Consider the following 230,686-nt stretch of genomic DNA (forward strand, 5'->3'; position numbering starts at 1 on the left):
TATATATCATTCTGAATGAAAGAAAGTGGGTTCTCTAAAGCTACATTGAATCATATGAAATAAAATATCAAATCAGTAAATCCTTTTGGTTTGAAGAAATCTGTTATCAAATTGATAAAATGTATAGTCTACTATAATGCAAAATATCAAATTAACTATAGTCGAAATAAACTATCTTCATGGAGGCCAATAGACCAGAAGTACACATTTGAATTAAAAAATGAATCCACTATGCCTTCCCTAATTCGGCAACATCTGTAAAAATAGATGTTTTCATCAAATTTATCTATCTTTTATTGACTGTATGCCATTAAATCACAGATTTAATGGGAGTACTAGATTTTAAATCTGGAACAAAAACACCCATCCCTTTGTATTTTTTAGCCATAACCACACTGGAAACTTCTTATAAAAATGATAATGTATTCAGTGGAAACTAGAGGAACGAGTTTCTACAGACCTCCCTTTGATGATAATTAAATGTGGCCGAATATGAAAAAGAAGATATAATAACTCCGTTGTGGAGTTTATTTGCATATTAATAACTAAATTTGTTCATTTTAGTATAATTCCACTTCTATAGTTCCACTATATAAATGATATGAGCCCTCTGCGATTTTATACCCATCAGCATCCTACATGTATACAGTATGAACATTTACTGTTTCCATATTACGTAAACCTTTTACCATTCCTTTTGTAATTTGTTCAAGTTCATAGGAATATATCGGACTGTACATGTAACAGCATGCAAAATTATTGGGGTCGATGTAAACACCTGCTGAATACCCATATTCTGCTAATATACCTTCCATTTCTTTTTCAAAGGTATTAATTTCTTTTTCTTGCAAGCGTTCCTTCTCTGCTTGTTTAGCTTCCTCTTCAGCCCTTTGGGCTTCCTCTTCTTTTTCTTCTGCTAATACCTGTGCCTCGTTTGTTGCAATTTCATCATCTGATTCGGTTACTATGTCTACACATCCATAAGCAATTAAACTGAACAAGACCAATATTATAATCCAGTTATCCCTCATATTCTTTCTTCGCTGACTATCATTGGGAGGGTCGGATTTTGATTCGTCGTTTAATTTCTGCATTCGTTCTTTTAGTGTTAATTTATCGGTTATATTATCCCATCCTATCAAGATGATTTATTTCATTTTATATATGGTAACTTTTATACAGATATCTTCTGCTTCTTCTTTTGTAATCCCATATTTATCAGCAACTTTTTGATAAATAACATCTTCATCAACAATTGCATATGGGTCACTTAAGTCAATTTTGTCCCATTCGGCATCAGAACACTCAGAATAATAATCATCGATTTCAAATTCTAAATCTGTAGGCCGTTCTATATTTTCATTCCCAACTTTGTCTTTAATTCTGAAAACATATTCATAGGTTGTTCTATCATTTGTTTTTGCAATTTCTGATGTGACATCACCCCAATTACCATTAGGGCACCAATCTACAGTTCCAAAAGTGTAAGCTCCATTTACATCTTCTTTCCTGTCATATGCAAAAATACAGATTGCGTCAATGTTGTTGTTTTCAGATGTTTCATCCACAATGATCTGAATCAAAGTGGATTTTAGTTCTTCTTTTGTAATATTTGAAGGAATTATGACTCTATATTGTTTCCTAATAGCGTCTCCCCATGGATCATCAGTTGTCTCTATGATTTCGTAATTTCTAACCAGATCGCGATTATATTCAGGTGGTTTGTCTGCTACAGATGTTACTTCCTCTATGGTATCATCTGTATTTTCTGAGTCTGTGCATCCAATAGTTAAAAATATTAATAAAATAATACCAACAAATTTCAACCAATTATTCATAATTTACCCTCTGATTAAGACAATATTCTTTGTTAATATTTATTTCTATTTATTGAGTTTATTTAAAAATGTTCCCTCTATTTTGAACAAAGAACTTAGATTACGGATTGATAGTAATCTGCAGCTAATTGAAAAAGTTTCAACACGAAAAAAGAAAGAATGTAAATAAATGAGGGCAATAAAATACAGGGATCAAGTCAAAGTAAAATCTGCACCACAACTGAATTTTTGGTTTATCCTCAACCCATTTTTCTTTTGTGTTCTTTATTGGAAGAACGGATAGGTAAATCTCTCATTTCTGTTTGTGATAGACAAAGATACATATGAATAGAAGAAGTTTGTTGATTTCTTTTCCTGACTACTTACTACATAATTTTCTTTAAAGAAGTCTATTTTCTCATCACATGGTCATTTGTAAAATCGATAACAGATTCATACATCTTTCCTATTTCATGATCGAAAAATATTCATAGATAAAGATGATTTCGTTTAACTGAGTGAGTTCATTCAAATCCAGTTTTTTGAGATTACGACATATTGATTTTTCATATATTGTTTCTTGATAGTGTTTTGAGTAGAATGAATTGGATTTCTTTCAATTGCCATACAGATACCATAATGAAAAACATCCTTGCACTTAAGTGAACTATTGATCTAGATATCAATATTATTCAGAATATTTTTTAAATAGGAGATAGAAGGTCTTTTGTTTTTAAGAATATGTTTGGCTGATTTCGGGAACTACATATTGAGAATGACATACGGTGGTATTTTCAATACATATGTAACTATCAGAAAAGTCACAAGAAATTAAGATTCGAAAATTCGGGAAGTGCTGATATTGTGTATTTACACAATCAATATTTGCCTAGAACTATTTCCATCACCTTCTTAATCATTTCATCATCCGTTTTCAGAGTTTCTTTATTTTCAATAACCTCCTGGGTGATTTCTTCAATTTCCGATTTTGATAGTTTATTCGATTTTCTGTTTGCTTGTTCTTCATTTCGTTGTTTTATCTTTGTATCATGGTAATCCTGAATTGAATCAGATAGTTCCTCATCAATTTCCCTTATAATAGGAACAACAGTATCATATTTTGATTCTGCAACCTGATCGAATAATTCATGCATCTTTATGGCTTTTGTTTCCAGTTCAACTTTTTTTTGCACAAAAATTCTCTCATTCTTCCGTGGTTTACTCCAATAGGGTGATTTACATTTGGGGCAGACGTTTGGTTCTCTTGGAAAAGAAGATGTCCATTCGTAATCGCAACGATAACAGTGGTTACCTTTTATCCAGACTCTATATCCCTTTTCACTCAGTTTTATGAAGTCAACATTGCTCATGCTACTATATCGGATTTGAACATATATACCATTTGCGAATAGGTTGTTTGTAAAAGAGGCCTTAGGCATTTATTTTGATTTAATACATATCATAATGGTTTGAGAAGTAAAACTTATATGCGATTAATGTAAAATATACATATACCAAATTGGTATATAATGTACTTGAAAGGAGTGTATTGAACGATCTATGGATTAAGTTGGCACACAATGCATGTACGTGATTGCATAGGAGACAAATATGATTGATAAAGACAAATCAAAAAACCGAGTAACAAAAAATGAAAACGATATTGTAATAGATCCATTAGAGTCTATGAAAAGTAACCTTGGGAATATAGTTGAAGAATGTATTGAATGTTATATTGAACCTGGTTCACAGTACACTTCAGAGCTTATTGAAAAACATGAAAGATTCGACGGAAAGCAAAAGAATACATCCATACAAAGGTCTATTGACCAAAGAAGAAAAATTAAAGGACTCTTAATCGCAAAAAAGAAGAATGTAAGTAAATCAAATTCAGATTGGATTGTTAAAGGTAGTCATGGAGCCAAACATTTGGTTACAGTTAATTCTGAAGGGGAGTATCTATGCGACTGTGAAGATTTTCGACATAGGCATTATATCTGCAAACACATACACGCTGTAAATGCAATAGAAAGCGGTCTTACTCTCCCATCAGTCCATGTATTGGAAAATAGGTTAAAGGAACTACGACCACACATAAAAAAATGCACACAAAACTGGAGTGCGTATAACAAAGCACAAAAAAAAGAAGAAGAACTCCTTTACGTAATACTGAATAAAATATGTTCGATGATTATAGAGTACCCTGAAGCAAAAAGGGGTCGACCAACCGTTCCTATTAAAGATGCTATTTTTGCAATGGTATGTAAGGTATATAGCATGAAATCAGGGAGGCGAGCAGCACATAATATAAACCTAGCTTATGAAAAAGAATACATAAGTAGACAAGTACCACCGACTACGATATCAGATTACATGAGAATGTCTGATATTACGCCTATATTAACGGGATTGATTGAACTTGTAAGTACTCCATTTATCGACATTGAAAGAGTATTTGCCATGGATTCTTCAGGATTTTCAACAAGCACATACGAAAGCTGGTACAACTTTAAGTATGGCATGGAGTCCAAGAAACACAAATGGTTGAAAGCGCATATCAATGTGGGTGTGAAAACAAATATAATCACGGCGGTGAAAATAACCAATAAGGATGAACCAGATCAAAATAAGTTTGAACATCTTTTCAAAGCCACATTGAAGAATTTTCAAATTGATGAACAACTGGCAGATGGAGCATACTGCAATCGTGAAATTTTCAAATTGATTGATGATAGTGGTGCCAAACCATTCATACCATTTTCAGATAATTCAAGTAGTAAACCTCGTGGTGTATGGATATGGAAAGAAATGTACGACCTCTTTCAAGAGAACAAATTAGAGTATCTCAAACATTATGACAAGCGTAACAATGTTGAAACTACATTCCATATGTTGAAGACTAAGTTCAATGGAACACTGAAAAGTAGATCAGAAAATGGACAGGTCAATGAAATCCTGTGTAAGATTCTGTGTCACAATATTTCTGTATTGATACACGAAATATATCAGTTAAATGTATCAGTAGATAACCTTTTTCAAGCGAAAAAGCAAAATATGCCATTGATGCATGTTGTTCATAATAATGGCATTCATGTGAACTATTCCTGCGCACAAAGTTACTAAAATGAATCACCTTTCGAGTGATTCATTGATATTCTCTTTTTACCTTATATATTACAACAAGTAGTGGGCTGATATATCTATCATTTTTATTGAGGCTTTGTAGAAATCCTCATGAGAATACAAATGTAACCACATCGAACACAATGTTCAAAGAAGATCTTCGCTTTCTCTGTGTTCTTTGTGATTTATGCCTGAAGTATAGATTTTCTACAATGTCCATTTTTGTAACTACTTATAACTAAGAAAATGAGTCAAATCTGTTGGTATTTCTGTGCTGACCGAATATTCCTATCTTTGACCGAAAATTCATGTATATGGCCGAAAATAGCCTATTTGTCGGACAAAGCGTCAAAACTATATTATAGAAAATCTCTTATGCTATATTTATTGAGCTAATGATGGCCTTTAGAATTATGTAAGTATGAATACTGCAGTAAGGCCTAAAAAAAACAAATTAATTTAAAAATTACAAAAAAAGAGATAAAAAACTGGACTTAGTATGTCCAGTTCTTTGCTGCTTCGATCATTGCCTGAAGGTTCTGGGTAGGAGTCTTGCTCACAATACCGCAACCCGGTGCGAGAAGCTGTACTCCTGCATCGAGAACTCTCTTGGATTCTTCCTTTACACCTTCGACATTGTCTTCGCCCTGGTTCCATAGAACACTTACAGGGTCGAGGTTACCTAAGATGAGGGCCTTGTCCACATTCTCAACTGCTGCTACAGGGTCGACATTCTGGTCTACACTGATTGCATCTACGCCGCAGGTTTCCATGATCGCAAGTCCGTTAGTTGTGTCTCCGCAGATGTGGAGGATGGATGGTATACCTTTCTCGTGGAGTGCTTCAACAATCTTCTGGTGGAATGGAACTACGAAAGTCTTGTAGAAGTCAGCACCAATAAGCTGGTAGCTGGCTGTTGGATCAATGATTGCAAAGGTGTCGGCACCGTTCTCGACCTGCTTGAGGGCGTACTGTGTGCAGAACTCAGTGGTGAATTCCATGAGTTTGAGGCCAAATTCCTGGTCTGTCATGATGTTCATGAACCAGGAGTCACCATTAAGGTGCTGTGCGAGGGAGAATGGTCCGATCATACTGCCGATGATTGGAAGTTCGTCGCCGTATTTGTCTGCGAGGATCTTGACTGCCTGACATACGTTTCCGATCCTGCCGTCTTCGATGTTGTAACCTTCGAATTGTTCGAGGTCTTCGGCCTTGCTGACAACGTGGCTGATAACGGATGGCTGCTGTTCCTTGGTACTTGGCTTGATTCCGCATCCGAAAAATTCTGCTTCTGCTGTGATGTCGAAAGGAACACGTACTGCTTCAAATCCTACAACTGTGTGGCCTGCTTCTGCCAGTGCTGCCATTTTTACAGGGTCTTCGTGAGCTTCTGGCCAGTAAGCATCTACTGCATCCATCTGTTCTACTGTTCCTGTCTGGGTGGCACAGATAGCAGGCATCCTGTCTACTTCTTCACCTGCAAATACGCGTGCTAATCTCTCTTTGGGTGTATATTCAACCATAACCTTTACTCCTTAAAACTTATTTTTATTCTAAAAGGTAATCTGGCTACGCATTTAGCATATATATATCTTTTCATGTTCAGTTTCTCATGAAAAAAGCGCTATCAATATACTTGTTTTGCTCTTGAGATCTCTCTACTTTACATTACCGCGTAAAGCATTGAAGCCACGCCAATCATCAGAGGTTCCATTACTAGATCGATTTCGTTCCTTTCCCCGATGTCTTCAGGCAAGCCACAGGGAATTCCCGGTGTGGACACGAGGCATCTTTCTGCGACCATGCCTTCGGAGATCGTATTGGGATTTGGTGTAGCTTCCAGGACCATGGAGAACTTGTGTTCTTCTTCGGGATCATAGGGTATGATGCCCAGTTCTTTGCGGGCCTTTTCCATAGTTTCCCTGTCGGGGTCATAGGCATACACATCGAAATCCCTTTTTACGAGATGTTGTGCTCCGGCATAACCCACTCTTCCCAGGCCGATTACAAGTATATCTTTTGAGTCGGCATATTTGTAACGGGAGGCGATTTCAGCATAAACCACTCCGGTGCATACATGATTGGTTGCAATTTTGCCGTTTTTCATATTGTGTGCAATAAAAATGTGGTCATCTGCCATCAGTATTATGTCGGCATCACTGGAAACAGCTTCATAGTACCCGGTAACGTCAGGATGCTCGGTTACAGCACCATCAAGGCCGAAATATTCGGTTATCGTAAGCAGGGATGACGAAAAGTTGGTAATGATACCGTTGCCGGAAGTTATAGGCACAATACCTACCTTTTCTCCGTCAAGAGTTGTGCCGTATATTTGTTTGCATATGTCAGCAATGTCCATTCCGGTTGCTTTTTTGATAGTATTGTTATTGCACTCAAGCTGTTTTGTGAGTCCTTCCAGATCTTGTGGTGTAAGTAGTGCCATATTAATCCTCCTTTTACTGCTTCATATCGGATTTGATGAGCTGAATTGCTTTTTTTCTTTTATCAAACATTTCATGCCATGTCGTGCCGCTGGATATCAGGGTATAGATTGGTTTTTTCCCCTTGCATTTGAATATTTCCAACCCCTTTGATTCATGGAACTGTCGGTAGTCATCACCGCCTGAAAGCACATGTTCTCCAACAGGGATAAGTTTTCCATCAGATGCCATCAAGTGCTCGTAGTTACATTGTTTGCCAACAGGAAGAAGTTTGTTTTCCCTTATTTTTCCTGCAAAAGTTCCCATTAGCCATTCAAGCAGGTTCACACCACTACTGTGATATACTACGGTAGGTGTCTGGCTGGGAAACCGTGCATCGATCTCAATTACCCGGATTCCTTCGGGGGAGAGTATTGCTTCCACATCCATGATTCCTTTAAGGGACAGATTGCTGGCCAGCCGGTGTGTGATTTCCCTGAAATTCACATCTGTTTCCATCGGTGTGACGCGGTGGCAATCATGTCCCTGGTCAATATGGACCTGTGTCTGCTGACCGATCATGAAATTGTTCCCGTCACCCACCACTTCCAGTGAAACTACCGGTCCGGGTACATATTCTTCAACGACCATCGAATCATCAATGTCTGCCAGTTCACTTTCATTGTCAATTATGCGCGCTCCCTTACTGCTGCTCATGCATGGGGGTTTAACAAAATAAGGAGGATTTTTGGGATTTTCCGAGGGAATAGGTATATCGATCGATTTGAAATATTTTCTTGAACGCTTTTTGTCCATGCTGGTATGATAGGCGGTAAAATCAAAAAGAAGAGGGCAACGTAGTTCTGGTTCTATTTTTTTCAAAAAGAGAAGGGTGTCAAGGTTTTCATTTGTCGGGATTATAGCATCTGAGTGGCGGGATAATTCTATGAGCCTTTCTGGTCTTTCTGTAATATCAAAGCAAAAATGCTTATCCACACTATTACGTATCAGAGGCTTGTTTTTCCTGTCGATCAGATGTACCTGTATCCCGGATTTCCTGGCAAGATAAGCCACCTCGAAGCCCTGTAGCTTGCCCCCAATCAGACATATCGTTTTCATTCTACCTTCCCAGTATCTGATTGAAATCTTCCTGCTTTCCCGGTTCCATTCCCATGCTCTGAAGCTTTCCCACCACACTCCATGCATCACGGTTACGTTCTGTCAGTTCCCTGTCATAGTTAACCACGCCTTCCAGTGCAGATCCGGAAGGAATGATGGATGTCACAACGTTTGCTCCTGCATCCAGGCGGTAAACCATACCTTCCATGCCTTCAAGGTCAAGGGAAGCAGGAATCAACCTGTCGGGGAACATGAGTCTTAGAATAGATATTATTTTTAGTTCTGATTTGCTGCTTCCGGGTTCTCGGCTTGCCAGAGGTGTGCCTTCCTGGGGTACAAATGTCATTACACGTACCATATTGGGATTTGACTTACGCAGGCCTTTGAGGGATATCAGAGTTGATTCAGCTTCTGGTTCGATTTCGGTAAGGATTCCGTCCTCTACACAATAACCAATATCTTTTGCATCCTGGCGGCAGTTTATTCTCTGGTCGTATACCTGGCCTACCCTGAGATTTTTGTATAATTTTTGGTCATAGGTTTCCTGGTAAAGTGCCAGGAAATCGGCTCCGTTATCATACATCTGTTTGAGGGTCTCTTTTCCCACAACTCCCGGGGAGATCATTATCGGAAGGCCAAGTTTGTCCTTAACTTTCCGCACAGCACTGACAAGTCTTTCAGGATGGTCATGATAATAAGGGTCCTCTCCCATTGTCAGGTCTATCATGTGGACAGGATCATTTTCAAGCGCCTCGCATACCGTTCCGATCTCATCGGGAGTAAGCCTGTAGCGGTGGATATTGTTCTTACAGTTATAGTAGCAAAAAGAACACTGATTCTTACAGTATGTTGAAAAATAAACAAAACTGTACAGGAACACCTTATTTCCAAAAAAGTTATCACGGACCATGCGTGCCACATGGAACAACTTCTGCATCTCTTCTTCATCCTTTATGGCCAGCAGGTCTCTTATCTCCTGGTCCCTGAGCTGGTATCCTTCATTTATTGAGGATGCAAATTTGTCCAGCTGTTCATTGTCCATGTTTTCAAACAAATTATTCACCTGAGATTGGTTGTAATTCCGTTATAGTATGATATAGACCTGCTTGAACGCTTGATGTTTGTGTATTTGTGCTTAACCTTGAGTAATCTTTCAAGTCCCATTCCTGCGCCCATCCACGGTTTGGTCACTCCCCAGTCAAGGTCCTGTGGAATGGGTCCCACAACGGCTGAAGATATTTCCATGTCTCCATGCATTATGTCAATGGTATCTCCATACACCATGCAATTATCCGAGATTACCTCGTAATCGATTTTCAGATATTTGAGCAGGTCATCAATAATTTTCAGCAGATTTTCTCTTGTGCATCCCGAACCCATCTGGCAAAAATTAATCATTGTAAACTCTTCAAGATGCTCCTTGCCGTCGGATTCCTTCCTGTAGCAGGTACCTATCTCGAATATCCTGAGGGGGTCGGGCATTATGTTATCAAAATTGTGCAGGTAATTGTATAATCCCGGGGCAAGCATGGGCCGCAGGCATGTATTCTCATCCACCCGGAATATCTGCCTGTAGAGAGGATCTTCTTCAGTGATTCCCATTCTTTCAATGAATTTAGCCGGGATCATGACTGAAGTGCGTACTTCCATGAACCCCTTTTCTATTAAAAACAGGGAAATATCCCTTTCAAGCTGGGCCAGCTGATGTCTGCGATCCTTCTCATACATATGGCGCAGGTCTTGCTTTCTCTTTTTGACAAGTTCTGTCTCCAGCTCCTTGAAGGGTGGGAGTTCTTTTACTGAACTAAGGTCATCTGCAGGGCTAAGCAGCGTTGTAATTCTTTTTTTCTGGGCAGGTGTGTAATCCGGTTTTACAACCTTTTCTTTTTTTGCCTCTTTTGCAACAGGTGGCATTTCATTTGTCTTGCTGGAAACGGCTTTGACCACTGCTGCCTTTGGAGGTTTGTTGTTTTTTGTTTTTGAAGCTGTGACAACACGTGCCTGGCTTCCCCTGCCAAAATCTTTTGTTACAAAACGAGTAATACGCTCATCGGAAAGTTTGCAGTTTTTGCATGCTTTGCGATATTTATTGTTGCGTAGCGCCCTTGCAGAGCGACTTCTTCTGGAATTACGTACTGTAAAGCGGCTTCCGCAGTCAGTAGTGATATGAATATGGTTCCTCGACACCTCGAAGTTCTTTACACCATGGAGTAACCCGTTCCTTGAGAGCCACACTCCGTTGGTGTCTATAAGTAAATCTAGTGGTTTCCTTTCCATAGGGGATTGCTCCGGCTATAGGGGCGACTTCTGATATCTACATTTGCTGAGGCGTCTAATTTTGCAACATATCCAGACCGTCACTTTCTATTTTACTGGCGGAAACCCCGGGAATCTAACCCGGCTGAATGGATCTAGAGTCCATTTGATCTACCTGATCAGGTTTCCACAGGATAGTCTGCTTTATTTCTTTGAATTTGTATTTAACTCTATGGGTGTGTGATGGGAAATAACAGTTTCCTATCATAAATTATATTAATAATAAGTTCGCTGCTAAAAATTGCTTTATATAACTTCATGCATCTTGAAAAACACCAATAAAAGCCGGCAGATGATAATCATATGCTCCCCTTCAAAGAAAATATACTTGAGTTAATTCCTTCAACCCATGGCGGACTTATCCGGAAGACCTCACAGCAGTATTCCATTCCTCTCTCCGATATAGTGGATTTTAGTGCCAGTTTGAATCCTCTGGGCAGCCCTTTTGATAATCCTGAATGGGATATGGACCTGCAGGATTTGTTTGCCACATCTTTTGAAAAAATGGGCCAATATCCTGATAATCGCTATCTTGAATACAGAGCTGCAGCTGCCTTTTTTGTAGGAGGGGGTGCAGGTGCTGTTAACATTGTCCCCGGTAATGGTTCATCGGAAATCATCAGGCTTGTCGCCGGTTGTATTCTCAATGAAGGGGATGAGGTAATGATTCCCCAACCCACCTTTGCTGAATATGAGCAGCAATGCAGGGTGGCAGGGGCAAAGATTGTGTATTATCCGGTAGAATCCCTGCTTTCCATATCTGAGGATGCTCTGGAATCGGCACGTATCCTTTTTGTTTGCAATCCCAACAATCCTACAGGTAAGTTGCTGGCAAGGGAAGATATCCTGCGCCTTGCAGGGCTTTGTGCAGAAACAGATACTCTGCTTTTTGTTGATGAAGCTTTTATTGAACTATCCGATATATCAAGTACTGTCGTTGATGTTGCCGTCTCTAACGATAATATTTTCGTAATGAGGTCACTTACCAAATCATTTGCACTGCCGGGTATACGTATGGGATTTGGTGTCGCATCTGAGGTAATGGCTGAAAAATTGAATACTGCCCGTCTGCCCTGGAATATGGGCTCTCTTGCTGAAGAGGTGGGATGTTCCCTGATGGGTATGGAGGGTGGTATGGAATCAACATACCTGAATGTGTCCCGCCAGAAGATAACAGAATACAGGGATTATCTTATAGATCGGCTGAGTGATATCTACGGTTTCCATCCTCATTCAAGTTCTGTAAATTATATACTTGTGGATATCTCCGAGCTCCTTATGGACTCTGTAGAACTCACGAAAAGGCTTGCAATACATGGTGTACTTATAAGGGATTGCAGTTCTTTCCCGCTGATGGAAAACGATTTTATCCGTCTTGCCGTGCGGCCTCCTGAAGAAACGGATATACTGATCCATACTATCGGAGAGGTCCTTACAGAATCCGGTAAGGATTATGCTGAGGAAAAACTGAAAGAAACCATAAAAGGCGTCTCTTCCGGCTGTTCTTCAAGCCGCAATACCTGTGAATACTATCCCTGTCATTTCGAAGGTCAGGACTGTACTTTTTGTTTCTGTCCCTTCTACCCATGTGAAGATACGCGCACTGGGGGTAAATGGATAGATAGCACTACAGGTAGCAGGGTCTGGAGCTGTGAAGACTGTGTGCTTGTCCATAATTCGGATGTTGTACACAGGATGCTTAACATTCTCATGGAGGATGGGGGTACTGACATCAGCCTCAAAAAAGCCTGGGATGAAGTGATAGGTGTCAGTTTATAATTTATACCATCACTATTTATCAATTCGTAGTTGGTTTATCCGGGATCGTAAAGGTAAATGTACTTCCCTTACCAACCTCACTTTTCAGTTCGACCTGTCCATCGTGCATTTCCACCAGTTCCCTGACAAGGGAAAGTCCCAGTCCGGTGCCCTTATGTTCACTGGATTTGGAGGATTTGACCTGCTGGAAAGGTTCAAAAATTGTAGTCTGCTCGCTCTCGGGTATGCCTATGCCGGTGTCAGAGACTGCAACTTTCAATTTGTCCTTTTTTTGATTGGCAATAATTGTAATTGTTCCTTTAGCCGGGGTAAACTTGGTTGCATTGCTCAGCAGATTGTACATAATCTGTTTGAACTTTTTCCTGTCAGCATAAACCCTAATTTCTTCAGACGGTAAATCCATTTGCAGGTCTATCCTCTTTTTGGACGTGAGAGGTTTGATGAGTATGCTGATTTCATCCAATACTTCATGCAGCTCAAAACTACTGTATTCAAGTTGTTCTTGTCCGGCTTCGATCTTTGAAATATCTAGAATATCATCTATCAAACTTAACAGGTGATTGCCGCTTTTGGCAATATTGGAAACATATTTCTTCTGAGGATCATTGAGTTCGCCCCTTACTTCTTTTGATAGTATGTCGGAAAACCCAATGATTGAGTTCAAAGGAGTCCTCAATTCATGACTCATATTTGCCAGAAATTCACTCTTGGCCTGGTTCGCTTTTTCTGCAGTTCTTTTAGCCTTGATGGCATTTTCTTCGGCAGTCTTACGTTCTGAAATATCCTGAAACAGTTCCAGAATGTATGTATCTCCTTTTATGGAAATTTCCTGTGCATTTTTCAATATAGGTTTTTTTCTTCCGTTTTTGCACTTTATTGTGGTGTCCATCCCTCTGAATCCTTCCTTTCCGTCTTCCCATATGGGGCACTGTTTTGAGGCTGAGCCCTTGGGGCAAACGATGTCACATAGTTGTCCGACGAGTTCTTCCCCTTTATAACCTGTAATCTCACATGTACGGTAGTTTACATCTTTTATGATGTAGTCCTGATCTATCATCAGGACCCCGCCGGGCATGTTTTCATATATAGTCTTTAACTTTTCTTCAGCTTCGACCCTTTGTGTAATGTCATTCCCAATGGCAAGAAGGCCAGTGACTTCTCCATTCTCATTTTTTAATGCCGTGTCGAACCACTCGACAGTGACCTCATTGCCTTTTCTTGTGACAATAGGGTTGATATTACCCTCTGTAGGATGGCCGGCAATTGCTTTTTTGAATACAGACCTGGTCCTTTCCTTTTCTCTGCCGGGTATGAATCTGGAAAACCAATCTTCTCCCTTCACTTCCTTAAGTTCGTAGCCGGAGATCCTTTCCATATGGGGGTTGCAATATACGATCTTTCCCTGCCTGTCAAGAACAGTCACAATCACTCTGGCAGTGCCGATTAGGCCGGTTAATAGGTCGATTTCTTTTACCAAACTGTCTTCATTCTTTTTTTCTTCAGTGATGTCCCTCATTATTCCCAGGTATCCGTATATTCTGGATTTTTCTGTAAAAAGAGGGGATATTTTAATCTGGCAGTAAAACGTACTTCCATCCTTGCATTTCCTGATTCCTTCAATCTCATGAGGTTTTCCGGAATAGAGGTCTGAGAACATTTCTTTTTTCTGTTCCGAGGTCAGTTCTTGCTCATGGAGGATTGTTATTGGTTTGCCCTTTATTTCAGGCAAAGTCCATCCGAACATCTCTTCTGCAGTTCGGTTCACAAAATTGATGGTAAAATCAGGATTAGTATATATTATGGCATCTGTGGACTGCTGGATCATGTCTTCAAATACTTTTGATTTGTTCACAGGTGCATTAAATTCTAAATTATCCACATCAACCACATTGTACATTATAGTATTTCAAATATTTTTATAATGCTAATTTGCATAAACATCCGAGTTATGGTGGATAAGGGAACTCTTTTTATTTATTCTTTGCGTATATTTTATTGATGTGATACAGCAATTTACGTTGCATGTCTGTTCTCGTTCACAAAAGATACCAATCATTATCGTTTTCTGAAAACTCGGGATCAATACCCACAACCCTTCTTTCAATCCCCAATTTATCGGTGATTGCATCGGAGAGATCCTGAAGATATCCTTTCTGGCTCAAGCTTCCATAAATGAATCTCTTGTTGGGGCGGATATGCTCTTCCATTGTTTTTTGTCGGGGTGCGATATCGACTTCAATATCCGTCTTCTCAAGACCTTTGAGCATTGCCTTCCTGAAGTCACCTGTGCAGTAGGCTATCCTGTGGCTATAGTTGTCACGGGTCTTCTCGAGGTATGTTGCAAGTCTTTTGCTTTCCATACTTATAAAATCCCGCTTGATCTTTGCCACATTGCATTTTCCCATCATGAATTTATAATCTGTAAAAGGGTACTCATTATCAATTTCCCGGGGAGTTACGCCACAGGTTCCAAAAACTACTATATGGACATCTTCGGGCTTTAGCAGGTCAAAAATGATCCTGTCATACATCCTGTGGGATGGACTCGTATGATAGGGTTTTCTCATAGAACAGGGGACGAATATGCAGAATTTGCGTGTAGGTGCCTCATATTCATTGAGGACCCATTCATTGGCACGTATCATGTCCGGATGATAGATTAATCGCTCTGTATCAAGTGGTTCATCGGACCTTTCGTTTTCTGGTATTATAGTGGGCACTTGACTACCGTTGCTGAAAAACTATATATATAATTAACGATTTGATTAGTATGGTTTTGTACAATCTGTGCAACTTTGTTTATAGGGCTTCAGGTGAGTTTTAATATGACGGGTTCTATTTCGGAAATGCTGAAAGCTAATTGTGAATGCGATGATGTTGCCAAGTGTATTCTGGGCTTAAAAGACCTGGATCTAAAGGCCTATAAAATACTCCTTTCCAATGGCCCACTGACAGCTGAAAGACTAGGGAAGCATCTGGGTCGTGAGCGCAGTACCGCTTATCGTTCTCTCCAGAACCTGATCTCATGTGGACTTGTTTACAGGGAAACACATACCATTGATGTAGGTGGCTATTTTTATGAATATGTGGCTGTAAATCCTGCAGAGGTCAGACGAATGCTTCAGGAAAGTGTTGACCAGTGGTATGATAAAGTAAGTCTTCTTATTAATAAAATTGATACGGAACTTGTAGGGAATGAAATGGCCTAAACATTCGTACATGAATGGAGTAAGTTTATTTTTTACAAAAGAAGTTGCTTTTTCCTGATATGTCCAAAGTTGCCTGGTGAATCAGGTGATGCTGGAAATTTTACCCTGTTATTTTGAGTTTTTCTTCATATGCTTTGCATGATGTCCCATTCATTTATTTATGCGAAGAACTATTTCGCAACTGTGGCTATTGCCTCTGGTATTTGGTGTGAACTATGAAATTCGGGAAAAGTCATCTGCTGCTGCTTTGTATCACTGCCTTTTTTGCCATGGCAGGCGGTGCAATCCTTGCTCCTGTTTTGCCTGATATGGTGGCGCCTCTTGATACAACATCCCATGAAATAGGGCTTGTTATTTCAGTTTATACCATCTCTACCGCAATTTTCACTCTTGTAATTGGCCATTTTGTAGACCGGCTGGATCGGAAAAAAGTACTGGTGCCCTGCCTTTTAATATATGGTTTAATGGGTCTGGCAAGTTTTTTTGCCACTAATTTGCAAACCCTTCTGATCCTGAGACTTTTGCAGGGTACGGGAGTGGCCGGAATGATGTCGCTTGCAATGTTGATTATCGGAGAAGCTTATTCTGGTAGTGAACGTTTACACGCAATGGGTCGGGTCAGTACGACGATAGCGATTGGTATAATTGCGGCTCCTCTTATTGGAGGAGGTCTGGCAATTGCCGGATGGAATTATCCATTCCTGTTCTATGCTCTTTCCCTGCCCTTTGCATTAATTATGTTCTTTCATCTTCCCGAAACCAGGCCCCAAAATCTGGAAATCAATAAAAGAGGTTTACTGGATGCATTTGGTGCAATGAGGGATTTCCGTGTGGCCTACACAATATTTCTGGTGTTTGTGACATTTTTCCTGCTGTATTCAGTAGTAGTTTATGTGCCGTTTATGCTTAAGGAATATTTCGGATATACTGCAGATAAATCCGGAATTGTACTCGCTTTTCAGGGAATTGCCGTTATTATTGTGGCTTCAAATGTACGCAAGATAGCTGCAAGGTTTGAGATGATTTCAATGATAGGTATTGGCTTTTTCCTTGTAAGTGTTGCTATATTGTTGTTGACACAGGTGGACTCTGTACTCTCTGTCATTGCCCTTATGTTTATTTTTGGCTGCGGGTATGGCCTTTCCCAGACGGTTATAGACGGGATGATCGTTCACATATCCCCTCCTCAGGTAAGAGGGGGCGTACTTTCCATTCATAATTCCACAAAATATGTGGGAATGAGTTTGTCTCCTGCATTGATGGGGATGGTTTATTTTTATTTTGGACTGCAGACTGTTTTCTTGCTTGCAGGTTTATTGGCTTTGTTGGCCGGGATTTCTGTTTATATGGTGAAGGGATGGTTTGTTGATGTCTGAATTAAGTTAGGTTTGACAGTACAAACGGATATAAGCTCGTTATATTTATCAATTCAGTGGATTATTTATTAGATCGATGTGCTCTGTATTTTGCACTATCTTTTGGGGAATATTAATGGAGGCCGATACAGCACAGAAGAAACTGGCAGTACTTATCGATGCTGATAATGCACAACCTTCCATAGTGGAGGGACTTTTTTCGGAAATAGCCAAATACGGGATTGCAAGCGTAAAACGGATTTATGGTGACTGGACGCGTCCCAACCTTAAAAACTGGAAGGACAGTCTCCTGGAACACTCAATCCAGCCGATACAGCAATTCAGCTATACTTACGGGAAAAATGCTACCGATAGTTCCCTTATTATCGATGCGATGGACCTGCTTTATTCCGAATCCCTGGATGGTTTCTGTATTGTTTCTAGTGACAGCGATTTCACACGCCTTTCATCCCGGATCAGGGAATCGGGTCGCAAGGTATATGGTTTCGGAGAAATCAAGACTCCAAAACCCTTTATTGCGGCTTGTGACAAGTTCATATATACGGAAAACCTGCGTAAAGAGGAAGATGTAGTAGGCACAGTATCTGAGTCACCAATGCAGGCCCCGGGAAAATGGGATACCAACCGTCTCAAAGGCGACAGCAAGCTAGTTAAAATGCTAAGGGATGCTGTAGAAGATTCAGCTGAAGAAAGTGGCTGGGCTTTCCTGGGCAATGTGGGCAGCAATCTTGTGCAGAAACAGCCGGATTTTGATCCTCGCAATTATGGTTACAAGAAAATGTGGGACATTTTCCGGGCAATAGACCTTTTTGATATCGATGAAGTCCGGGCGGATAATTCCAGCAATAACCGGTTGATTTACGTGAAGGATAAGAAAAGTGATGGGAAGTGATTTTCCTTCACAATTGGTTTCCGGAATTGGCTTTAGATGTTTGATATGAATGTCTCGATTCTCTCAAGAGCTTCCTTAATGTCTTCTCTGGAGGCTGCATATGCACATCTTAGGTATCCATTTCCTGCCCTGCCGAATACATCACCGGGTATGGTAACAACCTGTTGCTGTTCAAGCAGTCTTTCAGCAAATTGTTCCGATGTCAGGCCTGTGGACGCAACTGATGGAAATGCGTAAAAAGCCCCGCCCGGATTGAAGCATTCCAGGCCTATATTATTGAATCCTTTGACAATAAGTCTGCGACGCCGGTTATATTCATTGACCATTTTCTCTACTTCTTCTTCACCATTCTTGAGGGCCTCTATAGCTCCTACCTGTGCGGTTATGGGGGCACAAAGCATGCTGTACTGGTGTATGCGCATCATGGCTGCTAACACCGGTGCAGGGGCAAGTGCATAGGCCATTCTAAAACCGGTCATCGAATATGCCTTGGAAAACCCATTGAGGACTATGGTGCGTTGCCTCATGCCATCCAGGGAGGCAAAACACGTATGCTGTGTGTCATAGGTCATCCTTTCATAGACTTCATCCGAGATGACCATTATATCATGTTCTTCCACAATGTCTGCGATGGGTTCCAGTTCCTTTTTATCCATCACGGCTCCGGTGGGATTGTTTGGATAATTGAGCAGGATGGCTTTGGTTTTCGGAGTGATTGCTTTTTTCAGATTTTCCGAAGTAAGCTTGAACTCGTCTTCCCTGCATGTTTGTACGGCAACCGGGTTTCCGCCTGCAAAAATGATTGCAGGTGCATAGGCAACGTAAGAGGGCTCCACAATTATGATCTCATCACCCGGGTCGGTAATGGCACGCACAGCCAAATCCAGTGCTTCACTTACTCCCGATGTCACCAGTATTTCGGATGTAGGGTCGTAGTATAATCCTTGCTTCTGGGTGTACATCCTGGATATTTCGTCCCTGAGTTCTACAAGTCCATAGTTGGATGTATAGGACGTTTCTCCCTGTTCCAGTGAATGAATGCAGGCTTCCCGGATGTGCCAGGGAGTAATATAATCGGGCTCTCCAACTCCGAGGGATATAATGTCCTCATTGTCGGAGACCATGTCAAAAAAGCGGCGGATCCCCGAAGGGGGTACTCTGTCCAGATAACTGGCTACAAAGCGTGAAGTGTCTGTCAGTTCTCATACCTCCTTTAGGGGGAAACCGGCAGACGTTTTACATGTTCGGGCTCTTCCATAATCAACCCGTCTTCTTTGTAGGTCTTGAGTACGAAATGGGTGGCGGTGTTATGCACCTGTTCCAGAGTGGCTATCTTTTCTGCAACAAAAAAAGCGACCTGCTTCATGGATTTGCCACGGACCGTAAGGGCTATGTCATGTTCTCCTGAAAGAAGTCTGACAGAACGCACTTCGGGGAAACGGTACAGCCTTTCTGCGATACCCTGGTATCCCTGTTTGCGTTCCAGTGTTACCTTCAGTTCAATGATCGCATAGACATAATCTTCCCCGGCAAGTTCCCAGTCAATCACTGTTTTATATTTGCGGATTATCTTTGCTTTTTCAAGCTGATGGATTCGCTTCTGGACTTCTTCCGGGGTCATGTCAACAAGGGCGGAGATGTCCTCATAGCTTGATCTGGCATCATTTTCCAGTATCTCCAATATGTCCCTTGTTTGCCTGTCCATGCTCTTTGAGCCACCTGTATTTTTGTTTATTTTGTAAGAATTGCGTTGACAACGCCATCCTGGCCCGGACGACTGGTGATCCTGGCATCTCCAAGTTCGGTCTTGATGATGCTTCCCTTTGTTAGTATGTTACGCCTGACGTAGTGCTCGTTGGCTTCATTGTCGGTAACATTCTCTATTGTGACTGCTGCTGTCTTGCCGGTAGAGGGATCGGTGACATTGGCAATTTTTTCCTGAAGGAGTTTTACTTTGTGGCAGCCGCCCCTTGTCTTTACGGATTTCCTTCTTGTTTCTGCGACATGTGTTTCTGCAGGTTCACTGCCGATTTCATATTTCCTCTTTCCGCGTGCTGTTTTTCTCTTGGCAGCTGTGGCCGTTCTCTTTGATCTTCCCTGGGATATCATGATTGGAACCTCTGTTTTGTGATTTAAGTATAATACTAAGCTTTGCTATTAGGAGAGTTCATTAATTGTAATATTGTATATGAACCTTTCGAATATAGACTTCTCACGGGTTTGGATAATCATAAATAATGCTTTTACTTATGATATTTATTATGCTTCGTGTAGTGTTCCTTGGTACCGGGGGAGCTCTCCCAACTGTGAACAGGAATCCCTCTTCCATTCTGGTCAACAGGGAGGGGGAGTTGCTCCTTTTTGATTGCGGGGAGGGGACCCAGCAGCAAATGATGCGTGCCAGGACTGGCATGATGTCCCTCTCTTCTATATTCATTACACATTTTCATGCAGATCATGTGCTGGGAATTCCTGGCCTTTTGCAAACTCTTTCTTTCCACGGCAGGGATGCTCCACTGACTATATATGGTCCTGCCTGGGTGGAACAATTTGTAAAATTGGTATCACTACTTGGCTACTGCCGATTGAATTTTGAGATTAAAGCAGTACCTCTCGAAGCCGGGGACACTGTCCAACGGGAAGGTTATGTGATTAATGCAATTGCAAGTGAGCACAGTGTTCCTTCTCTTGCCTATTCTCTTGTGGAAAATGACCGCCCGGGCAAATTTGACCGCCGTCATGCTGAAGAGCTGGGTGTACCCGTAGGCCCCCTTTTTTCCCGTCTCCAGAAAGGTGAATCTGTAGAAGTAAATGGCAGGGTCATCTATCCCAATGAAGTAATAGGTCCTTCCCGTAAGGGGCGCAAACTCATCTATACCGGTGATACTCGCCCGTGTGAGGCAATTATTAAAGCAAGTAAAAACGCTGATGTCTTAATTCATGATGGGACACTTGCACAGGAAAAAGCAGATTGGGCCTGTGAATCACTGCATTCTACAGCAAAAGAGGCCGCAGACGTGGCACAAAAAGCAGAGGTACAGCGGCTCATCCTGACCCATATCAGCTCGAGGTATACTGACGATTCTTCAGTACTTCTGGAGGAGGCAAAAGAAGTTTTCGAAAATACCTGTGTGGCAGATGACCTGATGGAATTTGAAGTTCCCTATGGGAAACAATGAGTGAAGCACTCACGTGCCTTTAAATGAAGGTCCAATCGATTTTCTCATCATTTTTGTTGTAAAGGGTAACTTCGGCCTGCATCTCTTCCATCTGGCTGGGTAATTCCCTGACTCCCAGGTAGAGGGTATCCCCGGGTTTCAAATCCCTCTTAGGATCAGTGCGGGCAAAATAAACATTCCCTCCACTTTTTATCTCTTTGACCATCACTCCTTTCCATTTCAGGTTGTTTATTATGTTGACAACTTTGCACTCGAACCTGTCTGATTCTTCTATTTCTGTCACTTTGTCACCTCTTTTCAGGCGTAAAGGTGGGTATTTGTTTCCTTTTTCTGCAACCCGGATGCAGCTTTTTCAAAATAATGTGCTTCAACTTTTTCCATGTCGTCCATTATTGCATGGTGAAGGGCACTTTTGAGGACTTTTTCCACAATGTCTCTTCCTGAAAGGCCGTTGGTCAGTTTTGCAAGTTCACCTACGTTAGCTTCAGCTTTTATGGGGAATGTCTGTAGATTGAGTTCGATTATTTCTTTTCTTTCCTCTTTGCCAGGAAGTACAAACTCGATCTCCTCTTCAAAACGGCTTCTTACTGCGCCGTCAAGTACTGCTGTCCTGTTTGTGGCACAGATGGTGCACACTCCATCTCTCTGGCTGATACCGTCCATTTCGGTTAGCAGGGCGTTGACGATTTCGGCTACATCGCCCCTGAGTTCCTGGTATCGCCTATCAAGGGCAATGGCATCCAGTTCGTCTATGAAAATAATGCTGGGTGCAAGTTCGCCGGCTCTTTCATACAGCTGATGTATCTGGCGGGAGCCTTCTCCTACAAATTCTCCTATAAGTTGTGTGGCTTTGACCGGGAGGAATGCCACATCAGTTTTATTTGCAAGGGCTTTTGCGACCATGGTTTTCCCTGTACCTGATGGTCCATGGAACAGGATGTTGCGAGGTGCCCATTTGCCAAATCTTTCCGGCTCTTCCAAATATCTCTCGATGAGCTTGCATTTGCGTTTTGCTTTAACCTGTCCGACGATATCATCAAATGCAACTTCCACGGGATATTCAATATCCGTTTTTTCCTTCTCTTCCTGATTCACTACAATTGTTGTGGACTGGCCTATTATTGTAGCTTCGGGCCTTACTTCCTGGATTCTGTACGCAAAATCAGGGAACATTCTGTGATCAAAGAGGTAATCGTTTTTTCGGGCAATGTAACCATTCCATTGCATTCTCGCATAACATTCGAAAAGTTCGGGTTCTTCGATGCGTGGATATTCTTCAATAATTCCACAGAGGGGGTAACCAATAGGTTGCAAAATTACAATTTCTGCAGTAGATTCTTTTGCCTCGATTGCTTCCTGGGGTATTTTTTTCAGACTGGGACGTTGTGCGGATCTTGCCATATTTTCTCCTTTAGGTCATATGGGTCGTGTTGCAGTATTAAAGTTTATCCATAAGATTTTACTGTAAAATTAAATTTTAGATGGTCGGTTGAAGAAAGTAATAACTTTCTGCCACTTTCGGATGTATTATTACTGCTTTATATTGATTAGATGGATGAACTTATATGTATTCTCTTTCTTTGTATACTAATTTATTTGGTTATATTTATATCAGATAATTTTTCTATATATTCATCCATGAAACCCATATCCAGGTATCTATGTATGTCAGTCGCCGTATTATTTATTATTTTGACTTGCAGTATTGTAGTTTCTGCTTCCGGCGACCCTCTCAGGATAGGAGTGCTTGCAAACAGGGGAGATGAAGCTGCAATGGAGAGGTGGGGTCCTACTATAGATTATCTGGATGCTGGTTTTCCGGAAAAGGATGTAGTGCTTGTCCCTATGGATTTTGAACAGATGACTTCTGAAGTAGCTAATGAACAAATTGATTTCCTTATCACAAACCCTTTGGTATATGTTGAGCTGGAAGTCGATCACAATGTACAGAGAATAGCAACTTTGAAAGAATCCTGGGGAGGCCGCTCATACACTGTCTTTGGTTCAGTCATCTTCACTAAAAACGACAGGATCAATGTGAATTCTCTTAATGACGTTGAAAGTTTATCGGTAATGGCAGTTAACGAACATTCCTTTGGGGGTTGGTGGATGGCTGCGAGAGAATTTAATGATGCAGGATTGGATATAGATGCCATGGATGTCACTTATGGGGGTACAGAGGACAAAGTGGTAGAAGCAGTGCTTTCTGGGGGGGTTGATGTGGGGATCGTTAGTACCGGGATCCTTGAATCGATGAAAAAGGAAGGCAAGATTTCTTTTGTTGATATCAAGTGCTTGAACGTGGATCATTCTCCTGGTTTACATGAGGGAGATAATTTTGATTCTTCTTTCTTACAGAAGCACAGCACCCGTCTATATCCACAGTGGGCTTTTTCCCGCAGTTCTCATGTATCTGAGGATGTAGCCGAAAAAATGCTTGCGAACCTGCTTCAATTGCCTCGTTTTTCGGAAGCTACCATAAAAGGTGGATATGCAGGCTGGACTGTTCCTCTGGATTATGGCTCGGTCCATGACTCTATGAAAGAATTAAAATTAGGGCCATATGAAAACTATGGTGAAGTCGCTCTTTCCGATGTGATTTACCAGTATTGGTATGTCTTTCTTTTGATGGGTATCACAATAGTTACTCTTGGTGGGGCCAGTCAGGCTATTAACAGTAAGAACCATAATTTACAGGTGGAAATCTATCAGAGAGATCGTGCAGAAAAAGAAAAACAGGAACGTGATAAACAACTTGAATTGATCATATCTAATTTTCCCAATGGAATAGTTGTCCTGCATGACAGTGATTTGAGATATATTTCAATAGGGGGTAAAATGATTGATAGATTCAAGTTCGATAAAGATAATTTCGTAGGTAAGTTGCCTGAAGACGTATTGCCTGCAGATATGGTTGAAACTCTTCGTCCTCATTTATATGCTGCTCTGGATGGGGAAACTCGCAATTTTGAATTCACTATAGAAGGCTACCGGGTCGAAGAAACCCTTCTCCCCCTTGAAAAATCCAATGGGGATCTTGTAATTGTGGGTGTAATCTATAATATGACAGAGCGAAAAAATATCGAAGAAGCTCTCAACAATGCAAAAATGGCTGCAGAACAGGCTAATCGGTCCAAGAGTGAATTTCTGGCAAATATGAGTCATGAATTGAGAACTCCTTTAAATTCAGTGATTGGATTTTCCGATATCCTGCTGGAAGAAGTAAGGGGTGAACTCAATGATCCCCAGAAGAAATATGTTTCCAACATTGCCAAAAGTGGCAAACATCTCTTAAACTTGATCAATGACATTCTCGATCTTTCAAAAGTGGAAGCCGGTAAGATGGAGCTTGAATGTGAGGTTTTCTCTTTAAATGAGGCTTCCAGAGAAGTGGTGGAACTTGTTATGCCTCTTGGAAATAAGAAATCCCTTTCTCTTTCAGTTGAACATAATTATACTGAAGAGATATGTGCTGATAAGGGAAAATTCAAGCAGGTACTTTACAATCTCCTCAGCAATGCAATAAAATTTACACCCGAAGGGGGAAAGGTGCGTTTATTTTCCCATGTGGAAAACGATTTGTTGCATGTTTCGGTATCAGATACTGGTGTAGGAATCTCTGAAAAAGCTCAAGGTACTTTATTCGATGCCTTTACCCAGGAAGACACATCTTCTTCACGTAATTATGAAGGGACAGGTCTTGGTTTATCTCTTGTAAAAAGATTTGTGAATATGCATGGTGGTGATGTATGGGTGAAAAGCAAAAAGGGAGAAGGCAGTACTTTTACTTTTACGATTCCTTTAAACCAAGTTTCCTGTGAAGCTAATCATGAAGAAACCGGTGAATCAGACGAAGACCAATATGTTATTGATTCTAGTACAAATACCTCTGAAAACACCGATATTGATCCATTTCCGCTTTTGGAAAAACCTCTGAATTCGAGCAATAAGGAACCTATTGTAATGGTAGTTGAGGACGACTATTCATCACGGAATTTGCTTGTTTCAACTGTTGTCAATGCCGGTTACAGGGCATTGCCCCTCTCTCGTGGGTATCTTGTATCCCGCTATGTGGAGGTTGTAAAACCTTTCGCGATATTGCTTGATATCATGATGCCGGGGATGAATGGGTGGGACGTTTTGGGCAAACTGAAAAAAAGTTCTGATACTGCCGGTATTCCGGTAATTATAGTTTCTGTCCTTAATGCCAATGCAATTAAAAAAGAGTATGCCATATCCGCTTATATTTCCAAACCCATTGACAGGGAACGGTTATTGACGGTACTGGATGGTCTTGAAAGTTCCTCGAGCTCTCCTTCCTCAATACTTGTTGTGGACGATGATCCATCTGCAGTAGAAATGCTCAAATCTTCCCTTGACATTGAGGGGTATAATGTGATACGTGCCTATGGTGGCCAGGAGGCTATCGATAAAACATTTTCTTATTCTCCTGATCTAATTATCCTGGATTTGATGATGCCAATTACAAGTGGATTTGACGTTATGGCAGCTTTGAGGGAAAACAGTGATACTGCAGACCTCCCTATAATTATTCATACAGCCAAAGATCTTGAAAAGAAAGCTGTTTTTGAAGGCAATGTAGTTTCAATTCTCCAGAAAGGCGCCTTTACTCGCAATCATCTGATCGAAATAATAAACCACCTTGATTCAAAGAAAAGTCATGGCGAGTCTGCTAGCAATGATTAATTTGGCTTATGGGTTTGTATGAATCAATCCTGAATTTCTATATAATGAGTTGTATTAAAAAATTCAGGGTTTATAAGTTGTATGCCTATTACTATATATATATGGAAACATACTAGACAATAGCTTTTCAATTTAAGTTGTGATCAAATCAGTCAGGTATTTTCCGGGAAAGGGAAATATATCGATATTTATAAAATCATATTTGGAGGTATTAAAGAATGGCCACAATTCTGGTAGTTGAAGACAACCCAATGAACATGGAACTTACAGTGGACTTGCTTGAGTCTTACGGATATGAAGTAATGCAGGCAGAAGACGGTTCAAAGGCTCTTGATGTTGTAGAAAATAATATTTTTGATCTCATCTTACTTGATATGCAGCTGCCCAAAATGGATGGGCTTGAAGTTCTGGAAAAATTCAGAGAGATTGAAAACGCAAAAGATACTCCTGTAGTTGCATTGACAGCACATGCAATGAGGGGCGATGATAAGAAATTTATTAATGCAGGATGTGCGGGTTATATATCCAAACCAATCGACATACATGATTTCCAACAAACTATTTCATCGTATGTCGAAAATTAATTATAACTATTCCTGAATTTCATTGGCGGATTAAAAAAGTTTTCTGCAAGGGCCTGACTCTTGCATTCATTACAATATAATTTCTGCATATAATCTCTTCTAATAGATATCTGGCACTTTTTGCCAGGATATTTTATTATATTTCATACACAGTGGTCTTGTTTTTTCTGTATCCCAATAGTTTTAATATATATGTGGCCTATCAAATGAGAGAATTAGCAGCATTTGAGGCAGGATCCATGGAACTTGATGAGAGAATTATTACCCGAGCGATAGTTGAAGAATTTACCAATGTTTTTCTGGACTATACTGATGTTGATGTGGCCCTTGTAGGTGGAGGCCCGGCAAACCTTGTTGCTGCACGTTATCTTGCAGAAGCAGGATTAAAGACTGTGCTTTTTGAGAAGAAACTATCTGTAGGAGGCGGTATGTGGGGCGGTGGCATGATGTTCCCGCGTATTGTGGTCCAGGAAGAAGCGCGCAGGATACTTGATGATTTTGATGTGCCTTATCATGAGTATGAAGAAGGTTACTATGTGGCAAACTCGGTTGGTACTGTAGGTAAACTCATAAGTGCAGCGGTTTCTGCCGGAGTTGAAATATTCAATCTGGTAAGTTTTGAAGATGTTATGATACGGGATAATGATGAGGTATGCGGGCTTGTTATTAACTGGACAGCAGTTGAAATAGGCCGGCTTCATGTTGATCCTCTCACAATCCGTTCTCGCTTGGTACTTGACGGAACCGGCCATGAGGCTACTGTCTGCAATACTGTGCAGCGCAAAATTCCCGGAGCTTTTGGTGGCAAGGAGGTAGTGGGTGAAAAACCAATGTGGGCTGATAATGGTGAGCGTCTTGTAATGGAAAATACCCGGGAGGTTTATCCTGGTTTGATAGTTACAGGAATGGCTGCCAATGCAGTTGCAGGTTCTCCCCGGATGGGTCCGGTTTTTGGAGGTATGCTTCTCTCAGGTGAAAAGGCCGCACAGCTTGCAATTTCCCTTCTGAAAGATTGATCTGGAGAAAAGTTTATTTAAGAGAAATACATGTATAGGATGCCCTCGCGTAGGGCATTCTCAATATGCCGGGGTAGGGTAGCGGTTATCCTGTAGCCCTGTGGAGGCTACGATCTGAGTTCGATTCTCGGTCCCGGCCCCATTTTCTTTAATTTTCGCAGGATTTTTTAATGTTTTTAAATGCATTAATTGTTTATTTCGAATTCAGGATAGATTTCAGAATTATCCATTAATTCTTCGTAAGCATCGTGCCTGGGGCTTATTATTACAATATGGGCTGGTGGATGTATCTTCCTCAGTTTGTTTATCGCAGAGCCGGCATTATTTTCCAGACCCACAAGTGCTGCAAACTTACAATTTGAACGCAAGGGTACTCCCACGACCTTTACAAGAAGAGTATCTGCATAGTTTGGTTCGATACGTTTTGGACAGGAACTGAATTTCATGCTCCCGTATTGCTGCAAATCGTGCAGCGCAATCCTGACTTTGTTTTTGTCTTCTCCCCTGATTACCGCAAAGGATTTCATACAAACCCCCCGTTGAAGGCTTTGTAATTAATTAAATCATACAACTATATCAATTTTTGTATCGTTTCAGGAAAGGTAGGGGAATTATTTCCCCATTTCACGGGAGCGTTTTGCAGAAGCCATCACTGCATCTGTGAAAGCCGCCCTTACTCCGTTTTTCTCAAGTGCATGAACACCATGAATGGTTGTCCCTGCAGGAGAGGTCACCATGTCCTTGAGCTCTGCTGGATGTTTTTTTGTTTCAAGGACCATCTTTGCTGCGCCTAGTACTGTCTGAGCTGCCAGTTTTTGTGCACTTTCCCTGTCAAGTCCTTCAAGCACACCACCGTCTGCCATGGCCTCGATTATTGGGAAAATATATGCGGGACCACTCCCGGAAACTCCTGTAACCGCATCCATGAGATGTTCATGAACAAGGGCAGCAGAACCCATGCTTGAAAATATTTCCATTGCAACTTCAGCATCTTCTGCGGATGCATTTTTCCCCGCACTGACTGCAGAGGCCGCTTCACCGACGGTTGCTGCAATGTTTGGCATCACACGAATTACTCTTGTATCTTCATGCAACTCCTCTTCAATAGTGGATGCAGGAACTCCTGCTGCAATTGAAATTATGAGTTTGTTTTCATTGATATGGTCTGCAAAACCTCTCAGTACATTGCGCAGTATCTGGGGCTTGACCGCAAGAATGATGAGGTCTGAATTATCCACTGTGTCAAAATTGTCTGTTGATACGTTAATTCCAAGTTCACTTTTAAGTGCCTGCAGTGCAGGTTCATAAACATCGCTGGCATAGATATTTGCAGGCTTTGCTTTTCCTGCACGTATTATGCCTCTAAGCAGGCTTTGCCCCATCTTGCCGGTCCCTATTATGCCGACTTTCTTATTTTCGAGGTGCATCATATCACTTCATTTTTTCTTGATGGTTACTATATCGCCAAGAGTAGTGCCCCTGTTCAGGGTATTTGTATCCCAGTCGTCTTCTCCCACTTTCTCGGTGAGTTCGATATCAAGGGCATGTTCAAGCTTTGTACGTACCGAATCTTCAGGTACGATGTCTCCCTTCTCGATCTTTTTGATCAGGGATGCTTTTTCCTTTATCTTGGAAGCAAGCTCTTCCTGGGTAAGGCCCTTTGCTTCCCTGGCCTCTCTTATGGTTTGTTCGTATTCGTCTATGAGTTCTTCTGTAGGAGCAGTTACCGGGTTCTTTTTGGGTTTTGAACTCTTTTTGATCCCCTGCCGCACAGGAGCATTCTTTCTGGATACCGGTTTCCGGGTGCTTACTGATGTTCCGTATTGTGAACATCGGTTGCAGGCGTTGAGTTCGCTTCCCTCGACATTTATCTTAAAAGGCTCCCCTTTTATCTCTGCACCACATATTTCACACTGCATAAAAAATCATCTCTTACATGGAAGCTGCCATGCCTCTTTTCGAAAGTGCTATATACCTATGGACTTAAATATTATTCGGAGCTATATGAACGAAACCAGTGATGATACGGTAAATCAGGGGAATTACGGATTTAAAAATATGTCCGATGTAGAATATGATTATATGAGTTCTGAAGGAGACGAAGACTTTTCAAAGTACCTTCTGGACAGGATGAAACAACTTGAATCCCGCAACAGCAAACTTAAAGAACAGTGCGATCAGATTGAATCTGAAAAAAAGTATGTCGAATCCCAGAAAGTGAAGTATGAACGAGAAGTTCGCAAACTTCGCTCCGAGATTAACCGGCTTAAAACTGTTCCTTTGATCGTGGCAAATATAATTGATGTCATTGATTCCAATAAAGTATTGATACGCAGCAGTTCGGGACCCCAGTTCATGGTAGGGGTTTCCCAGTATATAGATGAGTCCAAATTGGTTGCCGGTGTCAGGGTTGCCCTGAACCAGCAGACCCTTTCTATTGTGGACGTTCTCCCTTCGACAGAAGAACCGGAAGTCTCAGCAATGGAAGTCTTGGAATCCCAGGATATAAGCTATGAAGATATCGGTGGATTGGATAATCAGATCCAGGATATTATCGAATGTGTCGAACTACCGCTCATTAAACCCGAGTCTTTTGAACGTGTGGGTGTGGAACCTCCTAAAGGTGTGCTCCTGCACGGCCCGCCGGGTACAGGTAAAACAATGATGGCAAAAGCGGTTGCCCATCGTACTGACGCAACTTTCATCCGTGTTGTGGGCTCGGAACTTGTGCAAAAGTACATTGGTGAAGGTTCCCGGCTGGTCAGGGAAGTTTTCGATATGGCAAGAAAGAAAGCTCCCAGCATTATTTTCATAGACGAGCTGGATGCCATTGCAGCAACCCGGCTGAGTGACACCAATGGTGCTGACAGGGAAGTACAGCGCACTCTCATGCAACTTCTTGCAGAGATGGATGGATTTGAGAACCGGGGCGATATTCGTATAATTGCAGCCACCAACCGGGTTGATATCCTGGATCCTGCCATTATCCGTCCGGGTCGTTTTGACAGGATGGTCGAGGTCCCGATGCCGGATAAAGAATCGCGTAGTTTGATTCTCCAAATTCATTCCAGAGGGCTTTCCCTTGCCCGGGATGTGGACTTTGATAAACTTGCCACCCTTACAGAAAATACAAGTGGTGCGGATCTGCATGCACTGACTACCGAGGCCGGTATGTTTGCTGTGCGCAATGATCGTGATAGTGTGACAATGGCTGACTTTATGGATGCCATCGATAAGGTCTTAAAGCCCCGGCAACCTCAAGTCAATGAGCATCCGGGTGCAATGTTTGTTTAAAGGGGGTATACCCTTTTCTCTTTTTCATATAAAACCGGAAATAAGGATCCTGGGTATTGATGATTCAGCTCTGGTAAGTGACCGTATACTTGTGGTCGGGACTTTTTTCAGAGGGGGAATGTGGCTTGATGGAGTATTATCCACCTACATTACCAGGGATGGTATGGATGCTACCGATTCATTAATAAGGATGATCTCAGCCAGCAAACACAGGAATCAGGCTCGTGTGATAATGCTGGATGGAGTCACATACGGGGGTTTCAATCCGATTGACATTGTGCGCTTAAATGAATCCACAGGAATGGGTGTGATTGTGCTGATGCGCTCGCTGCCTAATTTTGAGAATATAAAAAATGCTCTCTATCATCTGGAATGCCCCGATGAAAGATTTGCTATAATAAAAAAAGCAGGCAGTATATCCCGGGTGGTAACTTCTCACTCCCCTACGCCCGTTTATATCCAGTGTGCAGGCATCGATGAAATTTCCGCCACCCGGATAGTCCAGTTAAGTGCTACCCATAGCAATATCCCTGAACCCCTGAGGGTTGCACATCTTATTGCCACCGGTATTATTTGCGGGGAATCCTGCGGCAAACCCTGATTTTTAATCCTGAATTGAATCCAGTACTATTTTTTCCCCTCTTTCCAGCAGTTCGTTTGCCTTTTGCTCAGTTTTGGCTTCGGCAAAGATCCTGACAATTGGTTCGGTGCCTGAAGGGCGTATCAGTAGCCACCCGTCTTCATACCATATCTTGAAACCATCAGTGGTATCAATCTCAATTCCTTCTTCCTGTATACGGCTGGCTACGTTTTCAAGTGTCTTTTTCAGATTGCCACATTTCACTTTTGTTTTTGCATTGTGATATTCCGGAACATCTGCAGCCATCTTTGAAGGTTTCACTCCAGTTGCCATTATGTCAAGTAATTTGGCACATGCCATGGCTCCATCCCTGCAATACTGGTGTTCGGGGAAAATAAGCCCTCCATTACCTTCTCCGCCAAAAACAGCGTCTATTTCCATCATCCTGCGTGCTACATTAATGGATCCTACAGCTGTCCAGTGAAGTTCCACACACGCTTTTTCTGCAATGTCCAGCATACGCCGGGATGAACTTACCGGCGTTACGATTGGGCCTTTTTTACCCGATATCACATATTTTGCCATCATGGAAAGCAGTATTTCTTCATCAATAAATGTACCATTTTCATCAAAGAAGACTGCCCTGTCTGCATCACCGTCCTGGGCAACTCCCAAGTCAGCATCGTAGTTTTTGACAATATCCCTGAGTTCTCCCAGTACATCAGGGGTTGGCTCGGGATTTCTCCAGGGGAAAGTACCATCCGGCTGGGCGTTGATAGTAATAACATCACATCCCAGTTTACGCAATAAGAAGGGTAGTGTAAGAGAACCTGCACCACATCCTGTATCTATGGCCACCCGGAATCGTTTTGCGCTGATTTTTGTTGAATCGACCGATGAAATTATTCCATTGATGTAGTAATCATTGGCATTATAATCCTTGTTCAGTTCACCTGTCAGGTTCCAGTTAGCAGTGTGGAACTCGCCGGTATTGTAGATATTTTCGACCTTTTTCTCCCCTTCCCTGGAAAACTCGGTACCATCTGCGTCTATAAGTTTTATGCCGTTGTATTCCCGGGGGTTGTGGGATGCAGTAATAACAATCCCTGCATCTGCATATTCGCGCACATAATACTGGACAGATGGGGTTGGGCAGGTTCCAATATCGATTACTTTTATACCTGCTGAAAGTAAACCGGATATTGCAGCTGCTTTTAGCATCTCTCCTGAGATGCGTGTATCTCTTCCGATAGCTACGGTCTTACCTTCTCCCAGATAGGTCCCCAGACTTCTGGAAAGATCGATTGCAAATTTAGGTGTGATGAATTCGTTAGCTATACCACGTACTCCGTTGGTTCCGAACAGGCCCATTTGTAAACTCTCCTACTTGCTATACTAGATGCCACTTTACTATTTTAGGTTTATCAGGAGGTTGGTCTATCACCAAGAATTATATTTAATGAATTCCAATCTATGGATCATGCTAATGAAAGACGAAGGCAGGCTTGTAATCTGGCCGGCTTCCATAGATCGTTCCAAAAGCAGGAATGAAGGAAGGATTATATCTCGCAAAAGTTCAGTAAAGGAGCCGAGTCTGGAAGAGATGGAAAAGGCAGCTGCGTCCCTGGATCTTAATCCCGAGGTTCAAAAAGACAAAGCTTATCCACGTTCCTGGTGGGAGAAAAGCGGACGTATCATGGTGGATAAGAACGAATCCAGATCTACCACGGCAAGACAGATATCTAAAACGATAAAAAAATATAGACAGGGCTGAATGCCCTTTTTCTTTTTAATGATTTTAATTTTATGGCCAGGTACCATAACTGGCACTTAATAGAATGACGGCAAATCCACAAAGCAATCCAAAGACTATAACTGCTTTGGGGTCCAGGTGGATTGCCCTTTTGTCCTCTTCATAATATCTCATAAGACCGGCAGAAGACATCAATCCGTTGTTACTCTGTTTCTTTTTTCCCATATTCTTCCAGCTCTTTCCTTTTGTTTACTTGTTCCCTGATTGTATTTTATACTTTAAAAGCTTGCGCTCTCAGGTTCTTACTTCATCTATCAGGAATGGTGGCCTGAAGATTCCTTTTTCTGTAATTATCGCCTCAATATATTCCATCGGCGTGCTGTCAAAAGCAGGATTGATCACCGGTACATCTTCGGGTGCTATCTGTACTCCCTGCATGTAGCGCAATTCATCAGGATCCCGCTCTTCTATCTTCACGCTGCCTTCCCAGCCTTTGAAATCAAAGGTTGAGGCAGGAGCTGCCACATAAAAAGGAATTTCGTGTTCCATGGCCACTATCGCATGGTTGTAGGTTCCGATCTTGTTGAATACAGCATCTTCTGTAACGCGGTCTGCTCCGACTATCACCTTGTCCACAAGCTCGTGGCGCATTACATAGCCACTCATGGAGTCCGAGATTAGTTTGACCGGGATGTTGTCCTGCATCAGTTCCCAGGTCGTAAGCCGCCCTCCCTGGTTCAAAGGCCGGGTCTCACATGCGATCACATTGATGTCTTTTCCCTGTTCCACGGCGGAGCGTACGACTCCCAGGGCTGTGCCCCAGTCCACGCAGGCCAGTCTGCCGGCATTACAGTGGGTCATTACGGTATCCCCGTCTTCCAGCAGGGAAGCACCATGTTTGCCGAGAGTTTTGTTGATCTGTACATCTTCATCTGCAATGGCCTGTGCTTCGCTGAGAGCTATATCCCGTATGCCTGCGGTGTCGTAGGCCTCTGAGACCGCTTTGATCACCCGGTGTACTCCCCATCCCAGGTTTATAGCTGTGGGTCGGGTGGCCAAGATGATCCGTGCGGCATTTTTGAGATCTTCCAGGAGGCTTTCCATGTCATTTGCACTGCTGAGTTTGCTGGCAAGGGCAATACCATAGGCACCTGCTGCTGCCAATGCGGGTGCTCCCCTGACACGCAATGATTTGATTGCCTCACACAGCTGGGCCAGATTTTCACATTCGATTTCCCTGTATTCGACAGGCAACAGGGTCTGATCGATCATTCTCACGGTAGAATTCTCAGCATTCCATTGAATTGTTCTCATTATGTTTCACTCTGATGATAATTAATTTAGTCTGGTTGAGATATTTTACACCTTTATATATATCTTCCACCTAAATACACATCCATGGTCAGTTCAAGGGCTATTCATGATCCTGTGCATAAAACTATCCTGTTGAATCCTCTCCAAAAGGAACTGGTGGAAACTCCTCAGGTGCAGAGGTTACGTTCCATCCAGCAGCTCGGTCTTGTTGATATCGTTTATCCGGGTGCAAAGCACAGCAGGTTTGAACATAGCCTGGGTACCATGCATATGGCATCCCTGATGGCCGATGCCCTGTCTCTGCCGCAAGAGGATAAAGTGAAAGTAGAGGTTGCAGGTCTTTTGCACGATGTAGGTCACTCTGCATATTCTCATGCCGTGGAAGATGTCCTAAAACGCAATCCCGATATTAAGCCACAATACGGTGGTATAATTAGGGAAAATCACGAAGCTTTCAGTGAATATGTCATAAGGAATTGTTTTGCAAACAACGGTAATATTGCAAGAGTCGTTGAAGATGAGCTGGGTCAGGATCCTGTTGATTTTTTCGATCAAATCGCCCTCATGGCAACAGGTAAATCTTCTTTTCTGGAAAAGCCCTATCTGGGACAGTTAATATCCGGTGATATAGATGCGGATCGAATAGATTTTTTGCTTCGTGATTCCTATCACACGGGCATATCCCTGGGATTGATAGACGTGGATCAGATAATACAGAACCTGAGCATCCGCAATGGCAATATCGTACTGGGTAAAAAGGATGGCTGCAGTTATGATGAAGATATGACTTTGACGGTTGCTGAATCAATGCTCATAGCCCGTGCACATCACTATAATGCTATAGTGCATCATCCTCATACCCAGTCTGCAAGAATTATGTTATTGAGGGCTCTTGAAAATGCTCTGGCTGTGTTTGGGGAAAAGAGGGATGCAGAATCTGTGAATAATGAGGTGGGTTTGTTTTTCACGCAATATAATGATGCGGACTTGATCTATTTTATAAAAACATATGGCAGCGATCAAGCACAACAGCTTATCAGTTCAGTCCTTGCGGGAAATATCTGTGACCCAATTGTACGATTTAACCAGAAAACCCTCAACCCGGCAACCCGCATGGCCCTGTCTACAATCGCCCGGCATGGTGTGGCCAAGAAGATGTTCGAGGAGCAGCTTGAAAAGAGAATTGGGGACGTTTTTGTAGATTTGAGTGTTGCCAGCGGTGTGCCTCGCAGTACAAGGGTTGTTGTGAACGGTGAGGATAGTTTCTTTTACGATGAATCTGCCCTTGCAAACGGTCTGGTCAGGGCAATTTCCAGGCAACTATCACTGGTTGTTTTTTCTCCTGTTGATGGTGTAGGATGCCCAGAAGCTGCACAGCTCAAGGATGTTGTAGGCCATACTGTTGATACTCTTTCCCCCCAGTTGCTGAGATTTATACGTCAGGAAAATTACCTGCCCATAGAGGGGCTGATTTTGTTGTTCTATACCGTTAATTCCATTTTCTGGAAAGAGGAAGATGGCTTTGTCTCAATTCCTCGTTTACGTAATATAACCTGGATATATCGCATGGTCCAGCGGTTCAGTGAAGATGTCAGCCTTCGTAACCTCTTTGACTATAAATTCCATCGGGACTATGGTTTTCCTTACAGCAACAGGGTTTTTGAAGACATCCAGTTGCTCGTGGCAATGGGTATAGTGGACGAAGACCTGCGTTATTATGAAAAAGACAACAGGTTCCACCAGCGCTATGAGTATGTCCTGACGATGCACGGAGTTAAATATGGAAAACAACTTTCAGAAGCCTACGGCCGTGAATTCAGGGAGCTTACAAAGATACTCCGGCAGGATAAACACTCAATCCCCCGGGATATTGTAACAATTCCTGCACGCCGTTATCAACAACCCTGAGGTGGATGTATGAAAGAAAATGAAACGGTGCTTTTGCGCACCCGTCATAAAGACAAATTCCGGGAATACCTGACCACAGTTTCGGGTAAACAGTTCCACTGTGAATTTGGTATTGTTGAAACGGCTGATTTGCTGGATATAAAACCCGGCGGCACCATTGTGTCCCATATGGGTCAGCAATTCTCTGTCATCAGGCCCAGGGCTCCGGATATGTTCAGACTTGCAAAACGCACGGGGGCACCGATCATGCCCAAGGATGTGGGCCAGATTATTTCCCATGCAGGTATAAATTCTTCTGACAGGGTCCTCGAAGCCGGTACTGGCAGCGGTGTGCTTGCCATTTATCTGGGTTCTGTAGCAAAGGAAGTGATCAGCTATGAGATTCGTGAGGATTTTGTGGAGAATGCCCGGGCCAATTTGTCCATGGCCGGCCTTTCCAATGTGGAAGTTCGCTGCGGGGATATTGTGGATGTGATGAAGCAGGGCAGTGATTTTTTCGATGTTATAGTACTTGATATTAAAGATTCGGCAGAATCTGTCAAGTATGCCTGTTCTAGTCTGATTGCCGGAGGTTTCCTTGTTGTTTATTCACCTTTCATTGAACAGGCAAAAGCGGTATATCTGGAAGCAGTGAAGGCAGGATTTTACAGTGTACATACTCTTGAATGTCTGGAAAGGGAATTATCTGTATCCGAAAGAGGCACAAGACCCGCACCTGCACGGGTGGGCCACACCGGTTATCTGACCTTTGCCAGAAAATGATCAAGGGTAGCTTTACCTTTTTTATTTTTACATGATGTTTCAGGACTAATGATTCTGGAGCATAGGAAACTCAATTTGATTAATTTAATATAGGTTCTATTCATTAGTTCATTTCGATTAACGTGTCTGATAATGGATTATGGAAAAAGAATGTTGAATCAATCAGGAAACCTTTAGAAGATGGGCGCAGGATTGCTCTGGAAAAAGGTATTAGTGAAACAGCTATAATTGATTTTAGTTCAACATCCAATCCTCTGGGCAGTCCCTTTAATTATCCGGATTGCAAACTCTGCCTGGAGGATATTTTTTCCCGTGTGGAATCCATGTATTCATACTTTCCTGATAATGAATATTCAGAATTAAGGTCAATTGCTGCCAAATATTTTGGAAATAATATTGCTGCTGATAATATTTTTCCTGCTCTGGGGGTTGAAGATGTAATACGCATGGTATTTTCCTCGGTAATTGAAAAAGGTGATACCGTTCTTCTGAACAGGTCTCAGAATCCGGCCGATGAAAAACATTGTATAATCAGTGGTGGGGAAGTGAACTATGTTTGTGAGGAAAATTTAAGAAACATATCTTCAGGTTTGCTGAGCAAGGCCAAACTAATCCTGCTTACCAATCCGGACAATCTTTTCGGCCATCTTTATTCAAAAAGCGATTTAATTTCTCTTCTGCAACGCTGTAATGACCATTCTACTCTGCTGGTGGTTGATGAAAGTCTGATAGACTTTGCGGCTGAATCCGTCACAATGGTTGATGAAGTATCTCATAATACCAACCTGTTGGTTATACGTTCCCTGAAAGACACATTTTCGCTTCCCGGAGCAGGGATTGCTTTTGGTATTACTAATGAGAATTTTGCAGCAATTTTGAACAGGGTACGCAATCTCTTCAACCTGGGTTTGCTGGAAGAGGCAACGGCTCTTTCCTTGCTGGATGTGCAGGAAGAACTGATTAATACCTATTTGCCTGCTTCCAGACAATTCGTCCGGGAAAACCGCCGCTACCTTATGGAGCGCCTGAGTAAGGTGCGCAAATTCAAAACACATGAAAGCGATACATCCTTTGTCCTTGTTGATGTAAGCGCTGCAAGTCTGGATTCAGTCGAACTGACTCGCAGACTCGCTGAAAAAGGTCTTCTTGTAAGGAATTGTTCCGAATTTTATTCCATGGACCGTAATTTTATCAGGGTCTCGGTGAGGCCGAAAGAGGATACTGATAGACTTGTAGAGGCTATAGGGACAGTTGTAGTTGACAGTGCCCGGGATAGTGCCATGGAGAATCTTAACCAGATACTGGACGAAGAACCTGTCAGGCCTCTTGGTGCAAACAGGGCATGTCCCTATTATCCCTGCCATTTCAAAGGGCAGGATTGCACTTTCTGCTTCTGTCCCTTTTATCCCTGTGGGGATGAGCGCACAGGAGGCAGGTGGGTCTGTCGCTCAAGCGGAGGTAAGGTGTGGAGTTGTGAAAAATGTGGCCTGGTTCACCAAAAACCAACTGTCCAGAAACTCCTTGATGTCCTCAAATGTGAGGGGGAGATGGAATACAAACTCAAAAAAGCCTGGGATGAGGTAATGGAGCCCCTATTATGATGGATTTTATTTTTGCCGGTTATATGCATATGATTTATGTGCTTTTATTTGCTGTGTTAATTGATCTTGCAGTTGGGGAACCTCCGGCTCGTCTGCACCCGGTGGTCTGGATCGGGACACTGATTGGCATTTTCAAAAAGCACATTCCTTCATCGGGAAGAAAAGCCTACGGTGTTTTCATGGGTCTTTCATGCATTCTTTTTGCATCCTTTATTGCCTATATTGTACTTTTAGTGTCGAGTCAATCCGTGGTGCCTGAACTTGTGGGTATAGTTATTGAAGCCTATTTCCTCAAAAGTACTTTTGCTATCCGCAGATTGTTATTTGCCGGAGAAGAAGTTGCATCATCTCTGGAAGTTGGGGCCCTGGAAGAGGCCAGAAAACAACTTTCTATGTATGTAAGCAGGGATACCTCAAAACTTAGTGGCTCCCATGTATCTTCTGCTGCCATAGAAACCGTTTCCGAGAATTACGTAGATTCTATTCTCTCTCCCCTGCTCTATTATTCTGTAGCAGGTCCCTTCGGTCTGATAGCAGCTTATGCCTTTAAAGCTGTAAGTACCCTTGATTCCATGGTTGGCTACCGGGATGAGGCACACAGGGAAGTTGGGTTCTTCTCGGCAAAACTGGATGATGTACTTAATTGGATTCCTGCCCGGATCTCCCTGTTTTTCATCTGGGTAGCTGCATTTTTCCTGAACATCCTGCCAAAAAATATGTCTTTTGATCCTTCGGGCGCATACTACTGTTCAAATAAAGATTGCAAGGTTCCGGATTCTCCAAATTCAGGATATCCAATGGCAGCAGTGGCAGGGGCTGTAGGTGTCAAACTGGAAAAACCGGGAGTTTATGTACTGGGAGAGGGACTTGCATCCCCGGGTGCGGAATCTATTAAAAGGGCAAACCGGCTTGTAGAAGGAGCCGCTCTTATATCTATAGCGTGCTTTTCGCTTGTAATTTATGTATTTACAAACTTTATATGGAAATTAATATAATCTGGTCAAAGTGATACTATGAAACTGTCTGATGTAGAATCCAGGAATACAAAAGGAGAACAGCCCGAAGAAGCTGATACCGGTTATACTTATGATATTATGGATATCCTGAAGGAAGAGGGTATTACTGAAGAGGCACTTGTGGAAGCTTCAATGGGACTTTACACACCTCACCCCGGAATTGAGACACGTGAAAAAGCAGAAGCCCTTTTTATAAGGGAACTTCGTCTTGCTATTTCCGATCCCAACCTTTGCATGCTGATCTATTCCGGTATCCTGCTTGAAAGAGAGGGTCGCAATGGGACACTGCCTAACATAAGTCGTGATTCCTATGAAAGGGACCTGACCTTCCTGATAGCCGATGAGGTACTGGGGATGAGCATTTCCAAATATATCAGTGGTGACAAGGGAATGTTTGAGTTTGTCAGGTTCGACAAACAAAAACCGGGTATACTTGTAGAACTCGGTCCTTTCATGGATGATGTCATCGGTGGACTTATCGGAGGAGTTTCTGCCAATATGTATACCAGGGGAATGGCAGAGATTGACAACTCCAAAAAAGAAGATGATGAAAAACTCGGCGGTGGTGTGATAGCCGGATGAGCGGATTTCTACTCGCAGTCAGGACGGGTTTTGGTTTCTTATCGACAATTCCCGTGGGAATAACCATGGAAGGCCTTGATGAACTGGTTAAACGAAGTTACCTGTTTGTCTTTACGGGTATTATACTGGGTCTTTTGATTGGCATGTTTACAGGAATTGTGGAGTATGTATTCCCCGCCAATATTTCCGCAGCCCTGGTTATTGTTTTTATTTACTATCTAACAGGTCTCAATCATCTGGACGGGTTGTCTGATTTTGGTGACGGGTGTACGGCTCACGGTTCCCTTGAAAAGAAGATCAAGGCCCTTAAGGATATGTCACTGGGTATAGGGGGGGTGGCATATTGTGTCATAGGCCTGATTTTGCTCTATGCCAGTATTTCCTCTCTTCAGCAGCAGATATACATGACAGGTGCCATATCATCGCTGCCACATTGGGCACTTTTGCCCCTCTGCCTGCTTGTGGCGGAGATCGGTGCCAAACAGGGTATGCTTACAATAGCAGCTTTTGGCAAATCGATCCATGAAGGCCTGGGTTCCATGGTGATAGACAAAACGGATGGAGGTAAATATCTGGCTGGCCTGATAATGGGTGGTATTGTATCGGTTCTCGGGCTGGGTTTAATCGGTCTGATAGGTTTTGTGGCAGCCATATTGGGGGCCTTCGGAGTTCTCAATGTTTCCAACAGGCATTTTGGTGGTGTCAACGGGGATTGTATTGGTACCGCCAATGAAATTGCCAGGCTTACTTCTTTAATCGCCATTACTCTGGCGCTATTTGCCATCAATGCAGGCTATGGAGGTCTTTCATGGATGCTTTTATAATGGCTGGTGGACAGGGTTTGCGTCTGGGTATGGGTGAGAAACCCTGTGTAGATCTACTGGGTAAGCCCATGATATGTTATGTTGTGGATGCTCTGGAGGAGTCAGAAAGCATAGGTGATGTTTATGTGACGGTGTCTCCTTTTACACCTCACACCGAAAAAGTTGTACAAAATTGTTATGAGGGTAAAGTCGAAACCATTGATACTGCAGGCGATAATTATGTTGGCGATATGGTTTATGCTGTGGAACAGGCAAAAGTTGCAGAGCCCCTGATGGTAATCATGTCTGACCTGCCCCTGATAACAGCCAGTCTTATTGATTCCATTGTGGAGGAATATTACAGGTGTGGAAAACCTTCAATGTCGGTATTTATACCCCTTTCCCTGTGTAAAGAGATAGGTTTGCGTCCGGATACTGTTTTCAACTGGAGTGGTAATCTCATAGTCCCCACCGGAATAAATATCCTTGACGGAAGCAAAATCCGGGAGGAACAGGAATATTATAATTATCTTCTGGAAGACCCTGAAGTAGCCCTGAATGTCAATACTGCAGAGGATCTGCAGCGCTGCACTGATGTTCTTGAAAAAAGACATAATAAATAATTCGGGGTTATCTATGACAAATTGTGTCAATATTAAAGGCAAGGATTATTCTCTGGATACATTAGGGCTGATTGTGGGTACGCAGAACCTGGATATCACAAATTCTTTCGCTGAAGAATATCTCTTATTGTGTGAAGTTGTGGACAATCCTTTTATTCTTCCATTTTTCCTGGAGAAATTCTATACTATGGACATAAAGGACCCTGAAAATTTCCGGCTGGCATTGTGGAGGGTACAGGTTGATTCTGACTTGCGTCTCGGGGAGGATATAAGTAAACATCAGCAACGCAGCTATATCACACGTACACTGGAAAAATTACTTTTCAGTGAGGTGTTGCTAGAAGTTGTCGAAGAACCGGATACGTCTGATGAAAGCGATTTTTTGTTAAATTCCGGGGAAGATACATGAATTTTTATATCAGGAATCCCTTATTTTATATGTAAATAAATTCCATTGTGGTTTATCACAGGTGGATATTTTTGCTATTATGTTCTAATTACATTGTGAGATATTTATAAGGTGTTTCAAATGGAAGAAACCACAATTCCTGAAAGGATTAGTACTGGTATTAAGGGACTGGATGAGATGCTCAAAGGCGGGTACTTTAAAGGTACTGCAAACGTTGTTTCCGGGAAATCAGGTACCGGTAAAACAATTTTTGGATCTCAGTTCATTTATGAGGGGGCAAAGAACGGGGAGAAGGTGATGTGTATAATCACATCGGAAGAATCCAAATCCATTGTTCGGGAAATGAAAGCATCCTTTGACTGGGATTTTAAGAAACTTGAGGATGATGGCTTACTTTCTTTTGTCGATATAACCGATCCGGGGCTTCGTCTCCAGAAAAGTGTGGAAATCGCACCCTCAGAGCTTATAAAGAGTTTCAAAAAGCTAATTGAAAGCAAAATAGATGATGTGCAGCCTCAGAGGGTATTCATTGATTCAATAGAGGCCCTTTTCCTTGCAATAGATTCAAATTACAAACTTAGGACCCTCATAGATGATGTGTTTGGTGTCCTGCGCAGCCGCGATGTAACTTCTGTTATTTCAGTAGGCAAGATGTTTGGCCTTGATGAGATGGTGGAATATGGTGCCGATTCAGTTGTCAAACTGGAACGTGTCAGGGTGGGCAATAATCTCCAGCGTACCATCTTTGTTATGAAATTGAGGGGCTCGAGCACAATCAATGAGGTGCGTGTACTTAATATTTCGGATAATGGGATGTCGGTGCTTGCCCAATCTCCGTATCTGGAGTGAATATTCTTATTTTACTCCAGCCCTTCTTCGGTAATTATGAATTCCCTGCTCAATCCTTCCGGACGGGAGCGATGTTTGAGCAGGTTGGCTTTTCTTTTATTCTCGCCTGTACGCTCAAGCTGAATTATGGTTTTTGACATATGTTCGACCGTACTGCCACCCACAGGTTTCAGTTTGCCGCTTCCTATGTCTGAGTATACCTGATTTGTGATAACAACTACAATTCCTCTTTTGCGGGCCAGGCCGTGCAGATAGCCAATCTGATTGGCAAGTTCCCTGCGAGTGCGGATACTTTTCTCTTCATCTTCAAGGCCAAAGCGGTAATAAGCAGTTGCTGAATCCACAATTATAAGTCCGATGTTCTGGGCACTTATTTTTTCTATCTCATGGATTGCAGAATATTGTTCTTCAAAACTGTGGGGTTCATAGATGATTATGTTCTGGGCAATTTCCCTGGCATTTTCACCTGCTATCTGACTGAAACGTTCTGGTGAGATTGCCTCAGTATCAACAAGAATTGCTTTTTTTTCACCCTTTACGCAATGGACTGCAAGCTGGAGGCAGAGGTTTGTCTTTCCGCTTCCGGATTCTCCATATATCTGGGTCACAACTCCTGCTTCGAATCCACCTCCAAGCAGTTCATCTATGGGTTTGCACCCTGATGTAAGTAAGTCGGTTATATTGTACACCTCAATTGGTTCAAGTTACTGCTATTATTGGTGTTTAGGTTATACATCTTTTGGAAACGTTCTTTTTTGTTTGTTATCAGACCTGATAATGCAATAAATTCAAAAAAATTAGGCTATTTATTTGTATACCACATTTGTTACCAAGCGTATTTCAGTGTATCCAGACATAGGGTGAAAAAGCATTATAAATGAATGAATCCTATTTCGTATCTACTTACTGCGGGAAGTCAGTCGTTTAGGGGAAATCGGAATCTTATTCATGGTTGTTGATTCCTTTCTATCTTCTTTGGCTCTCCTGATGGTGTTTATTGTTACAAGGATGGAGTATCATGTCTGAAATTATTATCTATACCACCGATGTCTGCCCGAAATGTGCCCGTCTGAAAGCGACGCTAAAAGAGAATAATGTACAGTTTGAAGAAGCAGATATGACATCTGCAGAAGCACTTACAGAACTGCGCATAAATGGTGTCTTTACAAGTGAAGCACCTGTATTGCAGATAGGGGATGATTTCCTTACATCTGACAGTATATTCAAAGGCAGTGATGTGGATATGGATGTCCTTCAGGATTTGCTAAATTAAATGGGGGCTTAATATGGATTCTATGGCAGAAGAAATTGAAAAGAAAGTAAAAAATACCGATATAAGCGGTGTCCCTGAGGACACCATCCCTTCGTCCAATATTGTTGAAACTACTTCCGAATCATCTCCAAGACAGCAGACTCTTGACGGTAGTTTTGTTTCAATAATGCCTAAAGTCAGGACCACTGACGGACACATGGTTGAATGGGATCGCAATATCGTTGTAAACCAGCTGCTAAAAGAAACCTCTCTCAGTGAACGTTTCCATGGGATCCCGGCTATCACCCGGGATGAGGCCCTTGGTATAGCAAAGGAAACGGAAAAAAGAATTCGTAGTATGAATCTCAGATTCCTCTCCGGCCCGCTAATCAGGGAAGTTGTTAATATGGTCCTGATTGAGCGCAATGATGTGGAATGGCGTAATATTTCCACCAGGGTAGGTACTCCTGTTTATGATGCCTGCGAGATCGATATGGGTACCGGCTTTGAAGCCAAGGAAAATGCCAATCTCCAGGAGAATGCGGAAACCTCCCACAAGAAAAAGGCCGACAAAATCTCCAAGGAACAGTATCTTCTACTTCTGCCACCCAAACTTTCCGACCTTCACCTGAATGGTGATCTGCATATCCATGATCTGGAATACATGGGAACCCGGGCTTTCTGTCAGGACTGGGATTTGAGATATTTCTTCTATTATGGACTCATGCCGGATGGTTCCGGTGCCAAGGCAAGTGTTGCCGGTCCTGCAATGAAAGCCGAAGTTGCAGTTCTTCATGCGGTAAAAGCCCTGGGTAGTGCCCAGACGAATTTTGCCGGAGGTCAGGGATTCTATAATTTCCTTACGTTCCTTGCGCCCTTTTTAGAGGGTAAGTCCTACAAGGAGATCGAACAGCTGATGCAGATGTTCGTTTATGAGATGACTCAGATGATGGTAGCCCGGGGAGGACAGCTTGTCTTTTCCTCCGTACAGCTTTCTCCCGGGGTTCCAAAACTCTGGAGAGATAAACCTGTAGTCTATCGCGGACGTGTCTGGGATGGTTCAGATGGTAGTGATGTGAGGGTCTATGGTGAGTATGAAAGGGAGGTACGTCTTGGTTTCCAGGCGCTTATGAATGTCATGCTTGAAGGTGATTACTGGGGTAAACCCTTTAATTTCCCCAAACCTGAGATCTCCATTGAACCTGATTTCATGGAAGAGGACGAGATGTTCAATCGTGCCCATCCAGAACTTCCGACCTATGATGATCTTTATAACCTGACATTCGAACTTACCGCCAAGTTTGGCACTCCTTACTTTGATAACCAGCTTCCTCCTTACAGGGGTGCAGGTGAAGGAATTTCCTGTTACCAGTGCTGTGCCTATCAGTTTTCTGCAAATGCAGAAGATGATGATGAATTTGATGAAAAGCTCAACTTCACGGACGGAAAACACTTTTCCATGGGTTCCTGGCAGGTTGTTTCCCTGAATTGCCCAAGGGCTGCCTACGAGGCACAGGGTAATGATGAGGAACTATTCTCAAAGCTTAAGGGTTTGATGGACAGGGCAATTGAGGTGTTCCATACCAAACTCAAATGGATGACCCCGATCATTGAATCCGGCAGGATGCCCTTTGCCACCCAGCAGCCCAAGGACCCAGTTACCGGTAAGAAAGGTGCTGTTGCTGTTGATATGGATAGTCTTGTGTTTACCATAGGTGTGGTGGGTATCAATGAGATGGTCCAGTACCATACAGGTTCCCAGATGCATGAGTCAAAAGAGGCTTTCAAGATTGCAGTCAGGGCAATGACAGAAATGGAAATGCATGCCCGCAAGATTTCACAGGAACATGGAATTGAGATAGCTCTTGCACGGACGCCTGCTGAAACCACCTGTCAGAGATTCGGTGTTTCAGACCTGCTTCATGATGAGTACAGGGAAAAGGCTGCTTCGGTTCTCAAGGGAGATGTGGAATCCTCGGTTTCCAGACTCAAGGAAACACACGATTTGCCTGTGTATTACACCAATGGTACACATGCACCACCGGGAGCAGACCTATCCCTGATGGAGAGGATCAATGTGGAGCATGTATTCTTCCCTATTGTCGATGGGGGTAATATCATGCACATCTGGCTTGGTGAAGGTTCTCCCGATGCAAAGGGACTGAAAGACTTTACCATGCATCTTGCACGCAACACCCAGACCGGCTACTTTGCTTTTACAAAAGATATGACTGTCTGTATGAATGATTTCCATATGATGTCCGGATTACAGGACTGTTGTGAGAATTGTAAATCAGATAATGTGGAGCACCTTTCCAGGGTTACCGGTTATATCCAGTCTGTAGGCGGATGGAATGCTGCCAAGAAACAGGAACTTGCGGACAGGATGAGATATGGCTCCCCGGACATGCGTTAAAGATTTCGAGGTAAATTTCGGGGACTATGTCCCCCTTTCTACCCTCGATTGGCCGGGCAAGGCCTCTGTAGTTTTCTTTTTAAGGGATTGTCCTTTCAGGTGTCCCTACTGCCAGAACTATTCTATTTTGAATGGTTATGAGCTGGTCGAAAGTTCCCAGATAAAACAGTTAATGGAAACTTCCCGTCCCTTTGTGAGTTCTGTGGTAATCTCCGGTGGTGAACCCCTGCAACAGGAGCAGGCAGTTTCTGGAATCGCTCAAATGGCCAGGGATATGGGGCTTCTGGTCGGGCTACATACCAATGGTGTACACACCGATGTTCTGGAAGATCTTATTGAAAATGAATTGGTTGATGGTGTTTTTATCGATGTCAAAGCCTCTCTTGAAAATGCCGAGGATTATGGCAGGATGATTGGTTATGGCTCCTATCCTGCTGTGACAATTTCACCGGCAGATGCTGTGAATAATGTGCAACGTTCTATTATAATGGCTGCGGAGAACAAACTCTTGCAGGAATTGAGGACAACCGTGCTGCCAGGTTTTATGGATAAACCCGAGGATATTGAATCCATTGCTTCTTCTATTGTTAAATGTGCTGGAAGGGATATTCCTTATTTTATCCAGCAGGGCGAAACGGAACACTCAATGGACAGGAACTTGAGGGATCTCTCTCCCCTGGGTCGGGATGAACTTTTATCCCTGGGTAATGCTGCAACTCCTTTCCTGAATAATGTCTCTATACGTACAGGCAAAAACGGCACTGAAAAAATAACTTCAAACCAGTCTGTAGTTTAAGTAAGTTCTTTATATGTGCCAGCAGTACCTTTTGTAAGATATAGTTATGAGAAGCATACCTGCTGAATTATTGCCTGTCCTGCAGGTAGTTGATCTGCAGGTGTGCTTTCTGGCTTTTTCCGATGCCTTCTGATTTGATAAACCAGAACATTCGTATTGCTGATATGATGCGCAGATAGGCATTGGATATTTCGGAGGTTTCGATGGTATCAACGATAAAGGATATTGATGAACGTGCGTTTATCGCACAGCTGGCTTCAGTTTTTGGCAAGGGAAAAGATGAATTAAAGGTACCTGCCGGGGATGATGACTGTGCGGTCCTTGAATTTGGCGGGGAGTACCTTGTAGTTACTACGGACATGTTGCACCAGAAGACTGATTTTCCCGATACGATGACTCCCTGGCAGATCGGCTGGATGTCTGCTGCGGTGAATTTCAGTGATATTGCTTCAATGGGCGGCCATCCCCTGGGTTTGCTTGCAGCGGTGGGCTATCCCAAAAACATGTCTATGGAAGACGCCGGGGAAATTGCCCGGGGAATGCGGGATTGTGCAGAATTCTGCGAAACTTCTGTAATTGGAGGGGATGTGGATTCCCATGAGGAACTTACCATCACAGGAACTGCCCTGGGCAGGGTTTCCAAAGAAGAACTTCTCACCCGCAAAGGGGCAAAACCGGGAGATCTGGTATGTGTTACCGGCCCCCTTGGGGCAGCCGGGGCAGCCCTGGAAGCCTATCTGAAAAATATTGATTTTGATGACGATTTCATGAAACCCCTTCTGGAACCCGTACCCAGGATTGCCGAGGGCAGGATGCTTGCAAAAAGCGGTGCTGTGACCTCTGCCATGGATACCAGTGACGGGCTGGCACTGTCGCTGTATGATCTTGCATCTGTTAATGACGTGGGTTTTGTCCTGAGGGAAGAATTGCTGCCAGTAGACAGGCGTGTTTTTGATATTGCTTCAAGTGAAAAAGAAGCCCTGGATATGGCGCTGTATTCAGGCGGGGATTTCGAGTTATTGGTAACGGTTTCAAGGGAGATGTTCGATGCGTTACAGGCCGAATCCTATTTAACTGTTGTAGGAGAAATTGTTGACATTGATGCGGGTATTATTTTGATTGGCAAAGATGGGGCAAACTTTGCTATTAATCGAAAAGGTTATTTACATATAGGGACATCTGAACAGATATGATTATACAAAGGAGATTATGGTATGAAAACCGGATTTAAAATTTTATTGATAGGATTGATGATTATTGGAATGTTTTCAGGGGTTGCGATTGGTTCACCTTCTATAATAGATAGTAATCCCTCTAGTAGTACGTCCAGTGAATATGGTGATTCAATACAATTTGATGTGACTTTGAATGAAACTGCAAATGTAACTTGGCAAATTGATGGCACAAATCTTACACCAATCAACGAAAGTGTCATGTCTGCTTCATATACCAATTCAACTGCATCAGTAGGAAACTATACAGTAACTGCAATTGCTGAAAATATGAATGGTTCTGATTCAGTTTCATGGACTTGGAAGGTTTCGAACACACCATCACTTGAAGACCGCACCCCTTCCAATAATGATGTGGATACTACCACCGGTGATTCAGAAACATTTTCTGTTAAAATCGATCAGACTGTAAATGTAACTTGGCAAATTGATGGTACAAATCTTACGCCAATCAACGAAAGTGTCACATCTGCTTCATATACCAATTCAACTGCGTCTGCTGGTACTTATATTGTTACTGCATTTTTTGAAAATGTAAATGGTTCTAATTCAACCTCATGGACTTGGGAAGTTTCTGATCCTCCGGCACCATCACTTGAAAGTCGTACTCCTTCCAGTAATGATGTGGATACTACCACCGGTGATTCAGAAACATTTTCTGTTGACATCGATCAGACTGTGAATGTAACTTGGCAAATCGATGGCACAAATATAACGCCGATCAACGAAAGTGTCATGTCTGCTTTATATACCAATTCAACTGCGTCTGCTGGTACTTATATTGTTACTGCATTTTTTGAAAATGTAAATGGTTCTAATTCAACCTCATGGACTTGGGAAGTTTCCAATCCTCCTGCACCATCACTTGAAGACCGCACTCCTTCCAATAATGATGTGGATACTAGCACCGGTGATTCAGAGACATTTTCTGTTGACATCGATCAGACTGTGAATGTAACTTGGCAAATCGATGGCACAAATATAACGCCGATCAACGAAAGTGTCACATCTGCTTCATATACCAATTCAACTGCATCTGCTGGTAATTATACTGTTACTGCATTTTTTGAAAATGTAAATGGTTCTAATTCAACTTCATGGAATTGGGAAGTTCATTCCGCCACTTATGAATGGGGCAACCGTATCTGGGATGAAGATGCAGACCAGTCCAATATATACACATGGGATGGCCGTAGTTTCTCCGGCTTCTACTATGACCTTGATACAGGTGACACTTCAGAGACCATGGAAATAACTATCGATGTTGGTAATAGTGAAATAAAGAACGGTAACCTTAATTATACCACGAACCCAATCCCCAAAGATTTTGAACAAGATCGTTGGGGAAGTTATCAGATTATAGGTTTCATGGCAGAGAGATATTTTGCCGGCTACAAAGATACATCATCCTCCATCGTAGATAACGACCTTAGCCTGATGTCAGATGGCATCCTATCAAAGGTTCTTCTGGATACAGACGATGACGAATCCATCTACTCCGGATCATCTCTGACTCTTGAGGAAGGTTACAACCTAAATATTCAGCAGGTGGATGTTAATGGAGACAGTGTATGGATAAGCCTTACTCAGAATGGAGATGAGGTAGATGATGCAATCCTTTCCTCCGATGAAACCTATGTTTATGAAAAGGATCTTGGAGGCGTGGATGATGTCCCCGTAATTGCAGTGCATATTGATGATGTATTCAGTGGTACTGAGACAAATGCTGTCTTTATTGACGGTATTTTCCAGATTTCCGATGATTATGTGGAAATCGATGAAGGGGATGACTTTGGTGAGATGGAAATTGACAACGTTGGTGCTAATGAAATCAAGATGTTAAATGAAGATGACATTGATCTTGAAGAAGGTGATATTATTGACATCATGGGTAAACTCAAGTTCATAGTTGCAGATGATGAAGATGGTACTCTGAGATTTGCTCCCTTTGTCGATATGTCCGAACCCGGTACCTATGAACTCAGGGGTACCATTGCTGAAGATCAGGAATTTACCTGGACTCCCTTGAACTTCGAAGGTTTCTATTATAACATAGATGAAGGACTGAGCAGTGAATCTCTCAAAGTGGAAGATGATGACGGATCAATTGATGAAGGAAAGTTGATTTATGAAGCCAAACCAGTATCTGTAGAATTTGAATACGATAACAGTGGCTGGGGCGAATATCATGTAATCGGTTTCATGGCCGAGAAATATTTCGCCGGGTATAATGGCAGTAACTTTGCAGGTGAAAACTATAATTCTGATCTTATGTCCGAAGGCCAGCTATCGAAAGTTCTTATAGACGATGACGATGAGAAATCGGTCTATACAGGCTCTTCCCTGATTTTGGAAGAAGGTTATGCCCTTAACATTCAGGAAGTTGATGTCAATGGTGAAAGGGTAATGATTGAACTAACTCAGGACGGAGACGAAGTCGACTCAGGTATAATATCTTCCAACGATGAATATGTTTATGAGAAAGATCTTGGCGATGAAGATGATGTACCGATAATCGTTGTCCATTTCAATGAGGTATTCAGTGGTACCGAAACCAGTGCTGTGTTTGTTGAAGGTATCTTCCAGATATCCGAGGATTACTTGGAAGTCGAAGATGGAGACGACTTTGGTGTAATGACAGTTGATAGTACAACTGGAAGCATTATCCTTGAAAATGAAGATGAGGTCGATCTTGATGAAGGAGACACCATCGACATCATGGGTGAGGTCAAATTCAAGGTTGCCGATGACGGTGATTATGTCCGTTACTATCCATTCGTTGAAGTAGAAACCGAACCCGCTGAATCTCTGGACATCGATATCGAACCAACCACGGTTGTCGAAGGTGAGGAAATCACTTTCACAGTAACCTCTCGTGGGGCTTCTATCAGGGATGCATCGATACTGATTGATGGTGACAGGGTTGGAACCACCTCTGATGAAGGTGTTTTCGAGTATGATACTGATGATGCCGGTAAATTCACTGCAACAGCTGAAAAGGAAGGCTATGTATCATCAAAAGGTAACTTTGAAGTAATATCTCCTGATGATGAAAGCAAAAAGATCAGTATCGAAGTTTCCCCGGAGGAAGTCTTTGAGGGTACACCGATAACCATCTCTGTGGTCAAGGCGATCGGCTCTGAACCACTGGAGGATGCCGAGGTATTCTTTGACGGCACATCCCTGGGTGAGACTGATGAGGACGGCACGATAACCTACAATCCCAAAGAGCCCGGTACTCACAAGCTGGAAGCCAAGGCGGATGGATACCTTGATGCAGAATTGAACATCAAGGTCAATGAACTGGCAGCAAACTTCGAATTCAGTAATCTGAGGATTGATCCGCTTCCTGCCACTGCCGGTGAGGAATTCACGGTAATGGTTGACTCGATCAACACGGGTAATGCAGAGGGCAGTTATACTGTCGAGTTATCGATCAACGACAATGTGACAGACAGCCAGGAAATAACCCTCGGACAGAACAATTCCACAACCATTGAATTCACCTCTACTGCAGGTGAACCGGGTACCTATCTTGTCAAGGCAGGCGGCCTGTCAACGACCATGGACGTGGAAGAGGGAACCAGTATAGTATGGTATGTCCTTGGTGGCCTTCTCCTTGTAGTTGGTGGAGGTGCAGCCTACATATTTGCCACAGGCGGAACTGCCAAATTCGCTGAGATCGCAGAATCCCTGCGTTCCATGCTTGGTAGGTAAAACCAGAATAAGAGCGCTTACAAAAGCGCTCTCCTCTTCTTTTTTTATTCCATTTCCATTTTTCGTGCCACATTCTCGATTGCTTCGAGAAGACTGTCTTTTGGCATAATTGTAGATACGGGTATTTTGATAATTTTTTCCACCGTAGGACTTACGATAGGTGCACAAACAAGTGCCCTTGCTCCTTCCCTTTCAGCTCGCACAGCCGCAATGATTGCTTCTTCCATGGAGGTGGCCGCATACTCTCGTATTGTGCACAGGTTCCCGTGAATTTTCCTTTTTGTCTCTTTAATATTATCCAGTACCGGACGGGATGCTATTACGGCTATGAATTCACCGCCCTCATAGCCTTCGAGTTTCTTTATGGTTTTCACGATCTGGCGCATTGTACGTAAATTGGGTTCCCGGTTGCCGGACATAAGTTTGTAAAGGGTACTTGGTGGAATGGAGGAATGCTCGGAAAATTCTATCGCTGTAAGACCCAGGTCCTCCTTGATGACCTTCAATAAAGTATGCTGGAACGCTTCATCGGATTCAAATGCTGATTCGATAACTTTGTCTGCAATACTCATTTTTCCACCTACTGAAAATAAATGTCTTTTAAAGGCTATAAATCCTCTCTTATTAATACTTTTAGGATATTATCTTGTGAAAAAAGGCAAGTTATAAATAAGGTTCTTTGTCAATCTACTATATTGGCTATATAGTAATATTGTCACTGAAAATATAATATGGAGGTTACTTATGAAAAGAATCAATACAATACTGATATTAATGCTTATGGTAACAGGCGGAGTCTTTCTCGCAGGTTGCACTTCTCAGGAAGACACCGAAGAAGTGCCTGATGTGAGCACTCTCAATATAGGATACCAGCCGAGTACACATCAGCTTGCCTATATGACCGCCAAGGAAAAGGGATGGTGGGAAGAGGATCTTGCTCCCTATGGTGTGGAAAATGTGAGAGAATATGAATTCCCGACCGGCGCTCCTGAAATGCAATCCATGCTTGCAGGAGATCTGGATGTGGCCTATGTAGGGGCGGCTCCTTTTGTGGCAACTCTGGCCAGTGACCTTGATGCCAAAATAGTAGCAGCTGCGAATTCCCAGGGGTCCGATCTTGTCCTGCGTCCTGATATTGCCTATGAAGGTCCTGATGATCTCAAAGGCTTAGACATTGCAACCTTCCCACCGGGCACAATTCAGGATACGATCCTGCGTAACTGGCTGAAAGATAATGGTATTGATCCGGATAATGACGTTGACATAAAAGCAATGGGTCCCGGTGATGCAATCTCTGCGATATCTGCAGGACAGGTAGATGCAGTATTCCTTCCACACCCAGCTCCTACTCTGATTGCAGAGGAGGGTAATGGCAGGTCCGTTGTATATTCCGGTGAAATGCTTCCCGACCATGTTTGCTGTGTGGTTGTTGTAAGCGGAGACCTGATACGCAATCATCCCGATCTGGTGACTGAGATTGTAAAGACCCATATAAAGGGTACAGAATACAGTAACGAAAACCAGGATGAAGTTGCACAGCTCTATGCAGACAGGCAGGGATGGGATGTTGATGTAATCCGTGCTTCCCTGGAAGATTGGGATGGTCAATTGATTGCTGATCCTACTATTATTGCAGAATCCACTGTGGACTATGCACAGATCCAGTATGAACTTGGCTATGTAAATGAAGAATTCACCCGGGCAGACATGTTTGACATGAGCTTCTACGAGCAGGCTACAGCTGAATAAAAACAGTAAACTTTTTAAGGACCTGTTGATTATAGGTCGCCGGAAGTGGGGATTTCTATCTCCACACATTTTTCGGAGGAATTATGAAAACCAAACCGGTTTCAAAAAAAGGTATTGAAATTGTTTCCCTGATTGCTGTCATCGTTATATGGCAACTGATAGCTGATTTTGTTATAGGGAACACATTTATTCTTCCGAGTTTTACCGATGTAGTTTATTCCTTTATCACCATAGTTGAAAGGGGTGTTCTGTTTACAGATATTGGTATAAGCCTGTTGCATTTTGGAATAGGTATAATATCAGCACTAATAGTGGGTATCCCCATAGGTATTGCAATGGGATGGTTCCAAACAGTGGACAGGATTACTGACCCCTTAATCGAGATTGTACGTCCTATTCCTCCTCTTGCATGGATTCCCTTTGCAATTGTGTGGTTCGGTCTGACCCACCAATCTGCCGGATTTGTTGTTTTTGTGGGCGCAGTTTTCCCTATAATAATTAATACAGTAGCGGGTTTTAAGAGTGTATCAAGGGTTTATGTGGAAGCTGGCAAGGTACTTGGTTGCATGAAGAGCACCTCACTTATCAGGCATGTTGCTCTGCCCTATTCTCTTCCTTCCATAGCCTCTGGAATACGAATCGCAATGGGTGTTGGCTGGATGTGTCTGGTAGCAGCTGAGATGTTCGGTGTCAGTAAAAACGGTCTGGGATACAAGATTTGGTGGCATTATTATCTGCACCAGATGGATTTCGTGCTGGTCTATATGCTTATTCTGGGCTTTTTGGGATTGTTGATAGATCGTATTTTCCGCTGGTATGTGGACGGGAAATTGCTCAAATGGAGAAAAGGAGTCGTTGTTTAAATGGGCCGACTTGTGATTGAGAATGTAGGGCAGAGTTTTGAAAAGGATAAAGGTGAGACTACCGATGCCCTCAAGGATGTGAACTTTGAGGTTAAGGATGGTGAATTTGTCTGTATCATTGGTCCATCAGGTTGTGGAAAAACCACTTTATTGAGAATTGTTGCTGGCCTGGACAGGGCTGATTCGGGCAGTATCCTGCTGGATGGCGAAACAATAACCTCTCCCGATCCACGCAGGGGTATGGTCTTTCAGGAATATTCCCTGTTCCCATGGCGTACAGTCATGGATAATGTGACCTTCGGCCTGGATATGGGTGGTATGGATAGGAAAGAATCCAGGAAGATTGCTGAAGAATATCTGAGGCTTGTAGGCCTTGAGCAGTTCCGTGACAGTTATCCTTACGAACTTTCAGGAGGAATGAGACAAAGGATTGCTATTGTCAGAGCCCTTGCAAATGATCCGGCGGTTTTACTTATGGATGAGCCTTTTGGATCCCTGGATGCCCAGACACGCAATAAACTCCAGCAGGAACTGCTACAAATATGGGAATCTAAAAAGATAACAATTCTTTTTGTAACGCACAGTGTGGATGAAGCAGTTTTTCTCTCCGACAGGATTGCTGTTATGACTTCCCGACCCGGGCGAATAAAGGAAATGGTTGATGTTGATCTGCCCCGGCCCAGGGACAGGACAAGTACCTCTGCAAATAAACTGCGTAACCGTCTGCTGAATATGCTGGCTGAAGAAAATAAATAATTCATTCAGAATGTATGATTACTTTCGTACCTGATTCTATACTTTCAACATTGACTTTACCAACAAGTTCCAGTTCTTTTTTTGCCCTTACAAACTTTATATTGCAACCAGGCCTAACCTTCATCCATCCATCTGTAGTGGCGTGGCCACTGATTGTACAACGATCAAGCAGGGTCGCATTCCTGCTTGCATGAATATCCCCGTCAACCCTGCAATCAGGGCCCAGTATCACTTCTTCTGCATGGAGGCTTCCCCTGATAACTGTACCCTTGCCCAGTTCTACGTTGCCGGCAACTTTCAGGTTTTTCCAGAAATTAGTATCTGGTCCTGTAATGAGATTTCCGTCCAGGCTTACATTTTGCTCAAAATAGGATTTTTTCCGGAGAATGTAGGTATTGCTCTGTGGATGGAATTTCATGTTGTTCTCATGGTCTTCGTTCATGTTTTCAATATTATAGATGGCTTGTATTTTAGCCCTTCTGTTTTAAGCATTGATATACAGAGCAAGAGTAATCAATGACTGTGCAGTAGCAGTAATATCTCCGTTATTTTTGCCCCAGCTACCGTTATCATTTTGTTCTTTTAGTAACCAACGTATAGATTGGTCTATTTCTTCTGAGCGACCGGCCATTATAAGTGCCTGCATAACAAGATTGCTGGTCGCTATGAACTTCCAGCCACCATTTTCCTGCATCCTGTACAGTAACCAGTCGGATTTTTCCCGGGTAAAATCAGTGTGGTCGGTTCCTGTCAGTTCTGATTGTTTCATAAGGCAAATTATTATCAATGCAATTGTACCGGGGTGTTCCCATGTACTATCAAAATCCTTTATGATTCTCTGGCATTCATCGGGACAGGACACTTCAAGATCTGCAAGAGTTATCAGGGAATAAGTTCTATCATATATATCTTCTAAATTGCCACCTTTCTGTTTGGTTTTGATATAATGAGTAACTTCAGGATAGTAAATCCCCATTGTGGCAAGGGCTGATACACCTCTGCAAATTTCCCTGAAAGATTGTGGCCTGTGAATTTCTTTTATGAGGGCGGCTGTACGGGTATATCCCCTGCCCCAGAGGTAGCTGGCTGTTGTGCTTCTGGCATATTCCTTGAGGCTCACAGGCTGATTTTCATCCAGCCAATCAAGTCCTCTTCTTGCTGCATCGTTATATTTAGTTTCCTTTGCCTGAATATTACAATCCCCTGGCTTTCTTGATAGGCTTTTCATAGAGTTTTTCAAGATGCTTGACTATATCTTCAAGAATTGGGCCTGGAATTCCCACAAGCATTTCGTCCCTGCCTATATCGGTTGTCCTGCGACATCCGAAACATCCCATGGAAAAATTTACATCTCCGGTCTGGATGGGAATTATAGTTGAATCCACACAGGTGGCCTGGAACGGTGCTGTGCTCAGGGTTACCCTTCCTCCCTTTTCAAAAGTAAACGCTGGTACAATCCAGTAAAGGGTTTCCGGAAGATCGATCAGGACTACTACATCGGGCTTAAAGTCAGCCTTTTCAAGAGGACAAACTACTGTTGCCTGCATGGAACACTCTTCGAATTCTGCCCTTTCCTCTATCATCTTAGCAGCTGCTTCATGTGTATCGAACATGCCGATTTTGGAGTGGAATTCTCCGCTTCTTACATTGTCAGGTGTTTCTAAAAGTCCCAGACTGGAACCGCCTACTACACATGCATGTTTATCTGCCGGAATCAAAAGACATTCGCCAGTCCTTGCTTTCATGATAGACTGGCAATGGCGGGTTTTCTTCTCGGGTTGGTTAAAGTCTGCAGGAATATCTTCGCTCTTTTTAACCAATTTCACGGCTACTGGTTCGTATCTTAGTTGCAGTATTTCCTTGAGTTTGTCACTTATCACTTTATTTTCCATAAAAATCCCCTTGCCCTTAAAAATAGAATGGAAGATTAGTTGAACTTTTCTTCCACAGAATTAACGATTAAATCGAACTTTTCTTTCCATATGGATTTATCATCATTGACATATACATCTCCTTTGTCTCCTGATGATGAAACATCGGGTTCGATAGGCAATGTGGCAAGTATAGGAGTGTTGAAATCTTTTGCAGCCTTTTCTACAGATTCGCCGCCAAAGACCTGTATTTCTTCATTGCAGTGCGGGCATATTACACCGCTCATGTTTTCGACCATTCCAATAACAGGTACTTCCAGCATTTCTGTAAATTTCAGGGATTTCCTTACACTTGTAAGTGCTACATCCTGGGGAGTTGTGACTACGATGGCACCGTCAACTTTGCCCAGCAACTGTACTATACTCAATGGTTCATCTCCTGTGCCCGGAGGCAGGTCTATGATCAGGTAGTCCAGCACTCCCCAATCAACTTCTTCAAGGAATTGTTTTATGGCTCCCATCTTGGCAGGCCCTCTCCAGACCACAGGGGAATCCTGATCGTCCAGCAGTAAACCTATGGACATAACCTTGAGGTTATCGGCAACCTGTACAGGCAGGATTCCCTTTTCTCCTACTTCAGGTCTCTTGTCAGCAATTCCAAACATTGTTGGAATACTTGGTCCATGAATATCGCTGTCAAGCAGCCCGACCCTTTTCCCGCGTCTGGCAAGGGCTGCAGCGAGATTTGCGGAAACGGTACTCTTTCCTACCCCGCCTTTGCCACTCATTACCATGAGCTTGTTTTTTATTCCGCGCAGATTCGATACGAGTTTTGGCTCTTCAACTTTGGAATTTACCAGACTTTCAGCTGACTGTATGTTTTGACTCATTTTAATGACTCCATTTATTCAGTAGTGTAATTTCCGCCTTTGATATCTATGGCCTGCCCTTCAACAAGAGCTCTGGCGACTTTTTTTCTCGCATTTTTCAGTTCTTCCCAGAAAGCCCTTCTGGAAATTCCCATCTCAAGGGCTGCTTCTTCCTGTGTCAGCTCATCCACATCCACAAGCCGGATGGCCTCCAGTTCCTCAAATGCGAGTTCTATTACCTCAACTTCAGACCTTGGTATGCCGCAGGGTTTAAAGCACATAATATTGGGCTCTGCCCTTATCCTACGGGGGCATTTTGGTCTTCCTCTCCTGCATTTCATAAGTTAACCAATCACCCATAGGTGAGCAAATATATAAAGGATTCCAAATTGCCCTGCAAAAAAGCTATTATATTTACAGGGGAATTTTATACTAGGTTTAGGAGTCAGGATATGAAAAATAATATGCTTCTCTGGGATGAGACAATTTTCAGAGACCCCATCGTACTGGAGCTGGATTATCTTCCCGAACAATTTATGCACCGGGATTCTCAGTTACAATCTCTCATCTATAGCTTAAAGCCTGCAGTAAAAGGTATGAGACCTATTAATTGTCTTGTTTATGGTCCACCCGGTACCGGAAAAACCAGTGCTGTATTGAAGGTTTTTGAAGAAATAGAAGCACATACCTCGGATGTGGTCCTGGTTAAGATAAATTGCCAGATGGATTCCACTCGCTTTGCTGTTGTTTCACGCATATATCGTAAACTTTTCAATATAGACCCGCCGTCTTCAGGAGTAGCCTTCAGGAAACTTTTTGAAAAGATTGTCCTGAAACTTATCGAAAAGGACAGGGCAATGGTGGTGTGTCTGGATGACATCAATTATTTGTTCCACGGCGGACATGCCGATGAGATCATGTATTCCATACTACGGGCCCATGAACAGTATCCCGGTGTGAAAATGGGTGTGATTGCGATTGTAAGTGATACGGGGAAACTTTACAGGTTTGATCCAAAGGTGAGTTCTGTATTCCTGCCTGAAGAGATTGAATTTCCTCCTTATTCTTATGACGAAATAGGAGACATCATTTCTTCCCGAATCCAGCTGGCTTTTTATCCGGAAGTAGTTCCGGATCAAGTCAGAGAAAAAATAGTGAATTATGTCGATGTGACCGGTGATCTGCGTGTTGGTATCGATTTACTCAAGAGATCGGGCCTGAATGCAGAAAAAAGGGCAAGCAAAAACATTTCAGAGGATGATGTGGATAAGGCCTATGAATCATCACGTCTTTTGCATTTGAGGCGTAACATATCATCCCTTTCAGAAAATGAAAAAGAGATCTTGCGGCTTGTGGCGGAAAATGATGAAATCAAAGCAGGCGAACTTTACGAACTTTTCAATGGCAATAATGAATTGGGATATACCCGGTTTTATGGGTTGGTGAATAAATTAAAAGATTCACATTATCTGGATGTTTCGTTTTCAGGTGAAGGTATGCGGGGCAGAACCCGTATTATTCGTCTGAACTATCCTGCAGATGATGTAATAAAATGCATTAGGGGTTGATATTCTGGAAACCCGTACAAAAGTATGGCTGACACATGAAGGCAAACCTGTGATTGGTGCCGGTAAGGTACGTCTCCTGAAAGCTATAGATGAAGAAAAATCCCTGAAAAAAGCCTGTGAAAAACTCCATATCTCTTACAAACATGCCTGGAACATATTGAAGAAGATGAATTTGAGAATCGGACATGATGTTGTAAGGACTGTAAGGGGGGGTAAGGAGCAGGGTACTTTTCTTACAGAGTATGGAAGGGATCTGATAAATCAATATGAGCTGAATCGGGATTATGTTGACAGGATGGTGGAGGAGGAATTATCCTCTGAAAATGTGGGTGAGATCAACAATATTCCCTGTAAGGTCAGTAAAGTAAAATCTTTTGATGGAATTTCCAGAATCCAGATTGAATTTGAGTCTGCAGTATTAACTTCTATAATGGGAGAAAAGGATTTGGAAGATCTGGATATCGATGAAGGGGATGAAGTAATAGCTACTATTCGGGCTGTCGATATAGGTATTTCTCCTGCAAAAAATGAGGGGGAATAAATCTGCGACTGCTTTCCTGGAATGTCAATGGTTTGCGGGCAGTTGCTAAAAAAGGATTTCTGGAATGGTTTGATTCTGAGTCACCTGATATCCTGTGTTTGCAGGAGACAAAAGCCCGCCCTTCCCAGCTGCCGCCGAATGTCAGGCGCATAGATGGTTATTACAGTTATTTCAGTGCTGCTGAAAGGAAAGGTTATAGCGGGGTTGCCCTTTACAGTAAGGTCCAGCCACAAGAGGTTCGTTATGGTTTTGGTATAAACCGCTTCGACCATGAAGGTAGGATTTTAATCGCTTTTTATGATGATTTTGTACTTTTTAATATTTACTTTCCCAATGGTAATTCTTCGGCTGAAAGACTTCAGTATAAAATGGATTTCTATGAGTCTTTCCTGGATTATGCACAGGGCTTAAAAGACAAGGGATATTCCATAGTTGTATGTGGGGATTTGAATACGGCTCATAAACCGGTTGATATTGCAAGACCAAAGCAAAATGAAAACCGTTCCGGTTTTCTCCCAATTGAAAGGGAATGGATTGACAAGTTTCTTTCCCATGGTTTCCTTGACACTTTCAGGCTTTTCAATAATGAAGGAGGCAATTATACCTGGTGGGATTTGAAAACCAAAGCACGGGATCGTAATGTGGGATGGAGGCTGGACTATTTCTTTGTAAGTGATGATATGGAGCTGAATGTAACCGAGGCTTCTATTTTAAGGGAAGTGACTGGTTCGGATCATTGTCCTGTTGGAATTACGCTTCAATTTTAAGGGACAACAATGAAGAGGGAATTCTTCTCTGTCATCTTGTTGAGGGTCTGTTTTTGCAGTTCTGGTTTTTCAGAAAGTTATTTTTCAGGGACTCCAGTTGTTAATCAAAGTGATTAATATTAATCATTCAGATAAAGTTGTGTTGAAAAAAATAATATATACCATCACGTCGAATGAGAATTTGCAATGTGGAGTTCCGATGAATGTTAACCAACCAGAACTCCACATTGGCCCAAAGGCAGGCTCAAGTTTGATGTTTACAGTATATAAGCGTAGCTTTGCCTCGGGGTAAATTGAACAAATGAGGTAAATAAAATGAAAAGTAAAGGAATTAAAATTGGGTCACTACTCATGGCACTCCTGCTTGTGAGCGTGTTATTTGTTTCATTTGCTAGTGCAAATGAGATTTCCCAGAATGATTTAGAGATAAAGAATGCAGAATCATTAGTTACCGACAAAAGTACTGCATCTGGATTCGTAATGTTTTCAGATAAATCATCTACTAGGTCAGGAGTCACTTATGATCTAGACGTCACCATAACTGGAGTAAAATCATCTGGAAGTTACTGGTATACTCTCTATGGTGATTCTACTGCAACTGCATCTGAAAACATTGATTATATTCAAGCTTCTGGAACACTTATGGGTCCAACACTTACTGCCAACTATGGGCCAGCAGGCCGCTACAATGATGATTCAACAGTTGCATCTGGAACATTAACTGATTATTATTTCTGGCAAACAACATATCAAAATCAAGGACATGGAATGTATCGAATAAATGGAGTAAATTATTATCTCGATTCGACTGCATCTATTACGACATAAAGTCAATTGCTGATGATGAACAGAAGAAGGTGTAGAGTAAATGAGTAAAAAAGAATTAGTCATTCTTCCTTTTTTTATTTTTTTTGTGATTACTATTTGCTTATATGGTTTTTTTGCAGATGAACAATCGAAAGTAAATCTGAATAATATTTCAGCTAAAGAAAGTCTTCTCAATGGAAATAGTATTTACGGCTATGAAACAGGATATGCTAATAAAAATTTAAAAACCATATCCTCAAATTCTATGGATGAAAGTCAACCGGAAATCCTAGAAATTGATAAATTAAAAGTTCCAGGTACAATTGCAATGGCAACATCAGATTCATATCCCTTCAAAAAAAATGAGGTTTGGAATAAGTCATATATTAAAGAAGGCGAATCTATCAAAAGCTATGTCCTTCTAGCAAATTACAAAAATAAATCGCATGATTTTTTGGTATTTAACTTAGTTAATTACACGCAGAAACCAAGTTCTTTGGGAGGGAATTCATCTACAACTCATCATCTAACTTTGGAAAAAGATAGTTATACCGTTTTTACATTAGAAACACAACCTTTCGAACAAGTCGGAGAGTATCTTTTTCAAGTGGTTGTAGTAATCGATCCTTATGAAGCCGAACCTACTGGTAAATACGGATTTTTGGATACAGGTTATTTATATCTGTCTCCAAAGGTATTGGTAAATGTAACTAAGACAGGGATAAATAAAAATTATATCTATGAATGATATGGGGATGGTAATTTGAACAAGAATACAATCGAATGGATAATCATCGGAATTATATTTGTAACAATAATCACAGTAGCATTTTATATGGGTCAACTACTATGGGGTGTAGGTGCAATAGTTATTGTTTTCTGGCTTTTCATGTTATCTGACTGCCTTCAACGAAGCACAGAAAATTTTCCGCGAGCCGGAGAATATGAGAAGTTAATCTGGTCAATCGTCCTAATTTTCTTGAATTTTATAGGTGCAATACTTTATTACTATATGGTCAAGCTACAGGATAATAATATAAAAATCTCCGAAGATTCGACTTATTGAAAAGCACAAAGGATTCTAATAATAAAGAATTTTTATAAATCTGAAGTATCTGTAACATTTGAATGGGGGTCAATTGGTTGAAGCCGAGTATCCCGTAATGAACGAAGTCACCTATAAAAAAAACATAAATGGGATGCCTGTTGAGGGTCCCGGTGACACCATAACTGTTTCACTTGGGGAAAATGGTGAAGTAACGTATTTCTCCAAAAGCTGGAGGACGCTGGAAGAAATCGGGACAACTGAAGTGATAAGTGGGGAGGAAGCTATAGATAAACTGAAAGCAGGCCAGATTATGAGAAATACTGTAGGAAAAACCAGTCCTGTGATTGAAATTCACAAGGCAGAAATTGGTTATTTCTCAGCTACTCCGGATAGTGAACAGGAGTTTTATAAACCAGTGTGGATATTCAAAGGTGTCAACAGTAATGGTGGTAACGTAACGAGAATTGTAGGTGGGGTGGCTAAATAATCCTCTATTCCCTTTTTTGAAGGCGATTACATGCAGAGGAAGAAAAAGATTGCAATTCAAGTTCTAATCATATTGATAATCATTTCCACAGTATTTTCCCCGCTTTATAGTGCCTTCAATTATTACCCGACAAAAGAAGAAATGGAGGGAGGCTTGTCTCTAGAGTACATCCCGCTTACAAAAATTGGCCAGTTGTGGGCAATCCTGCAAAATCAGAGAGTCAGCCTGAATACAGAAGTTCCTGCAATATCAACAGATAAGTTACCGATTCTTCAGGGCAATGCTTCCTCGAGTGTCCTGTATGTTGATTTCGAGGACTACATTGAGGAATGTGGCAGTTCTGCTGATGACATTTGTTTCCTTGTTACTAATCATAATATAACAAAAACCAGTATCAATACAGGTAGATTAAATTCTATTGAACAGGTAAGGATAGATTATTCAGATGAACACATTCTCCATCAGGTGAAAAACGGTAACTTCGTCACAGATACAGGTGATTATCCCATGTCACCATTGGGAAGGGTTAAAATTGTGGATGTTGAACTTGTTTATTTTGATCTCTTTGATTATTATCCCTATGGATACAAAGGTGAAACTACATATTATCCCGCCTGGAAAATGACAGCTGAAACTTCCAATTATGGCGATGAAGTAATTATGATAAAAGCAATGGGAAAGCAACTGTGATAAATGGAAATTGAATAGTATTCAGGAGGTGGCTCTATCCACCGTTTATTTTTTAATTTTGGTCAAAAAATGACAAATTTCAAAAAATTAATACTTCCAGTAATCATATCTTCAGGAATCGTTATTATTACAACTGGAATAGATTTTCTGGGAGATGCATTGCGCCCAGTAGTTGGTGATTTTCTGACCCTCCCAGTTGTGTTTTTCGGTATGCTTCTTTTACCGTTAGCTCCCATCATATATGGATTGCTTACAGGGGATAGGATCGGGTCCGTTATTATTGGAGTTATACCTGTAGTCGGGCTTTTTCTTGACATATATTTTAGCTTAATCGTATCAGGTGAGTTTATCAGTACAAAGACATTTTCTTATTTTGGAATCCTTGCTATATTGGGTGGTCTGGTAGGATATTTTGCAGCAAGAAAAGAAATAGAGTACAACATTCTTTCGATATGTTGTTTTCTGTTCTGGATGGTAATTTTTGTCAGAGGGATTAATTGATTGAACTCAGGAAAATGCCATTTATCTGGCAATCCTGTATATATGAAGCATTGTGCCTGTAATGTTAGACCAATAGTGATCTTCTTCCCTATGCCGGATAAGCGGGAAAAAATTAATATTTTGTCTCCAGTTCTGGTTTTTAAGGAAGATGCTGGTCTCGGGAATTCCAGTCGTTAGTCAAAGTGATGAACACCATGGCACAGGTTAAATTGAATTAGGGCAAATAATATATACGATAACGTCGAATGAGAATTTACAATGTGGAGTTCCGATGAATGTTAACCAACCAGAACTCCACATTGGCCCAAAGGCAGGGTTAGGTTTGCTGTTAACAGTATATAAGCGTAGCTTTGCCTCGGGGTAATTTGAACAAATGAGGTAAAGACATGAAGAATATTACAAAAATAAGCTTGAGCATATTGCTTGTAAGCATAATGCTCATTGGGTTTGCATGGGCAGGAGCTTCCGATTCCAGCCAAGATGACTCTTTCGAAGAAGAATATTATTTCCCGGCGTATGGTGCAAACACATTTGATTCCCTGAAGAAAGATTCAAGTGTAATTGAGAGCCGGGGAGCAGTACCTGAGCTTACAGATGATAAAACAAAAGTGGAATGGGTGGCGACTCTCAGAAAAAGTCTTAACAATTCTGGAAGTGAACTTCATCCTTATATGAAAGAATGTGGTGGTCCTCTGTTAGGGTTTGGTGTAAACTATGGGGGATATATATTTGTAGAATTTGATAAGGAAGTGGGAGATATTGACCAATCTACAATTGATAAATTTTACAGTATTGTGGATACAAATGCAAAAAAATTAGAAATATCTAATGTGCCAGTAATTTTCAGAAAAGGAGAAGAAGTTTATCTTGATGAACGTGACGATGAATGGTCAGATATGATTGGTGGTATAAGGATAATATACCAAAATGCAACAAACACATGGTATGAGTCAACGTTATCATTTGCTGCAGAAGACAGCACTGGAACAAAAGGGTTTGTAATATCTGGACATTCTGCTATGACAGCTGGTAGTGTCGGAGGAGACATTTATCAACCCAGTTCAACCAGAAAAGTGGGTGAAGTAACTTACATCACGGGCCATTTTGCAGATGCTGCATGGGTTGAAGCCAGTAATGTTGAAGATGATATCTATTATGAAGATGTTGATGATGTTAGGGATGTACGTAATTATTACGATCCAAACTTAGGCAGCAAAGTCTACATGTCAGGAATTACCAGTGGCCGGACATATGGCTACGTCGAAGAAGAGTGGGATGAAATAAACCACCCCGTTTTTGGAACTCTTTATGATCAACTTTCTGCAGATTATGATTCCGACAATGGTGATAGTGGTGCACCTATCTTTAAAAAATATGGAAATCAAGTAATGATCTCTGGTGTACATTGGGGCAGTACTGCTACAAACGCCCTTTTTTCACCAATTAGTGGAGTTGAGCTAGATTTGGATGTAGAACCTTTGACGTAAGAATATCATGTATTCTGTGGTTTAGCCAGATTATTGGCGTATAATCTGGCTTTTATATTTTTGACATAACTCATATGAAGCATATAAGAGTGGAAGAAAATGCTTATAAAAAATCAAATTTACAAATTTGTAATTCTGATATTCTTTATTTCGATCTTATCAATAGTTTCAGCAAGTGCAGTTGATGTCAGGGGAAATGATTCTGGACATACGGATGAATTCTCTGATTTGAATAGTTCTAATTCCTATTTTGAAGAATATAAGGACGAACCGCTATTCATAGCCAGCAGGGGAACTTTTCCCGAAACAATTGATCAGGAATGGAATAATTCGGTATCTAAATGCTGGTTATCCATATCAACCGAAAAATCGCTTGTCGAATTTGATCCATCGGTATATGGCATCGGTAATGCTGGTGAATTTCTGGAAGTGTACTTGGGTTCTTCTTATCAGGGAAAAATAAATGAGTCAAAGATTGATGAGATATACCTGAAAATAGGTGAATACTGCAAACAGGAAGCAGTAATCAATGAAATTCCAGTGGTTTTTATGTGGACAGAGGATGATGAAAATATGCCGCTTCTTGACTACGGGCCGGAGATCCTTGAAAATGTTAAAAACGATCCATCTGTGATAGCGGTCTATGGGACAATGCCCGTAATTGAACAAGAAAGTGAAAAAAGAAGGTGGATAGATTCACTTGGTCATTCAACGGACGGGGAAATTCGCCCATTTTCTGCTGAATTTGGCGGACCTGCAACAGGTTACGGAGTCAGCATAAATGGATATCTGTTTGTGGCCATGGATATGAACAGCCCTGAAAAAGTAAATGAGTCAGTAATTGATGAAATATATCAGGCAATAGATGAGCACTTTGAACAGGAAGCTGGCATAACTGGAGTACCTGTGGTGTTTAGGTGGGAAAAACGTGCTGTTTTAGATGAAGCAATCGTTGAAGAGGAAAGCACATCTGATGAAGATGAAAATCCTGTAATCGTGGGCAATGAAACAACAGAACAAGATAAGGGGGCAAACAATCAACTACCAGGCTTCACTTCAATTCTGCTTGTCGTTGGATTGGTGCTGCTGGCAATAAGTAGAAAGTGATGATTTTTTAGGAGGATTCCGTTTCGGGAATTCCGGTTATTAATCGAAGTGATGAACATCCATATATCAAGTTGAATTGAATTAAGGCAAATAATATATACTATCACATCGAATGAGAATTTACAATGTGGAGTTCCGATGAATTTTAACCAACCAGAACTCCACATTGGCCCAAAGGCAGGCTCAAGTTTGATGTTTACAGTATATAAGTGTAGCTTTGCCTCGGGGATTAAATACAAGAGGTGAAATAATGCGAAATTTAAAGATTGGATACTCAATAGTATTGGCAGCAATATTATTGGTAAATCTGGCACTGATACCCGTATCAGCCACAGTAAATGACAGTAAAATGGAGAATGACATTTCGGATATTCCGGAATTTGAAGAATGGGTAAAACCCATGGACCTTTCGGAATACAACGGACATAAACCTCAGGTAAAACAGGAACCTCTGTCGCCGGAGGAACTTGAAAAAACAAATCCTTTCATAATTGCCTTGAATGAATCGGAAAAAAAAGAACTCAATAGTATTCCTAAAGAAACTACAACCCAGAAAGCAAAATTCGAATCAGGCGGTCAGATTTCAATTAATATACCTGCAAAGGCAACGCAACTGTCTGAAAATGAAGATAAAACAAGATCAGATCCTGATGTCAAAATCACGGAAGTAACTTATCAGTGGTATTGGGTACAGGACACAACATTCAATAATTACGTTACCATCCATAATTATGGTATCTCAACTGCAAGCGGAAAAGTTCTCTTCTGGTCAGCAGAAGATGGCTATGGTTACTACAAAGCATTCAGTAATGCTGGCTTCAGGTTCCAACATGACAGTAACTGTTCCCTTCCAGCCAACAAGTACGCAGAGTTCCATAGGTATAAAACCTATTGCTCTTGAAGTGCGGGTTGATCCGGATGATACATCTACTCATTTTGTATGGATGCCGTATGATGGAATTGAAAAGTACAATAATGATGCAAATCATCTACCTGATCCTGATAATGGAGTGAACCTGAATACAAGTGATATTTACCACTTCCCATTCAATGAAGGCTATAATATCATACTTGAAGCTGCAGTTGCAGGGGATAACAGTACTACCCCCTATGATACTGCAAACCAAATTACAGATTATGTTCATAATGTCATGCATTTTTATAAGGAGCACTTCATAAATAAAAGTTATACTGCTTCAGATATCTGGATTACAAATAACACAAATGCCAGTGGGTACTATATTGGTGTTTGTGATGAATATGCCATTCTCTCTAATGCATTTAATAGAGCACTTGGAGTACCTTCAAAACAGTACTACATGAATATGACTAACAGTTCAGGTATCCAAACTGCTCATGAAATAGCTGAGGTATGGGACGGGCAGGAATGGATTCATTCAGATCCCGCATGGAATTCTTTTGATAATCCAGACATTTATGTCTCACGGAATTGTTCAAATATGTATTTCTGGAACATGAAGAATGCAGATGATAGTCTTGATGCCGGTGATCCTACGGGAGATGGGTTGCTGCACTTCTGGCTTGATTTCGAAAGGGAATATCTAGGGATGTTGGATAAATACAACTAACATGATTGTTTCAAAATGGGTAAATACAGATTATATTTTCTGTGTTTATTCATATTTTTCAGAATGACTATCAGGGGTGGTTATATGAAAGAAATAAAGCTGATTGTAATATTTATTCTCATAATAGGAACAGTTATGCCTGCATTTGCTGAAGAACTTCCTCCTCGTCCAGGAGATGGTGATCCGATAGAAAACTATCTTATGCCGCATATCTTGAGTATGGAAGAAAATCAAGATGTCATGGACTTCATAAACACATATAGTATCAGTGATTATGAAATTGCATATATCAACGATAGTTATAAATTTATATATCTACTTCCAGAAGAAAACCATTCAAAAAAACTAGTTTTTCTTGAAAGAACTGGAGGTATCGACCAAAAATGGGAAAGAGAAATTGTATGGGTCCGGCAGATCGGGATGAATGAGACAATTCCTTTCGAACCTGCGGGTCCGCTGGATGATTTTTTCGCTGCTCATCCTGAGGCTGAAGATAATGATACAATAATTTCTTTTATCAACTCCCATGATCCGCGGAAATGGAAAGAAATACCCACAGACATGAACCAGACTTATTCACTTGTTTATCTTGTAGCCAACAGGGATGTTTTCAGGGAACTTATGTTCATGGAGCAAAAGGGCAATATCAGATGGGTCAAGACATTCAATGAGTTACAGGTATCCGTGGATAAGGAACAGGCACTCCATATAGCTGCAAAGGAGATGAATTCATCGGTATCTCCGATTGATATCCACGTTGTATTCCGGGATTCACATCCTTTCTGGGTTGTGACTTACATAACAGGCCCCTCTGTCACTACCTTTTATATCGATACTGGTGCCGGTGAAGTTTACTATTACCTGAAGGATGCAGAAACTGATGAGCCCAAGAAATCTTCATACAAAGTTCCCGGTTTTAGTGGAATGTTTACTTTGATTGCATTTGGAGTGTCTCTTTGGATAGCAAGGGAAAGGGGAAAGAGTTGATTGTGTTGATATATTAATTACACTCAGTGATTGATCTCATGAATAGTCTTGATTACAAATAATCCCGAAATAATAACGTATAATCTGAATTATTATTTGGAAAATAAACAAAAAAAGAAGTTGATGCATAGCCTTGAAAGCTATACATCACATGTTTTGTCTCAAATTACATTCCGCCCATGCCTGGAGGCATGCCGCCCATACCTGGAGGCATTCCGCCGCCCATGCCTGGTGGCATACCGCCTTCGCCACCGCCGCCTGATGGGGATGGGTTGGAGGATGCAATTACATCGTCGATTCTCAGGATCATTATGGATGCTTCTGCTGCAGCATTGATTGCCTGGGTCTTTATTCTCAGGGGTTCAACGACACCTGCGTCCCACATGTCAATGACTTTTCCACTGTAGACATCAAGACCGGCGGTCTTGGCGCCCTTCTCATGGTGGGAGCGAAGTTCTACAAGCATGTCGATTGGGTCCAGGCCAGCGTTTTCTGCAAGGGTCCTTGGGATAACTTCAAGGGATTCTGCAAATGCTTTAACTGCCAGCTGTTCCCTGCCGCTTAGGGATGATGCGTAATCCTGCAGCTGAAGGGCCACTTCCACTTCTGGACCGCCGCCGCCGGATACGAGTTTTTCATCCTCTATGGCTACGCCGACTACGCGCAGAGCATCATGGAGTGCTCTTTCAATATTGTCGACTACATGTTCGGTTCCGCCGCGCAGGAGGATAGATACGGATCTTGGGTTGACACAGCCGGTAATAAAGACCATGTTGTCGCCAGCAATCTTTCTTTCTTCCACGGTCTCGGTCTTTCCAAGATCGTCTGCGGTCATTTCCTCGATGTTGGTAACCAGTTTACCACCGGTGGAACGTACGAGTTTTTCCATGTCACTCTTTTTGACACGTCTGACTGCAAATATTCCTTCCTTGGCAAGGAAGTGCTGTGCCATGTCATCAATACCTTTCTGACAGAAGACAACGTTTGCACCGCTTGCAACGACTTTGTCTACAAGGCCTTTGAGCATCTTTTCTTCCTGGTCAAGGAAGGACTGGAGCTGGTCAGGAGAGGTGATGGATATTTCTGCGTCGACTTCAGTTTCTTTGAGTTCGATGGCACTGTTGATAAGTGCAATCTTTGCATCGGTGACTTTCTTTGGCATGTTGGAATGTACACGCTCTTTGTCAAGGATCATTCCTTCAATGAGTTCTGAATCCTCGATACTGCCACCGACCTTCTTTTCTACCTTTATATTGTCGATGTCGATGTTTTCGCCATCAGTCTTGTCTGCAATGCTTGCGACAGCGGATACGGCGATTTCGCTGAGTACATCTTTGGAAGCCTCTGCACCCTTTCCTGTCATGGCAGTATTGGAGATGTTTATCAGGGTGTCCTTGTTATCGATTGTAACTTTCTGTGCAAGTCCCTTGAGCAATTCGCCAGCTTTCTCGGCTGCCATCCTGTATCCGGATGCGATGATTGTTGGATGTACATCCTGCTCGATCATGTCTTCTGCCTTTTTGAGCAGTTCACCGGTGATCACAGCAGCAGTGGTTGTTCCATCTCCTACTTCATCATCCTGGGTCTTGGAAACTTCCACGATCATCTTGGCAGCAGGGTGCTCAATGTCCATTTCCTTGAGTATGGTTGCACCGTCATTTGTAATCACTACGTCACCAAGGGAGTCTACAAGCATCTTGTCCATTCCCTTTGGTCCGAGTGTGGTCCTGACAGCTTCAGCCACAGCTTTTGCAGCCATTATGTTGTTGCTCTGGGCATCCCTGCCCCTGGTTCTCTGATTTCCGTCTCTTAAAATAAAAATTGGCTGTCCACCAGCCATCTGTCCTGCCATTACTTTTACCTCCGTATTATATACATCAAATTGATATTCCCTGTATTATACAGGTCGTTTGTACATGTTTGTGGTTCTATATAAATATTGCTGCAAGGGGAATATCGGTTAACCTATTGAAAATTGTATTCTAAAAATTAGTATAATAAAAAAAAGAAAATCAGCCAACAATGGCTTTTTGGGATCTTCTTTTGAATCTCCTCTTTGTACCTGCAGAAGAATATCTCTGTGCAGGTGCAGTGTGTGCCTTGTTAGCTCTGGCTTTTTTAACTTTGATTGTGTTGCCTTTGCGTCCTTTTATTTTTACCCATTCAATACTTCCGGTTTTGCCCATAATTATCACTCTCTATGATATTGATTATTTGAATATGTGGATTACTTTAGAGGGAATGCTAGTTATTAAAGGTTGCGGAAAAAAGATGTGAGGATTATCTCCTTATCACTCTCAAAAATCATATCTCAATCTATCATTCCTGTTTGCTTCTTATAAGGATGGTTGGAAAGATAAAAAAAAAGGAATAAGGGTTAAATTGCCTTATTCAGTTTCAAGCCATTCATTAACTCTGTCAGGATTGTTTTCGACCCATTTTGCAGCGGCTTCTTCAGCACTCATTCCTGCTTCAATGTCGGTCATTACGGTCTGTATCTCTTCGTGGTTATACTCTAAATTGCTGATGATTGCATAGAGTTCAGGTTTTTCTTCTTTGAGTCCATGTCTTGCAAGTGTTTCTATGTTATCGCCATCTCCATAGGCCTGCTGTGGATCATCCAGCATCTTCAGGTCATATCTGCCGAATGCCCAGTGAGGTGTCCAGAGGGTGACAACGATTGGTTTCTCATCCCTGTAAGCACTATCAAGGGCAGATGCCATTCCAGCACTGCTGCTGGCTCTAAGTTCGTATTCCAGGTCATACATATCGATTGCATTTTCGGTATTGTGCATTATTCCTGCACCGGGATCAATACCGGTGATTTCAGCATTGAACTTCTCCTTGTTTGCATTCAGGTCTTCGATGGAATTAATATCTTCCATGTAAGTTGGTACTACAAGGCCGAGTTTGCAGTCTTCAAGATTTGGACCAACTCTGTCAACCTGGTCCCCATACTGTTCCCAGTAATTTGCCTGGGTTTGTGGAAGCCATGCACATGTGGTAAAGTCAAACTGGCCATCAGCAAGTCCCTGGTATAGTGGGCCTGCATCGACAGATATTATTTCTACTTCATACCCTTCCTGTTCGAGAACTTGCTTTATTACATTGGTATTTGCAATTGCATCATCCCACATTACATATCCGATAGTTGCTGATTTTTCTTCAGTGCCAGCACCTTCGTTTTCTTGCTGGGTACATCCGGCAGCAAAGAGGGAAAGCACTAACAATATTCCTATTATAATCATTTTTAATTTATTATCCATATTTTTCTATTCCTCCTTTCTTATTGGATAAAAGTAAAAAGACTGTTCAGGCCTTATTTGGGTGTAAGGTGCCGGGTCAGTCTGACAAGGACAATCGCTATAATCACAATACTGAGTCCTGCTTCGAATCCAACTCTGATACCTACTCGCTGGATTCATATCAATACGTTATAACTCAGGCTACAGGCTTCGATCATGGAAGCAGTAACGACCATTGAAAAGGCCAGCATAATAGACTGGTTAACACCGGCCATTATACTCTTAAAAGCAATCTGGATATCTAGCTTCATAAGTTTCTGCCAGGACTGAGCCAAAAATATTGACAACCTCTACAAATTCTGTTGGTGCCTGTGTAATATTCAGGTTTAATAAGTAGGATTGCAGGACCAGTGCAGCAGATGTCATTACAGGCTCAATGGTTTTCGTGGATACTTCCACAGGTCCATTGTTACAATTAAAATATATCCAATGCCGGTACCTTAAGCGATTTTCCATTTCTTCTTGGATATATGGAATCCCTGAACGTGATGCTAGTTATTAAAGGTTGTGGAATAATAAAAGAAAAAGGAAGTGAGGATTTTATCCTCACTGAGTTCCAAGTACTTCATCATACTTTTCAGGATGCTCTGCAAGCCAATTTTGAGCTGCCTGTTCTGGCTCATTTCCTTCATCGATAGCGATCATTATTGATTCGATATCATTAAGATCCATTTCATAGTTCTGGATAAGCTGGTAGAACTCTGGTCTATCCTCTTCAAAACCGGGTCTTGTGAGGATGACAAGGTTGTCACTTCCTCCATACACTCCTTTTGGATCTTCAAGGAATTGCAGGCCTTCCATACGTGCGAATGTCCAGTGTGGCCTCCAGAGGGTAGCTACGATCCATTCCTCATTGTCAACTTTGCCCTGAAGCTCGGCTGCCATTCCCACAGTACTGCTGGAAGATAATACATATTCTTCAAGGTTGTATTCCTCGAGGGCCTTCTCTGAGGTTATCATTATTCCTGCACCTGGTTCAATACCAGTGATTTTTCCATCGAATTTGCTGGCATTGCCTTTCAGGTCTTCCACGGTGGTAATTCCGGAATCATATACGTAGTCTGGAACAGCAAGTCCAATTTTAGCACCTGAGGATACAACCTGTGCCTTGTTCAGACTGTCTCCGTATTTTTCCCAGTAGGAAGCCTGGGTTGCAGGTAACCATGTGTGTATAAGGACATCGATGTCTCCCTGTGCAGTTGCCTGGTATAGACCACCGACATCTGCGGATACAATCTCATATTCATGGCCTCCTTCATCAAGGATACCTGTGAATACATATCCTCCTGCACGCGAGTCATCCCACTGGATTAATCCAATTCGTACTGGTTCTTCTGTTGTTTCTTCTGTCGGGCCTTCTTCCTGTGATGTGCAACCTGCACCAATCAGGGCGATTGCTACCACAAAACATGCTAGCATTTTCAAAACATTATATCTCAAGCTATCACTCCTTTTTGCATTTTATAAATATGGTTGGAACGATAAAAAAACAGGAATAAGGGTTAAATTGCCCTTATTCAGTTCCAATCCATTCATTAACTCTATCTGGATTGTTTTCAACCCACTTTGCAGCGGCTTCTTCGGCATCCATGCCGCCTTCCATATCAGCCATTACGGTCTGAATTTCTTCATGGGTCCAGTTGAACCTGCCGATGATTGCATAGAGTTCTGGTTTTTCTTCCTCGAGTCCCTGTCTTGCAAGGGTTTCTACATTGTCAGATTCTCCATAGGCCTGCTGTGGATCATCCAGCATCTTCAGGTCATATCTGCCGAATGCCCAGTGAGGTGTCCAGAGGGTGACAACGATTGGTTGCTCATCCCTGTAAGCACCATCAAGAGCAGATGCCATTCCAGCACTGCTGCTGGCTTCAAGATCGTAATCCAGTCCATACACATCGATTGCATCTTCTGTGTTCTGCATGATACCTGCACCGGGGTCAATACCGGTGATCTTTCCATTGAACTTCTCCTTGTTTGCATTCAGGTCTTCGATGGAATTAATGTCTTCCATGTAAGTTGGTACTGCAAGACCGAGTTTACAATCTTCAAGATTTACTGCAACTCTGTCAACCTGGTCTCCATACTGCTCCCAGTAATTTGCCTGGGTTTGTGGAAGCCACGCGGATGTTGTAAAGTCAAACTGGCCGTCTGCAAGTCCCTGGTAAAGTGGGCCTGCATCAACAGCGATTATTTCTACTTCGTAACCGGCCTGTTCAAGGACCTCTTTCATTACGTTGGTACTGGCAATTTCACCATCCCACATAACATAACCGATACTCGTGGTTTTTTGTTCATCTGCACCATTATCGGTTTCTTCACCTTCGTCTCCCTGCTGGGCACAACCAGCGGCAAAGAGAGAAAGCACTAACAAAATTCCTACTATTACTGCTTTATATTTATTATCCATTTTCTATATTCCTCCTGTGTTAATTGGATAAAAAGAATGAAGGCTTTAGCACTTACTTTGGTGTAAGGTGCTGTGTAAGCCTGTCAAGAACAATAGCGATTATGACAATTCCAAGTCCTGCTTCGAATCCAACTCCTATATCAACCCTCTGGATTCCTATCAATACCTGGTATCCAAGGCCACGGGCTCCGATCATTGAAGCAATAACGACCATTGAAAGGGCAAGCATTATACATTGGTTAACACCGGCCATTATTGTCTTTAAAGCTACAGGTATTTCGACCTTGATAAGTTTTTGCCATGAGGTTGAACCAAAAGCGTCGGCAACTTCTACCAGTTCTTTGGGAACCTGTGTTATTCCAAGAGTTGTAAGCCTGATTGCTGGGGGCATGGAGAAAACAACGGTTGCAATCATACCCGGCACGTTACCAAGTCCAAAGAAGATAACTGCTGGGATAAGGTAAACAAATGAAGGCATAGTCTGCATAAGATCCAGAATCGGTCTCAATATCCTATGAAGAGTCTCACTCTTTGCTGCAAGTATACCCAACGGAATACCTATTATTAGAGCCAGTGCAGCAGACGAAATTACAAGAGCGATTGTTTCCATTGAATATTCCCACAGATCCATACTCAGTATAACTATGAATCCAAGGGCCGTGCCTAAAGCAAGTTTCCAGTCCTTTCGCCCAACTACGTATGCAATGGCTGCAATCAGCACAACAAATAACAGAGGCGGCATTGCCATCAGTACATCTTTGAAAATATCAATGACAAACCCAAAGAGAGCACTGAATGCATCAAGGATGAAGCCAAAAGTATCACTTATCCAGTATACTAAAGATTCGACAATGCTTCCTAGGGGGAGTTGTGGTACTATCATTGTTCTACCTCCTCAACTTGCTCTTCATCCTCAGTGGTCTTAAGTGCAGCAAGGATACTGCCTCTGACGACCACACCTACAAGTTTGTCATTTTCATTAACAATCGCAATTGGCTGGTCAGTTTCCGCCCGGATGGATATGAGGTCTTGAAGTGGAGTATCGACTGTAGTTTTCGGGAATTCCTTTATGATTACATCTTCCATGGTCTTTCCGGCTTTCTGTGCTCGGACTGCATCATCGACTTTCAGGAATCCCTGAAGACGCTTGGCTTTATCCACTACGTATATGGAGGATATGCCATGCTTTTCCATGAGTTTCAGGGCAACTTGCAGACCGGATTTGAGTGATACAACCGGGTCAGGCCTCTTCATTACATTCTCAGCAGTAAGGATCTTTGTTTTGTCCACACCGGCAACGAACTTGGACACATAATCGTTCGCAGGGTTTGTGAGAATCTCTTCAGCAGTCCCGATCTGGGCAATTTCTCCATCTTTCATCAAGGCAATACGGTCACCGAGCTTGAGGGCCTCATCAAGGTCATGTGATACGAAAACAATTGTTTTCTGCATCTTTTCCTCAAGTTCAAGCAACTCGTCCTGCATCTCACTGCGGATAAGCGGATCAAGGGCACTGAATGCTTCATCCATTAAGAGGATCTCCGGATCTGTTGCAAGGGCTCTCGCAAGTCCGACCCTCTGCTGCATACCTCCACTCAACTGGGATGGTTTACTGAACTCATGTCCTTTCAGTCCAACAGTTTCGATTGCTACTGATGCCTTTTCATGTCTACCTCTTTTGAGAAATCCTGTATTTCAAGACCATAGGCAACATTATCGATGATGGTTCTGTGTGGCAAAAGGGCGAAATTCTGGAAGACCATGCTGATCTGTTTTTCCCTTATCAACCTGAGTCTCTCACTGGAGGCCTTTGTAACATCCTCATCGCCAATAGTTATCGATCCGGATGTGGGTTCAATGAGCCGGTTTAGGCAACGTAGAAGGGTTGACTTACCGGAGCCTGAAAGCCCCATAAGTACAAAAATTTCTCCTTCATACACATCAAAACTCACATTATACAGTCCTACGGTCTGGCCAGTCTTGTTGAAGATTTCATCTTTTGAAAGACCTTCTTCAACATAGGACAAAGCTTTCTTTGGATGCTTCCCAAAGATCTTTGTTAAGTTGCTAACTACAATTTTCTTCATTCTTTCCTCAGAAATAAAAATAACCCCTTTTTTTTTAATAGGTTATTTAGTAAAAGATTATAACAATCTTTTTTGTAAACATAATTCAATATTAAATAGGGAATAATCGTTTGGAATTCAAACTATAAATGGCTTAATTCTTTTTATACTTTATGGTGATACATTTTCGATGAAAACGTGGCGCTATCTGCTGAAAATTCCAGTCTATGTGAATAATTATATATTGTCAGGGACCTCTCTTAGCATTAAATGTCACTTGAACCGATTCACATAAAAGCCATACAAGAAATCGCATCAGGTATTGAAATGGATGTAGAGCAGGAAGATGAAGATAGCGATGCTACTGATCTTTTTGATTTTTTGAAAGAACTAAAATACGGCTCCAGAATTGTTTTGAAATCCATCGGGAGGCTATACAGGGGAAAGGTAGATATGGCCCGAATGTCACAATCAAAAGACCCTGTTGAAAGAACTCTTTCTTCTGATAGTGGAAGTACCAACACTTTTCTCTTTGACTCGGGGCTTGCACTGGATTTCTGTCATTGTGCAATGGCATCCTCGCCAAGCGACCTTGGTATCCATTCCAAAAGAACAATAGTTGCTGCTACTTATTCCTCTTCTGCAAATGTTACTATCAACACCTCGCAGGACTGGAAATTATTTGATAGGGGCAATGGCAGAAGTCGCCTGGTAAAAATTGAGGCAGGTCTGCTGGAGACAAGGGAAAAACGCCTCGTTCACAATATTGCTCTTTACCTTTCCGAGTCCGAACATATTCTCTGGATGAAAGATATTTTCACAAAAGGGGATTTTTTCATAATGGATGGTCCCATATACCCTAAACAGTTAATGTACTGGATGGTTGTCCCCTCTGAAGAAGTCAGAATAAGATATGACCCTTCAGCATTGAAAATATTGCAAAATTACATTGACATAATGGACCATGCAATGGATAATAGTCTTCCACTGGTAGGATTTGTGAAAAATCCTGAAGATATGCAGATAGTACAAACGCTTAAAAGGAAGGAAATGGAGCTGGATATACCCTGGCTGGTAGATGCCCAGTTTTTCAAAAATGTCCTCCATCCTTCTGCTGAAGACTCACGCAATTGTATTACGTATACAAACTGGTTCATGCAACCCAACCAGTTCTATGAGAATATGCTCCAGACCACAAGTCCTTTGATGGATAGTTCTCTTTCCCACAAATATGATGCAGAGGATTATGCATTGACATTTTTTGTGATCTATGTTCCTGCTATGAATGTTCTTTTTAAAGTAGAATCTCCTTATGGTCTGACAAAAGATGATGATCAGAGGCACCTGCTCACTCGCAAAGTATTATATGACATTTCAGTAGGCGGTGTCCCACCGACCCTCTCCAAGGTGGATTCTATCGCAAAGATACGCAAAAAAGAAAGGAAACAGATTCTTGGGCAATTCAGTAAACTCAGGGTCGATACGAAATACAACGATATACGCTGGAGTGATACAGATGGATAACGATGACGATATACTTGCTTATGCCACAGGTGAGAAGGGGGACAGTGTATCCTCGAAAGAACCGGTTGAAGATTTTGAGGAATATGTTCCTGATACAGTGGATAATCCGGATGAACTGTCCTTAGATGATGCGCTGGGTACAATTACAACAGGAATTGACCCGCTGGAAATAACTGAATCAGGTGCACGACTTACTGGTTACATTACTTCTTCGCACAGGCCGAATGTCAGGCTTGGTACATATGTACTGGTTCCCTACGGAGATGAAGATCTGTTTGCAAGGGTCTGGAAACTGCAGTACCTTCAGGAATTTGAAGTTGATGATGCGACAGAGTTGCATTCCCGGCGCATGTTAAAGGCCAATAATACCAATGAGATAGATTACAAATTCCTTGCATATCTTGATCCTCTATGTATCCTGTCTCCCGCAAAGGCAGGACTAATGCGTCGCATGGCCGACAGGCTTCCCCGTCCCAATACTCCGATACTACCGGTTTCTGAAAAACTCAAGATCCAGACCGGTCTCAACATTCCTACAGAAGGTATTTTCCTGGGACATTTGAGTGTGGGGGGTGAACTTGTCAGGACACATGCTTCTCCTCCAACAGTTGCCTACTACCTGCGCAATGATTATTCAATGGGGGATCCTCTCATGTTCCGTCATATGCTGGTGTGCGGAAGTACCGGGACGGGGAAAACCTTCCTTACAAAGAATATTCTGCGTCAATTCCTGTCATCGGACAACCAGTATCTTGTAAGGGGGGAGCAGGGCAGGAAGAAAAACCCATGTCTTGTGATAATGGATCCACAGGATGAATATTCCCAGCTTTTTGAGGATAATGCGGATATAGGATATGGCGATGAAGTAACTTTTGCAGAAGAGCACGTCTTGCATGGAGGCCATCAGGATACAAGGACATTCCTGGCAAGTGTGGACGGTCAGTCCTATCCGGGTAAATCCCGTGCACAACAAATGGAATTTACAATTCCTTTCGAACTTGTAAGGAATAATTCCTGGTTGATATCAGCAGCGGAATTGACAGAAAACCAGTATATAGGCCTTGAGCTGTTGATTGAGGATTATTTCAAGACTCCTGCAAACCATACTTATCAGGGATTTACAGATTTCATTGCGGATGAAGGCACACGTTCTGTATATGTGGATAGTGGGAAAATCCATGAATCCTCCTATGATGCTATTGTGCGTAAGGTCAAAAATCGCTCTTTTAGCAAGGTATTTGACCAGCCGGCAAAACCGATAACCGAAATACTTGATGAGGTTTTCAAGCCTGGCAGGGTCAGTGTTTTCCCGACTGAATATATAAATAATAGCCGTATCAGGGATCTCATTACTCTCACCTTGATGACAATTGTAGTGGATAACAAACTCAGCACATCAGGCAATGATTCTGTTAAGAAAACCCCTGTATTACTGGCTCTTGATGAAGCACACAGGTATCTTTCGGGTGCGATGTCGGCTCATTCAAGACGTATTGTTTCCCGATTCGCAGATGCAGCAAGGCAGGGGCGCAAGGAAACACTTGGTCTTTTCCTGATTACCCAGGATCCACAGGACATCGATGACACAGTGCTCAAGCAAATAAATAGCAGGATTATTCTCAATCTCTCAAACGACAATGCCATAAATGCATTAAATGTTCCCTTGGAATTTGAAAAAAGGATTCCTTATCTTCGCAAGGGACAGATGATAATTCAGAGTCCGGATAACAGTGATATTGTGGAGGTTACCGGTCTGCATAAATGTGTGGTAAAACACGCCTGATCAGGCACGGGGGATGGTGGCCCAGAAAATGCTCCCTTTTCTATCTTGCCTGTCCTCAACACCTGTTTGGCCGCCATGTAGCTCCATTATCTTTTTTACAATTGCAAGTCCAAGCCCGGTTCCTTTTATACTGACAGATGATCCTGCTCTTTCGAATCTTTCAAATATGAGTTCTTTTTTATCATCGGGTACTCCCTCCCCCTCATCGATGAAACGTATTTTCCACATATCATTATCTTCAATTATATCTATGGTAATGTGGCCCCTTTGAGGTCCGTATTTTATTGCATTTGAAAGCAGGTTGGAAAATGCTTCCTGAATTGATTTGTGAATGTTTGCAAGGTATTGTCCACTGGTATTTATTTTCAGGTCAACTTCTTTTTCTTGAATTTCTTCTGCATATTCGTTTGCAACTTTTTGCAACATCATGGCAAGGTCTGCTTTTTCGAATTTGATATCTGTGAGTGTATCAAGTTTTACAAAAACAGATGCATTTTCAATAAGTTCCAGTATCCTGTTTATGTTCCTGTTGATAGTAATGGCCATCTTCTTTTTTTCTGCGTCCTCTTCCCTTTCGATCAGCAACTGTGAGTAACCCTTAATTATTCCTGCAGGATTTTTCAGATCGTGACTTACTATGTCTCCAAATAGCTCTTTGACATGGTAGTTTTTTTCAAGGCTTTTGGTATATTGTTCAAATCTTTTTTCTGCATCCCTTCTCTCTGTTATATCTCTGATTATTGCCATATCAGCAGGCATGTTGTCGTGTTCTATGTAAGATGCACTGATCTCTACAGGAACCCTTAATCCTTGTTTGCTGAGCATTTCAGTTTCATATCTTTCCGGGATATCGGGATCTTTTTTGAGCCTGCGATGATATCGCTCGCTGATCATATTGATGTTTTCAGCAGGAAAAATATTTTTAAAATCCATTCCCTTAAGTTCTTCAGATGTATATCCGATTATCTCCCTGAATTTAGGGTTTGCAAATATTATGGCCTCCTTCTGGATTATGATTATCCCATCATTACTTTTTTTGACCAGGGTGGAATACATATCCGTAGGATATTGTTTTGATTTATCCATTTCTTCCACAATTACTCCCCATTTCATTTAGCGATAAATTAGTTCCTAATAGTGCTATGTACTGTTTTTGTTTTATCTTTTTGCCGAAACGTATATATTCAGGTAATGCCTATGAAGGGCCGCACAAATGGGCCGGTAGCTTAGTCAGGCAGAGCGATGGACTCTTAATCCATAGGCCGAGGGTTCAAATCCCTTCCGGCCCGCCTATTTTGCTTTTCTTATCTTAATCTAATAATATATTATCTCTTTTCTTCAGTTAACTAAAAAGGCTGAACAACAAAACCTATATACTACTTTCTTAATATTTATTGATAAGGAATGGGGTTCCGTGAGGTGATAGTTAGCCATCTATCTCATTCCTTGATATAAATGGAGGATTTGAAAATATGTTATATATGGATGTTAGTACATGGGAACCTACTCTCAGTGACAAGGTAATTGAACACTTCAAGGAACTAAAACCACCTGCAGGTATCAATATAATAAAACAGTGGGTTGACCTTACAGGAGGACGTTATTTCATCCTCTACGAATGTGATGATGCAGAAGCCTATGCGGCTTTCAACCTTCCATGGTCTGATATCTGCGAAATAGACAGTGTTCCTGTTATGGAATCAACTGATTTCATAAAACTAATGTCAAAGCAATAATTTATAAGGGAAGTTTAATCTTCCCCTATAAGTTCTACTTCTTTTTTATCATTGCCGATTTCGATCTCAACGACTCCGGGGCGAAATGGGGTTGTATCATAAGTATAACGAATATTACCTTCAGGATCGGCTTGAATGACCTGTGAGGCTTTTACGTCCATCTGGACCGTTTCTGTATTTTCCTGAGCATCCCCACTGATGTTTATATTGAAGGTACCGGAAGGCACATTTGTGTCTATGTATGTGGCCACTGACTCTTCAGCATCCCTGTGTTGTCGGAAAGGCATCAACATTTTAACGGTAAATGTCATGTTCTTAACAGGCCTTGTTTGGACTTTAAATTCATTCGGTCCTTCTGGAATTTGGACTTTCCGGAAATCATGACTGTACCTGCCATCATTCACCTCAACTGCCACATTGAATCTCACTATCATGTTTATGCGGGCGTCGGGCTTCGTATTGCCCGTTATTGTGATATTTTCACCGGGTTTGAGCTGCTTGTGTGATACGTCCCACTCAATATCGGAGTCCTTTGTGTCTGGCTTTTCTTCTATAGGTTTCAATATAGAGCTTATTATTTTGTAAAATCCCAAAAATATGTTGTATCCTGTTGTTGAAATGGAAAATCCCCCTTGTTCTATAAACATAATTGAACGTATGCCAATTTATTTTCTTAGGCCCGTTTTCAACGAGTTGTTTATATGTATTATCAGTTATTATCTTATATAAAATTCACAGGAGAGTGAGATTTATACCCAAGGTTAGTGTGGATATCCCCCAGCAGTTGCTGGATGATCTTAATTGTCACGTAGGGGAGGATAGGAAATTCGTGAGCCAGTCGGATGCTATCCGGACTGCAATACGTAAATTACTGGACAGGATGGATGATGTGGATACAAGGCATGGAAGAGTTAAAGAATAAGATTTGATTTTAAATAATCCATACATTCTGTACCATTTTCCAGATTTTTCATTTCTGTAATGAACAACCCTTCATAACCGTCAACCCTGTCAAATACTTTTTTCCAGTCAATACAGCCCTTGCCAAGGGGGAGGTGCTCATCCCTTTTTTCATGGTTGTCATGTATATGGGAATGGACCATTACTTCTCTACAGGAATCCAGAAATTCATCAAGCAAGCCCATTGTATTGGCATGGCCGATATCCAGCGTCATGCCTATATTATCTGTATCTACCTTTTCTATTATTTCCAGTATTTCAGCAGGATATTTTCCAAATATATGGGGCATATCTGGCATATTCTCCAGTGCAATAATAATTCCTTTATCCTCTGCAATCGTGCTTATCTCTTTCAGTGATCCTATCGTATTATCCCAGGCTTTTTCGGGATATAATGCTCCTTCAGGGGAGAGATAACCAGGATGGATTACTGCAATTTCAGCAAGACCTGATGCCATGTGCAGGCAATGTCCCATCTGCCTTACAATTTCTTTATGTATGCCGGGATTGAGGGTTGCAAGGTTTATGTCAGAAAATGGCAGGTGTATTGTGAAGGTCAGGTTAGTTGTATCCTTTATCTGTTGTACCCTGTCAATATTTTCAGCAGTAATTTTCTGTTTTCCTTCCTGTACAAGTTCGATTGCTGAATATCCCATCTCTTCCAGTTCATAAGCCCATTCAAGTGGCTTTTCTCCGCTTGCTCTTGCAGAAAAACCGATTGCTGGTGACAACTTACTCACCTTCTCTTAAGGGGGGCATTTCCTTTTCATAAACAGGTTTTCCTTCTTCTGTGGGAGGGGCTAACCAGTTAATTATATATTCCAGTTCCCCTTCATTACATTTAATTTCCACATGGATCGACCCGAGCTCTTCTTCTCCTGCAGGAAAACTGATGCGTCCTACAAAAGCAACCTGTTTATTGAGCATGAAACTCATTTTTTCTTCCGGGCTTTGTATTCCCTTTTCTAGAACGGACCTTGCGGTGTCGAGAATTTCTTCATCCCGCAGCAGGTGGTGGAATATTTGCAGGTCACGATGGTTGCAATCTATAACTGCAATATTATCATCTAAACGGGGTGTAAGACCACTAATTCTTGTGAGTGCCCCACAGACCTTTGAGGCATCCTCTGTTGGATTTACAGGGGCCCATAACTTAACGCTGGCCATTTATCTTTTCCACCGTGTCTTTTACGTGTTGTCTGAACTCCTTGAGACTTGCAGTGTTGTCAATGGTTACATCGGCAGTTTCCATTGCCTGGCCCATTCCCCATTTCATTTCCCTTTCATCCCTGATTTTCAAATCTTCGATTTTTTGCATGTCATCGCTTCTGCATCTTTTACGCACACGTTTAAACCGGTTTTCAATAGGGCTGCTTATAGCTATTAATGAAAATTCATTTCCAAATTCTTTCTTGAAAGTTTCCACCTCTGCAATCCCGCGGACGCCATCTATCACAACAACATCGTTATCTTTCTGTTTGATTTTCGGGATACATCTCCTGGCAACGGCATCCATGCCTTCTTTGTCCCTCAGGTCATTGGCTACCGTTCCAGTGTTGCTGTCTGTTGGATCGAGCTGGCGGTGCTTGACCTCTTCCCGGATCACATCTCCCATATTGATTACGTTAAGTCCCATATTTCGGATCACTTTTGAGGCTTCGGATTTCCCGGAGGCGGGCATTCCTACAAAGGCTATTATTTTCATGAGTTGCTTCTCCTCTCCTGCCTTATGATATGTTATTATTTATATATCGTTATCCCATAGGACATATCATGCAAATCGGAAAGGTAAGGCTTGGAGGAAACCTTTTACTTGCTCCAATGGCAGAGGTTACCAATCTTGCCTACCGGGTAGTTTGCAGGCGCAGAGGTGCATCTTTTGCTTTTACCGAGATGATAAATTCCGAGGCGATATTGCACGACAATGCAAAATCACATCATATGGCGTTAAGTTGTCCGGATGAGGGTATATTTGGTGTCCAGATATTTGGAAGATCCCCGGTTTCTATGGCAAAAGCTGCCTGCCTGATTGAAAATGAAACATCACCTTCAATTATTGATATAAATGCGGGCTGCCCGTCTCCCCGAATCCGGAAAACGGGTGCGGGCTCAAAGCTTATGGAAAAACCCGATGTACTGGAAAATATTATACAGTGTGTGGTGGAATCAGTAAATGTGCCGGTAACTGTAAAGATACGAGTATTCAGGGATGTGTCACAGACTGTAGAACTCGCATCAAGGCTTGAAAATGCCGGTGCCTCAGCCATAACAGTCCATGGAAGGACTGCCATGCAACAATATTCAGGTGTGGCGGATCATTTGTACGCTCGCAGGATCAAAGAGGAGTTATCAATTCCTGTTATTGCAAACGGGGATATAAGGCACGGTGTTTTTGCTGCCCGGGTTCTTGAATATACGGGATGTGACGGTCTTATGATAGGGCGGGCAGCCATGGGGGATCCTGATATCTTCTCAAGGATAGCGGCATTTCTTGAAAGCGGCATTAAGTTTCCTCCTGCCGATTGTGATCAGCGAAAAAGCAGTCTGGAGGAATATCTGAAACTACTGGAAGCCTATGGTTTGGACAAAAAAGTAAATCTGGCAGCACATTCTGCGTGGTTTACCAGGGGTCTTGCAGGTTCCAGATCTTTTCGCAAATCCATCCAGAACGTAAAGAGTAGTGAGGGTATTATTTCTAGGATGGAAATGCTATGCAGGGAGGCTTAATTGTTTTTTTGGGTTCTTTAAAATAAATTTCTGTCATTTGTTGTCACCGAAAAACTAAATAGGAATTAGCTATTCTACACAATTAAACATTGCATTTATTCCAATTACCATCCAAACGGTAATTGTTGATGCATGCGGGTTCGTATCCGCTATCTACAATTATATGTCCATTACGTTTGTTACGGAGAATACAGATGAAAGAAATAAGAATACATGGTCGAGGCGGACAGGGTTCGGTAACAGCAGCCGAACTACTGGCAGGCGCCGCTTTTGAGGATGGCCAGTTTAGCCAGGCATTCCCGGCCTTTGGTGTAGAAAGACGTGGAGCACCGGTTCAGGCTTTCACAAGGATCAGTGATGCCCCAATCAGGCTCAGAAGCCAGATTTATGAACCAGATTACGTAATTGTTCAGGATCCCACACTTATTGAGGTGGTGGATGTTGAAAGCGGGGCAAAGGATGATGGTATCATACTTATTAATTCTGATTTTGCTCCGGAAGATTTTGATCTTGACACAAATGCCCGTATAATGACCGTGAATGCAACAAAGGTAGCTCTTGATATCATTGGAAGGCCTATTGTCAATACTGTTCTTTTAGGAGCCTTTGCCGGTGCAACGGGTGAGGTCAGGGCCAGTTCCATTGTCAATGCGGTAAAGGGGCGTTTCTCAGGTAAGATCGGAGAGAAAAATGCAGAGGCTGTACAGAAAGCCTATGACTTGATGGCGGAGGAAAAATAATGAGCATACAACTCGGAGGAGTATGTCAACCCGGTACCACGAGGGCAAACAAGACCGGTGGCTGGAGAACTTTCAGGCCTGTCTATGACTACGATAAATGCATCAAATGTAAATTATGTGAATTGCTCTGTCCTGATATGGCAGTATTACCCAGGGACGACGGATTCTTTGAATTTGATTATGATTACTGTAAAGGATGCGGAATCTGTGCCAATGAATGTCCCAAGGAAGCCATTGATATGGTACTGGAGGAGAAATAAATGACAGTTATACGTACCCTTGACAAGGATAAGATGGATGTGGCCGAAGGTTCCTATGCAGTGGCCCATGCTGTGAAGGTATGCAGGCCAAATGTTATTTCCGCATATCCTATCACACCACAGACCCATATTGTGGAGGATCTTTCCCAGTTTATGGCTGATGGTGAGATTTCCAACTGTGAATATATAAACGTGGAATCCGAGTTCTCCGCCCTTTCGGCCCTTGTAGGATCTGCAGCAGCAGGTGCCAGGTGTTATTCGGCCACCACCTCGCAGGGTCTGGAACTGATGCATGAGGTGCTTTTCAATGTATCAGGAATGCGCCTGCCGGTTGTAATGACCATCGCAAACCGCGCGGTAAGTGCTCCTATTAATATCTGGAACGATCACCAGGATTCAATTTCCCAGCGTGATACCGGCTGGATCCAGATGTATGCCGAGGATCTGCAGGAAATCTCGGATATGACTGCCCAGGCTTACAAGGTTGCAGAAGATAAGGATGTAATGATGCCTGCAATGACCTGTATGGACGGTTTCATCCTGTCTCATGTCTATGAGCCGGTGGTCTTGCTGGAACAGGACCTTGTGGATGAATATCTGCCTGCTTATGAACCGGAATACTCACTCGATCCTAAAAACCCGCTTACATTCGGTGCCTTTGCAGACCCGACTGCCTATACTGAATTCAGATATCTGCAGCAGAAGGCAATGGATAATGCCCTGCCCAAGATTGAAGAAGCTGCCAATGAGTTCTATGAAATATTTGGAAGGTATTATGGTGGCCTGATCGATGAATACGAGACAGATGATGCTGATATAATCCTCATGGCTATGGGTTCACTTGTGGGTACCATCAGGGATGTAGTGGATAAACTCCGTGCAAAGGGAGTAAAGGTCGGTTTGCTTAAAGTAAGGACTTTCAGGCCATTCCCGGCAGAAGCAATAAAGAATGTTATCAAGGATGCAAAGGTTGTTGTCGCACTTGACAAGAATATCTCCCTGGGACTCAATGAAGGGTCCCTGTTTACCGAGACCAAGGCAAGTCTGTATAATACTAAGGTTGATGTCCCGATAGTGGGTCGGATGATCGGACACGGTGGTCGTGACATACCCGTAAAAACCATTGAGGATATAGTGGAGGAAGCTAAAGGCATAATCTCTTCGGGTATCAATACTGAGAGCAAATATGCTGATCTGAAGGAGGAATTGTTGTGAAATCATTGTTTACATCAGGACACCGTGGTTGCGCAGGTTGCTGTGATGCAATGGTGGCCAAGTTCACCCTTATGGCCGCAGGAGAAGACTGTATTGTTATATCCCCTACCGGCTGTCTGGAAGTTATGAGTACACCCTACCCTGAAACCTCATGGGAGGTACCCTGGATTCATTCCCTTTTCGAGAACGCAGGGGCTGTGGCTTCCGGTGTGGAGGCTGCCCTTAAGGCAATGGGTAAGAAAGGTGACACCAAGGTAATCGCTCTGGCAGGAGATGGTGCTACTCTTGATATCGGGATGAGATCTATTTCCGGTGCCTTTGAGAGGGGTCATGATATTACCTATGTGTGTATCGATAATGAGGCATACATGAATACCGGTGTGCAGAGAAGTGGTGCTACACCCTTTGATGCGTCTACCACAACAAGCCCGGCAGGAAAGGTTTCCTATGGGAACCCCCGGCCCAAGAAGAACATGCCTGCAATAATGGCAGCTCATGGTTCTCCATACATTGCTACAACTTCCCTGGGTTATCCCAAGGATATGATCAAGAAGATCAAGAAAGCAACCGAGATTGAAGGACCAACCTATATTCATGCCCATGCACCCTGTACTACAGGATGGGGTTTTGACACTTCCAAGACTGTGGAAGTTGCAAAACTGGCAGTACAGACCGGTCTGTGGCCGCTGTATGAAATGGAGAATGGTGAAGTTACAAAGGTACGCAAGATAGGCAAACAGAAAAAGCCTGTCGAAGATTATCTCAAGATGCAGAAAAGGTTCAAACATCTTTTCAAAATGGAAGGCGGAGAGGAACAGCTCAAACTGATCCAGGCACTTGCAGATAAAAACATTGAAGATTTCGGGCTTGAATAAGCCTGAATCTTATTCTCTTTTTCTATGACAGCCAGTAAGCTTTCTAATTTCCCTCAAATATGGGAACTTCTTAAAAAGGAGTATCCTGATCCGCAGCCTGCTCTGCATTTCAAAAACCCTCTGGAACTGCTTGTAGCCACTATTCTTTCAGCTCAGAGTACGGATGTGCAGATCAATAAAGTTACAAGTGAGTTGTTCAAGAAATACCGTTCGGTTTTTGATTATGCGGATGCGGACATCAGTGAACTGGAAAAGGATATCTATTCCACGGGTTTTTACCGCAACAAGGCCAAACACCTGCAACAGAGTGCCAGAGTTATCATCGAGGATTTTGGGGGTGAAGTTCCGTCCAAGATGGAAGACCTGTTAAAACTGCCCGGGGTGGCCCGCAAGACCGCCAATATTGTGCTTGCAAGAGGTTTTGGTGTAAAAGCGGGTATTGCTGTGGACACCCACGTCAAACGTCTTGCTACAAGACTGGGTTTTACTGAAAATAAGGATCCTGTCAAAATTGAAAAGGATCTGATGGAGCTTGTTGACAGGAATGAGTGGGATGATTTTTCCCTGACCCTGATATTACATGGAAGGAACGTATGTTTTGCCCGCAAACCTGCTTGTGGGCAATGTGTTGTACATCATCTCTGTCCTTCCAGTATTAACCCCATTTCAAAACAACTCTAAATACTACCTCATACAACATCTTGTAGGGGGATTGAATGAAATTTGAAGAACTCTGGCAAAAAGTGGGAATCTATTAAACTCATTTGCCGTCGCAGCCAAGGACTGGTAGAAGAAGAATTGATGACCCTAAGGTCATCAATGGTATTCCCTTTGTTTTGATGACAGGGTGTAGATGGGCAGATCTGCCAAGTTATTATGGATCTCCAGTAAACTGCATGGAGAAGGTTAAAAGTTTGTTCTGATGAGGGTATCTGGAATCAAATTATGGAAGCACTTAGAAACAGCGCTTACCATGTAAAATATCATTTGGATGGTTGAAAATAGGGTTCAGAAAACTGGCTATAAGGTATGAAAGACTCAATGTAATGTTCAAAGGTCTATTAGATATTGCATGTTTTATTCTGTGCTGGAAAAGGATGAAGATGGATTTTTGAAATAGGCTCACTGTTTAACCATTCATATTAATAATTCTTTTTTTACAATAACTTTTTATAATGAATTATGCTTTATTCTGTCTGTTACTTTGGATGGAATATGCATGAGTACTAAAAAAATAATTATGTGTATGCTTGCCATCTCGATCCTGGTGTTATCATCAGGATGCGTTGGCGGGGATTTAACGGCAGAACAGATAGCAGAACAGTTTGAACAAAAGCAGGATAATATTCAGGATTATTCAGCGACTATTCACATGGCTACTTTTTTAGAAGGAAATGAAGATAGTACCGTTGCCAGGTATGAAATGAAGAAACCAAATATGATGAAGACAGAAATAATTGAATCCTCGTCATCTGGTAAAATTATAACGGTTTCTAACGGGAGTACCACCTGGACCTATAATCAGGATGAAAATACTGTTATGATCATTGAATCACTAACAAGTTTCAATGAAAGTGATTTTGATTATCTGAATCTGATCCAGAATATGATGGAAAAGAACGAGATTTCACTTGAAGGTGAAGAAAAAATCGATGGGAGGGATTCTTACATTATTGCTATGAATCCCAGAGAAAATGAAAATAATTCGGTAAATACCAGTCTTTTTCCAACAAATATATCCACCCGGATGTGGCTGGATAAGGAAATCTGGTTGCCTTTGAAATATGAAATGTATAATGACGGTGAAAAGCTCATGGTCGTAGAATACCGTGACTTGAAAATTAACACCGGCATTGAGGATTCAGAATTTAATTTCAAGATACCGGAAGATACGAAGGTAGTTAGGTATGAAGACATCAATGATATGGTGCCTGAAGACCTGAAGCTGGAAAAAGCGATGGATGTTTCTGAAAATGAGATACTTGTCCCATCCTATCTGCCGGAAGGCTACGAGTTTGAACATGCGAATGTAAACAACAATTCAGCCATTTTTGGAGGTTTTGAGGAAAGTATATCTCTTAGTTACCGGTCAACAGATGGTTTCATTCATATTACTGAAAATTTTGGTGAAGAAGAATCCTCTCTTCCGCAAATGGGTGAAACTGTTACCGTCAACGGCAATGAGGCTCGTCTGGTATCCTATCCGGATGGTGGGTCTACTCATCTCTCCTGGAATCGTGGAAAATGCATGGTAACGATCATGGGATCAGTGGATTCCGATGAAATTGTCAGGATTGCTGAATCCATGGAATGAAAGGTGCATTTTGTACCTTTCCTTTATTCAAAAGTTAATTGATGGAAAGGAATTAGACCACCCTGGAGAGCAATCATGAATAAGATTCTTAAAACTGGTATTGGTATTTCTATAATCATAGCTTTAGTTGTGCTCACATATGTTGGTATGATTTTTGGAAGTCTATTTTTTTTGGGTATTGTAGAAACTGCTCAGGATAGTATGAATTGGGAGTATTATGGAGACGATGTTAAAAGCGAATATATGTACAATCTTGAACTCCTGGTTTTTTCCACTCCTGATATTAGGACTACGATTGATAATGTGACCATATACATTCCAGTACTTTCAGGAAAAGACAATTTGAAAGTTAGTGAATCTTTTATTGCTGATGTGAAACAAGGCAATATTTATACTGGGAAATGGGACTGTTACTTTGTGGAAACGCCTAATGGCACCATGATTGCTGTTGAAAATGTAGAGCCAATAATGGTTAATGAAAAAAGGAATATTGTGCTCAATACGCATTATGAAACGGACTATATTATTGACACTCTTGAACCCATAGAGAATGCTTTAATTTTACCAATTAATCCAGACAATCCCTCAGAATCATTTTCTACGGTTTATGTAAAATATGATATCAGTGAAGAAGATGCTAAAGTTTATTTTGATGTAAGTATACATGGATCTAATACCTGGTATAATGCACGTAGACAAGATTCTTACTTGCAACATGGCAATTTAACTCTGATAGGTTCTCAGGATAGCTGGTATAAGGTAGACACTGTTATTTTTGCGGGGGAAGGTCGGTATCCAGAGAAAAGGGAGATTAGAGGTTCGGAATAATAATTCCATTGAGAATTGCGATTAATTATTTGTATTGCTGTATAACTTTGTTTAGGTGTTTAAATAAGATTAATCTGATGATATCATGACTTCATCACATCTACATCCTCTAATATGGGGGGCAATGACATTCATTTTAGCAATCCCTATTACATACTTCATGTTCAATGAAATAAAATGGAAATTTGCTTTAGCCACAGCCATTGGGATGACAACTGGAGTGTTCCTGGGGAGTTTGCTCTAATGGATAATTTTCTGTTTCAATGCTGCTTTGGGTTATGGTCGTTAGAACACATACAGATGTAACATATATGCCCAATATGAAAAAGATGGAATAAGATGGGCTTTTGACGACATCTTTGATTCGATCCAGGCACTCTGCTTTCTTATCTGTAGATGGTTTACGTTCCATTATTTTCAAATCCATTGTTCCATATCAAAATGTACACATTATGCAATCAAAAATAATAGGCATATTATGTAAAGCCCGAAATATCCTCGACAACGTCATCGCTATCACTTGTTAATGTAAAAGTAGCAGCAATTCTAAAATGAGCCTCGGTACCAACTGTAAGTGAACGATTTCCAGACTTAATACAATAATTCCATTCTGGTGGAAGGAGTTCAGAATACATCTTTGGAGTATTGTTTGATTCCAAAGTTTGTCTGCTTACTTTGATACTTTCACCTGCTTCGAGATTAAAGGTTTTGCCTATATGTATAGTGCCATCGGATTTTACAATCTAAAAAGTAGCACTGTGTGGATATTCATCCTCATTAACTATCGTAAAAATTGGTTCACTTGGTCCAGCAAGCAACCATGGTATCGCATATAGTACTGCAAATATCAGCACTGCTATTGATGCTATCAGAACAATTCGACTTCTCTGTTTATCTGTCATGCTATATTACCTGTAAAATAAGATGGCAAGTAATATCACTGATATCAATGCTATCAGAACAATTCGTACTACTATTTGCCTATTTGTCATATTACTCCACATTTAAACAAATTGGATTTATCAATACCTTCCTTAAAATGCCTATTGGTAATTCTTGAGTTCAATCACTTTTGCTTTTCAGTCAACAAATGAAAGAATAATATTTAAATTTAGAATGAAGAAAGCAATGAAAACATTGAAGAAATGTCATTATGACATTTCCCCATATTCAGGTTTTTCAATTTTACCCATAAAAAGAATACAGCCCGTTCTCTTATCTTCGATAAAGAACATGAATGGATGATCTGCCTTGAAATCGAATACCTCTCCTGGAGGCTTACTGTAAGCCATATCCTCTGCAGTTGCTGCTGCCGCCTCTGTGCCAGTTTCATTCACTTCAATGAATGTCTGATGAACAACATCATCTATTTTTAATGAGTACCCACGTGGCATTTTTTGGCTATCAAAGATTCCAGAGAAGTCAGCATTTTCTACATCAAAAGCATCAACAACTCCCATTTCAATTAATGGATCTGATAGTTTGGTTTTTGTTTCAAATGTATACTTTGGTAACCAGATTCGTACATCCTGTCCTGGTTCCATGGTAGATTTGAGTTCATTATAATCAGAGAGAGTAAATTTATTTTCAAAATCTTCAATGTTGTTTTTTTCAGGAAGAACAATGTACATGCTTAAATCTCTGCCTTTGTATGGAAGTTCGACGACTTTTGCATCTTTGTTTTCGCCATAACTGAAATACTTCCATACATACATCATATCTACAAGAGTTCCTTCTTCGCTTGAAGATGAATTATAGAAGGGTTCTTTTTGCGTATCATCCACATCAAATTCAATGAGCCAGTTTCCTTTAAAGTAAAGTGTGTTTGTAATGATCATGTCTGTCCATTCAGGATTAATCATGTCATCTGAAATCAAATCCCTGATTTTACCATTGGTCTTTGTGGCGATCCATTCATTGATGATCTCTTGGGATTCTTCAGGTTCATTTCTAAAATCTACATTTGTTATTTTTCCACCATAGTAGGTTTCTGAGTTGTTTACAAACTTCTTATTCAGTGGATAATCATTCCGCACCCAGAGAGCATTTGCAGTTTCAAGACTATAATAGTCGCTATTAGAGTTGATCGTATCTACCATCTCTTTTGAACTCTCTTCAAGAACGGATTTGTTGAGAGGATAGTAACACGCATCTGACAACTGTTCTTTTGTGGAACCTTCAGCACCATCGTAGCAAATGGCCATTGTAGTGAAGATGCTATATGGTGAAAAAAAGATATTTTCATCTCCATTCTTAATCAGTGAATACATATCAAAAGCAAAAGCATTGTTTGCAGTTGAAATATCATAACCATTGACTGAATCTGTATTGATCGTGGTCTTTGTATTTACAGTTGAATCTTCAACACAACCTAGAAAAATCGATGAAATCATACATAATGACACTAATATTGTAATTTTCAGTTTTTTCATAATATTTAGTAAATGTTTGTAGTATAAAGTTTTTATGATTTTCGCACCGAACAAAAAAATATAGTTATCGGACAAAACTGTGAATTATAGGGCACAATCCTGAATATTCGGACAAATCGATTTGAAGGACAAAGCGCTCTTTTCCACAAACTATACAAATCTAAAAAACCTCTCTTTTTATTATGTCACGTATTGTTGTCCATGTGGACATGGACTACTTTTATGCTGCTGTTGAGGAGCGTGAAAACCCTTCCCTTATAGGCAGGCCTGTAGTGGTCTGCATGTATTCGGGTAGAGGGGAGCACGGGGGCTCGGTAAGCACCTCCAATTATACAGCCCGCGAATATGGTATTAAATCAGGTATGCCCTGTTCCAGAGCCATTAAACTGAATCCGGATGCGGTTTTTCTTCCTGTAAGAAAAGAGTTTTACACTGAAGTTTCTGACAGTATCATGGAAGTACTGCGCTTACATGCAGATAGTGATGAATCTTTTGAGCAGATAAGTATAGATGAGGCATTCATCGAAGTTACGGCAAACTGTAACGGTGATTTTGAATGTGCCCTTAAATTGGGTGAAGATATTAAGCAAAAGATTCTGGAAAAAGAACAGCTTACATGTTCTGTGGGGATTGGGCCCAACAAACTCATTGCCAAAATGGCATCCTCAGAAAATAAACCCGATGGGCTTACTGTCATATCACAAAATGATGTAAACTCATTTCTGGAAGATCGGACTGCCTCTCAACTCTGGGGTGTAGGGGATGTCACAGCCGCCAGGCTTGAAAAAATGGGCATAAAATCAGTGGGGCAACTTGCTTCTTCGGACATTGTGTCTCTCATAGATGCTTTTGGTAAAAAGAAAGGTTCATGGCTCAAAAAGGCTGCATAGGGGATTGATGAGTCTCCTGTCAGGCAAAGGGAAGGAAGTGAGCAAATTGGCAGGATAGCCACTTTGCCGGAAAATTCATCGGATCACGATTTGATAATGCCAGTTCTGGATAACCTTGCCGATGATGTGATTAAAAAGACCATCAAAAGAGGTGTTTCCTTCCGTCAGGTTACACTGATTGTAATCACATCTGATTTCAAAACCCAAACTCGTAACCATACCCTCCAGAGAGCGGTTGCTGAAAAAGAAATTCTGAGGTCAAATCTGGATAAATTGCTAACAACCTTCCTTGAGGAAAACAAATTGGCCATTCGCCGGATTGGAGTTAGGGTTGCCGGGTTACAGGAAGTTTCATCTCAGACAACACTTGCTTCTTACTTTTGAGCCGGTTACAACAGGGATTCGAATGATTTCGCGCCGTCCAGTTTCTCGGGACTTATGATGTCATTTTCCAGGATTTCATCTTTGATATTGATTGGAACATCTGCTCGCAGAGCAAGGGCGATACAATCACTGGGTCTTGCATCGAATTCCATTTTAACATCGTTTTTGCTCAAAGTCAGACGGGCGAAAAATACTCCTTCTGTCTTTTCATCAATAAACACGCTTTCAACTTTGCCTTCCATTCTTGAGAGGATGGACATTAAAAGGTCATGGGTCATTGGACGAGGTGTGGTCTCACTGTTTAATGCATTATTTATGGACAGGGCTTCCAGATGCCCGATATAAATCGGCATTATTTTTCCGGTCGGACCTTCCAGGATGACAGTTGGGGCTATTCCCTCTTCCATTTTCATGAGGTAAACCCCCTTTACATTCACCTGGCAGGTTTCGTCTTCCTCTGGCATGCCTTTACCATGAAATTCAATAATATTAATATCTTATCAATTGATTTCATTTATGCAAATAATGCAGGGGGTCCAGGAGGCCCGGAGGTTTTTTGGATCCAAACCAATTGCCTCCAAGATACAATTTATGATCTGTAACAGGGTATTTTCCCCATATTTCAAGATGTAACATGGCAGGATTTTTTTCTTTGAGTGCCTGGATGTATTTTGGGGATGTGTTATCTATCATCTCAGTGTTGAGTACCTGCCCGACCTCTCCAATCCGGTCATATTTTTTGACCCTTGAACCTTTTTCCGGAATAGTCATGCCCATCTCTCCGTATTTGTAATATATCCCGGAATTTCCTCTAACTATTAAATGATAGGTTTTATTCCAGTACCCTATCATTGAGGGAGAAGTCATGATTCCAATTTCTACAACTTCTCCCTCCTCTATGGCAAAAATTGGTGTCCCTTTTTCTGCATAGAGGTCAATGCCACAGTGATGGCGGTCTTCTCTGTCTTCCCAGAAACAACCCGCATCACCATCATCTGGTATATGTACCGATACTGGAAGGGGCCAGTTTTTTTCATCCCTTTTTTCCATAACCTCCTCCTCCTGGGGTCTTAATTATGAAAGTATCTCCCTCTTCCACTTCTACTTCATCAGCTGCTGAAAGTTCAATAGTTTCCCCATTTTTCCTTGCCAGAAGGTTTTCGCCGGTGCTTGCAGCTTCTCCGCCTGCCATTCCCTTTGGCGGATATTTCCTGTGGCTTGAAAGAATTGCTGCCTTCATTTTTTTGAGAAAACGTATCTTTCTGACCACGCCGTTGCCTCCCTTAAATTTCCCCTCTCCTGCGCTACCACTTCGAATACTGAATTCTTCTATTCTGACAGGAAAACGTAGTTCCATGATTTCGGGGTCTGTGATCAGGGAATTAGTCATGTGTGTCTGGACCGCATCTTCTCCATCAAAACCATTGCCTGCTCCTGCTCCTCCGCAGATGGTCTCATAATACTGGAATCTGTCATTGCCGAAAGTGAAATTATTCATTGTTCCCTGGGACGGTGCAAGTATACCAAGGGCTCCGTAGAGGCAATCCACGATGTATTGGGAAGTTTCGACATTGCCGGCCACAACAGCTGCAGGATATGAAGGATTAAGCATCGAATTTTCGGGAATGATTATGGTAATAGGCCTGAGACAGCCCGAGTTGAGCGGGATATCATCCTGCACAAGTGTCCTGAATACATAAAGTACCGCAGCTTTGCAGACTGCAGACGGTGCATTGAAATTACTTTTTGTTTGAGGTGAAGTGTGTGTAAAATCGATAATTGCTTTTGTGTTATTCCTGTCAATTCTTACCCTTACTGCAATTTTACTGTCATCATCCAGTCTGTACTCGAAGTCTCCATTTTCTAAAACATCAATCACACTTTCCACTGCCATTTCAGCATTATCCTGTACATGTTGCATGTATGCAGTAATGGTTTTCAGGGAATAGGTATCAACAAGCTTGCGGAGTTCTTCTATTCCTTTCTGGTTGGCAGCAATTTGTGCTTTGAGATCTGCGATGTTCTGGTCGGGGTTTCGAGGAGGATACGTTGCCTGATTGAAAAGTTTCACTAATTCTTCTTCCCGGAATTTTCCTTGCTCTGTAAGTTTGAATTCTTCAATAAGAACTCCTTCTTCCTCTATCCTCTTGCTTAATGGTGGCATGGAACCCGGAGTGATCCCGCCGATATCCGCATGGTGGCCCCTGGATGCTACATAAAATTGTGGTTTACCATTGCTAATAAGCGGGGAAACGGCTGTGATATCAGGGAGGTGGGTTCCTCCATGATAGGGGGAATTGAGAATGTAGGTATCACCTTCGCTGAAATCATTTTCATGATTGCGGATTACCTCTTTTACTGCATCTTCCATAGAGCCCAGGTGTACCGGGATGTGGGGCGCATTTGCAACAAGATTGCCGCTGCCATCAAAGATTGCACAGGAAAAATCCAGTCTCTCCTTTATATTTACCGAATGGGCTGCATTGCGCAACCTGTATCCCATTTGTTCGGCTACTGACATGAAACGGTTATTGAATATCTCAAGCATGACGGGATCGACTTCAGTACCAATATCCGGTCTGGACTTTGTTATCTTTTTTTCCAGTAGCAAATGATTGTGTTCTGTTATGGAAGCCTGCCATTTACATTCCAGTACAATGGTAGTTGTATCTTCCATGATTAAGGCAGGACCGGTAATCAGATTGCCGGGTTTGAGAACATCCCTTGTGAACAAAGGTATCCGATGCCATCTCCCTTCCATGTAAACTTCCTTTGAAGATGCAGGTATCGGGTTTTTATCTGTTAATAAATGGGTGGTTTCTGCAGGTGTCTGGTTCTTGCCAATAATTTCCACATAAGCAGAATCCACTACCAGTTTTCTATTTTCGCTTACAAAACCAAAACGTTCTATGTGCAGGTTGTGAAACATTTTTGTCATTTCTTCTATAGGGCCACATGGCACATCAAAAGTTGTTTCAGTACCTTCATATTTCAGGCGGACCCTTTCCACGGTTTCGATGTCAATATTCCTGTCACCTGTGGCAAGCATACGTTCCATTCCTTTTTCAGAAAGGTTCTTTGTGACACCTGTCAGTTCCTTTTCAATCCCTTCTTCAAGGTACTTTTCCAGGGCCTTCTCCTCGATTACCCGTCTGTCTGCAAGTCCCATCCCATAGGCTGACAGTACTCCTGCAAAGGGATGAATCAGTATTTTTCCAATACCCAGAGAATCAGCTACAAGGCCCGCATGTTGGGCTCCTGCACCTCCGAAACAACAGAGAATGTAATCTTCAAGATTATACCCTCTTTTCACCGAAATGTGCTTGATGGCATTAGCCATATTTTCCACTGCCACCTTCAGGAAACCTTCTGCAACTTCTTCCGGTTTCATGCTTTTGCCGGTTTGCAACTTTATTTCTTCTGCAAGTGCACGGAATTTTTTCACAACAATGTCCCTGTCAAGGGGTAAATCCGCATTTTCACCGAAAATTTGGGGAAAATTCTGTGGGTTTATCTTGCCCAGCATTACGTTACAGTCAGTAACAGTAAGTGGCCCTCCTTTCCTGTAGCAGGCGGGTCCGGGATCGGCGCCCGCAGAATCGGGTCCTGTCTGGAACCTGCCATCTTCAAAATGCAGGATTGATCCACCGCCTGCGGCAACAGTATGTATGTTCAGCATGGGAGTGTGCAGATGTGTTCCTGAGACAGTTGATTCGAGGGTTCGTTCCATTTCTCCCCTGTAATGGGCTACATCGGTGGATGTTCCTCCCATATCAAAACTGATTACCCGGCCAAACCCTGCCATCCTGCAGACTTCTGCTGATCCTACGATACCGCCGGCAGGTCCCGAAAGAATACTGTCTTTGCCCCTAAAACTGCCTCCATCTACAAGTCCGCCGCTTGATTGCATGAAGAAAATATCTGTCGAGTTTTTCTGGTCATTGAGTTCATTGCGGACCAGATTTACATAATGTTCCAGCACGGGGGACAGGTATGCATCCACAACTGTTGTTTCTGCCCGGGCAACCATCTTGCTTAACGGGCTTGTGCGATGGGAGAGGGATATATTGGTATATCCTACATCATGTGCAATCTTTTCTATTTGCTCTTCGTGATCAGGATAGCGAAATGAATGCATAAGGGCAACTGCAACAGAACGGTAGCCTTTATGGTAATATTCCCTAAGTTTTTCTTTGGTCTCCTCATAGTTCAGAGGAGTTACTATTGTTCCGTCACAGCTGTATCTTTGTCTGGCTTCAATAACTTCCTCATAGAGGACTTCGGGTTTATTGATATCAAGTGCAAATATGGAAGGGCGGTTCTGGTATCCTATTTTCAGGATATCCCGGAACCTTTCCGTTATTACAAGTACTGTAGGCTCTCCCCTGCGCTCAAGCAGTGCATTTGTTCCTACAGTGGTTCCCATGCGGATAGATGCAATTTTTTCTGCAGGAAGGGTTTCATTTTTCCCAATATTCAGAACCTGTCGTATTCCCTCTATAGCAGCATCTTCGTATTGTTCGGGATTGTCGGACAGGAGTTTGTGTGTCAGGAGTTCTCCATCCGGTTTTAGGGCCACTATATCGGTGAAGGTGCCTCCCCTGTCAATCCAGAAGTCCCAGGAATTTGAATTATTTTGCATGTTTTCACAGCGATTATCCTGCAAAATTGTTTATATCTGGCTTACAATATTATATCAATGCCATTTTAGGAATTTGATTTACAATTATTTCATTACATAAATTCCATTCAGGCTCTTGATTTTATTATGGTCCCCCTGACAATAGCGGGAAACCTGTTTATATGGTTGTTAATCGCTGCATTTCTATATATATTTAAAGGTAAATCCTATGCAGTCTATTACTTGTCACTTTTGTTAATAATATGGCTGCTTGTTTATGGGATGAAATCATTATTCATGGTCTCCCGGCCAGAAACTGGACGTATCCTTGTGGATGCAGCAGGCTATTCTTTTCCCAGCAGTCACACAGCACTGGCTTTTGGAACTGCCAGTTTTTTGCATCCAGTTTCAGGCAAATCAAGTTATTTTTTCTGGATATTTGCCATAATGATGGGTATCAGCCGGATAGTGGTGGGTGTACATTATCCCTCGGATGTTGTAGCAGGTGCAATTACAGGTATTATTTTGGGTTATGCAGGTTTGCTTTTGTATCCTGCATTTGTAAGAAAAGTAAAAAGGTTTAGAATTGATTAAGCCGGGTTTGCCTGCACTGGCATTTTTCCCCTGGAATTTCCAGTGGATACACTTCTGTCAGACATCCCATACAGAGATCTTCTTTGTCAAGACCTATGGCCCTGACCAGTCCATCGATACTTAGATAGCCCAGGGAATCTGCGTTTATGGTATTACAAATATTTTCCACTTTGTTGTTGGCCGCAATTAATTCCTCACGGGTAGCCATATCAATACCCATATAGCAGGGGGCAATTATAGCGGGGCTCCCAATTCTGGCGTGTACTTCTCTGGCACCTGAGTCTTTTATCATATTGATGATTCTTCGGGAAGTAGTTCCCCTTACAACACTATCATCGATGAGTACTACCTTCTTGTCCTCTATGTTTTCTGCAATCGTGTTCATCTTGAGCCTGACAGCGATTTCCCTCATTTCCTGGCCTGGAAGAATAAAGGTCCTGCCAATATAGCGGTTTTTCATTAAACCTTCCTGATACTGGATTTTGGATTCCCGGGAATATCCGACAGCAGAAGTAATACCCGAATCCGGGACGGGGGAAATAATATCTGCTTCAACAGAATGTTCTTTTGCAAGTTCCCTGCCAATACGTTCCCTTACTTTGTAGACGAGCTGTCCATCAATTACAGAGTCAGGTCTTGCAAAATAGATGTATTCAAAAACACAATGTGCTGCATGTGTGGTATTGTATACCTGATGACTTTCCACTTCACCATCTTTTAATACAACGATCTCGCCTGGTTTCACATCCCGGATAAGTTTGCCGTTTAATGTATCAATGGCCACACTTTCGGATGCAACTACCAGCCCAAGGTCAGTTTTTCCTATGCAGAGAGGTTTGATTCCAAGGGGGTCCCTGGCGGCTATCAGGAGGTCATCGATCATTATGGCCAGGGAATATGATCCCTTGAGCCTTTTCATCACATTCTTGATAGACTCTACAGCTCCATGCTTTAGCAGTTCCTTGACCAGAAGGTGGGCAACAACTTCAGTGTCAGAATCGGTAATGAAAATCCTGCCTTCTGATTCCAGTTCATCCCGCAGGTCATGGCCGTTTATCAGGTTGCCATTATGAGCAATAGCTACAGTACCACTTTTATAATTCACAATAAGGGGCTGGCAATTTTCTATGCGTGACTGGCCCGTTGTGGAATAGCGGACATGACCGATTCCCACATGACCTACAAGTTTAACGATGTCTTCTCTTGCATAAACTTCCGGGACAAGTCCCATCCCTTTCAGTGAATGGGTTGAACCACCATTGTAAACAGTAATGCCGGTGGATTCCTGGCCCCTGTGCTGTAGTGCATAGAGAGAATAGTAAATCTGAAGTGCGGCGGTTTTTGATTGGGATTTTGTATCATCCAGTAAAACCCCTACAACACCGCATTCTTCCTTCATTTGCACCTCAGCAAAAGAATAAGAGTAATCAGTATTTGCACTTGCGCTGCCACTTGTAACTTCTCATACGTGAGGTCTTACCAAATCCGCATGATGTGCACTGTTTGGTATGGATGTTAAGAGATACGCTACCGCAACGTCTGCATTTAGCATGTGTACGTTTCTGTCTTTTTCCTCTTGAGGGAGTACCTTTTGACATTATTTATCACCTTGTAATATGGATAGTAGTAATCAGTATTCTGAAGGGTACCATTGATTGCCCTGATTATTCTTATAGGTTACGGAGATACATATACAACATTATCGCCACGGACAACAACGCTGCCAATCTTGCGGACTATTTCTCCTTCCTTGATTTCTTCAGCTTCATCCAGTACCAGATTCATGTGAACGTCATATCCCTGAAGTGTTCCACGAAATTCTCTTGCACCTTTCAATCTTACGATTACGGCTGTGTTTAATGCGTTGTTCAGTATATCCAGAGGTCTGTTTCCCATATTGAATTGCCCCGTAGGTATAAATATTTAAATTTAAGTTACCCAAACGAATTTAATTGGGTGTTTGCATGTAATAATGTAAATCTCTCATGGTGCAAATACTATATATAAAGCTATCGCAGATATTCTGCATCAGTCAAAGAAATTATCATCAGGTGAAATTATATGAGCAATACAAAGGTAGCCCTTACGATAGCAGGTTCAGATTCCGGCGGCGGTGCCGGCATAGAAGCAGACATTCGTACCTTTTCGGCACTGGGGATGCATCCCACATGCGCTGTTACATGCATCACCTCCCAGAACACAATGGGACTGCAGGATTCAACGGAGGTGCCCCTATCCCATATATCCTCTCAGATTTATGCGGTATGTACGGATATGGATGTAAAGTGGGCAAAAACAGGAATGCTTTCTTCTCCTGAAATTATCGATGTGGTTGCATCTGAGGTAAATAAGCATCGTCTTAAACTGGTTGTGGATCCTGTAATGGCTGCCGAGGCAGGAGGCTCCTTGCTTGCAGAATCTGCGCTTAGTATCCTGAAAGAAAAATTGTTGCCTCTGGCTTTTGTTGTAACTCCCAACATATATGAGGCAAAAGCCCTGTCAGGAGTTACGATAAATACCTGGGAAGATGGGCAGAAAGCAGCTCGCAGGATAGCAAAGCTCGGTGTGGATAATGTAATAATCACAGGAGGCCATTTTGATGCTTCGGATCTTGTCTATGAATCCCACAATGACACATTTACAACAATATCAAGCCGATTTGTTGAAGGGGGAACTCATGGTTCAGGGTGTACCTATTCAGCGGCTTTGCTTGTTTATCTCTCAAATGAATTGAGAGTGCCCGAAGCTGCAAGGTGTGCCAAAAGATTTGTAGAAAATGCTATTTCCAGAAGTACTGATGTTGGAATGGGTGTATCCCCTGTAGATCCGCTTGCTTTTCTGCGTAATTCAGCTGCAAAATACCATACTTTAGTGAATACTACCGAAGCCCTGGATATCCTGCTTTCGGAAAAGGCTTTTTCAAAACTTATCCCCGAGGTAGGATGCAATATTGCCATGGCAACTCCTGAGGCTGAAACAATATCAGATGTAGCCGGTGTACATGGTCGTATAACCCGTTCAAAAGACAGGCCTGTGGCATCAGGTTGTGTGGGGTTTGGTGCCAGTAAACATGTTGGAAGTGTGGTACTTGCTGCTATACATTCCAATCCTGAAATCAGGGCATGCCTGAATGTTAAGTACAGCAAGGAGATACTTGCTGCCTGCAGCCAGATGGGCTTTGGCATTGCTTCTTTTGAACGCAAGGACGAACCTTCTGATGTGAGTACAATGGATTGGGGCACGGCTTATGCAATAGAAAAATATGGTAAGGTTCCTGAAATCATATATGATGAAGGCGATATAGGAAAAGAACCAATGATAAGACTGCTTGGCAAAAGTGCGACAGATGTTGTTGAGATGGCTTTGCGAATAGTTGAACGAATTAACTGATAGATTTTGGGTATAGGTATAAGTATGTACAGACTTATACCTAATATTTATTATTTCCAGTATTAAATGGAGGGATATTGTATCGCAGTAGGGGTAGATGATTTTTATTTGACGATAGTCATAGTTATATTGACATCGCTGGTGATCCTGCTGCTCCAGTATCTTTTTAAGAAATCTTTGATTTTCAAAGGTGACACTTTCATAAGGAATCTTTTCTTTACCCTTCTAGCATTCCTGGGTATGATGCTGGTTATCTTTTCCCTGCCGATATCCAGTGATTCAAAACAGATCATTGTAAGTGCGATAGGTATTATTGTTGGTGCTACGGTAGCTCTTTCTTCTACCACTTTTGTTTCAAATGGAATGTCCGGTATAATGGTTCGGCTCATCAAGCCATTCTATGTGGGGGATTACATAAGAAGTGGTGATATTTTTGGCAGGGTCACGGACAAAACCATACTCTATACACGCATTCAATCAGAAGATCGTGACCTGATCACCGTGCCAAACCTGAAACTAATGTCCAATCCACTGATTACCATCCGCTCCTCGGGGACTATAATCTCAACTAATGTTTCACTGGGTTATGATGTATGCAGGCAGGATATTGAGACCGCCTTACTCGAGGCGGCTGGTGAGGCAGGCCTGGAGGATCCTTTCGTACATGTTCTTGAGCTGGGGGATTTCTCCGTTACCTACAAGGTGGGGGGTCTGTTGAAAGAGACTAAAGCCTTGCTAACTGACCGTTCTAATTTTAAGAAGGCAGTGCTTGACTCCCTTCATAGGATGGATATTGAAATTGTATCTCCTACCTTCATGAACCAGAGGGTAATGAAGAATGGCAAACGATTCATTCCTCCTCTGCGGGAAAATAGAGAGGATGGGGAGGAATTACGGCCTGACAAGGATTACATTCCTGATGTATCCACCGAAGAAATTATTTTTGATAAGGCTATAGAAGCTGAAATGCTGGATAAGGCCAGAAAAACGCTGGAATATTTTGACAATAAAAAGGCAAAAGTGGAAAAACAAATTTCCTGCCTTCCCGAAGAAGCTGCCGAAATCCAGCAGAATAATTGGTCTTCTATAAAGGATCGCTTGGGCAACATAGAGCAGATTGTTGAGGCACTGGAAAAAGCCCCGGAACCGGGAGAAATGGAATCATCTCCAGAAGGTCTACTTCACTCCAAGGTGCTTGAACACCTCCGTTCCATCATGGACAGCATTCTTGAGGATTATAACCAAATGGTGGAAATAATGGAATCCGAGTCCTGTGAGATTGAGAACAAAAAATCTTATGGTTTACCAGATGATGAAGAATCTGTCAGTGAAAATAATGTTAATTAACTATCTTATTTGGGATCACTTTTAAATACCAGATTGCTATAGTGGCCGGATATGGACGTTGTGTCATTCTTTATCTACTCCTTTGTTAGCATCTTCGTTATCGTGAGTCCGATCGGAGTAGTCGTAACGTTCATCTCACTAACAAGCAGCATGACACAGGAAGAAAAAAACAGTATAGCAACCCGTGCAACCCTTCTTGCCTGTACGATATGCATTTTCTTTGCCGTTACCGGTCACAGCATCCTCAATGTTTTCGGGATTAGTGTAGATTCCCTGAGGGTGGCTGGTGGAATATTGCTGTTCAAGGTAGCCTTTGATATGCTGCTCTCAAAAGTATCCGGGGAAAGTGTAACGGAAGAAGAAATTCATGAATCCCTCAGCCGTGATGATGTCTGGATATTCCCCATAGCCCTTCCATTGATGACCGGCCCTGCCACAATCACAACCGTTGTCGTGCTTTCCGGTACATCCCCTTTAATTTCCTATAAACTGGTGGTATTGCTGGCAATCCTGCTGACATTCGGCATATGCTTTGTGACTCTATATTATTCCCGCCGTCTCTATAAATTAATAGGATACACCGGAGCACATGTTATCACCAGGCTGCTTGGTCTTTTCCTTGCAGCTCTTGCGGTGGATTTTGTAACTCATGGTGTGTGGAATATATACAGTAACCTTGCAGGAATTACCTGACCGACATTACATCACAGCTTGCATGATGGATTACTCTTTCTGCTACACGTCCCAGCCGGAATGTCCCATCAGAACCCATTCCCAATGTGCCCATAACAATCAGGTCTACGTTCTTATCGGAGGCAAAATCAAGGATCTCATTTGCCGGTTTGCCTTCGATATGTACTTTTTCGACATCTACGCCCTTATTTTTCCCGAGTTCTTCTACGTAGGAAAGAATATTTTCTGCTTTTTCCTCGAGATGTTTCTTGCGTTCTATTTTCCAGTTCTCGTCGGCAATCTTTGCAAATTCACGCCACTGGGCCGGAGATATGTGTTCTGGAAGTGAGACCTGCATTGCCGTTTTCCAATCCCTGTGTATTGCTTCCTTTGTCATGCCTCCGGGATTCATTTCCATTACATAAAGTGCATAGACCTTTGAACCACATGCACTTGCTAAATCTATTCCCGATTGCACTGCTTTTCGGGCATTTTCGGAACCGTCGGTAGTTATTAATATCGTATTATATACCATTGGTACTCCCCCATAGAAACAAGGGGAGTACTCCAATAAATAAATAGCGAAATCAGCGCAATATTACGGCCATTACATCGCTGACCTCAAGGACATCCACTGTCCTGCCTGCAGATGTTACTTCTTTTATTATTTCCACACTTTCAGGTTCCAGACTTATTTTTTCTCCATCAACTTCAATATCAATGGATCCAGACTCCTTCATCTGTGCAACCCTGGATGCATCCATGTTTTTCAGAGTAGCGATGATACTACCAGCCTGTTTTCGGAATTTTGGTCCGATGATTCCCATGTTGGGTTTCACATCCACGGGCACATGTTCAAATTCGGGTTTTCCTTCTATAACTTCCACTGCAGAGTTTGTAGCTCCTTCAAGGTCTGTAACATCATCCATTACAGAATATATTTCGATCTTCTTTAAGGGAGCATTCAGAGCCATCCCACAATCTGATTTATATCTGCGTATACTGCTTGCGAGGTCTTTTATTATTTCACCCTGTTTCTCAGCAGTTTCATCGATTTTTTCCCTGTTTGCAGAGGGCCATTTTGTTTGGTGGACGCTGCCTGTAGAAATGTGGGAATAAACTTCCTCTGCAAAGAAAGGCGCAAAGGGTGCAATCATGCGGGTCAGAGTTTCCAGGGTTGTGTAGAGGGTGTAACGGGCTGCTTTCTTTGAAGTTTCATCCTCTCCATATAGTCTGGCTTTAACAAGTTCTATGTAATTGTCCGCAAGGGTTTCCCAGGCAAATCCGCGTATGGATTTGCAGGCTTCGTCGAACTGGTAGTTATCCATATTTTCGGTTACTGAAATTATCAGCCTGTTGAGTTTGCTGAGCAGCCAGCGGTCTACTGTACCCAGGCTGGATGTGGTAACTTCAGGGATGTCGGGTAGTACTTCTTCCAGATGGGACATTGAAAAGCGGAAGATACTCCACATTTTGTTAAAGTATCTGGATCCTGATACTACATCTTTCCATCTAAACATAACATCAGAACCTGTAGAACCTCCGATTGCAGCCCACTGGCGGAAAGCATCAGAGCTGTACTGGTCAACGACCTCTTCCGGAGAAATAATGTTGCCCCGGGATTTGCTCATCTTGTGTCCGTCTTCTCCGAGTACCATACCATTTATCATTATAGAGTCCCAGGGTTTGGAATCCTGAAGAGCTTTGGAGCGCAGTATGCTGTAAAATGTCCACGTGCGGATAATATCGTGGCCCTGGGGTCGCAGCTGTGCAGGTGATCTCATTTCATGATCTGTAAGCCAGCCTGTAACATGCAGGGCTGTCAGGGATGAGTCCATCCACGTATCCAGTACATCTTCTTCAGCTTCAAACTCAGTTGAACCACATTCACAGGGTATTGGAGGTTTTGTCTGTGTGGGATCAATAGGCAACCAGTCCTCTTCTGCAATCAGGGATTTTCCACACTTTTTGCAGTACCACACAGGTATTGGGGTGGCAAAAATACGCTGTCTGGATATGCACCAATCCCATTCCATGGTGTTTGTCCAATTCTCCAGACGTATCTTCATGTAGTCGGGAATCCAGTTGATCTCATTTGCAGTCTCAAGGATTTTATCATTTTCAATTTTGACAAACCATTGCCTTTCAGAAAGGATCTCTATCGGTGTGTTGCAACGCCAGCACATTCCCACATTCTGGTCAAGGCTGTCCTGATCGTACAGGTAACCCTGCTCTTTGAGATCCCTAATGATTGCATCCTTGCATTCTGAAGATTTCATTCCTTCATATTTGCCGGCAATACCTGTCATAAAGCCATTCCGGTCAATAGCTTTGCGCAGAGGTAGGTTGTGCTCGATCCACCAGCGTACATCCTGTTTGTCACCGAAGGTACATATCATCACCACGCCTGTACCGAATTCCGGATCGACCTCTTTGTCTGCGATTACAGGCACTTCATGGTCAAATAAAGGTACTCCTACATTTTCACCAATGTTTTCTTTATACCTTTCATCATCAGGATTGATTGCCACAGCCACACAGGCAGCCAACAATTCAGGTCTTGTGGTGGCGATCTTGACTTTATCAAAGTAAAGATAGTTCAATTTTGTGTCCCTTGCTTCATATTCGACTTCCGCAAAGGCAATAGCTGTTTCACAGCGCGGACACCAGTTCACCGGATGATCGGCCTGATAGATACGTCCCTGTTTTTGCATCTGGACAAAAGAGCGCTGTGTTTTCACGAAGTATTCGGGTTTCATCGTTATGAATTCGTTACTCCAATCCACCGAAAAACCCAGCATGCGCATTGTCTGGCGCATTTTCTCTATATTTCCGATTGTAAGTTCTTCACAGAGCTTCCTGAATTCAGCTCTTGGAACCTGATTTTTAGTGATGCCATGTATTTCTTCTACCTTCACCTCAGTGGGAAGGCCATGACAGTCCCATCCCTGTGGGAACATAACATTGAATCCCTGCATGCGTTTGTATCTTGCAACAAAATCGATGTAACACCAGTTAAGGGAATTTCCTATATGGAAATTGCCTGTAGGATAGGGAGGGGGGGTATCTATTATATACTGGGGTTTGTTCTCATCTTCCCAATCAAAATGGTACATTGACATGTCCCAGGCATTCTGCCATCTTTTTTCCACTTCTTGGGGGTTATATTCTTTAGGGATCGTCATCAGGACACTCCGATAATTATGATAAATAAGTTTGATATTCAGTACCGGCTGGCATAATATGTGTATGTCCGGCAAATCTCGAACAACATCTTGTCTAATCTTATATTAAAGGTTTGCTTATGTGTAATAGTGGCTTCTATAGAATAGCATGGTCACAAAGTATGATTTGGTGAACTCATTTTAAGTTATACAATGAGTGAAACAAAGGTACCTGCTATGATTATTGCCACGATGGATGCGGATAAAAATAGACCGGAGTAAAATATAAGATCTCTGTCATGTTCCTGCACTCCGTACATCAGGCCAAAAATGGTTATAAATATCCCGCCAACAGCTATAGCTATCAGATCACGGTATACCGTATACAAAAAAAGAATTGCAATGATATAGAGTACTGCTATAAGATAGGGGTTGCGATATAATGATTTTTCTTTTTTCATCCTGTCACCTGGGTACTTTTTTATCAGGTATGGTCCGCAACTTGGTGCGGTTACCAGAGCTTTTAAAATTAATGTTTTTGATGGTTGTAATTATAATATTAAAATTACAAAAGCTACAAAAGGAAAGTTGAATAAATCATTCCTTTTCTTCAGGGGGTTTCCAGCCAAAACGTTTCATAACCATCTTAATACGGGCATTAACTTCCCTTTTGTCAAAGGGTTTTGAAATATAATCATCAATACCCAGTTCCATTCCCTTTAATTTGTCATCTACTTTTGTTTTGGCTGTAATCATGATAATTGCAATGTCTCTTGTGTCCCTTTTCTTTTTCAGGGTCTCAACGACCTCATAACCGTCCATATCAGGCATCATTATATCCAGTAATATAAGGTCGGGGAGTTCTTCTCTTGCAATTTCGATGGCATCTTTCCCGTTATATGCAACTAAAAAATCGTAGGGTTCATCTTTAAGGGACAATTTCAAAAGATCGGGAATATCGGGTTCATCGTCTACAATAAGTATATTAAGTCTTTCTTTTTTGACCTTTTTCTGGATATAGTATAGATTGATTTTTCCCTTGTCCACTACGTATTTCACATCAAGACTTTTCAGTCCCATTTCAACATGCATCTCTCCGGTATCCGAGGCATCTATTACAACATCGAAAAAGGATACCAAAGTTCCTTCTTTTTCACCAGCAGAACCTTTATTGAGCATTGATACAGCGCTTCCTTCATGCTGGTGGACATTTGACATGACATATTTCAGGAAATTTTCAACGACCTGGAGATTATCCTTTGAAAGGATATTCATGTCATCAATGACCATTGTTGATCCGGGCATTTCAGAAAATAGTTTAGAGGTATGTGACCCGATTTTCATATAATCGGTCTGAGAAGAATAGTAAAGGGTGTTTTCTTTTTTCTCTTTTGAAGGGTCTTCAATATCTATAAACCACATTCTGCCCAGAAAGTCTTCAATTCCCATCCCATAATCTCTAAAATTAGCTATTATCTTGTCTCTTGAGTTTTTCATACAGAGCCATATTATATTCTTTTGATCATCATTTTCGAGTATGGAATGAATATAAAAATAGATTAACCTTTCACTGGATACGCTTGCAGGAGCCAGAAAAACAGTAGTTTTGTCGGCAAGTCCTTCACGAAAAGTATCCATAATTTCTGCGGTATCTTCGCCGGACATTTCCCTCTACTCCTCCTGATATCTCTATTTGGCGTTTTAGAATATTAATGTTTGGGACTTCTGTGCACATTGTAATAAGTCCCAAACCTGTTTGATGATTAATCCCTGAGTTGCTCTTCTACCATCCGGCGACCCAATGCAAGTCCTTCGTCAATCTTTGCACTATCCTGGCCTCCGCCACGTGCCATTGAAGGTTTACCTCCTCCACCTCCGCCGGTTAGACTTGCTATTTCACGTACGATGTTTCCTACGTTAACTCCTTTTGAAACTGCACTGTCACCCGCAGCAGCTGCGATCTTGACACCTTCATGATCACTTAAGAGTAATGCAACAATATCGTCACTTGAAGCAAGTTCTCCTGCCATTCGGGTAAGTTCATCGGCATCTGCACCGTCGACTCTTGAATTTATAAAGCGAATATCCTTTAGATGTTCAGCATTTTCAATTAAGTGATTTACGCGGGATTCTGCCAGTTCTTTCTTGAGCCGGGTATTTTCTTTCTTAAATTCTTTCCATTCAGTGAAGAAACGTTCAATGGTTGACGGTAGTTGCTCAGTAGATACCCTCAATGTTTCTGCAGAACTTCTGAGAAGTTTATCCCTTGCCTGGAAAGCTACAACAGCAGATTCGCCTGCTGCATATTCAATACGTTCGACTCCATCCTGTATCCGTTCTGTCTTCAGGATCTTGATGGGGCCGACCTGTCCTGTAAAGGTGCAGTGGGTCCCCGCACAGGCTTCAATATCGCTTCCTACATGCAATACGCGAATGCGGTCCCCTGGTGGTACTCCGCCCTGGTAAAGGCTAAATCCATATCTTTTTTCGGCGGTGCTGCGATCCATCCACTCACTTATCACTCGCTTATTCTCCATTACCATCTGGTTTGCAATCATCTCTATCTCATTGATTTCCTCTGGAGCAATCCTTTTGTAATGGGAAATATCGAGCCTGGCACGGTCGGCAAATTTCTGTGCACCTGCCTGCCATATATGTTCTCCCAGCACCTGCCGCGCTGCATCATTTATTATATGGGTTGCAGTATGATTTCTTGCATGTGCCATACGACGCTTTTCATCCACTTTACCCGTAACCATATCTCCTTTTCGAATATGGGGTTCATCTTCGACCTCTTCTATGGTATGGATGACCACTCCGTTAAATATCTGGACATCGATTACTTTGAGTAAGGCATCATCTACCATGAATGTGCCCTGGTCTGGCGGCTGTCCTCCTCCTTCCGGATAGAGAAGTGTGCTGTCGAGCACTATATTATTGTCAAAAACATCAAGAACAACAGCTTCGAATTCCATTCTGTTTGGCTCATCGTAGAAAAGCCGTTTTGTAGGAGGGAGTTTCTTGAGACGATCTGCATAGGGGATTTCTTTTTCCTCTTCCTGTACGGATTTGCTGTGACGCTCAGCGACAAGGGAGTAAAAATTATCTGGTAGTTCGACTTCCACTCCTACTTCCGAGGCAGCTTCTTTGGATATCTCAGCCGGTATGCCATGACTGTCGTACATATCTATAACAGTGTCAAGAGGCATTTTTTCTCCCTTTTTCTTGTAGTGCTTTGCAGATTTTTGTATGAGTTTCTTCCCACGCTGCAGGGTTTCCTGGAATTTCTTTTCTTCGTTATCCAGTATGTCGTTTATTACATCAAATCTGTCGGCGAACTCAGGGTATTCGGGGAGATGGTTGATGTGCATCTGTATAATGTCAGATAAGGGGATTGTGATGCCAAGGTCCTGCATCATCTTCATTGTACGTCTGATCACAAGTCTTGCAAGATATCCTGCTTTGACATTTGAAGGTATTATTCCGTCACCCAGCATAAATGTTATACAACGGGCATGGTCTGCAATGGCATATGCCGTTTCCACGGGCTCCATTATGGTGCCCAGTTTATCAGCAGTAATTCCTATGTTTGAAGCTACCTGTTTGCGCAATTCCAGCAGGTTTGCTTTTTCGCTTACATCCATCAGGCCTGCAAGCCGGGCGTTCTGGGATAAAATATTTGCATAATCTTCATCTTCCAGCCGATGTTCCACACCTGCCAGTTCCATAAGTTCCCCAACAACTTCCGGGAATATAGCATCGTATACAGTAGGGGTGCCCTGGGAAGCCCATACCAATCTTTCCAACCCGTACCCGGTGTCCACTATGTAATTGTCCATTTTCCTGTAATTATCACCTTTAATCACGATATCTCCGTCTTTGGATTGCTGGAGATTCATAAACACAAGGGTTGCCACTTCCAGGCCACCTATAAGGACTTCAACACAGGCACCGGCGTTTCCGCCACCTGCCCAGGGTTCTTCTTTATAGGTTACAGCAAAGGGATCTACTCCAAGCTCGTTGAGCAGCCCGTCACAGAGCTGTACTGTCCGGTCTTTCCAGTAGATCTCATTCTCTTTTTTGTTGAATGCGTGATGTGCCATCATCTCAAAGGTGGTCAGATGGCGGCCACTTCTTCCTACTGCATCCAGATCAGAAAGACGAATGCATGGTTGTGATATGGTGAGTGGGTTTGCAGGGGGGGCAACCTGTCCGGAAGTTACAAAGGGCTGGAAATCTGCTATGGAGGCGATAGTAAGATAGATATCATTTCTCCAGCGTGCTATCACAGGGTATCTTTCAATACGTGTGTGTCCATTTTTCTCAAAGTAACTAAGATAAAACTCCCTCATCTGTGCAAGATTAAATTTTTTCTTGAAGACTGGGTTGGCGATGAATGAATATGGGTCACAGGGTGCATCTCCGCATGTATCCCTGTCTCTGTCACGAGTCCAGAAATAACTGCCACATTTTTGGCACTGTTTTCTGATAAAACCGTTTTCATAGAAGAAATTTATATCGTATTCCTCTTCAAGCATAATAATCCCAAATTGAATAGTTAATCGTAACAATAGAGCCTTAGATTCTTATGCCTAATGCCCCCATGTTTAAAAATATTTCTCATATATACATCTTCACAAACAATTATTATTTGATATTTATATTTATTTTACCATATTTTTTGAACACAAGCATACACTAATAAGCTTATTTATGAGCAATTTGTGTACATTCAGGTTATATCAATGTCCATAAGTAGTTCCCCTTATTGAGGAGATGATATTAATGCAGACTATCAATTACATGTCAATGGTTTTCAGGGGTGCAGTAGAAGATTATGAAAAAACCGGTGTTCATCCGTCAGTATTCCTTGATTCAAATGGTGATCTCCAGATATATCTCTGTGATCCTGTTGCAGCTGAAGAAGAATTTGAAACTACGTATGGAATGGGTAGCTATGAAGTTAACGGAGCCCAGTTTGTGGGTGACATTTCCGAAAACAAGAATATTCATGAAGTGAATTATGCAAAGTTAGTAACTCCTTTTTCTATGGATGATTGAATTCTTTTTTACTTTCCTTTCCTCCTTTTTATACGAATCAGTAAATCTATAATCAAAACTCTTTTGTAATTTGTCTCTGTGCCTGTGTCTTATAGATAGGAGGCAACATGCAGATAAAGGCAAGTCCCGGGTTTCAGGTAAATCCTCATGTTTTTTATGTATCGGCAGTTCTGGTATTATTTTTTGTGGCCATGGGCGTCTTTTTTACAGAAAGGCTATCTGAAATTTTTGGAATATTACAGAATACTATTGTGGTTAATTTTGGCTGGTTCTACATTCTCTCAGTTGCTTTTTTCCTTCTATTTGTTATCTGGCTATATTTCAGTCCCTATGGTTCCATCAGGCTGGGAAAGGATTCGGATAGGCCGGAATATAAGGATACCACCTGGTTTGCAATGCTTTTCAGTGCGGGTATGGGCATAGGGCTGCTTTTCTATAGTGTTGCAGAACCAATTCTTCATCTCGCTTCCCCCCGGGACGCCGCACCGGGTACAATTGAAGCAGCAGTTGAAGCGATGAATCTCACTTTTTTCCACTGGGGGCTTCATGCCTGGGCAATATATATTGTTGTGGGGCTTTCTCTTGCATATTTTTCCTACAGGCATGATATGCCGCTGACCATTCGCTCTACAATGTATCCTTTGTTTGGTAATAAGATATATGGAGTACGTGGAAATATTGTGGAAGTACTGGCTATCTTTGGTACATTGTTTGGTGTTGCCACTTCGCTGGGCCTGGGTGTGATGCAGATTAATGCAGGAATGGATTATCTTGGCCTGATGTCGGTGTCTGTAAATAACCAGATTTTGCTGATTGTATTCATAACTCTTGCAGCCACTACTTCTGTAATGTCGGGTCTGAACAAGGGAATACGCATATTGAGTCAGGTTAATATCCTGCTGGGTCTTACCCTTATCATATTCGTCTTTATCGTAGGTCCCTCTGTTTTCCTTTTGAGTTCATATGTACAAAGTATAGGTTACTATTTGCAAAACATTGTTTACCTTACATTCCAGACCGATGCATTCACTGGCCTGGAATGGCAGAAAATGTGGACCATGTTCTACTGGGGTTGGTGGATCTCCTGGTCACCCTTTGTAGGCATGTTCATTGCACGTGTATCGCGGGGGCGTACAATCAGGGAATTTATCAGGGGAGTATTGCTTGCTCCCGCAATTGTAACTTTCATCTGGATTATCGTCTTTGGTAACACGGCAATTCATATGGAAGTGTTTGGCAATGGTGGTATTGTAAATGTTGTCCAGACAAGTATTCCCACTGCCCTTTATGTCCTGTTAGATAAATTACCGGGTTCATTACTGAGTTCCACTCTTGCAACTATTGTCGTAATGACCTTTTTTGTCACATCTTCTGATTCGGGATCCCTTGTCATTTCCATCCTTTCCTCAGGGGGGGATCCCAAACCGGCAATCCCTCTGAGGCTATTCTGGTCCCTGCTTCAGGGTGCTGTTGCAGCTGTTCTTCTATTGACAGGGGGACTTGTCGGATTGCAGACAGCTGCCCTTACCACGGCTCTGCCTTTCTGTGTAGTTTTAATTCTGATGTGTTACAGCATATCGAAGGGATTAAAAGCTGAGTCTGATGGGCATAGGGTCATATATTCGGAGGAAAAACCTCCGGAAACTACATCAAATAATAAAGCTAAACAACTGGTAGGAGAACTTTTCAAGGGTGGGTCCAAATGAACATGTGGGAACAAAAATTGCGGGATATTTTCCAGGCGGAAAAGGAAAATTCAGGGGAAAAAACTACGCAGGAAATGAATGTCAGGTTTGCAGAACTCAATATGAGGGATTTTTTCAGACATGTGGTATTTCCTGCCTATGACGACCTGAAAAAGGAAATTGAAAAATACGGCAGAACTGTTGAGGTTAATGTGGATGATACCGGAATGAATTCTGCCTCTCTGACCGTTTATGCTCCTTCCGACAAAAATCCTGATGAACAGTTTGAGGAATTCTATTTTGAGATAAGAGGGAGGGCCTACCAAAAGGCCGGTTTTGCTTTTCCCGAACATGCAGATGAAGAGCAGCCACGGATCCGTAAGGTGGAAATATTACTTCGCAATGGTACTGTCGATGAATATGATATAGAGAATCTGACACGGGAAGATATCATAGAATGCTTTGTCGCAGAATATTCCAAGTGGATCAGTTACTGATTTATTCAATTCATTACCTTTAAAACCCTTAAGGTCAATCTGGCTTTTCATGTCGAAAAAAATTCTGCTTACCAACGATGATGGTGTTTATTCAGCTGGTATACGTGCTGCTTACAAAAGTGTGGATTCACTGGGTGATGTGACGATTGCTGCACCGGCTTTCCAGCAAAGTGGTGTAGGGCGGTCAATTTCTATTTTTGAGCCTTTGAGGATGAACCGTACAAAGATAAATGGTGTGGAGGCTCATGCAATAGGCGGCACTCCTACGGATTCTGTGATACTGGGGATATTTTCGGTTATGAAGGAAAAACCCGACCTGATTTTATCGGGCTTCAATATCGGAGAAAATATCAGTACTGATACCGCCACTACCTCAGGAACTGTGGGTGCAGCTCTGGAAGGTGCAAGTTATGGTATCCCGGCAATTGCGGTTTCCATTCAGGTCATTGAACAGGGACTTAAATTCGATGATTTACGGGACTATGAACATGATTTTGAGGTTGGTATCAAAGTAGTAAACCGGATCGCCAAAAAAGTTCTGGAACATGGAATGCCTGACAATGTGGATGTTTTGAATGTGAACCTGCCGCATGATGTGGAAGAAGATACCGAGATTGAGATCACCCGTCTTGCAAGGAAGTTTTTCAATATGGAAGTGGAGGAGCGTCATGATCCCAGGGGCAGGCCATATTACTGGCTGGCAGGTGACCTTATGCCACAGGGTGAAGAAGGTACCGATGTACATGCAGTTATCCAGAAGGGGCACATATCTATAACACCTCTGAGTCTGGATTCAACTTCCCGGGTGGACAACTCGGAAATAGAAAAATTACTTTGATTACTTTTTGATATGGATGTCGATCTCTTTCCATGTTGGGTCGACACCATGCAGACTCTCTGCAGAAGCTGCCGCAGTTTTTCCCAGAAATTTCTGAACAAAATCGTTTATTTCTATATTTTCACCATCAACATTGAGTTGGACTTTCATTTTGACACTTCCCTTTTTGTGCATATAGAAGAGATTCCAATATTTATTTTCCTTTGTATCCTTCTATTTCTGCATTAAATATTCTAATTTGAACCTGATGTCCGGAAGTTGATTTAATATTTATGCTTCAATTCTTCTTCATGCAGAATCTTTTTAACAAATCAACATGTTTTTTAATCTGAATATATGGATTTCCTCAAGAAACTATTTGGTAAGGGCAAGGATGAGCCTGAAGAATTACATCTGGAATTTGAAAATCTCCATGAATGGAGTAAAACCAGATATAAAAGGGAGGTTAACGCTGCAAAACCCCTTATAAGCGATCTTTATTCCGCAATTGACAATAAACTTGACCAGCTCAGGGTCGACAAAAATTCCTTTCTGGATGCCACACCGATTGAATCAGCTGATAAGAAAATGGGTAAGATCGGAGATTCAAACCGGGATGTTATTGTTGATAACCTGGAAATACTTGATGAGAAAATCAATGTCCCGCATGACAATTCCATAGAGGGGGCTCATGCCTTCTATATTGAATCGCTTTCCCATATGGATAGTTTTCTGGACAATACCCGAAAAAGCATGCTTTATGCAAAAAGTCTCTATCCAGCTGAATATAACAAAATAAACGGCGACCTTGCAAACCTGAACCATGCTTTAAATGATTTATTTTCGACAATTGAAAATCCCCGGAATAAGCTGGAAATGATCAGCAATATATTTGAAGACATTGAAGATATCCATAATCTGGAATCTGAAATAATGGATTGTCGGGATAATATAGGGGAATTGGAGAATAAGTATACCTCCCTGGATGAAAATCTGCAGGATGCAAAATCAGATCTTGAAGAGTTGATTAATGGTTCTGAATACCCACGCGCAGAAGCAATTAACAGTGAAATTGACGATGTCAGGCAACAGGTCATGGATGTAGAAGCTGATATCAAAAGAATGTTCACCCCATTGTCCAAGGCATTATCCAGAATGAAAAAACAGGATGAAAACGGAATTCATACCCTATCGCCACAAGTGCGTAATATACTTGGTATTGTCATGAAAGATCCTGTCTCTGCACTGGATTACGATCTGGATCCTTTATATGATGAATTAATTCTGAGACTTCAAAGCGATTCACTTGGCCTGAAAGATAAGAAGAAAGATAAAACCCTTGAACAGGTGCATTTAATAAAAACCTCTTCTTCTCTTAAATCCTTGTGTGAGGATAAAAAGAAATACGATAACAGGCTCGAGCAGTTAATAGACCAATTGGACCGGATGGATGTGTATCATCAGAAAACCTCCATGGAAAAACACATTTCAAAAAAGCAAGAGGCTTTGGTTTCTACACAGGATAAACTGGATGATGAAACAAAACGCCTGAAATCCCTGGAAGAGCAGCTGGAAAATACAAAATCGAAATTGAGCTCAGATGTGAATGCTGCATTTGAGGAGAATATCGAGATAAATTTCAGGTAACAATCTTATCTGTTAGTACTCCTTGATATTTTCCTTGAAAAAAGGCACCCTTTTTTTCACAACTTCCTCCAGCAACCGTGGAATATCTTCTGAATTTGCGCCTTTTGTATCCACAAGATTATCATTAACCAACAGGCATGGTTTGAGTTTCCCGTCGGCTGTCACACGCAGACGGTTGCAATTGGCACAGAATTCAGTATTGTCGATGGGTCTTACTACTTCAACTTCAGCACCGTCGATGATGTACTTTTTGCGGCGGTGCATTTTACGTACATGGATTTCATCGGCCCTTTCTTCAAGTTTTTTTTCAATTTCTTGCACGTCAACCTGGTATTTTAAAACATCCTGGAAATCCATTAGTTGTATGAGCTGTAGTATAATGTTGCCTTTGTGTTTACGGACAAATTCAAGCATCTGGTCGATTTTGTCTTCATTGATCCCTTTGAGCATTACCATGTTCAGTTTTACAGGAGTAAGGCCAACTTCGATTGCTTTTTCAATCCCTCTGAGTACTTTGTATACATCACCCGGATTTGCTGCAGTAATTAAGCTGTATTTTTTGTCATCAATACTATCCAAACTTACATTTATCCGGTCCAATCCTGCTTCCTTGAGGCTCCGGGCTCTCTCTTCCAGCAGTATCCCGTTGGTAGTTGCAGATACATCCTTCAAAGGAGGCAGGCTTTTCAGTATATCCTCGAAATCCCTGCGGACAAGCGGTTCTCCGCCAGAGAATTTCACCCTGTCTACTCCATACAGGCTGGCTGCCTTGATGATATCAGATATTTTCCGGGCTGACATTTCATCTGCCACTTTCATATTCCCTTCATTGTGGCAATAAATACAATTGAGATTACACCTATCAGTAATCGATATCCTGAGGCTTTTTATAGTGCGTCCGTAGGTATCTGTGAGATGTTTTTCAGGAGTCATGCTATATCGGTAATTGGTGTTTTATTTGGGATGGTGAAAGGAGTATATAAACTTAAGTTTATCCGGTAACAGTGAAGCTTACCGCCCCATATTTTAAATACCAAATCAAACCAACTTGTGCCATGAAAAAATCAATAGTTATTGCAGGCACACACAGTGGAGTCGGTAAAACAACCGTTTCCATGGGTATCATGGCTGCCCTGACCCGTAGGGGAATGAACGTCCAGCCCTATAAGGTGGGTCCGGATTACATCGATCCCACCCATCATACGGCAATCTGTGGGAGGTCTTCAAGGAACCTTGATACGTTCATGATGGGTGAAGAAGGTGTCAGGCAGAGTTTTCATTGCAGTTATAATGATGCGGATATAGGGGTCGTTGAGGGTGTCATGGGTCTTTTTGATGGAATGAATTCCTCAGACCTTGCAAGTTCGGCTCACGTGGCCAAATCCCTGGGTGCTCCTGTGATCCTTGTAGTTAATGTGCACGGCATGTCCAGAAGTGCTGCGGCCCTCATCAAAGGCTACTCTGAATTTGACAGTGATGTACGTATCGATGGTGTGGTCCTCAACCGCGTGGGAAGTCCCAGACATGCTCAAATGATCAGGGATGCCTTGGGGGATGTGCCGGTAGTTGGTGCCCTTCCCCGTAACCAGGACCTGACCGTCCCTTCCCGTCATCTTGGTTTGCACATGGCTGATGAACGGGATTATGATCTGGAAAAATTGGGTAACTTCATTGAAGAGAACATTGATCTGGATGGTGTGCTATCCCTGGCAAACGAACCTCTCCCGGCTGCACCTGAGGAATGCATACCCGACAAGGAGGCCGATGTGACAATAGGCGTTGCAATGGACAGTGCTTTTTGTTTCTACTATCAGGACATGCTGGACTCTTTCCGCCGTTGCGGGGCTGAAATCAAATTCTTCAGTCCGCTTGAAGGTGATATTCCTGATGTGGACGGCATGTACTTCGGAGGCGGTTATCCTGAGCTCCACATAGCAGAACTTGAAAAGTCACGGACAACTCACAAACTAAAGGACCTTTCAGCAGACGGAATGCCAATATACGGTGAATGTGGTGGACTGCAATATCTCTGTACTTCCTACGAGATTGAGGATAGGCTTTATAAATTGGCTGACCTTTTCCCTGCCGAGACTGTCATGACCAAAAAATTGCAGGCACTGGGCTACACTAAAGGACATGCCGATTCCCCTATATTCAGGGGAGAAGTACGAGGTCATGAATTCCATTACTCTGTAACAGATTGTGCGTCTGACAGCCGTCTGGCTTACACTATGGAGCGGGGCAAAGGAATTGTTGATGGTATGGATGGTATCTATGAACACAATTCTGTGGCAAGTTACATGCATGCCCACCCTGGTTCCTTCCCTGTAGATGATTTTGTGAACAGCTGTCGCAAGTACAAACAACGCTGATTTCAAATCTCATCCATGCTGCCGCTTCTGTAACCTTCGAGATCCAGGCAGACATGGGTGATACCTGTAGCTTTCAGGTGGCTGATTAGATCATCCATTTTCAGGACAGCCATCGGGATTTGTTCAGGGTGGACTTCTATACGGGCAAGGGTTCCCCCTTCATGCAACCTCATCCTGCATTGTAAAAATCCCATCCTGTGCAGAATATCTTCTCCCTGTTCAGCTTTTCCGAGTTTTCCGGCGTCCAGCATTTCGCCGTAGGGTATACGTGAGGCCAGACAGGCAGACGAAGGCAGGTCCCAGAAATCATATTTTTCCTGTCTGGCAATTTGTCTGATATCCGCTTTGCTGATGCCTGCAGAAACGAATGGATGAAATATCCCTTCTTCCCTGCAAGCAGCAAGCCCGGGTCGTAATGTATGTGTATCCGATACATTGGTTCCATCGGCAATAATTGTAAACCCAAGGGTAGATGCATATTCTTTTGCAGTCTGTATGATCTTTTTTTTGCAATGATAACATCTATCCTTTGAATTATTAAGTATGTCCTGGTATTCCAGGGGATTAAAATTCAGTACGTGAAGTTCTAAACTATTTTCATCTGCAATTTTCCGGGCACTGTAAACTGCGCTTCTGGGGATAAGGGGTGAATCCAGAAGAATGCAGATGCAATTTTTTCCCTGCACTTTCCTGGCCACAACTGCAAGCAGACTGCTGTCCACACCGCCGGAAAAAAGAATTGCCATGGGTCCGGTGTCTTTTATGATCTCTTCCAGTTCCCTTAACTTATTAGCAGTCATGTTCTTCCTTAAAGATGGCCGCATTCAGGACAATCTGGCCTGCGACAGATTCTCATTTTCTCCAGTGTCCCGTTTTTACCGTCCCATATAACAATGTGTCCGGTATGCAATCCCTCCTCATCAAGCAGGTACTTTATGACCTCATTGGCCTGTATGGTTCCTACGACACCTGCGGTGCAACCGATGATTGGAAATACTTCTTTTGGGGGTTTTTCAGGAATCAGACATTCGATGCAGGGTGTTTTGCCCGGGATGACTGTGGTGAGCTGGCCGTGGAACCCGTGAACTGCACCGTGGACCAGGGGTACGGATTGGCGGATTGCGGCCCTGTTGAGCAACATTCGTGTTTCATAGTTATCCAGCGCATCTACGATTATGTCTGCTCCCTGTATCAATTCATCTATGTTTTCAGCACTGATCTCTGTGTTGAAGGCTTCCAGTTCGATGTTGGGATTGAGTTCTGCAAGTTTTTCTTCAGCAGACTGGCTCTTGCCTTTTCCGATATCCCGGTGCCAGTGCAGTATTTGTCTGTTGAGATTGCTCATTTCAACAGTATCTTTATCGACAAACCGGATGTGGCCTATACCGGCAACAGCAAGGTAATGTATAATTGGTGAACCCAGGCCGCCGCAGCCGGCTACCAGTACGGTTGCGTTTTTAAGTTTCTCCTGGCCCTCTTCACCGAACATCATTATCTGGCGGCTATAGAGTTTCCTTTCAATATCATCAAGCATCGGTTTTTCTCCAGAATTTTATTGTCATTTCCTTTTCATTTCCTGATTATTTTGTATTCTATGTTTAATAGTTTTATTTCACAATAGTGATATACTTGTAGGTTAATATCTATAGAAAATGAAGCGTGAGAATATGAAAATTGAAACCCCGTGTCAGGTTGTGGTATGGGATGTCCTGCCTGCTATCAGGGCTGCCCTTGCAAAAGAATTGGTGGATAACGGTGTAACCCAACAGGAAGTGGCCAGGCTTTTTGGGATGGCTCCTTCTGCGGTTTCCCAGTATCTCACTAAAAAAAGAGGTTACAGGATCGAATTTGATGACGAAATAAAAATTTCAATTGCCAGTCTCGCGGTAGATATCCAGAATGGTACGGTTGACGATCTCTCTCAGAGGTTCTGTGACATTTGCCGCCAGCTCAGGGCGGATGATGCCTGTCCTGCCGATCAGGAATGACTTGGTTTTTTCTTTTTACTTTCTTTTCCATAAACTATATTTATAAGAAAGAACCAATTCACAATTGTTAATTAACTATTGTGAATTACAGGCGTTAAATGCCTGTACCACCCACCACAAAAAACGCGATGAAGGCACTAGATGCCTTCATACTCTCTTTATAATTTATCATCTAGAAAAACATTATATGTTTTTCCGAGTGACGAACTTTCACAACTAGGGATAGTCGGGATGTTCCCGGGCGCTACCAGGGTATGGAAACTGGATACCTATGGCCTCAGCAGGGAAAAGATAGACTATCTTTCAGATGCATTTTAGGAAATAGCAGTAAAATATAACCTTTAGGTTGATTAAGGTGAAAAAATGAGCAAATCAAATAATTATAATCCGGAAACTCTTTCCATACATGCAGGACAGCAACCGGATCCCACTACAGGTTCAAGGGCTGTTCCGATCTACCAGACTACGGCCTATGTCTTTGATGATACAGAACATGCGGCAAATCTTTTTGCCCTGAAGGAATTTGGCAATATTTACACTCGCCTGATGAATCCTACCACCGATGTCTTTGAAAAAAGGATGGCTGCGATCGAAGGTGGTACTGGTTCCCTGGCTGTTTCCTCCGGTATGTCTGCCATTTCTCTTGCCCTGCTTACAATTACCCGTCTGGATGATGAGATTGTGGCCGCCGATAACCTCTATGGTGGGACATACCAGTTATTCAATCATACCTTCCCCAAACTGGGACGGAGTACAAAATTTGTAGATTCCACTAACCCGGAAGCCTTCAGGCAGGTCATCAATGAGAAGACTCGGGCTGTGTATATCGAGTCCATAGGAAATCCCAAGCTTGATGTACCGGATTTTGAAGCAATTGCGGCCATAGCCCATGAGGCAGGTATACCGCTGATAGTGGACAATACTGTGGGTGTTGGACTTGTGAAACCCATTGAACACGGTGCTGATATTGTTGTTCTTTCCGCTACCAAGTATGTCTGTGGCCACGGTACTTCCCTTGGAGGCGTAATTATCGATTCCGGTAATTTTGACTGGGGCAGCGGTAATTTCCCTGAGTTCACAGAACCCGACCCTAGCTACCACGGTCTTGTGTACTGGGATGCATTCAAGGACGTTCCTGAGATGGGTAACATCGCTTTTGTCATGAAGGCCAGGGTCCAGTGGCTAAGGGATCTGGGAGCAGCAGTAAGTCCTTTTAATTCGTTCCTTTTCCTGCAAGGACTGGAGACTCTTTTCTTGCGTGTGAAAAAGCATTCTGAAAATGCATTTGAGATCGCCCGTTTCCTAAAAGATCACCCAAAAGTTTCATGGGTTAATTATCCGGGATTTGAAGACCATATAAGTCACCACAAGGCTCAAAAGTATCTTGTTGGAGGATTTGGCCCAATAGTGGGATTCGGTATCAATGGAGGGCTTGAAGCCGGTAAACAATTCATTGAAAATCTTGAGCTGTTTTCCCATCTTGCCAATATCGGGGATGCAAAGAGCCTTGTTGTCCACCCCGCTTCCACCACCCATCAGCAGCTTACCCCTGAAGAACAGGCAAGTACCAGTGTTACGCCTGATTATATCCGCTTGTCCATTGGTATCGAGGATGCAAAAGATCTGATCGCAGACCTTGACCAGGCGTTGAACGGGGTGGATGTATGACCGAGAGGTCCGTAGGTTATGTGGAAACAAAACATCATCATCTAAAAGAACCCTTCAGGCTTGTGAGTGGTGATGAACTTGCAGAGGTTTCCATAGCTTATGAGACCTATGGCAAACTGAATTCTGACAAATCCAATGTAATTCTTATATGTCATGCGCTAACCGGCGATGCTCATGCTGCTGGCTGGCATGAAGAGGATAAAAAACCAGGTTGGTGGGATGTTGTAATCGGGCCCGGGAAAGCTTTTGATACCAATAAGTATTTTGTAATATGCTCTAACGTCCTGGGGGGTTGTAAGGGAACCACAGGCCCGGCCTCAACCAATCCCCAATCCGGTTTGCCGTATGGCCTGTCTTTTCCCCGTGTAACAATTGAAGACATGGTAAACCTGCAACACACATTACTCAATAATCTGGGTATTTCCAGCCTATATGCAATAGCAGGGGGTTCCATGGGAGGCATGCAGGTTCTGCAATGGGCGGTATCCTATCCCGGTTTCATGAAAAGGGCCATTGTGCTTGCATCTACAGCAATTTCCTCTCCCCAGCAGATTGCTTTCAATGAGGTTGCAAGACAGGCAATAATCCGGGACCCTTATTGGAATGATGGGGATTATTATGGTGGGCAGTTGCCCAAACAGGGTCTTTCCCTTGCACGCATGATCGGACACATCACATACCTGAGTGATGATTCCATGCATGATAAGTTTGGCAGGGATATCCGGGAAAACGAAATGTTCCAGGTGGAGAGTTATCTGCACCATCAGGGTGATACTTTTACCAGCCGTTTTGACCCGAATTCCTATCTTTATCTTACCGGAGCAGTTGACAATTTTGACTTAAGTAATGGTTTTTCCCTTGCAAAAAGTTTCAGCAATATAGAATCAGAATTTATGGTTATTTCTGTCTCTTCGGATTGGCTTTATCCTTCCTACCAGTCCGAGGAAATAGTCCAGGCACTTGGTTCCAATGATATAAATGTGCAGTATCGTAAACTTATTTCACATTTTGGTCATGATGCCTTTTTGCTGGAAAAAGGGCAATTAAATTATCTTCTATCCACTTTCCTGGGCCATCTTACTGTGGGAGATGTCATGTCGGAGGACGTGTCGACTCTCCGTGAAGGGTGCACGCTGGAAGAGGCGGCGCAATTAATGATTTTGAAAAATGCAACACATATTCCGATTCTGGATGCAAGCGGCCGTATTACTGGTATAGTGACTTCCTGGGATATCACAGGGGCTGTTGCCAACAAGATAAGTTCCATCGAAAAAATACTGTCACGGGATATTTTAACATCCCATCCCGATGAAAACCTTTCCAGTGCAGCTCTTATTATGGAAGATCATGCAATCTCGGCCCTTCCTGTGGTTGATGAGAGAGGTTGTCTTGTAGGGATCCTTTCCAGTGATACTATCAGTGCAATGGTGGGAAGGGGTGCAAAGTGATACGAGTGCTGTGATTTATTCCAGTTACTCTGTCCCTTTCTTTTCTTTGTTCTTTTCTTTTGTATTGGCAGGCTTTTTAAATTTATTTTTATACCACATTTTCCTGCGATAATAGTTCAGGGGGTGATTGATTCTTTTGCAAAGCTCATCGGCTCCATGGCAATTGCCGTAAGTCTTCATGGTACTGCATGAGGGAGGAGTATATTTCGTACCTGAGGAACCGGCAATATGTTCAATCTGGTATCGTGTTTTTTCTTCATCAAAATCCGGGGACACATTGAACATGTTGATTATGTCATCCACTGTCATGCCGATACCTGTCAAAAAGGAAGTCATTGCAAAACGCATTGAATGAGCAAGGTTTACCCCTGTGCGAACATTATTAATGGCATAATTGATGCATGGGGGGAACAGTTTACTGTCTACTTCTCCTGTCTGTCCACTTTCAATATCCCCTTTCTTTTGCTGGAGTAGTTCCTTCAATCTTGACAGTGCACCTGAACAATCGGTGCAGGTCTTTTCGGGAACTTTGAGGGGTAGGCTGTCATGAATACTTTTTTTAATTGCTTCCTGCAACAATCGGGCAAAATCTTTTCTTTCAACAAAAACGTTGCCATGTACCATTCTCTGGTTTATCAGCTTCCACTCAATTGCTTTGAGGGTTGTGGAATATTTCAAGAAATCCGCAAAATGTAAATGGAAGCCTCTTTCGTGCTGCTTGGCATGGATTCCGAATTCTTCTCCTATTTCCCTGAGAAAAAAATCTTCTCTCTCTAACAGCAGGGAATATGCAGCTTCGGCTTCAGCATGAGAATATTTACGGTTAAGGTAGGGATCGTTCAGGCAGGATACGAGTATTCTTGCATAAGGGTAGGAAAGAAGTTCTGTAAGTACCCGTCCCTCATCTGTATTTGTAAGGGAGGGTTTGCTGATGCCCGAGGTCAGAGACTGGATTAATCTTTCCTCACCCCTGAGTCTGGCTGATTGGAACGCCCTTGAATTTATAAGGCGGTCCAGATCAAAATCCAGTTCTCCGACATATTGCGAAGCGGCGGATGTAAAGGGGTACAGTGCAAGTTCTGCCCTTTCCATAATTTACTCAGACTCTATTCTGGGGGCCAGCAGATATCCGACCTTGCCTCTTCCACCTGCAATTTCAAAATTGATCTTGATAGGGAAATCATTTCCTATCTGGAGGGTTACCTCATTGGATTTAGAGGCAGGTTTTGCTATGTCAGAAAGGTAATCCAGGGAAAATAATGATCTTGCAGGTCCCGGTGTGATGCTTATCAGTTCATCACGGGGCATTTCCTGACGCATACGATCCGTGTCGCCTTCTGCTTCCAGGAAGAAGGTTTCTCCTTCAACTCCCATTGACATATGGTCACTTATTTTCTCGGCTGCTTTTATGGTCCTGCTGAATCCTTTACCGTTCACAACGATCTCTGCAGGCAGTTCAAGCTGGGGTATCCTGGGTTCTGCGCGGATTGTAGACGGGTCAAGCAATGTAAGTGTATATGATATTCCGCCAATGCTTATGGAGAGTTTCCTGGAATCCTCTTCCAGTTTCATCTTCACTTTGTCCGTTTTTTCCGCGACACCCAATATGTCCAGTACTCTTGTAAGATCTAAACCAATCTCGCTTTCCTCTGCCTGGTATTCATCAAAGGCATCAGCCTGAAGTTCAAAGCTGACCATGGCAACGTTGGCCGGGTCCACAGCTTTCACGCCTATACCTTCGGGTGAGATGTGTACTCGGGCTTCGTCAACCAATACAGATAATGATTCAATGGAATCTTTCAGAAGTGATGCATCAATTGTTGCCTCTAACATTTTGTCGCTCCGCCTGATTATTTTAAAATCTGAAAATCATTATACGCGACAGGTTATATAAGTTTTTATTTTGTCGGAGGATATCAGTCATATTCTCTCCAGGTATAACTGCATTTTGTACATTTAAAGAACCTGGTCTCCGATTCATCTGCTGAACGTAGTTGTCGCATCCACCAGTATGCTTTGTTATTTCCACATTCCGGACACTGGACAAGTGTTGTAGGTAGCCCTTCATCGACATTTTCCTCAAGCACTGTAACCTCACGTTCATCACGTTTGGTTTTTGAAACCATATTTTCTGCGCCTTCTTCCCTGCTTTTCTCATATCCACATTTGCGACACTTAAGGTCCCCGTCGCTGGGAAACATCATACTCTTACATTTTGGACAAAACTCCATCAATATCATCTCCTGCATCATTTAGGATCCGCTGGTGGTCAAAAGCGAGCTCGGGCAGGTTGTTGGGATCAAAACATCCAACGTCTGCAGCATCTGTATCTGCCTTTGGTTCGCCTTTGCCTACTGCAAGGTAGGCCACGGATACTGTGTGGCCCCTGGGATCACGGGAAGGGTCTGAATATACACCAACCAATTTGAGTATTTCGATTAGAAGCCCCGTTTCCTCCATTACTTCTCTCTTTACCGCTTCTTCTGTGGTTTCACCAATCTCTACAAAACCACCCGGCAAGGCAAACGATCCCCTGTAAGGTTCATTTTTCCTTTTAATAAGTACTATCTTCCGGTTTAATATGATTACGCCATCGACTGTTAGCAGGGGTGTTTTCGGTCTCATTCTGACAAAACCTTAATAGGATAGATACTATATTAAGATTGGATACTTATTAAGGTGCTTCCAAAATGACAGATTATATTTTATTGATAGCAATAGGGTTAATGATTCTTTCAGCTATTCTTCCCGGTAAATTATCCTATCGTAAACTGATAGGTGCTTTTGGATGGATTACTTTTGGTGCGCACTGGGCTTACCAGCCAATCCATTACATGGAAATCAATGATTATTTCAATGTATTCCTTACAATAATGATTGCCTGCTTCTGTCTTATGATGGCTTACTCGATGGTAGATGAGTACAGATCAAAGACCCTGCCGGTTGAGAATCTGGATATTACTTCAATGGTGACCAGCGCGACTGCAATAGGTTCGCTTTTCTATTTTCCTTTTGCCCAGCTGCCTTCACTTAATTACTGGATTATTGCTACTGTTACGGATAACATTACCTGGCTTCTTGGTGTTCTGGGCTATCAAGTTACTCAGGATTCCTGGAACCTGATCTCTTACAACGGATATACAGTGGAGATTATCCTTGCCTGTACTGCCATTGAAAGCATTGCCCTTTTTAGCGGCCTGATTGTTTCTGTCAAGGCGCCCGTTTCTAAATTGTTCCAGGCATTTATGGTTTCAGTACCGGTTATCTATATACTGAATATTTTTCGTGATGTTTTTGTAATTATAGCTTATGGGGATCAATGGTTTGGAGCAGAAAGTTTTGAGATTGCCCACCATATGATTGCCAAGATGGGTTCAGCGGCAGCCCTCTTTGTAATTGGTTATGCTGTTTTGAAGATTCTTCCCCAGCTCTTCGATCTGATTGATGGACTTGTGTCCCTTTCAAGGTTCAGGTTAAAGGACATTATTGATAAAATTGCAGGAAACAGGTAAATGCTTGCAAAAGGTTCTCATAGCTGGGTCTTTACGGCCTCATTGTTCACAATTGCAATGGGATTTATGTATATAACTTCGCGATTGCAGATATTTAACGTTAAATCAATGCTGGATGTGCCTTTGCTGGGCGGAAATACTTTCTTTTTGAGCCTGTTTTCCGGCTGGCAAATATTCCTCTACTCTACTTTTGGGTTTGGCTTGCTGACAGTATTTTTTGTTTTCTTTTTCCGTGATCCTAAGCGGGATTCCCCTCTCTGTAAAAGCTGTATCCTTGCCCCGGCCGATGGTAAAATTTCGGATATCAGGGGCCGTAAGGTTTGCATTTTCATGAACATTAACAATGTTCATGTAAATCGCGCTCCCTTTTGCGGTAAAGTTTTATCTGTAAAACACTTTAAAGGAAGCTATCTGCCGGCATTTACCAAGGATTCCTCCCGCAATGAGAGAATAAATATCCTGCTGCAGACATCCGTTGGAAAAATTGAAGTAACCCAGATAGCCGGTTTCCTGGTGCGCCGGATAGTAACCTATGTGGAGGAAGGGGATGAAATCCTGCAGGGAGAAAAGATTGGAATGATACGTCTGGGGTCCCGGGTGGATGTTACTATCCCAGAAGGATTTGATATTTGTGTCAGTAAAGGGGATAAGGTGTATGCAGGCGATACCAAAATTGCAAAAACCCCACATCATGAGAGGTAATGGATGGATATCTTCAAGGACCTGGTCCTGCCGGACATAATGACATTAACAAACGCTGTTTTCGGACTTTTAGCTATCTTCGCGGCCTTTAGTGGACAGATTGAGCTGGGTTTTGTTTTTGTGCTGGTTGCAGCGGTAGCCGATGGGATGGATGGTTATCTGGCACGTACTATTAGCCAGGGTCCAATGGGGGAATATCTTGATTCTCTTGCAGATGCTGTTTCTTTCGGAGTGGCCCCTGCATGTCTGATCTATTTAGGTATATCAGGTCTTCTGCGATACGCAGCGGGTTTTTTTGCCTGCATGTATCTGGTTTGTGGAATATTGCGGCTTGCCCGTTTCAACACTAAAAAAAAAACAATCCCGGATTTTGAAGGTTTGCCAATCACGGCTTCTGCTGTAGTTTTATCATCCTATGCCCTGCTTGCCCCCCAGTATATCTATAGCTGGGTAATCTTCGGTCTGGTCGTGCTGTTGTGCTATCTAATGATCAGTGATCATCCTTATCCCAAACTTCGCGGCCCCAGGGCCATGGGTGCTGTATCAGTGCTCTTTTTCTCAACAATACTGTCCTATTTCCTGCTTAATTCCTATATGTGGATATTCTCCACTATCCTGTTTTTGTCCCTGATGCTATATCTGGAATCTCCTATAATGAGGATTCCCAGACAGTATTATGAAAAATAAATTAATTCAAAAAGAAAAAGGGAGATCATGTATGTTCTTCTCCCTTTCTGACCTCAAAGTTAAGACCACGCTCATCGGCATCGACAACAACAGTATCGGATTCCATCACCTCTCCACTGACAATACGTTTACCTACCTCGGTTTCAAGTTCGTTCTGGATGACCCTTTTCAGTGGTCTCGCACCGTACGTCTCACTATAGCCAGCATCTCCCAGGTATTTCTTCGCCCGGTCAGTGATTTCAAGATCGATTCTGCGCTCTTTGAGCCTCTGCACAAGGTCTTCTATCTTGATATCCACGATGTATGTCAGCTGGTCCTTGGTAAGGGCGCGGAATATGGCGATCTCGTCGATACGGTTGAGGAATTCCGGCCTGAAGTGTTTGGTGAGTTCGTTCATGGCCGTCTCCTGCATCTTGCTGTAGGCAACTCCTTCTTCAAGTTTGGAGATGGCGTAATCCACACAGATATTGGAGGTCATGATCACGATCGTATTCTTGAAATCCACAGTCCTGCCCTTTGAATCGGTCAATCTGCCGTCATCGAGCAACTGGAGCATGATATTGAATACATCATGATGGGCTTTTTCGATCTCATCAAACAGGACGACCGAATAGGGATTCCTGCGTACGGCTTCAGTAAGCTGGCCCCCTTCATCATGGCCGATGTATCCCGGCGGAGCACCGATAAGCCTTGCAACTGTGTGTTTTTCCATGTACTCGGACATATCAACGCGGATCATATGGTCTTCGCTATCGAAAAGTTCGGTTGCAAGGGCTTTGGCGAGTTCGGTCTTACCCACACCGGTAGGTCCCAGGAAGATGAAACTGCCGATTGGCCGACGTGGGTCCTTGATTCCCGCCTGGGCACGGATCACAGCATCTGAAACGGCTTTTACTGCCTCGTTCTGGCCGATCACTCTTTCATGCAGGCGATCCTCCAGATGCACCAGTTTTTCCCTTTCTCCCTCCATAAGTTTGGTAACCGGAATTCTGGTCCACTCGCTTACTACATGTGCAATATCTTCCTCGTCCACCTCTTCCTTGAGAAGCATATTGGTTTGCTTTTCCTTCAGACGATTTTCCTCTTCCTCGTATTCATGCTGCAGGGGAACAAGAGTACCGTATTTCAGCCGGGATGCCTTTTCAAAATCGCCTTCTGTCTCTGCCAGTTCCAGCTGGGTCTTGGTATCATCGATCTGTTCTTTGATACTGTTCAGTTTTGCAATGGTGGCCTTCTCGTTTTCCCAGCGAGTGCGCATTGCGTCGGATTCGGCCCGGATTTCTGAGATCTCTTTCTCCAGGCTCTGCAGCCTTTCTTTTGAAGCAGCATCCTTTTCCTTTTTCAGGGCTTCCTTCTCGATCTCAAGTTGCATCAGTTTCCTGTCAGCTTCATCCAGGCTGGCCGGTTTGCTGTCGATGGCAGTCTTTACCTTCGAGGCTGCCTCATCCAGCAAGTCTATGGCTTTGTCAGGCAGGAACCTGTCCGATATATACCGGTCACTCAACACGGCGGCTGCAACCAGGGCACTGTCCTTGAGCCGTACTCCGTGATGAACCTCATATTTCTCTTTCAGTCCTCTCAGGATAGAGATGGTGTTCTCAACATCCGGGGCATTCACCATCACAGGCATGAACCTGCGCTCCAGGGCTGCATCTTTCTCGATGTATTTCCGATATTCATCAAGGGTGGTTGCACCTATACAGTGCAGTTCTCCCCTGGCCAGCATAGGTTTGAGCAGGTTGCCGGCATCCATTGCACCTTCAGTGGCTCCTGCCCCTACAATGGTATGCAACTCATCGATGAACAGTATAATCTGTCCTTCAGATTCGGCCACTTCCTTCAGGACTGCCTTGAGTCTTTCCTCAAATTCTCCCCGGAATTTGGCTCCTGCGACCAGAGAACCCATGTCCAGAGCCACGATACGTTTGTTCTTCATTGCATCGGGAACGTCCTTTTTTGCAATACGCTGCGCCAGTCCTTCTACAATGGCGGTCTTACCCACGCCTGCCTCTCCAATAAGTACCGGGTTATTCTTCCTGCGGCGGGACAGTATTTCTATCGTATGCCTGATCTCATGATCCCTGCCGATTACCGGGTCAAGTTTTCCCTGGTTGGCAAGTTCTGTAAAATCGATGCCGTATTTTTCCAGAGGTTCATATGTATCCTCCGGGTTTTCTGATGTCACTCTGCGATTCCCCCTGATTTCCTTTATCGCCTGGTTCAGGCGCTCTTCATCTGCCCCGAATTCCTCGAGCAGTTCCTTGCTGTAGCTGCCCTTTTCCCGGGCCAGGGCTACCAGTATATGCTCTACACTGGTATATTCATCATTCATCTTACTCGCAAGGGATGCAGCATTATCCAGTACCCGGATGGCTTTCTGGGTGAAGTAAACATTCTCGCTTCCCGGACCTGATACCTGCCCAAGCCCTGACATGTGTTTTTCGAGTTGTTCTTTAACCATTGCGCTGGAAATGTTCATCTTATCAAGCAAAGAAGGCACAAGTCCTTCCCTTTGTTCCAAAAGAGAAAGGAACAGATGCTCCGAATCAATCTGCTGATGATAATATCTTGCAGCAATGGTTCGGGAATTTTGTATTGCCTCCTGGGCTTTCTGTGTGAAATTATTCAGGTCCATACTGATCCTCCATTATTTAATTCAATACTTCAGGGCTTTATACTTTTGGAGTGTTTTTCTGAAGACATTCTCTCCCCGAAGTGCAATGCTTCAAAAAAAAACAAGCCCTGCAAGACAGCAGGGCTTACCCGGTGAAATCAGATTATTATTGCAGGTGCATTTTCATCCTTTTCCTCGTCGTATTCAGCGACAAGGGCTTCGGTGGAGAGTACCATTCCTGCAATTGAAGCTGCATTCTGTAGGCCGCTTCTGACTACTTTTGTCGGGTCGATTACACCTGCATTGTAAAGGTTTTCAACGATTCCTTTCTTGGCATTGTAACCGACTTCTTCATCAGCTTCGGCTTTGATAAGTGCTATTACCTCGGCACCTTCCTTGCCTGCGTTGTGTGCGATCTGGCGCAGGGGTGCTTCAAGAGCCTTTTTCACGATGTTGGCACCTACCATCTGGTCTTCTTCGAGTTCCACTTTTTCCAAATGTGGGATTGCATGGAACAGGGTCACTCCGCCACCGGCAACTACTCCCTCTTCAACGGCTGCTTTTGTGGCATTGAGAGCATCGTCGATCCTCATCTTCTTTTCTTCGAGTTCGGTTTCTGTTGCAGCCCCTACTTTGATTACTGCCACGCCACCTCCGAGTTTGGCCAGTCTTTTCTGCAGTTCCTTCTTCTTGTATTCAGCATCAGTGATATTGATCTGGGACTCTATCATTTCCATACGGCTTTCGATGGCATTTTTGTCCCCTTTGCCTTCGATGATAGTGGTCTTCTGCTTGTCCACACTGACCTTGTGAGCACTTCCGAGCATCTCGTCGGTAACATCCTCGAGTTTCATCCCCTTGTCTTCACTGACAACAGTTCCTCCCGTCAGCACGGCGAGGTCTTCCAGCATATCCTTTTGGTCATTACCAAATCCAGGGGCTTTGACTGCACTTACTTTGAGGGAACCTCTCATAATATTGAGAATAAGGGCCGCCTGTGCATCCCCTTCTACATCCTGTGCTACTATCAGGAGGGGTTTTCCTTCCTGTGCGACTTTTTCGAGCACCGGTACTATCTGGTTTACATTATTGATTTTCTTGTCTGTAAGGAGGATGTACGGATTCTCAAGTTCACAAACCATTTTTTCCTGATCGGTTGCCATATAGGGTGAGACATATCCTCTGTCAAACTGCATACCTTCAACGACTTCCAGGGTTGTCTCCATTGTTTTGGAGTCGTCTACTGTAATTACGCCGTTGTACCCGACTTTGTCCATAGCATCGGATATCAGTTTGCCTATTTCCTCATCATTGTTGGCAGAAATTGTTCCTACCTGTATGATCCTTTCCTTATCCTTTACTTCCTTGCTCTGGGTCTGCAGGTATTCAACGGCTTTAGCGGTTGCTTTATCGATTCCCCTTTTGATCTCAATGGGGTTTGCTCCCGCCGTAATATTACGTATACCTTCACTGATCATTGCCTGTGCGAGCAATGTTGCTGTAGTTGTCCCATCCCCGGTATTATCCTGTGTGCGTGAAGCGACTTCTTTGACAAGTTTTGCTCCCATATTCTCAAACTTGTCTTTCAGCTCGATTTCTTTGGCAATTGTAACGCCGTCATTGGTAACTGTAGGATTGCCTGATTTATCAAGCACGACATTTCTTCCTTTGGGCCCAAGGGTTACCTTAACGGTGTTGGATACTTTGTCGATACCTCTCAGTAAAGCCTGCCTGGCATTTTCGTCGAAAGTGATCTGTTTAGTGGTCATTTATATACCCCGATAACTTATTCTTCAACAATTGCAAGTACATCCTTGAAATCTATGAAGAGATATTTCTCTCCGTCCATTTCCATTTCATCACTCTGGAATCCACCATAGATGACATGGTCGCCTTTTTTGACCGGTAATTCTTTACCGTCTTCGTATGTGCCTGCGGCTACAATATTTCCTTCCTTTTTCTCTTTCTGGGCACTTTCCGGGATGTATATACCTCCGGAAGTGACCTCCTCTTCCTTAATAGGTTTGATAAGAACTCTTTCTCCAACTGGTTTTATGTTCATGCTTTGTCCTCCTGACCTTTTCAGACCAACTCGGTCAGTATGCAATCTTAATGGGAAATCTATTATTTAAACTTTTTGTTTTTTATGTATTTCATTTGTGTTTTGTAGATATCATATCTACAAAAATCAGTTATTTTTATATACTATTATTCTGTTATCATCTCTTATGAGCCGGCAGATTATTCTGTTAAATCTGGAAAAACCAAGAAAGAAGGACCCTGAACAAGATTTGCACTGGTTATGTAATAGCTTTGGCCTGTCTTCGGGAAGGGATATAGAAAACACGGCAAACCGGATTGTAATGACTTTGCTTGATAACATTGCCGAGAATGAACGTGTTTCATCGGAAATGATAGCTGAGGCTCTTGGCATAAATCTCTCCCGTGTTAATCACCATGTACGGAATTTGGTAAAGGCAGGACTTGTTTACCGTGAAAAACGTCTGCTTTATCTAAGAGGGGGGAGCCTGAAGGCAGCAGTACATGAAATGCGCAAAGACTCCGAGCGTATGTTTGATGAACTGGAAGCCATTGCTTCAGAGATTGACAGGCAAAAAGGTATCAGTAATCGTTGAAAAATACGTTTTGTCGTATTAAGTTTATAAATTAATGTTTTTAAATTCCATACTTTTTCTTCTGTATGTCAGTTTATTTTATAGGGGTATATGTTAAGATACTTGTCTATGGCAGAATATATTGCCCAGAATAAATTTATGAATTATTCTGATTTGACATTTCCGTTTTCTGGATATTTTTTAAATCGGAGGACAAAACGAGCCCCATGTGGATCATTGTCTTCTACATCTATTGAACCATAACGATTCATTGTGGTTTTGACAATGTATAGGCCCATTCCACCATTACCTGTGGAAAATCCTTCATCAAAAACCTTCTTTTTTATGGAATCGTGTATACCAGTTCCGTTATCACTTACCTGAACCTCTACATCATCTTCTTTTACTTTCACTTTTATATCAACAATATCTGCCTTTCCATGTTTAATTGAATTTTCTATCAGGTTTTCAAAAATTGAATATATGACTTCATCTGCCATGACTGTGGCATCGCCTTTCGTATTGATTTGCAAGTCATATTTGCCATGCAGTTTTTCAAAAACCTTACTTAATTGGAATGGTTTGAGTTCTTTCTCAAAATTCAATGTATTTTCAAAAATTTTCATTTCGTTTATTCGGGAAAAACTCTTTTCCACTGCCCTTTTCATCATGTCAAGATATTTATCATCCCTTTTATTCCTGAATATATCTACAGACATTGAAATTGCACTCAGGTCATTGGATATATCATGGCGAAGGATCTGGTTGACAGTTTGCAGTTCTTTTGTGAGTTGAGCCTGTCGCCTTTTCATGTTCCTTCTTTCTGTGACATCCTCATACACTGCAACAATATCTCCGTTTGCAAGTTTGTAGATGTCATTTTTTCTCCATCCCTCTCTTTCTGAGTCACAATAGTGGAAGGGCTCCATATGGATATGGTTGCCTGTATTCCAGACCTTACTTAAGTTATCCAAAAAACCTGTTTCTCTGGAGTTGGGGAAGGTTAAGGTTAATTTTTTCCCGATGACATCTTCCTTTTTTACCCCTTCTATTTTTTCTACCGCCGGGTTTATGTCCTTAATAACAAAATCTTTTCCGTTGTCAACAGGTTCAAAAACAGTTACTCCGTTTTTCATTGCCATGAAAAGGTCTGTGTATTTTTTCCTTTCCTGATTCAATTCCCCAAACAACATCTCATAGGGTTTGTCAAGACTTGTAACTATTACTGCTTTGTAAATAAGGTAAAAAGAAATTAACTTGAAAAAATGTCCTACAAGGTTTGAAAATCCATACACGCTTATGTAGAAAGTAAAAACAAGTTCTGCAATTATGGTAAAAACAATGGCCAGTGCCAGATATCTGTATACATTCGGTAGGAAAGTGCTTCTTTTTTGATGAAGCAATGTAAGTGCTACTAGCAGTATAGAAGCGATCAGGTATTCACTGTATATTTTAAAAGAAGTCAACCCCTCTCCTTCGATGTAAGAATCCGGGAAATATCCTCCAAAAATTGAGACAATCAGAACTGTTGTGACGATGAGGTAGGTTGTTGTTACATTTGAAGCTTTTACTTTTTTCCCTATGATGGAGAATGATGCCACAAGGGTCAAACTTTCCAGATATCTTGCTGCTATCCATAGCTGGGTGGGTAGATTTGCATCATAGCCTGGAAATATACCCATGCCTTTATACGCAAAAGTATGCAAAAGATCAATCGAGGCTATGAAAAGATATCCAATACCCGCAGCCAGTATGTAATTGTTCTCTATAATGCTCCTGCGGTTCCAGACTATCAGGAAAAAAGCAACTGCAACAATTATACTGAATAATTCTGCAAGCGAATGGAATAATAGGTAATTATCAAGGCTTATGATATACAATCCGACAATTACCACTACTAGAAAGATAATATCACTGTATTTTCTAATACCGGTATTATTTTGATTCATATAGCCTCTTCAATGCGAATAGAAGGAGTTTTTCTTTTCATTATATGTATTAATGTTATATATGTATTGTATTATTAAAATACTGTCGTGTAATACATGGAAACGAAAAATGTGAAACCTATGATAATTGAAATGGAAAATGTCACAGTTTGTAAAAATGGCAACACATTACTGGACAAATTCTCTCTTAATATTAAAAATGGGGAAAATGTTGCAATTATCGGTCCTAATGGAGCGGGCAAATCTTCTTTTATCAAAACAGTTACAGGAGAATTACGTCCTCTTCATTCTGAAAAGACGATTGTCCGCTTATTCGGAAAGAAGCGTTGGGATATTTTCGGGCTGCGCAATAAAATGGGTATAATCAGCGGTGATCTGCAAGACGAATACATGCGCGATATTCCAGGAATCGAGGTGGTAATATCTGGTTTTTTTAGCAGCATAGGCCTGTATCGCAATCATACTATTACAGGGGCTATGAAAAGGCGGGCCCATGAGGTGCTCGTTTTTCTTGGTATTGAACATCTTGCCTCACGTCCCATAAACGAAATGTCAACAGGACAGGCCCGCAGACTACTGGTTGCCAGGGCACTTGTGCATGACCCGGATGTACTGATACTGGATGAACCTACCAACAGTTTGGATCTCATGGCACGGCATATTTTCAGGCAGTCCATGCGCACCATTGCTTCAAAAGGTAAAAACATAATTCTTGTAACACATAATCTTGAAGACCTGATCCCCGAAATTGACAGGGTGGTCCTGCTCAGTGAAGGAAGGGTATACATGGATGGGCCAGCGGATGAAATATTAACCGCAGAAAACCTGTCTGATATATTTGGAATACAGGTACAGGTTTTCTCTAAAGGCGGTTACTATCACGCCTGGTGATTATTCACGTATCATGGACTGGATTTCTGAACTGACTGTGGGGAACACATAAACCACTCTCTTGAACTGGGAAAGCGTCAGTCCAAGTCTCATTGCCATTGCAAAGAGATTAATCACTTCTTCTGAATGGGATCCCAGTATGTGGGCGCCTGCAATTTTTTGGCTTTCTTTTTCGATGATGACCTTTGAGGCTGCATAGTTTTCCGACAGGCGCCTGCTGTTATACCAATGGCTGCGATCATGGATCAGGACTTCATACTTTTCAGTAGATTCGGACAGGCTAACACCTACACTTGAGAGAGGAGGAAGGGTAAATACTGTGGAAGGAATTCCGGTATAATCCACTGTCTTGACATTTCCTTTTATTATATTGTCTGCTGCAGTAGTTCCCTGCAAACTTGCAACAGGGGTTAAAGGAGCTCCCGGCTTTACACAATCGCCGGCTGCATATACGTAAGGATTGGAGACACTTTGCATGTACTCATTTGTCTCCACGAATCCATCTTTAGTTTCAACATTACCTCTTTCAAGTTCCATTCCTTCAAGGGCTGCAACCCTGCCGGAACCGTTGACTACCAGGTCACATTCAATCCGCGAGTCTTTGCCCTCACTATCCCTGGTATTCACAGTATATCCTGCTGAAGTACTTTCAACAGAGCTGACAGAGATACCTGTATTGACATTTATGCCGGCTTCCTGGGAAGCTTTTACCAGCAATTTGACCATGTCCCTGTCAAAGTGTTTGAGTACTTCACTTCTTTGTAAGATAGTTACCTGGCTTCCCGTACGTGCAGCGATATGGGCAAATTCAAACGAAATATATCCACCGCCCACAAAAACAATTCTACTGGGCAATTCATCGAGATTGAGAAATTGCTCACTTGTAATCAGATTTTCTTTGCCTTTAATTCCGATTTTTCGGGGCACTGAGCCGGGTGCAATCAGGATGTGTTTGCCCTTAAGGACTGTATCTGCTATCTTGACTTCATTTTGGGAAACAAACTTTGCCCCACCATGATAGGTTTCAATATCCATATTTTTGAACTTTTCTTCCTTGTCAGCGGGGAAATTTTCCACAAATGTTTGCTTAAATTCCATTAACTTGCTCCAGTCTACGGAAGATTGTGGCATGATCCCCAGCTTGTTGAAACGATTAACCTGTTCAACGGTTTCTGCAACACCCACAAGTACTTTTTTTGGCACACATCCCCGAAGTGCACATGTCCCGCCATATTCTCTGATATCTGTAATTGCGATCTTCATTCCTGCCGCAGCTGCCTTTTTCGCACAAACGGTACCTGCTACACCTGTCCCAATGATGATAATATCATATTCTCTGGCCATTTCCTTCAACCCTCAGGGGAAAATTAGGTAGTTGGAAGATAAATGGCTATCGCAAATATAGTTCAAAAATCGAAAAGAGTCTTCTGGGATTTGGCAGGCTTTGGATTATCCTTTTCCTTTCCTTCCGTTTGATTTTCTTTTGCAAGGTCTTTTTCTGCTGAAAACATGGAATCAAGGGTTGACTGTCCCCTGTCTTTTTCAGGAGCATGCATGAATACGTCGATATCTTCATCTTCCTTTTCATGCATCATTTCCCGGGAAGCATCATAGATTTTCTGGATTTTCTTTGTTACCCTTTTGCTTTCTGTCAGGTAAGCAATCTCATCTACATCGAGTTCAAGAGAATATGCTGCATCAACTGCATAGTCCTCGTTTTTGAGTAAAAGGCCGTACATCCGAAGCAGGTCTATACGGCAATCCCTGATTGGTTCATTGCAGTGCAAGCCCACTTTTGCAGCTATGTTATCCCTCATGTTTCGTTTGGAGCGCAGTTGGCCCATACGTCTCCACATTGAAGGGGGCTGTAACTTGCGGAAACCGGAATGTGAGTGCTTCTTTGCCATTGCCGTTCCTCCGCTTAAAAGGAAGCCGGCATATCTCCAGAGTCCATAGTTCTGCCGCAATCGCACCCTGCCAAGATATATATCAGCTCTTGAAAGGTTATGATAGGCGGTAGTTAGATCTTCACTTAGTGTTTCATCCTTGTCCAGATACTGGTTGGGGAGGTTCTCGTCTACCCACTGAATAAGGTCTTCAGGTGTTTCGTCCAGGGAAAAGGTTGCCCTGTAGGCTTCAACAGGATCTCTGCCCTTGAAAACGTTGGTAAGTACTTTGAAAATAGATTCTTTTGTATCCCTTTCGGCTGTGGTTACATCCACAACTTCTATCTCTTTTTTATCTGTTGCTGTTGCCTGCAAATCTTTTATGGCACTTCTGAGATCACCGCCTGTATTTTCAGCGATTTTCTCCAGCACGCCTGTGCCACATATTATCCCTTCCATTTTGCATATCTTTTTCAGTGCAGGCAGAACGGAGCGCTGGGGGATGGAATTGAATTTTATGTTCACACAATGAGAACGCAGAGTTGATGAGAGGGCATACAGGTCATTGGCAATGAGTATAATAGGTTGATTGGATTTCTTGATCACATTCGTAATGGCGCGGGTCCCTCCCCTGTCGGCCGAGCCATGCATATTATCTGCTTCATCCAGTATTATGAGGCGTTTTTGTATCCCTGTAAGTGTACTCATACGGGAAGCAGAACCAGCCACCTTCTCGATGATGCCGGCAGTCCGCTGGTCACTGGCATTCATCTCTATAATTTCCCAGCCCATCTCCTTTCCCAGTGCATGGGCAGCGGATGTCTTTCCAACACCGGCAGGTCCACTCAATATGGCTGCTTTTTTTTCAGGAACTCCGTGCTCCCATTCTTCTTCCCAGTCACGTAGGGCCTGCAGGGGTTTATTGTTCCCCACAACATCTGCCAGTTTGGTAGGACGGTATTTTTCTGCCCAATCTTGCGCTATTGTCATCTGTGACCTCACCTACATTAAAGCGAAAACTAATTAATAATTGTGTTGTTTGTTGATTGTTAAACTTTGCATATTAATGAGGGTGCCCATGCAGAAAAAGACAGATGGATTGCTGGAGATCATACGTACAAGGGCTCTTGATAATTGTCCCCGGGTTGCACTGGGTGTGCGCAATCCTACTTCCAAACTGATCCAGAGTGCAGAAAAAGCCCAGGTTGAAGGCTATGCCCGGGTGGTTCTTGTAGGCGACCAGCGTGATATATCGGCAATCGGAACAAACCTTGAAGTGATCGATACTCCACAACCGGAAGAAGTTCTTGGAAGTCTGCTTGCATCCGGGGATGTTGATGCGGCTGTAAGAGGCACGGCAAAAGCCTCAGGCACCCTGTCTCACCTCAAAGAGGTACTCGGCATTGAGAAATTATACAGGGTTGCTTTCCTGCTAACTCATGACAATAATCCTTTTTTCCTTGCACCTGTGGGTATTGATGAAGGGCACTCTCTTTCCGATAAAATTGAACTTGTACAAAGAAGTGCTGCCTATATCCGCAGGTTTGGTATTGAACCAGAGGTTGGCATCCTTTCCGGAGGACGTATGGGGGACCTTGGACGTGACGAACGTGTGGACCGTACCCTGGCAGATGCGGATTTTCTGGCAAACCGGTTAAACGATGCGGGAATAGATGCGAAACATTACACGATACTTATAGAGGATGCCATCAGGAAATCTAACTTCATCCTTGCCCCGGATGGCATATCAGGCAATCTTATCTTCCGTTCACTTGTATTTCTGGGTGGGGGCAATGGAATTGGGGCACCCGTCCTTATGGACAGGCATGTGTTTATTGACACATCCCGGGTGGGCGGCCATTATACCCTGGCCATAATGCTTGCTGCAGCTCTTGTTTCTAATAAAAGGGAGGTTGTATAAGTTGGATACAGTTTCAGAAAAATGGCCTGTTACAAAAGGAGATTTCAGTGCAGGCAATCCCAAATCCTGTATCGCCGTGGTAACCCTTGCAAGTTCGGTGCCTCTGTTTGAAAAAGCAGCAATCTGGGGTAGTTGCAAAACGGAAAACCTGGGGGCTGAGAAAGTTGTAATGAATGTTGTTTCCAACTGCAATATCAGGTACGTACTTCTCTGTGGTGGTGAATCCCGGGGCCATCTTGCAGGCCAGACCCTGAAAGCCCTTTACGAAAACGGTATTGATGAAGATGGCAGGATCCTGGGTTCAGAGGGGGCGATTCCCTTTATTGAGAACCTGGAGATTGAAACAATTCAGCGTTTTCGCCAACAGGTGGAACTTATAGACCGTACCGGGCTTACTGACATTGATGAAATATACTCGATTGTTGACAATTATCATGATTCGGAGAAACCCTTTGAAGCTTCTCCAATATCCTTTAGAAAAGCTGTCAGGAAATATAAGCCACCTGAATCCATCAGTGCTGATATACTTATCAGTGAAAAAGTGGTTATGGATGCTTTTTCCGGCTTAATTTACGAGATTGCTTGAGGTTTTCAAATGTTCAGGTTCCAAAAAGATCAAAAAATTGCCAATATTGCCGGTGTGAAGATAGGCGGTAATCCCGGTGAACTGCCCACAGCCCTTGCAGGTACAATATTCTACGAAGGACATGATATCGTGGAGGATGCGAATGAAGGGTTGTTTGACCGTAAAATTGCAGAGGATCTGCTCAATTCCCAGCGTGCATCATCTGATGAAACCGGTAATCCATGCCTTGTGCATATATTCGGCAATACAGAACAGGCCCTCAGCAACTATATTGATTTTGTCAGTGAAATTACGGATTCTCCTTTCCTTATCGATTCCCCCGATCCGCTGGCCCGGATGGCTGCGGCAGAATATGTGAGCGAGATTGGTCTGGGGGACAGGGCAGTTTATAATTCCATAAATATGACCATCGGTGAAAAGGAGTGCAAGGTGTTAAAAGATTCAGATATAGACAGCTCCATAGTTCTGGGGTTTAATGCCATGGATTCAGGTTTCAAAGGCAGGATGCAACTTCTGGAGTCCGGTACTTCTTCAATGGACAAAGGCCTGATAGATATCTCTCTGGAATGCGGGATGTGCAATATACTGATTGATCCAGGGATAACTCCTATGGGTAATGGTTCCGGGGTCAGTCTGAGGATTACGCTGGCAGCCAAGGCCAAATGGGGATTGCCGGTAGGTTCGGGAATTCACAATGCTCCTTCTTCCTGGGAATGGCTCAGGGATAAAAAGAAACATGATCCCCTTGTGTTTAAAATGTGTGATATCGCATCTGCCGTAATGCAGCAGGCAGCGGCCGGAAATTTTGTACTTTACGGCCCCATTGAGAATGCACCCTACATCTTCCCGGTGGCTGCGATGTCAGATATCATGATCTATGAATCTGCCGAAGAATTTGAAATAGAACCTGCTTCTTCCCATCCATTTAACAGGTTGGTCTGACTATATTGTTTTGTACATAAATCAATGGTCTAATACTAATGAAGTGATTCAGATGAGACAATTGAAAATTGACATTCCTGATAACCTCTTTGCTAAACTTGAATTGATGCCGGATAGTGACAATTTTATACGCAGTTTGCTCGAAGAAGCCCTCGATCCTGAAAATACAATCGATGACCCAGGCTTGATGGCTCAAAAACTCATCTCAATCGAAAACAGATTGAAATCTATTGAGGATCACATAGCAGGCACTTCCTCGCCAGATCCGGTTCCTCCTTCTCCTGAGCCTGACAATTTATCTCCGGATGAAAAACCTGTAGTGGCTGCAGATCCTATGCCCGAAGAAGTTGCCGAACAGGAGGATGATCCGTTCTATACTAAAATGAAGAGGATAAAGGACAATGAAAAAGCAAGTTCAGCAGACGAAGCGCCTTCTCCTCTTAAACAAAGTATACTCCAGTACCTTCCTGATGGCATGATAATTAAAAAGCAAGTCCTTATAAGCCTGCTTTCGGTACGCTATCCGAAGGATGAAGTTGAGAAAAATATAGAAGATATGATCGGGGAAGGTACCATCTCCCTTCTGGATAAAGAAGACGGCACCTGCGTTCAACGTAGCTGATTATTCCCTGATAGCGCCCTTGTTAGCAGAACTTACGGATTTCCTGTAACGGGCAAGATATCCTTTTACTTCTTTGACAAGGGGTTTGAAATTTTCTTTCCTCTTCTGCATCTCTTCTTCATCGATAAGAAGCTCCAGTTTTCTTGCAGGGATATCAATCTCTATAATGTCCCCTTCTTCGATAAGGCCAATTGGTCCGCCTTCCATGGCTTCCGGGGAAATATGGCCTATACAGGGCCCCCTGGTTCCACCGGAGAATCTGCCATCTGTGATGAGGGCAACTGAATCTGCCAGTCCCATGCCTGCAATTGCCGAGGTAGGGGAAAGCATCTCCCTCATTCCCGGGCCGCCCTTGGGACCTTCATAACGTATTACCACAATATCCCCGGGTTTGATGTTATTATCAAGGATTGCATGCATGGCTCCTTCCTCGCTTTCAAAGACCCTTGCAGGGCCCTTGTGCTGCATCATTTCAGGTTCAACAGCTGCCTGTTTGACCACTCCTCCTTCCGGGGCGAGGTTTCCTTTCAGTATAGCCAGGCCTCCTTCCTTATGGAGGGGCTGATCAAGGGTCTGGATAATCTTCTTATTTATGGCAGGATTTATGATCACGTATTCATCGATATTTTCTCCAACTGTCTTTCCGGTGATAGTTTTTTCTCCGGGGTTGAGTTTTGATTTCAATCTCTGCATTATTGCATACACGCCACCGGCTCTTTCAAAATCGATCATGTGATATTTGCCACCAGGTCTCAATCCGATGAGATGCGGGATTGAGCGACCCAGGCGGTCAAATGTATCCAGGGGCAGTTCCATATCGAATGCATGGGCAATAGCCGGCAGGTGCAGGGCTGTGTTGGTACTTCCGCCCACTGCCATGTCTACCATGATCGCATTCTCGAAAGATTTCTGGCTGACCACCTTGCGTGCTGACAAACCTTCATCCACCATTGCAACGATACGTTCTCCGGATTCCTTGGCGATGTGGATCTTTTTGGCATCTACCGCATGGGCCGTGGCACAGCCGGGCAAACTCAGTCCCAGCGCTTCGGTCATACATGCCATTGTATTGGCGGTAAACATTCCGGCACATGATCCGGCCCCCGCGCAGGATACATTTTCAAGTACCTTCAGTTGCTCGTCGGTGGCTTTGCCGGTGCGGTGTTCCCCGATTCCCTCGAATACGGAGACCAGATCCCTTGGCTCGTCTCCCGAAAAACCGGGCAGCATAGGTCCGCCGGTAACCACGATAGTCGGAATATCAAGCCGACCGGCAGCCATGAGATGGCCGGGGGTGATTTTATCACATGATGTGATCATTACCATGCCGTCCAGACGGTGGCCTTCGAGCATGAGTTCGATCGAATCCTCGATGACTTCCCTGCTGGGGAGGGAATATCTCATTCCTTCATGCCCCATCGCAATACCGTCACATATGCCTATGGTATTGAATTCAAAGGGTACTCCTCCGGCATTGCGGATACCTGCCTTGACGGCTTCGGATACCTTATCAAGATGAATATGGCCGGGAACAACTTCGGTCCAGGAATTTACCACCGCAATAAACGGTTTTTCCATTTCTGAATCTGTAACTCCTGTAGCTCTGAGGAGGGAACGGTTAGGTGCCCTCTCTGTCCCTTTTTTGATACTGTCACTTCTCATGTGGAAACCTCTGGGTAAGTATTCCATATTTATGAAACATTAAATATAAGTAAGCTTTCTGTTTGTCCTTATAGGAAGGTCCACGATATCCATGAAAGTTGCAATCATAGACGGTTATGTTGACGAACCCGCATGTTTCGGAGTTCCTCCTTATATTTCTCCCTACATACGCTATATAGCGGGAGCCCTGGTTGAGCGTGGTATCGGACGGGATAATATATCCTATTTCACAATAGACGGTATCAGGAACAGTAAAAAGGAAGACCTTGCCCTGCTTGGCCGGGCTGATCTTGTGGTTATCCTGTCGGGAATGACCGTCCCCGGCAAATATCTGCGCTCCTCGCCCATCACCCTGAAAGAAATCGAATACCTATGCAGGGCCGCTTCAGGTGTGAAGGTGATCGGTGGCCCTATACGCCTGGGCTACAGCAGTGAAGGGGGCATGGCAGCGTCAGCCCTTGAAATGGCTGATGAAAATGTATTTGTTGCAAGGCAGGACATCGAAGCATTTGTGTATGATATAATTGGCTCCGGTCCTTGCATCGAGGACCCTGATAATGTTGAACACCGGATGCGTACGGTTGGGGAGATTGGCAGATGGGCCTACAAGGGTGCCTTTATAATCAGGAGGCATCCGGATTTCCCGAATATAATGTGTGAGATGGAAACCTACCGCGGATGTGGCAGGGATACACATTGTTCTTTTTGTACTGAATTTTTTTATGGCCCATCAACCTACCGTCCAGTAGAGGATGTCGTTGCCGAAGCCGCCAGTCTTTATAATGAAGGTGCCCTGTTTTTCCGCCTTGGCCGCCAGCCTGATCTTTTCACCTATCATGCAGTGGATTTAGGGGATTCTCTCCTAAGGCCAGATCCTCAGGCGCTTGAATCTCTGTACTCAGGAATCCGGAAAGTGGCTCCGGAACTGGAGGTACTGCATATGGACAATGCCAATCCGGCAACTATAGCCACCTATCCGGATGAATGTAGTAAAATAATGAAGACTATTTTGAAATATCACACATCAGGGGACGTAGCAGCCATGGGTATGGAAAGTGCTGATCCCGCTGTAATCAGGGCCAACAATCTCAAAGCAATGCCAGATGATGTATTTGAAGCTGTAAAATTGATGAATGATATTGGGAGCATAAGAGGCTCCAATGGTCTTTCTCATCTGCTTCCCGGGCTTAATTTTGTCCACGGTCTTGCAGGAGAAACAAAGAAAACCTTTGGATTGAATTATGATTTCCTGAAAAATATCCTGGATAATGATTTGTTGTTGCGCAGGATAAACATTCGCCAGGTTATGCCTTTTAGTGGTACTCCCGCAGCAGAACAGCAGCTGCCTCTGGCTAAAAACCGGAAAATGTTTTTGAAATACAAGGAAAAGGTCCGCAAGGATATTGATTTACCCATGTTGAAAAGGGTAGTGCCCGAAGGTACTATACTTAAGGATGTGCTTTGCGAGGTATGGGGCGAGGGTTCGGTGGGTACCTTTGGCAGGCAAATGGGATCCTATCCGATACTTGTAGGTATCTCAGAAAAGCTTCCTTTAGGTGAATTTGTTGATGTGAGGGTAACAGGTCACGGTTTCAGGTCTATTTCAGCCACAGTATTTCGTGAATGACAAGTTTTATCATGAATAGTAAATTAGTCGGAGCATGAGAAAACTACTATTTATTTTAGCACTCACCGCAATTATTCTCATAAGTGGCTGCTCTACTCCTGCTGAAGTTGCAGAGGAAGGAGACAATGTCACCGTTGATTATGTTGGTGAGTTCGAAAACGGTACGGTATTTGATACTTCCATAGAAGAAGTTGCCCTGGAAGAGGGTATTCACAACCCTGCCAGACCATATGAACCTCTGGGATTTACCCTGGGAGGGGAAGGGATGATCAAAGGTTTTGACAGTGCAGTCCAGGGAATGGCTGTCGGGGAAGAAAAGACAGTGCAACTTTCACCTGAACTGGCATATGGCCCCTACAAAGAAGAACTTATCAGGGCAGTACCCCTTGATGATTTGCCCAATAAAACGACACCATACCAAATAGGCGACAGGCTTTCAACCGCTTATGGCCAGCAGGTAGTTATTGTTGATGTCAATGACACCGCTGCAATGATTGATTTCAATCATCCTATGGCCGGTGAAACACTGAAATTCAACATTACGCTGGTTTCCATAGAAGAATAAATAGCAACATTAAATGGTTGAATATCCTGAGCGGATATTCAATCACTCTTTTTTAAATTAACCATAATCAGGATTAAGCAGGTTTTCCTGTATTATGGACCCACTTTTGATTGTCAGGTCCGGCCATATCTTTACATTGGAATGAATAGTCGAATTGTTCCCTATATGTACTCTTGGGCCTATTACAGTCCCGTTTTCCAGGCTGCAGTTTTGGCCAACCACGGTATTGTTATCAAGTACAGTACCCGAAGTGTTACAATTACTTCCTATGGTCACATCATTGAATATGTAGGATGAAAGGATTCTGCAGCCGTCCTTGATGACACAGTTCGAACCAATCGTCGTATATGGACCGATCAGGACATTGTCACCTATTGTTGTGTTTTCACCGAGTACAACTGGCCCCACAACTGCTGTGTTGGAACCGATAACTACATTGTTGCCGATTTTGAGTGGTCCGTTGATACGGGAATCTTTGGTGTTGAAGTGACCTTCGATGGTAGTTCCCGGCATCGATTCAAGCATCCAGCGCTGTGCCTGGCGATAAGCTGCCGGATTGCCCACATCGGTCCAGTGCCCTCGCACAAGCAAACCATTGATTCTTCTGTCTTTTGCCATCAGTGATGGGAATAGGTCCTTGGCAAAATCGTAGGGCTGGTTTTCCGGAATCCACTTGAAGATTTCCGGGTCACACATGTATATACCCGTGCTTGCAAGATTGCTGAATATTTCTCCAGGTCCGGGCTTTTCAAGGAACCGATTTATCCGGTTATTCACATCCATATCCGCGATACCGAATTCCTTTGGGTCATCTATGGATAGCAGACCGATTGTAATGATTGCATCATTGCGCTCATGGAACCTGTACATTGTACGGAGTTCAAGATCCATGACATGGTCCCCACCAACAACCAGGAACGGTTCATCACAGAGGTATTTCTCGGCATTTTTCACACCTCCTGCTGTGCCCAGTTTTGTTTCTTCATACACATATTCAACATGGACACCAAACATGCTGCCGTCGCCCAGTTCTTCCAGTATCTGATCACCCATGTAGCCCAGGGTGATAATTATTTCAGTGAATCCCTCTTTTGCAAGTTGCTCCACAAGGTGTACCACTGATGCTTTGTTGATGATTGGAATATTTGGTTTTGGTCTGTCAAAAGTTAAAGGCCTAATTCGGGTCCCCTTTCCTCCACACATAATACAGGCTTTCATGTATAGGAATGATATTTTTTATGACTTAAAATTGTACCGATTTACATTTTCTTGATATCGTTTTCGTTTTCCACTATGATTTCCTGTTCCCCCTTATATTCATCCACTTCTCCCTTTATCCTTAATTTATCCCCGACATTTATCCTTGAATCTATATTCATTGCACCGTTATCTTCCGGTATAAATACAGTTAGCAAATCGGAATTATAATCTATCTGAAGAATCAGGTGATTTCCATTGAATGTGGTTTCTTTACTGTAGAGGGTTCCTTCGATTGTCACAGTTTTTCCTACTTCTGTAGAATCTGTTAAGGGCTGTTCGCCTGTTTTGTTAAAAGAGTTGGGAAAATAGGTGACATATGCTACAGCCAGGGATAATATCGCCATTGTCAGCAAAATCGCAATTACCTTTTCTTCCTTTTCCATGCTTAATTTCCCGTTTATTTTATTATGTTCGACCAATGTGTGTTACCTAGAAATATTTTTGTATCGATAATTAGTCTTTTATGTGATAGAAGATAAAATTCTCTCTGATGCCAAATACTGGAAGAATTCACTGGCTAAATGAGAAACCTGTTGTAAGAGGGACATACGTACTCTACTGGATGCAATCTTCCCAGCGTGTGGATTATAATCATGCACTGGAATTTGCCATACAACAGGCAAATGAAATGGATTTGCCTTTGTTGGTTCTATTCTGCCTGACAGAATATCCTGAAGCCAATCTGCGTCATTATACATTCATGTTTGAAGGTTTGGTCCAAACAAAAGAATCCCTGGAAGAATTGGGAGTACAATTTGTAATGTTAAAGGGAAACCCTGTTGATGTTGTCCATGAATTTGCCCGGGATGCAAGCCTGTTGATTACCGATCAGGATTACCAGAAATTACAACGCCGCTGGCGTGTGAATCTTGCCGAATCGATTTCCTGTCCTTTTGCGCAGGTGGAAAGTAATGTTATAGTGCCGGTGGAAACTGTTTCCGATAAGGAGGAATGGTCGGCAGCCACCCTGCGTAAGAAAATCCATAAACATCTTGATGAATTCATGCACCCCTTTGAATTATCCACTTTGGCCAATTCATCCTTCTCAATTGATGTGGATTCTCTGGATCCGAATGATTTTGAACAAATTCTGGAGAGTATGGATATTGGCATGAATGTAGAGCCCTCTGCGGTATATAAAGGGGGAATTCATCAGGCCAGAAAAAAACTGTCCGATTTTATATCAGGCAGACTGGGGGATTATGCTGAAAAACGTAATGACCCAAACCTTGATTTCCTTTCGGGAATGAGTCCCTATCTGCATTTCGGTCAAATTTCACCACTTGAGATTGCACTGAAAGTCCAGGATGCTAAAGGTTATGGATCGACCGCATATATGGAAGAACTTGTTGTTCGCAGGGAACTGGCAATGAACTTTGTGTATTATGATCAGGATTACGACTCCCTTCGCTGCCTTCCCAATTGGGCAAAAAAGACTCTTGCAGAACACCGGGATGATTTCAGGCAGTATGTATATACTCTGGAAGAGTTTGAGCAGGCCCGGACTCATGATCCATACTGGAACGCAGCCCAGAAGGAAATGGTCCTGACAGGAAAAATGCACGGTTACATGCGCATGTACTGGGGCAAGAAGATACTTGAATGGACTGAAGGCCCGGAGGATGCATACCAAATTGCGCTGTATCTTAACAATAAATATGAGCTGGATGGCAGGGACCCCAATGGTTATGCCGGTATTGCCTGGTGTTTTGGTAAGCATGACCGGGCCTGGAAGGAACGTGAGGTATTCGGGAAAGTACGTTATATGAATGCCAACGGGCTAAAACGGAAATTTGATGCTGATGGTTATGTGGAAAAGATTGCCAACCTGGAAGAAAAATTGGGTTAAGTATTAGCAGATTGCGGCCCTAAGGTCCCACGAAAGGCAATAATTTCTGAAATGAAACAGGCCGGCTACAATTTGCAGGAAAAATATGATTTCCTATCCGAGCATGGAATAGCGGTACCAATGAAACCGTAAATCAAATTACATTTTGCAAAAATATGTTTGGCAAGGTTCAACCTATATCACTAAGCCAGAAAAAGATAGCAAAATTATGGTGGACCGGTCGGGATTCGAACCCGAGGCCTCTACCATGCCAAGGTAGCGATCTTCCGAGCTGATCTACCGGCCCATATTTACAATTCAGAGTGGCAATCATTACTAATAAACCTATCGCCAATTTTGCTTTGCATCACTATTATTTTCTTACCTTGAATGCCGGTTTTGGATTTTTATGGGAAACACTTAAAGCAGCAAACATCACATCTTTTTATAATTAGGATTGAGGAGTGGAAAAGATGCCAGAATTAGCAGTAGTATACCTGAGTACTCAGGGGAATACCAAAAAGATGGCTGAGGCCATAGCTGAAGGTGCCAGGACAAGGCACGTTGAAGTAAAGGTGCCAGGACAAGGCACGTTGAAGTAAAGGTGGACAGTTTTTTCGAATGGGATCCTGCAGAAGCAGCTTCTGCCGATGCGATTGCTGTGGGTTCATCCACATTTGACTATGCCATGCATCCGCCAATTTCTAAATTTATTGATAAAATGGTGCAATTTGGGGTAGAAGGAAAAACCGGTGCTGCTTTTGGTTCCTATGGCTGGAGTGGGGAAGCCCCTGTCCAGATAGCAAACAAACTACGTAAAGCAGGTATGGAAGTTATAGACCCTGTACTGAGAATCCAGTATGCTCCAAATGAAAAGGACCTTCTGGAATGCAACAGGCTTGGCAAGGATCTGGCCGGAAAATTGAAAAGAAAGTGATGTGATAGTCGTAAAAAAGCAAAATCCGGACAATTATCATATTCTATAAATTCCTTTTTTCGAATGAATATTATTATTATAATTTTTATAAATATAATTCAAGATCAATTTTCTGAAAGTTGGAGATTTGTGGGGATCTTGAAAGTAAAGGTGCTGCCTTTATTAATTTCACTTTCAACCCAGATGTCGCCATTATGTGCTTCTATGAAGTTTTGTGCAATAGTAAGCCCAAGTCCCAAACCATCATATTTGCGAGTTGTTGAACCATCAAGTTGTACAAAGGGTAGAAACAGTCTGCTCTTATCTTCCTGGGATATGCCGATACCTGTATCCTTTATGCTAATTTCAATATAATCCTTTATTTTTCTTGCTGTTAGCGAAACAGAACCATTTTGGGGTGTGAAAGTAATGGCGTTTTCAGTAAGATTATATAATGTTTGTTTCAGCTTTTCCCTATCTCCATTTATGATTTCTAAATCCGGATCTACATCAAATGCCAATTTAATTTTCTTTGAGTCAGCAAAAGGCCTTAAGGCCTCTTCAATGTCTTTTATCGCTTCCAATATATTGAATGGTCGGGTGTGAATCTCTGTTTTTCGCAGGTCAATGTCTGCTATACTTAGAATGTCATTAAAAACCTTTAATAAATGGTCACCATTTTTAAGTACAATTTTGATATATTTCAATTGATTTTCAGTTAATGGTTCAGAATCACGATTGTCAATTAGTATACTGGAAAAGCCTATGATCGAATTTAAAGGTGTTCTGAGTTCATGACTTGCATTTCTTAAAAACTCAGTCTTTGCTTTATTGGCGTTTTCTGCAGCAATTTTGCCGTCTATTATTGCATTTTCTGCTTCTTTGTATTTGGTTATGTCCATAGCAGATCCCATAATTCCAAGAGTTTTATCGTCCTTATCCAGTACTAAATTTGCTGACAGTAGTGAAGGGAATTCTGTCCCATCTTTTTTGACACATTTTGCTTCTCCCTCCCATCTTCCTTCTGAAATCAAAGTTTGTACGATTTCTCTTGTCCTTTTTTCCCTCTTGAAAAAATCAAAGATAGTTCTTCCAGAAACGTCCCTTTTATCATCGTATCCCCATAAATTAAGAAAAGCATTATTTACATCAATAAATTTGTAATCCATATCTATAAAACCTATCGGATTGATTGATTTTTCGACAGCGTTTTCTTTTATTAAAATGTCTTTTTCCATTTTGCTGGAATTGATCAGTACTTTGAATGCTAAAATTGTAAATACAAATAGGTAAACCAAGACAGATGTAATGGTAGCTATGAACTCGTACAGGGATAAGTTCACATTGTAATATAAGATTGAAAATATAATTATGATTAATACGGTGAATATCCCATATGTGAGAAATACAATTGATCTTAATATATTTTTATTGTACACAATTTAGATTTAGGTTAGTTACTTAAAAAAGTATCTCCGGTGCACAGTTGGGCCGTTTCCTTGTTCATATCGGGATTTTTGGTTTGTTCATTAAATCTGGTTTACGATAAAGCTAATTGGCCGAAACATTAAAGTATAAGGGTGTGTATTTGAGTGGTTGCGCGATGACAAATCGTGTTCCAATGGGCCCGTAGCTTAGCTTGGTGGAGCGCACGGCTGATAACCGTGAGGTCCTGCGTTCGAATCGCAGCGGGCCCACCATCATATCTGTTTTTGTACATTTTTTTCTTCTACTTAATCTAATGTAGTGTCCGTACTTCCATAACTTTATATATTGAATTGATAATATAAATATTAAGTACATATATGAATATTATATACTCTGATGAACATCCCCTTCAAATTATATTATCGGTGTTTCTATGGAAGAAGATGAACTATTTTCAATGAATGAAAATCAAAGAGAAATTGCAAAGCTGCTAAGGAGGCTACACCTTTCAAAACCGATTGCAAGGACACTTGCTTGTCTTTCATGTGGCGAAGAAGTGTCTTCTCGGAAAATAGAATCAATGTCGCAGCTAAGGCAACCGGAAGTGAGCATCGCTATGAATTTCCTCTTGAAGAAAAAAGGCTGGGTTAAGTTTGAGGAAATAAAACGCAATGAAGGAAAGGGAAGGCCTATCAAAGTCTATAAACTTGCAGTACCCATGGATTCCATTATTGAAAGTATAGAACATGAAATTCTTTCAGAGAACCAGATTCTACTGGAAAATATAAATCGCCTCAAACAATTCTCATGATTGGCATTTCTTTGTTCATCTGATTCCTTTATTAGTTCTCCTCTTTTAAATCAGATTAAATATTTATCTCAGCCGTTTACCCGATTGGGAAGTTTCACAATATTATTGTCTGTTTCCGGCAATAATTATGCCCTTTCGGGCTAATTTTATATATGGCTTTCTTAACACACATTTTAATGAATGATACGGAAAAACCTTCAGGCATTTTTATTTGCCACTGTGGAGGCAATATTTCAGACAATATTGATATTAAGCAGCTTAAGAAATCTTTTCCGGATAGTAAAGTATTCGATTACGAGTATCTGTGCTCCAATCGGGGTCAACAGTACCTTAAGAACGAGATTGAACATAGCAGTCTTGAAAGGGTAGTTGTGGGAGCCTGTACTCCAGCCAAGCATGAAAACCTTTTCAAAAAATGTGCATCCGAATGTGGAATAAATCAGGATTTTCTCAAAGTTGTCAATTTAAGGGAACAATGTTCCTGGGTGCATACCGATTCCGACAGGGCAACCCATAAAGCTTTTTCGATGCTTAATTCGGGTATGCTTCGCCTTTTCCGGGCACAACCTATTGAGCAGGAAAGTTTACCTGTAAACCCGGATGCCCTTGTAATCGGTGGTGGAATCTCCGGTATTAATGCCGCCCTGAATCTTGCTAATAGTGGAGTGCATACTTATCTTGTAGAAAAAGAAACGACAATAGGTGGTAATGTCGCAAAGATTGGTAAAATCTTTTCGCCGGAGAAACTGGTCGAGGAATGTGCCATGTGTTCTCTCAGTCCTCTTATGAATGAGATCGCATCTCATCCCAACATAGAATTGTTAACTCATTGTGAGATCAGGAATATAGATTCGACTACCGGTAACTTTCAGGTAAGCATCATTCAGAATCCCCGGTATATAACCGATAAATGTGTATGTTGTGGAAAATGCGCTGAAGTATGCCCTGTAGTTACAGAAAATAAATTCAACTGTGGGTCAAAGGACAAAAAAGCCATATCAATAAAATTCGCCCAGGCAGTGCCCCAGATATATTCCATCAATCCTGAACATTGCATAGAACTTAAGGGTGGCAATTGTGGCAGGTGCAGAGAAGTTTGCAATGTAGGCGCTATTGATTTCTCCCAAAAGGACAAACATATCGAATTACAGGTGGGAGCCATTATTGCTGCGACCGGTTTTGATGAATATAATCCTTCCTCCAAACCCCAATTCGGTTACGGTCGCTTTCCCAATGTCACAACCCAGATGGAACTTGCCCGCATACTTGGTGTTAATGGCCCCACTCACGGTAAATTAATGCGCCCCTCTGATTCAAAAAAACCGGAAAACGTTGTTATGATCCAGTGTGTGGGTTCCAGGGATGAAAAATCATCGGGAAATCGCTACTGTTCCCGTTACTGCTGTATGGCAGCTCTTAAACATGCCAGCCTTATAAAGAAAAAATATCCGGATGTGAATGTCACCATCTGTTACATTGATATGCGTGCCTTTGGCCTGTATGAACATTACTACCGTGCCGTACAGGAAATGGGTGTACAATTCGTGCGTGGCAGGCCTGCTGAGATCGCAGAACGAGACGCTGGCAACCTTGTGGTGAAGGTGGAGGATACCCTTAACCAGCAACTTATGGAATTGCCGGCGGATATGGTGGTACTCTCTGCTGCCATGGAACCTTCAGAGGGTACACAGCAGATTGCAAAGATGATGGATACCAATCTAAGTGAAGACGGTTTCATCAAGGAGCGACACTCCAAGCTCAGGCCGGTAGATACGTCAAAGGAAGGTATATTTGTCTGTGGCAGTGCCCAGTCTCCCAAGGACATAACAGATTCAATAGCCCAGTCAGGACTTGCTGCCTCTCGTACTCATGCTTTCCTGGCGGCAGGCGAGATCTCTCTGGATTCGCATATTGCAGTTGTAGATTCCGGTGTGTGTACTTTATGCAGCAAGTGTGGAATTTGTCCTTTCGGGGCTATTTCCATTGAGGATGAGGTGAAAATTGATCCGCTTGTGTGTAATGGATGTGGCTATTGTACCTCCCTTTGCGATGAAGGTGCTATTCATGTCAGGGGCTATAGCAGGGAAGAACTGCTGGCCGAGATAGAAGGTCTGGCCGAAGCAGGGGATACGATTGTCTTTGCCAGCCGCAACATCGCATATTCAACCATTGATAATATAGGAACTAGTGCGCAGGATTATCCCTCTTCTACAAAGATAATAAAGGTGCCCACAACTACCATTGTGACAGCGGAGATGCTTGATATAGCATTCAATAGAGGCATCTGCCATGTCGTTTTTGTGGAAGAACCACCGGATAACCAGATTGGTGAAATAATCTATCCACTGGCTGAGGCACGGTTTTCTGAATTCAAGGTGGAATATGGGGATCGATTGCATCTCAAGAAGGCTTATATTCCTCATGCAAAGGGGCTCAGTGACATGTTCTCTTCCCTGAAAGAGGTGGAAGAATGAATGAAAATTATGATACTCCAAAATGTGAATCCCTTGTAGAAACTGTTAAGAAAAGCCTTCGGACCTCGGATTCTATCGGTATTGAACGCTGTATGCAATGTGGTGCCTGTACCTCTTCGTGTCCTGCGGCACGATACAGTGATTACAATCCCCGCAATGTAATGAAAAGGGTCAAAGAGAATGATTGGAGTGTAATTGAAGATAAGACGATATGGAATTGCTTCTATTGCTATACATGTAACCTGCGTTGCCCGCGCAACAATAGTCCTTCCCAGGTTGCCCAGGTATTGCGCCAGATGGCAATTAACAAAGGCATTGGTATTGAGAGGTTAAGTGTGCTTTTCGAATATCCCGAATCTTTTGCCAAACTGGGTATCAGCCAGATGCCTGCACCCTATATTGGACAAATGGAAGAGGATCTGGGTGAACAATGGCAGTATCTCAGGGACAATCTGGAGGATATCCGGGAAGAACTCGGTCTGGGGCCCCTGGCCATAGAGAACGAAAGGGGGGAGATCAAAGCACTGCTTAAGGGAATCGGTTTTGAGGATCGCTTTGCCAGGCTCAAGGAGATGGCTGCAGAAGGAGGTGAGGATGAATGAAGGAACTTGCGGATGTACCTGTAAAGGGATTGTTGTTGTTTAAATCCTGTATGGTGAGTGCGGAGTATCCAGGGATTGAGAGTTCCACCAAATACGTATTTGACAGGCTTGGAGTGGATTACCTCGTCAGCGGGGAGCAGTCCTGCTGTACCGGTCTGGGACATTATTTTGACCTGTTTGACCAGATGACCACCACGGCGATTGCCGCCCGCAATTTCGCTGTGGCCAAAAAGGAAGGGTATACCAATATCACAACCATGTGTGCTACATGTTATGCCATCAATAAGAAAGCCTGCTCCCTTCTTAATAATAACAGGCAGGTCATCAATCTTGTTAATGATAATGCAGAGGCTGCAGAGCTTGCTGACCTGAAATATGAAGCGGACAGTTTCGATGAGGTTGGAAACTTCAATCATGTGGTGGAAGTATTGGCAAAAATGGCCGATAGGATCGCAGAACAATCGATAATCGATTTTTCCAATGTGAAAATAGCTACCCATCATGCCTGTCATTACTACAAGATAGATTATGAAGACGTTGCCGGCAATCCGGAACATCCGGAGCTTATCGACCATATTGCAAAAGCCTGCGGTGGTGATGTGGTGGAGTGGTATGAGGACCGGACACTGACATGTGGTGCAGGTTTTTCCCAGCGCTATGTAAACCGTGAAATGTCCCTGAAAGCCACCCATGCCAAGCTGGAAAGCCTGAAAAGGGCAGGTGTGCAACTTGTACTCCATATGTGCCCCAACTGTCAGGTACAGTATGACCGTTATCAACCCGTTATAGAAAAGGAGTTTGGCGAGAAGTATGATATGGTTCACATGAACATTGCCCAGTTCACCGCTCTGGCACTGGGTGGCGATCCTTTCAAGGTTTGTGGCTTCCAGACCCATTCGGTTGACCTGACTGATTTCCTGGAGACCCTCTGAATATTGGAAAAGATTATTGTGCATAACATCTATACAGGGTAAAAACGTATTTTTCTCAAGAATCTCACAGGTGTTTAATTTTGAGTACTATCAGCGAGAAGATATTCAGCCGGGCAGCCGGCAAAGAGGCAAAGGCCAATGATTTTGTGATAGCTGATATTGATTATGCAATGGCCCACGACGGTACCAGCATTCTGGCAGTCCGTTCTTTCCGCCAGATGGAAGTTGAAAAGGTCTGGGATCCTTCACGTATAGTGATCCCCTTTGATCACCTGGCACCAGCGAATTCCGATACTACGGCAGGTCTGCAAAAGGATATCAGGGGCTGGGTGCGTCAGCAGGGCATAAACAATTTCTATGATATTGGTAACGGTATTTGCCATCAGGTATTGCCTGAGAAGGGTTTTGCAATGCCGGGCAAGTTGATCGTGGGTGCTGATTCCCATTCCTGTACATATGGTGCCTTCGGTGCCTTCGGTACTGGTGTAGGGGCAACGGACATGGCTGAAATATTCGCATCCGGCAAACTCTGGTTCCGTGTACCGGAATCCATTAAGGTTGCAGCTGAAGGAAAAATGGGAGAGAGGGTTTATGCCAAGGACCTCACCCTCAAGATCATCGGCGAGGTGACCGCTTCAGGGGCGACCTACAAAGCGGTTGAATTCTATGGTAATGCCATAGAGGGTCTTTCCATGGCAGGCAGGATGACCCTTTCCAATATGGCTATTGAAATGGGTGCCAAGGCGGGTATAGTACCTCCCGATGCCACGACATTTGAATACCTGAAAGACAGGGCAGTCAGTGATTATGAGCCTGTTTATTCGGATGAGGATGCAGATTATGTAGCCGAATATCACATCGATGTGAACTCCCTTGAACCACAGGTTGCCTGTCCCCATGAGGTGGACAATGTTTGTGGTGTGTCCGAAATTGCAGGCAAAAAACTCGATCAGGCATTTATCGGTACCTGCACCAATGGCCGGCTGGAGGACCTTGAGGCTGCAGCAGAAGTGTTGGAAGGCAACGAAGTTGCTGTGAGGACTATTATAATACCGGCTTCCAGACAGATTATGAAGGAAGCCGCAAGAAAAGGATTAATAGAGATTTTCCTCGATGCAGGCGCTACCATGGGTACTCCGGGATGCGGTCCATGTCTGGGTGGTCACATGGGGGTTATTGGTGAAGGTGAAGTATGTATTTCCACTGCAAATCGTAACTTCCGGGGTCGTATGGGTACAGGTGGCTACATCTATCTTGCTTCACCAGCAACGGTTGCAGCTTCGGCTATAAAAGGTGAGATTGCAGATCCGCGTAATGTATGAGATGGTACAATGGAAGAAATAAACAGTGATAAACTGAAACATTTGCTTGAACATTGGATAGAACACAACGAAAACCATTGTGATAGTTTTGAGAAATGGATTCCCCAGCTTGAGGATGCGGGATTCCAGCAGGCTGCAGAATACGTTTCTGCTGCCTCTTCTGAAATGGAACAATCAACAGATATGTTGAGAAAAGCACTGGAATCCCTTGAATAACTTCAAGGGATTACCATTACCGCTGTTTTTGCATGTCTGAGGACCTTTTCAGAAACGCTTCCCATAAGATAGCGCTCCAGGCCCGTGCGTCCCAGTGAGCCCATAACTATTATGTCTATTTCATTTTCTTTTGCAAAATCCAGTATTTTCTCTGCGGGATTGCCCGTCAAAAGAGCTGTATCAACAGCTACTCCCTGAGGGTCTCCCAGTTCTTCCACATACTGGAGGGCTTCCTGTCCTTCTCTCTTTATGTCTTCGTGGGGGATGTCAAAATTTGTGATTCTTGCTCCATAAGGAAGGGTTTTTGATGAAAGTTCTTTCATTACGTATACTGCAAATACCTTTGCTTCATAGATTTTTGCCATCCCGATTCCTTCGGCTGCTGCCTTTTTGGAATGTTCCGAGCCATCTGTTGCAATTAAAATCTTTTTTACATTATTCATTATATTCCCCACTACATAATAATGAAGGTAGGTATATTAACATTTGGAAAGGCTCCTCATTCATATATCTTCGAGTAAAGGTAAGTTCCAAGCACATAACCCAGCAATGCTACAACCAGGGTACCGGGTGCATAAATAGGAATATTGCCGCCCGCCATGTGAAATATCAGGTTAACTATGGCAACATATACCATTACTGTAGTGATCAACACTATAATCTGGAATATCCCTTTATCAGGTGGCATGTTTGTTCACTACATTAATATTTGCGATCTGCCTATTCATTATTTGCGGTGCTGTCTGCCTATAGGCATTTTCCTGCAGGGGCAATTAACGCCGTTACGGACTTTTTCCTATTGAGATTACAGTACTTCTAATATTCTTGTTACAGTAGCCGTACTTAATTTGATTTATATAGGGCTGGTATCCAATATCAGTACTGTAGTAATATTGCAACAGGCGATTGTCATGAAAGAAAGAATACTGATACTTGGAGCCGGTTATGCGGGTGCGGTGATTGCAAACACGCTGGCCCGTGAGTTCAGGCGTAAAATTGCAAAGGATGAACTTGAAATTACAGTGCTTGACAGGAACGATATGGGGGTCAATCAGGGTGGTTTTACTTTCCTGCCCTTTGGGTTATACACCCCAGAAGACCTGATCAGGTCCAGGAAAGAATCACTGAGTCCCAGGATAAAGAGTCATTTTGGTGATCAGGGTGAAGTCACGGATATTGACCTGAACAGGCAGCAGATAACGGTCAAATCCGGTACAAAGTATTCCTATGATCATCTTGTGATTGCAATGGGTGCAAGACCGGATGCTTCCGGTGTGCAGGGTCTTGAAGATGATCTAAATACATTCTATACATCTATGGATGATGCCCTGGAAGTAGGGGAACTTATCCGCAATTTCAAAGGTGGCAGGATAGTGGTTTCGGTTTCCAGGATGCCGATACCCTGCCCAGGTGCGCCGGTAAAATTCTCCTTTTTGCTGGAGAGTTACCTGAGGGATATACGCAATATCAGGGATGATGTGCAGCTGACGCTTCTCTGGCCCATGGAACCAATAGGCCCGCCGGAGTTTAACAAACTGGTTACCGGTCGTCTTGAAGAAAAGGGAATTGAGGCAATCAGGCAGTTCCAGCTTGGCAAGGTTGATGCTTCAAACAAGATGGTGGAATCTACCGACGGCAGACAGGAAAATTATGATCTGCTTATCACAGTTCCCCCCCACAAGCCACAACAGGCTGTACTGGATTCGGGTATTACAGATGAGAAAGGGTGGATTGCCTCGGATAAAACAACATTGCAATATCGTGGTCCTGTCGGGGATAAGGATAATGTGTATGTTGTGGGGGACAATGGTCCGGCCGACATCCTGAAAACGGGAATTGGTGCACACTATCAGGCACAGGTGGTATCCCACAACCTGATCAATACGATCAATGGCAACAATATCAAATCAAAGTACAAGGGTGAGACCGGTTGTCCGATAATTACGGACATGGCCTCTGATGCCCATACCGGCAGAGCATACATTGCTACCTGGAGTTACAAGAACCCTCCCCAGTCGTTCGATACCACTCAGCTTGGCTGGTATCTGTACCGGATGTATTACTACCTGCACTGGGATATGAGTATTAAGGCATTGATGTGAGGTGATTGGTATGGCTGAAGATATAGAGAATGTTAATATAGGAATGACACAGGCAGACATCGACGCCTTCCTGGATATTGTCAGGACTGCCCGTATCATGCAGAGTTACTTAAATGATGAGACGATCCACGGCGTTGCGAATGTGATGACTCCCATGCTAAAACTGCTCAATGGGGTTGCAAGTACCGATCTTGTGGATGTACTGGAAAGAAGTATGCAGGACCCGGGTATGGATCGGGCTTTGATGAACCCGCCAAAGGTGGGGATGTATGGCGCACTTCGTGAGATGGGAGATGAGGATTTCCAGAAAGGGTTGGGGATAGCCATTGAATTCCTGAAAGCTCTTGGCAGGGCTTCGGAGGACATAGGAGACTAATTTACCGCTATTTCCTGTATTCCTCCTTTTTTTCACTTCAATTTTGCTTTTGCACCACAACATTTATGCTTGCTGCCTTACTAATTTCTTTTAAGGTGTTTTATGCATTTAGCCGAAGACAGGGACATCGGCCGTGTGGCCTGTTGCAAGGAGGCCATCGATGCTTCCCGGGCAATCTATGACAGTTTCTCACTGCTGGATTATTTCCATGACTGCGAATTTGCAATGCAGTCCCGCAGATTTTCCTGGGGAGAGGCTGTAGCCTATGCATATGATGCCAGGGATGCTATCTACATATTGCTTCTTTTTTCCCGCCATCAAAACAGGGGGCACGGCCACAGATTGGTCAATTGTATCATTGAGCATGCACGCTATAAGGGATACAGTCGTGTTTATGTGACTACTTCCTATAGGTCTCCACACCACTACGCTGCAGGCAGGTTCTATGTTTCATGTGGTTTTCGCATGATCGGCTCGGATGAGGAACATATGTATTATGGACTGGATGTCAATGCAGCTCCTGTATCTGATTGCACGAACGATTATTCCAATCCTTCTGAATTGTTGTACAGATTGTCAGACTACGCTTTGATATTTATTGCATTGTTGGTTGTATTTTTGAGACCTCAAAGAGATGAACCACAAGTTGTGAAGATGCTGAGGAAAATTATTTCTGAAAAAGAAAGCCATCTTTGAATAGATCAGGTCGTGAGCCTGTTATAGAGCATAGGGAGTCTTTCAGGAAGAGTAGTTGCATTATCAATGATGGTATATCCCACATCTGAAAATATTGAATTCATATAATCGCTTGCTTTTGAATCTACGGTTATACAAAAAAAGTGCATCCCAAGGGCTTTTCCTTCCTGAATTGCCATTTTCGTATCTTCGATTGCAACTTCTCCATCGTATTTCCCGTCGGCAACCCCAAAATCATATGGTTCCCCATCAGACAATAATATCAAAAGTTTAATTTTCGCATCAATTTCTTTCAGTTTTGTTATGGAATGCCTGATTATAGGACCCAGGCGGGTGTTATCTGCAGGTTCCAGTGCATCGATTTTGCATTCAACATTTTCTGAAAAAACTTCCCTGAAATCTTTTATGGTATAGTATTCCACATCATTTCTGGTATCGCCGGAAAAAGCATATATTGCATATTTATCCCCAATGCTTTCCAGGGCCTCTACCATCAGGACAAGTGCCTCTTTTTCTACATCCAGTATGCTTTTGCTATTATCCAGTTTTTTTCTGGTGGATGCACTTATATCAACAAGAAAAAGTGTGGCAACATCCCTCTCACGCTTATCCCGGCGTATATAGAGGCGTTCTGTAGGATTTATACCACATTTTCTGTCTGTGAAAGCTTCAGTAATCGCATCGAAATCGATTTCATCACCATCGCTTTGCCTTCTTAACTTACGAAATGAAACCGGTTTCATCATTCTGAATATACGTTTTATGAGTGAAATTTCATGGATGTACTTTTGTAGGGTGTCCCGGTAAAAATCGGTCGATTTACCCGCCGGACAGACTTCATAGACAGTACTCCATCCGGATCTGTAATCCCTCAACCTGCTGTCCCATTCATCGTAGGTAAAACTGCTAAGTACCTCCCATTCTTTTGCCAGGGCACATTTTGGTCCTTTCTGAATATCATTTTGTGTAATTTCATTTTCATCAAGTTCCAATTCTGTCAGAGGTATAAAACGTTCTAATAATTTTTCTGAATTTTCCTCTTTCTCATTTTCAAAATTTAATCCGGACCCTGCACCCCGATACTCAAGGTTTTGTATGCCATTATACTGTTGGGAATTTCCAGAAAGGATATTCATTTCAAGCATTTCGTATATTTCAAAGGTGACTTCCAGGGAATCAAGAGTTGAAGATTGGGGCTGGAATATTTTCAAATCCAGGAGATTCCTGGCTTTTTCCAGAAAACTTTTTGGGACTTCATCAATTATGAATGGAGGCTTATGGCCCACAGATGATAAAAGAAGGGCTTCCATGAATTTTCCAGTACTATTTTGTGGTACTTTCCTGTTTTTTACCATCTTTTCCCTGACTTTTTCAAAATCCCGGCGCAACCCCCTGTAAACCCTGGTTGTCATATATTCGATTCTGGCATCCTCTACAATTCCCATGATATCTGCTGCGATAGATGGTTTCGGAAACAGGCTTATCACATCTTGAAGACTAATCGTATTTTCCCTGTCATCTACAGAATCAATATTTTGTTTTAGTTGTGTTGAATTTATGTTTATTGATATTTTATTTAATAGTGGAATAAGGGATTTTTTTGTATATTCTGTGGTGCCAAATTTCTGATGCCCTACTTCGTGCATAACACTTAACTTGTAGATCATGAAATTATCTTCAAAATCCCCGAACCCCTTCATGGTTGGTACAAGGTAGATGGTTCTTCCGGAAACTACAGGTTGTATGGAATCTACATGATCTTTTGGCAGGAGATTTCTGGAGCGGATGTTAAAATTTATTCCTGAGATGCCTAATGCATAATATGTCAGAATTTTGTTAACCCTTTTAAGAGCAACTCCGCTCATCAAATATTCTATGAATTCTCGGGAATTTCCTGATTTGAGGGAAAAATACAATCTTGCGCCAGCAGAATCATTTTCAAAAATCTCAAGACCTTTCATTGCCCATTCTTCAAGTTCTGTTATTTCCAGGTCCTGAAGCAGGATGGGTGAATTGCGGAAATACTGTATTGCGATTTCCCGGTCTTTTTCAAATAATTTAATACCGGTGCTTACCCAGGATTTTAGTTCCTCAGGATGGAGGCTCAGCAGGATTTCCTGGAGTTTTGAAAAATAAATTCCTGCAAGCAATTGCTCTTTTTCCAGCAGGGATTGTGCGTTATCAAAGATTAGATCATAGAATACAGGTTTTATTCTTTTCAGAGTGGCAAAGGAGTTATTGTAATATTCCTTACCGTAAAATGTACTTCCCTTTGCTATTTTTTCGCCGGTATTGGCCCATTTTGTAAATTCATCCTTTGTTAGTTCTGCGATAACATGAGGGGAATTTTCAAAATAGCTTTGCACACATTTATGATTTGTAAGTGCAAGTTTGAAACCCATTTCAAGCAAACAGTTTCTCTGCTTTCTGCTGGTTTTACGGGTGTTATTTGCAAGTCCACTGAAAATTCCTTCATAAAACAATTGCACAGCTTCTGGCCTGGTGTAGAAAAGTTCTCTACCTCTCTCGGTCCAATCCAGTATCTCATCCAGATCTAAATCATTTAGTAATCTGGCTGTCCTTTGGATAAATATTATTGCAATATCTTCTTTCTTTTCGGCCAGGTTTGATGCTTTAGTTTCCCACTTCTCAAAACCTGCTTTATCAAGATTGGCCATTGCAAGAGGCGCATCAGTAAAAAACACGAGGGACGTGCGGGGATATTTGGCAGCAAACTTTTGTGTAGTAGTAAGTAATTTTAGACGTTGCCAGAGGGGTATTACCGGGAAAACGTTTTTTGTTTCCCTGATGAATTTGATAGCACATTTTATTTCCTTTTCAGCTAAAATGTTAATCACGGATTGCCATAAATAAAAAATGTCTTCATCCATCAGGGGCCTTAATTCTGTTTTAGCTTCCTCGTATGTATTTGCTACCCTTTCATTCCTGATTGCAATACTTTCTTTGTCTGAAGGCAATGGTCCCTCACTCCACAATGGCGGCTATTATTTCATCAATGCTTTTCTGGAGCTCATAATCGTCAGTTATAGGCTTGATCATTGCCGCCCTGCAAGCCTCCTTTTGGTCAATACCAGAGCGCATAAGCATGCCTGCATAGATTAACAGGCGTGTACTGACTCCCTCTTCAAGACCATGTTGCTTGAAGTTCCTGATTTTCTGACCGATTTCCACAAGAGTGCGGGCATCTTCCATATCGATTCCGCTTTCATGTGCCACGATTTCATACTCAATGTCTGCAGGCGGGTAGTCGAAATCTATGGCAACAAATCTCTGGCGGGTGCTCTGTTTGAGATCTTTCAAAACACTCTGGTAACCAGGGTTGTAGGAAATAGTTAACATGAATTCTGGAGGTGCATGAAGTATTATTCCCAGCTTATCTATTGGCATTACCCGCCTGTCGTCAGTGAGGGGGTGTATGACAACCCTAGTGTCCATCCTGGCTTCCACGAATTCATCCAGGTAACAGATGGCACCGTTTCTTACAGCTTTTGTAAGAGGCCCGTCATTCCACTCGGTAGATTCTCCTTTTATTAGGAATCGTCCTATAAGGTCGCTGGCTGTAAGGTCTTCATGGCAGGCTATTGTTATAATTGGGCATTCTAATTTGTAAGCCATATATTCCATGAACCGGGTTTTCCCGCAACCTGTAGGTCCTTTCAGGTTGACAGGCAGATTGTTTTCGTAAGCAGCAGTGAATATTTCAACTTCATCTTTAACAGGAACATAATAAGGCTCTTCCCTGATGATGTATTCCTCAACAGGCTGCTCCTTGTAGCTTATCTTTTTCATCGTGTCCATGTTTTATGTCTGTCTTTTAATTTATATGTAGGTAGTGGGAAGTTACGTATATCTATTTGACCATAAATGAGAATATTATTCTCTTGTCAATGATTCAATTAACTCTCTGTGGTGGGGGAATCTTTCCAGTAATTCATCTTTCTTATGAAGGGTAAAGTCCTCAAATTCAAAACCTGGTGCAACCGTACATCCCACAAGAGAATAGTCATATTTGGTACTGTCACAGACTGTTGCGCCAAAGACTGAACCTGCAGGGACAACACCCTGTGGTACTTCACCATTCAATATGTCGTTTCCCAGATGGATCGATTCATAATCGCCATCTGGATGAATCATATGTATGTCAATGGGTGCCCCACTGTAAAAATGCCAGATTTCTTCCTGTTTTATTGTGTGAAGTGCTGAGAATTCGCCCTTCTTCAATAAAAAATAAATTGCCGTGGAAAATGCATGATCCAGGGTAAATCTGTTTGGTAGGTATTTGTGCTTGATCGTTTCCCCGGATCTGTAAGTTTCTTTAAAATACCCACCTTCAGGGTGCTTGCTCATATCAAGATATTTTATAATTTCATTAGCATTGGTCATGGTATTCTCCTATATTGTATAATTTACTATTTCATATTATAGTCTCAATCCTTGTTTTAGTGGATATTGAATTTTGACAGAAACCCTGTAGGGCTGTTTGTAATCTGTATAGATGGTTTCAATCCTTGTTTTAGTGGATATTGAATTTTGACCTCCTTTTTGCTAGAAATCCTGCTACTGTACCAATGTTTCAATCCTTGTTTTAGTGGATATTGAATTTTGACCTCCTTTTTGCTAGAAATCCTGCTACTGTACCAATGTTTCAATCCTTGTTTTAGTGGATATTGAATTTTGACACCATGCTTAAACTAACCTTAGACCATGCTTAAGACCATGCTTAGACGTTTCAATCCTTGTTTTAGTGGATATTGAATTTTGACGCGTCAGGAGATCGAGGGGAAGCAAGAACAGATTAAGTTTCAATCCTTGTTTTAGTGGATATTGAATTTTGACATTGTTATTAACAAATATCTGTTGATACTCATGTTTCAATCCTTGTTTTAGTGGATATTGAATTTTGACCTTGTCGGACTTCATCCTTATATGATTTGTAACTTGATAAAGTTTCAATCCTTGTTTTAGTGGATATTGAATTTTGACTTTTTGTTTGTGGCAAAAAATCGCGATCCCATACTCATGTTTCAATCCTTGTTTTAGTGGATATTGAATTTTGACCTTGTCGGACTTCATCCTTATATGATTTGTAACTTGATAAAGTTTCAATCCTTGTTTTAGTGGATATTGAATTTTGACGGTATATTACCCTTTGCAAGAAACTGGAGAACCTTGGTTTCAATCCTTGTTTTAGTGGATATTGAATTTTGACATAGAGAACCATGAGTGAAATGTGTATAGTATGCGGGTTTCAATCCTTGTTTTAGTGGATATTGAATTTTGACGAGACGGAGAGATGCACACATGGGAAGAACACAAAGTTTCAATCCTTGTTTTAGTGGATATTGAATTTTGACTCCATGTAATTGCTGAAGGTTCTGAAGCAATTAAGTTTCAATCCTTGTTTTAGTGGATATTGAATTTTGACCACTTGTGCCTCGTATCAGAAATGATGTGGCATTCTGGTTTCAATCCTTGTTTTAGTGGATATTGAATTTTGACCAACACACCCATTCCAGACAAGATGTAGAAAGCAAGAGTTTCAATCCTTGTTTTAGTGGATATTGAATTTTGACATTAATACGCTCTTCCATTGTGCCTGAATATTGATGTTTCAATCCTTGTTTTAGTGGACATTGAATTTTGACACTGAGCCACCACCTGATGTATTGAGAGTCTGAAGTTTCAATCCTTGTTTTAGTGGATATTGAATTTTGACAAGATACAACAGGTATTGGAGACATACCATAATAAGGTTTCAATCCTTGTTTTAGTGGATATTGAATTTTGACTTGTCGTTGTATATTACATGCAAGAGTTAGCCTGGAGAATTCGGAGTTTCAATCCTTGTTTTAGTGGATATTGAATTTTGACCAGAACCGTCAGCATCAACGACAGTCATGAACACAGTTTCAATCCTTGTTTTAGTGGATATTGAATTTTGACTCAAGAGCAAGATAATACAGTTCGTTCTTGCCTACCCGAAGTTTCAATCCTTGTTTTAGTGGATATTGAATTTTGACTTCGAGCTCCTCATGTGCGATCCGCTTAAACGACAGGGTTTCAATCCTTGTTTTAGTGGATATTGAATTTTGACTTTTAGAATTGCCTGCTCACATACTGCCGATATATTGTTTCAATCCTTGTTTTAGTGGATATTGAATTTTGACCTTATGTCCTAATTTTCTACCAGACATTACATGATGTTTCAATCCTTGTTTTAGTGGATATTGAATTTTGACTTGAACGTGGATTTTCTTGGACAGTCACCGTTTAAGTTTCAATCCTTGTTTTAGTGGATATTGAATTTTGACATGATGTGGATATATCAGAAGATATGGAGGACCTTATGTTTCAATCCTTGTTTTAGTGGATATTGAATTTTGACGGTATATTACCCTTTGCAAGAAACTGGAGAACCTTGGTTTCAATCCTTGTTTTAGTGGATATTGAATTTTGACATAGAGAACCATGAGTGAAATGTGTATAGTATGCGGGTTTCAATCCTTGTTTTAGTGGATATTGAATTTTGACTGAAGCAAGACGTTCAAAACAATTGGAGAGAGGTTTCAATCCTTGTTTTAGTGGATATTGAATTTTGACCCGTTATACCCTCAACAAAAGGGTGTAGATGCATATGGTTTCAATCCTTGTTTTAGTGGATATTGAATTTTGACATGTTGATGGTGAACCATATTATTTAACTATTGAAGAGTTTCAATCCTTGTTTTAGTGGATATTGAATTTTGACTAGATGAGTTACAACCCTTCCATGGCAACGCAAACTAGTTTCAATCCTTGTTTTAGTGGATATTGAATTTTGACAATTTTATAACTTTAAGCTTATAGCACCGACACTATAAGTTTCAATCCTTGTTTTAGTGGATATTGAATTTTGACCAACATAAAGAACGGCAAACCAAGTATTATAAGATAGGTTTCAATCCTTGTTTTAGTGGATATTGAATTTTGACACAGCTGTGGCAACATCGGAGGCCTTCTTCTGTGTATCGTTTCAATCCTTGTTTTAGTGGATATTGAATTTTGACGAACCCGCATCCGTCATATACGGCTACAAAATCGTGTTTCAATCCTTGTTTTAGTGGATATTGAATTTTGACGCGTCCCTTGCTCCCTCGGCGAAGGAAACAAAAGATTGGTTTCAATCCTTGTTTTAGTGGATATTGAATTTTGACTGAGTTGCTTGTTGAGCAAGTATATCCATATTGCTTCGACTATGCAGTTTCAATCCTTGTTTTAGTGGATATTGAATTTTGACAAGAAAGAATCCTTGAACTACAAGTACAAAGAGGAGTTTCAATCCTTGTTTTAGTGGATATTGAATTTTGACTTTGCCGCATTGCGTGACAGCCATAACAAAATAAATAGGTTTCAATCCTTGTTTTAGTGGATATTGAATTTTGACTTTCGCCAGTTTGTCAATGAAGCAAAGGAATTCTAGTTTCAATCCTTGTTTTAGTGGATATTGAATTTTGACGAAATCCTGTAAGGCTGTTTGTAATCTGTATAGATGGTTTCAATCCTTGTTTTAGTGGATATTGAATTTTGACGGATTTAACTGTTTTCATGCGATCCAACGATGTTGGTTTCAATCCTTGTTTTAGTGGATATTGAATTTTGACATGAATCGTGGAAGTTCTACACAGCATCTGATGAAAGTTTCAATCCTTGTTTTAGTGGATATTGAATTTTGACAAAGGTTATGACAGAAGCCACCAGCCCAGAGGAACAGTTTCAATCCTTGTTTTAGTGGATATTGAATTTTGACCATATCCTACAGCCGCCGCACCGGCCGCTACGGACAGGTTTCAATCCTTGTTTTAGTGGATATTGAATTTTGACATAGATGCAAAATCTATTTTCAACTTCAAAGCCCCTGAGTTTCAATCCTTGTTTTAGTGGATATTGAATTTTGACATTGGTAATAGGAACAAGGTATATATATGTTGCAGACAGTTTCAATCCTTGTTTTAGTGGATATTGAATTTTGACTGTCATTCAATCCGATTGATGCATACCACTGGATCAGTTTCAATCCTTGTTTTAGTGGATATTGAATTTTGACATCATTCCAGTACCGTCAGTTATCTCGGTGCTCTGGGTTTCAATCCTTGTTTTAGTGGATATTGAATTTTGACGCTTAATTCCATGTTTTAATAGTATAATTCCATGTTGTTTCAATCCTTGTTTTAGTGGATATTGAATTTTGACGATTGAAACCAAAAACCCTTGCAGATTATGTAATGGAGTTTCAATCCTTGTTTTAGTGGATATTGAATTTTGACGCCTGTATCCGAAATTCCTGAGTGTATATGTCAAACGTTTCAATCCTTGTTTTAGTGGATATTGAATTTTGACTGGAGCCACTTCTTCTTCCAGTAAATCAGGATCCTCTTGTTTCAATCCTTGTTTTAGTGGATATTGAATTTTGACAGCACAACTTTCACCCTTTTTTGTCCAAAAGAAGCCCTAATATCCCTCCTTTTCAAGCATCTCAATTCTTGAACCATTTCTATCAGATCCCTTATAAATACAAGAATTATACACAAATATTTCTATAACAACAATCAATACATTTGGATTTATACTTTGTTGCCTTTGGATATACTCCCTTTTCTATTATATCAATTGTCTTTTTGGCAATCTTTATGGCTTCATCCACATCCTCCGGTTCAATTTTAATAGACTTGACCATATTATTACTTCGTGTATAACAAATATAAGCTCTATTGACTTCTACATCATAATTCTCGGAGATCATCAATGCCTGCAAATAAAGCTGGTATTTATAAGTCATATAAACTTTGTCTTTATATTCTGCAAACTTATATTCAAGAGGCGCAGCTGTTCCATCTTCGAGAAACAGTACTTCATCAACAATTCCTTTAATGTGATTCTCTTTTGAAGCAACAAAAACATTTCTTTCTTTAGATATACATCCAAGCTTCTTTCTCAAATAAGATGTATTGGTAAGTCGACGTATTTCATGCACATCTCTTCCTTTTAAAACTTTAAATCGTTTTTCTTCATGCTGCGGGATATCAAGGCAATAAATAAAATAAATAAAACGGGGGCAGAAAAGATATTCAATTACATCAGAAATCGTAATTAAAACACTACTATCTCTCATTGTACCCCAAATATTTCTAATTAAAAGAAAGTGGTTAAAACTTCGTCACTCACAAGATCCTTATCAAAGGCCTGTCCCAATAACTTAACTTTTTTGAATGACTGATCATCCATTGGAAAAATATATACAGAATCTACATCTTCATCAATTTCTTCTTCACACTCGATTGCAAGAGAATCTCTTTCATTTGAGTTCAATTCTCCCAGAAAAACACTTTTCTGCACCCGGTAGAGCCCATAATTCTTACACGCATCACTCACATGTTTTCTGCAAGTATTATCCGATATGTCATATACCACCCAGGCAAGCATAAAAATCCTCACTTAATCAAACTATTAGCAATTTTATGACAGTCATATTGCATGGTGTTTTTCAATTTAATATTTCTGCCATTATAGGATATTTTCTTTTCCATTGTTTCATTGAAAACCTGCAAAAGGACGGCTTTTCCCTCTTCATTTAAAGTAAGACCGTTTGGAATGGAATCAAACATTTCATCATTGACTTTCCTTTTTGAAAATAAGTTCACGACTGTCCTATCCGCATGTATTCTGTACAGTTCAATCAGATCAAAAACCAGGGATTTTTTATTGTAATTGTCAGTATGCAAAAAACCCACATATGGATCAAGGCCAGATATGATACAGGCCTTTTCAACCATTGAATAAAGTACGCCATACCCATAGTTGAGCAGGCAATTAAATCCATCAACTGCAGGGTTGCGACTTCTGCCGCTAAATTGCCATTTATCAGGCATTATCAGACTGATAGCTTCAAAATAGTTTCTTGAAGCCATTCCCTCAATTCCCATGATGGTTCCCCTCACTTCTTCAAGATCACCTTTGACTTCCTGAAGCTGGGACTTCAGGTTTTCAATATCATCTACATATTCCTGTAAGTCCTCTTTCAATTCAGGCCTGTTTTTCTTAAGATCTTTGAGGAAATCTACCTGATTATTGATTTTTTCGTTAACCCATCCTTTTGCCATTCTGGCACCCTTTGCATTATCCGAATATTCAAGCTGGCGCCTTCTTATCAGAACAGTACTTCCGAGTTTTGAATGCCACACTCTGCCGTATGGGTCACCAAAATGGTCCAGAAAAATGATATCTATATTGTTTTCCACAGCGAATTTGATTGCATCTGTGCTTATTGTAGCTGCCGTGGTGATCATTATACTTTCAACTTTACCGGCGGCTACTTCGAATTTTTTATCATCGTTTTTAACAAGAAAACAGTTCTTGCTTTTTTTCAGATAGGAGCCATAACTGTTGATTACGATTTGTATTTCATCATCCCCTCATTGTTTTTCAATCGAACCATAGCCTCTAGATACAGATTTTCCTACTCCTAAATAATCAGGAATATCAAAATTTGCTTTGAATCCTCCTTTAAAAGCAATCATACTTTTTCCTTTAAAATTAACTTTGATTGGTATTACATTTAATTTTATGCGGATTTGTTCATTCACCCGACAATCAAGGCTTTTTGCCATTGAAAGTAAGTTGCCAATTAAAATTTTAGATAATAGGGAATCCTTTGCTAGTTCGTCTGCCTTCCTATATTTTTCACTGTTATTTTGATTTAAAGCAAGCCAGGGTGTCTTGAAAATATATTTATGTATATCATTGCATATTCCAAAGGGGGCAGAATTTGTGTTTATTTCTGCTCTCTCCAAACAAAATCGTGTATTTTCAATATTAATCTCTTCTGTACATATTCCAACATCTAATATCAAATTAGCACCATCAGCAACACCTACCAGAGTAGGAATCCCTTCTATTACTTTATATTGCACAACCGGATACCTATATATTGGTCCTGTATCGGTGTGATTATGCATACGGTCCTCTGAAGAATATGTCTTAGCAAAAAACCCTCGAATTTTGGCTCCATCTCTCATACGAAGGCGGACATCAGGATATTGTACACATGTGTAGTTTATATGCAAGTTTATTCCTCAAAAAATTTCAATTTGTGAGTTATCTAAAATGATACCTCTTTCTTCAGAATATAGTTGAGTTGAATCACAATTCATCGGGAGGTATTCTACATCAAAGCCTTCTATTTCTTGAAGACTATCATGTAACGAAGAATAGGTTTTATTATTGATTGATATTTTATATTGGCTCAAACGTCTAAATAAATTTTTAATTTCGAAGTTATATTCCCATTGTGTTTTATTTTCTTTCCAGTTATTGTGCAAATGAACTAGACTATTAATTATACTAGAACATGTGGAATCAGCTTCAATTATAACATCATGCTTTGGAATATCTTTGTTATCAATAAGCTCGAATGAATTCCTTAATTTCTTAAAATCAAGAACTTGTATATGCTTGGATATTTCTGTCGATATGTCATGGCTCACTTTTTTCATTATATTTTGAGCATATTTCTCATTTAATGAATAGATGTCCTTTTCTTCAACTATATTCTTATCTTTAAGGATGTCTTGTGTAATATCTATCAAAAATGGGGGATAAATATAGTTGTGATAATAATATCCGGTATTTTCATCTTTCAGTCTATATAAATGAACTTCACTTGGTTCTTCACTCTTTCCGTTTCTATTAGCACGCCCTGAGGTTTGATTTATAGAATCAAGTGGACAAAAATCCCGATATATAACATCCATATCAATGTCTACGCCGGCTTCAATTAATTGTGTCGACACAACTACTAAATTTTCTTCACTTCTTCTAATAAAATCTATTTTTTCAAGTCTGGCCTTTGGGTAAATTTCGGTGGACAAATAAATACACATTCTGTCTGTATTTTCCTGTAGTAGTTCAAATATATCCTTTGAAGTTTTGATTGTATTCAAAACAATTAAAAAACTCTTATATGGTCTTTTATCAATATCTTCAAGTAATAAATCCCCAAAATTATCCAGAGAAGAACTTTCAGATAAATGATTGCATATTTTTATTCGATTTAAATCTTCAAAATATGTTTTTTTATTTGGTACAAGTTCATGGCTATCAATTAGTATTGGCATTGTAGCAGTAACAAAAATAAATTTTACATTGTATTTGATGGCCAATTTATTGAAAAATTGCCTTATTATTGGATAGTATTTTTCATCTACTTCTTGTATTTCATCAAGAATAATTATGGAATTAACTATTCTATGGAAACGATGGCCTATTGAATGGTTGCCAATTTTAAATATAGTATTGAATAGTTGCACGAATGTTGTGGTTACTATTTTACTTTGCCAGTTATCAAAGCAAAATCTGGCATCATAGTTCTCATAATGTTTATCTTCAGATTCATATTTTATTTCTGAAAGTGAATGGTACTTTAAGATTTCCGTATCTTTTGGTTCTGAATTTTGATTATATTTTACTATGTTAGCCAGTTCTCTGTAATTTTGATCTATGATACTTAAGAACGGAAGGGAATAAACGATATCAGGAGCATATCCATATTTTTTCTCAAGTTTGTTTGCCATGTAAAGAGCTGAATAATAAGCAAGGAAAGTTTTACCTGAACCAGTAGGGATATTTATGGAAAAAAAACTTTCAGATTTCAAATCAATTGATTGAAGTTCTTTTTTCAGTTCATCAAATATTTTTTCACGTATATTGAATATGTGTGATTTTTCAAGAAGAGGATTCTTTGACAATAATTCTTCACGTACATGATTTTTATATTTTTCAACGGTAAAACTTGATTTTTGAGATGGTAAATTCGGTGTTTCAGCTATAAGCTGCATTTTGTCTGCCGTTAAAAGTAATGAGTAAAAATAGCTGAATTCTAAAATGTAGTCAATTGTATAACCATTATTTATCCTCTTTTCTTGACTCCAATTTTTCCTAATTTGGCGGATGTTGCTTCGATTAGCAAACTTCAAGAAATCATCTAATTTCATATCATAGAGACGTTCCAGTTCACATTGATTATTTTCTTTTATATCTGCAAGTTGTTTTTCTAAAATGTCGTATTCGTCTAATAGATCAGTTTCATCTTTAGTATTTTTGATACTTCCATGATGTCTCTTTATAGCCAGATAACCCATTAGTTTATAAGGTTCTGGAAGCCACCAGTATGCGAAAATGGCAGATAGTAAGGAGTGATTTTTCTCAGTTCCAAATTTCCTGTGTTGTCTTGATATTGTTTCATCATAAGTGATATAGTCTTGGAAAAATGAAGTTGCTTTACCAAAATCATGTGCCATACATATCTTTTGTATAACCTCTCTTTTCTCGGAGTTTTTCGTTTGCTTATCGAATATACTTAAAGCAATTGACGTAACACCCTCAAGATGCTCTTTTAAAGACTGGTGAGGGTGTGATTTCAAATTGAAATCTTCATTGGAAAAAGAAAACGTTTTGTCCGGCAACTTCATGGAGTTCTCCTGTAGCATTTCCTTTCAAAGCACATGGTCTATCATTCTTGAAACCAAACATAATTTTTTCATATTTTGTGTATTCCCGTTTTTCATTATTTGAAACTGGAATATTGTCAGTAAATATTTTAAAATCGGAATAATCAAGATCAAAACAATTAATTGGAATTATACTATCCACATTGTTTCGGGTTTGTGTACGTTTACTTTCACACCGGGTTTCAAAAATAATTTTTGCTACATGTTCACTCACACCAAGATAAGGAGTAAAAACCGGTTTTTGATATTTCAGATGGTCTTCCAGTTCATCAAGTTTCTCTGGTCTCCATGATACAAAAATTCTATATTCAGGATTTCTCAGGAATTCGGCATTAACTGGAAAGCTAAAAAGGTCATTTTCATTTTTCATGCTAACTAACTTTATTGTCTGCATATCTTTATGGATTGGAGAGAGTACCTGAATACCAATTCTCATATCTTTTGTATTTTCATAAAGATCGCCCCTATCGATACCAACAATTGCTCCTATCAAACCTTTTATTGCTGGTGGATGAATGCATAAAAAAGTAAGAGCAGAAGTAGTGGTATATGGTTTCCTGAATTTTGCATATCCACTTTTCACTCTAAATATCAAGCAGTCCATAAGGAACCTCCATCTCATTAGAAATTAATAACTTCAAATTCTTCTGGGAGGTTGACAATTTTGGCCGTATTGTGCTTATAAATGACAATTTTATCGATGAACTCTTTCTTTGACTCATAATATTCATTTAACTTTTGAAGATCAAGAGTTGTCTGGGAAATATCTCTGACCTCATCTTCAGATGTATCAAAATTGACATCTACGTAATTAAGTTCCCCATCTATTCTATGTTCCTTATAAACCACTTCCGCTAGTAAACGTGGCATCTGGTTTTTTGAAGTACTCCTGTAATTTATAAGGCCATTAATCAACGCCGTAGTAAATTCACTCAGGTCATTTTCACTTACTTCAATTCCCTGTTTTTTTGCAACATTGTCATTATAAACTGCATACGTTTTAAACAAAGCATAAGGTGTTACATATTTGGACCAAATTGTTGATTGACTTTTGTCTTCCCCACCTGCATAAGCAGAATTTCCTTGCATGAATTTTATTTCCGCAGGATTTACGGATTTGCTCCACATGACCTGCAAAGGACCCGTAATGTCATATTTTGGTTTAGTTATGACTGCACCAAAAAGTCTTACATCAATATATTGTTTCAAAATGTATTCTGGTAAATCATTTTCTTTTAGATCAGCATTTTTCATAACTTCTTTGATCAAATTGGTGCAGGACATTACTTTTCCTTTGTCATCCTTTTTTGTTCTTACCAGTACATTGTGGCCCGTAGATTGCCATTCGTCACGAATAAACCGCTTTATTCTGACATCTGATACTTCAAGTTGCCCTGTTATTTCATCATGTCTTGGCTTATTGTCGTTAAGCATATCCCCGTTAGGATTTGCCATTGTGCTATCCCATACCAGTAAGTATTCTCGTGTGTTTGCCATCATTCATCCACTCCTTCAATTTTTATATTGTCCTTGGATTTTCCAATCCACTGCTGCATTCCCCAGAAGAAAATATATTTCGCTTCATCATTTGGAATTTTTTCATTTCCTGCTCCCATAAGTTCTTTCGAGGAAGAAAGGTAATTATTCAGATATTTTTTGTTTTGAACTCCGTACTTATACATTAATTCTGAACATTGATTTGCAATATATACAAAAGTCTTGAAATCGAATTTCCTTCCAAAGAAAAAGTTCTTTTCAAGATGGGATGTTGCATTCTGCAGATCATCACCACTTTTATATTTTTTTGATTCGTAGATCATGGCATTGTACAAGTGCCCTAACAAGAACCATGCCTTTTTAACAGAGTTGTCAAAGAATTCTGAATTCTCTTCGAAAAACTGCTCTTCAGTTTCATATTCTGTCATTTCATAACCTCCTTCTTTTTTCTCAACTAATTTCCATCCATTAGTCAAACATCCACAATCAACAAGGAAATTATACACCCGATGAATTGAAGATATTTGCCTGTAGCCTTCATAATAATCATGTCTGTATTTTTTCATGACCCGGGAGAAGAATATTCTTCGATTGATTTTATTGCCATGAAAGATATCACGAAGGTAATTTTTAGCCTCATTAGTTCCAAATATTTCATTAGGTTTAGAATTACCACCAAGAAGATAAAGTAAAACCTGCCACAGACCAAGATTGGGGCCCGATGTCGCATATTTGTGCTCAAGTTCTGCAATTTTTGTAAAGCGGGAAGGCATTATATCTCTTATGTGGTATGTGATTTTCCATTCTGATTTTTGTGAAGAGAAAAATATAATATCCACATTGGTGCGGCATTTACTAATTTGTTCCATTACCAAATCTTCACTATAACGGATGTTATTTAGGAGGTTTCTATCTTCTAAATCACCTATATCTGAGTCCTCAAATATCTCCTTTATTTCTTTATCATAATCGTGAGGCAAGAACAACATCTTACTTCCACCCCACCACGTTTCCAGACAATTATGGATATATTTGCGGCCCGCTAAAATGTTTATTAAGCAATCATAACAGATACCATAAGATAAACCGTCGGTGTTTGAAAAGATATTTTTGTCATTAGTATAGCACTTATAAATGATACTGTCATACAATGTATCAGCAAACTGGTTGCACATTTGACAATATCCCGAATGGTTGACTTTTTTCAGGCCATTTTTTTCAATTTCTTCCAAAAACTTGTCTTTTGCTATATCTATTGGTTTCTTCCCATCCTTCTTGAAAAGAATCACGAAATTTGATCCTTTGTATTCCTCTATTTTTTGATTAAGAGTGACTTTTATATCATCATACTTTTCTTCAGGAATATCGAGAAAATCGAGAGAATTTTTTATGTTTTTCTCCTTATATGAATCTTTTTTTACAAGAGCACCAACAAACCAATTTCCTTGCGTATAAAGCAATCCATCTTTGAAGACCTTCTTTTCAAAATCTCTAGAATTTATCGAAATTGAGTCATCGGACACATCTATTTCAAGGATTAAATCATAATCTGCACCTTCTTCTTTTTGCCACAAATCAATTATATCCTGTTCCCCATCAATATTCTGGACTGTGTTTCCGATATTACATATTGTTTCTATCATTTTGACATATACCCCAAAATAATGATTTTTACAAGAGATGTTCTCCTGTCAATATATATTATATCCCTTATGTATTGAATATTTAGTAAGAGTGAAAAAGATAATGGTCTAAAAAAGTTTTTCGGTATGATTACATTATAGCATAATGTTTCATAACATTATATTATTAATATTTGAAATAAACAATTATGTCGTTGAGTTTAGACCTGTAAAAATAACTATGCTCAGGAAGAAGACTTAATTTAAGCAACATTCCGTCGATTCAATCCTCTTCATGGATGCAAATGTTATATTATAATTGTAGTGGCAATTAATTTTATCTTTTTTTTGCTTAAAGCACTTTTGTCTTGTCAGGTGAGTGTAGTTGACATACATTACTAGTTGTTAATTGTACTTTCGGGAGAATTTTTGCAAGAAAAATGGCCACCCTTTTTCAAAATAAAGATATTCAAAATTCCTTCTTAGAATTTATCATTTGCCCGTTTGTGAAACATTATATCAAAAGGCCTATACTTGTTAATGTAATGCAAATAACAAGGAGCGAAGTCTCATACGTTATCAGCAGGATATTTTATAACTAGAATTCTTATTAGGCCCAATACGAGTAGTAATATTGATAAACTTAAAATAAATTCATATTGGATTCGATTTACATAAACTCCAGCTGCTATTTCACGCATAACTATCAAAATAGTAGCATCCGTTATATAGACAATTCTGATTCGTTTATGCTCACGATAATCAACAAAAGTCTTGAAAAGGTCAATAAGAATAAAAATTGTAAGAACGCCAACAACTACCTCGATGAAATTTATATGGATGAAATTGCCACCAAGAAGTTCATATAATATATGCCCCACATTGTATATAGTTTTTAGCAATCCAACAATTATTGCTACTATTAGTATATAAAGGACGGAAAAAGTGACATACCTTATAACTGTATCAAATACTTCGTCATGATCAATCATGTTTCCCCTTTTCACCCAAATTAGACTATTAGTAATTGTAGTAGCATCGATATAACATGTTTGCTTTAAAATATCGATGTTAATCATTAAGATAAAAAAAAGTGGCTTTGTAAAATTCCTCAATATAATTATTTCTAAAGAAATATAGCCATCCATATTGAATTAGTAATTTGGATTAGCCTTTTAAGCTATGGCGGTTTTCACCTGTATTTTATGATTCTGAAAGGCTATATTTAGATGCTCAGGCAGCTTATCAGGTGCCACCCCCGAATGTATTTGGCTGCTTTGCCCAAAATTACATGCTTTTTATCAGGGACAGACCGAGTTTGTTTAAGGATTACTCATAAAAAATTTGTAGCGATTGGTTTTAACATCTACTGTGGAATATCTATCATGTTGTATTACTAATAGGAATTGTGAAAGTGAAAGTACTGCCTTTACCAACCTCACTTTCGACCCAAATATTTCCATTATGCATCTCAACATAATTTTTCACAAGGGCCAGCCCAAGACCACTTCCACCATATTTGCGTGTTGAAGAAGTATCTGCCTGTTTGAATGGGTCAAATATGCTCTGGTACTTTTCTTCAGGTATACCAACCCCTGTATCAGAAACAGATACCTGAATATGGTCATCTATAATTTTGGATTTAACGAATACTTCACCCTTTTCAGGTGTGAATTTGATTGCATTACCTAGTAAATTATACAGAATTTCCTTGAATTTCATTCTATCTGCTTGTAGTTTTATATTACCAGATTCGTCATCGTAATTTAAATAAATCTCTTTTTTGTTTGCCATTGGTTCAACCAATACTACAGTACTGTTGACAGTTTCTGAAAGATTTATGTTTTCAGGCGCATAATCCATTTTACCCGATTCGACTTTTGAAAGGTCAAGGATATTATTGATCAATTCTAACAAATGAGTTCCACCCTTTATAACATTAGATACATATCTGATTTCTTTATCGTCCAGATGATTGGAACTATTCTTCTTCAGCACCTGGGAAAATCCGAGAACTGAGTTTAGAGGCGTACGTAATTCATGACTCATATTGGCAAGGAACTCGGACTTGGTACGATTGGCTTCTTCAGCCACAAGTTTACCTTCAAGCAACGATTCTTCAGCTTTTTGTCGAAGTGCTTCCAGTTCCAAATTATAAAGTGAAAATGAAATGTCACCAACAACTTCCTTGGATAAATCAATAATCTTTTCATCATTTAAATGACCCTCCGGTATTGTTAGTGCAATTATACCGTATATCTTATTGGCATACTCAATTTTTGATACAAAGACATCTTCCGTTCCATATTTATTTTGCAAAGGGCATCCCTTACATTCTTTTTCGGGATCCTCTATTATTATATAATCACTGGCCTTTAAAGCACACTGAGCACAATGTGGCAAATTATTGCTGTTGATATTATGAAGGAAATTATCAAATTTGTTGCTGTGGCCCCTTTCAGTAATTATATTAATTTTATTGTTTTCACCAAAGATGCCTATCCAAACGGCAGTATAAGTATTATATTTGGTTAAGCTACCACAAATTTTTTCGAGTAAGTCATACAAGTTTTTTTCTTTGGCAATTGTTTGATCCACATCACGTATACAACGCAATGTATCGGTGAGATAATTTATTCTTTGCAAATTCTTATTACGCTGAGTTATATCGTTAATAATGCAAATTGTATTTGTATATTCACCATTTTGCTTATTGATGCCTGAAGAGTTTATAAGTACATCAAGAATTTGACCGTTCTTTTTGACCATCCTATACTCTTTATCCTTGGAATACCCAGTTACAAGGATTTCCTGAAGAGATTCAAAAGCTTTGTCGTGATAATCAGGATGAATTATTTTTGACATAGGATAGCCTATTATCTCATCTTTCTCATAACCCAGGAAATTTTTGAGCTTATTATTACAATCCACAATTATACCATTTGAATCTACTGAAGTTATCAGGCTTGCAGCTGTCTCAAAGATGGATCTGTAACGTTGCTCACTTTTCTCCAATAATTCAAAATTTTTGCTGTTTTTCAGGGCTATGGAGGCATATTCTCCAAAGGTTTTTGCAAGCCACGCATCATGTTCTGTGAAATCACCTTCTTTATAAGCAAATCCAAGTATACCGACTGTTTTGCCTTCTATATTCAATGGAGAGAAAAGAACGTTTGGCAAAACCATGTGACCCTCTGGCATATATTTGATCCATTCACTTGTCATGAAGTCATTCTCATAAACAACTTCACCTGTCTCATATGCTTCAGCTCGCAAACCTCTAACTGGCATGGGTAAATTAGGATCCACAGAACACGGCATACCTCCATCTTCCAGAAACAGGAGTTCGTTTTCTTCACCTTCATCCGATAATAGGGCCATATAACCTGCTTTTGCACCTATGACCCGTGCACATGCATCAAATATATGGCGTGCAACTGCCTCGAAATCGTCAATTTCCAGAATAGCTGTGGTAGAATTCAGAAGTTCATTAATTTCTTTTTCTCTTTGCCGGGAATGAGTTAATGCTTCTGATAGAGCTGATTCCGTATTTTTTTGTTTGGTTATATCTTTTACAAACCCAATTACTTTATTTTCGGATAAAGAAGCAGCTGTAATCCTCCACCACCTTTTATCCCCCTCTTTAGTCAAATATGGAATTTCAATATCTATTTTTCCTTGATTTTTCGCATCTTCAAACTTGTTAATCGCATATTTATGAATATCAGATGGCAGTAGATCCAGTAGATTCATTCCAATTAATTCATACTCTGAATAACCCGTCATTTCACAGGCAGCATTGTTAACATCGACATAATAACCATTTTCGTCAGCAACAAAAATGCCATCTGGCGCGTTGTTTATATATCTTCTGAATTTGTGTTCACTTTCACGTAATTTGTATTCTTTATTTTTCATTTCAGTGATATCAATAGCTGTGGCAGATAAAAACAAAGGATTCTGGAGCTCGTCTTTTATTACTATACCACTCATCAGCATTGGAAATGTAGTACCGTCTCTATGAGTATGCCAGACCTCAATATTAGTATAATAACCATCTTGCAATAATGATTCAATAATATTGCTTATATATGCCATCTGTTTTTCATTATGAAAAATAGATAGGTTTTTCCCAATTAATTCCTCTGGCTTAAATCCATGAATTTTTGCATTATAAGCATTTATATACTTGATATTTCCATCAAGATCAGTAATTGCATTTCCATAATTTGCATTATCGAAAATATTTATAAACAACTTTATTTTTTCTTCAGCAAGTTTGCGTTCAGTGATATTTATGTGATGTAAGAGAACATCCGTAGGATACGTTTTTGACAGGGGAGTAACGATTAGTAAAAACCAGCGTTTTTCATCAGGGCTGTGACAGGGATACTCAAGTTTGAAAGTACTCTTTTTGCCAGATATTACATCCCTAATTCCTTCTGCTGTAATAGGAGCTTCATTTGCATATTCTCCTGTAGCTTCATCACATATTTTCAGATAATTGATTCCTTCACTACATTTTAATGGGTCTAGCCCATTATCTTGAGCAAAATGTTTCCAGCTTTTATTGGTGTAAATAACCGTTCCATGGGGAGAGATTATGGCAATATTATCTTCCCATAGGTCAAACAATTCAGTATCAATAGAAGGTTTATTATATGATATTGACATCCCACTCCATTAAGTCAAGTACTACAAACTATAGTCTGTTTTATATAAATATATTCCCCATGAAGAACCATTCAAAGTTAACGCTGACTGATTCATTCAATATTTGCGATTGATATTCAGTAAATCAAAAGTGAATACTTATGGGCAATTCTCTGACCTATTTTCGCATACAAGAGTTGCAAATCCATGTTTTCCACTACACTTGCGGTCCCCTCAACAATTGCAGGACCCCTCTCCTAAATTATGGTACTGGAAATTATCTGTGCGATTTTTGAATTATACTTTTCTGATCCCATTTTGTTAATTATAAAATAAGGTCAAATTAAACTTATATAGGTTGGAAAAGATATTTTTGATAATTATAATTATCATACTGGAGAGAATAATGACGGGTAACGCTAAATCAACCATATTAGTAGTCGATGATGAAGAATCCAATCTGGATCTGATGGATGCTTATATGGAAGATGAATATAATTTAGTATTCGCTTCCAGTGGTACTGAAGCACTTGAAAAAGCCAATGAAAATATTGACCTAATACTACTTGATGTTTTGATGCCAGATATTAGCGGTTTTGAGGTTTGCCACAAGTTAAAATCCAATAATGATACCAAATATATACCTGTTATACTTGTAACTGCCCTTTCAAAAAGAGATAATCTTCAAAAAGGCATTGACTCAGGAGCAGATGATTTTCTGGCTAAGCCTGTGGATATGCTTGAAATTCAAATAAGGGTAAAGTCCCTTCTGCGTATCAAGCACCAGCGAGATACTATCATAGAGGACAAGAACAAAGCCCAAAAATACCGCGATCATCTCGATAAACTTATCAAAACATCCCCGATTGCAATTCTCTATCTTGATAAAAATAGAAATATACTAAATGCTAATAAGAGTGCAATTCGTTTGCTTGGTTATGAAGGAGAAGAGATTCTGGGGAAAAACATTTCCGGCATACTCAAAGATGATTCAAATCTGGAAATGGAAGATAAAAGTGATTTTACAATTGAGTTTTTACAAAAAAATGGCAAATCAGTTTCAATGAATGTTTCGACATCAATGGTGGAAGATGAAGAATCCGGCACCGGAATGATAGTCACTATGCAGGACCTGAAGAAACTTAAAGGATTATTCATTACTCCATTGACTGAAAGGGAATATAATGAAGACGTTAGACTAGAATTGAGTTCGATTGAAAATGGATATTCATATATTATTGATAACGCAGATTTCAAGACCGGTTATGATGCCTTCTCATGTTTTGTCAAAAGTGGTTACCATGGACTTTGCATCTCCAGAATGAATCCGGATCATATTCGAAAAAGCTATGATTTGTATAAAACACCTCTCATATGGTTAACTAAAAATCAAAATAGTACAGATCCTGTTATCGAACCTTCTGAAATATTTAAAATTCCTCCTACAATAACAAATTTTATTGACAAGGTAGAAAATGGCCTTATATTTATTGACGGGCTTGAATATCTGATACTTGAAAATGATTTCCGCTCTATCATTAAATTAATTGAACAGATAAATGATAGTATAATGGCTTCATCATCCAAATTGATCATCCAGATTGATCCTCACACAATGGAGCAAAAAGAATATCATTTGTTTAAAAGATGGATGAGGAAATTACCGCTTGATGCAATTGAAAATATTCAGTTGTCCAATGATATATAAAAAGTTGAATAGGGTTAATGATGGAAGCTGATGCTTATTTTCTTCCCGATGTACCTCAAATGCTTACTGTACTTGGATCAAATGACCTTAATTGGAAACACGGTACGGTATCTTTTGACGAAAAAGGAATCTGGCTTCCTTCACCAGACGGATGGGAACTTATACCGACAAAAGCAATTGAAATTGTTGGTAGAAAATTGCCTCCTTCTTTTTTAAACAAGATAAAGGCAACGTGTGATGCACCTGAAAGTATTGCCATTGACTATCAAAAGAAATCTTTTTTCGGTTCTCGCTACATCACTACCAGCCTTGTTTTTGCGGCTGAGGAAGATTCAATTACTGCAATACGCCAGTTTTTTAATAAAGAAATTGGTTTCCAAAAGGATGCTATTCTGCAGGAACTCAATAGTGAACACCTGAAGATGTTATTGTTGTTGGCAAATGGAATTAATAATACAAAAATGCTGGCAACTATGTTTGATAGCAGAGAACTTCTTGTTAAGAAATTGTTACAGCAATTAATCTCAATGGATCTCATTGATGAATCTACCAACCTCAAACTCCGGGGAAAGGCCTATATTAATGAGGTTTTCGGGGAATATACACAGACAAACAACGGGCCTTATTTTCCAAATAGTGGCCAGGAAAAAACAGGTGGACCCGACGAATTAACTGAAGGAAAAGTATGGATTGAACATAGCCGGAATGACTCTTTTGTTTCAGGGAGTGTAAGTAATAGTGATTTATTTGCTTTCATTCCTGTGGAAATACAATCTGTAAAGATGGGTGAAATGAATGAAAATATACAGAGTTTGATTATTTATACAGCAATGGAAGACAAAATAAATCTGCATTCAAAGGATGCAGTATTCCTTTCTGCCATATAGATCGCACTTGAAAGAACCTGTGATCCCTATTACAGGATACTTTCTTTCTTTTACACAGGAAACACAGATGAAGAAAAAATTGCAACAAGGCTTGCTATTCCCTTGGAAAGACTTAATGGAATGATCAACAACCTCAAAAACGGTGGATATATTGATTCCGATAATAACCTTCTTTCAGCCGGGTTTGATAAATTAAAATTACAAATTGGTAAAATAGATAATAGTAACGTTTCTTATAGTACACATAGTTCAAGGCAGAATGATCTGAATCGAGAAAGTGAAAGAAAGAAACTTCTTGAAAAAATAGGTGGTATTCAATGAGATTTATTGATACGGTACAAGGACTTAACAATATATTTGCTAATGATATTCCAAAGGGCAGTATAATCTTGGTTACTGGTCCCCCCGGGACTTTAAAATCAGGTTTGACTTTTTCCCTCCTATCCAATTATCTGGAAAACAGTGATGAATATGGTGTTTATATTACCCTTGAAGAAAGTAAGGCCAGTCATCTGAGAAATATGGATAGTATGGGACTGAAACTTTCAGAAAGGCTTTTCGTTTCCGACTATAGTGATTACAGATTGAAATTTGAGGAGGCATCTGGAAATGAGAACCTTATAGAAGTTATCGGCAATAATATAATGAAATACAAAGAGAAAAAAGGAGAAAAGTTCACCTGTCTGGGAATCGATTCTCTCGGCGCACTTTATTCTTTGATGGATACGGACCCATCCAAACTCAGAAAGCAACTGTTTCACCTTTTCGAACCCCTGAGAAGAGAAAATATAACAACATTTGTTATATTTGAAACATATGATATCATTGGCCAGACCCAACAATCAAGTGGAATGGAAGGTTATCTTTCAGATGGCATTATAGATATGATGATAAAAACAAAGGACAATTCGTCCCAGAGGTACATACAGGTAAAGAAAATGAGAGCAACCTCTCACAGCATGGATCCTTACATACTTACTGTTTCAGGTAATGGTATTGAAATCTACAAAGACACGACATTCTAAAATTAAAGTGGGAATATACCTGTTTTCATAATTGTCAATTGTGTTTCCGTTGGAGGTTGTTTCTACCCTTCAGGAATCACTTTCTTTTCCTTTATATTGAAAGATATCTGATCTTTTTTGATGCCAGCCCTTTGTGCTGCGTGCTTCAATAGCATCCTATACGATTCATACTTCATTGGTTGGTCTTGTTTACTGTATCCAATAGTCACTCAGACATGATCTTCTGGATTATGGTGTCCGGGATGAATAGCCAATCAGGAAGAGAGATAAGATACTGCAAAAATAATCTGAACCCTACGCATTCCTGTATAGAGATCATTTTCAAAGTCAAAAAGAAGTTTCTTACCCCTTTCAGAATAAGACGCGTCACTTATGCGCTTTTCAACTGATTGCAGTTCTTTCTCATGATTATAGATAGAAAACATTTCAACACCTGCCCTGAACTCCAAGGCAGGTGTCATTTTGTCATGGGTTTTAAACTACAATACTTAAGCCCCGGGCGTGATTTGAACACGCGACCTAGTGATTACAAGTCACTCGCTCTGCCAGGCTGAGCCACCGAGGCGCTTATGGTATCGAATGCAACCCATAGATACCATAATGGCACATAAATTTTATGGCTGGTTGCGCTATATCTAACTCCTATGTGGCAGGAAATGGCAAGAATCGGGAAAAAACTCGTGAATCACGGGCTGGTTGAGTCCCATTTTGGAAATATAAGTGTACGTCGGGGCAACAGTATGGTGATTACCCGCAGCGGATGCCCGCTAGACGAGATATGTGCGGAGAATGTGGTGGAGGTGCCCATCTATACCACCTGCGAATTTGACAGTCTCGCGTCGTCGGAATCCCGGGTACATCGGCGTATCTATCAGGAAACTGATGCCGGATGCATCGTGCATGGGCACTGCCCCTTTGCCGTAGTCATGTCACTGCTGGATGAATCTGGCAGCATCGAACCACTGGATAGTGAAGGTGTGTGTTTCCTCGGGCCCGTGCCTATTGTGGAAGGCAGCATAGGCAGTGAAGAACTTGCCGCAAACTCCGCGGCGGCCCTGGCAGAATCCGACGGGGTTATCGTCAAAAGCCACGGCACCATATCCACAGGAAAGACCCTGGACCACGCCTACATCAATACTACCCAGATTGAGCACACCTGTAAGGTGCGTTATTACTACGATCTTGCCAAAAGTTCATTGTGAAAGTAAAAGATTAAATCATGGAAGAACAACTAAGGGACTATACAATGACCCTGGACCGTTTCAGGCCTGTTTTTGCAGGCCCCATCTCTAGACTCGCAAAGATATTTGCAGATACGGGCATAACCCCCAACCAGGTAACACTTGCTTCCCTGCTTTTTTCCGCAGTTGCAGGACTGTGCTATGCCCTGGGAGCGGCCAACATTTTTCTGATAGGTGCGGCACTTATATTTGTAGTCCTCAACTCCCTGTTTGACGCACTGGACGGCAGTATGGCCCGCTATCTTCTCATAAACGACAAGGCCGGGGATTTCCTTGATCATGTGGTTGATCGCTATGCAGATGTCTTTATTGTCGGCGGCCTGGTCTTCGGGGGATATGCGGGGTGGGGTATCGGTCTGTTCACAATGGTGGGCATCCTTCTGACAAGTTATCTCGGTACACAGGCCCAGGCATTATCCATTGGTCGTTTCTATGGTGGGATTATGGGAAGGGCGGACCGTCTTGTACTGATCATGGCAGCGTCGCTTTTGCACATTATCTATCCACAGGCTATATTTGGCTACACCCTGCTTGGCTGGTCCCTTATCCTTATGGGTATTGCTTCTCATGTAACTGCCCTGCAGCGTATACATTTTATCCGCACACGCCTGGGCTGAAACAGACGCATGATTTAAATTACTCCCTGTAATTGGTTGTTCTCATGAAAAAATACGAATACCTGGAACATACTGCAGATGCGAGGTTCAAAGCCTTTGGGGCCACTGCAGAAGAAGCCTTCGCAAATGCCGCAGAGGCTATGTTTAACGTTATGATCGATACTTCCGGCATTAATCCACAGATTACCGAATATATTGAATTGCAGGCACCTGATCTGGAAAATCTTCTTGTGGACTGGCTTTCTGAACTTCTTTATCTATTTGAGGTTAATATGGTTGTTTTCAGTAGCTTTGAAGTGTTTGATATTGAGAAAAAAGGTGATGAATACCTACTTTCAGCAAAAGCAGAGGGTGAACCTCTGGATCTTGAAAAACATATATTTGACACCGAAGTCAAAGCGGTAACATATAATGACCTTGGTGTACAAATCACATCACAGGGAGTTACAGTACGTACTACAGTGGATACATGAAAAGGGGATTTGATAGGATGGATACAGAAGGACCGGAAATAGAAGGAATTGAACGGGTAGACAATGATATATGGCAAGTTCCCTTGGGATATAAGCCCGGAATGAGGGTGCCAGGCAGGATATATCTTTCAGATAAATTGTTCACCAATCTGGAAAAGGAAGCAGTGGACCAGGTAGCCAATGTGGCCACCCTGCCAGGAATACAGAAATTCTCAATGGCAATGCCCGATGCCCATGTAGGATATGGTTTCCCTATAGGGGGAGTTGCCGCTTTTGATGCCGAGGAAGGTATCATAAGTCCCGGTGGTGTGGGATTTGACATCAACTGCGGTGTACGCCTGATCAGGTCCAATCTGGAAAAATCCGATGTGGACGGTAAAGTCAATAACCTGCTGGATTCCCTTTTTAAGGCCGTACCTTCGGGTGTGGGTTCAAAAAGCCGAATACGGGCATCGGAAAGTGAACTTGAAGAAATCTTCACCAATGGCTCCCGCTGGGCTGTGGAGGAGGGGTATGGTGTAGAAGCTGATCTCACCCACTGTGAAGGTGAAGGGTGCATCGAAGGAGGCGATCCTTCACAGGTTAGTGCCAAAGCCCACAAAAGGGGCAGACCTCAGCTCGGAACCCTGGGAAGTGGCAATCATTTCCTGGAATTGCAGTATGTGGATGAGATATATGATCCGGTCGCAGCTGAAGCCTTTAATCTCAAACAGGGCCAGCTTACTTTCATGGTCCATTGCGGATCACGGGGTGCGGGGCATCAGGTATGCACCGATCACCTGCGCAATCTCACCCGTGCAGTGGAGAAATACAAAATAGACCTGCCTGACAAGCAACTTGCCTGTGCACCGGCACAATCAGAAGAAGCCCAGGCCTATTTCGGTGCAATGGCCTCAGCTGCCAACTATGCCTGGACCAACCGCCAGATCATAATGCACCACTGTCGTGAAGTGTTCGGACAACAAATGAACATGGACGCGGATGAATTGGGCCTGGATCTGGTCTATGACGTGGCTCACAATGTCGCCAAACTGGAAGAACATGATGTAGATGGTGGAAAAAAACAGGTCTATGTACATCGCAAGGGTGCCACCCGTTCTTTTCCTGCAGGCCATCCCGATGTCCCGAAGGCTTACAGGGCTGTAGGCCAGCCAGTACTTATCCCGGGCAGTATGGGTACTCCTTCCTATGTGCTCTGCGGTAAGCAGTCAGCAATGGATGTATCCTTTGGAAGCGCCTGTCATGGTGCCGGTAGGGTAATGAGTCGCTCCGGTGCGAAACACACTTTCAGGGGAGAACAGATTCAAAAAGATCTCAGTGGTCAGGGCATCTCTGTCAGGGCAGCCCATCCTTCGGTCATTGCCGAAGAAGCACCAGGAGTCTACAAATCCAGCAGTGAGGTTGTGGATGTTGTTGACAGGCTTGGTATTGCAGGTAAGGTCGCCAAACTCATGCCTTTGGGTGTTGTAAAAGGTTAAAATTGAGAGAATATGAGGAAGGGAACACATTGTTTGAGGGGATGAATGGTTTTGCTTGGTTACAGTAATTCTGTATTAAACCATATGACAGGTTCCGCTTCCTCACATTCCAATGGGTGACTATAATATTTAAAATGTTTGATTAATCCCCGTGTATTCACCGCTACTCATTTAATGTCCTAATGCTTTTTTATGGCCATGACAAAAGAAGAATCACGTATTAAACAGGTCCGCACCATGGCTGATTACCAGTTTGGCAAAGGCTGTGGAAACATTCTCTTTTCAGGTGAGATCACATTCAAGTTATCCCGGACAAAAAGGATCAGGCAGATATTTTCCGGAGGAAAACGTATGGCTACAGTACGTGCCAGGGATGGAATGTTCACTTTGAGTATTGAAGGGGCCTCATTGATCCATTCCCATCTTCCAATACCGGGCTATCGCGTAATGATGTGTGAGGATGCGATCCCCTTTGTCTCAAAAGGGAAAACTGCCTTTGCCAAGCATGTGGAAAACATAGACCCCGATCTGAGGGCTGGAGATGAAGTTTTGCTTGTAGATAAACAGGACAATCTTATTGCTACAGGGCAGTTATTACTTGCCCCTGAAGAAGTTCTTGCCATGCAGAACGGCCCGGCTGTTGATGTCAGGGTTGGGGTGGATAGCAGCTGATATGGAGCTGCAATCAAAATCTAAATATATATTCAACAAATAAGCATGTAAATTATATTGTACTTCCTCAGAAGGTGAAACTATCGAAGAAGACCAGCTCCTGAAAACCTTTGTAATTCCTCCAAATACGAAAATGGAAGAACATAATATTGTTCTGGATGAGGATATTATAGTAGGGAACCATTCCGATATACGCTACGGTATAATTGCTGATTCGGTGATAATCGGAGAAAGGGTATCTGTATCAGGTGATGTACTTGCCAGGTCTGATATTCGCATAGATATCTGGTCAAAAATCGGTGGCAATGTGCGCTGTGGTGAAAATGGCTATATTGGCGAGTTTGTGAATATAGATGGCAAACTTTTCGTTAATGGAGACCTTGATGTTGGTAATGATGTAAAGATCAACAGAGGGTTTGAAGCTCATGGCTGGATAGTTGTTCGTAATCCCGTGCCTGTAATCACTTACATTTTCCTCTATATCTCCGAACTTCTACGTATGGGTAAGGGTGAAGAAGTAGAAAAGGCTATGAGTGAATTCTTTGAAGAGGAAGCAAAAGAGATCAGTTATGGTGCTATGGTAGTTCCCAACGGATCCCGCATATCTGCAGACTCTATAAGGGTACCCGGGGCAGCCACCATAGGAGATAGCTGCAGGCTCGTAGGTAATATAAGGGCTGAATCACTGGAAATGGGTGATACTACCACTTTGTATGGAAGTATCCGGACAGCCAGTGATATTGAGATCGGTGAAAATAATGCCATCCACGGTAACATTGTCTCCCGGGGCAGGGTTGTAGTGGGTAAAGGCACCCATATACTGGGAGAGATCAATGCTTACTCTATCAGGATTCATGAGGATTCAAGGGTCGATGGTATTATGCGAGCCACCGGTGGCACCACATTCATACGTGAAGAAGAAGAGGTCGCCCGGGACAGGGAACTGATAAAACTGGACATAGCAGACCAACCACAATAAAAAGGTGTTCTTTTTTGAGTGAAACTACTGAGATTTATAACTCTATTGTAGAGAAAGATTCAAAATACGTTATGCAAAACTACGGTCGTTATCCTATCGCACTGGATAAGGGAGCAGGCGCTCTTGTATGGGATATTGCCGGCAAACAGTATATCGATTGCGTTGCAGGAATAGCCGTAAACAATGTGGGACATTGCCACCCCAAAGTTGTTAAAGCAATACAGGAACAGGCAGCCAAACTCATCCATGTATCCAATCTCTATTATACCAATGTACAGGCTGACCTTGCAGAAAAGCTGTCACAGGTTACCGGCATGGATCGCCTGTTCTTCTGCAATTCCGGCACCGAGGCCGTAGAAGCTGCTATGAAACTGGCCCGTGCACATTCTGGGAAAAAAAATTTCGTGGCTGCAGAAGGCTCATTCCACGGCAGGACAATGGGGGCACTTGCAGTAACTTCCAAAGAGGCTTACAGGAAACCCTTTGAACCTCTCTCTGGCAGGGTTGATTTTGTACCTTATGATAATTCCCCGGCGATTGCAGATGCTATTGATTCGGATACAGCAGCGGTAATTTTGGAGCCCATCCAGGGAGAGGGTGGTGTCAATGTTCCTTCCTCAAATTACCTTAAAGAGGTCAGGGAAATTTGTGATGAGACCGACACTCTGTTGATATTCGATGAGGTGCAGACTGGTTTCGGGCGTACGGGCAAGTGGTTCTGTAAGGATTATTTCAATGTGTCCCCGGATATAATGACAATGGCCAAAGCACTTGGAGGCGGATTTCCAATGGGTGCCATTGCAAGCAGGGAAGGTATTGTTTTCCAGAAGGGCCAGCATGCCGCAACCTTTGGCGGAGGTCCCCTTGCCTGTGCAGCAGCCCTGGCATCCATTAATGCAATTGAAAAAGAAGGACTCGTGGAAAGGTCCCGCATTATGGGTGAGTATTTTGTGAAGAAACTGGAAGGTTTAAACCGTGAGGATTTCCTGGAAATCCGGGGTAAAGGATTGATGATGGGCGTACGTGTGAAGGACTCATGTGCGGAGATGGTAACTGCGGGCCTTGAGAAAGGTGTGCTCCTCAATTGCACAGCAGGCAACATCCTGCGTATGGTGCCTCCTCTTGTCATAACCGAAGAACAGGTGGATTCGGTGGTGGATGTAATTGGCAAGTTATGAACTGGTAAAACCTGAGATCAGGTCGATAGCTCCCTATGTGCCGGGTAAATCGATTGCCGAGATCGCTGAAAAATATAATCTGGAACCCGATTCGATTATCAAACTCGGCTCAAACGAAAATCCCTTGGGTCCTTCTCCGGCAGCAGTCAGTGCCCTGGAGGAAGCTGCCGCCACTGTGAATATTTACCCTTCGGCAGATGCCAGGGAACTTGTGGATGCAATATCTGCTTATGTTGGTATGCCCCCGGCCAATATTGTGGCATCCGGTCCGGGTATGGATGGTTTGCTTGACGGCCTGATGAGAATGCTCATATCTGAAGAATCGGAAGTTGTAATTACAACTCCTACCTTTTCCTATTACGAGATTTCTGCAACTGCATGTGGTGCAAAACCGGTATTTGTGAAACGCAATGAAAAATTTGACTTGGATATTGACAGGGTCATTGCTGCGGTGAATGAGAATACAAAAGTCGTCTTCATATGTTCTCCCAACAACCCTTCGGGCAATGTCACTGCTGAAAAAGAACTGCGCAGGTTGCTGGATTCGGTTGCATGCCTGGTCTTTGTGGACGAGGCCTATGTGGAATTTGCAGGCTCAGATATTGCATCTCTTGTAGGGGAATATGATAATCTTGTTGTTGGCAGGACCTTTTCCAAAGCCTTCGGACTGGCAGGTTTAAGACTTGGCTACGGCATAATGCCTGCCTGGCTTAAGGTCGAATATATGAAAGCTGCTACTCCATTCAATGTAAGTGCACCGGCTGTTGCAGCAGGTATTGCTGCCCTTTCTGACAAAGAGCATCTGGAGGCCAGCCAACAGATGGTAATCGAGGGTCGTAAATATTTGCAGGCAAACCTGCCTTTCAAAGTATATGAGTCACAGGCTAATTTTATACTTGTGGACGTTGCCCCCTATGGTGCAAAGGATGTATGCGACCACCTGTTGCGCAGGGGAGTAATTGTCAGGGATTGCACTTCTTTCCGTGATGCAGGTAATTCTTTTATCAGGGTCACTGTAGGTACAAAAGAACAAAATGAAAGAGTTGTGGAAGGCTTTTCGACCTATTTATGAGAGGCTTTCGACCTCATTTATTTCCATAAGTGGGTAATCCAGTTCTTTGTTGTATGCCATTGATGCCCGGATTCTGATATCTCCATGGATTACTTGCAGAGCCACTGACAACATTTTTCCTTCAAGTTCGCAGTATCCGAATTCACCATTTAATTTTGAGGCTATCATTTCCCTGTTTATATTTACATTGATCTCTTCAACAAAAGGCTGTACAGAAATACTTTCAGCAATGGCTTTTTCCAGGCTATCCACATTTTGCAGGTTAAGGGGTGAACCCGTGAACTGGTGATAGAGGGCTCCCAGTTTGATCCCTGCCTCAAAAGCAGCCATTTGTGAATCATCAGGTCTCATTTCCATGATTAGTGGGATGGCAGAGTGCTATTTATATTTGTGGATGGGGTACATTTTTACATAGTATCAGGTATAAGGTGGTATGGTTACAAAATAAGGAGTATATTCCATGAGTACGCTTGAAAACCTTGAAGGAGCATTTGCCGGTGAATCCATGGCAAACCGCAAGTATCTGGCCTTTGCAAAAAAAGCTGATGAAGAAGGCTATCCTCAGATAGCGAAACTGTTCAGGGCCGCCGCAGAGGCTGAGACCATTCATGCTCACAATCACCTTGGCATAATGGATGGCATAAAGAGCACAGAGGAAAACCTCAAAGAAGCTATTGAAGGGGAAACCTATGAATTCGAAACAATGTATCCTGAATTCATAACACAGGCAAAAGAGGAAGGTAACGGTAAGGCTGCCTGGAGTTTTGATGTTGCCAATCAGGTAGAAGCAATTCATGCCGGACTTTACAAAAAAGCCCTTGATAATGCAGGCAACAATGAAGAGGTTGAGTATTACGTATGTGAAGTTTGTGGCAATACTGTAGAAAATGGTGCACCGGACGTATGTCCGATTTGTGGTGCTCCAGCTTCTAAGTTCAAGAAAATTGATTAAAGTGTCCTGTTGATTAGGACATCTTCTTCTATTTTTTATTTATTGCTGCTGCCTGTCGGTTTTGATTCAACATTTTTATTTTTCTTAATTAATATACAGTATTTTATGTACACTAATTGTATATTCATTGCCATATTTATTATCCCTATGGTCATGGAACAATACGGTTAATGGAATCTGGGAATTATTCGTTTACCAGCGTTGTATTTTATTCTATTATTGCGGTATTCTTGTTTTGTGTGCTGGCAACTTCTACGGCTTGCGCTGAATGGGAACAGAATGAATTAGAAGTGAATTCTGTATATGAAGTCGGGTCAGGGGTTGTCCATGTCACAAAAGAGATCACTTTTACCAACAAGGATGAAAATACCAGCTACTGGCAGGGATTTTACTCTTCATTAAACTATCCTGTTCCTCCGGATCATTCGAATCTTTGTTCCTATGACGATTCCTCTGAAGTGAGTTTCAAAAAAGCTGAAGATGGCGTAGACTATTACATTTTCATATTCAATGGGGATGTGTGGTATGGGGATAGTTACACTTTCACAATGGAATACGATGTCCGGACAGATCCCATCTATACTACTTTCATAATCATGGAACAATCAGATTCTGGAAAGGTGGAACTCATTGTACCTGATGACTATGAAACATGCCTGGAAGATGTGGGTTATGGAAAAGAAAATCTAACCGATCGCGTAGTTTATACGTTTGGAAATGAAAGTTTCCAGCAGATTCCTTTGCGGATTGATTGTATAAAAACAGTGGACATCATGGTCGCCAGTGAAGTTGTTTCCCTGGAAGGCAGGAACGTCAACATCAGTGTGGAATACCGGAAAGGAAATTATGAATGGGCACAAGGGGTGCTGGACAAAACGGCTACCTATCTTCCCTTGCTGGAGGATGTCTGGGGCGTCCCTTTTCCGGGCAATTCAGATCTCATTATCAGGGAATCTTCAATTGCAGAAACGAAGGGTTACGATGGTTTCAATTATGGTAATGGTACAATATCCCTTCTACATTCAGCAGATGACCGTGTGCTGATACATGAACTTTCCCACGGCTGGACTCATGCATGCAATTTTGAGCAACTCTGGATGCATGAAGGTTATGCCAACCTGTATACTTTCCTGGTATTAAAACAAACAAATCCTAAAAAGGCCCTTGCTATGAAATCCGAACTTGAGGGGGATTATGGCAAAAAAGAACAACAGTTTGCACAGGCTCTTGATGGCTGGTCTATTCCTGATGAGTATAACACTTCCAGCTCAGAAAGGATTGGCTATGGTTACAGTAAATCTTTTGTTTTCGTATCGGATATTTATGAAAAAGTTGGTTTTGAAAGAATGCAAATCGCCAACAGGAAGTTGCTGACCGACGGTAGTGTGGATACGTCTGATCATATCTCAATAATTGAATCGGTTTCAGGCAAAGATTTCGATGAAACGTATTCTAATTTTGTCTGATAAGTTGTTAGGATAAAAACTGACATACTTCCCATGCATATTGGGGCAATTTATGGATGGATTTTTTTCTTGCTTTTGTATATTTATTTTCTATAGTGATTGCGTTGTGTTGTAATTAATGTATATATGGTAAAGCAGACAACTGTCTGCATTAATCGCCTGATAAAACTAATATATATTTAACGCAATCTATTATCTATGCTTATTGCGGTAATATTGGCGATAATTGGAATTCTGGAAGTAATCATATTGACCCAGTTGTTTGGTTACCGTCTAGGAGGGGTTATTGTTGTTCCTGTGCTTGCCATCTATACATGCAAAAATTTCTTAATGTTGCCATTATTCATCGTAGGTGTCATTATTGCTTATATGGGCCTTCTCTACCTGCAGAAGAATACAATGATATATGGAAGGAATGAACTCGTTGCAACATTACTGATGGGTTCGGTATTTCCAGTGCTGGGCCTTTTCTCCCTGAAGGGTATTGGTTACGATTTCACTGATGTTGTATTCTTCGGTAGTATTCTTCCCGGGCTGGCGGCTTATAATTATTCCCGTATAAAGCCTCAATACAGGGTAGCGGATATATTGACTTCTATAGGTATTTTCCTGGGGCTGGTCGCAGCAGCCTGGGTGCTGATCAATCCCTTTATAGCTGAAACAATTGGCAGTCTCACTCCGCCAATTCTTTTCAGCCCTACATCAGATCTAGCTTTATTAAAACAGGCTGCAGTGGATGTTTATCCTGCCTCTTCAATTATGAACCGCTTTTCTGCTTTTATCCTGTTCATCGTTTCTCTGGCATTTTCGGAAATTGTCAGGCAATCCTATGGAATTCGTGTAGGAGTGGTTTCAATGGCCATCCTGGCTATCTTCAGTCTGGAAAACAAGTGGTTCCTGATGCTTTACTTTTTCAACCTGATTGCTTCTTTCATATGTATAACTATAATCCAGAAAGCAACTCTGCTTTATGGGCGAAATCTCATAGGGCTTGGAACTTCTGTCTCTCTGGCGCTAACAATTCCTTTTGTATTCATTTTCCCGGTATCCCGTGGTTTGTCCATCTTTTTTTTGGGTTTGATTGCTGGTCTTAATGCCTATAATCTGCATGTCACTCCTCCTGCTGAGAGGAAATTGTTCATTCCCTTACAGGTATCCATCCTGGCTCCTCTCCTAATTCTGGCTGCCGTATTAGGGCAAGGCCAACAAGGGGGATTATTCAATGAGTTGGGAATCTATCAGGTATTTCTGGCCTTTTTGGCCTTTGCTATATCAATAGCCTTTGTGAAAATCAACTGGGTAGGTAAACCCCTGGAAAAAACTGTATGGGATGCTTCCCTGTTCTCGGAGGGGGATGAATGAAGCGGGCTATTTATGAAATATATAACAAAAATGGTAAGTGGACCTGGAGATTGCGCAGCGCTGAAGACATTCTTGTTTACAGTGGTAAAACTTTCTCCAAGTCTTCCGATGCCTGGTGGGAAGTCGATAGGGTGCGCGCCTTGGCGGCAAAACTGGCAGGGGTAAACGCTTATCGTGATGTGCCTTTGAATAATACTCCTTCAATGGAAGTTGTCCATGCTGATGCAGAGGATTGGCAGTTGACATTCTGTTCCGGCAATACGCTTGCATGTAGTGCTAAACACTTCGAGTTATCCGAAGAAGCGGAAAAAATGCGCCGATCATTGTTAGTTGATATGATGGGTGCAGAAAAAAGCTTTGTAATGGATGAAAGTGATGACCTGCTAACCATCAAAGTAGGGGAAAGAGGTCCTCTGAAATGCTTAAAATGTTTCCTTAAAAGAGGTGCTAAGCACCGCGACCTGCTGAAAATGACTGACATGCGTATCGATGTTGTCGGCATTCGTGGTAAGTCTTCTACTGTTAGTCGTCTTTCTGAGATACTAGCAAGACGTGGTTATAACACATTGGCCAAGGTTACCGGCAATCGCCCCCATCTTATAATTAATGGTTATGCAATACCGATCGAACGTTTGGGTCCAAATGTTATGTTATATGAAAATATCCACGGGTACAAGGAATTTGTGCCCGTAATAGAGTCCTATACTCCTGATGAACGACAGGATGTTGCCATTATTGAAAACCAGGCTATAACTGAATACACCACAAGAATGGTTAATGAGATTTTTGTGAAACCGCGTATTATTGTGATCACCAATGTGCGACAGGACCATCTTTCCACCCTGGGCCAAGATAAGCGTGAAATCGCAAGATCCTTTGCCCGCTCAGTTCCTAGAAATACTGTGGTTATTAACTGTGAACAGAATCCCGTATTGCAGGATTATATGAAAAAAGAAATTGAAAAACGTGGAGCTACTGCAATAAATGTAGAAATTCCGGAGGTACACAGGGGGCTGCTTGGTGTTGAAACTGTTTATGGGTTAAATTATGTGCTTAATGAAATGGGCAGTGATCCTATCCCTGATGAAGAGTTGGATTCTTACCTGCAGTCAATGCAACCTCGCTGGGTTGAACTTGAATCGGGTGTACTTTTTAATGCTGCTGAAGTGAATGATGTGGAAAGTACGGAAATGATACGTCGCCAGCTTGCAGGTAAGGAGAAGATTTTACCCTTTGTTTACCTGAGGGATGAAAGAAGGGGCAGGTCATATTCATTTGTGAAATATCTCAATCACCTTTTTGAGAAAGGATACATTGATGAGGTTTTCATGGGTGGCCGCACCACAAAAGCGTTTGCCAGGAATATCAGGGCACCTATCCGCCAATTCCATGCTGATGCGGATGCAGGAGAAGTGCTCGATGAAATGGTCAGGGTAGGACTGCCTGTTATCCTTATGGGCAATACTGTGGATGAGTTCATGAGGCAAATGGAAATTGAAATTTCAAAACGGGTTGTTGCAGGGGATAATGTGCATTATTCTCCAGAAGTTGATACTCTGGAAGAAGTTGGCCCGATTTATTCTAACCATTGATATCCCTATATGCTTTAACATTATCACAATGGACATATATTCCAAATATTATAAACAGTCCTATAAATTTTAAAATAACTGCGTGCAGTTAAAAAGTACCGAATTAAGTAGCAGCAGGAAATAACTTTGTAGAAAAGAGTGAATAGATGCTCCGATCGGGATTCGAACCCGAGTCACAGGAGTGAGAGTCCTGTATGATTGGCCGTGCTACACTATCGGAGCGCATTGCCATGAGGGCACAATTCTAAAGCAATTTATGTTATATTAAGCTTTTGTAAAAACAAGAAGCGGGGTTAGGCAAACATCCCGCTTGATGTGTTCTGTTCTTCTTCCGTTGTGACCTTGTTGAAGGCTTCAGTCAGATCCTTCATGGTGATCTGTTCGCCTCTGCGACGCAGGACAAACATCCCTGCTTCCTTGACAATGATCTTGAGGTCTGCTCCGCTCAGGCCGTTGGCCATCTTTGCAAGTTTGGTCATATCCACATCATCTGCAAGATTCATGTGGCGGGTGTGGATCCTGAGGATATCCTCGCGAGCTTTATCATCGGGTATTGGGACCTCGATCACCCTGTCAAACCTTCCCGGGCGAAGAAGTGCCGGGTCAAGCAAGTCTATACGATTTGTGGCCGCTATGATCTTGACCTGGCCGCGTGGCTCGAATCCATCCATCTCGGACAACAGTTGGAGCATTGTACGATTTACTTCTGCAGAACCTGTGGTTCCGTCATGGGTACGCATTCCTCCAACTGCATCAATTTCATCAATAAACAGTATGCACGGGGATTTGTCCCGGGCCATCTGGAACACATCTTTCACAAGCCTTGCTCCTTCTCCGATGAATTTCTGGACCAGGTCCGAACCGGACATGCGTATGAAACTTGCATGTGCACGGGATGCCACTGCTTTGGCAATCAGTGTTTTTCCTGTTCCGGGGTCACCGTACATAAGAACGCCGGATGGGGGTTCGATACCGATCTTATCGAACAGTTCGGGTTCTGTAAGGGGCATCTCTACGGATTCGATAACCTCGTTGAGGACATCATCCAGCCCGCCTATCATATCATAATCTACATCAGGGGAATTGATTACTTCCATTATCTGGGCGCGCATGTCAGTTGCTTTACGCATTATTGATACAATGGAAAATGCAGCATTGATGGATACTCTCACACCAGGTTCGATTTCATCCTTGAATTCTGCGGGGATCTGTGTAACGACTTCCTGATTGTTACCATGCTGTCGGATAAGTGCCATGTCATCTTCGGTTTCCATGACAGTTGCAATGAAAAGGGGGGGTGATGTAATACGCTCGAGTTGTTCCTTGAGTTTTTCCATTTCCTCGAGGTAGTTGTTTGCCAGCATATTTGCTTCAAGAAGCTTTGCTCTCATAGATTCACTCTGGACTCGTAGTTCCTCATTTTCCTTTTTGAGTGATTCGATCTCAGAGTCCATCTCCTCTGCAGTATCAACAGTGTTATTGGTATTTTCAATAGGAGTATTTGCAGTTGCATCGGACATAATGCGTCCCTATGCATATCATCGAATATAAATCCACTCCTGTTTTCAGGTATTATCTGGGCGTATTTTATGTATTTTAACCTATGTTTTTATGACTCTTATCTGTGTTTTTGCACCTATTGTCCTTCTATATGATCTGTTTCACACTTCTATACAGATAAAAACAAACCCCTTTATTTCCATTGGAGCAAAAGACACGATATGATAATATTTATATCACATTGTCCTCTTTGCTTGTTGTGAATAAGATAAAATATAAGTTTTTAAATTGTTTAGTTTTATTTTATTGTTTTTCACAAGTAAAAAACAGTTTAAAACAAATATATAACAAAAGACTTATATATGATCTTATCATATCAACTATTGCATATAATGGATGTGTGAAATTGTAATAACGATTCACAATTCAATCTAAACAATGCAAACCATAAATCTGAGGGGATGAATGGCTTTGCACTCCATTGCATCTGAGGGGATGAATGGACTTATGCAGAGGCTGAAAGATGAAGATCCGACTCGAGTTATTCGATGATGATGACAACGAGGTTGCCAGAGTCCAATTTGAAGGAGATACTTGGCAGAATCGCTCGATCCAGTTTATCAACATGTTTGGTGAGGCGCAACCTCCATCGGAAGAATCTTCATCTTTTAACCTTTCTTCACAATCACAAAACAGTCATGAAGTAAACACACCTTCACATTCCGGTGCTCAATATCCATCACAACAGCAGGTTCCACCACAGATGGTCCCTCCAAATTATCCGCCTATGCCCGCACAACATTACTATAATCCAATGTATTACCCACCGGTTTACTACCCGTCGATGATGCCACAACCACTACCTCCCATGCAACCCACCACCCAGACACCATCGATGTCCCAGCCACCTCATGTCCAGCAAGGACAGCAAAGTGGTAGTGTAAACCGGTCCTTTTCTTCTCAACAGGTGAATAAATCAAAATCAGATCCTTCGTTGACAATAAGTGAAAGACTCGAATTATTCCTGAAATACGAGTTTCCACGTATGTGGGGTACTTCACAGGAAATACAGCATCAGTATGAGCAGGTTTATGGCCCGATCAAACTGAGCACTGTGTCCACATACCTTTCCCGGATGTACCGTAAAAATCTTCTCCAAAGGCGGGGTAATCGCACCAATCGGGAGTATCTCTATGTGGGCGATATGGAAGAGCAATCTTCAGTTCATCAGTCCTTTTCTCCTGGTTACATTCAGAGGACATGATATTTAATATCTGAAATCTAATCTTTTCTCATGAACTCAGCAGAAAATTCTATAACAAAGGGTTTCGTGCTGACTGCAATCGGCTTTTTTCTACTGTTTTTAGGTTTTATTACAAAAGCGATTTATGAAAATGGAGCCCAGCCCGAATTTGGCGGGCTTGTACTGATTGGTCCTATTCCCATTGTGATAGGTTCTTCTGAAGGTGTTTCCTATTCAATGCTTCTATTAGGACTCTTAATATTTGCGATCTACATTTTTTTATGGAGGACTAACCGTTGATCGGGAATATACTTGTTTACGGGGGAATGGCCTTTATTGGAATTGGGACTTTCCTGATAATGCGCGGTGTCTATGAACAAAATGTATTTCACAAAAAACAGTCGTCATCACAGACACATGGTCATGTGAATGGAATCCATACATGTGATGAAAGGGATTCTTCACGTACCGATGTCAAAAGTGGAGGGGTGATCATGATCGGCCCCCTGCCGATAATTTTTGGCTCAGACAGCAAGACTTCTAAACAGGCGATGGTGCTTGCCATCATTCTCATGCTTATTTACCTTTTGCTGGTAGTATTGGTATAATTATATACGTTTTCACAACAGATAGGATGTAGTATGCCGGAGTTTGAACTAGTATCAAACTACAGTCCCCGTGGTGACCAGCCACAGGCGATTGCAAATCTTTCGAATGGTATAAATGGTGGTTTCGGACACCAGACACTGCTGGGTGTGACCGGATCAGGTAAGACCTTCACAATGGCAAATGTCATTCAAAATGTGCAGAGGCCTACTCTTGTAATTGCTCATAACAAAACCCTTGCAGCCCAGTTATTTTCAGAATTCCGTGACTTTTTCCCGGACAACGCGGTGGAATATTTTGTCAGTTATTACGATTATTACCAGCCTGAGGCCTATCTTCCCACGACTGATACCTATATCGAGAAGGATTCTTCCATCAATGAAGAGATAGATCGGTTGAGGTTGTCTGCCACCAAGTCGCTTATGGAACGCAGGGATGTGATTGTTGTATCCAGTGTGTCATGTATCTACAACCTGGGTTCTCCCAAGGAATGGCAGGAAATGTCCCTTTTTATGAAACCGGGGGATGAAGTTGACAGGAGCTGGATATTCGGTAAACTTGTGGATATCCAGTATGAAAGAAATGATGTGGAATTCACCCAGGGTACTTTTCGTGCCCGCGGGGACACTGTTGAGATTTTCCCGGCACAGGATAATGTAGCAGTGCGGGTAGAGATGTTCGGGGATGAGATTGACAGGATTTCCTATTTTGAACCCCTGACCGGCAAGGTTGTACGTGAAGTGGAAGATGATATGCAGGTTGTAATATACCCTGCCAAGCATTTTGTTATGCCCCAGTCACAGATTGACCGTGCCCTTGTAGCTATTGAAGAGGAATTGAAGGATACAGTTGCAGAATTTGAAAAACAGGGTCAATTACTGGAAGCCCAGCGTATCATGCAACGCACAAGGTTTGATATCGAAATGATAGAAGAGCTTGGGTATTGCAGTGGTATTGAAAATTATTCCCGTCATTTTGACGGCCGTAAACCAGGTGAGGCTCCCTCTTCACTGCTGGATTTCTTTCCGGATGATTATTTGCTCATCATCGATGAATCCCATGTGACTATCCCGCAGATAGGAGGAATGCATAACGGGGATCGGGCACGCAAAAAATCTCTCATTGAATATGGGTTCCGTTTACCTTCTGCTTATGACAACCGCCCTCTGAATTACAGGGAATTCGAGGAGAGGATCAATAAGGCTGTCTATGTTTCCGCCACACCTGCGGATTATGAACTGGGACTGAGCGATCAGGTGGTGGAGCAGATAATTCGTCCTACAGGGCTGGTTGATCCACCGGTCCAGGTCAGGCCAGTGGTAAATCAAATCGATGACCTGATGGAAGAAGTCCGGAAGGTATCGGAAAACGGTTACAGGACTCTTGTGACAACCCTTACAAAGAAAATGGCCGAGGATCTGACTGACTACCTGCTGGAGATGGGTATCAGGGTGCGCTATATGCATTCGGACATCGATACGCTGGAGCGGGCCGAGATTGTGCGGGAGTTGCGTAAGGGCACTTTTGATGTGCTTGTGGGGATTAACCTGTTACGTGAAGGATTGGATATTCCCGAGGTCGCTCTTGTGGCAATACTCGATGCAGATAAGGAAGGTTTTCTCAGGTCTGAACGCTCTCTTATCCAGACGATTGGCCGGGCTTCGCGGAATGTAGATGCTTATGCTATTATGTATGCGGACAGGATAACCGGTTCAATGTCCCGCGCAATGAGTGAGATGGAAAGGAGGCGTAATCTGCAACTGGAATTTAATCGCAAGCATAACATCACACCGACCAGTATAATGAAGGAAATTCAGCGTGAAATTGTGGAGGCTGAAGAGGTATCCACTCCTGCTGCCGGGGTTGACATGGGCCTTTCCAAAATGGAGGCCAACAGCATGCTTATTGATATGGAGGCGGAGATGCATGAGGCTGCCCGCAACCTGGAATTCGAGGAAGCAGCCCGGCTGAGGGATGCTATCAGGGAAATGAGGGAAACCTATTCCCTGTAATTGTATTCTGTTGCTGGCAAAACATGTATTGTGGCATGGCCGAAAGGGTTATATCTGAAAAATACTATCAAGAGGTTGCAGTGAGCGTTGATGGTCTAGTGGCTATGACTGGGGCCTTCCAAGCCCTAAACCCGGGTTCGAATCCCGGTCGACGCATTCTCTTTTTCTTTCAATCCTGTTTTTTGGACAAAGATATTTATGTGTAATTATTTGATGTCTTTTCATGACAACAACCGATACTATTCTTGAAAAGTTGCATGAGTATGCCAATCCTGATGCTGTGGATGGTATGAAAAAGTATGGTATCACACCATCTGAAGCATTGGGAGTTTCGATACCGATTCTTCGCAGCATTGCAAAGGAGGTCGGAAAAGATCATGAACTGGCCCTTGCCCTATGGGAAATAGACCTGAGGGAGACTCGCATCCTTGCCAGTATGGTGGACGAACCTTCAAAGGTCACGACAGAACAGATGGATATGTGGGTGAGTGATTTTGATTACTGGGAGATATGCGATCAGTGTTGCATGAACCTGTTTGAAAAGACATCTCTTGCCTGGCACAAGGCCTTCGAGTGGAGTGGTAAACAGGAGGAGATTGTCAAAAGGGCCGGGTTTGTTATGATGGCCCGGCTGGCTGTAAGCGATAAGCAGGCTCCTGATGAACCCTTTCTTGCCTTTTTCCCGGTAATTGAACGTGAAGCTGTCGACGGGCGCAATATGGTGAAAAAGGCTGTGAACTGGGCCCTGCGCCAGATAGGAAAACGTAGCCTATACCTTAATAACAGGGCCACAGAATGTGCTGAACGTGTGGGAGAGATTGATTCCAAAAGTGCCCGGTGGATTGCTTCGGATGCTTTGAGAGAACTTCGCAGTGAAAAGGTTCTGGAGAGAATTAACCGCAAGGTTGCCAGGAATCAATGATCAGTTCGAAACATTGATTAGTGTTTGGTGCTCATGTATAATGGGGTTTGATTATGGGGGTTCCTACTGCTGAATATGAGGTATTGGAGAAGCAGGCCGATGATATCGAAATTCGTTATTATCCGGAAATGGTGATTGCCAGGACGAATGCATCGAGTTCGAAAGAGGCTTTCAGGAAAATAGCTGCATACATCTTCGGCTCCAATGAAAAACAGCTGAAGATTTCAATGACCACTCCTGTGATTACTTGTTATCCTCAGGAAGAGGGGATGGAGATGGCTTTTGTGCTACCCGAAGAATTTACTTCTACAAAACCACCTGCCCCTCTCTCAGAGGATGTGGTCCTGCAAACACTGTCCCCTCGCAGGATTGCAGTGGTTAAGTTCAAGGGCAGCATTTCAGATGCCATCATTTCCCATAAACGCAGTTATCTGGAACAATTCCTGGATTCCCATGATTACATCCGCAAAGGTACTTTCTTCCGGCTAAGCTATGACCCGCCCTGGGTACCGGATTTCCTGAAACGTCATGAGATTGCCACAAGGATTGAATGATATTTTTGCGCAACATTAATATCTATGTGTGCCCATGTAAGACCACTTTCCACACAGCCGTACGATAAGTACAGGTTGTGGATACGGAAATCTGTGCAATACTTTTCAATCTTTTTGCGGGGGTTGCCCAGCCAGGTCAAAGGCGCAGGGCTTAGGACCCTGTCTTGTAGAAGTTCGTGGGTTCGAATCCCACTCCCCGCATCTGTTTTTTGGGTTATAGGTAGGCTAGAAAAATGCAACGATCTTAAATAATAGGCTATGTATAATATTAATAGATTATTTATTATAGCATATTAAAAATTAAAATAGTTATAATGGCATAATTACACTAAAAAATAATATATTTTTTCATTGGAAGATTAATTTTGATTATTTGAGGCTTTGATAAAATTTAATGCAAAAAGTCCATCGTTTGTAATATTTATTACTTTTTCTTTTTTGTTATCCTTTGCATAGTTAGTGCAAAGCAAACCCCATTTATATAAATCATTGATCCATTTTGAAAGAGTTCCTCTAGAAAGATTTCTTTTCATTTTCCTATTATTTTCTCTTATGGGTTTATATTCCTCTTTCATTTTTATAAAAAGATGTTTTTGTAATATACCTGGATTCTTGTGACTGGCTAATATGTTCAAAAGAATAACATAATTTGTATTTTTTCCAACATTTTCTATTTTGATTTTTGGGGTTGTTAAAATTTGAACAGAACCGTTTTCATCAATATAATAAGTTTCCCCATTAATCCAAATTGACATCATAAATAATCCATTTGATAATATTTTAGTACCACCAGTAATATTAAAATAAAAATTTGATTTATTATATGTGGTAAATATTTCTAAGATTGCGTCTCTTATGGCTTCTAATGTAATACTTGGAATATTTTTTATTTCAAATGATTTTTCTAGTATAAATGCAAGATTTTGCACTTCATTTATTGCATTTATTATTGAAGAATTGCGGCCATTGTTCGGTTTTTTAAATATATCTTCTTCAGCAACAATTATTACATGATCTATTTTGAATTCATTTACAGCTTTTGGGAATGTTTTATGTACACTTTCCCCAGCACTTATAATATGGATATGCTCCATCTCCTTCATGTCTATGTATCTATCTTTTAAAATTAAAAAAGGTTATTATTTTCGATATTGTTAATAAGAATGGAAATTATTTTTAGCAAAATTCATTACAAATAAATTATTATTGATTATTACTGTTTGAAATGAATTATTTGATACACATGAAAAAACCAAAAATACATGTTAAAAATATAAATTTATAATTTTTCGGAAGATAGAATATGAAAATAACAAATCAAAACCCCCTTGTCCAATTTGCAAACAGTGTGCAGTCTAAATATAACACAAATTACTTAGTTGATCTATTAAGTATATCTGCAATAGCAAAATATCTTTCTCCAAATCACACTTTAAGGGATGTTGATGATTATAATGAAATTGTTAGCCAAAAATACCCAGAATTAATCTATAATGGAGAAATAGAAAATCAAAATATTTCTGAAATTAACCATTTAGATGTGAATCCAAAACAAATATGTGATTTTTTATTAAATATATTAATTAATACACGTAAGAATAATTATAATGGTTATTTTGACATTGCTCCAGAGTATTCTCTTGAATTAGCTAAAATGGTACAATTACCTAAAAATGGTAATATTCTTTCTTTGAATTGCTCTGGAATTAGTCTTTTTAAAGAAATCATTAGACAAAATAAATTCGAAGGTAATGTACATCTATACTCCGAAAATAAAGAATCATTGAAGTTAGCGTTTCTTCGTATATATCCAATAAATCAGAATGTTTACTTACATTTAGGACATTCGCAGGTAGAGAATATTTCATCTTCTTTTTCTGATGCATTTGATTTCATATATTCTATGGAATCTTTTGGGTTTAAAAAAGATAATTCAATTCAGACTCATATAACTTTAGCAAAAAATATTCTAAAAGAGAAAGGAACATTTTTCCTTTTTGGTGAATCAAGCCTACTTATTACAAAAAAAAGAGAAAAAGCCAGAAAATCTATCCTTAATCACTTCGATATAGATGCTGTATTTAATTTATCACAAGCTTTCAAGCCATATTCAGGAATTGATGGTTCAGTGCTTTTACTTAAAAATAAAAATTCCAAAGATAATGGTGTTTTTGTTGCACATTTGAATTTTCTCGACGAATCTATGGAAGATATAAAATATGTAATTGAAAAGTATTATGATTATAGATTGGGTAAAACAGTCCAAAGTGTTTCACCTCTCATAAATCAGGTTAAAAAAGAAGATCTACATGAAGATTTTGACGTCCAAAGATTCAATCCGAAACTACAATCTATGCGTGAACTGATAAATAATAAATATGAAATAAAAAAATTAAATCGAATTTGCGACATTATTAAACCAAAATACAAAGACACCACGAAGAAGTATCAAAAATACCCTTCAGACAATTCATACAAGTATGTAAGAACAATGGATATAAAAGATGGTTTAATAGACACATCTTCTATTAAGTGGATTTGTGAAAAGTCTCCGAATGCAGTAATGACTCGTCCCGGAGATATACTGTTTTCAGTAAAAGGAACTATAGGTAAAATAGGGGTTATCGATGATAATTCGGCAAATAGTTTGGTATCTAATTCATTAATCATATTGAGACCTCACAAAAATGTGGTTGATACAGATTATCTTTATCTTGCTTTACAATCGGAATATCTTACAGCTCAAATTTTGAGTAATATAACTGGAACAACCATTGGTTATATTGCACCGAAAAAAGTGGGTTCTTTGGAGGTGCCATATATAAATGTATCGAGTCAAAGAAAAAGCATTGAACAAATAAAAAAACTTCAAAAAGAATCCCGAGATCTTAAAAAAAGGTTAACTCAAGTGGAATTAGAACTGAAATCGAAAGTAAGTAGCTTGTTTGACTGATATTTTGGGGGTAAAGATCGTGACGAGTTTTCAAGAATCCCTAGACCAAGATAGTTTGAAAGAGGTATTACTCCAAAATACACAACAAACAATTATGCTAAATTCTCAAAATGAATTCAGTTATTTGTTGGATAAAATTGGCGGAAATGAAGACCTGCAGGACGTAGGCCAATATTTATTTGAAGAAGGTTACAGAAGACTGGCTTCTGATAGTCAATTTGTCATGGAAGATCTAATAGTGATATTAAGTGAGGTTTTTTACAGATTAACTGACAGTTTTAAAGAATACATAGTAGTTGAAAATATATCTGATAAAAATGTCTCTGTCCGAGTAGGTCAATTAATTAGGTTCTTTAATTTTATTAATGCCCTAAAAAAAGCACCTTCTTATACCAGTATCATTAATCCAAGAGAAGTAAATTTGTTGGAATCAAATCTTGACGAAATAAAAGTATTTATTTTTGCAAATTCTGTAGACTGGAAACCAAATAGGGAGTACTGGGGTAAACAATATAAAGATTTAGAAAAACTCTCCTATAGTAAAAATATAGGCTATGAACCTTATTATGCTGCAGGTGTTGTAGAAATTATAAGAACAATTTCTAATAAAAAAAGACACCCTGCAGCATTCCGTAAAAATTTTGAAACTACATTTAATTTTTATAATGATTTTCATCAAATGATAGGAGTTTATAATTTATCTCTTTATGCATTCATTGAACTTCTTGAAGCTTGGGTTTCATTGAAGCCTTTTATTGATAATTATATTAATTAATTATGTGGAAGTGAAGTCTAATGATTGACCTTAATGAATTAGAAACCAGAAAACAAAAGATAGACGTCCTTCTCAAAGAACATGGATGGGACATTTCAGATAGGTCAAAAGTTGTCGTTGAAGTTGATACAAAGCAATCCGATTTTAACAAACAAGTCTATAAACAGGTTAACGAAACCCGCAAAAACAAATCTGAAAGTAAATATGCCGATTACCTGCTTCTTGATGACCTGGGCGATCCAATCGCTATAATCGAAGCAAAAAGGACTTCTAAAGATCCAGTTCTGGGCCAAAAACAGGCTGAAGAATATGCCGATGACATAAAAGCACAAATTGGCAAGGATGTTTTTATTTTTCTTTCGAATGGATACCAAATTTGGTTCTGGGATAGGGAACGCTATCCAATGAGGCAGATAAAAGGATTCCACACCCAAAAAGACCTTCAAAGATTCAAATTCCAGATTCAGAATAGCAAAATTGACCATGATATTGAAATAAGTAAGGACATTGTTGACAGATCAAAAAGTGTAGAAGTTGCAAAGAGGATTGTTGAGCATATCCACAAAGGCCATAGAAAAGCCCTGATAGTAATGGCAACTGGTACAGGTAAAACCAGGGTTGCAATGGCAATTATCGATCAACTAATCCGTGAGGAACGTGTCCAGAGAGTTTTATTTTTAACTGATCGTAAAGGCCTTAGAAAACAGGCTTATGATAAAGGTTTCATGAAATTCTTCCCGGATGAATCAAAAGAAAAAATCCTTTCAGGCAACTATGATCCTCATAAAAGATTGTATGTATCCACAATTCAAACGTTTCAGGAAATATATAATCAGAAAGGTAAAAACGGACAATACATAATTTCGCCCGGAGAATTTGATCTTATATTTTCAGATGAAGCGCATAGATCCATTTACTCCAAATGGAAGGGAATATTCACATACCTTGATGCAATTCAGATAGGTCTTACAGCCACCCCGGCAGACCTTGTTGAGAGAGACACTTTCAGGTTTTTTGAATGTGAAGATAACGCTCCTACTGCCCTCTATTCTTATGATGAGGCTGTAAGGGATGGAGTTCTTTGCGATTTTCGTAAAAATGTAGCCGGTGCACGGACTCATTTCCAGATAGAAGGTGTAAAGCCTGATGACTTGAGCCCCGAAGAGCGAGAGGAATTGATCAAAAAAGGCATTGACCCTGATACAATTAACTTTGAGGGCACAGAACTTGAGAAGAAAGTTGCTGTAAAAGGAACATCTGAGGCAATTGTCAGGGAATTTATGGAGAATTGTCTTCCTGACCAGACGGGAACATTGCCTGCCAAAACCATTTTCTTTGCAATATCAAAACTGCATGCCCTGAGATTATGGGAAGCGTTTGAAAGACTCTATCCTGAATATAAGGGAAAACTTGCAAAAAGGATAATCTCCGAGGATTCAAGAGCATCGGAGTTGATCGAAGAATTCCGGGATAAGGATTATCCAAGGATTGCAATATCTGTTGACATGATGGATACAGGTATTGATGTTCCTGAAATCTGTAACCTTGTGTTTGCAAAACCTGTGTTTTCAAAAATAAAGTTCTGGCAGATGCTGGGAAGAGGTACACGGGCTGATGCGGCATGTGAGTATCGGGAGTGGTTACCCAACGGAGAGAAAGAATATTTCAAAGTCTTTGATTTCTGGAATAACTTCGAATACTGGCAGATGAATCCTAAAGGTGCCAAAAACGAATCCTCTGAGGCTATCACAAACCGTATTTTCCTGTTCAGACTCAAGCAACTTGATGAATTGATGCAGCGTGGTAATGATGACCTGGCAGAAGATGTAAAGGAAACAGTCATCGAGGATATCAAAGCCCTGCCAATGGATTCTGTGAGTGTAAAGGAACATCTTCAGGATGTGGAGAAAGCCCTTTCACCTAAACTATGGGACAATGTTGGTCTTGATCCAATAGATTTCCTGCAGAAAAAAATCATGCATTTGATGAAATTCAAGCCAGGTGTCAATCTGAATGAGGCCAATTTCACATTAAAGTGTGAAAAACTGGCTTATGCGGTCCTCCAAAATAATCAGCATGAAATCGAACGTCTCAAAAAACCGATTGCCAAAATGGTTGATCAACTTCCAAGAACAATTGATAAGGTAAAGGACAAAGAGGACTTGCTTGATGATGTATTAGCCCGTTCATTCTGGAATGGTGTGGATTTTGAAGATGCCAAAAAGATGGTTGATGAAATCGCCCCTCTGATGCCCTACATGGCCAAAGAGCCCAGGGAGACTATTGTAATCGATATGGGAGATACAATAGAGGAAAGAAAGGAGTGGATTTTGAACGAGGAAGAGGCTGAATACGAAACCGCTTACAAGGAAAAGGTGGAAAACTGGATTCAGGAACTTGCAGACACCCATCCTGTTATCATCAAGATAAAAAATGATGAGCCTCTCACAGAGAACGATCTGGATGAACTTGAAGAAACTCTTTATAATTCAGAACTTTCTCTGGATATCTCAAAGATAAATCAGATACTGCAAAGGAATAATTCAACCCTTGTGGACTTCATAAAACATGTCCTGGGCCTTTACGAATATCCTTCACCCAATCATGTGATTAAAGATGCCTTTGATACTTTTATTATTGAAAATAATAAGCAATACAGTGCAGATCAACTCAATTTCATCCGAACCCTTCAGACTGTTTTCCTGAGAAAACAACATGTCGAATTCTCTAACCTCTGGAATGCTCCTTTCACCAACTTTGGTACGAATTCCCCTATGCCCATGTTCAGTAAGGAAGAATTAAATGCATTCATTCACATCTGCAATGAAGTCGAGGAAGAAATATTTGTGTCAGAGGCTTGATGAATGCAGAGGGAATTACCTGAAGGATGGAATAAATTTAAACTGGGAGAACTTACAAGAATAAGAACAGGTAAATTAGATGTAAATGCCCAAGATATAAATGGTAAATACCCTTTTTTCACTTGCTCTCAAAAAGTTTATAGTATAGATTTTTATGATTATGATTGTGAATGTGTTCTTGTTGCGGGAAATGGAGATCTGAATGTAAAATATTATAATGGTAAATTTAATGCATATCAAAGAACATATATAATCGAATCTCTTGATCAACGCATTCTTGATGTGAAATACTTATATTATTTTTTAAATAAATACATTAGTATTTTAAGAAATAAATCCATTGGTGGGGTTATTAAATACATAAAACTTGGTTACTTAAAAGACATAAAAATACCAATTCCTAAACTTGAAATTCAGAAAAAAATAGTGTATATTCTAGAAAAATCAGAGGATACAAAAAGACTTCGTGCACAGGCTGATGAACTGACACAACAATTACTGCAAAGTTTATTTTTGGAGATGTTTGGAGATCCTGCGAACAATCCAAACGGTTTTGATCAGGTTAAATTAGGTGACATAGGAGATGTGAGTAGTGGTTTAACACTAAATGGCCAAAGGAGAAATAACAAACAGAATTTATATCCCTATCTTCGTGTAGCCAATGTGTTTCGTAATAAATTTAACTTGAGTGAAATAAAATATATTCATGTGTCAAATTCTGAACTTGATCGGTTCCTACTGAAAAAAAATGATGTACTTATTGTAGAAGGGCATGGAAATATTGAAGAGATAGGAAGGTCAGCAGTATGGAATGGACAAATATCCAATTGTGTTCACCAAAATCACATAATCAAAGTGAGACTTAATGAAAAATACATTAGTCCTTTTTTCGTATCATATTTCCTAAATATGTATGGTAACAACGGATATTTTTCTTCAAAAAGTAGAACAACGAGTGGTCTAAACACAATTAGCACAAATAAAGTAAAAAATACAAAAGTTTGTTTGCCACCTATTGGTTTGCAAAAAAAATTTGAACGAATTGTAGTGAATATGAAGCAAATCCAAGATATACAAAAGCCATCAAAGCAACACATTGAAAATTTATTCAATTCTTTAGTACAAAAAGCATTCAAAGGGGAGTTGATAAAGTGAAAAAATACAGATATAGGAAAAAATGCAGAACCAAGAATATCAAATCCTTAATTGATTTGAATTGGGGAAAATGGGGTCCCTATGGTTATGCAGGTTTAAAAGCAAAAAATGGTATATCTGTCGGCTATTCCTTTGGAACACGTGGACAATTTGGATATGCCAGTTACAATAAAAGAAGAAAACAACTCAGATTAAAATATAACATGGATTCAGGATTGATCTCCCCTCGAATAAAGCACGAACTTTTACGAAATAAAAAACGAACAAGGAAGTGAAATTATGCGTCTATCACCTGAAATAAAATCGAAAATCGACTCTCTCTGGGACAAATTCTGGAGTGGTGGTCTGTCAAATCCTTTGGCATCCATTGAACAGATGTCCTATCTAATCTTCATGAAGCGTCTTGAGGAAATGGATGTAATGGAGCAGAGACGGGCAAATGCAATGGATAAGGAATACACATCCATCTTTGAAGGTAATGAAGATTGCAGGTGGTCTGTATGGAAACATAAATCTGCTGAAGATATGCTTGAACATGTCAGAGATGTTGTGTTTCCTTTCATGAAGAATATTCATGATGGAGAAAAAACCCTGTTCTCCCAGCATATGAAAGATGCTGTATTTACAATACCCAAACCCACACTTTTGCAGGAAGCAGTGGGGATTATTGATGAATTAAACATAGCCGCTCAGTCAACAGATGTGCAGGGTGATCTTTATGAATATCTGTTAAGCCAGTTATCCACAGCAGGAAAGAATGGCCAGTTCAGGACTCCCAGGCATATTATCAGGATGATTGTGGAACTTGTGGACCCTGATATCAATGACAGAATTTGTGATCCTGCATGTGGTACAGGTGGTTTCCTATTCTCTGCTTACAAACATATTCTACACAAATACACATCACCTGAATTGATAGAGCAGGATAAAGAAGGAGATTATCACAATCTTATAGGGGACAATATAACAGAAGAACAACATTGGAATAAGATCCATAGGGACACCTTCTATGGATTTGATTTTGATTCAACGATGATCCGTATTGGACTTATGAACATGGTCCTGCACGGTATCAAGTATCCTCATATTGAACTTGTGGATACTCTATCCAATCTCTACAATGAAGAGGAACGTTACACTGTAATCCTCGCCAATCCTCCTTTTAAGGGCAGCATAGATAAAGATAGTATAAACGATAAACTGACTCTCAATACTAAAAAAACAGAACTGCTCTTTGTGGAAAACATGATTCGTTTGCTGGAGCCAGGTGGGAAATGTGGTGTAATTGTCCCACAAGGTGTACTTTTTGGTAACTCTAAAGCACATAAAGGCCTTCGTAAAATGCTGATTGACACATGTCAGTTGGAAGGAATTGTGTCCATGCCCTCTGGTGTGTTCAAGCCTTATGCCGGGGTATCAACGGCTGTTTTGATATTCACTAAAGGTGGAGAAACAGAAAAGGCCTGGTTCTATGATATGGAAGCAGATGGATATTCTCTTGATGACAAAAGGATACCAACTGATATGAAGGGAGATATTCCTGACATAATTGAGAGATACACCAACAGACATGAGGAAAGTCCAGAGGACCGCAAAAATAAGTGTTTCTATGTCCCGGTTGACGAAATAAAGGAAAATGACTATGATCTCTCTATTTCCAGATACAAGGAAATTGAATATGAAGAAATAGAGTATGAAAAACCAGAGGTCATCATTCAAAGGATCGATGAATTGGAGGATCAGATTAAATCTAATGTGGCTGAATTGAAAGCAATGTTAAAACAGGATTCATGATATAAGTATTTTTTAACACTATGTTAGGAAAAATAAAAAGGTATATTTGAATGCTTAAATTAGCAAACGAACAAACCTTATAATGGAAACCACAGCGTTTAGTAATATACTAAGTTTACTAATTTTCTTTAGCAGACTATATTTAAATAGTATACCCTTAATATTCATATTTACCTCAATAGATTCGATTTTTGTATCAACACAAATCTTGAATTGTTTCTATTGTTCGTTGCGAGAGGTGCTTGTTGGAGCAAGCACCTTACAAAATTTTGTATATCTATTTTGATATTCACCTCTAATTTTGTTGACTAATGTGAATAAGGTTCATTTATTTATAATGCTTTTTCACCCTATATCTGTATACACTGAAATGTAATTGGTAACAAATGTGATACATTATAATTAAAAAATTTGAATTTTATTTTACAATTTCCTCCCATTGATTGAGCCTCTCATGTACATGTTTATTCAAAGTAAACGGCTTATCAACCTTGGCTCTACGTTTCAAATCAGGTAGAGTACCCTTTGAGAAACCCAATTTTTCCACTCAACATGGGAAATATCAAGAATCAACTGCCTTATTTCCATGTTGTCCTGTCTTTCAATTTCATATACATGAGACATGAAATCAACGGTTTTGTGTTTACCAACAAGGTATTGAGCCAGTTCTCTTGTCTCAATCCCCATAAGACCTCTAATTGTACCTGATTTCATAAATCTACATTTTCATCTATGCTTGAGTTGCTATTCTGTACCGAAAAAGGAAAAGACACCTTACTAACCCGTATCTATATAAACTAGCAGCAAGTAATTTTTTGATAATGATAGGGGGAATTATATGAAAACATTAGTAACATATATGACACAGACAGGAAATACAAAGAAAATAGGTGAAGCAATTTATGGGGAAATTACCGGGGAGAAGGATATCAAAGACATCGAAGATGTAAGCAACTTGGAAGGTTATGATCTTGTGTTTGTGGGCTTTCCGGTCCTGCAATTCAATATTCCAGAAAATGTTTCAAAATTTGTAAAAGAAAATGTAGCTGGTAAGAATATTGCATTTTTCATGACCCATGCTGTACCCGAGGGATTTGAAGCCATTCATTCATGGACCGGTTCATGCAAGGATATTGCAGCCAGTGGAAATTATCTTGGTACATTTGAATGCCAGGGTGAGTTGGCACAACCTGTAATCGACATGTTGCTGGAATCCGATGATCCACAAATGAAAGAATTTGGTGAGATGGGCCCTTCCACTAAGGGACAGCCTGACGCATCTCGTGTACAGAAGGCAAGGCAATTCGCAAAAGAGATCCAGGCAAAGGTCCAGTGACTGGATATTCCTGATTTCCTGCAATTCATGTTATGTGGGTGCAAGTGCTATTAACAAAGATTGATTGGAACTCTGATTGAGTTCATTTAATCTTTTATCTTTTCAGAGACGTCCCTACTTGAATAAATTAAAAATTGTTCAAAGGGCACACTTTAATGCATAGTCCGCATCGAAGTCCGCCAAGAACATTAAACATATAATCAGCGCATTTTTCTTTATGGATAACCCCTTCTGATGTAAGAGCATCAACCGGACATACTTCGATACACTTCATGCATTCACTACATGCATCATTTATAAATGGCAAATCGGTTTTTTCTTCCGTATCCAATGGTGCATCCGTCAGTATCGCAGCCATACGTACTTTAGGCCCGAAATCCTTTGTGATCAGAAGATGATTCATGCCAAAGTTTCCCAATCCTGCACGGTAAGCAGCATATTTGAAAGATAAATCTGCTTTAAGTGTCTCACGATTGGCATACCAGTAACCATACTCACTTCCTTCACTTGGAGCAATCGTTGCCATATAACCTTCTTTTTCAATAAGTTTAGCTAACTTGAATGCAATGACCCTCAATGTAGTTGTAGCTGCCATAAGTGTATTTGTATATTCGCCTCTGCCCCTTGGTAACGTTTCAAATGCTCCTTTTGGTACAGAAACCCCCAAGATAATTACTGATTGTAAATTCTCCATCACATCCTGGGGCTTGTTGCCAGTATAATCTGAATCTTCAAAACAGGATTTAGCAGTGATACTGATAAAATCAGCACCTAACTCAAAGGCCAGGTTTCTCAAAGTTTCTGTAATATTGTTCTCTGTCATTTTTATCTCCTTTTGAAAAATACATGTTTTAATTTGTAAAAAATGGTTGGAATACTCGACATAGTTTATACATATATTTATTTCAGTTATCTCGATAGAAGAATAACTGATACATATTTTCCAATTCCTCTAAAATCTATATTCTAATTCAAACTCCTCAATATCAATATGCTTTCTATCAAAAATACCAATATCAATACCAAACCTGCTCTCTGGATACTGATTGATATATTCAAGGATTGTATTGGTTATGACTTGAAATATTGGGAGTTTTGCCTAACCTTTCCTGTCTGGTAATTGATATATGGTTCATTATTTACCCACTGACAATTTAGTACTCCCTCTTACGAGAACCATCTGTTTCGATTTTGTCCCTCAAAAACAAGCTTGTTTTAGCAGGTTAGATGGAACAAACCAATAACCTTTCCTTTTGCAGAGTTCCACTTGTCTATGGCCTCAGGGGTAGGACAGAGTTTTACCTTGCAATCTTTCGCTTTGAAAAAATCAAGTACCTCATCTGATAATTCCAGCATCCCGTTCTGTCCGGAGCCGATAATGATCTTTTCAGCACCATTTTCATAAACATGTTCTGCTTCATCGAGAGAGATCTTGTGGGATGTACCGTATATCGCTTTTGAGAGTTTCTTTTTCCTTTTCTTGATATTTCCATTAAGTCGAATCAGAACATCTTTTTCATACTCTTGCCCTTCAATTGTAATCGAACCGAATTTTGTACTGTCTATTTTCGGCTTCATGGATTTATCCCCGATAATGGGTATGTTCCTTTATACATATAGATTTTATTTGACAAAAATAATGGATTGCAAAGACAATATGTCATAGGTTGTCATGCTGGTTAGAGGTCTATTAGAAAACCTTCATGGTGTTGTTGGATATTGATGAAATAAGCATCAATTCTGAATGATTTTTCCATCATTCCTTATTCCTTGTTCTGTATGCTTCATTAATAATATCGTGTTTTGTGACAACTCCTATCAGTTTGTTGTTGTCCATTACCCACACGTGGTTTATATTGTGCTTTAGCATCATATCCACAGTTTCACATAAGCTGGTGTCATGAGATACTGTCAGGGGGTGTGGGATCATGATACTTTTTGCATCTTCTCCTAGTGACCTCACCGCAGTCAGATGGGTATGGCTGGAACTGGGTAACCTGTCATGGAAAAGCAATTCCAGGACAATGTTCTGATCGATCACACCTTTGAGTCTGTAGTCCTTATCAACAACAGGAAAATTATGAACCCGATATTTTCCTATTAATTCGAGTGTGTCTTCAATAGAAGTACTCTCATCTACTCCTACCAATTCCCTGGTCATAATTTCGGTGATTTTTTTAATGGCACATTGTTTTGAGATCTGGAATTTATCTCTATAATCTGGATTTTTGGATTTATCCGGTGCATCGAATGGCATATCCCAATCTCCCTGAATAAAATCTATATGTATCAGTATATAAACGGTCCTATTACTGTATTTCCATTCAAATCAACAAAATATTGTTGCCTATGGTACAATTGGATACAGGACGCAACCTCTGTAGCCAGTATATTCCATTACTTATTGGAATGTAAGGACCATTGCAGCCCCATGGCCAGCAGAACAGTATCTTGAAAATAGTAAAACTCTGACACTATGATTATGTGTAAGTTACCTATAATATATCCAGATAGTTTTCAGTTTATGGCAAGTTAAACCTGGCCTGATTGCAAAAGAACTTAGAATTCGATCTTACGCAAAAAGTCGAATAAATAAAATCCAGCACTTGTAACCATTACATAAATTAAAGATATCATGAGTAATTCCCAAAAGCTAATCATATAAACCACCCTCTCCTATATTGATTATATCTGTTTTTTGTTGTAAATTCATATTTGCAGCTTATGGATTCATTTCTCATTGTAAAACACAGGAGAATTGAGAGCATAGGACCCCCATCCACTGCTCTCAATCGTACCACCCACTCCCATTTTTAAAGCCGAACCCCCTTCGGCTGTATCCAGTCAGGAACTTGCTGCAAAAGTTCCCGGGTGCAACCCCTAATAGGATATTTTCCCATATAACCTAAATGGGAATAGAATTTCTGTAGTGTGAGGATTTTTTTATGCAATTAAAAATTTCAAATACAATATAATAGATTAATTGACTTTTAGATTTTTGATAGCCAAAATGAAGTCACAAAAAATATAATATTAATTATGGCGTAAACTGTTTCTGTGGAGAATTATTCTTCACCAAATGTATTTATATAGCATGCAACCAGAAACGCATGTACCAAATGGGGGTATAACATGTCAGAACATGAAGAACTTGAACATGAAGAATTACTGGACAGTATGAGTAACAAACTGGGTTTCACTCCGCAAATCCTGAAGACATTGGGTGAGATCGATCCGCATTTCCTGAAAAAATACAATCATTGCAATCAGAAACTCCTGTCCGATGGTGCGCTGCCTGCAAAGATGAAGATTCTTATGGCACTTGCAGTAGTTGCATCCAAGCAATGTGAAAGATGCACGGTTGTACAAATGCAGAGTGCCTTGAAAAACGGGGCAACGGCTGAAGAGATTATGGAAACCATGGAAGTCATATCCATAACCTCGGGTGCACCCGCTGTAGCTGCCTGCAGGGATGCTTTGAAACTTCTCAAGGAATAATTCCGGATCATTCCGTTTTTTCAATTTTTATGGGGGTACATTTGAATGAAAGTTTTGGTTTTTGGGGCCGATGGTTTTGAAGATCTCGAATTGTTTTATCCTTTACACAGGTTGAAAGAGGAAGGCATCGATGCCAGGGTGGTATCTGTTTCCCGTGGGACCGTTGAAGGTAAACACGGCTATCATGTTGAAGCGGACCTGTCTTTTGATGAGGTCGATCCCGATGAATACGATGCACTGGTAATTTCCGGTGGCAAGGGGCCTGAGATAATGCGGCTGAATGAATATGCGCTGGATATAGTGAAGCATTTCATGACTGAAGAAAAACCTGTGGCTGCTATATGTCACGGCCCGCAGCTTCTGATCTCCGCCCGGGTGCTGGATGGTCGCAAGGCCACCTGTTGGCCCGGTATCAGGGATGACCTGATCGTAGCAGGTGCAGATTATCGGGATAATGAAGTTGTAGTTGATGACAATCTGGTAACTTCACGTCACCCGGGTGACCTTTTCGCCTTTGGCCGTGAGTTGCTTGGTTTGATTAAAGGATGAAGTATGGTTTCCGGGATCTTCCCGGATCCTGTTTTTTCTAGAATTCGTCTAATTTTCAGTTTGAGTAATTAAATTCGAAATGTTGTAGGTTTGTAAATCTACCTGAAAATAATTAACTATATATTAAAATAATATCAATTTTTAAATTCTGCCGGTCATATTTATATATACTTTTCTTCATCACCCGGCTAATAAGTGACCATTATGAGTAATGAGAAAAACAACCTTAAATCGTTGAAGAATAATGGTTTTCTGCCCCAGAAACAGGACAATAAATTTTCAATGCGTACACATCTTGTTGGCGGGTATGTAGGGGCAAACCAGTTGCGTGCCCTTGCCGATGCAGCAGAAAAATATGGTGCCGGGCATGTCCATATTACCTCGCGGCAGGGTGCAGAGATTCCTTTTGTGGATTTGGATGATGTTGCAAATATAAGTGAAGAGATGAAATATTCGGGTCTCTTTGGTGGGGCAAGTGGTCAGAAGGTAAGGGGTGTAGTGTCATGTCAGGGTAACACCGTCTGCAACCACGGTCTCATTAACTGTCCTGAACTGGCTGCAAGAATTGATGAGATATATTTTGGAACCTACGCTCCCAAAAAATTCAAGATTGCAATAACCGGTTGTCCTGCATCCTGCATGAAACCTCAGGAAAATGATTTCGGTATTATGGGAGTGGTACGACCTGAATGGATCGAAAACAATTGTGTGGCCTGTGGTATCTGTGAAAAGGTTTGTAAGGCCGGCGCCATAACCATTGATAACGGCCTCTTAGAAATCGACAGTAACAGTTGCATATTTTGTGGTGAATGCATCACTTCCTGCAAAAAAGATGCAATCTGGGGAGTAGAATATGGTTTCACTATATTTGTAGGAGGCAAGGTTGGACGCTTCCCTCGATCCTGTGACAAACTCATTGAATTAACCGATGAACAAAGCTTATTCTCTATTCTCGAAAAGACGCTTGCCTATTACAGGGAATACGGACAGGATGGAGAACGTTTTGGTGACCTGCTTGACAGGCGGGGTTTTGCTGAATACAGGGATGCGGTCCTTTAATTCCATCATTTTTTACGGGCTACACCACTCTTTATAGCCGCATCTGCAACAGCTTTTGCCACAGCAGGGACAACTCTGCTGTCAAGAGGATTGGGTATTATGTAATCTTCTTCAATGCCGTCCTCTTCTACAATTGCAGCAAGGGTATTAGCGGCTGCAAGTTCCATTTCCAGATTGATCTGTGTGGCCCTGGTGTCCAGTGCACCTTTGAAGATCCCCGGAAATCCCAAACAATTGTTGATCTGGTTGGGACAATCAGATCTTCCGGTTGCCACTATACGAGCGCCTGCTGCAAAGGCTTTAAGGGGCATGATTTCAGGTATGGGATTTGCCATAGCAAAGATAATGGCGTCATTGTTCATGGAAGCAACCATATCTTCTGTAAGGATTTCGGGGACAGATACGCCTATAAATACATCAGATCCCGCGACGGCATCAGCAAGACTTCCCTTTATTTCTTCAGGATTTGAAAATTCAGCGATTTTCTCTTTTTCAGGATTCATCCCTTCGGTACGTTTTCTGTTGATGATCCCATGTCTGTCACATACAAGCAGGTTTTCAGGTCTCACTCCTGTATGAAGGAGTTTTCTGGCAATGGCCATGCCGGCAGCACCGGCTCCAGATATAACAAGTTTAATCTCGTTGATTTTTTTGCCGGTAAGTTTAAGTGCATTCAGTAGGCCTGCGATTGTAACAATCGCGGTTCCATGCTGGTCGTCATGTGTCACGGGTATTGGCAATTCTTTTTTGAGCCGTTCTTCAATCTCAAAGCAGCGGGGTGCACTTATGTCTTCGAGATTGATCCCTCCGAAAACCGGGGCGATATTTTTGACAGTTTTAATAATTTCTTCGGTGTCCTGGGTATCAAGACATATCGGGAATGCATTGATTCCTGCAAGTTCCTTGAATATGATAGCTTTGCCTTCCATCACAGGTAAACCTGCAGATGCACCGATGTTTCCCAGTCCCAGAATAGCTGAGCCGTCTGTTATGATTGCGACGGTGTTCTCTTTAAGTGTATACTTATATACATCATCGTTGTTTTCAGCAATCCGTTTGCAGGGTTCGGCAACACCGGGGGTATAGGCAATGCTTAAGTCCCGTATATTGTCCAGACGGACTTTACTTGCTACTTCAAGAACACCATGATGTTTTTCGTGTAGTTGTAGGGACTCCTCTCCCAGTGAGTCATCAACTTGCATGCACGATTTTACTGTCAAATTTTTCAACTTTTCCTCCCCTTTATACTGCTTAATTCCCTGATTTATAATTGTGAAGTTTATCTACTTATAATCTCTCTAATGTGAATTTCACCCAAAACACCTAAGTAAGGTAGACAACCTCGGTTGGCTATGAGATGAGTGAGAACTCGTTTTTATACAACACTGAGTTGATATATTGTCAATAAAAGATGGCGACACAATAAAGATCGATTATACAGGCACTCTGGATGATGGCACAGTTTTCGATAGTTCCGAAAATCATGAGGAGCCTCTTGAATTTACTGTAGGGGCAGGTCAGGTTATTCAGGGATTTGACGATGCTGTCAGAGATATGGAAGAAGGTGAAGAAAAAGAGTTCAGACTTGAGCCTTCTGAAGCCTATGGTGAATACAATGATGGTCTTTCCCAACCAGTACCTAAAGACAACATTCAGTCAGACATTGACGTTGAAGTTGGAATGATGTTGCTGGTGAAAACACCAGATGGCCAGGAACTTCCTGCAAAGATTGCTGAAGTGGGCGATGAGGAAGTCATACTCGATATGAATCATCCCCTTGCCGGTAAGGCATTGAACTTCAATATACAGGTCAAAGAGATATCATCCTGATATCTCTTTTTCATCTAATTCCCTAATTCCTTTCCTGAAATTACTGCTGACTGATTAACGTTTTTTATCGATATATTTTACCCAGCGAAGGCTCTGGAAATGTATCGTTTAGGTAGCAAAATAGTATGTGAATCAAATATAGGTGTAATTTTCTGGAAAAATATGAAAAAAGGAGGATGGGGAATTATTCCCCTTTTGCCTTATCTCTCAGGAACTTGTGCAGAATTCCACCATTTTTGCAGTAGTCTACTTCTATATCGGAATTGAGGTTTACAGTTACATTGAATGTGACTTCTTTTCCATCTGGGTCACAGGCTACAACCTCGAGTTCTCCGCCAGGTTTCATTTCTGAGATGCCCTTGATGGTGTAGGTTTCATCGCCTTTAAGTCCCAGGCTTTCTTTACTTTCACCTTCCCTGAACTGCAGGGGGATCACTCCCATTCCTACAAGATTACTGCGGTGAATCCTTTCGTAGGACTGTGCGATCACAGCTTTGACACCGAGCAGTTGTGTGCCCTTGGCTGCCCAGTCACGGGAACTGCCTGTTCCGTATTCTTTGCCTGCAATTACTACCAGTGAAATGTTATTTTCCATGTATTTCATGGCAGCATCGTAGATTGGCATCTCTTCCCCATCGGGGAGGTAAACTGTCCATGAACCTTCCTTACCAGGTACAAGTTTATTTTTCAGGCGTACGTTACCGAAGGTTCCACGCATCATTACTTCGTGGTTGCCTCTTCTGGAGCCATAGGAATTGAATTCTTCTTCCGACACGTCGTGTTCCATCAGGTACCTGCCTGCAGGATAATCAGCAGGAATCGAGCCTGCCGGGGAAATATGGTCGGTGGTTATACTGTCATCCACAACTACCAGTGCTCTTGCATCTTTTATGTCTTCCATATTTTCGATATTAAGCGGGAAATCCTGGAAGAAAGGGGGTTCCTGTATATAGGTGGATTCATTGCTCCAGTCGTAAAGCAGTCCTTCAGGTGCATCGAGTTCCTGCCAGCGTTCAGTTCCCTGGAATACATTGGCATATTCCTTCTCGAACATTTCGGGCTGTACATATTTACCACAATACTGCTCGATCTCACCGTTTGCAGGCCAGATATCATTCAGGTAGACTGGTTCACCGTTCGGGTCACACGCAATAGGTTCTTTTGTGAGGTCAATATCTACTGTGCCTGCCAGGGCAAAGGCAACCACGAGCATAGGGGATGCCAGGTAATTGGCTTTTACATGAGGACTGATCCTTCCTTCGAAATTCCTGTTTCCGCTGAGTACCGATGTAACAGTCAGGTCACGGTCCTCTATTTCTTTTACTACCGCTTCGTGCAGGGGTCCACTGTTTCCAATGCATGTGAGACAGCCGTAGCCCACAAGGTGGAATCCCAGGGCTTCCAAATAAGGTACAAGGCCGGCTGCTTCCAGATAGTCCATTACAGCCTTTGAACCAGGTCCCAGGCTTGTTTTCACGAATGGTTTGACCTTAAGTCCTCTTTCAACTGCCTTTTTCGCAACCAGTCCGGCACCGATAAGTACCGAAGGGTTTGAGGTATTGGTACAGGATGTGATGGAAGCAATGGCAACAGAACCGTGGTTTAGGTCGACTTCTTCTCCTTCGCATTTGATCTTCATGATCCCGCTGTGGTCGGGATGGGGTTTTTCCACAACATTATAACCTCCCTCCTCAAGCCAGCGGCTGTAATCCGGATCGTTCTCAAAGTCTTCAGTTCCTTTCTTCAGGGAGTATACATCTTTTATTGTCCTGTGGAAAGCTGCGGACATATCACTGAGCACAATACGGTCCTGTGGTCTTTTCGGACCCGCAAGGGAGGGCTGCACCGTACCCATATCAAGTCCAAGAGTAGAGGTATATTCCGGAACCGGTGCATCACTTTCTGCAAACAGGCCTTGCTCCTTGCAATATTGGCGAACCATATTCACATGTTCTTCACTGCGTCCGGTCATGCGCATGTAATCCAGTGTAACTTCGTCCACAGGGCAAAATCCCATTGTTGCACCGTATTCCGGACCCATGTTGGCAAGGATTGCCCTGTCAGGCAGGGAAAGTTTCCTGTAACCGGGACCATAGAATTCGACGAATTTACCTACAACACCGTGTTCCCTGAGCATCTGGGTTACTGTGAGTACAAGATCTGTGGCTGTGATTCCATCTTTCATTTCTCCTCTTAATTCAAAACCCACAACTTCAGGAATTGGCATATAGTAAGGTTGTCCAAGCATAACTGCTTCAGCCTCAATACCACCAACGCCCCATCCCAGGACACCCAGGCCATTGATCATTGTTGTATGGGAATCGGTTCCTACAAGAGTATCGGGATAGGCGACGGTTTCGCCGTTTTCTTCCCGCAGATGTACCACATTTGCCAGGTGTTCAAGGTTTACTTGGTGGATTATACCGCTTCCCGGAGGGACTACGTTGAAGTTGTTAAAGGCATTCTGAGCCCAGTGCAGCAGTTCATAACGCTCTCCGTTTCTCTGGAACTCATGTTTCTCATTACAGTTTCTTGCATAGGAAGTGCCGTAACAATCGACCTGTACTGAGTGGTCTATAATAAGATCTGCAGGAATTACAGGATTAATTTCCTCCGGATTTCCACCAAGTCTTTTCATTGCAGACCTGATTGCGGCAATATCCACAACCGCAGGTACGCCTGTAAAATCCTGCAGGATTACCCTTGAAGGT

At 41.5% G+C, this 230,686-nt stretch carries 224 protein-coding genes, 8 tRNA genes and 1 CRISPR repeat array (1 of these 233 only partly in view); of the genes, 132 read left to right on the forward strand and 100 right to left on the reverse strand.

The window, feature by feature from the left end:
• Window positions 1-635: 635 nt before the first annotated feature.
• The 3 genes from BKM01_RS06290 to BKM01_RS10800 all read right to left on the reverse strand — a co-directional run bounded on the left by BKM01_RS06290 (window position 636) and on the right by BKM01_RS10800 (window position 3,187).
• Window positions 636-1,142, reverse strand: a complete 507-nt coding sequence (locus tag BKM01_RS06290) for a hypothetical protein (protein WP_143744112.1) — start codon at window positions 1,140-1,142, stop codon at window positions 636-638.
• Between the two features lie 6 nt (window positions 1,143-1,148).
• Window positions 1,149-1,838 carry a hypothetical protein gene (locus BKM01_RS06295; RefSeq protein ID WP_072358791.1) on the reverse strand — a complete coding sequence of 230 codons (690 nt, stop codon included), beginning with the start codon at window positions 1,836-1,838 and terminating at the stop codon, window positions 1,149-1,151.
• A gap of 857 nt (window positions 1,839-2,695) precedes the next feature.
• Entirely contained in the window at window positions 2,696-3,187 is a 492-nt protein-coding gene (locus tag BKM01_RS10800) for a hypothetical protein (protein ID WP_143744114.1), read from the reverse strand.
• A 241-nt stretch (window positions 3,188-3,428) separates the two neighbouring features.
• On the opposite strand from BKM01_RS10800, the gene BKM01_RS06305 reads away from it, so the two are divergent.
• On the forward strand, window positions 3,429-4,940 hold the full coding sequence (locus BKM01_RS06305; RefSeq protein WP_072358795.1) for a transposase: 1,512 nt from the start codon (window positions 3,429-3,431) through the stop codon (window positions 4,938-4,940).
• 494 nt (window positions 4,941-5,434) lie between these two features.
• On the opposite strand, the gene mtbA is transcribed toward BKM01_RS06305, so the two are convergent.
• The 5 genes from mtbA to pylS form a co-directional block, all read right to left on the reverse strand.
• A complete protein-coding gene (gene mtbA, locus BKM01_RS06310; RefSeq protein ID WP_072358797.1) occupies window positions 5,435-6,463 on the reverse strand; it encodes a methylcobamide:CoM methyltransferase MtbA in 1,029 nt (342 codons plus the stop codon).
• A gap of 140 nt (window positions 6,464-6,603) precedes the next feature.
• Window positions 6,604-7,383, reverse strand: a complete 780-nt coding sequence (gene pylD / locus BKM01_RS06315; protein WP_072358799.1) for a 3-methylornithyl-N6-L-lysine dehydrogenase PylD — start codon at window positions 7,381-7,383, stop codon at window positions 6,604-6,606.
• A gap of 13 nt (window positions 7,384-7,396) precedes the next feature.
• Entirely contained in the window at window positions 7,397-8,479 is a 1,083-nt protein-coding gene (gene pylC / locus BKM01_RS06320; protein ID WP_072358801.1) for a 3-methylornithine--L-lysine ligase PylC, read from the reverse strand.
• Between the two features lies 1 nt (window position 8,480).
• Window positions 8,481-9,533 (reverse strand): methylornithine synthase PylB, encoded by a 1,053-nt coding sequence (gene pylB / locus BKM01_RS06325; protein WP_072358803.1) that lies wholly within the window; start codon window positions 9,531-9,533, stop codon window positions 8,481-8,483.
• A gap of 5 nt (window positions 9,534-9,538) precedes the next feature.
• Window positions 9,539-10,756 (reverse strand): pyrrolysine--tRNA(Pyl) ligase, encoded by a 1,218-nt coding sequence (pylS, locus tag BKM01_RS06330; protein WP_072358806.1) that lies wholly within the window; start codon window positions 10,754-10,756, stop codon window positions 9,539-9,541.
• 342 nt (window positions 10,757-11,098) lie between these two features.
• Here pylS and BKM01_RS06335 point away from each other — a divergent pair, with 342 nt between their 5' ends.
• Window positions 11,099-12,574: an aminotransferase class I/II-fold pyridoxal phosphate-dependent enzyme gene (locus BKM01_RS06335; protein ID WP_072358808.1), complete on the forward strand. Its 1,476-nt coding sequence runs from the start codon at window positions 11,099-11,101 to the stop codon at window positions 12,572-12,574.
• Between the two features lie 19 nt (window positions 12,575-12,593).
• On the opposite strand, the gene BKM01_RS06340 is transcribed toward BKM01_RS06335, so the two are convergent.
• Together BKM01_RS06340 and BKM01_RS06345 are read right to left on the reverse strand one after the other, a co-directional pair.
• The gene (locus tag BKM01_RS06340) at window positions 12,594-14,453 is read right to left on the reverse strand and encodes a PAS domain S-box protein (RefSeq protein WP_158008565.1); all 1,860 of its coding nucleotides are present in this window, start codon (window positions 14,451-14,453) and stop codon (window positions 12,594-12,596) included.
• Between the two features lie 157 nt (window positions 14,454-14,610).
• A complete protein-coding gene (locus tag BKM01_RS06345) occupies window positions 14,611-15,294 on the reverse strand; it encodes a DUF5591 domain-containing protein (protein ID WP_072358813.1) in 684 nt (227 codons plus the stop codon).
• Between the two features lie 105 nt (window positions 15,295-15,399).
• On the opposite strand from BKM01_RS06345, the gene BKM01_RS06350 reads away from it, so the two are divergent.
• The 3 genes from BKM01_RS06350 to BKM01_RS06360 all read left to right on the forward strand — a co-directional run bounded on the left by BKM01_RS06350 (window position 15,400) and on the right by BKM01_RS06360 (window position 18,051).
• Entirely contained in the window at window positions 15,400-15,783 is a 384-nt protein-coding gene (locus tag BKM01_RS06350) for a helix-turn-helix domain-containing protein (protein ID WP_072358815.1), read from the forward strand.
• A 215-nt stretch (window positions 15,784-15,998) separates the two neighbouring features.
• On the forward strand, window positions 15,999-17,159 hold the full coding sequence (locus BKM01_RS06355; protein WP_072358817.1) for an MFS transporter: 1,161 nt from the start codon (window positions 15,999-16,001) through the stop codon (window positions 17,157-17,159).
• Between the two features lie 115 nt (window positions 17,160-17,274).
• Window positions 17,275-18,051 (forward strand): NYN domain-containing protein, encoded by a 777-nt coding sequence (locus BKM01_RS06360; RefSeq protein ID WP_072358819.1) that lies wholly within the window; start codon window positions 17,275-17,277, stop codon window positions 18,049-18,051.
• Window positions 18,052-18,083: 32 nt separating this feature from the next.
• Here the strand turns inward: BKM01_RS06360 and BKM01_RS06365 are convergent, their stop codons facing one another.
• The 3 genes from BKM01_RS06365 to BKM01_RS06375 form a co-directional block, all read right to left on the reverse strand.
• A complete protein-coding gene (locus BKM01_RS06365; protein ID WP_233125577.1) occupies window positions 18,084-19,175 on the reverse strand; it encodes an aminotransferase class I/II-fold pyridoxal phosphate-dependent enzyme in 1,092 nt (363 codons plus the stop codon).
• Between the two features lie 89 nt (window positions 19,176-19,264).
• Window positions 19,265-19,756 (reverse strand): Lrp/AsnC family transcriptional regulator, encoded by a 492-nt coding sequence (locus BKM01_RS06370; RefSeq protein WP_072358823.1) that lies wholly within the window; start codon window positions 19,754-19,756, stop codon window positions 19,265-19,267.
• 26 nt (window positions 19,757-19,782) lie between these two features.
• Window positions 19,783-20,160, reverse strand: a complete 378-nt coding sequence (locus tag BKM01_RS06375) for a 30S ribosomal protein S8e (RefSeq protein ID WP_072358825.1) — start codon at window positions 20,158-20,160, stop codon at window positions 19,783-19,785.
• A 152-nt stretch (window positions 20,161-20,312) separates the two neighbouring features.
• Between BKM01_RS06375 and BKM01_RS06380 the strand changes: the two genes are divergently transcribed.
• Window positions 20,313-21,230 (forward strand): ribonuclease Z, encoded by a 918-nt coding sequence (locus tag BKM01_RS06380; RefSeq protein WP_072359597.1) that lies wholly within the window; start codon window positions 20,313-20,315, stop codon window positions 21,228-21,230.
• 19 nt (window positions 21,231-21,249) lie between these two features.
• Here BKM01_RS06380 and BKM01_RS06385 read toward each other — a convergent pair whose 3' ends face one another.
• Window positions 21,250-21,513: a hypothetical protein gene (locus BKM01_RS06385; RefSeq protein WP_072358827.1), complete on the reverse strand. Its 264-nt coding sequence runs from the start codon at window positions 21,511-21,513 to the stop codon at window positions 21,250-21,252.
• A 14-nt stretch (window positions 21,514-21,527) separates the two neighbouring features.
• A complete protein-coding gene (locus BKM01_RS06390; RefSeq protein ID WP_072358829.1) occupies window positions 21,528-22,631 on the reverse strand; it encodes an AAA family ATPase in 1,104 nt (367 codons plus the stop codon).
• A 291-nt stretch (window positions 22,632-22,922) separates the two neighbouring features.
• On the opposite strand from BKM01_RS06390, the gene BKM01_RS06395 reads away from it, so the two are divergent.
• The 4 genes from BKM01_RS06395 to BKM01_RS06410 all read left to right on the forward strand — a co-directional run bounded on the left by BKM01_RS06395 (window position 22,923) and on the right by BKM01_RS06410 (window position 27,679).
• Entirely contained in the window at window positions 22,923-25,937 is a 3,015-nt protein-coding gene (locus tag BKM01_RS06395) for a response regulator (RefSeq protein ID WP_158008566.1), read from the forward strand.
• 218 nt (window positions 25,938-26,155) lie between these two features.
• Window positions 26,156-26,521: a response regulator gene (locus BKM01_RS06400; RefSeq protein ID WP_072358833.1), complete on the forward strand. Its 366-nt coding sequence runs from the start codon at window positions 26,156-26,158 to the stop codon at window positions 26,519-26,521.
• Window positions 26,522-26,760: 239 nt separating this feature from the next.
• A complete protein-coding gene (locus BKM01_RS06405; RefSeq protein ID WP_072359599.1) occupies window positions 26,761-27,537 on the forward strand; it encodes a sulfide-dependent adenosine diphosphate thiazole synthase in 777 nt (258 codons plus the stop codon).
• A gap of 67 nt (window positions 27,538-27,604) precedes the next feature.
• Window positions 27,605-27,679 (forward strand) — tRNA-His (locus tag BKM01_RS06410).
• Between the two features lie 43 nt (window positions 27,680-27,722).
• Here the strand turns inward: BKM01_RS06410 and BKM01_RS06415 are convergent.
• The 3 genes from BKM01_RS06415 to BKM01_RS06425 all read right to left on the reverse strand — a co-directional run bounded on the left by BKM01_RS06415 (window position 27,723) and on the right by BKM01_RS06425 (window position 29,456).
• Window positions 27,723-28,064, reverse strand: coding sequence for a DUF356 domain-containing protein (locus BKM01_RS06415; protein ID WP_013036774.1), 342 nt, complete (start codon window positions 28,062-28,064; stop codon window positions 27,723-27,725).
• Window positions 28,065-28,148: 84 nt separating this feature from the next.
• Window positions 28,149-28,964, reverse strand: coding sequence for a pyrroline-5-carboxylate reductase (gene proC / locus BKM01_RS06420; RefSeq protein WP_072358834.1), 816 nt, complete (start codon window positions 28,962-28,964; stop codon window positions 28,149-28,151).
• Between the two features lie 9 nt (window positions 28,965-28,973).
• The gene (locus tag BKM01_RS06425; RefSeq protein ID WP_072358836.1) at window positions 28,974-29,456 is read right to left on the reverse strand and encodes a multiprotein bridging factor aMBF1; all 483 of its coding nucleotides are present in this window, start codon (window positions 29,454-29,456) and stop codon (window positions 28,974-28,976) included.
• Window positions 29,457-29,541: 85 nt separating this feature from the next.
• Between BKM01_RS06425 and BKM01_RS06430 the strand changes: the two genes are divergently transcribed.
• Both BKM01_RS06430 and BKM01_RS06435 read left to right on the forward strand, forming a co-directional pair.
• On the forward strand, window positions 29,542-30,831 hold the full coding sequence (locus BKM01_RS06430) for a proteasome-activating nucleotidase (RefSeq protein ID WP_072358838.1): 1,290 nt from the start codon (window positions 29,542-29,544) through the stop codon (window positions 30,829-30,831).
• Window positions 30,824-31,432, forward strand: coding sequence for an endonuclease dU (locus tag BKM01_RS06435; RefSeq protein ID WP_327078529.1), 609 nt, complete (start codon window positions 30,824-30,826; stop codon window positions 31,430-31,432). Before BKM01_RS06430 ends, BKM01_RS06435 begins: the two co-directional genes overlap by 8 nt.
• A gap of 3 nt (window positions 31,433-31,435) precedes the next feature.
• Here BKM01_RS06435 and glmM read toward each other — a convergent pair whose 3' ends face one another.
• Window positions 31,436-32,782, reverse strand: coding sequence for a phosphoglucosamine mutase (gene glmM / locus BKM01_RS06440; RefSeq protein WP_072358842.1), 1,347 nt, complete (start codon window positions 32,780-32,782; stop codon window positions 31,436-31,438).
• 115 nt (window positions 32,783-32,897) lie between these two features.
• Here glmM and BKM01_RS06445 point away from each other — a divergent pair, with 115 nt between their 5' ends.
• A complete protein-coding gene (locus BKM01_RS06445; protein WP_072359601.1) occupies window positions 32,898-33,185 on the forward strand; it encodes a signal recognition particle protein Srp19 in 288 nt (95 codons plus the stop codon).
• Window positions 33,186-33,215: 30 nt separating this feature from the next.
• Here BKM01_RS06445 and BKM01_RS06450 read toward each other — a convergent pair whose 3' ends face one another.
• Together BKM01_RS06450 and BKM01_RS06455 are read right to left on the reverse strand one after the other, a co-directional pair.
• Window positions 33,216-33,389, reverse strand: a complete 174-nt coding sequence (locus tag BKM01_RS06450; RefSeq protein WP_072358844.1) for a preprotein translocase subunit Sec61beta — start codon at window positions 33,387-33,389, stop codon at window positions 33,216-33,218.
• 69 nt (window positions 33,390-33,458) lie between these two features.
• Window positions 33,459-34,478 (reverse strand): S-methyl-5-thioribose-1-phosphate isomerase, encoded by a 1,020-nt coding sequence (locus BKM01_RS06455; protein ID WP_072358846.1) that lies wholly within the window; start codon window positions 34,476-34,478, stop codon window positions 33,459-33,461.
• A gap of 84 nt (window positions 34,479-34,562) precedes the next feature.
• Here BKM01_RS06455 and BKM01_RS06460 point away from each other — a divergent pair, with 84 nt between their 5' ends.
• The 9 genes from BKM01_RS06460 to BKM01_RS06500 all read left to right on the forward strand — a co-directional run bounded on the left by BKM01_RS06460 (window position 34,563) and on the right by BKM01_RS06500 (window position 43,031).
• Window positions 34,563-36,386: an HD domain-containing protein gene (locus BKM01_RS06460; RefSeq protein WP_072358848.1), complete on the forward strand. Its 1,824-nt coding sequence runs from the start codon at window positions 34,563-34,565 to the stop codon at window positions 36,384-36,386.
• A 9-nt stretch (window positions 36,387-36,395) separates the two neighbouring features.
• The gene (locus tag BKM01_RS06465) at window positions 36,396-37,148 is read left to right on the forward strand and encodes a tRNA (adenine-N1)-methyltransferase (protein ID WP_072358850.1); all 753 of its coding nucleotides are present in this window, start codon (window positions 36,396-36,398) and stop codon (window positions 37,146-37,148) included.
• A 122-nt stretch (window positions 37,149-37,270) separates the two neighbouring features.
• A complete protein-coding gene (locus BKM01_RS06470; RefSeq protein ID WP_084006257.1) occupies window positions 37,271-38,749 on the forward strand; it encodes an aminotransferase class I/II-fold pyridoxal phosphate-dependent enzyme in 1,479 nt (492 codons plus the stop codon).
• Entirely contained in the window at window positions 38,746-39,744 is a 999-nt protein-coding gene (locus BKM01_RS06475; protein WP_072358854.1) for a cobalamin biosynthesis protein, read from the forward strand. Before BKM01_RS06470 ends, BKM01_RS06475 begins: the two co-directional genes overlap by 4 nt.
• Window positions 39,745-39,762: 18 nt before the next feature.
• Window positions 39,763-40,347: an alpha-ribazole phosphatase CobZ gene (gene cobZ, locus BKM01_RS06480; RefSeq protein WP_072358856.1), complete on the forward strand. Its 585-nt coding sequence runs from the start codon at window positions 39,763-39,765 to the stop codon at window positions 40,345-40,347.
• Window positions 40,344-41,171: an adenosylcobinamide-GDP ribazoletransferase gene (gene cobS / locus BKM01_RS06485; RefSeq protein ID WP_072358858.1), complete on the forward strand. Its 828-nt coding sequence runs from the start codon at window positions 40,344-40,346 to the stop codon at window positions 41,169-41,171. Before cobZ ends, cobS begins: the two co-directional genes overlap by 4 nt.
• The gene (locus BKM01_RS06490) at window positions 41,156-41,773 is read left to right on the forward strand and encodes an NTP transferase domain-containing protein (RefSeq protein WP_072358860.1); all 618 of its coding nucleotides are present in this window, start codon (window positions 41,156-41,158) and stop codon (window positions 41,771-41,773) included. The genes cobS and BKM01_RS06490 overlap by 16 nt, the downstream gene beginning before the upstream one ends.
• A gap of 13 nt (window positions 41,774-41,786) precedes the next feature.
• Window positions 41,787-42,182, forward strand: coding sequence for a hypothetical protein (locus tag BKM01_RS06495; RefSeq protein WP_072359603.1), 396 nt, complete (start codon window positions 41,787-41,789; stop codon window positions 42,180-42,182).
• Between the two features lie 120 nt (window positions 42,183-42,302).
• A complete protein-coding gene (locus BKM01_RS06500; RefSeq protein WP_072358862.1) occupies window positions 42,303-43,031 on the forward strand; it encodes an RAD55 family ATPase in 729 nt (242 codons plus the stop codon).
• 11 nt (window positions 43,032-43,042) lie between these two features.
• Here the strand turns inward: BKM01_RS06500 and radB are convergent, their stop codons facing one another.
• A complete protein-coding gene (radB, locus tag BKM01_RS06505; protein WP_072358864.1) occupies window positions 43,043-43,720 on the reverse strand; it encodes a DNA repair and recombination protein RadB in 678 nt (225 codons plus the stop codon).
• Window positions 43,721-44,049: 329 nt separating this feature from the next.
• On the opposite strand from radB, the gene BKM01_RS06510 reads away from it, so the two are divergent.
• From BKM01_RS06510 to BKM01_RS06530, 5 genes are all read left to right on the forward strand, one after another.
• Entirely contained in the window at window positions 44,050-44,304 is a 255-nt protein-coding gene (locus BKM01_RS06510) for a glutaredoxin family protein (protein WP_072358872.1), read from the forward strand.
• A gap of 166 nt (window positions 44,305-44,470) precedes the next feature.
• Window positions 44,471-46,699, forward strand: coding sequence for an anaerobic ribonucleoside-triphosphate reductase (gene nrdD, locus BKM01_RS06515; protein WP_233125624.1), 2,229 nt, complete (start codon window positions 44,471-44,473; stop codon window positions 46,697-46,699).
• A complete protein-coding gene (locus BKM01_RS06520) occupies window positions 46,677-47,495 on the forward strand; it encodes an anaerobic ribonucleoside-triphosphate reductase activating protein (RefSeq protein WP_072358876.1) in 819 nt (272 codons plus the stop codon). The genes nrdD and BKM01_RS06520 overlap by 23 nt, the downstream gene beginning before the upstream one ends.
• A 203-nt stretch (window positions 47,496-47,698) precedes the next feature.
• Window positions 47,699-48,688: a thiamine-phosphate kinase gene (gene thiL, locus BKM01_RS06525; protein ID WP_072358878.1), complete on the forward strand. Its 990-nt coding sequence runs from the start codon at window positions 47,699-47,701 to the stop codon at window positions 48,686-48,688.
• A 21-nt stretch (window positions 48,689-48,709) separates the two neighbouring features.
• Window positions 48,710-52,444, forward strand: coding sequence for an S-layer protein domain-containing protein (locus BKM01_RS06530; protein ID WP_072358880.1), 3,735 nt, complete (start codon window positions 48,710-48,712; stop codon window positions 52,442-52,444).
• 44 nt (window positions 52,445-52,488) lie between these two features.
• On the opposite strand, the gene BKM01_RS06535 is transcribed toward BKM01_RS06530, so the two are convergent.
• On the reverse strand, window positions 52,489-53,016 hold the full coding sequence (locus tag BKM01_RS06535; protein WP_072358882.1) for a helix-turn-helix domain-containing protein: 528 nt from the start codon (window positions 53,014-53,016) through the stop codon (window positions 52,489-52,491).
• Between the two features lie 172 nt (window positions 53,017-53,188).
• Here BKM01_RS06535 and BKM01_RS06540 point away from each other — a divergent pair, with 172 nt between their 5' ends.
• The 3 genes from BKM01_RS06540 to BKM01_RS06550 all read left to right on the forward strand — a co-directional run bounded on the left by BKM01_RS06540 (window position 53,189) and on the right by BKM01_RS06550 (window position 55,812).
• Complete coding sequence (locus BKM01_RS06540; protein WP_072358884.1) at window positions 53,189-54,193, forward strand: ABC transporter substrate-binding protein; 1,005 nt, start codon at window positions 53,189-53,191, stop codon at window positions 54,191-54,193.
• Window positions 54,194-54,276: 83 nt separating this feature from the next.
• The gene (locus BKM01_RS06545; protein WP_072358886.1) at window positions 54,277-55,056 is read left to right on the forward strand and encodes an ABC transporter permease; all 780 of its coding nucleotides are present in this window, start codon (window positions 54,277-54,279) and stop codon (window positions 55,054-55,056) included.
• Window positions 55,057-55,812 carry an ABC transporter ATP-binding protein gene (locus BKM01_RS06550; RefSeq protein WP_072358887.1) on the forward strand — a complete coding sequence of 252 codons (756 nt, stop codon included), beginning with the start codon at window positions 55,057-55,059 and terminating at the stop codon, window positions 55,810-55,812.
• Between the two features lies 1 nt (window position 55,813).
• Here the strand turns inward: BKM01_RS06550 and BKM01_RS06555 are convergent, their stop codons facing one another.
• Genes BKM01_RS06555 through BKM01_RS06575 form a run of 5 tightly spaced genes read right to left on the reverse strand, consistent with a single transcriptional unit; the run spans window position 55,814 to window position 58,893 of the window.
• Window positions 55,814-56,254, reverse strand: coding sequence for a bactofilin family protein (locus BKM01_RS06555; protein WP_072358889.1), 441 nt, complete (start codon window positions 56,252-56,254; stop codon window positions 55,814-55,816).
• Between the two features lie 42 nt (window positions 56,255-56,296).
• Window positions 56,297-57,040, reverse strand: a complete 744-nt coding sequence (locus tag BKM01_RS06560; RefSeq protein WP_084006258.1) for a prenyltransferase/squalene oxidase repeat-containing protein — start codon at window positions 57,038-57,040, stop codon at window positions 56,297-56,299.
• On the reverse strand, window positions 57,006-57,704 hold the full coding sequence (locus BKM01_RS06565) for a DUF169 domain-containing protein (protein WP_072358891.1): 699 nt from the start codon (window positions 57,702-57,704) through the stop codon (window positions 57,006-57,008). Before BKM01_RS06565 ends, BKM01_RS06560 begins: the two co-directional genes overlap by 35 nt.
• Before the next feature lie 35 nt (window positions 57,705-57,739).
• On the reverse strand, window positions 57,740-58,573 hold the full coding sequence (locus BKM01_RS06570; protein WP_198926178.1) for an Mrp/NBP35 family ATP-binding protein: 834 nt from the start codon (window positions 58,571-58,573) through the stop codon (window positions 57,740-57,742).
• 14 nt (window positions 58,574-58,587) lie between these two features.
• Window positions 58,588-58,893 (reverse strand): DUF134 domain-containing protein, encoded by a 306-nt coding sequence (locus BKM01_RS06575; protein ID WP_072358895.1) that lies wholly within the window; start codon window positions 58,891-58,893, stop codon window positions 58,588-58,590.
• Window positions 58,894-59,004: 111 nt separating this feature from the next.
• On the opposite strand from BKM01_RS06575, the gene BKM01_RS06580 reads away from it, so the two are divergent.
• The 14 genes from BKM01_RS06580 (at window position 59,005) to BKM01_RS06645 (ending at window position 70,131) form a co-directional block, all read left to right on the forward strand.
• The gene (locus BKM01_RS06580) at window positions 59,005-60,120 is read left to right on the forward strand and encodes an ORC1-type DNA replication protein (protein WP_072358897.1); all 1,116 of its coding nucleotides are present in this window, start codon (window positions 59,005-59,007) and stop codon (window positions 60,118-60,120) included.
• A gap of 49 nt (window positions 60,121-60,169) precedes the next feature.
• Entirely contained in the window at window positions 60,170-60,661 is a 492-nt protein-coding gene (locus tag BKM01_RS06585; protein ID WP_084006259.1) for a LysR family transcriptional regulator, read from the forward strand.
• Window positions 60,662-60,669: 8 nt separating this feature from the next.
• Window positions 60,670-61,428: an exodeoxyribonuclease III gene (gene xth, locus BKM01_RS06590; protein ID WP_198926186.1), complete on the forward strand. Its 759-nt coding sequence runs from the start codon at window positions 60,670-60,672 to the stop codon at window positions 61,426-61,428.
• A gap of 315 nt (window positions 61,429-61,743) precedes the next feature.
• The gene (locus tag BKM01_RS06595; RefSeq protein ID WP_072358903.1) at window positions 61,744-62,256 is read left to right on the forward strand and encodes a hypothetical protein; all 513 of its coding nucleotides are present in this window, start codon (window positions 61,744-61,746) and stop codon (window positions 62,254-62,256) included.
• A 40-nt stretch (window positions 62,257-62,296) separates the two neighbouring features.
• On the forward strand, window positions 62,297-62,983 hold the full coding sequence (locus tag BKM01_RS06600; protein ID WP_072358905.1) for a hypothetical protein: 687 nt from the start codon (window positions 62,297-62,299) through the stop codon (window positions 62,981-62,983).
• Between the two features lie 87 nt (window positions 62,984-63,070).
• Window positions 63,071-63,301, forward strand: coding sequence for a PLD nuclease N-terminal domain-containing protein (locus tag BKM01_RS11080; RefSeq protein WP_257790294.1), 231 nt, complete (start codon window positions 63,071-63,073; stop codon window positions 63,299-63,301).
• A gap of 73 nt (window positions 63,302-63,374) precedes the next feature.
• Window positions 63,375-63,770 carry a two-component system regulatory protein YycI gene (locus tag BKM01_RS06610; protein WP_072358909.1) on the forward strand — a complete coding sequence of 132 codons (396 nt, stop codon included), beginning with the start codon at window positions 63,375-63,377 and terminating at the stop codon, window positions 63,768-63,770.
• A gap of 30 nt (window positions 63,771-63,800) precedes the next feature.
• Window positions 63,801-64,460 carry a hypothetical protein gene (locus BKM01_RS06615; protein WP_072358911.1) on the forward strand — a complete coding sequence of 220 codons (660 nt, stop codon included), beginning with the start codon at window positions 63,801-63,803 and terminating at the stop codon, window positions 64,458-64,460.
• 159 nt (window positions 64,461-64,619) lie between these two features.
• Window positions 64,620-64,961 (forward strand): hypothetical protein, encoded by a 342-nt coding sequence (locus BKM01_RS06620; protein ID WP_159446102.1) that lies wholly within the window; start codon window positions 64,620-64,622, stop codon window positions 64,959-64,961.
• Between the two features lie 386 nt (window positions 64,962-65,347).
• Window positions 65,348-66,448, forward strand: a complete 1,101-nt coding sequence (locus tag BKM01_RS06625) for a chymotrypsin family serine protease (protein WP_072358915.1) — start codon at window positions 65,348-65,350, stop codon at window positions 66,446-66,448.
• Window positions 66,449-66,547: 99 nt separating this feature from the next.
• Window positions 66,548-67,555, forward strand: a complete 1,008-nt coding sequence (locus tag BKM01_RS06630; protein WP_072358917.1) for a hypothetical protein — start codon at window positions 66,548-66,550, stop codon at window positions 67,553-67,555.
• Window positions 67,556-67,805: 250 nt separating this feature from the next.
• Window positions 67,806-68,456: a hypothetical protein gene (locus tag BKM01_RS10805; protein WP_072358919.1), complete on the forward strand. Its 651-nt coding sequence runs from the start codon at window positions 67,806-67,808 to the stop codon at window positions 68,454-68,456.
• Window positions 68,386-69,144 carry a transglutaminase-like domain-containing protein gene (locus tag BKM01_RS06640; RefSeq protein WP_157769628.1) on the forward strand — a complete coding sequence of 253 codons (759 nt, stop codon included), beginning with the start codon at window positions 68,386-68,388 and terminating at the stop codon, window positions 69,142-69,144. Before BKM01_RS10805 ends, BKM01_RS06640 begins: the two co-directional genes overlap by 71 nt.
• Window positions 69,145-69,228: 84 nt before the next feature.
• A complete protein-coding gene (locus BKM01_RS06645) occupies window positions 69,229-70,131 on the forward strand; it encodes a hypothetical protein (RefSeq protein ID WP_072358923.1) in 903 nt (300 codons plus the stop codon).
• A gap of 166 nt (window positions 70,132-70,297) precedes the next feature.
• On the opposite strand, the gene thsA is transcribed toward BKM01_RS06645, so the two are convergent.
• The 9 genes from thsA to BKM01_RS11085 form a co-directional block, all read right to left on the reverse strand.
• Window positions 70,298-71,983, reverse strand: coding sequence for a thermosome subunit alpha (gene thsA, locus BKM01_RS06650; protein ID WP_072358925.1), 1,686 nt, complete (start codon window positions 71,981-71,983; stop codon window positions 70,298-70,300).
• A 160-nt stretch (window positions 71,984-72,143) separates the two neighbouring features.
• Entirely contained in the window at window positions 72,144-72,317 is a 174-nt protein-coding gene (locus tag BKM01_RS10915; protein ID WP_158008567.1) for a DUF5350 domain-containing protein, read from the reverse strand.
• Window positions 72,318-72,518: 201 nt separating this feature from the next.
• Entirely contained in the window at window positions 72,519-73,397 is an 879-nt protein-coding gene (locus BKM01_RS06655) for a glycine betaine ABC transporter substrate-binding protein (protein WP_072358927.1), read from the reverse strand.
• A gap of 155 nt (window positions 73,398-73,552) precedes the next feature.
• Entirely contained in the window at window positions 73,553-73,687 is a 135-nt protein-coding gene (locus BKM01_RS11155) for a hypothetical protein (RefSeq protein WP_257790273.1), read from the reverse strand.
• Between the two features lie 295 nt (window positions 73,688-73,982).
• Window positions 73,983-74,855, reverse strand: a complete 873-nt coding sequence (locus BKM01_RS06660; RefSeq protein WP_084006263.1) for a glycine betaine ABC transporter substrate-binding protein — start codon at window positions 74,853-74,855, stop codon at window positions 73,983-73,985.
• A gap of 94 nt (window positions 74,856-74,949) precedes the next feature.
• Entirely contained in the window at window positions 74,950-75,843 is an 894-nt protein-coding gene (locus BKM01_RS06665; protein ID WP_072358931.1) for a glycine betaine ABC transporter substrate-binding protein, read from the reverse strand.
• A gap of 52 nt (window positions 75,844-75,895) precedes the next feature.
• Complete coding sequence (locus BKM01_RS06670; RefSeq protein WP_072358934.1) at window positions 75,896-76,726, reverse strand: ABC transporter permease; 831 nt, start codon at window positions 76,724-76,726, stop codon at window positions 75,896-75,898.
• On the reverse strand, window positions 76,723-77,430 hold the full coding sequence (locus tag BKM01_RS06675) for a CBS domain-containing protein (protein WP_394339267.1): 708 nt from the start codon (window positions 77,428-77,430) through the stop codon (window positions 76,723-76,725). Before BKM01_RS06675 ends, BKM01_RS06670 begins: the two co-directional genes overlap by 4 nt.
• Before the next feature lie 62 nt (window positions 77,431-77,492).
• Complete coding sequence (locus BKM01_RS11085; RefSeq protein WP_236953525.1) at window positions 77,493-77,930, reverse strand: ATP-binding cassette domain-containing protein; 438 nt, start codon at window positions 77,928-77,930, stop codon at window positions 77,493-77,495.
• A 249-nt stretch (window positions 77,931-78,179) separates the two neighbouring features.
• Between BKM01_RS11085 and BKM01_RS06680 the strand changes: the two genes are divergently transcribed.
• Both BKM01_RS06680 and BKM01_RS06685 read left to right on the forward strand, forming a co-directional pair.
• Window positions 78,180-79,433, forward strand: coding sequence for a DNA double-strand break repair nuclease NurA (locus tag BKM01_RS06680; RefSeq protein ID WP_072358938.1), 1,254 nt, complete (start codon window positions 78,180-78,182; stop codon window positions 79,431-79,433).
• Window positions 79,426-81,216, forward strand: a complete 1,791-nt coding sequence (locus BKM01_RS06685) for an ATP-binding protein (protein WP_072358940.1) — start codon at window positions 79,426-79,428, stop codon at window positions 81,214-81,216. The genes BKM01_RS06680 and BKM01_RS06685 overlap by 8 nt, the downstream gene beginning before the upstream one ends.
• Here the strand turns inward: BKM01_RS06685 and BKM01_RS06690 are convergent, their stop codons facing one another.
• Window positions 81,217-82,302, reverse strand: coding sequence for a sensor histidine kinase (locus BKM01_RS06690; protein ID WP_233125629.1), 1,086 nt, complete (start codon window positions 82,300-82,302; stop codon window positions 81,217-81,219).
• Between the two features lie 129 nt (window positions 82,303-82,431).
• On the opposite strand from BKM01_RS06690, the gene BKM01_RS06695 reads away from it, so the two are divergent.
• A tRNA-Lys gene (locus BKM01_RS06695) sits at window positions 82,432-82,505 on the forward strand.
• A 183-nt stretch (window positions 82,506-82,688) separates the two neighbouring features.
• The gene (locus BKM01_RS06700) at window positions 82,689-82,952 is read left to right on the forward strand and encodes a DUF3303 domain-containing protein (protein WP_013036819.1); all 264 of its coding nucleotides are present in this window, start codon (window positions 82,689-82,691) and stop codon (window positions 82,950-82,952) included.
• A 14-nt stretch (window positions 82,953-82,966) separates the two neighbouring features.
• Here the strand turns inward: BKM01_RS06700 and BKM01_RS06705 are convergent, their stop codons facing one another.
• The gene (locus tag BKM01_RS06705; RefSeq protein ID WP_143744116.1) at window positions 82,967-83,515 is read right to left on the reverse strand and encodes a hypothetical protein; all 549 of its coding nucleotides are present in this window, start codon (window positions 83,513-83,515) and stop codon (window positions 82,967-82,969) included.
• A gap of 188 nt (window positions 83,516-83,703) precedes the next feature.
• Here BKM01_RS06705 and BKM01_RS06710 point away from each other — a divergent pair, with 188 nt between their 5' ends.
• Window positions 83,704-83,874 carry a ribbon-helix-helix domain-containing protein gene (locus tag BKM01_RS06710; protein ID WP_072359607.1) on the forward strand — a complete coding sequence of 57 codons (171 nt, stop codon included), beginning with the start codon at window positions 83,704-83,706 and terminating at the stop codon, window positions 83,872-83,874.
• Here BKM01_RS06710 and BKM01_RS06715 read toward each other — a convergent pair.
• The 3 genes from BKM01_RS06715 to BKM01_RS06725 are packed head-to-tail and all read right to left on the reverse strand — an operon-like array spanning window position 83,864 to window position 85,617.
• Window positions 83,864-84,643: a sugar phosphate isomerase/epimerase family protein gene (locus BKM01_RS06715; protein ID WP_084006264.1), complete on the reverse strand. Its 780-nt coding sequence runs from the start codon at window positions 84,641-84,643 to the stop codon at window positions 83,864-83,866. The two genes, BKM01_RS06710 and BKM01_RS06715, sit on opposite strands and share 11 nt — an antisense overlap.
• 1 nt (window position 84,644) lies before the next feature.
• Entirely contained in the window at window positions 84,645-85,079 is a 435-nt protein-coding gene (locus BKM01_RS06720; protein ID WP_072358948.1) for an RNA-binding domain-containing protein, read from the reverse strand.
• Window positions 85,066-85,617, reverse strand: a complete 552-nt coding sequence (locus BKM01_RS06725; protein ID WP_072358949.1) for a dephospho-CoA kinase — start codon at window positions 85,615-85,617, stop codon at window positions 85,066-85,068. Before BKM01_RS06725 ends, BKM01_RS06720 begins: the two co-directional genes overlap by 14 nt.
• 68 nt (window positions 85,618-85,685) lie before the next feature.
• On the opposite strand from BKM01_RS06725, the gene dusB reads away from it, so the two are divergent.
• The 9 genes from dusB (at window position 85,686) to BKM01_RS06775 (ending at window position 92,871) form a co-directional block, all read left to right on the forward strand.
• Window positions 85,686-86,639, forward strand: a complete 954-nt coding sequence (gene dusB, locus BKM01_RS06730) for a tRNA dihydrouridine synthase DusB (protein WP_072358951.1) — start codon at window positions 85,686-85,688, stop codon at window positions 86,637-86,639.
• Between the two features lie 194 nt (window positions 86,640-86,833).
• Window positions 86,834-87,379 (forward strand): pyruvate ferredoxin oxidoreductase subunit gamma, encoded by a 546-nt coding sequence (locus BKM01_RS06735; protein WP_072358953.1) that lies wholly within the window; start codon window positions 86,834-86,836, stop codon window positions 87,377-87,379.
• Complete coding sequence (porD, locus tag BKM01_RS06740; RefSeq protein ID WP_072358955.1) at window positions 87,379-87,639, forward strand: pyruvate synthase subunit PorD; 261 nt, start codon at window positions 87,379-87,381, stop codon at window positions 87,637-87,639. The genes BKM01_RS06735 and porD overlap by 1 nt, the downstream gene beginning before the upstream one ends.
• Window positions 87,640-88,854 carry a pyruvate synthase subunit PorA gene (gene porA / locus BKM01_RS06745; RefSeq protein WP_072358956.1) on the forward strand — a complete coding sequence of 405 codons (1,215 nt, stop codon included), beginning with the start codon at window positions 87,640-87,642 and terminating at the stop codon, window positions 88,852-88,854.
• Window positions 88,851-89,729: a pyruvate synthase subunit PorB gene (porB, locus tag BKM01_RS06750; RefSeq protein WP_013036829.1), complete on the forward strand. Its 879-nt coding sequence runs from the start codon at window positions 88,851-88,853 to the stop codon at window positions 89,727-89,729. Before porA ends, porB begins: the two co-directional genes overlap by 4 nt.
• A 24-nt stretch (window positions 89,730-89,753) precedes the next feature.
• Window positions 89,754-90,410: an endonuclease III gene (nth, locus tag BKM01_RS06755; protein WP_072358958.1), complete on the forward strand. Its 657-nt coding sequence runs from the start codon at window positions 89,754-89,756 to the stop codon at window positions 90,408-90,410.
• 83 nt (window positions 90,411-90,493) lie between these two features.
• The gene (locus BKM01_RS11160; RefSeq protein WP_084006265.1) at window positions 90,494-90,652 is read left to right on the forward strand and encodes a transposase; all 159 of its coding nucleotides are present in this window, start codon (window positions 90,494-90,496) and stop codon (window positions 90,650-90,652) included.
• A 296-nt stretch (window positions 90,653-90,948) separates the two neighbouring features.
• A complete protein-coding gene (locus BKM01_RS06770; protein ID WP_072358960.1) occupies window positions 90,949-92,043 on the forward strand; it encodes a DUF4367 domain-containing protein in 1,095 nt (364 codons plus the stop codon).
• A 75-nt stretch (window positions 92,044-92,118) separates the two neighbouring features.
• Window positions 92,119-92,871, forward strand: a complete 753-nt coding sequence (locus BKM01_RS06775) for a hypothetical protein (protein WP_072358961.1) — start codon at window positions 92,119-92,121, stop codon at window positions 92,869-92,871.
• Window positions 92,872-94,022: 1,151 nt separating this feature from the next.
• Here BKM01_RS06775 and BKM01_RS06780 read toward each other — a convergent pair.
• A complete protein-coding gene (locus BKM01_RS06780; protein ID WP_233125582.1) occupies window positions 94,023-95,264 on the reverse strand; it encodes a serpin family protein in 1,242 nt (413 codons plus the stop codon).
• 221 nt (window positions 95,265-95,485) lie between these two features.
• On the opposite strand from BKM01_RS06780, the gene BKM01_RS11210 reads away from it, so the two are divergent.
• Window positions 95,486-96,193: a Y-family DNA polymerase gene (locus BKM01_RS11210; RefSeq protein WP_327078528.1), complete on the forward strand. Its 708-nt coding sequence runs from the start codon at window positions 95,486-95,488 to the stop codon at window positions 96,191-96,193.
• Between the two features lie 45 nt (window positions 96,194-96,238).
• On the forward strand, window positions 96,239-96,577 hold the full coding sequence (locus BKM01_RS11215) for a DinB/UmuC family translesion DNA polymerase (protein ID WP_332882194.1): 339 nt from the start codon (window positions 96,239-96,241) through the stop codon (window positions 96,575-96,577).
• 5 nt (window positions 96,578-96,582) lie between these two features.
• Here the strand turns inward: BKM01_RS11215 and BKM01_RS06790 are convergent, their stop codons facing one another.
• From BKM01_RS06790 to BKM01_RS06800, 3 genes are read right to left on the reverse strand one after another with little or no spacing between them, the layout of a single operon-like run.
• Complete coding sequence (locus BKM01_RS06790) at window positions 96,583-97,041, reverse strand: bifunctional nuclease family protein (RefSeq protein ID WP_072358963.1); 459 nt, start codon at window positions 97,039-97,041, stop codon at window positions 96,583-96,585.
• A 46-nt stretch (window positions 97,042-97,087) separates the two neighbouring features.
• Window positions 97,088-97,627, reverse strand: coding sequence for a M23 family metallopeptidase (locus BKM01_RS06795; protein WP_072358965.1), 540 nt, complete (start codon window positions 97,625-97,627; stop codon window positions 97,088-97,090).
• The gene (locus tag BKM01_RS06800; protein WP_072358966.1) at window positions 97,611-101,219 is read right to left on the reverse strand and encodes a hydantoinase B/oxoprolinase family protein; all 3,609 of its coding nucleotides are present in this window, start codon (window positions 101,217-101,219) and stop codon (window positions 97,611-97,613) included. Before BKM01_RS06800 ends, BKM01_RS06795 begins: the two co-directional genes overlap by 17 nt.
• Window positions 101,220-101,345: 126 nt before the next feature.
• Between BKM01_RS06800 and BKM01_RS06805 the strand changes: the two genes are divergently transcribed.
• Window positions 101,346-101,792: a phosphatase PAP2 family protein gene (locus BKM01_RS06805; RefSeq protein ID WP_072358967.1), complete on the forward strand. Its 447-nt coding sequence runs from the start codon at window positions 101,346-101,348 to the stop codon at window positions 101,790-101,792.
• On the opposite strand, the gene purF is transcribed toward BKM01_RS06805, so the two are convergent.
• The 3 genes from purF to BKM01_RS06820 all read right to left on the reverse strand — a co-directional run bounded on the left by purF (window position 101,779) and on the right by BKM01_RS06820 (window position 103,688).
• The gene (gene purF / locus BKM01_RS06810; protein ID WP_072358968.1) at window positions 101,779-103,191 is read right to left on the reverse strand and encodes an amidophosphoribosyltransferase; all 1,413 of its coding nucleotides are present in this window, start codon (window positions 103,189-103,191) and stop codon (window positions 101,779-101,781) included. The genes BKM01_RS06805 and purF overlap by 14 nt on opposite strands.
• Window positions 103,192-103,219: 28 nt before the next feature.
• A complete protein-coding gene (locus BKM01_RS06815; RefSeq protein WP_072358969.1) occupies window positions 103,220-103,390 on the reverse strand; it encodes a 50S ribosomal protein L37e in 171 nt (56 codons plus the stop codon).
• Between the two features lie 79 nt (window positions 103,391-103,469).
• The gene (locus BKM01_RS06820) at window positions 103,470-103,688 is read right to left on the reverse strand and encodes an LSm family protein (protein ID WP_072358970.1); all 219 of its coding nucleotides are present in this window, start codon (window positions 103,686-103,688) and stop codon (window positions 103,470-103,472) included.
• Window positions 103,689-103,853: 165 nt separating this feature from the next.
• Between BKM01_RS06820 and thiD the strand changes: the two genes are divergently transcribed.
• The 3 genes from thiD to BKM01_RS06835 all read left to right on the forward strand — a co-directional run bounded on the left by thiD (window position 103,854) and on the right by BKM01_RS06835 (window position 107,222).
• Window positions 103,854-105,182, forward strand: coding sequence for a bifunctional hydroxymethylpyrimidine kinase/phosphomethylpyrimidine kinase (gene thiD, locus BKM01_RS06825; RefSeq protein WP_072358971.1), 1,329 nt, complete (start codon window positions 103,854-103,856; stop codon window positions 105,180-105,182).
• 66 nt (window positions 105,183-105,248) lie between these two features.
• Window positions 105,249-106,529: a mechanosensitive ion channel family protein gene (locus BKM01_RS06830; protein WP_099816306.1), complete on the forward strand. Its 1,281-nt coding sequence runs from the start codon at window positions 105,249-105,251 to the stop codon at window positions 106,527-106,529.
• Between the two features lie 51 nt (window positions 106,530-106,580).
• Entirely contained in the window at window positions 106,581-107,222 is a 642-nt protein-coding gene (locus BKM01_RS06835; RefSeq protein ID WP_072358972.1) for a MarC family protein, read from the forward strand.
• Here BKM01_RS06835 and BKM01_RS06840 read toward each other — a convergent pair.
• The 5 genes from BKM01_RS06840 to alaS form a co-directional block, all read right to left on the reverse strand.
• Window positions 107,215-107,736, reverse strand: coding sequence for a universal stress protein (locus BKM01_RS06840; RefSeq protein ID WP_072358974.1), 522 nt, complete (start codon window positions 107,734-107,736; stop codon window positions 107,215-107,217). The two genes, BKM01_RS06835 and BKM01_RS06840, sit on opposite strands and share 8 nt — an antisense overlap.
• A gap of 52 nt (window positions 107,737-107,788) precedes the next feature.
• Window positions 107,789-110,386 carry a valine--tRNA ligase gene (locus tag BKM01_RS06845; RefSeq protein WP_072358977.1) on the reverse strand — a complete coding sequence of 866 codons (2,598 nt, stop codon included), beginning with the start codon at window positions 110,384-110,386 and terminating at the stop codon, window positions 107,789-107,791.
• 185 nt (window positions 110,387-110,571) lie between these two features.
• Window positions 110,572-110,826, reverse strand: a complete 255-nt coding sequence (locus BKM01_RS06850; RefSeq protein ID WP_072358979.1) for a hypothetical protein — start codon at window positions 110,824-110,826, stop codon at window positions 110,572-110,574.
• A 136-nt stretch (window positions 110,827-110,962) separates the two neighbouring features.
• Window positions 110,963-112,030 carry a response regulator transcription factor gene (locus BKM01_RS06855; protein ID WP_072358981.1) on the reverse strand — a complete coding sequence of 356 codons (1,068 nt, stop codon included), beginning with the start codon at window positions 112,028-112,030 and terminating at the stop codon, window positions 110,963-110,965.
• A gap of 98 nt (window positions 112,031-112,128) precedes the next feature.
• On the reverse strand, window positions 112,129-114,903 hold the full coding sequence (alaS, locus tag BKM01_RS06860; RefSeq protein WP_072358983.1) for an alanine--tRNA ligase: 2,775 nt from the start codon (window positions 114,901-114,903) through the stop codon (window positions 112,129-112,131).
• 247 nt (window positions 114,904-115,150) lie between these two features.
• On the opposite strand from alaS, the gene BKM01_RS06865 reads away from it, so the two are divergent.
• The 4 genes from BKM01_RS06865 to surE all read left to right on the forward strand — a co-directional run bounded on the left by BKM01_RS06865 (window position 115,151) and on the right by surE (window position 118,446).
• Window positions 115,151-115,426, forward strand: a complete 276-nt coding sequence (locus BKM01_RS06865) for a hypothetical protein (protein ID WP_072358985.1) — start codon at window positions 115,151-115,153, stop codon at window positions 115,424-115,426.
• 107 nt (window positions 115,427-115,533) lie between these two features.
• Window positions 115,534-117,132, forward strand: a complete 1,599-nt coding sequence (locus tag BKM01_RS06870; RefSeq protein WP_072358987.1) for a BCCT family transporter — start codon at window positions 115,534-115,536, stop codon at window positions 117,130-117,132.
• Complete coding sequence (locus tag BKM01_RS06875; RefSeq protein ID WP_072358989.1) at window positions 117,129-117,608, forward strand: hypothetical protein; 480 nt, start codon at window positions 117,129-117,131, stop codon at window positions 117,606-117,608. Before BKM01_RS06870 ends, BKM01_RS06875 begins: the two co-directional genes overlap by 4 nt.
• Before the next feature lie 49 nt (window positions 117,609-117,657).
• On the forward strand, window positions 117,658-118,446 hold the full coding sequence (gene surE, locus BKM01_RS06880) for a 5'/3'-nucleotidase SurE (RefSeq protein WP_072358991.1): 789 nt from the start codon (window positions 117,658-117,660) through the stop codon (window positions 118,444-118,446).
• Here the strand turns inward: surE and BKM01_RS10920 are convergent, their stop codons facing one another.
• A complete protein-coding gene (locus tag BKM01_RS10920; protein WP_169922781.1) occupies window positions 118,447-118,596 on the reverse strand; it encodes a hypothetical protein in 150 nt (49 codons plus the stop codon).
• Between the two features lie 186 nt (window positions 118,597-118,782).
• Here BKM01_RS10920 and BKM01_RS06885 point away from each other — a divergent pair, with 186 nt between their 5' ends.
• Window positions 118,783-120,072, forward strand: coding sequence for a coiled-coil domain-containing protein (locus BKM01_RS06885; RefSeq protein ID WP_072358993.1), 1,290 nt, complete (start codon window positions 118,783-118,785; stop codon window positions 120,070-120,072).
• Window positions 120,073-120,084: 12 nt separating this feature from the next.
• Here BKM01_RS06885 and moaA read toward each other — a convergent pair whose 3' ends face one another.
• Window positions 120,085-121,005, reverse strand: a complete 921-nt coding sequence (gene moaA / locus BKM01_RS06890; protein WP_072358995.1) for a GTP 3',8-cyclase MoaA — start codon at window positions 121,003-121,005, stop codon at window positions 120,085-120,087.
• Window positions 121,006-121,127: 122 nt separating this feature from the next.
• Here moaA and BKM01_RS06895 point away from each other — a divergent pair, with 122 nt between their 5' ends.
• Window positions 121,128-122,444 (forward strand): cobyrinate a,c-diamide synthase, encoded by a 1,317-nt coding sequence (locus BKM01_RS06895; RefSeq protein ID WP_072358997.1) that lies wholly within the window; start codon window positions 121,128-121,130, stop codon window positions 122,442-122,444.
• Between the two features lie 2 nt (window positions 122,445-122,446).
• Here BKM01_RS06895 and larE read toward each other — a convergent pair whose 3' ends face one another.
• Window positions 122,447-123,244: an ATP-dependent sacrificial sulfur transferase LarE gene (larE, locus tag BKM01_RS06900; RefSeq protein WP_072358999.1), complete on the reverse strand. Its 798-nt coding sequence runs from the start codon at window positions 123,242-123,244 to the stop codon at window positions 122,447-122,449.
• A gap of 8 nt (window positions 123,245-123,252) precedes the next feature.
• On the reverse strand, window positions 123,253-123,978 hold the full coding sequence (locus BKM01_RS06905; protein ID WP_072359000.1) for a HesA/MoeB/ThiF family protein: 726 nt from the start codon (window positions 123,976-123,978) through the stop codon (window positions 123,253-123,255).
• A 118-nt stretch (window positions 123,979-124,096) separates the two neighbouring features.
• Between BKM01_RS06905 and BKM01_RS06910 the strand changes: the two genes are divergently transcribed.
• The 3 genes from BKM01_RS06910 (at window position 124,097) to metX (ending at window position 127,548) form a co-directional block, all read left to right on the forward strand.
• Complete coding sequence (locus BKM01_RS06910; protein WP_084006266.1) at window positions 124,097-124,432, forward strand: transcriptional regulator; 336 nt, start codon at window positions 124,097-124,099, stop codon at window positions 124,430-124,432.
• A 363-nt stretch (window positions 124,433-124,795) separates the two neighbouring features.
• A complete protein-coding gene (locus BKM01_RS06915) occupies window positions 124,796-126,100 on the forward strand; it encodes an O-acetylhomoserine aminocarboxypropyltransferase/cysteine synthase family protein (protein WP_072359002.1) in 1,305 nt (434 codons plus the stop codon).
• Window positions 126,097-127,548 (forward strand): homoserine O-acetyltransferase MetX, encoded by a 1,452-nt coding sequence (metX, locus tag BKM01_RS06920; protein WP_072359004.1) that lies wholly within the window; start codon window positions 126,097-126,099, stop codon window positions 127,546-127,548. Before BKM01_RS06915 ends, metX begins: the two co-directional genes overlap by 4 nt.
• Window positions 127,549-127,572: 24 nt before the next feature.
• On the opposite strand, the gene priL is transcribed toward metX, so the two are convergent.
• The 4 genes from priL to BKM01_RS06940 form a co-directional block, all read right to left on the reverse strand.
• Entirely contained in the window at window positions 127,573-128,640 is a 1,068-nt protein-coding gene (gene priL, locus BKM01_RS06925; RefSeq protein ID WP_072359006.1) for a DNA primase regulatory subunit PriL, read from the reverse strand.
• A 3-nt stretch (window positions 128,641-128,643) separates the two neighbouring features.
• A complete protein-coding gene (locus BKM01_RS06930) occupies window positions 128,644-129,381 on the reverse strand; it encodes a DNA polymerase sliding clamp (protein WP_072359008.1) in 738 nt (245 codons plus the stop codon).
• A gap of 83 nt (window positions 129,382-129,464) precedes the next feature.
• Window positions 129,465-129,779, reverse strand: a complete 315-nt coding sequence (locus BKM01_RS06935) for a transcription factor S (protein WP_072359010.1) — start codon at window positions 129,777-129,779, stop codon at window positions 129,465-129,467.
• Complete coding sequence (locus BKM01_RS06940; protein WP_072359012.1) at window positions 129,757-130,173, reverse strand: NUDIX domain-containing protein; 417 nt, start codon at window positions 130,171-130,173, stop codon at window positions 129,757-129,759. The genes BKM01_RS06935 and BKM01_RS06940 overlap by 23 nt, the downstream gene beginning before the upstream one ends.
• Window positions 130,174-130,238: 65 nt before the next feature.
• On the opposite strand from BKM01_RS06940, the gene artA reads away from it, so the two are divergent.
• The 3 genes from artA to BKM01_RS06955 are packed head-to-tail and all read left to right on the forward strand — an operon-like array spanning window position 130,239 to window position 132,449.
• Window positions 130,239-131,060 (forward strand): archaeosortase A, encoded by an 822-nt coding sequence (gene artA / locus BKM01_RS06945; RefSeq protein ID WP_072359013.1) that lies wholly within the window; start codon window positions 130,239-130,241, stop codon window positions 131,058-131,060.
• Complete coding sequence (locus tag BKM01_RS06950) at window positions 131,061-131,762, forward strand: phosphatidylserine decarboxylase (RefSeq protein WP_072359015.1); 702 nt, start codon at window positions 131,061-131,063, stop codon at window positions 131,760-131,762.
• Window positions 131,763-131,765: 3 nt separating this feature from the next.
• Entirely contained in the window at window positions 131,766-132,449 is a 684-nt protein-coding gene (locus tag BKM01_RS06955) for an archaetidylserine synthase (protein ID WP_072359017.1), read from the forward strand.
• Window positions 132,450-132,474: 25 nt separating this feature from the next.
• On the opposite strand, the gene clpB is transcribed toward BKM01_RS06955, so the two are convergent.
• The 3 genes from clpB to groES all read right to left on the reverse strand — a co-directional run bounded on the left by clpB (window position 132,475) and on the right by groES (window position 137,125).
• Window positions 132,475-135,084, reverse strand: a complete 2,610-nt coding sequence (gene clpB, locus BKM01_RS06960; RefSeq protein WP_072359019.1) for an ATP-dependent chaperone ClpB — start codon at window positions 135,082-135,084, stop codon at window positions 132,475-132,477.
• Between the two features lie 137 nt (window positions 135,085-135,221).
• Entirely contained in the window at window positions 135,222-136,832 is a 1,611-nt protein-coding gene (gene groL / locus BKM01_RS06965; RefSeq protein ID WP_072359021.1) for a chaperonin GroEL, read from the reverse strand.
• A gap of 17 nt (window positions 136,833-136,849) precedes the next feature.
• Window positions 136,850-137,125: a co-chaperone GroES gene (gene groES / locus BKM01_RS06970; protein WP_072359023.1), complete on the reverse strand. Its 276-nt coding sequence runs from the start codon at window positions 137,123-137,125 to the stop codon at window positions 136,850-136,852.
• Between the two features lie 166 nt (window positions 137,126-137,291).
• Between groES and BKM01_RS06975 the strand changes: the two genes are divergently transcribed.
• The gene (locus BKM01_RS06975; RefSeq protein WP_072359025.1) at window positions 137,292-137,699 is read left to right on the forward strand and encodes a MarR family transcriptional regulator; all 408 of its coding nucleotides are present in this window, start codon (window positions 137,292-137,294) and stop codon (window positions 137,697-137,699) included.
• A 143-nt stretch (window positions 137,700-137,842) separates the two neighbouring features.
• On the opposite strand, the gene BKM01_RS06980 is transcribed toward BKM01_RS06975, so the two are convergent.
• Complete coding sequence (locus BKM01_RS06980; protein WP_072359027.1) at window positions 137,843-139,627, reverse strand: sensor histidine kinase; 1,785 nt, start codon at window positions 139,625-139,627, stop codon at window positions 137,843-137,845.
• A gap of 96 nt (window positions 139,628-139,723) precedes the next feature.
• Between BKM01_RS06980 and BKM01_RS06985 the strand changes: the two genes are divergently transcribed.
• Window positions 139,724-140,518, forward strand: a complete 795-nt coding sequence (locus BKM01_RS06985) for an ABC transporter ATP-binding protein (RefSeq protein WP_072359029.1) — start codon at window positions 139,724-139,726, stop codon at window positions 140,516-140,518.
• Here BKM01_RS06985 and BKM01_RS06990 read toward each other — a convergent pair whose 3' ends face one another.
• Window positions 140,519-141,862, reverse strand: a complete 1,344-nt coding sequence (locus tag BKM01_RS06990; RefSeq protein WP_072359031.1) for a dihydrolipoyl dehydrogenase family protein — start codon at window positions 141,860-141,862, stop codon at window positions 140,519-140,521.
• A gap of 62 nt (window positions 141,863-141,924) precedes the next feature.
• Entirely contained in the window at window positions 141,925-143,394 is a 1,470-nt protein-coding gene (locus BKM01_RS06995; RefSeq protein WP_072359033.1) for a replication factor C large subunit, read from the reverse strand.
• A gap of 88 nt (window positions 143,395-143,482) precedes the next feature.
• Here BKM01_RS06995 and mtxX point away from each other — a divergent pair, with 88 nt between their 5' ends.
• The 4 genes from mtxX to BKM01_RS07015 are packed head-to-tail and all read left to right on the forward strand — an operon-like array spanning window position 143,483 to window position 146,475.
• Complete coding sequence (gene mtxX, locus BKM01_RS07000) at window positions 143,483-144,325, forward strand: methanogenesis marker protein Mmp4/MtxX (protein WP_072359035.1); 843 nt, start codon at window positions 143,483-143,485, stop codon at window positions 144,323-144,325.
• Between the two features lies 1 nt (window position 144,326).
• Window positions 144,327-144,911, forward strand: a complete 585-nt coding sequence (locus BKM01_RS07005; RefSeq protein ID WP_072359037.1) for a tetrahydromethanopterin S-methyltransferase subunit A — start codon at window positions 144,327-144,329, stop codon at window positions 144,909-144,911.
• A 9-nt stretch (window positions 144,912-144,920) separates the two neighbouring features.
• On the forward strand, window positions 144,921-145,853 hold the full coding sequence (gene mtrH, locus BKM01_RS07010; RefSeq protein ID WP_072359039.1) for a tetrahydromethanopterin S-methyltransferase subunit H: 933 nt from the start codon (window positions 144,921-144,923) through the stop codon (window positions 145,851-145,853).
• Window positions 145,854-145,905: 52 nt separating this feature from the next.
• The gene (locus tag BKM01_RS07015; protein ID WP_072359041.1) at window positions 145,906-146,475 is read left to right on the forward strand and encodes a hypothetical protein; all 570 of its coding nucleotides are present in this window, start codon (window positions 145,906-145,908) and stop codon (window positions 146,473-146,475) included.
• Here the strand turns inward: BKM01_RS07015 and ilvD are convergent, their stop codons facing one another.
• Window positions 146,476-148,137, reverse strand: coding sequence for a dihydroxy-acid dehydratase (gene ilvD, locus BKM01_RS07020; protein WP_072359044.1), 1,662 nt, complete (start codon window positions 148,135-148,137; stop codon window positions 146,476-146,478).
• A gap of 91 nt (window positions 148,138-148,228) precedes the next feature.
• On the opposite strand from ilvD, the gene BKM01_RS07025 reads away from it, so the two are divergent.
• Both BKM01_RS07025 and BKM01_RS07030 read left to right on the forward strand, forming a co-directional pair.
• Window positions 148,229-149,764, forward strand: a complete 1,536-nt coding sequence (locus BKM01_RS07025; protein ID WP_072359046.1) for a radical SAM protein — start codon at window positions 148,229-148,231, stop codon at window positions 149,762-149,764.
• Between the two features lie 34 nt (window positions 149,765-149,798).
• Window positions 149,799-150,329, forward strand: coding sequence for an FKBP-type peptidyl-prolyl cis-trans isomerase (locus BKM01_RS07030; RefSeq protein WP_072359048.1), 531 nt, complete (start codon window positions 149,799-149,801; stop codon window positions 150,327-150,329).
• 57 nt (window positions 150,330-150,386) lie between these two features.
• Here the strand turns inward: BKM01_RS07030 and BKM01_RS07035 are convergent, their stop codons facing one another.
• Both BKM01_RS07035 and BKM01_RS07040 read right to left on the reverse strand, forming a co-directional pair.
• Window positions 150,387-151,547 carry a sugar phosphate nucleotidyltransferase gene (locus BKM01_RS07035; RefSeq protein ID WP_072359050.1) on the reverse strand — a complete coding sequence of 387 codons (1,161 nt, stop codon included), beginning with the start codon at window positions 151,545-151,547 and terminating at the stop codon, window positions 150,387-150,389.
• Window positions 151,548-151,588: 41 nt separating this feature from the next.
• Complete coding sequence (locus BKM01_RS07040; RefSeq protein WP_233125584.1) at window positions 151,589-152,008, reverse strand: PolC-type DNA polymerase III family protein; 420 nt, start codon at window positions 152,006-152,008, stop codon at window positions 151,589-151,591.
• Window positions 152,009-152,079: 71 nt separating this feature from the next.
• Between BKM01_RS07040 and phrB the strand changes: the two genes are divergently transcribed.
• Window positions 152,080-153,438 carry a deoxyribodipyrimidine photo-lyase gene (phrB, locus tag BKM01_RS07045; protein ID WP_072359054.1) on the forward strand — a complete coding sequence of 453 codons (1,359 nt, stop codon included), beginning with the start codon at window positions 152,080-152,082 and terminating at the stop codon, window positions 153,436-153,438.
• A 209-nt stretch (window positions 153,439-153,647) separates the two neighbouring features.
• Here the strand turns inward: phrB and BKM01_RS07050 are convergent.
• Window positions 153,648-153,724, reverse strand: a tRNA-Ala gene (locus tag BKM01_RS07050).
• 166 nt (window positions 153,725-153,890) lie between these two features.
• Between BKM01_RS07050 and BKM01_RS11165 the strand changes: the two genes are divergently transcribed.
• Window positions 153,891-154,019, forward strand: a complete 129-nt coding sequence (locus BKM01_RS11165) for a flavodoxin domain-containing protein (RefSeq protein WP_257790274.1) — start codon at window positions 153,891-153,893, stop codon at window positions 154,017-154,019.
• Window positions 154,020-154,021: 2 nt separating this feature from the next.
• Window positions 154,022-154,354 (forward strand): flavodoxin domain-containing protein, encoded by a 333-nt coding sequence (locus BKM01_RS07055; RefSeq protein ID WP_233125586.1) that lies wholly within the window; start codon window positions 154,022-154,024, stop codon window positions 154,352-154,354.
• A 104-nt stretch (window positions 154,355-154,458) separates the two neighbouring features.
• Here the strand turns inward: BKM01_RS07055 and BKM01_RS07060 are convergent, their stop codons facing one another.
• Complete coding sequence (locus BKM01_RS07060) at window positions 154,459-155,571, reverse strand: PAS domain-containing sensor histidine kinase (RefSeq protein WP_072359613.1); 1,113 nt, start codon at window positions 155,569-155,571, stop codon at window positions 154,459-154,461.
• Window positions 155,572-155,956: 385 nt separating this feature from the next.
• Between BKM01_RS07060 and BKM01_RS07065 the strand changes: the two genes are divergently transcribed.
• From BKM01_RS07065 to BKM01_RS07095, 7 genes are all read left to right on the forward strand, one after another.
• Window positions 155,957-156,033 (forward strand) — tRNA-Ile (locus tag BKM01_RS07065).
• Between the two features lie 161 nt (window positions 156,034-156,194).
• Window positions 156,195-156,572, forward strand: a complete 378-nt coding sequence (locus tag BKM01_RS07070; RefSeq protein WP_072359056.1) for a transcriptional regulator — start codon at window positions 156,195-156,197, stop codon at window positions 156,570-156,572.
• Between the two features lie 176 nt (window positions 156,573-156,748).
• The gene (gene hdrA / locus BKM01_RS07075) at window positions 156,749-159,046 is read left to right on the forward strand and encodes a ferredoxin:CoB-CoM heterodisulfide reductase subunit HdrA (protein ID WP_072359058.1); all 2,298 of its coding nucleotides are present in this window, start codon (window positions 156,749-156,751) and stop codon (window positions 159,044-159,046) included.
• Window positions 159,043-159,648, forward strand: a complete 606-nt coding sequence (hdrC, locus tag BKM01_RS07080; protein WP_072359060.1) for a ferredoxin:CoB-CoM heterodisulfide reductase subunit HdrC — start codon at window positions 159,043-159,045, stop codon at window positions 159,646-159,648. The genes hdrA and hdrC overlap by 4 nt, the downstream gene beginning before the upstream one ends.
• Window positions 159,645-160,580, forward strand: a complete 936-nt coding sequence (gene hdrB, locus BKM01_RS07085; RefSeq protein ID WP_072359062.1) for a ferredoxin:CoB-CoM heterodisulfide reductase subunit HdrB — start codon at window positions 159,645-159,647, stop codon at window positions 160,578-160,580. Before hdrC ends, hdrB begins: the two co-directional genes overlap by 4 nt.
• Window positions 160,581-160,660: 80 nt before the next feature.
• Window positions 160,661-161,902, forward strand: coding sequence for a 3-isopropylmalate dehydratase large subunit (locus BKM01_RS07090; protein ID WP_072359064.1), 1,242 nt, complete (start codon window positions 160,661-160,663; stop codon window positions 161,900-161,902).
• A 9-nt stretch (window positions 161,903-161,911) separates the two neighbouring features.
• Window positions 161,912-162,118, forward strand: a complete 207-nt coding sequence (locus tag BKM01_RS07095; protein ID WP_072359066.1) for a hypothetical protein — start codon at window positions 161,912-161,914, stop codon at window positions 162,116-162,118.
• Window positions 162,119-162,120: 2 nt separating this feature from the next.
• On the opposite strand, the gene BKM01_RS07100 is transcribed toward BKM01_RS07095, so the two are convergent.
• Both BKM01_RS07100 and BKM01_RS07105 read right to left on the reverse strand, forming a co-directional pair.
• Window positions 162,121-162,561: a universal stress protein gene (locus BKM01_RS07100; RefSeq protein WP_072359068.1), complete on the reverse strand. Its 441-nt coding sequence runs from the start codon at window positions 162,559-162,561 to the stop codon at window positions 162,121-162,123.
• Window positions 162,562-162,617: 56 nt separating this feature from the next.
• Window positions 162,618-162,806 carry a hypothetical protein gene (locus BKM01_RS07105; protein WP_072359070.1) on the reverse strand — a complete coding sequence of 63 codons (189 nt, stop codon included), beginning with the start codon at window positions 162,804-162,806 and terminating at the stop codon, window positions 162,618-162,620.
• A 223-nt stretch (window positions 162,807-163,029) separates the two neighbouring features.
• Between BKM01_RS07105 and BKM01_RS07110 the strand changes: the two genes are divergently transcribed.
• From BKM01_RS07110 to BKM01_RS07120, 3 genes are all read left to right on the forward strand, one after another.
• Window positions 163,030-164,220 (forward strand): NAD(P)/FAD-dependent oxidoreductase, encoded by a 1,191-nt coding sequence (locus BKM01_RS07110; protein WP_072359072.1) that lies wholly within the window; start codon window positions 163,030-163,032, stop codon window positions 164,218-164,220.
• A gap of 10 nt (window positions 164,221-164,230) precedes the next feature.
• Window positions 164,231-164,596, forward strand: a complete 366-nt coding sequence (locus BKM01_RS07115) for a DUF1641 domain-containing protein (RefSeq protein WP_072359074.1) — start codon at window positions 164,231-164,233, stop codon at window positions 164,594-164,596.
• Window positions 164,597-164,698: 102 nt separating this feature from the next.
• Window positions 164,699-165,292 (forward strand): GNAT family N-acetyltransferase, encoded by a 594-nt coding sequence (locus BKM01_RS07120; RefSeq protein ID WP_072359076.1) that lies wholly within the window; start codon window positions 164,699-164,701, stop codon window positions 165,290-165,292.
• Window positions 165,293-165,297: 5 nt separating this feature from the next.
• Here the strand turns inward: BKM01_RS07120 and BKM01_RS07125 are convergent, their stop codons facing one another.
• The 13 genes from BKM01_RS07125 to BKM01_RS07185 form a co-directional block, all read right to left on the reverse strand.
• Window positions 165,298-168,270 carry a nitric oxide reductase activation protein NorD gene (locus BKM01_RS07125; protein WP_072359078.1) on the reverse strand — a complete coding sequence of 991 codons (2,973 nt, stop codon included), beginning with the start codon at window positions 168,268-168,270 and terminating at the stop codon, window positions 165,298-165,300.
• A 7-nt stretch (window positions 168,271-168,277) separates the two neighbouring features.
• Window positions 168,278-169,111 (reverse strand): CbbQ/NirQ/NorQ/GpvN family protein, encoded by an 834-nt coding sequence (locus BKM01_RS07130; protein ID WP_072359080.1) that lies wholly within the window; start codon window positions 169,109-169,111, stop codon window positions 168,278-168,280.
• A 75-nt stretch (window positions 169,112-169,186) separates the two neighbouring features.
• Complete coding sequence (locus BKM01_RS07135; RefSeq protein ID WP_072359082.1) at window positions 169,187-169,696, reverse strand: cupin domain-containing protein; 510 nt, start codon at window positions 169,694-169,696, stop codon at window positions 169,187-169,189.
• Between the two features lie 41 nt (window positions 169,697-169,737).
• Window positions 169,738-173,764: a CRISPR direct-repeat array (repeat unit 37 nt; unit sequence GTTTCAATCCTTGTTTTAGTGGATATTGAATTTTGAC).
• A gap of 106 nt (window positions 173,765-173,870) precedes the next feature.
• Window positions 173,871-174,461: a CRISPR-associated protein Cas4 gene (cas4, locus tag BKM01_RS07140; protein WP_072359085.1), complete on the reverse strand. Its 591-nt coding sequence runs from the start codon at window positions 174,459-174,461 to the stop codon at window positions 173,871-173,873.
• Between the two features lie 20 nt (window positions 174,462-174,481).
• Entirely contained in the window at window positions 174,482-174,772 is a 291-nt protein-coding gene (gene cas2, locus BKM01_RS07145; RefSeq protein WP_072359086.1) for a CRISPR-associated endonuclease Cas2, read from the reverse strand.
• Window positions 174,773-174,780: 8 nt separating this feature from the next.
• Complete coding sequence (gene cas1, locus BKM01_RS07150; protein ID WP_072359087.1) at window positions 174,781-175,749, reverse strand: CRISPR-associated endonuclease Cas1; 969 nt, start codon at window positions 175,747-175,749, stop codon at window positions 174,781-174,783.
• A 12-nt stretch (window positions 175,750-175,761) separates the two neighbouring features.
• Entirely contained in the window at window positions 175,762-176,412 is a 651-nt protein-coding gene (locus tag BKM01_RS07155) for a CRISPR-associated endonuclease Cas6 (protein WP_072359089.1), read from the reverse strand.
• 9 nt (window positions 176,413-176,421) lie between these two features.
• Window positions 176,422-178,815, reverse strand: coding sequence for a CRISPR-associated helicase/endonuclease Cas3 (locus tag BKM01_RS07160; RefSeq protein ID WP_072359091.1), 2,394 nt, complete (start codon window positions 178,813-178,815; stop codon window positions 176,422-176,424).
• Complete coding sequence (cas5b, locus tag BKM01_RS07165) at window positions 178,778-179,476, reverse strand: type I-B CRISPR-associated protein Cas5b (RefSeq protein WP_335645249.1); 699 nt, start codon at window positions 179,474-179,476, stop codon at window positions 178,778-178,780. Before cas5b ends, BKM01_RS07160 begins: the two co-directional genes overlap by 38 nt.
• The gene (gene cas7b, locus BKM01_RS07170) at window positions 179,476-180,354 is read right to left on the reverse strand and encodes a type I-B CRISPR-associated protein Cas7/Csh2 (protein ID WP_233125593.1); all 879 of its coding nucleotides are present in this window, start codon (window positions 180,352-180,354) and stop codon (window positions 179,476-179,478) included. The genes cas5b and cas7b overlap by 1 nt, the downstream gene beginning before the upstream one ends.
• Window positions 180,351-181,994: a TIGR02556 family CRISPR-associated protein gene (locus tag BKM01_RS07175; protein WP_072359095.1), complete on the reverse strand. Its 1,644-nt coding sequence runs from the start codon at window positions 181,992-181,994 to the stop codon at window positions 180,351-180,353. The genes cas7b and BKM01_RS07175 overlap by 4 nt, the downstream gene beginning before the upstream one ends.
• 548 nt (window positions 181,995-182,542) lie before the next feature.
• Window positions 182,543-182,965, reverse strand: coding sequence for a phosphate-starvation-inducible PsiE family protein (locus BKM01_RS07180; RefSeq protein ID WP_072359617.1), 423 nt, complete (start codon window positions 182,963-182,965; stop codon window positions 182,543-182,545).
• Between the two features lie 391 nt (window positions 182,966-183,356).
• The gene (locus BKM01_RS07185; protein WP_072359097.1) at window positions 183,357-186,647 is read right to left on the reverse strand and encodes a PAS domain S-box protein; all 3,291 of its coding nucleotides are present in this window, start codon (window positions 186,645-186,647) and stop codon (window positions 183,357-183,359) included.
• 385 nt (window positions 186,648-187,032) lie between these two features.
• Between BKM01_RS07185 and BKM01_RS07190 the strand changes: the two genes are divergently transcribed.
• The 4 genes from BKM01_RS07190 (at window position 187,033) to BKM01_RS07205 (ending at window position 190,246) form a co-directional block, all read left to right on the forward strand.
• On the forward strand, window positions 187,033-188,334 hold the full coding sequence (locus tag BKM01_RS07190; RefSeq protein WP_072359098.1) for a DUF835 domain-containing protein: 1,302 nt from the start codon (window positions 187,033-187,035) through the stop codon (window positions 188,332-188,334).
• 17 nt (window positions 188,335-188,351) lie between these two features.
• Window positions 188,352-189,221 (forward strand): hypothetical protein, encoded by an 870-nt coding sequence (locus tag BKM01_RS07195; RefSeq protein ID WP_123130053.1) that lies wholly within the window; start codon window positions 188,352-188,354, stop codon window positions 189,219-189,221.
• A gap of 120 nt (window positions 189,222-189,341) precedes the next feature.
• Window positions 189,342-189,542 (forward strand): hypothetical protein, encoded by a 201-nt coding sequence (locus BKM01_RS07200; RefSeq protein WP_072359102.1) that lies wholly within the window; start codon window positions 189,342-189,344, stop codon window positions 189,540-189,542.
• Window positions 189,539-190,246, forward strand: coding sequence for an RAD55 family ATPase (locus BKM01_RS07205; RefSeq protein WP_072359104.1), 708 nt, complete (start codon window positions 189,539-189,541; stop codon window positions 190,244-190,246). Before BKM01_RS07200 ends, BKM01_RS07205 begins: the two co-directional genes overlap by 4 nt.
• A gap of 254 nt (window positions 190,247-190,500) precedes the next feature.
• Here BKM01_RS07205 and BKM01_RS07210 read toward each other — a convergent pair whose 3' ends face one another.
• The gene (locus BKM01_RS07210) at window positions 190,501-190,707 is read right to left on the reverse strand and encodes a hypothetical protein (protein WP_072359109.1); all 207 of its coding nucleotides are present in this window, start codon (window positions 190,705-190,707) and stop codon (window positions 190,501-190,503) included.
• A 30-nt stretch (window positions 190,708-190,737) separates the two neighbouring features.
• Window positions 190,738-190,811, reverse strand: a tRNA-Thr gene (locus BKM01_RS07215).
• Window positions 190,812-190,902: 91 nt separating this feature from the next.
• On the opposite strand from BKM01_RS07215, the gene BKM01_RS07220 reads away from it, so the two are divergent.
• The 8 genes from BKM01_RS07220 (at window position 190,903) to hisC (ending at window position 197,956) form a co-directional block, all read left to right on the forward strand.
• Window positions 190,903-191,448 (forward strand): aldolase, encoded by a 546-nt coding sequence (locus BKM01_RS07220; protein WP_233125597.1) that lies wholly within the window; start codon window positions 190,903-190,905, stop codon window positions 191,446-191,448.
• A gap of 17 nt (window positions 191,449-191,465) precedes the next feature.
• Window positions 191,466-192,104: a CDP-alcohol phosphatidyltransferase family protein gene (locus BKM01_RS07225; protein ID WP_327078527.1), complete on the forward strand. Its 639-nt coding sequence runs from the start codon at window positions 191,466-191,468 to the stop codon at window positions 192,102-192,104.
• Between the two features lie 44 nt (window positions 192,105-192,148).
• The gene (locus tag BKM01_RS07230; protein ID WP_072359115.1) at window positions 192,149-192,577 is read left to right on the forward strand and encodes an archease; all 429 of its coding nucleotides are present in this window, start codon (window positions 192,149-192,151) and stop codon (window positions 192,575-192,577) included.
• A 17-nt stretch (window positions 192,578-192,594) separates the two neighbouring features.
• Window positions 192,595-194,055 carry an RtcB family protein gene (locus tag BKM01_RS07235; RefSeq protein WP_198926181.1) on the forward strand — a complete coding sequence of 487 codons (1,461 nt, stop codon included), beginning with the start codon at window positions 192,595-192,597 and terminating at the stop codon, window positions 194,053-194,055.
• Between the two features lie 198 nt (window positions 194,056-194,253).
• Entirely contained in the window at window positions 194,254-194,727 is a 474-nt protein-coding gene (locus BKM01_RS07240; protein ID WP_072359619.1) for a PUA domain-containing protein, read from the forward strand.
• A gap of 133 nt (window positions 194,728-194,860) precedes the next feature.
• A complete protein-coding gene (locus tag BKM01_RS07245; RefSeq protein WP_072359119.1) occupies window positions 194,861-195,706 on the forward strand; it encodes an acyltransferase in 846 nt (281 codons plus the stop codon).
• 71 nt (window positions 195,707-195,777) lie between these two features.
• Complete coding sequence (locus BKM01_RS07250; RefSeq protein ID WP_233125636.1) at window positions 195,778-196,884, forward strand: acetylornithine transaminase; 1,107 nt, start codon at window positions 195,778-195,780, stop codon at window positions 196,882-196,884.
• A complete protein-coding gene (gene hisC / locus BKM01_RS07255; RefSeq protein WP_072359123.1) occupies window positions 196,871-197,956 on the forward strand; it encodes a histidinol-phosphate transaminase in 1,086 nt (361 codons plus the stop codon). The genes BKM01_RS07250 and hisC overlap by 14 nt, the downstream gene beginning before the upstream one ends.
• Here the strand turns inward: hisC and BKM01_RS07260 are convergent.
• Complete coding sequence (locus tag BKM01_RS07260) at window positions 197,951-198,313, reverse strand: dihydroneopterin aldolase family protein (RefSeq protein ID WP_072359125.1); 363 nt, start codon at window positions 198,311-198,313, stop codon at window positions 197,951-197,953. The genes hisC and BKM01_RS07260 overlap by 6 nt on opposite strands.
• Before the next feature lie 103 nt (window positions 198,314-198,416).
• On the opposite strand from BKM01_RS07260, the gene BKM01_RS07265 reads away from it, so the two are divergent.
• The 4 genes from BKM01_RS07265 to BKM01_RS07280 all read left to right on the forward strand — a co-directional run bounded on the left by BKM01_RS07265 (window position 198,417) and on the right by BKM01_RS07280 (window position 203,328).
• Complete coding sequence (locus BKM01_RS07265; protein ID WP_072359127.1) at window positions 198,417-198,908, forward strand: rubrerythrin family protein; 492 nt, start codon at window positions 198,417-198,419, stop codon at window positions 198,906-198,908.
• Between the two features lie 230 nt (window positions 198,909-199,138).
• Window positions 199,139-200,374, forward strand: coding sequence for a M1 aminopeptidase family protein (locus BKM01_RS07270; RefSeq protein ID WP_072359129.1), 1,236 nt, complete (start codon window positions 199,139-199,141; stop codon window positions 200,372-200,374).
• A gap of 198 nt (window positions 200,375-200,572) precedes the next feature.
• The gene (locus tag BKM01_RS07275; protein WP_072359131.1) at window positions 200,573-201,736 is read left to right on the forward strand and encodes a poly-gamma-glutamate biosynthesis protein PgsC/CapC; all 1,164 of its coding nucleotides are present in this window, start codon (window positions 200,573-200,575) and stop codon (window positions 201,734-201,736) included.
• Window positions 201,733-203,328 carry a Mur ligase family protein gene (locus BKM01_RS07280; protein WP_072359133.1) on the forward strand — a complete coding sequence of 532 codons (1,596 nt, stop codon included), beginning with the start codon at window positions 201,733-201,735 and terminating at the stop codon, window positions 203,326-203,328. Before BKM01_RS07275 ends, BKM01_RS07280 begins: the two co-directional genes overlap by 4 nt.
• Window positions 203,329-203,475: 147 nt before the next feature.
• Here BKM01_RS07280 and BKM01_RS07285 read toward each other — a convergent pair.
• Together BKM01_RS07285 and BKM01_RS07290 are read right to left on the reverse strand one after the other, a co-directional pair.
• Window positions 203,476-203,550, reverse strand: a tRNA-Glu gene (locus BKM01_RS07285).
• A 71-nt stretch (window positions 203,551-203,621) separates the two neighbouring features.
• Window positions 203,622-204,848 carry a proteasome-activating nucleotidase gene (locus BKM01_RS07290; protein ID WP_072359136.1) on the reverse strand — a complete coding sequence of 409 codons (1,227 nt, stop codon included), beginning with the start codon at window positions 204,846-204,848 and terminating at the stop codon, window positions 203,622-203,624.
• Between the two features lie 503 nt (window positions 204,849-205,351).
• Between BKM01_RS07290 and BKM01_RS07295 the strand changes: the two genes are divergently transcribed.
• From BKM01_RS07295 to BKM01_RS07330, 8 genes are all read left to right on the forward strand, one after another.
• On the forward strand, window positions 205,352-206,092 hold the full coding sequence (locus BKM01_RS07295; RefSeq protein ID WP_072359138.1) for a hypothetical protein: 741 nt from the start codon (window positions 205,352-205,354) through the stop codon (window positions 206,090-206,092).
• 30 nt (window positions 206,093-206,122) lie between these two features.
• Window positions 206,123-206,371 (forward strand): TIGR00304 family membrane protein, encoded by a 249-nt coding sequence (locus BKM01_RS07300; protein ID WP_072359140.1) that lies wholly within the window; start codon window positions 206,123-206,125, stop codon window positions 206,369-206,371.
• Window positions 206,368-206,679 carry a TIGR00304 family membrane protein gene (locus tag BKM01_RS07305; RefSeq protein ID WP_072359142.1) on the forward strand — a complete coding sequence of 104 codons (312 nt, stop codon included), beginning with the start codon at window positions 206,368-206,370 and terminating at the stop codon, window positions 206,677-206,679. The genes BKM01_RS07300 and BKM01_RS07305 overlap by 4 nt, the downstream gene beginning before the upstream one ends.
• A gap of 33 nt (window positions 206,680-206,712) precedes the next feature.
• Window positions 206,713-208,689 carry an excinuclease ABC subunit UvrB gene (gene uvrB / locus BKM01_RS07310; protein ID WP_072359144.1) on the forward strand — a complete coding sequence of 659 codons (1,977 nt, stop codon included), beginning with the start codon at window positions 206,713-206,715 and terminating at the stop codon, window positions 208,687-208,689.
• Between the two features lie 84 nt (window positions 208,690-208,773).
• Window positions 208,774-208,845: transfer RNA gene (locus BKM01_RS07315), tRNA-Gly, on the forward strand.
• 67 nt (window positions 208,846-208,912) lie between these two features.
• The gene (locus BKM01_RS07320) at window positions 208,913-209,611 is read left to right on the forward strand and encodes a DNA alkylation repair protein (RefSeq protein ID WP_072359146.1); all 699 of its coding nucleotides are present in this window, start codon (window positions 208,913-208,915) and stop codon (window positions 209,609-209,611) included.
• 53 nt (window positions 209,612-209,664) lie between these two features.
• The gene (locus BKM01_RS07325; protein ID WP_072359148.1) at window positions 209,665-210,165 is read left to right on the forward strand and encodes an SOUL family heme-binding protein; all 501 of its coding nucleotides are present in this window, start codon (window positions 209,665-209,667) and stop codon (window positions 210,163-210,165) included.
• Between the two features lie 116 nt (window positions 210,166-210,281).
• Window positions 210,282-210,366 (forward strand) — tRNA-Leu (locus BKM01_RS07330).
• Between the two features lie 158 nt (window positions 210,367-210,524).
• Here BKM01_RS07330 and BKM01_RS07335 read toward each other — a convergent pair.
• Complete coding sequence (locus BKM01_RS07335; protein ID WP_072359151.1) at window positions 210,525-211,268, reverse strand: hypothetical protein; 744 nt, start codon at window positions 211,266-211,268, stop codon at window positions 210,525-210,527.
• 200 nt (window positions 211,269-211,468) lie between these two features.
• On the opposite strand from BKM01_RS07335, the gene BKM01_RS07340 reads away from it, so the two are divergent.
• Genes BKM01_RS07340 through BKM01_RS07365 form a run of 6 tightly spaced genes read left to right on the forward strand, consistent with a single transcriptional unit; the run spans window position 211,469 to window position 219,703 of the window.
• A complete protein-coding gene (locus BKM01_RS07340) occupies window positions 211,469-213,118 on the forward strand; it encodes a restriction endonuclease subunit S domain-containing protein (protein ID WP_072359153.1) in 1,650 nt (549 codons plus the stop codon).
• A 19-nt stretch (window positions 213,119-213,137) separates the two neighbouring features.
• Window positions 213,138-213,893 carry a hypothetical protein gene (locus BKM01_RS07345; protein ID WP_143744122.1) on the forward strand — a complete coding sequence of 252 codons (756 nt, stop codon included), beginning with the start codon at window positions 213,138-213,140 and terminating at the stop codon, window positions 213,891-213,893.
• 20 nt (window positions 213,894-213,913) lie between these two features.
• Window positions 213,914-216,754: a type I restriction endonuclease subunit R gene (locus BKM01_RS07350; RefSeq protein ID WP_072359159.1), complete on the forward strand. Its 2,841-nt coding sequence runs from the start codon at window positions 213,914-213,916 to the stop codon at window positions 216,752-216,754.
• 3 nt (window positions 216,755-216,757) lie between these two features.
• The gene (locus tag BKM01_RS07355; protein ID WP_072359161.1) at window positions 216,758-217,909 is read left to right on the forward strand and encodes a restriction endonuclease subunit S; all 1,152 of its coding nucleotides are present in this window, start codon (window positions 216,758-216,760) and stop codon (window positions 217,907-217,909) included.
• The gene (locus BKM01_RS07360; RefSeq protein ID WP_072359163.1) at window positions 217,906-218,184 is read left to right on the forward strand and encodes a hypothetical protein; all 279 of its coding nucleotides are present in this window, start codon (window positions 217,906-217,908) and stop codon (window positions 218,182-218,184) included. The genes BKM01_RS07355 and BKM01_RS07360 overlap by 4 nt, the downstream gene beginning before the upstream one ends.
• A gap of 4 nt (window positions 218,185-218,188) precedes the next feature.
• A complete protein-coding gene (locus BKM01_RS07365; protein ID WP_072359165.1) occupies window positions 218,189-219,703 on the forward strand; it encodes a type I restriction-modification system subunit M in 1,515 nt (504 codons plus the stop codon).
• A gap of 504 nt (window positions 219,704-220,207) precedes the next feature.
• On the opposite strand, the gene BKM01_RS07370 is transcribed toward BKM01_RS07365, so the two are convergent.
• A complete protein-coding gene (locus tag BKM01_RS07370) occupies window positions 220,208-220,390 on the reverse strand; it encodes a hypothetical protein (RefSeq protein WP_072359167.1) in 183 nt (60 codons plus the stop codon).
• 151 nt (window positions 220,391-220,541) lie between these two features.
• On the opposite strand from BKM01_RS07370, the gene BKM01_RS07375 reads away from it, so the two are divergent.
• The gene (locus tag BKM01_RS07375; protein WP_072359169.1) at window positions 220,542-221,039 is read left to right on the forward strand and encodes a flavodoxin family protein; all 498 of its coding nucleotides are present in this window, start codon (window positions 220,542-220,544) and stop codon (window positions 221,037-221,039) included.
• Between the two features lie 127 nt (window positions 221,040-221,166).
• Here BKM01_RS07375 and BKM01_RS07380 read toward each other — a convergent pair whose 3' ends face one another.
• From BKM01_RS07380 to BKM01_RS07390, 3 genes are all read right to left on the reverse strand, one after another.
• Entirely contained in the window at window positions 221,167-221,862 is a 696-nt protein-coding gene (locus BKM01_RS07380; RefSeq protein WP_072359171.1) for a 4Fe-4S binding protein, read from the reverse strand.
• Between the two features lie 392 nt (window positions 221,863-222,254).
• Window positions 222,255-222,617 carry an Mth938-like domain-containing protein gene (locus tag BKM01_RS07385; protein ID WP_072359173.1) on the reverse strand — a complete coding sequence of 121 codons (363 nt, stop codon included), beginning with the start codon at window positions 222,615-222,617 and terminating at the stop codon, window positions 222,255-222,257.
• Window positions 222,618-222,795: 178 nt separating this feature from the next.
• Window positions 222,796-223,296, reverse strand: coding sequence for a CBS domain-containing protein (locus BKM01_RS07390; protein ID WP_072359175.1), 501 nt, complete (start codon window positions 223,294-223,296; stop codon window positions 222,796-222,798).
• Between the two features lie 875 nt (window positions 223,297-224,171).
• On the opposite strand from BKM01_RS07390, the gene BKM01_RS07395 reads away from it, so the two are divergent.
• From BKM01_RS07395 to BKM01_RS07405, 3 genes are all read left to right on the forward strand, one after another.
• Entirely contained in the window at window positions 224,172-224,537 is a 366-nt protein-coding gene (locus BKM01_RS07395; protein ID WP_013036943.1) for a carboxymuconolactone decarboxylase family protein, read from the forward strand.
• Between the two features lie 45 nt (window positions 224,538-224,582).
• On the forward strand, window positions 224,583-225,086 hold the full coding sequence (locus tag BKM01_RS07400) for a type 1 glutamine amidotransferase domain-containing protein (protein WP_072359177.1): 504 nt from the start codon (window positions 224,583-224,585) through the stop codon (window positions 225,084-225,086).
• A gap of 204 nt (window positions 225,087-225,290) precedes the next feature.
• Complete coding sequence (locus BKM01_RS07405) at window positions 225,291-226,145, forward strand: 4Fe-4S binding protein (RefSeq protein WP_072359179.1); 855 nt, start codon at window positions 225,291-225,293, stop codon at window positions 226,143-226,145.
• 5 nt (window positions 226,146-226,150) lie between these two features.
• Here the strand turns inward: BKM01_RS07405 and BKM01_RS07410 are convergent, their stop codons facing one another.
• Window positions 226,151-227,347: an NAD(P)-dependent malic enzyme gene (locus BKM01_RS07410; protein ID WP_198926183.1), complete on the reverse strand. Its 1,197-nt coding sequence runs from the start codon at window positions 227,345-227,347 to the stop codon at window positions 226,151-226,153.
• A 196-nt stretch (window positions 227,348-227,543) separates the two neighbouring features.
• Here BKM01_RS07410 and BKM01_RS07415 point away from each other — a divergent pair, with 196 nt between their 5' ends.
• Complete coding sequence (locus BKM01_RS07415) at window positions 227,544-227,975, forward strand: FKBP-type peptidyl-prolyl cis-trans isomerase (protein ID WP_072359183.1); 432 nt, start codon at window positions 227,544-227,546, stop codon at window positions 227,973-227,975.
• Window positions 227,976-228,159: 184 nt separating this feature from the next.
• Here BKM01_RS07415 and acnA read toward each other — a convergent pair whose 3' ends face one another.
• Window positions 228,160-230,686: the 3' portion of an aconitate hydratase AcnA gene (acnA, locus tag BKM01_RS07420; RefSeq protein WP_072359185.1), read on the reverse strand. It continues 251 nt past the right edge of the window; only the last 2,527 of its 2,778 coding nucleotides appear in the window; the start codon falls outside the window, past its right edge — the gene reads right to left on this strand; it ends in the stop codon at window positions 228,160-228,162.

The organism is Methanohalophilus portucalensis (assembly GCF_002761295.1).
Lineage (GTDB): Archaea > Halobacteriota > Methanosarcinia > Methanosarcinales > Methanosarcinaceae > Methanohalophilus > Methanohalophilus portucalensis.

Excerpts from the sequence above, each read along its gene's own strand:
- BKM01_RS06465 (WP_072358850.1), top strand. The coding sequence starts at position 36,396 with ATGAAAGAAAATGAAACGGTGCTTTTGCGCACCCGTCATAAAGACAAA.
- BKM01_RS07035 (WP_072359050.1), bottom strand. The coding sequence starts at position 151,547 with ATGAAAGCCTGTATTATGTGTGGAGGAAAGGGGACCCGAATTAGGCCT.
- BKM01_RS06365 (WP_233125577.1), bottom strand. The coding sequence starts at position 19,175 with ATGGTCTCCGACAATGAGGACATTATATCCCTCGGAGTTGGAGAGCCC.
- BKM01_RS06400 (WP_072358833.1), top strand. The coding sequence starts at position 26,156 with ATGGCCACAATTCTGGTAGTTGAAGACAACCCAATGAACATGGAACTT.
- BKM01_RS07370 (WP_072359167.1), bottom strand. The coding sequence starts at position 220,390 with ATGGGGATTGAGACAAGAGAACTGGCTCAATACCTTGTTGGTAAACAC.
- moaA (WP_072358995.1), bottom strand. The coding sequence starts at position 121,005 with ATGACTCCTGAAAAACATCTCACAGATACCTACGGACGCACTATAAAA.
- BKM01_RS06940 (WP_072359012.1), bottom strand. The coding sequence starts at position 130,173 with ATGAGACCGAAAACACCCCTGCTAACAGTCGATGGCGTAATCATATTA.
- BKM01_RS07410 (WP_198926183.1), bottom strand. The coding sequence starts at position 227,347 with ATGCAAGTTGATGACTCACTGGGAGAGGAGTCCCTACAACTACACGAA.
- BKM01_RS06575 (WP_072358895.1), bottom strand. The coding sequence starts at position 58,893 with ATGAAATGCAGGAGAGGAAGACCAAAATGCCCCCGTAGGATAAGGGCA.
- BKM01_RS06720 (WP_072358948.1), bottom strand. The coding sequence starts at position 85,079 with ATGGCCAGCGTTAAGTTATGGGCCCCTGTAAATCCAACAGAGGATGCC.
- BKM01_RS10800 (WP_143744114.1), bottom strand. The coding sequence starts at position 3,187 with ATGAGCAATGTTGACTTCATAAAACTGAGTGAAAAGGGATATAGAGTC.
- thiL (WP_072358878.1), top strand. The coding sequence starts at position 47,699 with ATGGTATCAACGATAAAGGATATTGATGAACGTGCGTTTATCGCACAG.
- BKM01_RS06540 (WP_072358884.1), top strand. The coding sequence starts at position 53,189 with ATGAAAAGAATCAATACAATACTGATATTAATGCTTATGGTAACAGGC.
- BKM01_RS07070 (WP_072359056.1), top strand. The coding sequence starts at position 156,195 with ATGGAAGAAGATGAACTATTTTCAATGAATGAAAATCAAAGAGAAATT.
- BKM01_RS07375 (WP_072359169.1), top strand. The coding sequence starts at position 220,542 with ATGAAAACATTAGTAACATATATGACACAGACAGGAAATACAAAGAAA.
- hdrB (WP_072359062.1), top strand. The coding sequence starts at position 159,645 with ATGAAGGAACTTGCGGATGTACCTGTAAAGGGATTGTTGTTGTTTAAA.
- BKM01_RS11080 (WP_257790294.1), top strand. The coding sequence starts at position 63,071 with ATGGGTCAACTACTATGGGGTGTAGGTGCAATAGTTATTGTTTTCTGG.
- BKM01_RS07220 (WP_233125597.1), top strand. The coding sequence starts at position 190,903 with ATGGCAAGAATCGGGAAAAAACTCGTGAATCACGGGCTGGTTGAGTCC.
- BKM01_RS06805 (WP_072358967.1), top strand. The coding sequence starts at position 101,346 with ATGGTCCCCCTGACAATAGCGGGAAACCTGTTTATATGGTTGTTAATC.
- BKM01_RS07110 (WP_072359072.1), top strand. The coding sequence starts at position 163,030 with ATGAAAGAAAGAATACTGATACTTGGAGCCGGTTATGCGGGTGCGGTG.
- cas7b (WP_233125593.1), bottom strand. The coding sequence starts at position 180,354 with ATGATGGCAAACACACGAGAATACTTACTGGTATGGGATAGCACAATG.
- BKM01_RS07230 (WP_072359115.1), top strand. The coding sequence starts at position 192,149 with ATGAAAAAATACGAATACCTGGAACATACTGCAGATGCGAGGTTCAAA.
- BKM01_RS06490 (WP_072358860.1), top strand. The coding sequence starts at position 41,156 with ATGGATGCTTTTATAATGGCTGGTGGACAGGGTTTGCGTCTGGGTATG.
- BKM01_RS06375 (WP_072358825.1), bottom strand. The coding sequence starts at position 20,160 with ATGATATCCCAGGGAAGATCAAAGAGAACGGCCACAGCTGCCAAGAGA.
- BKM01_RS06950 (WP_072359015.1), top strand. The coding sequence starts at position 131,061 with ATGCTTGCAAAAGGTTCTCATAGCTGGGTCTTTACGGCCTCATTGTTC.
- BKM01_RS07265 (WP_072359127.1), top strand. The coding sequence starts at position 198,417 with ATGAGTACGCTTGAAAACCTTGAAGGAGCATTTGCCGGTGAATCCATG.
- BKM01_RS06735 (WP_072358953.1), top strand. The coding sequence starts at position 86,834 with ATGAAAGAAATAAGAATACATGGTCGAGGCGGACAGGGTTCGGTAACA.
- BKM01_RS07030 (WP_072359048.1), top strand. The coding sequence starts at position 149,799 with ATGAGAAAACTACTATTTATTTTAGCACTCACCGCAATTATTCTCATA.
- BKM01_RS07240 (WP_072359619.1), top strand. The coding sequence starts at position 194,254 with ATGACAAAAGAAGAATCACGTATTAAACAGGTCCGCACCATGGCTGAT.
- BKM01_RS11165 (WP_257790274.1), top strand. The coding sequence starts at position 153,891 with ATGCCAGAATTAGCAGTAGTATACCTGAGTACTCAGGGGAATACCAAA.
- BKM01_RS07340 (WP_072359153.1), top strand. The coding sequence starts at position 211,469 with ATGAAAATAACAAATCAAAACCCCCTTGTCCAATTTGCAAACAGTGTG.
- BKM01_RS06775 (WP_072358961.1), top strand. The coding sequence starts at position 92,119 with ATGAATAAGATTCTTAAAACTGGTATTGGTATTTCTATAATCATAGCT.
- BKM01_RS07320 (WP_072359146.1), top strand. The coding sequence starts at position 208,913 with ATGACAACAACCGATACTATTCTTGAAAAGTTGCATGAGTATGCCAAT.
- pylD (WP_072358799.1), bottom strand. The coding sequence starts at position 7,383 with ATGGCACTACTTACACCACAAGATCTGGAAGGACTCACAAAACAGCTT.
- purF (WP_072358968.1), bottom strand. The coding sequence starts at position 103,191 with ATGAAGGAAGAATGCGGTGTTGTAGGGGTTTTACTGGATGATACAAAA.
- BKM01_RS06990 (WP_072359031.1), bottom strand. The coding sequence starts at position 141,862 with ATGGCCAGAGAATATGATATTATCATCATTGGGACAGGTGTAGCAGGT.
- metX (WP_072359004.1), top strand. The coding sequence starts at position 126,097 with ATGACCGAGAGGTCCGTAGGTTATGTGGAAACAAAACATCATCATCTA.
- BKM01_RS06670 (WP_072358934.1), bottom strand. The coding sequence starts at position 76,726 with ATGATAGTACCACAACTCCCCCTAGGAAGCATTGTCGAATCTTTAGTA.
- BKM01_RS06685 (WP_072358940.1), top strand. The coding sequence starts at position 79,426 with ATGGATAACGATGACGATATACTTGCTTATGCCACAGGTGAGAAGGGG.
- BKM01_RS07180 (WP_072359617.1), bottom strand. The coding sequence starts at position 182,965 with ATGATTGATCATGACGAAGTATTTGATACAGTTATAAGGTATGTCACT.
- mtxX (WP_072359035.1), top strand. The coding sequence starts at position 143,483 with ATGCAGAAAAAGACAGATGGATTGCTGGAGATCATACGTACAAGGGCT.
- BKM01_RS10915 (WP_158008567.1), bottom strand. The coding sequence starts at position 72,317 with ATGGGCAAAACCGGAAGTATTGAATGGGTAAAAATAAAAGGACGCAAA.
- cas2 (WP_072359086.1), bottom strand. The coding sequence starts at position 174,772 with ATGCTTGCCTGGGTGGTATATGACATATCGGATAATACTTGCAGAAAA.
- BKM01_RS06380 (WP_072359597.1), top strand. The coding sequence starts at position 20,313 with ATGCTTCGTGTAGTGTTCCTTGGTACCGGGGGAGCTCTCCCAACTGTG.
- BKM01_RS07105 (WP_072359070.1), bottom strand. The coding sequence starts at position 162,806 with ATGCCACCTGATAAAGGGATATTCCAGATTATAGTGTTGATCACTACA.
- BKM01_RS07120 (WP_072359076.1), top strand. The coding sequence starts at position 164,699 with ATGCATTTAGCCGAAGACAGGGACATCGGCCGTGTGGCCTGTTGCAAG.
- BKM01_RS06475 (WP_072358854.1), top strand. The coding sequence starts at position 38,746 with ATGATGGATTTTATTTTTGCCGGTTATATGCATATGATTTATGTGCTT.
- hdrA (WP_072359058.1), top strand. The coding sequence starts at position 156,749 with ATGAATGATACGGAAAAACCTTCAGGCATTTTTATTTGCCACTGTGGA.
- mtbA (WP_072358797.1), bottom strand. The coding sequence starts at position 6,463 with ATGGTTGAATATACACCCAAAGAGAGATTAGCACGCGTATTTGCAGGT.
- BKM01_RS07380 (WP_072359171.1), bottom strand. The coding sequence starts at position 221,862 with ATGACAGAGAACAATATTACAGAAACTTTGAGAAACCTGGCCTTTGAG.
- BKM01_RS06455 (WP_072358846.1), bottom strand. The coding sequence starts at position 34,478 with ATGAGAACAATTCAATGGAATGCTGAGAATTCTACCGTGAGAATGATC.
- BKM01_RS07335 (WP_072359151.1), bottom strand. The coding sequence starts at position 211,268 with ATGAAGGAGATGGAGCATATCCATATTATAAGTGCTGGGGAAAGTGTA.
- BKM01_RS06495 (WP_072359603.1), top strand. The coding sequence starts at position 41,787 with ATGACAAATTGTGTCAATATTAAAGGCAAGGATTATTCTCTGGATACA.
- BKM01_RS07210 (WP_072359109.1), bottom strand. The coding sequence starts at position 190,707 with ATGACACCTGCCTTGGAGTTCAGGGCAGGTGTTGAAATGTTTTCTATC.
- BKM01_RS06555 (WP_072358889.1), bottom strand. The coding sequence starts at position 56,254 with ATGAACGAAGACCATGAGAACAACATGAAATTCCATCCACAGAGCAAT.
- BKM01_RS06830 (WP_099816306.1), top strand. The coding sequence starts at position 105,249 with ATGGAGGGATATTGTATCGCAGTAGGGGTAGATGATTTTTATTTGACG.
- BKM01_RS07195 (WP_123130053.1), top strand. The coding sequence starts at position 188,352 with ATGATGGAAGCTGATGCTTATTTTCTTCCCGATGTACCTCAAATGCTT.
- BKM01_RS07385 (WP_072359173.1), bottom strand. The coding sequence starts at position 222,617 with ATGAAGCCGAAAATAGACAGTACAAAATTCGGTTCGATTACAATTGAA.
- BKM01_RS07250 (WP_233125636.1), top strand. The coding sequence starts at position 195,778 with ATGCAAAACTACGGTCGTTATCCTATCGCACTGGATAAGGGAGCAGGC.
- BKM01_RS06355 (WP_072358817.1), top strand. The coding sequence starts at position 15,999 with ATGAAATTCGGGAAAAGTCATCTGCTGCTGCTTTGTATCACTGCCTTT.
- porA (WP_072358956.1), top strand. The coding sequence starts at position 87,640 with ATGACAGTTATACGTACCCTTGACAAGGATAAGATGGATGTGGCCGAA.
- BKM01_RS06545 (WP_072358886.1), top strand. The coding sequence starts at position 54,277 with ATGAAAACCAAACCGGTTTCAAAAAAAGGTATTGAAATTGTTTCCCTG.
- BKM01_RS07185 (WP_072359097.1), bottom strand. The coding sequence starts at position 186,647 with ATGTCAATATCATATAATAAACCTTCTATTGATACTGAATTGTTTGAC.
- BKM01_RS07100 (WP_072359068.1), bottom strand. The coding sequence starts at position 162,561 with ATGAATAATGTAAAAAAGATTTTAATTGCAACAGATGGCTCGGAACAT.
- thsA (WP_072358925.1), bottom strand. The coding sequence starts at position 71,983 with ATGGCAGGACAGATGGCTGGTGGACAGCCAATTTTTATTTTAAGAGAC.
- BKM01_RS06870 (WP_072358987.1), top strand. The coding sequence starts at position 115,534 with ATGCAGATAAAGGCAAGTCCCGGGTTTCAGGTAAATCCTCATGTTTTT.
- BKM01_RS06510 (WP_072358872.1), top strand. The coding sequence starts at position 44,050 with ATGTCTGAAATTATTATCTATACCACCGATGTCTGCCCGAAATGTGCC.
- cobZ (WP_072358856.1), top strand. The coding sequence starts at position 39,763 with ATGAAACTGTCTGATGTAGAATCCAGGAATACAAAAGGAGAACAGCCC.
- uvrB (WP_072359144.1), top strand. The coding sequence starts at position 206,713 with ATGCCGGAGTTTGAACTAGTATCAAACTACAGTCCCCGTGGTGACCAG.
- BKM01_RS06850 (WP_072358979.1), bottom strand. The coding sequence starts at position 110,826 with ATGAAAAAAGAAAAATCATTATATCGCAACCCCTATCTTATAGCAGTA.
- BKM01_RS07300 (WP_072359140.1), top strand. The coding sequence starts at position 206,123 with ATGAACTCAGCAGAAAATTCTATAACAAAGGGTTTCGTGCTGACTGCA.
- BKM01_RS07200 (WP_072359102.1), top strand. The coding sequence starts at position 189,342 with ATGATCAACAACCTCAAAAACGGTGGATATATTGATTCCGATAATAAC.
- BKM01_RS06570 (WP_198926178.1), bottom strand. The coding sequence starts at position 58,573 with ATGAGTCAAAACATACAGTCAGCTGAAAGTCTGGTAAATTCCAAAGTT.
- BKM01_RS06895 (WP_072358997.1), top strand. The coding sequence starts at position 121,128 with ATGAAAAAATCAATAGTTATTGCAGGCACACACAGTGGAGTCGGTAAA.
- BKM01_RS06370 (WP_072358823.1), bottom strand. The coding sequence starts at position 19,756 with ATGGACAGGCAAACAAGGGACATATTGGAGATACTGGAAAATGATGCC.
- groL (WP_072359021.1), bottom strand. The coding sequence starts at position 136,832 with ATGACCACTAAACAGATCACTTTCGACGAAAATGCCAGGCAGGCTTTA.
- BKM01_RS06985 (WP_072359029.1), top strand. The coding sequence starts at position 139,724 with ATGGAAACGAAAAATGTGAAACCTATGATAATTGAAATGGAAAATGTC.
- BKM01_RS06550 (WP_072358887.1), top strand. The coding sequence starts at position 55,057 with ATGGGCCGACTTGTGATTGAGAATGTAGGGCAGAGTTTTGAAAAGGAT.
- BKM01_RS06390 (WP_072358829.1), bottom strand. The coding sequence starts at position 22,631 with ATGGCAAGATCCGCACAACGTCCCAGTCTGAAAAAAATACCCCAGGAA.
- BKM01_RS06865 (WP_072358985.1), top strand. The coding sequence starts at position 115,151 with ATGCAGACTATCAATTACATGTCAATGGTTTTCAGGGGTGCAGTAGAA.
- BKM01_RS06625 (WP_072358915.1), top strand. The coding sequence starts at position 65,348 with ATGAAGAATATTACAAAAATAAGCTTGAGCATATTGCTTGTAAGCATA.
- BKM01_RS07015 (WP_072359041.1), top strand. The coding sequence starts at position 145,906 with ATGAGACAATTGAAAATTGACATTCCTGATAACCTCTTTGCTAAACTT.
- nth (WP_072358958.1), top strand. The coding sequence starts at position 89,754 with ATGACAGCCAGTAAGCTTTCTAATTTCCCTCAAATATGGGAACTTCTT.
- BKM01_RS06430 (WP_072358838.1), top strand. The coding sequence starts at position 29,542 with ATGAACGAAACCAGTGATGATACGGTAAATCAGGGGAATTACGGATTT.
- BKM01_RS07355 (WP_072359161.1), top strand. The coding sequence starts at position 216,758 with ATGCAGAGGGAATTACCTGAAGGATGGAATAAATTTAAACTGGGAGAA.
- BKM01_RS06910 (WP_084006266.1), top strand. The coding sequence starts at position 124,097 with ATGAAGCGTGAGAATATGAAAATTGAAACCCCGTGTCAGGTTGTGGTA.
- BKM01_RS06335 (WP_072358808.1), top strand. The coding sequence starts at position 11,099 with ATGCTCCCCTTCAAAGAAAATATACTTGAGTTAATTCCTTCAACCCAT.
- cas4 (WP_072359085.1), bottom strand. The coding sequence starts at position 174,461 with ATGAGAGATAGTAGTGTTTTAATTACGATTTCTGATGTAATTGAATAT.
- BKM01_RS06725 (WP_072358949.1), bottom strand. The coding sequence starts at position 85,617 with ATGAAAATAATAGCCTTTGTAGGAATGCCCGCCTCCGGGAAATCCGAA.
- BKM01_RS06560 (WP_084006258.1), bottom strand. The coding sequence starts at position 57,040 with ATGAAAAGCCTATCAAGAAAGCCAGGGGATTGTAATATTCAGGCAAAG.
- BKM01_RS06600 (WP_072358905.1), top strand. The coding sequence starts at position 62,297 with ATGAGTAAAAAAGAATTAGTCATTCTTCCTTTTTTTATTTTTTTTGTG.
- BKM01_RS06935 (WP_072359010.1), bottom strand. The coding sequence starts at position 129,779 with ATGGAGTTTTGTCCAAAATGTAAGAGTATGATGTTTCCCAGCGACGGG.
- BKM01_RS06460 (WP_072358848.1), top strand. The coding sequence starts at position 34,563 with ATGGTCAGTTCAAGGGCTATTCATGATCCTGTGCATAAAACTATCCTG.
- BKM01_RS06905 (WP_072359000.1), bottom strand. The coding sequence starts at position 123,978 with ATGCTTGATGATATTGAAAGGAAACTCTATAGCCGCCAGATAATGATG.
- BKM01_RS07395 (WP_013036943.1), top strand. The coding sequence starts at position 224,172 with ATGTCAGAACATGAAGAACTTGAACATGAAGAATTACTGGACAGTATG.
- BKM01_RS06565 (WP_072358891.1), bottom strand. The coding sequence starts at position 57,704 with ATGGAAAATAAAGTGATAAGTGACAAACTCAAGGAAATACTGCAACTA.
- BKM01_RS06535 (WP_072358882.1), bottom strand. The coding sequence starts at position 53,016 with ATGAGTATTGCAGACAAAGTTATCGAATCAGCATTTGAATCCGATGAA.
- BKM01_RS11155 (WP_257790273.1), bottom strand. The coding sequence starts at position 73,687 with ATGAAGCTAGATATCCAGATTGCTTTTAAGAGTATAATGGCCGGTGTT.
- BKM01_RS06770 (WP_072358960.1), top strand. The coding sequence starts at position 90,949 with ATGAGTACTAAAAAAATAATTATGTGTATGCTTGCCATCTCGATCCTG.
- BKM01_RS07160 (WP_072359091.1), bottom strand. The coding sequence starts at position 178,815 with ATGAAGTTGCCGGACAAAACGTTTTCTTTTTCCAATGAAGATTTCAAT.
- BKM01_RS06795 (WP_072358965.1), bottom strand. The coding sequence starts at position 97,627 with ATGGAAAAAAGGGATGAAAAAAACTGGCCCCTTCCAGTATCGGTACAT.
- BKM01_RS06915 (WP_072359002.1), top strand. The coding sequence starts at position 124,796 with ATGAGCAAATCAAATAATTATAATCCGGAAACTCTTTCCATACATGCA.
- phrB (WP_072359054.1), top strand. The coding sequence starts at position 152,080 with ATGCCAAATACTGGAAGAATTCACTGGCTAAATGAGAAACCTGTTGTA.
- BKM01_RS06450 (WP_072358844.1), bottom strand. The coding sequence starts at position 33,389 with ATGGGAAAAAAGAAACAGAGTAACAACGGATTGATGTCTTCTGCCGGT.
- BKM01_RS06790 (WP_072358963.1), bottom strand. The coding sequence starts at position 97,041 with ATGCCAGAGGAAGACGAAACCTGCCAGGTGAATGTAAAGGGGGTTTAC.
- BKM01_RS07325 (WP_072359148.1), top strand. The coding sequence starts at position 209,665 with ATGGGGGTTCCTACTGCTGAATATGAGGTATTGGAGAAGCAGGCCGAT.
- BKM01_RS07405 (WP_072359179.1), top strand. The coding sequence starts at position 225,291 with ATGAGTAATGAGAAAAACAACCTTAAATCGTTGAAGAATAATGGTTTT.
- pylS (WP_072358806.1), bottom strand. The coding sequence starts at position 10,756 with ATGGAAAGGAAACCACTAGATTTACTTATAGACACCAACGGAGTGTGG.
- BKM01_RS06875 (WP_072358989.1), top strand. The coding sequence starts at position 117,129 with ATGAACATGTGGGAACAAAAATTGCGGGATATTTTCCAGGCGGAAAAG.
- dusB (WP_072358951.1), top strand. The coding sequence starts at position 85,686 with ATGCAAATCGGAAAGGTAAGGCTTGGAGGAAACCTTTTACTTGCTCCA.
- BKM01_RS06675 (WP_394339267.1), bottom strand. The coding sequence starts at position 77,430 with ATGCAGCAGAGGGTCGGACTTGCGAGAGCCCTTGCAACAGATCCGGAG.
- BKM01_RS06655 (WP_072358927.1), bottom strand. The coding sequence starts at position 73,397 with ATGGATAATAAATTAAAAATGATTATAATAGGAATATTGTTAGTGCTT.
- BKM01_RS11210 (WP_327078528.1), top strand. The coding sequence starts at position 95,486 with ATGTCACGTATTGTTGTCCATGTGGACATGGACTACTTTTATGCTGCT.
- BKM01_RS06615 (WP_072358911.1), top strand. The coding sequence starts at position 63,801 with ATGCAGAGGAAGAAAAAGATTGCAATTCAAGTTCTAATCATATTGATA.
- ilvD (WP_072359044.1), bottom strand. The coding sequence starts at position 148,137 with ATGAGAAGTGACAGTATCAAAAAAGGGACAGAGAGGGCACCTAACCGT.
- larE (WP_072358999.1), bottom strand. The coding sequence starts at position 123,244 with ATGACTGCTAATAAGTTAAGGGAACTGGAAGAGATCATAAAAGACACC.
- BKM01_RS06690 (WP_233125629.1), bottom strand. The coding sequence starts at position 82,302 with ATGGATAAATCAAAACAATATCCTACGGATATGTATTCCACCCTGGTC.
- BKM01_RS06665 (WP_072358931.1), bottom strand. The coding sequence starts at position 75,843 with ATGGATAATAAATATAAAGCAGTAATAGTAGGAATTTTGTTAGTGCTT.
- BKM01_RS07095 (WP_072359066.1), top strand. The coding sequence starts at position 161,912 with ATGGAAGAAATAAACAGTGATAAACTGAAACATTTGCTTGAACATTGG.
- groES (WP_072359023.1), bottom strand. The coding sequence starts at position 137,125 with ATGAACATAAAACCAGTTGGAGAAAGAGTTCTTATCAAACCTATTAAG.
- artA (WP_072359013.1), top strand. The coding sequence starts at position 130,239 with ATGACAGATTATATTTTATTGATAGCAATAGGGTTAATGATTCTTTCA.
- BKM01_RS06500 (WP_072358862.1), top strand. The coding sequence starts at position 42,303 with ATGGAAGAAACCACAATTCCTGAAAGGATTAGTACTGGTATTAAGGGA.
- BKM01_RS06835 (WP_072358972.1), top strand. The coding sequence starts at position 106,581 with ATGGACGTTGTGTCATTCTTTATCTACTCCTTTGTTAGCATCTTCGTT.
- BKM01_RS06405 (WP_072359599.1), top strand. The coding sequence starts at position 26,761 with ATGGAACTTGATGAGAGAATTATTACCCGAGCGATAGTTGAAGAATTT.
- BKM01_RS06780 (WP_233125582.1), bottom strand. The coding sequence starts at position 95,264 with ATGATTTCATCGATTTTTCTAGGTTGTGTTGAAGATTCAACTGTAAAT.
- BKM01_RS06425 (WP_072358836.1), bottom strand. The coding sequence starts at position 29,456 with ATGCAGTGTGAAATATGTGGTGCAGAGATAAAAGGGGAGCCTTTTAAG.
- glmM (WP_072358842.1), bottom strand. The coding sequence starts at position 32,782 with ATGGGCCTGTTCGGAACCAACGGAGTACGTGGTATAGCTAACGAATTC.
- BKM01_RS06680 (WP_072358938.1), top strand. The coding sequence starts at position 78,180 with ATGTCACTTGAACCGATTCACATAAAAGCCATACAAGAAATCGCATCA.
- BKM01_RS07135 (WP_072359082.1), bottom strand. The coding sequence starts at position 169,696 with ATGACCAATGCTAATGAAATTATAAAATATCTTGATATGAGCAAGCAC.
- BKM01_RS06885 (WP_072358993.1), top strand. The coding sequence starts at position 118,783 with ATGGATTTCCTCAAGAAACTATTTGGTAAGGGCAAGGATGAGCCTGAA.
- BKM01_RS06295 (WP_072358791.1), bottom strand. The coding sequence starts at position 1,838 with ATGAATAATTGGTTGAAATTTGTTGGTATTATTTTATTAATATTTTTA.
- BKM01_RS07390 (WP_072359175.1), bottom strand. The coding sequence starts at position 223,296 with ATGCCATTCGATGCACCGGATAAATCCAAAAATCCAGATTATAGAGAT.
- BKM01_RS06955 (WP_072359017.1), top strand. The coding sequence starts at position 131,766 with ATGGATATCTTCAAGGACCTGGTCCTGCCGGACATAATGACATTAACA.
- BKM01_RS07175 (WP_072359095.1), bottom strand. The coding sequence starts at position 181,994 with ATGATAGAAACAATATGTAATATCGGAAACACAGTCCAGAATATTGAT.
- BKM01_RS06800 (WP_072358966.1), bottom strand. The coding sequence starts at position 101,219 with ATGCAAAATAATTCAAATTCCTGGGACTTCTGGATTGACAGGGGAGGC.
- cas5b (WP_335645249.1), bottom strand. The coding sequence starts at position 179,476 with ATGAGATGGAGGTTCCTTATGGACTGCTTGATATTTAGAGTGAAAAGT.
- hdrC (WP_072359060.1), top strand. The coding sequence starts at position 159,043 with ATGAATGAAAATTATGATACTCCAAAATGTGAATCCCTTGTAGAAACT.
- BKM01_RS06305 (WP_072358795.1), top strand. The coding sequence starts at position 3,429 with ATGATTGATAAAGACAAATCAAAAAACCGAGTAACAAAAAATGAAAAC.
- nrdD (WP_233125624.1), top strand. The coding sequence starts at position 44,471 with ATGCCTAAAGTCAGGACCACTGACGGACACATGGTTGAATGGGATCGC.
- BKM01_RS07225 (WP_327078527.1), top strand. The coding sequence starts at position 191,466 with ATGGAAGAACAACTAAGGGACTATACAATGACCCTGGACCGTTTCAGG.
- priL (WP_072359006.1), bottom strand. The coding sequence starts at position 128,640 with ATGGAAAGGGCAGAACTTGCACTGTACCCCTTTACATCCGCCGCTTCG.
- BKM01_RS06930 (WP_072359008.1), bottom strand. The coding sequence starts at position 129,381 with ATGTTAGAGGCAACAATTGATGCATCACTTCTGAAAGATTCCATTGAA.
- BKM01_RS06660 (WP_084006263.1), bottom strand. The coding sequence starts at position 74,855 with ATGCTAGCATGTTTTGTGGTAGCAATCGCCCTGATTGGTGCAGGTTGC.
- BKM01_RS06595 (WP_072358903.1), top strand. The coding sequence starts at position 61,744 with ATGAAAAGTAAAGGAATTAAAATTGGGTCACTACTCATGGCACTCCTG.
- BKM01_RS06630 (WP_072358917.1), top strand. The coding sequence starts at position 66,548 with ATGCTTATAAAAAATCAAATTTACAAATTTGTAATTCTGATATTCTTT.
- BKM01_RS07400 (WP_072359177.1), top strand. The coding sequence starts at position 224,583 with ATGAAAGTTTTGGTTTTTGGGGCCGATGGTTTTGAAGATCTCGAATTG.
- pylC (WP_072358801.1), bottom strand. The coding sequence starts at position 8,479 with ATGAAAACGATATGTCTGATTGGGGGCAAGCTACAGGGCTTCGAGGTG.
- BKM01_RS07025 (WP_072359046.1), top strand. The coding sequence starts at position 148,229 with ATGAAAGTTGCAATCATAGACGGTTATGTTGACGAACCCGCATGTTTC.
- BKM01_RS06580 (WP_072358897.1), top strand. The coding sequence starts at position 59,005 with ATGAAAAATAATATGCTTCTCTGGGATGAGACAATTTTCAGAGACCCC.
- porD (WP_072358955.1), top strand. The coding sequence starts at position 87,379 with ATGAGCATACAACTCGGAGGAGTATGTCAACCCGGTACCACGAGGGCA.
- BKM01_RS06530 (WP_072358880.1), top strand. The coding sequence starts at position 48,710 with ATGAAAACCGGATTTAAAATTTTATTGATAGGATTGATGATTATTGGA.
- BKM01_RS06520 (WP_072358876.1), top strand. The coding sequence starts at position 46,677 with ATGGCTCCCCGGACATGCGTTAAAGATTTCGAGGTAAATTTCGGGGAC.
- BKM01_RS07260 (WP_072359125.1), bottom strand. The coding sequence starts at position 198,313 with ATGGAAATGAGACCTGATGATTCACAAATGGCTGCTTTTGAGGCAGGG.
- BKM01_RS06995 (WP_072359033.1), bottom strand. The coding sequence starts at position 143,394 with ATGACAATAGCGCAAGATTGGGCAGAAAAATACCGTCCTACCAAACTG.
- cobS (WP_072358858.1), top strand. The coding sequence starts at position 40,344 with ATGAGCGGATTTCTACTCGCAGTCAGGACGGGTTTTGGTTTCTTATCG.
- proC (WP_072358834.1), bottom strand. The coding sequence starts at position 28,964 with ATGCACCTCGAAAATAAGAAAGTCGGCATAATAGGGACCGGCAAGATG.
- thiD (WP_072358971.1), top strand. The coding sequence starts at position 103,854 with ATGAGCAATACAAAGGTAGCCCTTACGATAGCAGGTTCAGATTCCGGC.
- BKM01_RS06445 (WP_072359601.1), top strand. The coding sequence starts at position 32,898 with ATGAAAGACGAAGGCAGGCTTGTAATCTGGCCGGCTTCCATAGATCGT.
- BKM01_RS07280 (WP_072359133.1), top strand. The coding sequence starts at position 201,733 with ATGAAGCGGGCTATTTATGAAATATATAACAAAAATGGTAAGTGGACC.
- BKM01_RS06360 (WP_072358819.1), top strand. The coding sequence starts at position 17,275 with ATGGAGGCCGATACAGCACAGAAGAAACTGGCAGTACTTATCGATGCT.
- BKM01_RS07205 (WP_072359104.1), top strand. The coding sequence starts at position 189,539 with ATGAGATTTATTGATACGGTACAAGGACTTAACAATATATTTGCTAAT.
- BKM01_RS07130 (WP_072359080.1), bottom strand. The coding sequence starts at position 169,111 with ATGGACACGATGAAAAAGATAAGCTACAAGGAGCAGCCTGTTGAGGAA.
- BKM01_RS07245 (WP_072359119.1), top strand. The coding sequence starts at position 194,861 with ATGGAAGAACATAATATTGTTCTGGATGAGGATATTATAGTAGGGAAC.
- BKM01_RS07190 (WP_072359098.1), top strand. The coding sequence starts at position 187,033 with ATGACGGGTAACGCTAAATCAACCATATTAGTAGTCGATGATGAAGAA.
- BKM01_RS07295 (WP_072359138.1), top strand. The coding sequence starts at position 205,352 with ATGAAGATCCGACTCGAGTTATTCGATGATGATGACAACGAGGTTGCC.
- BKM01_RS06820 (WP_072358970.1), bottom strand. The coding sequence starts at position 103,688 with ATGGGAAACAGACCTCTGGATATACTGAACAACGCATTAAACACAGCC.
- BKM01_RS06700 (WP_013036819.1), top strand. The coding sequence starts at position 82,689 with ATGTTATATATGGATGTTAGTACATGGGAACCTACTCTCAGTGACAAG.
- BKM01_RS06415 (WP_013036774.1), bottom strand. The coding sequence starts at position 28,064 with ATGAAATCCTTTGCGGTAATCAGGGGAGAAGACAAAAACAAAGTCAGG.
- BKM01_RS06845 (WP_072358977.1), bottom strand. The coding sequence starts at position 110,386 with ATGACGATCCCTAAAGAATATAACCCCCAAGAAGTGGAAAAAAGATGG.
- BKM01_RS07290 (WP_072359136.1), bottom strand. The coding sequence starts at position 204,848 with ATGTCCGATGCAACTGCAAATACTCCTATTGAAAATACCAATAACACT.
- BKM01_RS07275 (WP_072359131.1), top strand. The coding sequence starts at position 200,573 with ATGCTTATTGCGGTAATATTGGCGATAATTGGAATTCTGGAAGTAATC.
- BKM01_RS06350 (WP_072358815.1), top strand. The coding sequence starts at position 15,400 with ATGACGGGTTCTATTTCGGAAATGCTGAAAGCTAATTGTGAATGCGAT.
- clpB (WP_072359019.1), bottom strand. The coding sequence starts at position 135,084 with ATGGACCTGAATAATTTCACACAGAAAGCCCAGGAGGCAATACAAAAT.
- BKM01_RS07115 (WP_072359074.1), top strand. The coding sequence starts at position 164,231 with ATGGCTGAAGATATAGAGAATGTTAATATAGGAATGACACAGGCAGAC.
- alaS (WP_072358983.1), bottom strand. The coding sequence starts at position 114,903 with ATGCTTGAAGAGGAATACGATATAAATTTCTTCTATGAAAACGGTTTT.
- BKM01_RS10920 (WP_169922781.1), bottom strand. The coding sequence starts at position 118,596 with ATGAAAGTCCAACTCAATGTTGATGGTGAAAATATAGAAATAAACGAT.
- BKM01_RS06815 (WP_072358969.1), bottom strand. The coding sequence starts at position 103,390 with ATGTCAAAAGGTACTCCCTCAAGAGGAAAAAGACAGAAACGTACACAT.
- BKM01_RS06855 (WP_072358981.1), bottom strand. The coding sequence starts at position 112,030 with ATGTCCGGCGAAGATACCGCAGAAATTATGGATACTTTTCGTGAAGGA.
- BKM01_RS07365 (WP_072359165.1), top strand. The coding sequence starts at position 218,189 with ATGCGTCTATCACCTGAAATAAAATCGAAAATCGACTCTCTCTGGGAC.
- BKM01_RS06975 (WP_072359025.1), top strand. The coding sequence starts at position 137,292 with ATGAGCCGGCAGATTATTCTGTTAAATCTGGAAAAACCAAGAAAGAAG.
- BKM01_RS07060 (WP_072359613.1), bottom strand. The coding sequence starts at position 155,571 with ATGGAAAAAGACATTTTAATAAAAGAAAACGCTGTCGAAAAATCAATC.
- BKM01_RS06640 (WP_157769628.1), top strand. The coding sequence starts at position 68,386 with ATGACAGTAACTGTTCCCTTCCAGCCAACAAGTACGCAGAGTTCCATA.
- mtrH (WP_072359039.1), top strand. The coding sequence starts at position 144,921 with ATGTTCAGGTTCCAAAAAGATCAAAAAATTGCCAATATTGCCGGTGTG.
- BKM01_RS10805 (WP_072358919.1), top strand. The coding sequence starts at position 67,806 with ATGCGAAATTTAAAGATTGGATACTCAATAGTATTGGCAGCAATATTA.
- BKM01_RS07235 (WP_198926181.1), top strand. The coding sequence starts at position 192,595 with ATGGATACAGAAGGACCGGAAATAGAAGGAATTGAACGGGTAGACAAT.
- BKM01_RS07350 (WP_072359159.1), top strand. The coding sequence starts at position 213,914 with ATGATTGACCTTAATGAATTAGAAACCAGAAAACAAAAGATAGACGTC.
- BKM01_RS06645 (WP_072358923.1), top strand. The coding sequence starts at position 69,229 with ATGAAAGAAATAAAGCTGATTGTAATATTTATTCTCATAATAGGAACA.
- surE (WP_072358991.1), top strand. The coding sequence starts at position 117,658 with ATGTCGAAAAAAATTCTGCTTACCAACGATGATGGTGTTTATTCAGCT.
- BKM01_RS11085 (WP_236953525.1), bottom strand. The coding sequence starts at position 77,930 with ATGAAGAAAATTGTAGTTAGCAACTTAACAAAGATCTTTGGGAAGCAT.
- BKM01_RS06980 (WP_072359027.1), bottom strand. The coding sequence starts at position 139,627 with ATGAATCAAAATAATACCGGTATTAGAAAATACAGTGATATTATCTTT.
- BKM01_RS06840 (WP_072358974.1), bottom strand. The coding sequence starts at position 107,736 with ATGGTATATAATACGATATTAATAACTACCGACGGTTCCGAAAATGCC.